We start from the raw sequence: 223,901 nt of genomic DNA, 5'->3' as shown, positions 1-223,901 counted from the left end.
GCGCGGGCGCGATGGCGTGCACTTGCTCGAATGGCTGCAGCGCAACTACCCGCAGCTCAAGGTGCTGGTCTACTCGGTATCGGGGGCGCCGCTGATGGCGCGGGCCTCGCTCAAGTGCGGCGCCAGCGCCTATGTCTGCAAGCGCAGCCCGTTGTCGGTACTGGACGAGGCGGTGACGCGGATTCGCCAGGGGCTGGCCTACACCGACCCCACCCTGCGCCCGCAGCGCCATACCGGCCAGCCGCTGAGCCCCACCGAGATCGACATCCTGCTCCGCCTGTCCCATGGCGCCACGGTCGGCGAGATCGCCGAGCGCACCAGCCGCAGCGTTTCCACCATCAGCACCCACAAGCGCAACGCCATGAGGAAGCTGGGCGTGACCAACGACGCGCAACTGGTGATCGCCGGCATGCTGGACTGGCTCGGGGAGTTCTGAGGCGCTCTGGCGCGCGGCCTGCGCCGATCATCGGCGGCGGGCTGTATCGGCATGTTTCCCTGCTACTGTTCTGGAACAGTTTCGAGTTTTTGGCTACTGTTTCGGTCCAATGCCCGAGGGATCGCCGCCATGAGCAATCTGCTTCTGTACCAACGCATCGCCCAGCAACTCGCCGAGGACATCCGCCGCGGCGTCTACCAGCCGGGCGAGCGCGTGCCCTCGGTACGCAAGCTGAGCACCCAGCTCAACGTCAGCCACGCCACCGTGCTGCAGGCCTACGCCACCCTGGAGGACCAGGGGCTGATCCGCGCGCGCCCGCAGTCCGGCTTCTACGTGCATCACACCCCGGCGCTGACCGCCTCGACCCCGGACATCGCGCGGGTCGAGCGCCCGGGCCTGGTGACCCGCAGCAGCATCATCAACCAGGTGCTGGCCGAGGCGCGCCGCGAGGGCGTGTTCCCCCTGGGCGCGGCGGTGCCCCACGTGGACTACCTGCCGGTGCGCGCGCTGCACCAGCAACTGGCCAAGGTCACCCGCTTCTCCAGCCCGCGGGCCTTCAGCTACATGTTCAGCCCCGGCTACGAGCCGCTGCGCCGCCAGGTGGCGATCCGCATGCGCGACGCCGGCGTGGTGGTCGATCCCAGCCAGGTGACCATTACCCACGGCTGCGTGGACGCCATCCACATGGCGCTGCGGGTGATGACCCGCCCCGGCGACCTGATCGCCACCGAATCGCCCAGCTACTACGGCCTGCTGCAACTGGCCGACATCCTCGGCCTGAAGGTCATCGAGATCCCCAGCGACCCGCTCACCGGCATCAGCCTGGAAGCCCTGCAGCTGGCCGCCAACCAGTGGCCGATCAAGGCCCTGGTGCTGACCGCGCGGCTGTCCAACCCGCTGGGCGGGACCATCCCCGAGGAGCGCCAGAAGCAACTGCTCAAGCTCACTTCCGAGCACAACATCGGGGTGATCGAGGACGACATCTACGGCGAGCTGATGTTCGACGAGGGCCAGACCAAGTCACTCAAGGCCCACGACCGCGAGGGCAGGGTGGTGTACTGCTCGAGCTTCTCCAAGACCATCTCGCCGGGGGTGCGCATCGGCTGGATCATCGCCGAGCGCTACCAGGAGGAAATCCGCCGCCTGCAGACCTTCACCACGCATTCGGCATGCACAGTGACGCAGATGGGCGTGGCCGCCTACCTGGAGAACGGCGGCTACGACCGCCACCTGCGCTACATCCGCCAGGAGTACCGCAAGAACATGACCGCCTACCAGCTGGCGGTGCAGCAGTACTTCCCGGAGGGCACGCAGATGACCCGGCCCAAGGGCGGCTTCATCCTCTGGGTCAGCCTGCCGGCCAAGGTGAACACCAAGGAACTGCACGTGCGCGCGCTGGAGCAGGGCATCAGCATCGCCCCGGGGCTGATCTTCAGCAACACCGAGCAGTTCAACAACTGCCTGCGCCTGACCTGCGGCATCCCGTGGAACCGCGAGGCGGAGCGGGCGATCATGACCCTCGGCATGCTGGCCTGCCAGCTGTGCCAGGAGGAGCAGATCGCTGCCTGAAACACCTGGGGTTGAATAGGGTTGATGCTTAACCCGTTTTGGCTGACGGCCTCGTCTGAAGGTTTGACTCCTTCACCGAGGCCGCCGCCATGTTCCTTCCCGCTTCCGCCTTCCGTCCCCTCGCCATCGGCCTGCTGCTGGCCGTGGGCGGTTGTGGCCAGTCCACCCAGCAACAGGCCGCCCAGCCTTCGATGGCGAAACAGGCGCCGCGCGCCGACCTGGCCGCCAAGAGCGAGGCCCGCCGTGCTGCCACGCCGATGCTGGAAAGCTACGCCCTGCCCGTGGCGCCCGAGCCGTTGCCGGCCGGCTATCGCGACCAGGACCGCGAGCAATACCAGAAGCTGGCGCAGAACCCGGTACACAGCGTCGCCGAGGCGCCGGTGTCGACCTTCAGCATCGACGTGGACACCGGCAGCTACGCCAACGTCCGCCGCCTGCTCAACGAGGGCCGCCTGCCGCCCCAGGGCGCGGTGCGCCTGGAAGAGATGCTCAACTACTTCCCCTATGCCTACGCGCCGCCCAGCGACGACAGCCCCTTCGGCATCACCACCGAGCTGGCGCCCACGCCGTGGAACCCGCACACCCGGCTGCTGCGCATCGGCATCAAGGCTTCGGAGCGCAGCGTCGAGCAACTGCCGCCGGCCAACCTGGTGTTCCTGGTGGACGTCTCCGGCTCCATGGACCGCCGCGAGGGCCTGCCGCTGGTGAAGGGCACCCTCAAGCTGCTGGTGGACCAGTTGCGGCCGCAGGACAAGGTGTCGCTGGTGGTCTATGCCGGCGACTCGCGGGTGGTGCTGGAACCCACCTCGGGCAAGGACAAGGCGAAGATCCGCGCGGCCATCGAGCAATTGCAGGCCGGCGGCTCCACCGCTGGCGCGGCAGGCATCGAACTGGCCTACCGCATGGCGCAGCAGGGCTTCATCGACAAGGGCATCAACCGCATCCTGCTGGCCACCGATGGCGACTTCAACGTCGGCGTCAGCGACTTCGATAGCCTCAAGGCCATGGCCGCCGAGAAGCGCCGCAGCGGGGTGTCGCTGACCACCCTGGGCTTCGGTGTGGACAACTACAACGAGCGCCTGATGGAACAACTGGCCGACGCCGGCGACGGCAACTACGCCTACATCGACAACCTGCGCGAGGCGCGCAAGGTGCTGGTGGAACAACTCGGCTCGACCCTCGCGGTGCTGGCGAAGAACGTGAAGCTGCAGCTGGAATTCAACCCCGCGCAGGTCAGCGAGTACCGCCTGCTGGGCTACGAGAACCGCGCGCTGAAACGCGAGGACTTCAACAACGACCAGGTCGACGCCGGTGAGATCGGCGCCGGGCATACGGTCACCGCGCTCTACGAAATCGTCCCGAAAGGGCAGAAGGGCTGGCTCGAGCCGCTGCGCTACCAGGTCGAGGCCAGGCCCGCCGACAAGGGCGACGAACTGGCCTGGCTGCGGGTGCGCTGGCAGAAGCCGGAGGGCGGGCCCAGCCAGCTTGTCGAACGCCCGATAGCCACAACCGGCGCTACCGATCTGGCCCGGGCCAGCGACGACCTGCGCTTCGCCGCGGCGGTGGCGGCCTTCGCCCAGCAGCTCGACGGCGCGCGCTACACCGGCGGCTTCGACCTGGGCGATACTCTGGCCCTGGCCCGAAGCGCGCGCGGCGACGACCCGTTCGGCCTGCGCGGCGAGTTCCTCCAACTCGTCGAGCTGGCGCGCAGCCTGCAAACCCCCTTGGCACGGAACCCCTGACTTGACCACGGACGAAGACGACGCCGCGCTGCTGCGGCGCTACCGCAAAGGCGATGCCGAGGCCTTCGCCACGCTCTACGCGCGCCATCGCCTGGGCCTGTACCGCTTCCTCTGCGGCCTGGGCGGCGACGTTGCCCAGGCCGAGGAAGTGTTCCAGGAAACCTGGCTGAGCCTGATCCGCAGCGACAGCGAGCCCGAGGGCCGGGCCAGCTTTCGCACCTGGCTGTACCGGATCGCCCGCAACCGGCTGATCGACCACTGGCGGCGCAACGGCCGGCGCAGCGCGCAGCACGAGGCCTTCGACGAGCAGTTGCACGGCGAGGCGCTGCCCGGCGAGGCCGAGGACCCGCTGCGGCAGCTGAGCCTGAGCCGCGACCGCGAGCGCCTGCAGCAGGCCCTGGAGGCATTGCCCGGCGAGCAGCGCGAAGTGTTCCTGCTGCGCGCCCACGGCGACCTGGAGCTGCAGGAGATCGCCGAACTGACCCGCACGCCCGCCGAGACGGTGAAGAGCCGCTTGCGCTACGCGTTGCAGAAACTGCGCCGGTTGCTCGCCGACCCGGCGGCGACCCAGGAGGTAGCCCCATGACCCGCCATCCGCAGCGGCCGGACGCCGAGGAAGCCGAGCTGCTCGAGCATTTCCGCCGGCACGGCGGCGAGCAGCCCCCGGCGCAGCTGGACGCCCGCATCCTGGCCGCGGCCCGCGCCGCCGTGCAGCCGCGCGCGAGTGCCTGGCAACGCCTGGGCCGCTGGCTGTTCGGCCGGCCACAGCGCTGGTCGGTGGCCCTGGCCGGGGTGGCGACCCTGGGCATCGGCCTGAGCCTGGCCTTGCGCACCTTCGAGGAAGCCCCGCGCTACGACGCCGTCGCGCCGGCCATGGTCCCGGCGCCCAAGGCCGAATCCATGGCCCGCTCCGCCCGCCAGGCCGCCCCGGCGCTGTATTCGGCGCCAGCCGTCCCCGCCGCGGCGCCGGCGCCGCAGCTGGAACAGCGCAAGCAGATGGCGGAAAGCGCGGTAGCCGCCGACGCGGCAGCGCCCATGGCCAAGCGCAGCGCCGAGCCGGCCCCGGCGGAACCGCAGGCCAGCCTGCGGCGCCTGGCCGAGCTGCGGCGGCAGGGCGACCAGGCGGCCGCCGCGAGCCTGCGCGAGGACCTGCAGCGGCGTTATCCGCGCTTGGATATCGACGCCGAGCTGCGGCGCCTGGAGGCCCGCCCTTGAGAGCCTGAGCGCGTCCATCGGAATTGCCTTCGGATTGATCCGAGCCTCTTGTCTTACAGATCAACTAAGGCGAGGATGGCGCGCCTCTGGCCATTTGCCTGCCCCGTGATGTTGCGACGCTTCGTTCTGCTGACCCTCCTGCCGCTGTTGCTGAGCGCCTGCGGCGATGCCGACAAGACGCCACCGGCCAAGGCCGGGGCGCCCGCGGTGGCGCCCGCCGCCCCGGCGGAAAAGGCCCCGCCGCCCGAACCCGCGCCCAGGCCGGCGCCCGCCGCCAGCGCGAAGCCGGCCGCGCCCAAGGCGGAACTGGGCAAGCCCCTGGCCCCCGAGCGCCTGCCGGTGGCCGACGCCAAGCCGAAGAAAGCCGCCGAGCCCAGCGTGAACAAGCCGCTGCCGCCCTCCAAGCTCGACCTGCGCTTGCCCAGGGACGTGCTGCACGGCCTGGAACCGGGCCGCGCCCTGCGCGAGGACCTGGACAAGCCGCTGCTGCCGCCGATGTTCGAGGAGAAGGAGAGCCCGTTCCAGGTGGGTGGCCGGTTGATCCAGCGGGAGCGCGGGGAGCGTAGCGATCCCAGTGACGACAGCTGGCATTCGGAGATTCGTGGGGCGGAGGTGCAGTTTCAGTTTCGCAATTGAGTCGGGGGGCTCTTCGTAGGAGCGAGCTTGCTCGCGAATGGAGTTTCCCTGTAGCTGCGGTGCTTTCGCTGGACTCCGTACCCTCTCCCCAGCCCTCTCCCTGAAGGGAGAGGGGGCTTGTTCGTGCCGGCTGAAGGTATGGTTTCAGCCGGATGCCGTAACGTCCGGCTGACTCAGGAATATCCAAGCACTCCGAACGGTCCCCTCTCCCTTCAGGGAGAGGGTTAGGGAGAGGGCGCTCTTCAGGCCCAGCACCGAAGCCACCCGCAGCCCCCCTTCGCGAGCAAGCTCGCCCCTACGGAAAGCCCGTCAGAACCGATGTTCCCCGCGCTGGATGGCCCCGAACACCCCCTCATCCAGCGGCCGATAATCCACCTCGCCCGGCAACCGCACGAACAGCGCCTCGCCAACCTGCCGCGGATCGAACCCGGCGCTCTTCAGGTCGGCCTTCTTGTACTTGAAGGTCCCCGTGGTCTCCACCTGCTGCAGAAGCCGCAGGAACAGCGGCACGGCATAGGCCGGCAGCTCGCGGTCCAGGTGTTCGGCCAGTGCCTTGCCGTCCAGCGCCTGGCCGGGCGCCAGGCGTAGCGCGGCCATGCCGCAGCGGCCGTCGGTGCCGGGGATTTCCACGCCGTAGACCACCGCGTCTTCCACGCCGGGGAAGGCGCCGAGGACGTTTTCCACCTCGGTGGTGGAGACGTTCTCGCCCTTCCAGCGGAAGGTGTCGCCCAGGCGGTCGACGAACTGGGTGTGCTTGAAGCCCAGGTCGCGCATCAGGTCGCCGGTGTTGAACCAGGCGTCGCCCTTCTTGAACACGTCGCGGTAGATCACCGCCTGGGTCTTGGCCGGGTCGGTGTAGCCGTCGAACGGCCACTTGTCGCTGATCTCGCTGATCAGCAGGCCCGACTCGCCCTTGCCGACCTTCTCCATGAAGCCCTTGGCGTCGCGCAGCGGCCGGTCGTTTTCCAGGTCGTAGCGGACGATGGCGTAGGTGGCCGGGGAGAAGCCCACGGTGTTGTCGAAGTTGAAGACGTTGGTGAAGCCGATGTTGCCTTCGCTGGCGGCATAGAACTCGGTGATCCGCTCGATGCCGAAGCGGTTCTTGAACTCGCCCCAGATGGACGGGCGCAGGCCGTTGCCGATCATGCAGGTCAGGCTGTTGTCGCGCTCTTCCTCGCAGGGCGGCTGGTTGAGCAGGTAGCGGCACAGTTCGCCGATATAGCCGAAACAGGTCGCGTTGTAATGGCGCACGTCCTTCCAGAAGGCCTTGGCGGAGAACTTGCGGCGCAGGGCGATGGCCGCGCCGCCAGCCAGCACCGCGCTCCAGCACACGGTGACGGCGTTGTTGTGGTAGCAGGGCAGGGTCAGGTAGAGCACGTCTTCGCGGCTCAGGCCCAGGCCGGAGTGGCCGAAGCCGCCGTAGGCCTTGATCCAGCGCCCGTGGCTCATGATCGAGGCCTTCGGCAGGCCGGTGGTGCCGGAGGTGTAGATGTAGAAGCAGGCGTCCTTCAGGCGCACCTGGGCGGTTTCCGCCAGGTTGTCGGAGCTTTGGGCCTGGGCCAGGCGCATCAGGTTGGCCCAGCCCGCCGGGGCCTGGCCGGGGTCGCGCAGGGTATCGTCGTCGGCCACCCAGTACAGGCGTTCGGCGCCGCCTTGCAGGTTGGCGCGGACTTCGTCGAAGGCCTCGCGCAGTTCCTCGCCGACCACGAAGTGGCCGGGGCCGACCAGGTTCAGGCTGTGGGCCAGCACCTGGCCGCGCTGGGTGGTGTTGATCAGCGCGCCCACGGCGCCGAGCTTGGCCAGGGCGGCGAGGGTCACCAGCAGTTCGGCGCGGTTCTCCAGCATCACCGCGACCACGCTGCCGTGCTTCACGCCCTCGGCCTGGAAGGCGTGGGCCAGGCGGTTGGCCCAGCCGTTGAACAGGGCGTAGGACAGGCGCCGCTGGCCTTCCAGCAGGGCCGGGGCGTCCGGGTACAGGCGCGCCGCGCGCTCCAGGGCCCAGCCCAGGGACAGGTTCTTCTCGCGGTTGCGGATGCCGGTGTAGTAGAGCCCGCGCAGCATGCGCGGCACGCGCCCGAGGGTGGCGGGCAGGTGGGCGATGAAGCGGGTGGGGGTGATCAGGTCGGCATGGCTCATTGACGCGGGCCCTTGTTGTCGTTGTTGTCTGGCGTGTGCACGCCCGTTCGACTCTAGGGCGCTGGCGAGGCTGGGGCTATGACTCTGGCGCGTTTTGCGGGGGGCAGTTGGGTCAAGGGGAGCTGGAAGCTTGAAGCCGGAAGCTGGCAGTCAAAAGCTGCGACGCCTCCAGCCTTTAGTCCAGAAACAGATCCGGCACCAGCGGGCCGCCCTGCGGATCGAAGCGATATTGCTCGAAGTCGGTCTGGCCCTGTTCACGGAGGATTTCCTCGTCGATCAGCAGGCGCCCGCTGATGCTGCGGCCCGTGCTGTCGAGGATGGCGTGGGCGGCGTCGGCCATGATCGCCGGGGTGCGGGCGCGCTTGAAGGCGTCGCGGCTGCCCAGCTCGAACTCGATGGCAGCGGTGGCGATCATGGTCTTCGGCCACAGGGCGTTGACGCTGATGCCGTACTTCCCGAACTCCTGGTGCATGCCGAGGGTGAGCATGCTCATGCCGTACTTGGTGACCGTGTAGGGGCCGTGCTGGGCGAACCATTTTTCGGCCAGGTTCAGCGGCGGCGACAGGCTGAGGATGTGGCCCTGGCTCTGCTTCAGGTAGGGCAGGGCGGCCTGGCTGCAGACCATCACCGCGCGGGTGTTGATCTGGTACATCAGGTCGAAGCGCTTGGGCTCCAGGCGCTCCACGCCCACCAGCTTGATGGCGCCGGCGTTGTTGACCAGCCCGTCGATGCCGCCGAAGTGCTCGGCGGCGCGGGCCATGGCCTCGCGCACGGCGTTCTCGTCGCGCACGTCCAGCTGCAGGGCCAGGGCCTTGCCGCCGGCGGCCTCGACTTCCTCGGCGACGCTGAAGATGGTGCCGGCGAGCTTCGGATGGGGTTCGGCGCTTTTCGCCGCGATCACGATATTGGCGCCGTCACGCGCGGCGCGCAGGGCGATCTCGCGGCCGATGCCGCGGCTGGCGCCGGTGATGAAGAGGGTCTTGGCGTTCAGGGACATGGTTCGGCTCCGTGTTCTTGTTGTGTTCGGACTGCACTTCTTGTAGGAGCGAGCTTGCTCGCGAATGGGGTTTCCCGGTAGCTGCGGTGTTTTCGGTGGACTCCGTACCCTCTCCCCAGCCCTCTCCCTGAAGGGAGAGGGGGCTTGTTCGTGCCGAGAGAAGGTATGGTTTCAGTCGGTAATCACTGTGCTAGCCGGCTAACGTCGAACTATCAGCATCTGCCCAACGGTCCCCTCTCCCTTCAGGGAGAGGGTTAGGGAGAGGGCGCTCTTCAGGCTTTGCACCGAAGCCACCAGCAGAACCCCCTTCGCGAGCAAGCTCGCTCCTACGAAAAGCGTTTCAGGCGTCTTCGGCCTCCACCTCCACCAGCAACTGGCGGCTCTTGACCTGTTCGCCCTTGCTCACCTGGATGCGGCGGATAATGCCGTCGACCCCGGCCTTGAGCGGATGTTCCATCTTCATCGCCTCCAGCACGAGCAGCAGTTGGCCCTTGCTGACCCGCGCGCCTTCGCTGACCAGCACGTCGACGATGGCGCCGTCCATCGGCGCCTTGACCGTACCCGACGCCGCGCCGCCCTGGACGCCGGCGGGCTCGTGGGTGACGTCGCGCAGTTCCAGGTTGCCGTCGGCGCCATACAGCCAGACGCGCTCGCCCTGGGTATGGTGGGCGATGCGTCGGCGGATGCCGTTGACCTCGGCGACCACCCAGCGCTCGTCGATGGCGATCAGGCTCAGCGCCACCACCGATTCGCCGATGTAGGCCAGCAGCTTGGGCTGCGCGCCGGGTTCCAGCACGTCCAGTTCCACCGCGTGTTTCTGTTCGCCGTCGTGCAGCTGGTAGCGCCAGGGCAGGCTGCCGGCGTTGCGCCAGCCGGCCAGGCCGCCCTGGTGCGCGCGGGCGCTGGCCGAGGCCTGGTAGAGCAGGGCGGCGGCCAGGGCCAGTTCGGCGGGCTGTGGCGCCTGCGGGCGCAGGCTGGAGTCGTCGGCGAAGTGTTCGGCGATGAACGCCGTGGTGGCGTTGCCGGCGGCGAATTCGGGGTGCCGGAGCAGGTTGGCGAGGAAGCGCTGGTTGGCCTTCACGCCGAGCAGCACGCAATCCTCCACGGCGCGCACCAGCTTGCGCCGGGCCTCGTCGCGGGTGGCGCCGTAGGCGATCACCTTGGCCAGCATGGGGTCGTAGAAGGGCGTCACCGTCTGGCCTTCCACCAGGCCGTGGTCGATGCGGATGCCGTCCAGCAGTGGCGGCTCCCAGCGCAGCACTTCGCCGGTCTGCGGCAGGAAGCCGTTGCCGGCGTCCTCGGCGTACAGGCGCACCTCGATGGCGTGGCCGCGCAGCTGGATTTCCTCCTGCTTCAGCGGCAGCGGCTGGCCCTCGGCCACGCGGATCTGCCAGGCCACCAGGTCCTGGCCGGTGACCAGTTCGGTGACCGGGTGCTCGACCTGCAGGCGGGTGTTCATCTCCAGGAAGTAGAAGGCGCCGCTGGCATCCAGCAGGAACTCCACGGTGCCGGCGCCGACGTAGTTCACCCGCGCCGCCGCCTTCACCGCCGCCTCGCCCATGGCCTGGCGCAGTTCGGCGCTCAGCACGGGGCAGGGCGCTTCTTCGATGACCTTCTGGTGGCGGCGCTGCACCGAGCAGTCGCGCTCGCCGAGGTAGACGAGGTTGCCGTGCTGGTCGCCGAATACCTGGATTTCCACGTGGCGCGGGCGGATCACCGCCTTCTCCAGAATCAGCTCGTCGCTGCCGAAGGCGTTCAGCGCCTCGGAGCGCGCGGTGCGCAGCTGCGCGGCCAGCTCGTTGGCCGCCTGCACCAGGCGCATGCCGCGGCCGCCGCCGCCGGCGCTGGCCTTGATCATCAGCGGGTAGCCGATGCGCTCGGCCTCGCGGGCCAGGGTGGCGTCGTCCTGCTCGGCGCCTTCGTAGCCGGGGATGCAGGGCACGCCGGCTTCGAGCATGGCCAGCTTGGACAGGCGCTTGCTGCCCATCAGGTGGATGGCTTCCACGCCGGGGCCGATGAAGACGATGCCGGCGGCCTCGCAGGCGCGGGCGAACCCGGCGTTCTCCGAGAGGAAGCCGTAGCCCGGATGCACGGCGCCGGCGCCGGTGCGCTGAGCTGCGTCGAGGATGGCCGCAGCCTTCAGGTAGGACTGGCCGACCGACGCCGGGCCGATGCACACGGCCTCGTCGGCCAACTGCACGTGGCGCGCCTCGGCGTCGGCCTCGCTGTACACCGCCACCGTGCGGTAGCCCAGGGCCTGGGCGGTGCGGATCACCCGGCAGGCGATCTCGCCGCGGTTGGCGATGAGGATCTTGTCGAAGCTGGGCATGCTGGTTTCCCTCTCCCCAACCCTCTCCCTGAAGGGAGAGGGGGCTGTCTGTTGCGGACGGCGGCTACTGCGCCCACTGCGGTTTGCGTTTCTGCACGAAGGCCAGGGTGCCTTCGGCGCCTTCCGCGCCGGTCACGGCAGCGGCGAACTGTTTTGCGGCCTCGTCCAGCAGCGGGCCCAGGGCCTCGGTCTCGCTGGCCAGCAGCAGCGCCTTGGTCTGCGCGTTGGCGCCGGGGGCGCAGCGGCGCACCTGCTCCAGGCATTCCGCCAGGCGCTGGCCGAGCGCATCGGCGCTGGTTTCGCTGAAGTGCACCAGGCCCAGGCGCAGCGCCTCGCGGCCGTCGAAGCGGGCGGCAGTGAGCGTCAGGCGGCGGGCCTGGGTCAGGCCGATGCGCTTGACCACGAAGGGGGCGATCTGCGCCGGCAGCACGCCAAGGCTGGTTTCCGGCAGGCCGAACTGGGCGCCGTCGGCGGCGATGGCGATGTCGGACACGCAGGCCAGGCCGAAGCCGCCGCCGAGCACCGCGCCTTCCAGCACCGCGACCAGCACCTGCGGCTGCGCCTGGGCCTCTTCCAGCAGGGCGCCGAAGGCGCGGTTCAGCGCGGCGTAGGCGTCCGGGCCGGCGGCGCGGGCGCCGGCCATGTCCTTGATGTCGCCGCCGGCGCAGAAGTGCCCGCCGGCGCCGCGCAGGACGATGGCGCGCACTTCGCGTTGGTCGCGCACCGCGGCCAGCACCGCGCGCAGTTCGCCGACCATGGCCAGGCTCATGGCGTTGCGGCTGTCCGGGCGGTCGAGGGTGACGTGCAGCACGCCGCCTTCGCGTTCCAGCAGCAGGGTTTCGCAGTTCGGCAATTCGTTCATGCCGGAAATCCTCATACGATCGCTTCAGGCTTCAGGCTTCAGGCTTCAGGCCAGGGCGACGCATCGCCTGTAGCCTGCCGCCTGCCGCCGCTCTCAGCCCTTCTTCTTGCCCGGCAGGGTGCCCATCAGCTTGCAGATGATGCCGAGCATGATCTCGTCGGCGCCGCCGCCGATGGACACCAGGCGGGTGTCGCGGTAGGCGCGGGAGATCGGGTTCTCCCACATGAAGCCCTGGCCGCCCCAGTACTGCAGGCAGGCGTCGGTGACCTCGCGGGCCAGGCGGCCGACCTTGAGCTTGGCCATGGAGGCCAGGCGCGTCACGTCCCTGCCGCGGATGTACTGTTCGGTGGCCTGGTAGGTGAGGGCGCGCAGGCACTCGATCTCGGTCATCAGCTCGGCCATGCGGAAGTGGATGACCTGGTTGTCGATCAACGCCTGGCCGAAGGTCTTGCGCTCCTTGCAGTAGTCGATGGTGGCGTTGACGCAGTACTCCATGCCCTTGATCCCGCTGGCCGCGCCGAACAGGCGCTCCTCCTGGAACTGCAGCATCTGCATCATGAAGCCCGCGCCCTCGGCGCCGATGCGGTTGCGCTGCGGCACGCGCACGTCGTCGAAGAACACCTGGGCGGTCTCCGAGCTGCGCATGCCGAGCTTGTCCAGGTGCGGGCTGACGCTGATGCCCTTGCTTTTCATCGGCACCATGATCAGCGACTTGTTGACGTGGGGCTTGTCGTCGGAGGTGTTGGCCAGCAGGCAGATGAAGTCGGCCGACGGCGAGTTGGTGATCCACATCTTGCTGCCGTTGATCACGTAGTCGTCGCCATCCTTGCGCGCGGTGGTCTTCAGCCCGGCCACGTCGGAGCCGGCGCCGACCTCGGAGACGCCGATGCAGCCGACCATCTCGCCGGCGATGGCCGGGCGCAGGAACTCCTCGCGCAGCTCGTCGGAGCCGAAGCGGGCCAGGGCCGGGGTGCACATGTCGGTCTGCACGCCGATGGACATGGGCACGCCGCCGCAGTGGATGGTGCCGAACTCTTCGGCGGCGACCACCGAGTAGCTGTAGTCCAGGCCCATGCCGCCGAATTTCTCCGGCTTGGAGATGCCCAGCAGGCCGAGGGCGCCGGCCTTCTTGAACACTTCGTGGATGGGGAAGCGGCCGTCCTTTTCCCATTGGTCGACGTAGGGGTTGATCTCCTTGTCGACGAAGTTGCGGACGGTGCGGCGGAGTTCTTCGTGTTCCTGGGTGAAGAGCATTTTTGTTGTACTCCTTGAGCCTTGTCTGGTTCCCCACCTCTGGCCCTCTCCCCAACCCTCTCCCTGAAGGGAGAGGGGGCTGTCCGGAGTGGCCGGGTGGTCCGTTGCATGCCGGGTTGCTTTGGCTCCCTCTCCCTTCAGGGAGAGGGAGCCTGTATCAGGTCAGAACCTCGCTACCCCGAAACTGTTGCCCTTCAGCGGTCGTACCGCCGCCTCCGCGCAGATGTCCAGCAGATAGCCCAGCAGCCGGCGGCTGTCGCGCGGGTCGATCAGCCCGTCGTCCCACAGGCTGGCGGTGCCGTAGAGCGCGGTGGACTGGGCGTCGAGCTTCTGCGCGGTCATCTGTTCGAGCATGTCGAGCATCTTCGCGTCGGCTTCCTTGCCCTCCTTGGCGTGCTTTTCCTCGGTGACGATGCGCAGCACCTTGCCGGCCTGGGCGCCGCCCATCACCGCGGTGCGGCTGTTGGGCCAGGCGAAGATGAAGCGCGGGTCCAGGCCGCGGCCGCACATGGCGTAGTTGCCGGCGCCGTAGGAGCCGCCGACGACGAGGGTGAGCTTGGGCACCGTGGCGTTGGCCACCGCCTGGATCATCTTCGAGCCGTGCTTGATCACGCCCAGGCGCTCGGACTCGGTGCCGACCATGAAGCCGGTGGTGTTGTGCAGGAACAGGATCGGCGTATTGCTCTGCTCGCACAGCTGGATGAACTGCGCCGCCTTGGCCGCGCCCTGCGGGGTGATCGGGCCGTTGTTGCCGATCAGGCCGCAGGCGTGGCCCTCGATGTGCAGATGGCCGCAGACGGTCTGGGCGTCGAACTCGTTCTTGAAGGCGAGAAAGCGCGAACCGTCGGCGATGCGCGCGATGATCTCGCGCACGTCGTAGGGCTTGCGGGCGTCCGCCGGGACCACCCCGAGCAGTTCCTCGGCCGGGTACAGCGGCTCGTCCCACTGCCTTGCCGGGCGCGCCGGCAGCTGGGCGTTCCACGGCAGGGCGGCGAGAATCTCGCGGGCCAGGCGCACGCCGTCGGCGTCGTTCTCGGCCAGGTACTCGGCGGTGCCGGCGACCTGGGCGTGCAGCTCGGCGCCGCCCAGTTCCTCGTCCGTGGCCACCTCGCCGGTGGCGGCCTTGAGCAGCGGCGGGCCGGCGAGGAACATCTTGGCCTTGCCGCGCACCACCACCACGTAGTCCGACAGCCCCGGCTGGTAGGCGCCGCCGGCGGTGCTGGAGCCGTGCACCACGGTGACCTGCGGGATGCCGGCGGCCGACAGCCGCGCCTGGTTGGCGAAGCCGCGGGCGCCCTCGACGAAGATTTCCGCCGCGTAGTTGAGGTTGGCGCCGCCGCTCTCGGTCAGGGCCACCAGCGGCAGTTTGTTCTCCAGCGCCACCTGTTGCAGGCGCAGGGTCTTCTTCAGCCCGGTGGGCGAGATGGTGCCGCCCTTGATCGCGCTGTTGCTGGCGCTGACCAGGCAGCGCACCCCGGCCACGTAGCCGATGCCGGAGATGATGCCGCCGCCGGCCTGGGTGCCGTCCTTGTCGTCGTGCAACTTGTAGCCGGCCAGGGAGCAGAGTTCGAGGAAGGGCGCGCCGGGGTCGAGCAACAGGTTCAGGCGTTCGCGCGGCAGCAGTTGGCCGCGCTTGTCGAACTTGGGTTTGGCCTCGGCGGCCTTGTCCAGCACCTTCTGCTCGACTTCGCGGAAGCTCGCCACGGCGGCCAGCATGGCCTCGCGGTTGCGGGCGAAGTCCTCGCCCTGGGTGTCGATTTCCGACTGGATCAGCGGCATGGCTTACTCCTGGCCCTTCAGCACGTCGGGCAGGTAGGCGCGGTGGAAGCCGTTGTAGGAGCGGCTCTGCCCGGGCTTGGCCTTGCTCAGCGGGAAGGCGCGGCTGCCCTGGCTGGCGGCGCCGTCGATGCGGATGGTGTTGCCGCTGATGAAGGCGGCGCCGGGGGAGAGCAGGAAGACGATGGCGGAGGCCACTTCCGACTCGGTGCCGATGCGCTTGAGTGGCACGTGCTCGCGCAGGGTCGGGATCACCGCCTTGAACGCGCCCTCGTAAGTGTCCATGCCGCTGGAGGCGATCCAGCCCGGCGCCACGGCGTTGACCCGCACCCCGGCGTGGCCCCACTCGACGGCGGCGGTCTTGGTGAAGTTCTCCATGCCGGCGCGGGCGGCGCCGGAGTGGCCCATGCCGGGCATGCCGCCCCACATGTCGGCGAGCATGTTGACGATGCTGCCGCCGGTCTTGCTCATGCTCTGGTTGAACACTTCGCGGGCCATCAGGAAGCCGCCCACCAGGTTGGTGCGCACCACCGCCTCGAAGCCCTTGAGGTTGATCGAGGCCAGCGGCGCGGGGTACTGGCCGCCGGCGTTGTTGACCAGGTGGTGGATCGGCCCGCGCTCGACGAGCACCTGCGCCACCAGCGCCTTCACCGCCTCCTCGTCGCGGATGTCGCAGCTGTGCCAGCTGGCGCTGCCGCCGTCCTCGACGATTTCGCCGGCGGTCTTCTCCAGCTTCTCGGCCTTGCGCCCGACCAGCACCACATGGGCGCCCAGGGCTGCCAGCTCATGGGCGGTGCAGCGGCCGATGCCGCTGCCGCCGCCGGTGACGATTACAGTCTGGCCGGCGAACAGGCCGGGCTTGAAGATCGAGTCGTATGCCATTGTTCTTGTCGTCCTGCTCAGGCGTTCGTTCTTGTCGTAGAAGAGCTGAGTTCATCGGCGATGTGCTGCGGCACCGCCACCGGGAATTCCAGCAACTGCTGGGCGAAGGCCTTGCCCTGCGGGTCGATGCGCAGGCTGGCCACGCCGCCGCCGCCCAGGGCGTGCTCCAGCAGGAAGTTCAGGCTGTGGCTGGCCGGCAGGTACCAGCGGCTGACGCGGCCCAGCTGCGGATCCAGCACGTGCTGCATCCACTCGGCCACCGCGCCTTCGCTCAGCGCCTCGGCGATCCACGGCAGGTATTCGGGCTTGCGCGCCATCACGCCGATGTTGCTGTGGTCGCCCTTGTCGCCGGAGCGCGCCACCGCCAGCTTCACCAGCGGCACGCTGGCCGTGGCCTGGCCGGTGGCGGTAGGGGCTTGCGCGGCTTCGGCCAGGTTCGCCGGGTCGAAGTGCTCCAGCTGTGGCAGGACGACGGCATGGCTGTCCTCGCCGATGCGCACCGCCAGTTGGCAGCGCGCCTTGTCCACCAGGAAGGAGAACAGGCGGATCACCGGGTAAACCGTGGGCCGCCCGCCGACGATGCCGGTCAGGCCCGGGGCCATGCCGGTGGCGGCCTGGGCGATCTCGCGGGAGAACAGCACCAGCGCCTCCTTGCGGGCGTGGCGCACGGCGAGCTTGACCACGATCTCGCGGCTGTCCTGGCGGCGGCCGTGGGGGCCGTAGGTGGCTTCGCTGCCGAGCAGTTCGATGCTGGTTTCGCGGTAGGGGCCCCAGCCGCGTTCGGCGAACATCTCCTCGGTCCTGGCGATGATCGCCCGGCTCACGCGCTCGGCCTTCTTCACCGCGTCGATGCCGGCGATCAGGCAACTGGCGGTGCAGCGGAAGCCGTCGGGGTAGGTGGCGCTGACCTTGTACTGGCCGGTGGGCGGCAGGCCGCGGGCGCCGCTGAGGGCGACGCGGTCGGCGCCGGCCTGGCGCAGTTGCACGCCGGTGAAGTCGCAGACCACGTCGGGCAGCAGGTAGGCGCGCGGGTCGCCGATCTCGTAGAGCATCTGCTCGCCGACGCTCAGCGGGGTGACCAGGCCGCCGGTGCCCTGCGGCTTGGTGACCACGAAGTCGCCGCTGGCCTGCACTTCGACGATGGGGAAGCCGATGTGCTCGTAGTCCGGCACGCTTTCCCAGTCGGTGAAGTTGCCGCCGGTGCACTGCGCGCCGCATTCGATGATGTGCCCGGCCAGCGCGGCCTGGGCCAGTTTGTCGTAGTCGTTCCAGGCCCAGCCGAACTCGTGTACCAGGGCGGCGCTGACCACCGCGCTGTCCACCACGCGGCCGGTGATGACGATGTCCGCGCCCAGCGCCAGCGCTTCGACTATGCCGGGCGCGCCCAGGTAGGCGTTCATCGACACGCACATCGGCGGCAGCGGGGCGCCGCTGAACATTTCCACGGTCCCGGCCTTGGCCAGCTCGCCGGCCTGGGGCAGCAGGTTGTCGCCCTCCAGCACGGCGATCTTCAGCTGCACCCCGGCCTTCTCGCAGGCGGCTGCCAGGGCCTTGGCGCAGGCCTGCGGGTTGACCCCGCCGGCATTGCTGACGACGCGGACGCGCTTGCCGGCGATCTCGCCCAGCAGCGGCGCCAGCACTTCGACGAAGTCGGTGGCGTAGCCTGCCTCGGGGTTCTTCAGGCGCGCGCCGGCCATGATCGACAGGGTGATTTCGGCCAGGTAGTCGAACACCAGGTAGTCCAGCTCGGCGCCCTTCACCAGCTGGGCGGCGGCGCTGCAGGTGTCGCCCCAGAAGGCCGAGGCGCAGCCGATGCGTACGGTCTTGGTCATTGTTCTGCCCGTGACGGTCGAGAGATGTTTCGACATTACCAAGCAAGCGCTTGGTTGAAAAGAGGGCATAAGCGCCAGACAACCCAACCAAGTGATGGCCAAGCGCTTGCTTGGTTGCCGCTGCAGGCATACATTTCACCTGTATGCACAAGTACTTGCGTGGCGATCATGGAATCGCCCTGAACAGTGGTGGCCGGATGGCGGACGAGGGGAGAGCAGAGCGTGGATGACCAGAAAGCGCGCGAAGTGATGCTGGAGCTGGTGGCGAACGGGCAGGTCACCGACCCGGAGAGCGCCCGCGGCAAGCTGCTGCAGACCGCCGCCCACCTGTTCCGCGCCAAGGGCTACGAACGCACCACGGTGCGCGACCTGGCCGGCGCCGTGGGCATCCAGTCCGGCAGCATCTTCCACCACTTCAAGAGCAAGGACGAAATCCTGCGCTCGGTGATGGAGGAGACCATCCTCTACAACACCGCGCTGATGCGCGCCGCCCTGGCCGACGCCGAGGACCTGCGCGAGCGCCTGCTGGCGCTGATCCGCTGCGAGCTGCAATCGATCATGGGCGGCACCGGCGAGGCCATGGCGGTGCTGGTCTACGAGTGGCGCTCGCTGTCGCCGGAGGGCCAGGCCTACATCCTCGGCCTGCGCGACATCTACGAGCAGATGTGGCTGGACGTGCTCGGCGAGGCGCGCGCCGCCGGCTACTGCGAGGGCGACCCGTTCATCCTGCGGCGTTTCCTCACCGGCGCGCTGTCCTGGACCATGACCTGGTTCCGCCAGGACGGCAGCATGACCCTCGACGACCTGGCCGAGCAGGCCCTGCTGCTGGTCTACAAGGTCGCCTGATCAGCCCAGGCCCAGGTGCAGCGGGTAGCTCAGCAGCAGCAGGTGCACGCTGTTGACCACCCCGTGCAGGAGGATGGGCACCAGCATGCGCCCGCTGAAGTGCAGCGCCAGGCCGTAGCCGAGCCCGGCGATGCCGGCCACCACGGCGAACTGGCCGCTGAAGGGCAGATGCGCCAGGCCGAACAGCAGGCTGCTGACAATGATCCCGGCGGGGGCGCCCAGGCGCTCCACCAGCGAGGTCTGCAACAGGCCGCGGAAGATCAGTTCCTCGGTCAGGGCGATCACCGCGAAATTCACCAATAGCCAGATCCACAGGCCGTCGGGCCATTTCGGCCGCCACACCACCAGGCCCAGGGCGGTGGCCAGCAGCGGCACGGCGAACAGGGTGGCGACCACGGTGATGCCGGCATAGTCCGGCGAGGCCCCTGCCAGCGGCGGCCGGCGCAGCCACCAGGCGAGCAGGGTGACGCCGGCCAGCGCCTTGTCCCAGGACAGGCGCAGCGCGTAGGCCGGGGCGTCGGCGGAGAGCTGCCGCGGCGGCCAGAGCGTCCACGACTGGGTGCCGGGCAGCAGGTGCGCGGCCAGGGCGAAGCTCGCCAGCAGGCACACCGGCCACCAGAGCAGCCAGGGCAGGCGTTGTTCGCCGTAGAGTGTCCAGGCGACGAAGAGTGCGCCTATCAAGAGCCCCAGGGGTTGGACGAATCCGAGGGCGAAACCGCCGAGCAGGAGCAACCCTGGCAGCAGCGGGAGTAGCTTCCTGAGCATCGTGTCCTCCATCCACCGGCCGCAGTCTAGGCAATTCGCCCTGCCTGATCCATGCCTGCGGCGGTGAATGAGGGAAATGACCTCGGGCGCCGGGGCGGCCGGCTGCGCTCAGCGCTTGTCGTCGCGGGCGTCCTGGGCGTCCATTTCGGCGTTGCGCTGATGGATGCGCTTGAGCTGCTCCTCGGTCAGCGGCAGCTTGCGGGCGCTGTCGCGCAGCAGCAACAGGCCGCCGAGGATGGAGCCCAGGGCGAGGGCGATGATCAACCAGGCGTACCAGGGCATGGCGTTCTCCTTGGGATGCGAGCTTTCACCATAAACCCGCGCGCCCGGCTTGTCAGTGCGTGGCGGTGGTCGGACGCAGGCTTGTTGCCGGCGTATGACCTTCCCGTGAAGGATGCGTGGCGCGCGACCGCTGTCACATGATGGCAATCTGGACCTGATTGACTGGCGGACATTTCAGCCAGCGGAGTCCGCCGATGACCACCAGCGCCCTGCACGCACTCCTGCGCGCCGTGGAACCGCTGCAGGCGCAGATGAGCCTCAGCGACGTCGCCGACCGCCTGCTCACCGCCGAGCACCGCGCCTTCCTCTCGCTGCCGGTGGTGGACGGGCAGGGCCGCCCGCTGGGGCTGATCAGCCGCTACACCCTGCAGGACATCTTCATGCAGCGCTTCGGCCGCGACCTCTGGGGCCGCCGCCCGGTCAGCGAGATGATGAACGCAAGCCCCTTGCGGGTGGACATCGAGTGGAGCCTGGAGCAGGCGGCGCAGCAGGTCACCGCGCAGCTGAAGTACCCGATCACCGAGGACTTCATCCTGGTCGACGGCGAAGGCGCCTACCTGGGCCTGGGCACCGTGCTCGACCTGCTCAAGGCCATGGAGGCGCGCATCGCCCAGCGCAACCGCGTGCTGCGCAAGGCCCTGGTCGACCTGCGGGAATCCCAGGCGCAGCTGGTGCAGTCGGAGAAGATGGCTTCCCTGGGGCAGATGGTCGCCGGCGTCGCCCACGAGCTGAACACTCCGCTGGGCTACGTGCGCAACAACCTGGAGCTGATCCGCGAGCAGCTCCTGCCGCTGCTGCAGCTGGCCGAGAGCCAGGCCGAGCTGGCGGACTGCCTGAACGACGCGGCCTGCGACGAGGCGCGCCTGGCCCGCGCGCTGCAAACCGCCGGGCAGGTGCGCGCGGAAGCCGCCCTGGAGCAACTGCTGGGCGACCTCGACCAGCTGTTCGGCGACACCACCTACGGCCTGGCGCAGATCGGCGAGCTGGTCGGCGGGCTCAAGGACTTCGCCCGCCTGGACCGCGCCATGAGCGAGGAGGTGGACCTCAACGAGTGCGTGAAGAGCGCGCTGCTGATCGCCCGCAACAGCATCAAGGACAAGGCCGAGATCATCCGCCAGCTCGGTGAGCTGCCGCCCATCGCCTGCGCGCCCTCGCAGATCAACCAGGTGCTGCTCAACCTGTTCACCAACGCCGCCCAGGCCATGGACGGCTACGGCCACATCCACGTGAAGACCTGGGCCGACGAGGCGGCGGTGTACGTCTCGGTGCAGGACAACGGCAAGGGCATGCCCGCCGAGGTGCTGGCGCGCATCTTCGACCCCTTCTTCACCACCAAGCCGCCGGGCCAGGGCACCGGCCTGGGCCTGTCGATCAGCTACAAGATCGTCCAGGACCACGGCGGCAGCATCCGCGTCGCCTCCGAGCCGGGGCGCGGCACGCGATTCCTCATCCGCCTGCCGCGCGCGCAGGCCAGCGACCTGAAACGGAGTGCCTGACATGACCCAGCCGCTCAAGGCCCTGCCGCAGTCCGGCCAGGCCCGGCCCACCGGCCTGACCCGCATCCTCTTCGTCGACGACGAGGAACGCATCCTGCGCAGCCTGGCCATGCAGTTCCGCCGGCACTACGAGGTGCTCACCGAGTCCGACCCGCGGCGCGCCCTGGAGCGCCTGCGCAGCGAGCCGGTGCAGATTCTCGTCAGCGACCAGCGCATGCCGCAGATGAGCGGCGCCGAGCTGCTGGCCCGGGCCCGCGAGATCGCCCCGGACTGCCTGCGCATCCTGCTCACCGGCTATTCCGACCTGGACGCGGCGGTGGAAGCGCTGAACAACGGCGGCATCTTCCGCTACCTGACCAAGCCCTGGGACCCGCAGGAAATGGCCTTCACCCTGCGCCAGGCGGCGGAGATCGCCGGGCGCCAGGCCGCCGTGCCCGACCTGCAGGCCATCAGCCGGCTGGCCGCGCCGCTCAACGTGCTGCTGCTGGACGACGACGCCGACACCCTGGCCTGCGTCGGCGACTTCTGCGCCGCCGGCAACCACCAGCTGCACCGCGCGCGCAACCTGGCCGAGGCATTGCTGCGGCTCAACGCCGAGCCCATCGACATCCTGGTCAGCGACCTCAAGCTCGCCGGCGAGGACACCGCGCCGTTGCTCAAGTCCCTGGCCCAGGCCCATCCGCGCCTGCTCAGCCTGGTGGTGACGCCGTTCCGCGACACCCAGGACCTGCTGGCGCTGATCAACCAGGCGCAGATCTTCCGCTACCTGCCCAAGCCGATCCGCCGCGGCCTCTTCGAGAAGGGCCTGAAGGCCGCCGCCGAACAGGCCCAGCTGTGGCGCGCGCAACCGCAGCCGCAGGTGGCACGCCTGGCCGAGGCGCCGCGCGAAGAGCGCGAGCGGGAGAAGGTCGGCAGCCTGCTGGGCATGCTCGGCCGCCTGCGCGAGCGCCTGAGCGTATAGGACGGGCAACGCGTCGCCGGAAGCTGCCGGCGGCGGCGCTTTCTGCGACAATGCGCGGCGTTTTTCAGAATCCCCCCGCGAGAGAGCCCATGTCCGTCTGCCAGACCCCGATCATCGTCGCCCTGGATTTCCCCACCCGCGAGGCCGCCCTGGCGCTGGCCGACCAGCTCGACCCGAAACTGTGCCGGGTGAAGGTGGGCAAGGAACTCTTCACCAGTTGCGCCGCGGGTATCGTCGAGACGCTGAACGGCCGCGGCTTCGAGGTGTTCCTCGACCTGAAATTCCACGACATCCCCAACACCACCGCGATGGCCGTGCGCGCCGCCGCCGAGATGGGCGTGTGGATGGTCAACGTGCACTGCTCCGGTGGCCTGCGCATGATGGCGGCCTGCCGCGAGACCCTCGACGCCTTCGATGGCCCGAAACCGCTGCTGATCGGCGTGACCGTGCTGACCAGCATGGAGCGCGAGGACCTGGCCGGCATCGGCCTGGACGTCGAGCCCCAGGAGCAGGTGCTGCGGCTTGCCAGTCTCGCGCAAAAGGCTGGCATGGACGGCCTGGTCTGCTCGGCCCAGGAAGCCCCGGCCTTGAAAGCCGCGCACCCGGCCCTGCAACTGGTCACCCCGGGCATCCGCCCGGCCGGCAGCGCCCAGGACGACCAGCGCCGCATCCTCACCCCGCGCCAGGCGCTGGATGCCGGCTCCGACTACCTGGTGATCGGCCGCCCGATCAGCCAGGCCGCCGATCCGGGCGCGGCGCTGGCGGCGATAGTCGCGTCCCTGGCTTGAACGAGGGGGCTGTTCGTGCCACAGGGGCGTCCGGCGTGGTTGATGAACCAATCGCGGACGGAGTCCGCTCCTACGTCCGTGCTTCCCTGAACCCTAGGATGGGTTGAGCGAAACCCATGCTGCCGTGGTGATGGGTATCGCTTCGCTCAACGCCATCCTACGAAAAGCCGTGCTTCCTGGAACCGTAGGAGCGGACTCCGTCCGCGATTCGGACTTCCAGAGAAACCTCCGAGCGCACCGGAACACCCCTTCAGCAGGCCGATTTGGTTCCTTTTTGCGGGGGTGGCCTTCCACCGTTTGACAAAAGGGACTCGCCCGAGGGGGCGAAACAAGACGGTCGGGCAAACCCGGCGCGGCGCAGAAACACCCAAGCCAAGGCAGCGCAAGCGCTGTTCGCGGGAATGACGAGGGTGGGAGGATGGCGCCTGACCGACGCATCGCTCAGGACAGCCCCCTCTCCCGCTTGCGGGAGAGGGTTGGGGAGAGGGTGCTCTCGAATTCAGCACCGAAAGTCCCCGGCAAACACCGTTCGCGGGCAAGCCGCCCCTCAACGCACCAAAACCTCCCGCGGCCGCTCCACCCACCGCGCCCGCAGCGCGTCATACACCCAGTTGAAGGCAATGGTGTACGGCAGGAAGAACAGAATCAGCCCGATATCCAGCACGAACGCCTCCACCAGACCGATACCCAGCCACCAGGCCGCCAGCGGCACCAGCATGAAGATCAACCCCAGCTCGAACAGCGAGGCGTGCAGCACGCGCACCGGCAGGGTGCGGGCGAACTGCAGGCGCCGCTGGGCGCGGTCGAACAGGGTGTTGTAGACCATGTTCCACAGCGTGGCGATCAGCGAGAACATCAGCGTCAGGGCGCCCATGTGGCCCAGCGGCTGGTCCATCAGCCAGGCCAGGGTCGGGGCGCAGATGGCCAGGGCGATGAATTCGAAGAGCAGGGCGTGGAACAGCCTTTCCTTCAGCGTCTTTTGCATGCTCATGGGTTTTCTCCAGATAAAGAGGGGCCCCACCGGGCCGGCTGGCGGCTATTCTCATCGGTTGAAGGGTTGTTTCGAAGTTGGCTAGCATCGGCAAAACCGATGGACGAGGCCCCCCATGCAATATTCCCCCGAATCCCTCCAGGCCTTTGCCGAGGCCGCCTGCCTGGGTTCCTTCAGCGCCGCCGCGCGCAAGCTGGGCAAGAGCCAGTCCACCGTCAGCGAGGCCATCGCCCGCCTGGAGATCGACCTGGGCCTGGAGCTGTTCGACCGCAGCGCGCGCCAGCCGAAACTGACCGAGGCCGGCAAGGCCCTGCTCGGCCGCGTCGAGGAAGTGCTGATGGCCAACGACCGCCTCGGCCAGTTGGCCGGGCAGCTCTCGGCGGGAATGGAGCCGCGGCTGACCCTGGCGATGTCCGATACCTACCAGTCCGAACCCTTCGAGAAGCGCCTGACGGAAATCGACCAGCACTTCCCGGACATCGAGTTCGAATGGCTGATCGCCGAGCACGGCGACGTCATCGACCTGGTCGGCCAGGGCCGCGCTTCCCTCGGCCTGCTCGCCGCGCAGCCGAACTACCCGCCGGACATCGGCTCGGCCACCCTCGGCGAATGCGCCGAGTTCGGCCTGTTCGTCAGCCGCGCGCACCCGCTGGCACAGCTGGAGAAGGTCGAGCGCAGCGACCTGCTGGGCCACCGCAACCTGCGCCTGAACACCTTCATCGACGACGCCGAGCCGCCCCTGGGCGGGCGCTGCTGGTCGGCGCCGACCTACCTGTTGCTGCTGGACATGGCAGTGCTCGGCTTCGGCTGGGTGGAGCTGCCGACCTGGATGAACCAGCGCTTCGCCAACGGCCGCCTGCACCCGCTGCAGGTGCCCGGCTGGCCGCGCAGCGTGGCGGTCGACGTGGTCTGGTCGCGGCAGCGCAGCCTGGGTCCGGCGGCGCGCTGGCTGGTGGAGCGGCTGCTGGCCAGTTGAGCCGGCCCCGTCACAGTTTGTGGCGAAGCGGCCTGTTCGCTGCCGCGGCGGGCCAGTAGGATCGGACTTTTCGTCTGCACGGCACGAGGTGAGGATGCGCGGCAAGCTGGAGCAATGCCTGGAAGCGGTGGACCGGATCCTGCTGGGCAAGCAAGTCCAGGTGCGCCTGGCCATGACCTGCCTGCTGGCCCGCGGGCACCTGCTGATCGAAGACCTGCCGGGGATGGGCAAGACCACCCTCAGCCACGCCTTGGCGCGGGTGCTGGGGCTGAGTTTTCAGCGCATCCAGTTCACCTCCGACCTGCTGCCCGGCGACGTGCTCGGCACCTCGGTGTTCGACAAGGACACCGGGCAGTTCGTCTTCCACCCCGGGCCGATCTTCGCCGAGCTGGTGCTGGCAGACGAGATCAACCGCGCCACGCCCAAGGCGCAGAGCGCGCTGCTGGAGGCCATGGAAGAGGGCCAGGTGACCATCGAGGGCGCCACCCGGCCGCTGCCCGAGCCCTTCTTCGTGATCGCCACGCAGAACCCGGTGACCCAGGGCGGCACCTTCGCCCTGCCCGAATCCCAGCTCGACCGCTTCCTCATGCGCCTGTCCCTGGGCTACCCGGGGCGCGCGGCGGAGAAGGCCCTGCTGCTGGGCGAGGCGCGCCGCGACCTGCTGCCGCGGCTGGAGCCGATCCTCACCCCCGCCGAGCTGGCGGCGCTGCAGGCCGAGGTGCCGAAGGTCCACGTCAGCGACGCCCTGGTCGACTACGTGCTGCGCCTGGCCGAGGCCACCCGCAGCCAGCCGGCCTTCGCCCTCGGCCTGTCGCCGCGCGGCAGCCTGGCGCTGCTGGCCGCGGCGCGCGCCTGGGCCCTGCTGGCCGGGCGCGACTACGCCATCCCCGAGGACGTCCAGGCGGTGCTGCCGTCGGTGGCCGGGCACCGCCTGCGCGACCAGGCCGACCCTTCCGGGCACGGCGGCGGCGCCCTGGTGCAATGGCTGCAGCGCGAAGTCCCGGCGCTGTGAGCGGGGCCCGGCCATGCTGGTGAAGGTCCGCCCGCTGTGGCAGAGCTGGATCGCCCGGCGCATCCCGCCGTCGCCCTCGCTGCAGCTGAACCAGCGGCGCATCTTCATCATCCCCTCGGGGCAGGGCGTGGCCTTCGGCGTCGCCGTGGTCCTGCTGCTGCTCACCGCCATCAACTACCAGAACAGCCTGGCCTATGGCCTGACCTTCCTGCTGCTGTCGCTGTTCATCGTCGCCATCCTGCACACCTACCGTAACCTCGGCGGCCTGCGCCTCACCGCGCTGGGCGCGCTGCCGGTGTTCGTCGGCGAGCAGGTCTGCTTCCGCGTGCGCCTGGAAGGCGAAGGCCGCGAACGCCGGGCCATCGGCCTCGGCTGGTCGGAACAGGCGCTGCAGTACGCCGACGTGCGCGCCAATGGCGCCGAGGAACTGCTGCTGACGCTGCCGGCCGAGCGCCGCGGCTGGCTGCGCCCGGGCCGCCTGCGGGTGGAGAGCCGCTTCCCCCTGGGCCTGCTGGTGGCCTGGAGCTGGCTCGACCTGGACCAGGCCGGCCTGGTCTACCCGCGCCCGCTGCCCGCCGACCTGCCCCTGGAAGGCGGCCGCGCCGACGAGCACGATGAAGGCCTGCGCGCCAGCGGCAGCGGCGCCGACGACTTCCAGGGCCTGCGCCCCTACCAGAGCGGCGACTCGCGCCGGCGCTTGCACTGGAAGGCCTACTCCCGCGGCCAGGGCCTGTTGGTGAAGGACTTCGCCGCGCTCAGCGGGCGCGACCTCTGGCTGGACTTCGAGCTGCTCGGCGGCGACGTCGAGACGCGCCTGTCCTGCCTCTGCCACTGGGTGCTGCAGTTGTCCCTGCGCGGCCAGAGCTTCGGCCTGCGCCTACCCGGCGTGCAGCTGCCGCTGGCCAGCGGCGACGCCCACCGCGGCGCCTGCCTGCGCGAGCTGGCGCTGTTCGGAGTACGGCCGTGAGCCAGCAGCCGATCCCGCGCATCGCCCTGACCTGGCTGCTGGTGGCCCAGGCCCTGGTGATACTGCCGCACCTGGAGCACCTGCCGTTCTGGGTGGTGGGCTTCTGGCTCGGCTGCGCGGCCTGGCGCGTGCAGGTCTACCGCATGCGCGCGCGCTACCCCAACGGCCTGGCCAAGCTGGCCCTGGTGATCGCCGCCGGCATCGGCGTGTGGCTGTCGCGCGGCTCGCTGATTGGCCTGGACGCCGGCGTGGTGCTGCTGATCGCCGCTTTCGTCATCAAGCTGGTGGAACTGAAGACGCGCCGCGACGCTCTGGTGCTGATCCTGCTCGGCTTCTTCGCCGTGGCCACCAGCTACCTGTTCGACGCCAGCCTGCTGGCCGCGGCCTTCAGCCTGCTGCCGGTCACCGCGCTGCTGGCGGCGCTGATTGGCCTGCAGCAAAGCAGCTTCGCCGAGGGGCCCTGGCGCACCCTGCGCCTGGCCGGCGGCCTGCTATTGCAGGCGCTGCCGCTGATGCTCCTGCTGTTCCTGCTGTTCCCGCGCCTGGGCCCGCTGTGGTCGCTGCCGCTGCCCGGCGGCCAGGCCACCACCGGGCTCAGCGACTCGATGATGCCCGGCGACTTCGTCGAGCTGAGCCAGTCCACCGAGCTGGCCTTCCGCGTCAAGTTCGACGACGCCGCGCCGCCCCAGGAGCAGCTCTACTGGCGCGCCTTGACCCTGGAGAATTTCGACGGCCAGCGCTGGACGCAGTCCTGGCAGGGGCGCAGCGAACGGGCGCCGGACTGGCGCAGGCAGGGGCCATCGCTGAGCTACCAGGTGATCATGCAGCCCAGCTCGCGGCCCTGGCTGTTCACCCTCGACGTCGCCGAGGGCGGCCCGGACGACGCGCGCATGATGAGCGACTTCCGTCTGGAGCGGCGGCGCCCGGTGCAGGACGTGCTGATGTACCGCGCCAGCTCCTGGCCCCGGGCCCTGCGCGAACCGGACAGCAGCGCCACGGCGCTGCGCCGCGACCTGCAGTTGCCGGCCCGCGGCAACCCGCGCGCGCGAGCCTGGGCCGCAGAGCTGCGCGAGCGCTACCCGCAGCCCGAGGCGCTGGTGCAGGCGGTGCTGCGCCACTTCCACGACCAGCCCTACGCCTACACCCTGCGTCCGCCGGCCACCGGCGAGGAGCGCATCGACGGCTTCCTGTTCGACACCCGCCGTGGCTTCTGCGAGCACTACGCCGGGGCCATGACCTTCGTCCTGCGCGCGGCGGGCATCCCGGCGCGGGTGGTCACCGGCTACCAGGGCGGCGAGCTGAACCCGGCCGGCGACTACCTGCTGGTGCACCAGTTCGACGCCCACGCCTGGGTCGAGTACTGGTCGCCGGGCGCGGGTTGGCGCAGCGTCGACCCGACTTTCCAGGTCGCCCCCTCGCGCATCGAGCGCGGCTTGCAGGCGGCGCTGGCGGAGGAGGGCAGCTTCCTCGCCGACTCGCCCTTCGCCCGCCTGCGCTATGGCGGTTTCGGCCTGCTCAGCCAACTGCGCCTGAGCTGGGACAACCTCAACTACGACTGGCAGCGCTGGGTGCTGGGCTACCAGGGCGAGCAGCAGGCGGGCCTGCTGCGGGCCTGGTTCGGCGAGCGCGACAGCCTCTGGACCGGCGTGCTGCTGGTGGGCGGCGGGGCGCTGTCGCTGGGCCTGCTGGCGCTGCTGCTGTTCAAGCCCTGGCGGCGGACGCGGGATGCGCAGCTGCGCAGCTTCGAGCGCTTCGAACAACTGTTGGCCGGCCAGGGCCTGCAGCGCCACGCCGGCGAAGGGCCGCGCGCGTTCGCCGAGCGGGCGATGGCTGCGCTGCCGGCCCAGGCCGCGAGCATCCAGGCCTACCTGGCGGCGTTCGAACGCCAGCGCTACGCCGGCGCCGGTTCCGCGCCGCAGGAACTGCGCGGGCACCTGGCGCGGCTGCGCCGGCAACTGCCCTGGCGGCTGACCCGGCGTGGCCGCTGAAACGCCTTGCGACCATCGGCCACGGGCGGCGGCTTGCCGCCGATGCGCCGCCAGCTAACCTCATAGATTCCAGGCCCCGACGGACGGAGTTCGCCGTGTCATCCTTCAGCGACTATCTGGTTTCCCATGTGATCGAGCAGGAGGTGGCCCTGTTCGCGGCCTCCGAGCGCCTGCGCGCGCGCTCCGACAGCGAGGCGCTGCACGACCTGCGCATCGCCGTGCGGCGCCTGCGCAGCCTGCTGCATCCGGCCCAGGGCATGCCCGGCATCGACGAGATCGAGGCGGCGCTGAGCGAACTGGGCCGCCTGAGCGGGCCGCTGCGCGACCTCGAAGTGCTGCTGCCGGTGCTGGAAGCCGAAGGCCTGGAAAAGGCCGCCGCATTGCGCCGGCCGGCGCTGACCTCCGGCTACCTGGCGCTGCTCGCCAGCCCGCAGTGGGACCGGCTGATGCGCCTGCTCGACGGCTGGCCGATGCTCTGGCGCACCGCCGAACGCCACGGCGTGCTCGAAGGCCTGCACGCCCAGGTGCGCAAGCGCCTGGCCAAGCAGTGGCACAAGCTGCGCGAAGCCCTCAAGGACCCGGCCCACGACCGCCATCGCCTGCGCCTGCTGATCAAGCGCGTGCGCTACGCCCTGGAGGCCTACCCGAAGGATTCGCCCTTGCCGCAGAAGGTGCTGGCGCCGCTGAAGGAGGCCCAGTCCACCCTGGGCACCTGGCACGACTACGAGCAGTGGCTGATCCGCAGCGAGCGCGAACTCGACCTGATGCCCCTGCAGCCGCACTGGAACGCTCTGCACGACCTGGCCGAGCGGGATGCCGACGAGAGCCTGGAGCGGCTGCTCAAGGCGCTGGGCTGAGCGCCATCCGCCGTTTTCAACGACGGATGATCGCGGACGGAGTCCTACCTTGCGCGGAGGTGCTCTTCGTAGGATGGGTTGAGCTTGCGATACCCATGCTGCCGTGGTGATGGGTATCGCTTCGCTCAACGCCATCCTACGAAAAGCCGTGCTTCCTGGAACCGTAGGCGCGGACTCCGTCCGCGATTGGTTCATCAACCACGCCGTTTGACCATGGCATCCGGCCGCTCCGGGTTCGGCCTTGGCGCGGCTCATGGCTTGGGTATCTCGGCGGATAACCGCCACAGGGTCATGCCTCACTCCCATCTATGAACGAACATTCGCCCCTTGAGTGGACCCGCGTTCAGCCCTAAGGATGGTTGCCAGCCCCGCCGCCTTTCCCCCTAAGATGCCCCCTGACCCAGTCAGCAGGAGGCGACGATGACCTTTCCCGAACTCATCCAGGCGGTGCGCAATGCGCCGGAAAAAGTGGTGATCCCGGCGCAGTGGGGCCAGGGCCGCGCCAGTTTCGGCGGCCTGGTGGCGGCCATGGCCTACGAGGCGATGGCCGCCGTCGCCGAGGCCGGGCGGCCATTGCGTTCGCTGGCCGTTACCTTCGTCGGCCCCGTCGAGCCGGAGGTGCCGGTGAGCTTCCAGGCCGAAGTGCTGCGCGAGGGCAAGGCGGTCAGCCAGGTGTTCTGCCGCGCCGTGCAGAACGGCCAGGTGCTGACCCTGGCCCAGGCCAGCTTCGGCCTGCCGCGCGAATCGGTGGTGCAGGTCGAGGGCCTGCCGGCGCCGGCCTTCAAGGCGGTGGACGACTGCCAGGAGCTGCCCTTCATCCGCAAACTGATGCCCGAGTTCACCCGCCACATCGCCATGCGCTGGGCTGTGGGCGGCATGCCCTTTTCGTCGAGCACTTCACGGGAGATGGGTGGCTGGATGCGCTTTCGCGGCGACGGCGTGGGCGACGAGCCGATGGAGGTCGGCCACCTGCTGGCGCTGATCGACGCCTGGCCGCCGGCGACCCTGCCGATGCTCAAGACGCCGGCGCCGTCCAGCTCGCTGACCTGGACCATCGAATTCGTCCAGCCGCAACCGGCCCTGCCGGCCAACGGCTGGTGCCAGTACCTGGCGACCATCGAACACGCCCGCGACGGCTACGGGCACATCGCCGCCCAGTGCTGGACGGCGGACGGCCAGTTGCTGGCGATCTCGCGGCAGACCGCGACCATCTTCGGCTAGGGCTCAGCGCCGGCGGTTGCGCCAGGCGCGCCACCAGGCGCCGCTGAGGACGAAGCGCGGGAAGGTGACGAACTGCTCGGCGAGCAGGCGGCTCACGGCGTCCTTGCGGTCGCTGAACGGCTCGGGGGCCTGTTCCTCCAGCTTGTGTCCGCGGCCCTGGATGGCCAGCGCCGCGACCATGCCGATGATGCCCAGCAGGATGCTGCCCAGGCTCAGCTTGAACAGCCCGCCCAGCAGCACCAGGGCGGCGACCACGAACAGCGGCACCGCCACCAGGTGCAACGCCAGGTTGGTCGGGTTGCGGTGGTTGGCGGCGTAGCCTTGCCATTGCCAGGCGAACAGGTTGGGATGACGTTTGCCCATAGGCGGACTCCTTTTCCGGTCTTGCCCGTTTTCACGGACGCTTGCACAAAGTCTAGGTCTCTGGCGGGCGCTCGGCGAGTGACTATCGCCTATGGCTTCGATAGCCGGAAACGACGCGGCCCGGACAATGCCGGGCCGCGTGGCAGGGCGGGGCGATTACAGGCGCAGCTGGCGGATCGCCCGGCTCAGCTCGCCGGCCAGCTCGGCCAACTGGTGGCTGGTGCCGGCCGAATCCACCGTCTGCTGCACGGTCAGCTCGGTGACGTCGCGGATGCCCACCACCGAGCGCGTCATCTCCTCGGCCACCTGGCTCTGCTGCTCGGCGGCCACGGCGATCTGCGTGTTGCTCTCGCGCATCAGCGCCACCGCCCCGGCGATGGCCGCCAGCGCCTCGCCGGCCTCCTGGGCCTGCTCGACGCAGCCGTCGGCCTTGATCGAGCTTTCCTGCATGAATTCCACGGCGTCGCGGGTGCCGGACTGCAGGGCGTTGATCATCTGGGTGATCTCGTCGGTGGAGTCCTGCACGCGCTTGGCCAGGTTGCGCACCTCGTCGGCCACCACGGCGAAGCCGCGGCCCATCTCGCCGGCGCGGGCGGCCTCGATGGCGGCGTTGAGGGCGAGCAGGTTGGTCTGCTCGGCGATGCCATGGATGACGCTGACCACGCTGCTGATCTTCTGGCTGTCCTCGGCCAGTTGCTGGATCATCTGCGCGGTCTGTTGCACACCCTGGGACAGCCCGGCGATGGACTCGCCGACGCGGCCCACCACCTGCTGGCCGGCGCCGGCCAGGCGGTCGGCTTCCTGTGACTGGTCGCGGGTGTCGGCGGCGTGCTGGGCGATGTGGTGCACGGTGGTGGACATCTCGTTGATCGCGGTGGCGGCCTGGTCGGTCTCGCTCTGCTGGCCGAGCATGCCCTGGCGCACCTGGCCCATGCTCTGGGCGAGGGTGCGCGCGCCTTCGTCGAGGCGGCCGGCGGCCTGGGCCACGGTGCCGACCACGCGCTGGTAGCCGGCCTGCATGGCGTTGAAGGCAGTGGCCATCTGGCCCACCTCGTCGCGGCTGTCCAGCGGCACGCGGGCGGAAAGGTCGCCGCTGCGCTCCACGTGCTGCATCACATCGCGCAGCTTCAGCAGGTGGGTGAGGATGAAGCGGATCAGCAGTTGCGAGGCGGCCAGCAGGGCCATCATCAGCACCAGCACCGCGCCGGCGTAAGCCAGGGCGCGCTCGCCGAACACCTGCCAGAGGTCGGCCCCGGGGGCCAGCACCGCGATGCGCTGGCCGTCGCCGGCATCCCGCACCCAGGCGCCGGCCAGCGGGCCGAGGCGGCTGGAGGCGCCGCCCAGGTCGACCCAGCCGTTGCCGCGAGCCAGCGCGCCGGTGTCCACGCCCGGCAGTTGCGGGGCACTGCCGCTGGCGAAGCTCAGCAGGTTGTCGGCGCTGGGCAGCGCCGTGCCGGCCGGCCAGTTCTGCAGCAGCCGGGCCTGGGCCTCGGCGCCCTGGCGGGCGGCCTGGTTGCGTGCGTCCACCTCCTGGTGCATGGCGAACAGCACGAGCAGCAAGGTGGTGAAGAAGGCGACCGCGTTCACGGCCCAGAACTTGTACTTCAGAGAGATATCGCGGATCCAGGCGCCCATGGGGATGCTTCTTGTAGTGGGAATGATGGCTTTTGGCCTTCATTCTCGTTGAAGAGAAGAAGTCTGTCTTGATGAGGGTCAAGACAGCTTCGCCTCCCAGGTTAGCGTCGCTTTCCGGACATTCTTGAGGGGTATTCGTCAGCCTTGTTCGGCAATTTCCGACAGGCCAAAGAAGCGCCGGGCGCAGGCCGTGGTATGGGCCGCCAGGTCCTCTTCCGTCTCGCCGCGATGCAGGGCGGTGACGCGCAACACCTCGGGGAGGAAGGCCGGCTCGTTCTGCCCGTGCTTCGGCTTGGGCCGCAGGCTGCGCGGCAGCAGGTAGGGGGCGTCGCTCTCCAGCATCAGGCGGCCGCGGGGGATTTCCCGCACCAGTTCCTGCAGGTGGGTGCCGCGGCGTTCGTCGCAGATCCAGCCGGTGATGCCGATGTGCAGGTCGAGATCGAGATAGTTGTAGAGCGTGCGCCGCTCGCCGGTGAAACAATGCACCACGGCGGCGGGCAACTGGTCGCGGAAGCCCTTGAGGATGGCCAGCAGGCGCTCGCCGGCGTCGCGCTCGTGGATGAACACCGGGCGCTGCAGCTCCACGGCCAGGGCCAACTGCTCCTCGAAGGCCTTTTCCTGTTGCGGCCGCGGCGAGAAATCCCGATTGAAGTCAAGGCCGCATTCGCCCACCGCGCGTACCCTGTCTTCCGCCAGCAGGCCCCGCAGGGTGGCGGCGCTGGCGCTGTTCCACTGCGAAGCATCGTGCGGGTGGACACCGGCGGTGCAGAACAGCCGTTGGCCGCTTTCGTCGCGTTCTCGGCACAGGCGCAGGGCGGCTTCGCTCTCGTCGAGGCTGGTGCCGGTCAGCACCATCTGCACCACGCCGGCGCCGATGGCCTGCTCGATGACCGCCTGTAGCCGGTTGGCGAAAGTCGGATGAGTGAGGTTGACGCCAATGTCGATCAGTTGCATGGTTCTTCCCTTCGGGCGGGCAGCATAGCAGAATCTTCTGTTTTCTTAAGAAAGCCTTAAAAAACAGCCTGTTGAATGCACTTGTGAAAGTGCTTCGGGAATTTTGGATTGGCATCGATCTCCGCTTGTGAGACGCTCGCGCCCCTTTTTTCGGGGCCGGGAACTTGTAAGGGACGCCGGTTTCTCAGGACCGCCGGCGAATCACCAATCCTTGGAGACCTGGATGACGCGACTGCTGCTGCTCACTCTCTGCTTGCTGGCATGGCTGCCGCAGCCGGCGGCCGCGCGCCTGACCAGCCAGCCGGACAACTGGCAGCGCGAGAGCGCCGACACCCGCGACCTGGCCAGCATCCGCAGCAGCGGCGTGTTGCGCGTGCTGGTCAACCAGAGCCGCAACAGCTCCGGCGAGATCAAGGGCGAGCCCATCGGCGTCGAGTACAACCGCCTGCGCGCCTTCGAGCAATACCTCAACGACAACGCCCCCGGGCGCAAGCCGCTCACCCTGAAGTTCATTCCCAAGGCCAAGGACCAGTTGCTGGCCGCGCTGCTGCGTGGCGAAGGCGACCTGGTCGCCCCCGGCGAGGTGCTGGTGGCCCGCGACGGCCAGGACGTCGCCGCCAGCCTGCCGTGGCGCCAGGATGTGCCGCTGGTGCTGGTTTCGCGCCAGGGCAACAAGCGCTATGCGCGCCTGGAGCAACTGGCCGGCAAGCGCATCGCCCTGGCCCCCGGCAGCGCCGCCGGCGAGGCCATCGGGCAGGTCAACGAGCGCCTGGCGCAACGCCATCTGGCGCCCATCGGCATCGACTGGGTGGACCCGTCCCTGGCGGTGGAAGACGTGCTGGAGATGGTCCAGGCCGGCATCTACCCCTGCACCGTGGTGGAACAGCCGATCGCCGAGCGCTGGGCCAAGGTGTTCAAGAAGATCCGCATCGACCGCCACCTGGTGCTCGACAACCGGCGGAACATGACCTGGTACGTGCGCCGCGACGCCTCCATGCTGCACGCCAGCGTCGACCGCTTCCTCAAGGACTACCACGCCCCGGCGGAGCAGGACGGCAACTTCCAGCGCCTGTACCGCCACGCCTACCAGGTGCGCAACCCGTTGGAGAAGGGCGACCGCAAGAAGCTCGAAGCGGTGCGCCCGACCCTGCAGCGCTTCGCCGAGCAGTACCGCCTCGACTGGCTGGCCCTGGCCGCGGTGGCCTACAAGGAATCCAACCTCACCCCCGGCGCCCGCGGCGCGTCCGGCGCCACCGGGCTGATGCAGGTCACCCCGGCGGCGGCGCGCAGCGTCGGGCTGCGTTCGGTGGAGGGCAAGGAGAACAACGTGCAGGCCGCCAGCAAGTACCTGGCCATGCTGCGCCGCAGCTACTTCAACAGCCCGCGCATGGACGAACACGAGCGCCTGGGCTTCATCCTCGCCGCCTACAACATCGGCGCCGAGCGCGTCCAGGGCCTGCGCGCCCAGGCCCGCCGCCAGGGCCTGAACCCGGACCGCTGGTTCTTCCAGGTGGAGCGCGTGGCGGCCCAGGAAGTGGGCATGGGCGTGGTGAACTACGTCAGCAGCGTCAACAAGTACTATCTTGCCTATCAGCGGGAGCGCGATGGGTTGGAGTCCCGGCAGCGGGTAGCTTCCGTCCAGAAGTAATCGGTCTTTCCGATATGTTTTAGCGTGTTTTTGCGCTTTTTATATCGATTGAATGATCTATATTGCTTCTCACGCAACGACGGTTGCCTCACCCACTTTCCTCTGCACAAGGACGCACCATGAACGCTCTGGTCAAATCCATTCTGTCCACCAACGCCGGCGTCGGCCTGGCCGTGCTGCGCATCACCACCGGCCTGACCTTCATGGCCCACGGTTCGCAGAAGCTCTTCGGCCTGTTCGGCGGCCCGGGCCTGTCGGGCATGGCCCAGTGGCTGGAATCCCTCGGCGTGACCCCCGGCTACCTGATGGCCACCCTGGCGGGCAGCGCGGAGTTCTTCGGCGGGCTGTTCCTGGTGCTTGGCCTGCTGGTGCGCCTGGCCAGCATCCCGCTGATCGTCGCCATGCTGGTGGCCGTGTTCAGCGTGCACATCGCCAACGGCTTCTTCATCACCAACAACGGCTTCGAATACGCCTTCACCCTGATCATGATCAGCGTGGCCCTGCTCATCAGCGGCGCCGGTCCCTTCTCCCTGGACCGCAAGCTCTCCAGCTGAGCGACCCCGCGGCCATGAAAAAGGCGGATGCCCAGCGGCATCCGCCTTTTTTATTTTCATTGTGCTTCAGCCCAGCAGGTGCTGCACGCCGCTGTTGATCAGGCCGCCGCCCACCAGCAGGAAGACGAACAGCCCGGCGCCCAGCAGCAGCGGTTTGGGGCCTTCGCGGCGCAGGTCGCCGAGGCGGGTGGCCAGGCCCAGGGCGGCCATGGCCATGCCCAGCAGCACGTCGTCCAGCTGTTGCAGCGGCGCCAGCCAGGCGTGCGGCACCAGGCCCAGCGAACGCAGGCCGGTGACCAGCAGGAAGGCCACGGCGAAGCCGGGGATGTGCAGGCGGCGCTTGCCTTCGGCCGCCTCCTCGCTGGCGGCGAAGCGCCCCAGGCAGAGCAGCGCCGGGGCCAGCAGCAGGACGCGGAGCATCTTGCTGATCAGCGCGGCGTCGGCGGCGGCCGGGTCCATGGCGCGGCCGGCGGCGACCACCTGGGCCACCTCGTGGATGGTCGAGCCGCTGAAGATGCCGAAGGCCTTGGCGCTGCCGAACAGGTGCGGCAGGTGGGCGAACAGCAGCGGGTGCAGGAGCATGGCCAGGGTGCCGAACAGCACCACGGTGGCCACCGCCACGGCGGTGTGCTCGGCGCGGGCGCGCAGCACCGGGCTGCTCGCCATGACCGCGGCGGCGCCGCAGATGGCGCTGCCGGCACCGATCAGCAGGGCGCTCTCGCGCGGCAGCTTGAGCCAGCGCACGCCGACCCAGCCGGCGACCAGCAGGGTGCTGGCGACCATCAGCACGTCGATCACCAGCGCCGCCGGGCCGAGGGCGGCGATGTCCTGGAAGGTCAGGCGCAGGCCGTAGAGCACCACGCCCAGGCGCAGCAGTTGCTGGCGCGACAGCTCGACGCCGGGGCGCAGGCCGCCGAAGCGGGCCAGGCCGAGGTTGCCCAGCAGCAGGCCGAGGAGGATGGCCAGGGTCAGGCTGCCCAGGCCGAGGTGACTGATGGCGGGGATGCGCACCAGCAGGTTGGCGGCGCCGGCGATCAGCAGGCAGAGCAGGGCGCCGGGGACCAGGTAGGGCGTGCGGCGCAGGCGGGTAAGCATGACGGGCTCCTTGTGTAAGGTGCTGCCATGGTGCGCGGCGGGTGCTTAGTGTAAAAACGGATTGTTCTTATTGGATCAAACGGTTTTATCGATATGGCCCCGCGAATCACCCTGCGCCAGCTCGCCACCTTCACCGCCATCGCCGAGCACGGCAACGTGACCCAGGCGGCGGCGGCCATCGCGCTTTCGCAATCGGCGGCCAGCCAGGCGTTGCAGGAGCTGGAGCGCACCCTGCAGACGCGCCTGTTCGACCGCAGCGGCAAGCGCCTGGCGCTCAACGACAACGGCCGCGCCCTGTATCCCCGGGCCTGCGCCCTGCTGGCCCAGGGCGCCGAGCTGGAGACGTTGTTCCAGCACGCGCCGGTGCAACTGGCCCTGGGCGCCAGCCGCAGCATCGGCGGCTACCTGCTGCCGCGGGTGATGGCCGGGTTCCTCGCCGAACTGCCGGACAGCCGCCTGCAGCTGCAGGTGGCCAACAGCCGCGAGATCCTGGCCGCGCTCTGCGAGTTCCGCCTGGACGTGGCCTACATCGAGTCGCCCATCCAGCATCCGCAGGTGCAATTGTTGCCGTGGATCGAGGATGAGCTGTTGCTGGTCGCGGCGCCCGAGCATCCGCTGGCGCGGGCGGCGCAGGTGACCTTCGAGCAGTTGGCGGCGACACGCTGGATCCTCCGCGAGGCCGGCTCCGGCACCCGGGTGACCTTCGAGCAGCAGGTGCTGCCGCGCCTGGGCAGCCTGGCGGCGCCGCTGGAGGTGAGCAACGCCGAGGCGATCAAGCACCTGGTGGCCAGCGGGGCCGGCATCAGCTGCCTGTCGCGGCGGGTGGTGGCCGACGAGCTGGCCAGCGGCGAGCTGGTCGCCCTGGACAATCCCCTGGGGCCGCTGCGGCGCACCTTCTTCCGCGCACTGCACGTGGACAAGTACCCGACCCAGGGGCTACGCCGCTTCCTCGATTACGCCGAGGCGTGGGCGGCGCTCAATCGCTGAGCGTCCGTTCGCCGTCCAGGGGCCAGCGGCCGATGGCCCGGTAGTGCACGCCGTGGGGACCGTTCTCCGAGCTGTACAGCACCAGCTCGCGGGCCGGCCAGGCGAATTGCGCCTCGGCATCGGGTGCATGGCGGCAGTGACGGGCCAGGGTCAGGTGCGGGCGGAAGGGCCGCCGCTCGATCTCGAAGCCGCTGACCTGCAGGGCATCTTGCAGGGCCTGGACCAGGCTGGGCAGCGCCGGTGGGATGGTCGTCGGCGCCAGGTGCAGGATGCCGTTGCGCCAGCGTTCCACGCGGTCCAGCAGTAGTTCGAAGGGCGTGCGCGGCAGGCTTGCGCCCAGGGCCAGCAGCTCGGCCTTGCGGGCGCGCGGCACCGAACCGAGGAAGGCCAGGGTGAGGTGCAGGTTGGCCGCCGCCACCGGCTGGCCGTCGATGACCAGGCCGTCGCGCCAGGCGGCCAGGGGCGCGCGGATTTCCTCCGGGCAGGGCAGGGCGAAGAACAGGCGCAGGGGTGGGGTGCTCATCGGGGCTCTCTCGTCGGCCGGAAGTCGCCTTGACAGTATCGCCGGGGCTTCTCTAGGATGCCGCACAGCGCCGATTTAAGTAGCAACTTGCGGGGCGCTGATGCCTCAGGGGCATCGAAATACCGCTAAAGCGCTGGTTCGGTGTGCCTCTCGCCGCGTCCAGCAGGACCCCAGAGGCGGAGACATGACACCATGACCTGTCCCAATCCCCAGGTGCGCCTGGCCCCCATCACCACCGGCCTGCTGCGGCGCAACCCGCGCATCCTGCTGTGCGGCCACCATCAGCCTACCCTGGTTCGCTACCTCGAAGGCTGGCCGAAGCGCTGGCAGGGCTCGCGCACCTTCCTTATCCAGTTCGCCGCCGACCTCGCGGAAATCGCCCGCTTCCCCCGCGACCATTTCGACTTCGCCGTGATCCAGTCGCCGCGCGCCGAGGAACTGCAGCCGCTGGTCCACGAGCTGACCCGCGTCGCCCGCCAGGGGCTGATCACCCGCCGGCCGCCGGTGTTCTGAGGCCGCGATAGCCGGAACCACTGGCGCGATTCGCGGATGAGATCCGCTCCTACGCTGCCCCGCCCGCGCCATTCTCATGTAGGAGCGCGCCCTGCGCGCGAAATCGCGGGCAGGCCTGTGGCCCCCTCACCCTAACCCTCTCCCGGAGGGAGAGGGGGCCGTTCGGAGTGCGTTGGTGTTTCGGCGTTAGCCGGCTAGCACAGGGATCGCCGGCTGAAACCAGGCCTCCTCTCGGCACGGCCTGGCTCCCTCTCCCTCCGGGAGAGGGCTGGGGTGAGGGGAAAGCCCGCGCGCCGATGCCATTCCCCTGTAGGAGCGCGCCCTGCGCGCGATTCGCGGGCTGGGCCCGCTACAGGTTGCACGGCATTCTTCCCCCCGTAGGAGCAACTGTCTTGAGCCGAGCTGCTCTTCGTAGGATGGGTTGAGCTTGCGAAACCCATGCGGTTGCGCTGATGGGTATCGCTTCGCTCAACGCCATCCTACGAAAAGCCGTGCTTCCTGAGACCGTAGGAGGGGGCCTTGTCAGCGATTGCACCGCGGGACTTCGCTCAGGGATAGTCGATCTCGACCACGAACCAGAGCTTCTCGCCCGCCGGTGTGCGCACCACTACTTCGGCGTCCAGTTCCTTGCCCACCAGGGCGCGGGCCAGGGGCGAGTCGATGCTGATCTGGTTGCTGCGCAGGTCCAGTTCGTCCGGGCCGACGATGCGGTAGCGGGCCTGTTCGCCGTCCTCGTCCTCCAGCGTCACCCAGGCGCCGAAGTAGACCTTGTTCGGGTCGCCCGGACGGTCGCGCACCACCTTGAGGTTCTCCAGGCGCTTGCGCAGGAAGCGCACGCGGCTGTCGATCTCGCGCAGCATCTTCTTGCCGTAGATGTACTCGGCGTTCTCCGAGCGGTCGCCGAGCGCGGCCGCCTCGCTCACCGCCTGGGTCACCTGGGGGCGGCGCACGTTCCACAGTTCGTGCAGTTCGGCGCGCAGGCGCGCCTCGCCTTCGGGGGTGATCAACGGGGTTCCGGCGGTGCGCGGCGGGCGATAGCGGCTCATGGGGTTCCGGCTGTGGCTGGGCAGGCCAGGGAGTCTATCAGCCTTCGCGGAGCAGGCGCAGCGGGCTCAGGGTCAGCGCCCGGCGCGTGCCGAACAGCCCGGCGCCGCCCACCAGCAACGCGCCCAGCAGCGGCAGGCCGAGCAGCCAGGGGTGCGGATGCCAGGGCAACTGGAACACCAGGCTGTAGAGCAGGTAGCTGATCAGCTCGCAGCCCAGGGCCGCCAGCACGCCGCTGACCGCGCCGAGCAGGGCGAACTCGCTGCGCCGGGTGCGTTGCAGCAGCTCGCGCTCGGCGCCCAGGGCGCGCAGCAGGGCGCCCTGGCGCAGGCGCTCGTCGAGGGTGGCCTGCAGGCCGGCGAAGAGCACTACGAAGCCGGCGGCGAGGACGAACACCAGCACGTATTCCACCGCCAGGGTGACTTGGTCGAGGATGCTGCGCAGCTGCGCCAGCAGCACGTCCACCGGCAGCAGGGTGACGGTGGGGAAGGCGCGGGCCAGCTCGATGGCGCTGCGCTGGTCGCTGGCGGGCAGGTAGAAGCTGGTCAGGTAGGTCACCGGCAGGTCGGCGAGGGTGCCGGGCTGGAAGACCATGAAGAAGTTCGGCTGGAAGTTGTCCCACTTCACCGAGCGCAGGCTCTGCACCTGCACCTCGCGGGTCTGCCCGGCGACGTTGAAGCTCAGGCGGTCGCCGAGCTTGATGCCGAGGTTGCCGGCGAGCTTTTCCTCCACCGAGACGCCGGGTAGTTCGCCGGCCGGCGCGTCGCCCCACCAGCGCCCGGCCACCAGTTGGTTGCCGGCGGGCAGCTTCTGCGACCAGGTCAGGCCGAGGTCGCGCTGCAGGGCGCGCTCGCTGCGCACGTCTTCGCTGAGCGCCTGCACCGGCTGGCCGTTCACCGCCACCAGGCGCCCGGGGACCATGGGGAACAGCCCTTCGGCGTTGGGCGAGACCTGGCGCACGCGGGCTTCGAAGGCGTCCTTTTCCGCCGGCAGGATGTTCAGGGCGAAATAGTTGGGCGCGTTGGCCGGCAACTGGGCGTGCCAGGTGTCCAGCAGTTCGCCGCGCAGCAGGGCGATCAGCGCCATGGCCAGCAGGATCAGGCCGAAGGCCAGGCTTTGCCCGGCGGCGGCCAGCGGGTGGCGCAGCAACTGGCCCAGGCCCAGGCGCCAGGGCAGGCTGGCGCGCGACAGCAGGCGGCGCAGGCCGTTCAGGGCGAGCAGCAGCAGGGCGCCGAGGATGGCCGCGGCGACCACGCCGCCGCCCAGCAGGGCCAGGGTCAGGCGCAGGTCCAGGCTCAGCCGCCACATGATCAGGCCCAGCGCCAGCAGCGCGCAGCCGTAGGCCAGCCAGCTGCGCATGGGCACCGGCAGCAGGTCGCTGCGCAGCACCCGCAACGGCGGCACCCGGCCCAGGGCGGCCAGCGGCGGCAGGGCGAAGCCGGCGAGGGCGACCAGGCCGGTGGCCACGCCGGCCAGCGCCGGCACCGGCCCGGCCGGCGGAATCTGCGGCGGCAGCAGGTCGCCCAGCAGCGTTACCAGGCCGAGCTGCGCCAGGTAGCCGAGCGCCGCGCCCAGCAGGCTGGCGGCCAGGCCCAGGCTGAACAGTTGCAGGCCATAGAGCAGCAGTGCTTCGCGGCGCGTCAGGCCCAGGCAGCGGAGCAGGGCGCTGGCGTCGAAGCGGCGGGCGGCGAAGCGGTTGGCCGAGAGCGCCACCGCCACGCCAGCGAGGAGGATGGCCGCCAGGCTGGCCAGGTTCAGGTAGCGCTCGGCGCGTTCCAGGGCGTCGCCGATCTGGCGGTTGCCGTGGTGCGCGTCGAGCAGCCGCTGGTTCGCCGCAAGCCCCGGCTCCACCGCGCGGCGGTAGGCCTGCAGGGCCTGGCCGTCGCCTTCCCAGAGGTCGCGGTAGCGCACCCGGCTGCCGGGCTGGACCACGCCGGTGGCCTCCAGGTCGTGCAGGTTCATCATGACCCGCGGGGTGAGGCTGTAGAAGTCGCCGGCGCGGTCCGGCTCGTAGGTCAGCACGCGGGCGATGCGCAGGGCCTGGCGGCCGATCTCGATGCTGTCGCCGACCTTCAGGTCGAGGCTGGTGAGCAGCCGCGACTCCACCCAGACTTCGCCGGGTTGCGGCCGGCCGCCGGCGCGTTCCGGCTCCAGGGGCGCAGCCGCGCTCTTCAGCTCGCCGCGCAGCGGGTAGCTGTCGTCCACCGCCTTGACGCTGCTCAGCTGGATGCCCTGGTCGGTGGCGATGACGCTGGAGAACTCGACGCTGTAGGCATGTTTCAGGCCCAGGCGATTGCCGCTGTCGATCTGCTCCGGGGCGGCCGGCTGGGTGCCGCTTAGGACCAGGTCGGCGCCGAGGAATTCCGAGGCGCGCACCAGCATGGCGCCGTTCAGCCGTGCGCTGAAGTAGCCGATGGCGGAGCTGGCGGCCACCGCCACCAGCAGGGCGAAGAACAGCACGCGCAGCTCGCCGCTGCTCCACTCGCGCAGCAATTGGCGCAGGGCCAGGCCGAACAGGCGCGTCAGCGGCAGCGACTTCATCGGCTCAGGGCTCCGCGTGGTCGATCAGGTGGCCGCTTTCCAGGCGGATCTGCCGCTGGCAGCGGTGCGCCAGGCGCTCGTCGTGGGTGACCAGGACCAGGGTGGTGCGGCGCTCGCGGTTGAGTTCGAAGAGCAGGTCGCTGATGCGCTCGCCGGTGGTGCTGTCGAGGTTGCCGGTGGGCTCGTCGGCGAACAGCACGTCGGGTTCGGCGGCGAAGGCGCGGGCGATGGCAACGCGCTGCTGCTCGCCGCCGGAGAGCTGGCGCGGGTAGTGGGTGAGGCGCTGGCCCAGGCCGACGCGCTCGAGCAGGACGCGGGCGCGCTCGCGGGCGTCGCTGCGGCCCTCCAGCTCCAGGGGCAGCATGACGTTTTCCAGGGCGTCGAGGCTGTCGAGCAGCTGGAACGACTGGAAGACGAAGCCGACGTGGGCGGCGCGCACCCGCGCGCGCTGGTCCTCGTCGAGCTCGCCCAGGCGGTGCCCGGCCAGTTCCACGCTGCCGCCGCTGGGCTCGTCGAGCCCGGCCAGCAGGCCGAGCAGGGTGGACTTGCCGGAGCCGGAACTGCCGACGATGGCCAGGCTGTCGCCGCGCTGCAGGGCCAGGGAGAGGTCGTGGAGGATGGTCAGCTCGCCTTCCGCGCTGGGAACGACCTTGCTAAGGTTGCGCGCGGTGAGAATGCTTTCGCTCATGGAGGGTCCGATGCGTGCATGGCTATCGAGCGTCTGCCTGGCGTTGCTGCTGGTCGCCCAGCAAGCCGCGGCGCAGACGCTGCTGGTCGTCGGCGATAGTATCAGCGCCGGTTTGGGAGTGGATACCGGCCGCGGCTGGGTCAGCCTGCTGGAGCAGCGGCTGAAGGACGAGGGTTTCGACTACCGGGTGGTCAATGCCTCGGTCAGCGGCGACACCAGCGCCGGTGGCCTGGCGCGCCTGCCGGCGCTGCTTTCCGGGGAGAAACCCAGCGTCGTGGTGATCGAGCTGGGCGGCAACGACGGCCTGCGCGGGCAGGCGCCGCAGCAATTGCAACAGAATCTTGCTTCGATGGTCGCGGCCTCGCGCCAGGCCGGGGCCAAGGTGCTGCTGCTGGGCATGCGCCTGCCGCCCAACTACGGTGAACGCTATACCCAGGCTTTCGCCCGGGTGTTCCAGCAGGTCGCCGAGCAGGGCGGGGTGCCGCTGGTGCCGTTCTTCCTCGACGGCGTTGGCGGCGTGCCGCAGATGATGCAGGCTGACGGCATCCATCCGGCCGTGGCCGCGCAGCCGCGCCTGCTGGACAACGTCTGGCCGCAGCTCAAGCCGCTGCTCTGATCGCCGGGCTGTCGGAAGGCTTCCCCGCGCGGGGGCTTTCCGCTATGTTTGCGCACCCTTCAGGAGCCGCCATGTCCCGCCCCGCCTGGACCCTCTTCGCCTACCAGCTGATCGAACCCGATTCCCAGCTCGATCTGTTCGCCTGCCGCGAGGTGCGCGTGCATCTCGTCGCCCGGCAGCTGGAGCTCGGCTCCCCCGCGGACCGCACCCTGTGCGGCGGCCTGCTGCCGGCGCAACCGCTCTGGCGCGAGGCCCGGCGGCCGCAGCTGCGCGACCGGCGGCTGTGCCCGGAATGCCTGAAACGCCTGGAACAGGAAAAACGCGGGCAACGATTTTCCTGGGTATTGTGAACTCTCCCGGAAAATAGGGTCTGAGTGGTACACTACCGCCCCCTCTGTCAACTGTGCTCTCGCCAAGGATCTCCGGATGTTGTCGCGTGTTATCGCCGCCTGCTCGCTGTCTTTTGCCGCGCTGCTCTCGGCCGGCCCCGTTTCCGCCCTCGAGCTGCCGCTGCCGGCGCCCGGCGAGGATATCGTCGGCCAGGTGCAGGTCATCAAGGCCAAGTACGAAGACACCTTCGCCGACCTCGGCCAGACCTATGACCTGGGCTACCAGGAGATGCTCGCCGCCAACCCGGGCGTCGACGCCTGGCTGCCCGGCGTGGGCACCGAGGTCATCATCCCGACGCGCTTCATCCTGCCGCCGGGCCCGCGCGAAGGCATCGTGATCAACATCGCCGAGTACCGCCTGTACTACTTCCCCAAAGGCAAGAACGTGGTCTACACCTACCCGCTGGGTATCGGCCGCGAGGGCTGGGGCTCGCCCATCGCCCACACCAGCATCGTCGCCAAGACCAAGGACCCGGCCTGGTACCCGCCGGCGTCGATCCGCGCCGAGCACGCCGCCGACGGCGACCCGCTGCCGACCGTGGTGCCGCCGGGGCCGGACAACCCGCTGGGCCCGTTCAAGATGTCGCTGGGCGTTCCCGGCTACCTGATCCACGGCTCGAACAAGAAGTTCGGCATCGGCACCCGCACCAGCCACGGCTGCTTCCGCATGTACAACGGCGACGTGACCGAGCTGTTCCCGATGGTGCCGGTGGGCACTTCGGTGCGCATCATCAACGAGCCGTACAAGTTCGGCCGCAGCGAAGGCAAGATCTACCTCGAGGCCCATACGCCGATCGACGACCACGGCAACCCCTCGGTCGTGGACAAGCACACCGCGGTGATCAATGCGCTGCTCAAGCGCGAAGACATCGCCAACCAGATGCAGATGGACTGGAACGTGGTGCGCGAAGTGGTGGCCGCCGAAGACGGCCTGCCGGTGGCCATCGCCATGCCGCAGCAGCCCGGTTCCTCGGTGGCTGCCAGCGAGAACACCACCGTGCAGATGCCCTGACGCCTGCGCCGTTGTGCCGAGCCCGCCGACCGCAAGGTCCGCGGGCTTTTCATTGCCTAGGAGAAAGTCCGGGCAATAAAAAAGCCGACCTCGAGAGGTCGGCTTTTCGAATAGATCCGAGGATCTATTACTTGCGGCTGGCTTTGTCCAGCATACGCAGAGCGCGCTCGTTAGCCTCGTCAGCAGTCTGCTGGGCTTTCTGAGCAGCGGCCAGAGCTTCGTCAGCGTGACGATAGGCTTCGTCAGCGCGGGCTTGGGCACGGGCAGCGGCGTCTTCAGTAGCGGTCAGACGGGCTTCGGTTTCTTTCGAGTGGCTGCTGCAACCGGTGGCCAGAACAGCAGCCAGAGCCAGAGCAGAGAATTTCAGAACGTTGTTCATCGTGTTCCCCTTAAGGTGGACATTTCCATTAAAGCAATTCCCCATGGGACTGGGAAATTAGCCGGACTACATAGTACTCATTACTTGTAGTAAGTAAACTGACCAAGCGCAAGTACGGCACTTTTTTTTCATGCCGGGCCTGCTTGAACTCTTAATTGCCCGGTAGTTGTGCAAAAAATGTGCAAGTGTCCGCGACTGCCCTACAGCGGGGCTGTTGGGAGGAGCCGAGGCGAGGGCGGAATATCCGAGTATAGACGTCCGAAGTAATGCTAAAACGCGATAGGACGAAAGTCTGCTGGGAACTAATGGCGACTAACTGTGTCGCCAATTGCAAGGGTGCATTGCGAGTGCAACGCGCTGGAACGAAAAAGCCCGGCTAACTTCATCAGTCAGCCGGGCTTTTTGATCTGGCGGTGAGGGAGGGATTCGAACCCTCGATACGGTTTCCCGTATACACACTTTCCAGGCGTGCTCCTTCAACCGCTCGGACACCTCACCAGGGTTTCGACAGCGCTGTGTCTGTCGAGGCGCGCACTTTACTCAAAGGTTTTCCGAAAGGCAAATGTTTTTTCAACGGATTCATCGGCTTAAGGACGTCGAGGGGAAACCGGGGCGGCCCGCCTTGCTAAACTGGCGGCTTCCTTCCAAAGGCGAGTGCGATGGCGAGCTGGGACATCTTCTGCTGCGTGGTGGACAACTATGGCGACATCGGCGTGACCTGGCGCCTGGCGCGCCAGCTCGCCGGCGAGCATGGCCAGGCGGTGCGCCTGTGGGTGGACGACCTGAATGCCTTCGCGCGGCTGTGCCCCGGGGCCGATCCGGCGCTGCCCGGCCAGCGCCAGGCAGGCGTCGAAGTCCGCCACTGGCCCGCGCTGTGGGAAGACACGCCGGCCGCCGACGTGGTCATCGAGGCATTCGCCTGCCCATTGCCGCCGGCTTACGTGGAGGCCATGCGCGAGCGCGCCGTGCCACCGCTGTGGCTGAACCTGGAATACCTCAGCGCCGAGGACTGGGTGGCTGCCTGCCACGGCCTGCCTTCGCTGCAGGCCAACGGCCTGCAGAAGTACTTCTATTTCCCCGGGGTGCAGCCGGGCGTCGGCGGCCTGCTGCGGGAGGCGGGGCTGCTCGAGCGGCGCCGGGCCTTCCAGGCGGACGACGCCAGCCGCCGGACATTCCTGGCCTCTCTTGGCATGGAAGTGGAGGGTAGGGAGCGTCTGATTTCCCTGTTCGCCTACGAGAACCCGGCGCTGGCGCCCTGGCTGGACGCGCTGGCGCAAGACGTGCAGCCGACGCTGCTGCTGATCCCCGAAGGGCGGGTGCTGGGCGATGTCGCCGACTGGCTGGGCCTGCCGGGGCTGGCGCCGGGCGACCGCCATCGGCGCGGCAACCTGCGCCTGCAGGTCTTGCCGTTCGTCCGCCAGGAGGACTACGACCTGCTGCTGTGGAGCTGCGACCTCAACGCGGTGCGCGGCGAGGATTCCTTCGTCCGCGCGCTCTGGGCGGGGCGGCCATTCGTCTGGCACATCTACGAGCAGGAGGAGGGCGTGCACCTTGAGAAGCTGGACGCCTTCCTCTCTATCTATACCCAGGGCATGGAGCCCGGGCTCGAGGCTGCCCTGCTGGCCTACTGGCACGCCTGGAACGGCCTTGGCGATGCGGCGACGGCCTGGGCGGCGCTGCAGCAACGGGCCGGAGCCTGGCGGGAATGGGCGCTGCGCTGGAGCGAAAAGCATGCCGCACAGCCGGATCTCGCCGCGGGGCTGGTGCGTTTTTATACAAATTGGCTATGATACGTCCCCTGTTTTTTGTCTCCAATCCAAATCGGATATTCGTATGAAAACCGCTCAAGAGTTCCGCGCAGGCCAGGTTGCCAACATCAACGGCGCCCCCTGGGTCATCCAGAAGGCCGAGTTCAACAAGTCCGGCCGTAACAGCGCCGTCGTCAAGATGAAGCTGAAGAACCTGCTGACCGGCGCCGGCACCGAGACCGTGTTCAAGGCCGATGACAAGCTGGAACCGATCATCCTCGACCGCAAGGAAGTGACCTACTCCTACTTCGCGGACCCGCTGTACGTCTTCATGGACAACGAGTTCAACCAGTACGAGATCGAGAAGGGCGACCTGGAAGGCGTGCTGACCTTCATCGAAGACGGCATGACCGACGTCTGCGAAGCGGTTTTCTACAACGACAAGGTGATCTCCGTCGAACTGCCGACCACCATCGTCCGTGAAATCGTCTACACCGAGCCGGCCGTCCGTGGCGACACTTCCGGCAAGGTCATGAAGACCGCCCGCCTGAAGAACGGTGCCGAGCTGCAGGTTTCCGCGTTCTGCGAAATCGGCGACTCCATCGAGATCGATACCCGCACCGGCGAGTACAAGTCCCGCGTCAAGGCTTGAGCCTTCGCGTGATGTGAAAAGCCCGGCAGATGCCGTAGAGCTTTTCACTCAAGAAAGAATGCCGTTTCTCTGCCTGGGAGAAACGGCATTTTTTCATTCGCGAACTCCCCGCCACGCAGGCCCGAACCAGGCGCCCCCGGGCGTAGGAGCAACTGTCTTGCCGGCTGCGCCGAGGTGCGCCTCAACGCATGGGTTGACCATGCGGTCGTGGTGATGGGTATCGCTTCGCTCAACGCCATCCTACGGGTCTTGTGTTCGCCGGAGGGGGTAGGAGCGGACCCTGCCCGCGATTCGCTCCCCTTGTAGGAGCGCGCCCTGCGCGCGAATCGCGGGCAGGGCCCGCTCCTACAAGTTGCCGGGAAGGACTCCGTCCGCGATTGGAACCACCGGCCACGCCGGACGCCCCGGTGGCACGAACTGCCCCCTCTCCCTTCGGGAGAAGGCTGGGGTGAGGGGGCAGATGCCGGGCCTTTTCGGTTCTGGCGCGGGTTATTTCAGGTGCGCCTTCAACTCCTCGCCAGCCTGGCGCATGGCGGCCTGTACGGCGGGCACCTTGGCCAGCGGGTTGAGCAGGCCGTAGTCGTGGATCATGCCGTTGTAGCGCGTGGCGGTGACGGCCACGCCGGCGGCGTCCAGCTTGCGGGCGTAGGCTTCGCCTTCGTCGCGCAGCACGTCGAACTCGGCGGTCTGCACCAGTGCCGGCGGCAGGCCTTTCAGTTGCTCGGTGCTGGCGCGCAGCGGCGAGGCGTAGATCTCGGCGCGCTGCTTGGCGTCGGTGGTGTAGCTGTCCCAGAACCACTGCATCATCGGCTTGGTGAGGAAGTGCCCCTGGGCGAACTGGCTGTATGAGCCGGTCTCGAAGCTGGCGTCGGTCACCGGCCACAGCAGGGCCTGGAAGCGCAGCTTCGGTGTGCCCTTGTCCTTGGCCATCAGTGCGACCACCGCGGCCATGTTGCCGCCGACGCTGTTGCCGGCCACCGCCAGGCGCGCGCCATCGACGTCGATTTCCTTGCCGTGCTCGGCTACCCACCTGGTGGCGGCGTAGGCCTGGTTGATCGCCACCGGGTAATGGGCCTCGGGGGAGGGCGTGTAGTCGACGTACACTGCCACCGCGCCGGAGCTCACCACCAGGTCGCGGATCAGCCGGGCGTGGGTCGGGTAGTCGCCCAGCACCCAGCCGCCGCCGTGGAAGAACATGAAAGCGGGCAGGGTGCCCTTGGCGCCTGCCGGGCGCACGATGGTCAGCCTGATGCGCTGGCCGTCGGCCTGGATGGTCTTCTCGCTGACGTTGGTGCCGGAAAGGTCGACCTTCACCGAGGCCTGGGCGCCGCTCAGTACCGCGCGGGCGTCCTTCGGCGACAGGGTTTCCAGGGGCTTGCCGCCGCCGGCCTCCAGGGCTTCGAGGAAGGCCTGGGTGTCGTGCTGCACGCCGGGGCTGCCGGCGGCGAAGGCGTTGCCGATGGCCAGGGCGAGCAGGCTGCCTGCGAGGGTTTTGCTGAGCGCTTTCATGTTCGGGTCTCCTTGGGGTGCGTGGGTCAGACTGCGATGTTCAGGCGCACGTCGATGTTGCCGCGGGTGGCGTTGGAGTACGGGCAGACCTGGTGGGCCGCGGCCACCAGTTCCTCGGCGATGGCGCGCTCCAGGCCCGGCAGGGCAATGTTCAGTTCCACTTCCAGGCCGAAGCCGCCGGGGATCTGGCCGATGCCGACCTTGCCGGTGATGGAGGCGTCGGTGGGCAGTTGACGCTTGCTCTGACTGGCGACGAACTTCAGCGCGCCGATGAAGCAGGCCGAGTAGCCGGCGGCGAAGAGCTGTTCGGGGTTGGTCGCGGCGCCGCCCTGGCCGCCCAGTTCGCGCGGGGTGGTCAGTTTCACGTCGAGGTTGCCGTCGGAGGAGACGGCGCGGCCGTCGCGGCCTCCGGTCGCGGTGGCAGTGGCGGTGTAGAGGGCTTTGATGGTTTGCATGGCGGTGTCTCCGGATGTCTGTTTGTCCGTTAAAATTTTGCGAACTAACTAAGTGCGTGAGGCAGAAGTTAGTCCTGAGTTATTTTGCGCGCAAGATATTTATTGGAAGAATTCGCGATAAGGTATTCGCGATCCTGGAATAAGCGCCTAGTCCGAGCCTTGCAGGCTGCCGCGCAGGTCCACCAGTTCGTTCTTCAGCCTGCCCAGTTCTTCGAGGGACAGGCCGCTGGCGGCGAGGATGCAGGCCGGGATGCTCTCGGCCTGCTGGCGCAGCTCCCGGCCCTTGTCGGTCAGGCGCAGTTCGACCACCCGCTCGTCGCTGGCGCTGCGCTTGCGGGTGATCAGGCCTTCGCCTTCCAGGCGCTTGAGCAGCGGGGTGAGGGAGCCGGGGTCGGTGAGCATGCGCGCGCTGATCTCGCCGACGGTGATGTCGTCCTGTTCCCAGAGCACCAGCATGGCGATGTACTGCGGGTAGGTCAGGCCCAGTTGCTGGAGCAGGGGCTTGTACACCTTGGTCATCTGCAGCGAGGTGGAGTAGAGGGCGAAGCACAGCTGGTTGTCGAGCTTGAGCGATTCGCAGGCGTCCTTGGGTTGGCTCATGACGGGCCTCCGAATAGATGATTGCGCCTTAATTTAGCGCGCTGGCTATTTCTTCGCCAGTTCCTTGCCTGCCAGGTGCGCGGCGAGGGCGCTGTCCCAGGGTGGCGGGAAGCCGAAGCGCTCGACGAGGAAGGCCAGCAGGCGCTGGCTGCGCGGGTGGGTGCCGCGCTCCAGGCGCAGGGCGTGGATGCCGCCCGGTTCGGCTTCCGGCAGGCCCGGCTCGCAGAACAGCGGCTGCAGTTCGCCGCGCATCAGGTATTCGCTGCACAGCCAGGTCGGCAGGTGAGCCACGCCGAGCCCCTGCAAGGCGCCTTCGACCAGGGTTTCCGCGTTGTTGGCGGTCAGCCGCAGGCGCCGTGGGCGCAGGTGCTGCAGGCGCCCGTCGACGGCGAAGCGCCAGGCCAGCGGCGGCGCCAGGCCTTCCCAGTCCAGGCCGATGTGCTCGGGCAACTGCAGCGGCGAGCTCGGCCGGCCGTGGCGGGCCAGGTAGTCGGCGCTGGCGCAGACGATGCGGCGCATGGGCGCCAGCGGCGTGGCCACCAGGCGGCTGTCCGGCAGCGGGCCGATGCGCAGCACCAGGTCGACCTGGCCGAGGTTGTCGCCCTGCAGGTCGGTGAAGCTGTCGATCAGGCGCAGCTGCACGTCCAGGCCGGGGTTGGCCTTGAGGAAGTCGGCGATGGCCGGTGCCAGGTGGCGGCGGCCGAAGGGCACGGGCGCGTCGATGCGGATCAGGCCTTCGGGCGCGGTGCTCAGCGATACCGCTTCGGCGCGGGCCTGGCGCAGTTCTTCGACTATGCGCCGGGCGCGTTCGGCGAAGGCCAGGCCCGCCGGTGTGGCGCGGACTACGTGGGTGCTGCGGGCCAGCAGCGGGCTGCCGAGGCCGCGTTCGAGGGCATCCATGCGCCGCGCCACCGCCGAGGGCGTGAGCTGGCGCAGGCGCGCGGCGGCGGAAAAGCTGCCGCTGTCGAGCACGTCGAGGAACAGGTCCAGCTGGTCTTCCAGGGCGGTGGGAGTCATGGTGCTTGCCTATGCGTAAAGCGCAAAGCCATTGTGCTGGGCTTTGCGTTTCCCATCCAGCGGCGGTTTTCTAGCATGGCCTCGACGTATTTGGAGGTTCGCATGCTGGAGATGGGGCTGGATTTCGTCCTGGGGTTGGTTCTGGGTTGCCTGGGCGGGTTGTTCGGCATCGGTGGCGGCCTGCTGGCGATCCCGGCGCTGGGCGTGCTGTTCGGCCTCGACCAGCAACTGGCCCAGGGCACGGCATTGGTGATGGTGGTACCCAACGTGCTGCTGGCGCTGCGCCGTTATCACCAGCGCAATCGTATCGATCCCGGCCAGGCGGCGGTGCTCGCGGTGACCGGTCTGTTCTGCGCCTTTCTCGCCTCCAGCCTGGCGCTGCGCATCGATGCGGCGCACATGCGCACGGCCTTCGTGGTGTTCCTGCTGGCCCTGGCCGGCTACCTGCTGCTGCGCCAGCGCAGCGAGGCGCAGCCGCGCGAGGAAACGCCGGGCCTGCCCTGGTTCGCCGCCCTTGGCCTGGGCGCGGGCTCCCTGGGCGGGCTGTTCGGGGTGGGCGGCGGTGTGCTGGCCACGCCGGTGCTGACTTCGCTGTTCGGCTTCACCCAGGTGGTGGCCCAGGGGCTGGCCCTGGCGTTGGCCGCGCCGAGCACCGCGGTGGCGCTGGGCACCTATGCGCTGCATGGCCACGTCGACTGGCGCATGGGCGCTTGCCTCGCGGCTGGCGGCCTGCTGAGCATCTCCTGGGGCGTGAAGCTGGCCCATGCGCTGCCCGAGCGCGCCCTGCGCTTCGCCTTCAGCCTGTTCCTGGTGGTTTGCGCGCTGCTCCTGCTGCGCCAGTGAGCCGGCTCAGGCGGCGAAGCCTTCGACGATGTAGTCGGCCAGCTTGTCGGTGACCGGCGACTGCCGCGCCGGGTTGCGCAGCAGCACGATGCTCGCCGAGGGCAGGGCCGGCAGGCCTTCCTCCTCGCCGATGATGCGCAGGTTGCCGGTGAGCAGGCTGCGCAGCTGGGCGGTGACCGCCAGGCCCGCGCTGGCCACGGCGAACAGCGCCGAGAGGCTGGGGCTGCTGTAGGCGATGCGGTAGTCGATCTCCAGCGCTTCCAGGGCGTTGCAGGCCCAGGCGCGGCAGAAGCAGGTGGTGTTGAACATCGCCAGCGGCAGTGGGCGCTGCTCCTGCGGGCAGAAGCTTTCCGCGGCCATCCAGACGAAGGGCTCCTGGCGCAGCAGCTGGCCGATCTCGGTGCCCGGCTCGCGGGTGACTATGGTCAGGTCCAGGTCCTTGCGGGTGAGCAGTTGCGAGGAGCTCTCGCAATGCACTTCCACCTGCACCAGCGGGTAGGCCTGGGCGAAGCGCGAGAGGATTTCCGGGAGGAAGCGCATCACGTAGTCGTCCGGCGTGCCGATGCGCACCGCGCCGACCATGTGCGGCTGGCGCAGGGTGTTGAACACCTCGCCCTGCAGCCGCAGGATGCGCCGCGCGTAGCCCAGCAGCACCTGGCCTTCGGGCGTCAGGCGCACCTGGCGGCCGTCGCGCTCGAACAGGGTGCGTTCCAGCACGTCTTCCTCCAGGCGCTTCATCTGCATGCTCACCGCCGACTGGGTGCGGTTGACCACCTCGGCGGCGCGGGTGAAGCCGCCGTGGTCGGCGATGGCGACGAAGGTGCGCAGCAGTTCGCTGTCGATGCTGGGGAAGGCGCTCATACATCAATCTCCAAGATGGGATGCATAAGAATGATTCGTTGGATTGATCTTATGCCCGGCGCGAGACTGGTGCCAACCCCACAGGGAGGACGACACGATGAAAGCGCAATTCGGTTTCGTGATGACACCCTCGGTATTCACCCGCCGGCATGCCGGCGCGGCCTTCTGGCAGCGCCTGCTGGGCCGCATCCGCCGCTGGCGGGAACTGGCCCGGCAGCGCGAGCAGTTGGCCAGGCTCAGCGATGCGGCGCTCAAGGACATCGGCCTGAGCCGCGCCGACATCCTGCAGGAGGCGGAGAAGCCCTTCTGGATCGACCACCTGCGTCGCTGAACCCCTTCTATATTGCACGAGCACAAGGAAAGGCCCATGCCGCACCGCTACCACCTGGCCCAGGTCAACATCGCCCGGGCCAGGGCTCCCCTCGACCACCCGCTGATGCAGGATTTCGTCGACCAGCTGGCGCCCATCAACGCCCTGGCCGAGGCCAGCCCCGGCTTCGTCTGGCGCCTGCAGGACGAGGCGGGCGACGCCACCGGCGTCCAGGCCTTCGCCGACCCGCGGATCATCGTCAACCTGTCGCTCTGGGAATCCCTGGATGCGTTGCGCGACTATGTCTATGGCGGCGAGCACCTGAGCGTGCTGCGCCGGCGCAAGGAGTGGATGGAGAAGCTGCCGGGGCCGAGCCTGGCGCTCTGGTGGCTGCCGGCCGGGCAACTGCCGACCCTGGAGCAGGCCCGCGCGGCCTTGCAGCGCCTGGCCGAGCACGGGCCGAGCGCCGCAGCCTTCAGCATCGCCCGGCCGTTCCCCGCGCCCAGCGCGCAAGCCCTGCCGGCCTGATGTCGGCGCTGGTGGCTTTGGCGTAGGATCGGGGGCTTCGATCCAGCCGGCAGGAAGTGCCCATGACCGACAGCCTGTCCCTCAAGCAAGCCCGCCGCCTGGCCCTGGCGGCCCAGGGCTTCGCCAGCCGGCGCCCGCGCAGCCAGGTGCAGCGCCGGCACCTGCAGCAGGTGCTGGAACGCCTGGGCGTGCTGCAGATCGATTCGGTCAACGCCCTGACCCGCTCGCACTACCTGCCGCTGTTCTCGCGCCTGGGCAGCTACCCGCAGGCGCTGCTGGACGAGGCGGCCTGGAGCGCCGGGCGGCATCGGCGGATGTTCGAGTACTGGGGGCACGAGGCATCCCTGCTGCCGCTGGAGCTGTATCCGCTGATGCGCTGGCGCATGCGTCGCGCGGCCGTGGGGCAGGGCATCTACAAGCAACTGGCACGCTTCGGCGAGGAACGCCGCGAAGTGATCGAGCGCGTGCTGCAGGCGGTGCGCGAGCAGGGCGCCCTGGGCGCCGGCAGCCTGACCACCCGCAGCGAGCGGGCCGGCCCCTGGTGGGACTGGAGCGACGAGAAGCACGCCCTGGAATGGCTGTTCGCCGCCGGCGAGGTGACGGTGGCCGGGCGCCGAGGTTTCGAGCGGCTGTATGACCTGCCGGAGCGGGTGCTGCCCGCCGCTGTGCTGGATGCGCCCGAGCTGGATGCCGGGCAGGCCCAGCGCGGCCTGCTGTTGCACGCCGCCAACGCCCTGGGCGTGGCCAGCGAGACCGACCTGCGCGACTACTTCCGCCTGGAGCCGGCGGACAGCAAGGCGCGCCTGGCCGAACTGGTCGAGGCCGGCGCGCTGCGCCAGGTGCGCGTGCAGGGCTGGTCGCAGGCGGCCTACGTCGCCGGCGAACCAGTCATTCCGCGCAAGGTGGCGGCCAGCGCGCTGCTGTCGCCCTTCGACTCCCTGGTGTGGGAGCGCGCCCGCACCGAGCGGCTGTTCGACTTCCGCTACCGCCTGGAGATCTACACCCCGCAGCACAAGCGGGTCTACGGCTACTACGTGCTGCCCTTCCTGTTCGGCGAACGCCTGGCGGCGCGCATCGACCTGCGCGCCGAGCGGGCGGCGGGGCGCCTGGCGGTCCATGCCGTGCACGAGGAACAGCGGCCGCTGGGCGAGGAGGGCATGCTGGCGCTGGCCGGCCAGTTGCGCGAAATGGCCACCTGGCTGGGCCTGGAGGATGTGCACGTGAACTGCCGCAAGGCGGAGGGCGTCCGCCTGCGGGCGATGCTAGGCGCCGGGGCTGGCGCCTAGCTGTCAGGCCTTGGCCGCCAGCTCGTCGAGGTGGGCGATGACTTCGTCCGGCTTGAGCACCAGCACGTCGCTTTCCAGGGCATCGAGCACCACCTCGGCGGTGTTGCCGATCAGCGCGCCGGAGAAGCCGGTGCGCGCCACGGTGCCGATCACCGTCACCGCCGCGTCCAGCTGGTGCGCGGTACGCGGGATGAGCACGTCGGCCGGGCCTTCCTCGATGTGCAGGTGCTGGTCGTCCACCCCGTATTCGGCCTGGAACGCCTTGCAGGCCTCGCGGTAGCGGGCCTCGATGGTCTCGCTGAGCTGGAAGGTCGGGTCGGCGGCGGACAGCATCGGCGAGGGGTGGGCGCTGATCACGTGCAACTGGCCGTGGGTCAGCCCGGCGATGTCGTAGGCGTGGCTGACGATATTGGCGTGCAGCGCGTGGTGCTCGGCGTCGTTGTTGCCGACGTCGACCGCGGCGAGGATGTTGCGCCCGGCCCAGGGCGTGGCGCTCTTCACCAGCAGCACGGGAGCGGGGCAGTAGCGCAGCAGCTTCCAGTCGTCGGGGGTGAGCAGCGCCTTCTTCAGCGGGCTGTCGGGGTGGTGCTGCTTGACCACCAGGCCGCAGCCTTCGGCCTGCTGCTCGGCGATGATGGTGGCGTGCAGGCTGTCGTGCCAGGCCTGCCGGCAACTGCTGCTGTAGCCTTCCTCGCGCAGGCTGGCGGTCAGCTCCTCCAGCCGGGCGCCGGCGTCGCCTTGCTTGCTGCAGGCCAGCAGGTGCAGGTGGGATTGAGTGACGCTGGCGATCAGCTTGGCGCGCTTGAGCGCCAGGCCGTCGGGCTGGTCGGGGGCCACTACTACGAGAATGCTGCGGATGGCTTGCATGGTCGTCTCCCTTGGCACTTGCCGTTGCTTTGCAGCAACTGTAGACGCGATCCGGCCGCGCGGTTCTTGAGGTGCATCAAGTGTGGCGCTGGCCGTGCGCCGCTGCATTCGTATAATGCTCCGCCTTTGGCCGCCGGCGAACCCTTTTGCGCGGCGGCGCTGAGTGACTGGAGCCCGTCATGTTGTCCGAAATCCGCGAATTCCTCGGTTGCGCCACGCCCGATGCCTGGGTCGAGGCCGCCTTGCGGGACCAGGAAGTGCTGCTGATCGACCACAAGAACAACGAGTTCAAGGCCGCCAGCACCGCCCTGGCGCTGATCGCCAAGTACAGCGCCCATGAGGAGCTGGTGAACTTCATGTCGCGCCTGGCGCGCGAGGAACTGCGCCACCACGAGCAGGTGCTGGCGATCCTCAAGAAGCGCGGCATTCCCCTGCGGCCGATCTCCGCCGGCCGCTACGCCTCGGGCCTGCGCGCGGCGGTGCGCAACCACGAGCCGCACAAGCTGGTCGACACCCTGATCGTCGGCGCCTTCATCGAATGCCGCAGCTGCGAGCGCTTCGCGGCCCTGGTCGACCACCTGGATGCGGACCTGGCGAAGTTCTATGGTTCGCTGCTCAAATCCGAGGCGCGGCACTTCCAGGGCTACCTGGCGCTGGCGCGGCGGTATGGCGACGAGGCCGATATCCAGCGGCGGGTGGAGGATATTCGTGAGGTCGAGGCGGCTCTCATCAGTTCGCCGGATGGGGAGTTCCGCTTTCATAGTGGTGTGCCGCAGGAGGCTTGAGGCTTTTGGCTTTTTTGTAGGAGCGAGCTTGCTTGCGAACGGGGTTTGCCGGTGGCTGTGGTGTTGGGGGGAGGAGCGCCCTCTCCCCAGCCCTCTCCCTGAAGGGAGAGGGGGCTGTCCTGAGCTGCCGGGAAGCCCAGAGTCATCCTGATACTCCTCACTCCCCCTCGCCATTCCCGCGAACGCGGGAACCCAGTGACGGGCGGTTCGCGAGCAAGCTCGCTCCTACGAAAAGCAAAAGCGCGTTTGCTCTTGGACTTCCAGAGAAATAGCCGAGCGCACCGGAGTGCCCCTTCAGAAGGCCGAACGAAACCCGCGCTCAGGAGGTCATGCGACATGGATGTCGCGAGAGCCCCGATGGGCTACAGGGACGTACCCTCGGGGCGGGCCTCCGTGGCGGGGGAATTCGTGAGGGTAGCCCGACTGTGTCGGGCCCGTATGGCGGGGCAAGCCTTTTTGGTTCCTTTTGTGGCGTTTGACAAAAGGGACTCGCCCGAGGGGGCGAAATGAGAGATATCCGAACACTCGGAGCGGCGCGATACACCGAGCAAGAAGGCAGCTGGATTCCCGCGTTCGCGGGAATGACGGGGTGGCGATTGGTGCGTAGGGCCAGGAGGGTTGGCGAGCAAGCCCGCTTACCCCTCCAATCCCCCCTCAGCGCTCGATGATCTGCCGAATCTGCGACTGCGGAATCATCTGCTCCTTGCCCTCGGAATCCTCGAAGCGAATCATCCCGCTGGCCTTGTCCAGCTTCGGCTTGTTGTCGGTAGTGATCATCTGGCCATCGGCAGTGCTGATGATGTACTCGCTGGAACAACCGGCGAGGGCGAGTAGGCAAGCGGCGAGCAGCAGGTGTTTTTTCATGGCGATCCCGGACGATGCGGCTATGGATGGATTGAGCATAGCTGCTGGCCCGGGGCCATGAAGTTGATCCGCGTCAGTGGCCGGACGGCTCCGCTTCGAGACTGAAGGGCGCCTGGTGCAGGCCGTTGGCGTCGGCCTGCAGGGCCCAGCCTTGACGGTCCCAGTCGCCGAGGACGATGCGCCGGGCCGGCTGGCCGTCGAGCTGCAACTCGTGCACCGCCGGGCGATGGGTGTGGCCGTGGATCAGGGTGCGCACGCCATGCTGGCGCATGACCTTGAGCACCTCGTCCGGCGTCACGTCGACGATCTCGCTGGCCTTCATGCGCGTCTGCGCGCGGCTTTCCTTGCGCAGCTTGCGCGCCAACTGGTGGCGCCTGGAAAGCGGCAGGTTGCGCAGGATGAACAGCGAGACCGGATTGCGCAGCCAGCGGCGCAGCTTCATGTAGCCGACGTCCAGGGTGCACAGGCTGTCGCCGTGCATCAGCAGCACCTTCTCGCCGTTCAGGCGGATCACGCTGGGGTCGCGCAGCAGGGTGCAGCCGGCTTCGCGGCAGAACGCCTTGCTGATCAGGAAGTCGCGGTTGCCGTGCATCAGGTAGATGCGCGTGCCGCTGTCGGCCAGTTCGCGCAGGGCGCGGGCGATGGAATGCTGGAACTCGTCCATGCCGTCGTCGCCGATCCAGGCCTCGAAGAAGTCGCCGAGGATGTAGAGCGCTTCGGCCTGGCGGGCGCGGCTGCGGAGGAAATGCAAGAACGCCCGGGTGATGTCCGGGCGTTCCGCTTCCAGATGCAGGTCCGAGATGAACAGGACGCTCATCGACTCACTCGACGATCTCGGCCTTCTCGATGATCACGTCTTCGCTGGGCACGTCCTGGTGGCCGGCGCGCATGGTGGTGGCCACACCCTTGATCTTGTTGACCACGTCCATGCCGTCCACTACCTGGCCGAACACGCAGTAGCCCCAGCCCTGCACGGTCGGCGCGCTGTGGTTGAGGAAGTCGTTGTCGGCGACGTTGATGAAGAACTGCGCGCTGGCCGAATGCGGCTCCATGGTGCGGGCCATGGCGACGGTACCGACCTTGTTGCCGACGCCGTTGTTGGCCTCGTTCTTGATCGGGGCGCGGGTGCTCTTCTGCTTCATGCCCGGTTCGAAACCGCCGCCCTGGATCATGAAGTTGTTGATCACGCGGTGGAAGATGGTGTTGTCGTAATGACCGCTCTTCACGTACTCCTTGAAGTTGGCCACGGTCTCTGGGGCCTTGTCTTCGAAGAGTTCCAGGGTGATGACGCCATGGTTGGTGTGCAGCTTGATCATGAGGGGATTCCACTCTGTCGGGAAAATCGAAGGCCTGTCAGGGGGTTGACAGCTTCGGCTATGATAAGCGCTTTGGTTTGGCCGGCCTACCCTGGCCGAACGTCAGTAACGATCAAGGACACCATGAGCAAGCCCACCGCCGATTCGAAAGAAGCCACTGTCGCCGCCAACTTCCTGCGCCCCATCGTCCAGGCAGACCTGGACAGCGGCAAGCACCAGAAGATCGTCACCCGCTTCCCGCCGGAGCCCAACGGCTACCTGCACATCGGCCACGCCAAGTCGATCTGCCTGAACTTCGGCCTGGCCCGTGACTTCGGCGGCGACTGCCACCTGCGCTTCGACGACACCAACCCGGCGAAGGAAGACCAGGAATACATCGACGCCATCGAGGCCGACGTGAAGTGGCTGGGCTTCCAGTGGGCCGGCCCGGTGCGCTTCGCCTCCGACTATTTCGACCAGCTGCACGCCTGGGCGGTGGACCTGATCAAGGCCGGCAAGGCTTTCGTCTGCGACCTCAATGCCGAGGAAATGCGCGAATACCGCGGCAGCCTGACCGAGCCGGGCAGGAACAGCCCGTTCCGCGAGCGCTCGGTGGAAGAAAACCTCGACCTGTTCGCGCGGATGAAGGCCGGCGAGTTCCCCGACGGCGCCAAGTCGCTTCGGGCGAAGATCGACATGGCCTCGCCGAACATCAACCTGCGCGACCCGATCCTCTACCGCATCCGCCACGCCCATCACCACCAGACCGGCGACAAGTGGTGCATCTACCCCAGCTACGACTTCACCCACGGCCAGTCGGACGCCATCGAGGGCATCACCCACTCCATCTGCACCCTGGAGTTCGAGGACCATCGCCCGCTGTACGAGTGGTTCCTGGCCAACCTGCCGGTGCCGGCGCAGCCGCGCCAGTACGAGTTCGCCCGGCTGAACCTGAACTACACCATCACCAGCAAGCGCAAGCTCAAGCAGCTGGTCGACGAAGGCCACGTGGACGGCTGGGACGACCCGCGCATGTCGACCCTCTCCGGCTACCGCCGCCGCGGCTACACCCCGGCCTCGATCCGCAACTTCTGCGACATGATCGGCGTGAACCGCGCCGGTGGCGTGGTCGACATCGGCATGCTGGAATTCGCCATCCGCGACGACCTGGACGCCAACGCCGCGCGCGCCATGTGCGTGCTCAAGCCGCTGAAGGTGGTCATCACCAACTACCCCGAAGGCCAGGTCGAGAACCTCGAGCTGCCGCGCCATCCGAAGCAGGACATGGGCGTGCGCGTGCTGCCGTTCAGCCGCGAGATCTACATCGACGCCGGCGACTTCGAGGAGGTCCCGCCGGCCGGCTACAAGCGCCTGGTCCCCGGTGGCGAAGTGCGCCTGCGCGGCAGCTACGTGATCCGCGCCGACGAAGCCATCAAGGACGCCGCCGGTAACATCGTCGAACTGCGCTGCAGCTACGACGAGAACACCCTGGGCAAGAACCCGGAAGGCCGCAAGGTCAAGGGCGTGATCCACTGGGTGCCGGCCGCCGAGAGCGTCGAGTGCGAAGTGCGCCTGTACGACCGCCTGTTCCGCTCGGCCAACCCGGAAAAGTCCGAAGAGGGCGGCAGCTTCCTCGACAACATCAACCCCGACTCCCTGGTGGTGCTCAAGGGTTGCCGCGCCGAGCCGTCGCTGGCCGGCGCCGGCGCCGAGGACCGTTTCCAGTTCGAGCGCGAAGGCTACTTCTGCGCCGACAGCAAGGATTCCAAGGCCGGCGCCCTGGTCTTCAACCGCACCGTGACCCTGCGCGATTCCTGGGGGCAGTAAATGGCGCTTTCCCTCTACAACACCCTGAGCAAGGCCAAGGAGCCGTTCCAGCCGCTGGTCGGCAACCAGGTGCGCATGTACGTGTGCGGCATGACCGTGTACGACTTCTGCCACATCGGCCACGCCCGCGTCATGGTCGCCTTCGACGTCATCGCCCGCTGGCTGCGCCAGCGCGGCTATGAGCTGACCTACGTGCGCAACATCACCGACATCGACGACAAGATCATCCGTCGCGCCCAGGAGAACGGCGAGCCCTTCGACGCCCTGACCGAGCGCATGATCGCCGCGATGCACGAGGACGAGGCGCGCCTGTCGGTGTTGCGCCCGGACATCGAGCCGCGCGCCACCGGCCACATCGCCGGCATGCACGCGATGATCCAGACGCTGATCGATAAGGGCTTCGCCTACGCCCCGGGCAACGGCGACGTCTACTACCGCGTCGGCAAGTTCGTCGGCTACGGCAAGCTGTCGCGCAAGAAGATCGAAGACCTGCGCATCGGCGCGCGCATCGAGGTCGACGAATCCAAGGAAGACCCGCTGGACTTCGTCCTGTGGAAGGCGGCCAAGCCGGGCGAGCCGAGCTGGGAGTCGCCCTGGGGCGCCGGGCGCCCGGGCTGGCACATCGAGTGCTCGGTGATGTCCACCTGCTGCCTGGGCGAGACCTTCGACATCCACGGCGGCGGCCCGGACCTGGTGTTCCCGCACCACGAGAACGAGATCGCCCAGAGCGAGGCGGCCACCGGCAAGCCCTACGCGGCCACCTGGATGCACGCCGGCGCGGTGCGCGTGGACGGCGAGAAGATGTCCAAGTCCCTGGGCAACTTCTTCACCATCCGCGAGGTGCTGGAGAAGTACCACCCCGAGGTGGTGCGCTTCCTGCTGGTGTCCAGCCACTACCGCAGCCCGATCAACTACTCCGAGGACAACCTCAAGGAAGCCAAGGGCGCGCTGGAACGCTTCTACACCGCGCTGCGCGGCCTACCCGAGGTCGAGGCGGCCGGTGGCGAAGCCTTCGCCGAGCGTTTCGCAGCGGCCATGGACGACGACTTCAACACCCCGGAAGCCGTCGCCGTGCTGTTCGAGATGGCCCGCGAAGTGAACCGCCTGCGCGAGGCCGACCTGCAGGCCGCAGCGGCCTTGGCGGCGAAGCTTCGCGAGCTGGCCGGCCTGCTCGGCGTACTGCAACTGGAGCCGGATGCCTTCCTCCAGGCCGGCGCCGCCGGCAAGGTCGACGCCGCCCAGGTGGAAGCGCTGATCCAGGCCCGCCTGGAAGCCCGCGCGGCGAAGAACTGGGCCGAGTCGGACCGCATTCGCGACGAGCTGACGGCCATGGGCGTGGTTCTGGAAGACGGCAAGGGCGGCACCACCTGGCGTTTGGCCGAGTGATCCACCGCTGATAAGGAAAGAAGGCCGCTGATGCGGCCTTTTTTCTGCCGATTGCGCCGAGGTGCTCTTCGTAGGATGGGTTGAGCTTGCGATACCCATGCTGCCGTGGTGATGGGTATCGCTTCGCTCAACGCCATCCTACGAAAAGCCATGCTTCCTGGAACCGTAGGAGCAATTGTCTTGCCGATTGCACCGAAGCGCTTTTCGTAGGATGGGTTGAGCCTTGGCGAAACCCATGCTGCCGTGGTGATGGGTATCGCTTCGCTCAACGCCATCCTACGAAAAGCCATGCTTCCTGGAACCGTAGGAGCAATTGTCTTGCCGATTGCACCGAAGCGCTTTTCGTAGGATGGGTTGAGCCTTGGCGAAACCCATGCGGTCACGGCGATGGGTATCGCTTCGCTCAACCCATCCTACGGGGCTGTAACGTAGGACCTTGTCCGCGATAGCCGGGCGTTCCGGCGCGATTCGCGGATGAGATCCGCTGCCCCACCGCTCCATTTCCATGTAGGAGCGCGCCCTGCGCGCGAATCGCAGGCAGGGCCTGGGCGCGCCATGAAAAAAGGCCGCAGATGCGGCCTTTTTGCTGGAGCAAGGCTGTTACGCGTGCAGCTCTTCCGCAGCGTACAGGGTGTTCTCCAGCAGGCAGGCGCGGGTCATCGGGCCTACGCCGCCCGGCACCGGGGTGATCCAGCTGGCGCGCTCGGCCGCCACTTCGTATTCCACGTCGCCCACCAGCCGGCCGTCGGCCTGGCGGTTGATGCCCACGTCGATGACGATGGCGCCTTCCTTGATCCACTCGCCCTTGACCAGGCCCGGCTTGCCGGCGGCCACCACCACCAGGTCGGCGCGGCGCACGTGGTCAGCCAGGTCGCGGGTGAAGCGGTGGGTGACGGTCACGGTGCAGCCGGCCAGCAGCAACTCCAGGGCCATGGGGCGGCCGACGATGTTGGAGGCGCCCACCACCACCGCGTCCATGCCGTACAGGTCGGCGCCGGTGCTTTGCAGCAGGGTCATGATGCCTTTCGGGGTGCACGGGCGCAGCAGCGGGATGCGCTGGGCCAGGCGGCCGACGTTGAACGGGTGGAAGCCGTCCACGTCCTTGTCCGGGTTGATGCGTTCCAGCAACTGCGAGGCGTCGAGCTGGGCGGGCAGGGGCAGCTGGACCAGGATGCCGTCGATCGCCGGGTCGGCGTTGAGGCGGTCGATCAGGCCCAGCAGTTCTTCCTGGGTGGTGCTTTCCGGCAGGTCGTAGGCCTGGGACAGGAAGCCCACTTCCTCGCAATCCTTGCGCTTGTGCGCGACGTAGACTTGGGAAGCCGGATCGCTGCCGACCAGGATCACCGCCAGGCCGGGAATGCGCAGCCCTTGCTGGCGGCGCTCGGCGACGCGTTGGGCTATCTGCTGGCGGAGGCTGGCGGCGATCGCTTTGCCGTCGATCAGTTGTGCGGTCATGTCGGAGGAGCAACCATAGAGACGGGGAAAAAAGGACGCGCATTTTCGCACGCCGTCCACATAAGGCAAAGGCGGGCCGTCCCCGATTTGCCGTAACTCCTTTATCTCTTTGAAATTTTTTTGAAAAAACCGTTGACGAGGGTAGGGCTCGTCGCTAACATGCGCCCCGCTTGCCGAGCACAGCCTGAAGCAAGAAAGCCAAGGCAGTGCAGACCGGTTCAGTGGTTTCCACTGATCTGCTTAGCAAGGGTTGCAGCCACTAAAGCGCCCGTAGCTCAGCTGGATAGAGCATCCGCCTTCTAAGCGGATGGTCGCAGGTTCGAGTCCTGCCGGGTGCGCCATACTGGCGTTCGGTGAAGCATGTAATATGGTGGGCGTAGCTCAGTTGGTAGAGCACAGGATTGTGGCTCCTGGTGTCGTGGGTTCGATTCCCATCGTCCACCCCATATTCCGAAGCGCCAGGCCCCGAGCCTGGCGTTTTCGTTTCTGCGGTTCCCTGCGGACGTGGTGAAATTGGTAGACACGCCGGATTTAGGTTCCGGTGGCGCAAGCTGTGAGAGTTCGAGTCTCTCCGTCCGCACCATTCTTTTCCAGAAGCTCTCGCAGCCCGAGTATTTCCGCCGCTTTCAGCCTGGGTGACTTCTGCATTTCTTGTGACTAGAATGCTTGCCCTTGATTCTGGGAGCCGGAAGGACCGGCTTACGTCTGTGCCACGAGGAATATCCATGCAAGTTTCCGTTGAAAGCACCTCCGCTCTTGAGCGCCGCATGACCGTTGGCGTGCCGGCCGAGCGCATCGAGACCGAAGTCAACAAGCGTCTGCAGCAGACCGCTCGTCGCGCCAAGGTTCCCGGCTTCCGTCCCGGCAAGGTGCCGATGAGCGTGATCCGCCAGCGCTACGAAGCCGCCGCTCGTCAGGAAGCCCTCGGTGACCTGATCCAGGAAACCTTCTACGAAGCCGTGGTCGAGCAGAAGCTGAACCCGGCGGGCGCTCCGTCCGTCGAGCCGAAAGTGTTCGAGAAGGAGAAGGGCCTGGAATACGTGGCCACCTTCGAAGTCTTCCCGGAATTCCAGGTTGCCGGCTTCGATGGCATCGAGGTCGAGCGCCTGCAGGCCGACGTGGCCGACGCCGACGTCGACAACATGCTGGAAATCCTGCGCAAGCAGAACACCCGCTTCGAGGCCGTCGAGCGCGCCGCGCAGAACGACGACCAGGTGAACATCGACTTCGTCGGCAAGATCGACGGCGAAGCCTTCGCCGGCGGTTCGGCCAAGGGCACCCTGCTGGTGCTGGGCTCCGGCCGCATGATCCCGGGCTTCGAAGAAGGCCTGGTTGGCGCCAAGGCCGGTGAAGAGCGCGTGCTCAACCTGAGCTTCCCCGAGGACTACCAGAACCTCGACCTGGCCGGCAAGGCCGCCGAGTTCACCGTCACCGTGAACACTGTCAGCGAGCCCAAGCTGCCGGAACTGACCGAAGAGTTCTTCGCCCTGTTCGGCATCAAGGAAAGCACCCTGGAAGGCTTCCGCGCCGAAGTTCGCAAGAACATGGAGCGCGAACTGCGCCAGGCCATCAAGTCCAAGGTGAAGAACCAGGTGATGGAAGGTCTGGTGGCCGCCAACCCGATCGAAGTGCCCAAGGCCCTGATCGGCAACGAAGTGAACCGTCTGCGCGTGCAGGCCGTCCAGCAGTTCGGCGGCAACATCAAGCCCGAGCAACTGCCGGCCGAGCTGTTCGAAGAGCAGGCCAAGCGCCGCGTGGTCCTGGGCCTGATCGTCGCCGAGCTGGTCAAGCAGCACGAGCTGAAGGCCGACGAAGCCCGCGTTCGCGAGATGATCGAAGAGATGGCCTCGGCCTACCAGGAGCCCGAGCAAGTGGTCGCCTGGTACTACAAGAACGACCAGCAACTGAACGAAGTGCGCTCGGTTGTACTGGAAGAACAAGTTGTAGATACTGTCCTGCAGAAGGCCAAAGTGACCGATAAGCAGGTATCCTACGAAGACGCGGTCAAGCCTGCTGAAGCTCCTGTAGCGGCCTGATCCAACCCTTCGTTCGATCGTCATAAGCCAGCCCTCGGGCTGGCTTATGTCTTTGAGACATATCTATTTCATTAGGGAGTGATCGTCGGACATGCCGAATACCTTCATGCCGCAAGTTCCGAACATCCAGGCCGCCGGTGGCCTTGTGCCGATGGTGGTGGAGCAGTCCGCCCGCGGTGAGCGTTCCTACGACATCTATTCGCGCCTGCTGAAGGAGCGGATCATCTTCCTGGTCGGCCAGGTCGAGGACTACATGGCCAACCTGGTGGTGGCCCAGCTGCTGTTCCTCGAAGCCGAGAACCCGGACAAGGACATCCATCTGTACATCAACTCGCCGGGCGGTTCGGTGACTGCCGGCATGTCCATCTACGACACCATGCAGTTCATCAAGCCGGACGTGTCGACCATCTGCGTCGGCCAGGCCTGCAGCATGGGCGCGCTGCTCCTGGCGGGCGGCGCCGCCGGCAAGCGCTACTGCCTGCCGCACTCGCGGATGATGATCCACCAGCCGCTGGGCGGCTTCCAGGGCCAGGCCTCGGACATCGAGATCCACGCCAAGGAAATCCTCTTCATCAAGGAGCGCCTGAACCAGGTGCTGGCGCACCACACCGGCCAGCCGCTGGACGTCATCGCCCGCGACACCGACCGCGACCGCTTCATGAGCGGCGAGGAAGCGGTGCAATATGGTCTGATCGATCAGGTTTACACTCAGCGCCCCTCGGCCGCCTGAGTCTTTCCGCTCGAACGCGGCCGGGCGACCGGCCGTTTCGCGGGCTTGAAAATGCCCGCATTTGCCTTCATCTTGTGTTTCAAGCCCTATCCGACTGGAACGATCTAATGACTGACACCCGCAACGGCGAGGACAACGGCAAGCTGCTGTATTGCTCCTTCTGCGGCAAGAGCCAGCACGAAGTGCGCAAGTTGATTGCCGGCCCCTCGGTCTTTATCTGCGACGAGTGCGTCGACCTGTGCAACGACATCATCCGCGAGGAGGTGCAGGAAGCACAGGCGGAGAGTAGTGCGCACAAGCTTCCGGCGCCGAAAGAGATCCGTTCCATCCTCGATCAATACGTGATCGGCCAGGAACGTGCCAAGAAAACCCTGGCGGTAGCGGTCTACAACCACTACAAGCGCCTGAATCAGCGCGACCGCAAGGACGACGTCGAGCTGGGCAAGAGCAACATCCTGCTGATCGGGCCGACCGGCTCGGGCAAGACGCTGCTCGCCGAGACCCTCGCGCGCCTGCTGAACGTGCCTTTCACCATCGCCGACGCCACCACCCTGACCGAAGCCGGTTACGTGGGCGAGGACGTCGAGAACATCATCCAGAAGCTGCTGCAGAAGTGCGACTACGACGTAGAGAAGGCCCAGATGGGCATCGTCTACATCGACGAGATCGACAAGATCTCGCGCAAGTCGGACAACCCGTCCATCACCCGTGACGTGTCCGGCGAAGGCGTGCAGCAGGCCCTGCTGAAGCTGATCGAGGGCACCGTCGCCTCGGTTCCGCCCCAGGGCGGCCGCAAGCACCCGCAGCAGGAGTTCCTGCAGGTCGATACCCGCAACATCCTGTTCATCTGCGGTGGCGCGTTCGCCGGCCTGGAAAAGGTCATCCAGAACCGTTCCACCAAGGGCGGCATCGGCTTCAGCGCCGAAGTGCGCAGCCAGGAGATGGGCAAGAAGGTCGGCGAGGCCCTGCGCGAAGTTGAGCCCGAAGACCTGGTCAAGTTCGGCCTGATCCCGGAATTCGTTGGCCGCCTGCCGATCATCGCCACCCTCGACGAGCTCGACGAGGCGGCGCTGATGCAGATCCTCACCGAGCCGAAGAACGCCCTCACCAAGCAGTACGCCCGGCTGTTCGAGATGGAAGGCGTGGACCTGGAGTTCCGCCCGGACGCCCTCAAGGCCGTCGCCCGCAGGGCCCTAGAGCGCAAGACCGGCGCCCGTGGCCTGCGTTCGATCCTCGAAGGCATCCTGCTCGACACCATGTACGAAATCCCCTCGCAGACCGAGGTCAGCAAGGTGGTCATCGACGAGAGCGTCATCGACGGCTCGTCCCAGCCACTGCTGATCTACGAGAACAGCGAGCAGCCTGCCAAGGCTGCGCCTGAGGCATAAAGAAAAGGGGGCCTTCGGGCCCCCTTTTTCCTTCCCGTCTACCGCGCTTGTTTTTTCCCTGGCCTAACCCCATCTTAGGTCCAAGGGTCTAACCCCATCTTTTTTGGCCAAGTGCCGCTGTAGAGCCGAATATCATGAAAACACTCGTCGAGTTGCCCCTGCTTCCCCTGCGTGACGTAGTGGTCTATCCGCACATGGTCATCCCCCTGTTCGTGGGGCGCGAGAAATCCATCGAGGCCCTGGAGGCCGCGATGACCAGCGACAAGCAGATCCTCCTGCTGGCGCAGAAGAACCCCGCCGACGACGACCCGGGCGAAGACGGCCTGTACCGCATGGGCACCGTGGCCACCGTGCTGCAGCTGCTGAAGCTGCCCGACGGCACCGTGAAGGTCCTGGTGGAAGGTGAGCAGCGCGGCCATGTCGAGCGTTTCATCGACGAAGACGCCCATTGCCGCGCCGAAGTGTCGATCATCGACGAGGCGCCGGTCGGCGAGCGCGAGTCCGAGGTCTTCATCCGCAGCCTGCTGAGCCAGTTCGAACAGTACGTGCAACTGGGCAAGAAGGTCCCGGCCGAAGTGCTGTCGTCGCTGAACAGCATCGACGAGCCGGGCCGCCTGGTCGACACCATGGCCGCGCACATGGCCCTGAAGATCGAGCAGAAGCAGGAAATCCTCGAAATCACCGAGCTGGCCGCCCGCGTCGAGCACGTGCTGGCCATGCTGGATGCCGAAATCGACCTGCTGCAGGTCGAGAAGCGCATCCGCGGCCGCGTGAAGAAGCAGATGGAGCGCAGCCAGCGCGAGTACTACCTGAACGAACAGATGAAGGCCATCCAGAAGGAGCTGGGCGACATCGACGAGGGCCACAACGAGGTCGAGGAGCTGAAGAAGCGCATCGACGCCGCCGGCCTGACCAAGGAGGCGCTGGCCAAGGCCAACGCCGAGCTGAACAAGCTCAAGCAGATGTCGCCGATGTCCGCCGAGGCCACCGTGGTGCGCTCGTACATCGACTGGCTGGTGAACGTGCCGTGGAAGGCCGAGAGCAAGGTGCGCCACGACCTGGACAAGGCCGAGGACATCCTCGACACCGACCACTACGGCCTGGAAGAGGTCAAGGAACGCATCCTCGAATACCTCGCCGTGCAGAAGCGTGTGAAGAAGGTCAAGGGCCCGGTGCTCTGCCTGGTCGGCCCGCCTGGCGTGGGCAAGACCTCGCTGGCCGAGTCCATCGCCCGCGCCACCAACCGCAAGTTCGTGCGCATGGCCCTGGGCGGCGTGCGTGACGAGGCCGAGATCCGCGGCCACCGCCGCACCTACATCGGTTCCATGCCCGGCCGTCTGATCCAGAAGATGACCAAGGTGGGCGTGCGCAACCCGCTGTTCCTGCTCGACGAGATCGACAAGATGGGCAGCGACATGCGCGGCGACCCGGCCTCGGCGCTGCTGGAGGTGCTGGACCCGGAGCAGAACCACAACTTCAACGACCACTACCTGGAAGTCGACTACGACCTCTCGGATGTGATGTTCCTCTGCACGGCCAACTCCATGAACATCCCGGCGCCGCTGCTGGACCGCATGGAAGTCATCCGCCTGCCGGGCTACACCGAGGACGAGAAGGTCAACATCGCCTCGAAATATCTTGTACCGAAGCAGACTGCGGCCAATGGTCTCAAGAAGGGCGAGCTGACCTTCGACGAAGCGGCCATCCGCGACATCATCCGCTACTACACCCGCGAGGCGGGCGTGCGCAGCCTGGAGCGGCAGATCGCCAAGGTCTGCCGCAAGGCGGTGAAGGAGGGGGCCAGGGCCAAGCGCATCGAGGCCAAGGTCACCACCGAGACCCTGGAGAACTACCTGGGCGTGCGCAAGTTCCGCTATGGCCTTGCCGAGCAGCAGGACCAGATCGGCCAGGTCACCGGGCTGGCCTGGACCCAGGTGGGCGGCGAACTGCTGACCATCGAGTCGGCCATCGTCCCCGGCAAGGGCGCGCTGACCAAGACCGGTTCGCTGGGCGACGTGATGGCGGAGTCCATCACCGCTGCGCTGACCGTCGTGCGTAGTCGTGCGAAAAGTCTGGGAATTCCGGCGGACTTCCACGAAAAACACGATATCCATATCCACGTCCCGGAAGGCGCCACGCCCAAGGACGGCCCCAGCGCCGGCATCGGCATGTGCACCGCGCTGGTCTCGGCGATCACCCAGATCCCGGTGCGCGCGGACGTCGCCATGACTGGCGAGATCACCCTGCGCGGCCAGGTGCTGGCCATCGGCGGGCTCAAGGAAAAACTTCTGGCGGCCCACCGCGGGGGAATCAAAACCGTGATCATCCCGGAAGAAAATGTCCGTGATCTCAAGGAAATTCCGGATAACATTAAGGCAGATCTCGTTATTAAACCGGTTAAATGGATTGACGAGGTCCTGCAAATTGCGCTGCAATACACGCCGGAGCCCTTGCCCGATGCGGCTCCCGAGATGGTTGCAAAGGATGAAAAACGCGAGTCTGATTCCAAGGAGCGAATCAGCACGCATTAGCCGGGGGGCTTTCTTGACACTGTTTTTGGGCCCTTGTTATAAAGCGGCACTTGCTTTGTCAGTTGGCAAACCAGCACCTGCTTTTGCTTACACCTAACACATAGAAACATACTCAACAGAAATAAGGGGACTTAGAGTGAACAAGTCGGAACTGATCGATGCAATTGCCGCATCTGCTGATATCCCGAAAGCTGTTGCCGGTCGCGCTCTGGACGCGGTAATCGAGTCCGTCACTGGCGCCCTGAAGGCGGGTGACTCCGTCGTACTGGTTGGCTTCGGCACCTTCGCTGTCAAAGAGCGTGCTGCCCGCACCGGTCGCAACCCGCAAACCGGCAAGCCGATCAAGATCGCTGCCGCTAAGATCCCGGGCTTCAAAGCCGGTAAAGCCCTGAAGGATGCTGTCAACTAAGCGTCTTTCTGGACTTGACCTGTCCGGTCCGGCCTAGCGTCGGATCGGCCGCGGAGCGGCGCTCGGGATGGGTTACCATCCCGCATCGCCGGGGGTCGCGGGCCTGGCCCGCTAGCTCCGCCAGTTGCGAGAAGGCGCATCCTCGGATGCGCCTTTCTCATATCCGCATATTAAATACCCACGCCTCGCCGCCACTGACGGCAGGTGCGTGGCCGCTTTTGGGGGCCGCATGCTGCAAAACATCAGGGACAATTCCCAGGGCTGGATCGCCAAGACCATCATCGGTGTCATCGTCGTGCTGATGGCGCTGACCGGTTTCGATGCCATCATCCGGGCTACCCATCATGAGAATGTCGCTGCCAAGGTCAATGGCGATGACATCAGCATCCCCGAGCTGCAGCAGGCTCAGGAAATGCAGCGCCGCCAGCTGCAGCAGCGCCTGGGCAAGGACTTCGACGCCTCGACCCTGGACGACAAGCTGCTCAAGGACGCCGCACTCAAGGGCCTGATCGAGCGCAAGCTGCTGCTCCAGGCCGCACAGAACGACAAGTTCGCCTTCACCCAGCAGCAGGTCGACCAACTGATCCTGCAGACTCCCGAATTCCTGGTCGACGGCAAGTTCAACGCCGACAAGTTCGACCAGGCGCTGCGCCAGAACGGCTACACCCGCATGCAGTTCCGCCAGATGCTCGAGCAGGAAATGCTCATCGGCCAACTGCGCGCCGGCATCGCCGGCTCCGGCTTCGTCACCGACAACGAGCTGCAGGCCTTCGCCCGCCTGGAGAAGCAGACCCGCGACTTCGCCACCCTGACCTTCAAGGCCGATCCGTCCAAGGCCAAGGTCGAGGACGCCGACATCAAGGCCTACTACGATGCCCACAAGGCCGAGTTCATGAGCCCGGACCAGGTGGTGATCGACTACATCGAGCTGAAGAAGTCGTACTTCTTCAACCAGGTCGTCGCCAAGGACGAAGACCTGCAGGCCCAGTACCAGAAGGAAATCGCCGGTCTCTCCGAGCAGCGCGACGCCGCGCACATTCTCGTCGAGGTCAACGCCAAGCAGACCGATGCCCAGGCCAAGGCCAAGATCGAAGAGATCAAGGCGCGCCTGGCCAAGGGCGAGGACTTCGCCAAGCTGGCCAAGGAGGAATCCAACGACGTCGGCTCCGCCAACAATGGCGGTGACCTGGGCTATGCCGGCCGTGGCGTCTACGATCCGGCCTTCGAGGACGCGCTCTACGGCCTGAAGGCCAAGGGCGACGTGTCCGAGCCGGTGCGTACCCAGTACGGCTGGCACCTGATCAAGCTGCTGGGCGTGCAGGCGCCGGAAGTCCCGAGCTTCGCCAGCCTGAAGCCGAAGCTGGAACAGGACCTGAAGAGCCAACTGGTGGAGCAGCGCTTCGTCGACGCCACCAAGCAACTGGAAAGCTCCGCCTACGAAGCCTCCGACCTGGCCCAACCGGCCCAGGAACTGGGCCTGAAGGTCGAGACCAGCAAGCCCTTCGGCCGTGAGGGCGGCGAGGGCGTCGCCGCCAACCGCCAGGTCGTCCAGGCCGCCTTCAGCACCGAGGTGCTGGAGGATGGTGCCAACAGCGGCGCCATCGAGCTGGACCCGGAAACCGTGGTGGTGTTGCGCGTCAAGGAGCACCACAAGCCGCAGCAGCAGACCCTGGAGGAAGTCACCGCTTCCATCCGCGAAGTGCTGCAGCGCCAGCATGCAGCCGATGCCGCCAAGGCACAGGGCGAAGCCCTGCTGGCAGGCCTGCGCGACGGCAAGACGCCGCTGGCCCAGGCCCAGAACGGCCAGACCTGGAAAGTGGTGGAGGCCGCTTCCCGTGGCCAGGACGGCGTCGATCCGCAACTGCTCCAGGAAGTGTTCCGCATGGCGCGTCCGGCCAAGGCCGGGCAACCGACCTTCGCCGGCGTGACCCTGGGCAATGGCGACTACGTGCTGATCCGCCTGAACGGCGTCAGCGAGCCGAGCGCCACCCTGAGCGACCAGGAGAAGGCCATGTATCGCCAGTTCCTCGCCTCGCGCAGCGGCCAGGAAGACTTCGCCGCCTTCCGTCGCCAACTGAGCGACAAGGCCGAGGTCGAGAAGTACTGATCCATCGGCTGTGAGAAAAGGCGGAGCAGGGTGACCTGCTCCGCCTTTTTCGTATCCGCCGCATACCGACGCCATCCCATGTAGGCGCGAGCCGTGCTCGTCTGCAACGTAGGAGCGGACCTTGTCCGCGATAGCCGGACGATCCGGCGCGATTCGCGGATGAGATCCGCTCCTACGCTGCCCCACCCACGCGATTTCAATTGTAGGAGCGCGCCCTGCGCGCGAAATCGCGGGCAGGGCCCGCTCCTACAGGGTGCCTTGAGGCCCGGCATTCTCACCCGTAAGTCGATCTCGATTGGTGGATAACGCCGCAGCGTTATGGCCCTACGGGGCCGCTACGTAGGATGGGTTGAGCGAAGCGATACCCATCGCCATGGCCGCATGGACTGCCCCATCCTTCCCGCCGTGGCGATAGTCAACCGAAGCGGTAGATGTCCATGCCCAGGGCGCCCAGGGTGAAGCCAGCGTGCTCGACGTGCATGGCGGGGCCGCCGGCGCCGCGGGCGAAGTACAGCGGCAGCAGGTGTTCGTCGCTGGGGTGGTTTCGCGTTGCCGACGGTGCCTGCTGGCGATAATCGAAAAGCGCGGCTTCGTCGTTGCGCGCCAGCTTCTCGACGATCCAGTCGCGGAAGGCCCGGGCCCAGGGTTCGACCACGTCGGGGCCGGCGTGCCAGTCCAGTTCGCCGAGGTTGTGGGTGATGCTGCCCGAGCCGATGAGCAGGATGCCTTCCTCGCGCAACTGGCGCAGGGCCTTGCCGACATGGTCCTGCAGGCGCGGACCGAGGCGGCTGGGCAGCGACAGCTGCAGCACCGGGATGTCCGCGGCCGGGTACATCAGGCTCAGCGGCACCCAGGCGCCGTGGTCCAGTGGCCGCTCGGCGTCCAGGCTGGCCGGGATGTTCTGGCTGGCCAGCAGTTCGACGACGCGTTGGGCCAGCTCCGGGGCGCCGGGCGCGGGGTACTGGACCTCGTAAAGGGCGCGGGGGAAGCCGTAGAAGTCGTGCCAGGTCTCCGGCCGGGGATTGGCGGTGACGCGCAGGTCCGGCGTTTCCCAGTGCGCCGATACCACCAGGATCGCCTTCGGCCGGGGCAGCTCGGCGGCCAGGCGCTGGAGAGGCGCCGCGCTGGCACCGGGCTCCAGCGCCAGCATGGGGGAGCCGTGGGATATGAACAGGGTGGGGAGCATGGAACACCTCCAGGGGAATGGCGTTATGTTCCCGCTGGGATAGATCGAAATCCAGTATGGGTTTTCGACCATAACAATCCGTTAATTCGATGCCATCAAGCTGTGCCGCGAAGCGACGGTCGGGCGGAACCTGGATGGCCAGTGGCCGCTCCAATACCAGTGGTCGCTCTCGACTGTGACGGGGTCGAGGCGTTTTTGCCGGCTGCGTCGCAAAGCCATCTATTCTCGGAAAAGAGCCACAGCAAGTTGCGGCTTGCGTCTCTTTGGCTGAGGGGCGGGGGTGAGGATAATTCGCGCCCCGCGGTGCAGTCGTCGTTTCCAGCGTTCGAGGTTCCATCCATGCAAGCCTTCAGGCAAGAGCTGATCCTTCGGGAAGGCGATCGTTTCGTGCTCGACGACGGTACCGAACTCATCGTCCGCCGCATCCGCGCGGGGCGGGTGAGCCTGGGGGTGGTCGAGCAGCGCGAGCAGGCCGAGCGCCACGGCTGGCTGCACTGGCCGCTGCGGCCGGCGTTGCTGCGCGGTCGCTAGCGGCAGACGCCCGGCTGGGCGATCATGGGCATTCGGCGGAGCCGCTCCGCCGATTCCGTGCAGGCAATCCAGCCTGCACCGCAGCAGGAATGGAGCCCATGCACGAAGACTTCTGGCAGGCGCGCTGGTCGCGCAACGAAATCGGTTTCCACCTCGCCGAGGTCAACCCCTACCTCGTTCGTCACTGGCCGGCGCTGGCCCTGCCAAGGGGCGCGCGCGTGCTGGTGCCGCTGTGCGGCAAGTCGCGCGACCTGGTCTGGCTGGCGGAGCAGGGCTACCGGGTGCTGGGGGTGGAGCTGGCCGAGCGTGCGGTGAAGGATTTCTTCGCCGAGCAGGGCTGGCAGCCCGAAGTGGAGCAGCGGGGCGTGCTGTGCTGTTACCGGCATGGCGCCGTGGAAATCCTCCAAGGCGACTTCTTCGACCTGACGGCCGAACATCTGGCCGATTGCCAGGCGCTCTACGACCGCGCCGCGCTCATCGCCTTGCCGCCGGACATGCGCGAGGACTACGCGCGGCACCTGTCCGCCATCCTGCCGCGGCCGCTGGATGGGCTGCTGGTCACCCTGGAATACCCCCAGGAGCAGATGTCCGGGCCGCCGTTCGCGGTGCTGGCGGATGAAGTGAGGGAGCGCTTCGCGCAGTGGCAGGTCGTGGAGCTGGAGCGCCTGGACGTGTTGGGCGAGAACTGGAAGTTTCTCGACCGCGGGGTGAAGCGCCTGGAAGAGGTGGTGTTCCGGCTGCACCGGGACTGAAAGAAGAAGGGCGGCCCTGGGGCCGCCCTTGTTTCATCAGCGCGCGTTGCGCAGCGCCTCGATGCGTTCTTCCAGCGGCGGGTGGCTCATGAACAGGCCGGCGAGGCCGTGCTTGAGGCCGCCGTTGATGCCGAAGGCGGTCAGGCTGTCGGGCATGTGCACCGGCACGCCCTGCTCGGCGCGCAGGCGCTGCAGCGCGGCGATCATCGCGTTGCTGCCGGCCAGGTGGGCGCCGGCGGCGTCGGCGCGGAACTCGCGGCGGCGCGAGAACCACATGACGATGATGCTGGCGAGGATGCCCAGCACCAGTTCCGCGACTATGGTCGCGATGTAGTAGGCCGGGCCGCGGCCTTCCTCGGTCTTGAACACCGCCTTGTCGACGAAGTTGCCGAAGATGCGCGCGAAGAACATGACGAAGGTGTTCACCACGCCCTGGATCAGCGCCAGGGTGACCATGTCGCCATTGGCCACGTGACCGATCTCGTGGGCGAGCACCGCGCGCACCTCGTCCGGCGAGAAGCGCTCGAGCAGGCCCTGGCTGACGGCCACCAGGGCGTCGTTGCGGTTCCAGCCGGTGGCGAAGGCGTTGGCCTCGTAGGCCGGGAAGATCCCCACCTCGGGCATCTTGATGCCGGCTTCGCGCGAGAGCTGCTCGACGGTCTGCAGCAGCCACTGCTCGTGGCGGGTGCGTGGCTGGCTGATGATTTCCGTGCCGGTGGTGGTCTTGGCCATCCATTTGGACAGGAACAGCGAGATGATCGAGCCGGCGAAGCCGAAGACGGCACAGTAGACCAGCAGCGCTTGCAGGTTGAGGTCGACGCCGTTGGCGGCCATGACCCCGTTGAAGCCGAGCAGGCTCAGGGTGATGCTGGCGACGAGCACGACCGCCAGGTTGGTGGCCAGGAACAGCAGGATGCGCATCATGGGTAAGACTTCTCCTCGCGACTTGGGCGCACGGCGCGCAGGGGCGCGCCGGTGCCCCGGGCGTGCGCGCTCCGGGGCCGGGCTGGATTATGCGGGGTATATACGGTCGGCCCCTAGGCGATTCAACGTGGGGACTATTTCAAACTATGTCTCTTTTTCCACGCCAGCACATTCGAAGAGTAGCCGGGCCAGGCGCGAGATGCGTTCGCTGTGCGCATCGGCCAGCGCGTCGCGCAGTTGCTGCGCGAGGGTGGCCTGCTGGCGCCGCACGCTGGCGGGCAGCTGCGCGTCGTCATCGCTGCCGCGGGGCAGGGCGCGGCTCAGGCGCAGGAAGCCTTTTTCGCTGAGCACGGCCTGGTCCAGGGCTTCGTGGCGGATGCAGCTGTCGTAGCGCAGGTAGCCTTCCTCGGCCAGCCACAGCAGCGCGCCCAGGCAGGCCTGGTGACGCTTGCTGGGCAGGCCGAACTCGTCATGTTCTTCGCGGCCGATGAGGTCTTCCACGTACAGGGCGATCTTGCGCGGGAAGGCCTGGTAGAGCAGGAGCATCCCGGCGGCGGCGTCCTTGTAGAAGTCGTCGATCTGCAGGTCCATGGTTACTGACGATAGCTGCCGAGGAAGTTGCCGATGCGCCCGATGGCCTGCTCCAGGTCGTCGACGCGGGGCAGGGTGACCACGCGGAAATGGTCCGGCCAGGGCCAGTTGAAGGCGGTGCCCTGGACGATCAGCAGCTTTTCGGAAAGCAGCAGGTCGAGGACGAACTTCTCGTCGTTGTGGATCGGGCAGACCTTGGGGTCGATGCGCGGGAAGGCGTAGAGCGCGCCCATGGGCTTGACGCAGCTGACCCCGGGGATGTCGTTGAGCAGCTCCCAGGCGCGGTTGCGCTGTTCCAGCAGGCGGCCGCCGGGCAGCACCAGGTCGTTGATGCTCTGGTAGCCGCCCAGGGCGGTCTGGATGGCGTGCTGGCTCGGCACGTTGGCGCACAGGCGCATGTTGGCCAGGATGTCCAGGCCCTCGATGTAGCTCTGCGCCTTGTGCTTGGGCCCGGAGATGGCGATCCAGCCGGAGCGGAAGCCGGCCACCCGGTAGGCCTTGGACAGGCCGTTGAAGGTCAGGCAGAGCACGTCCGGCGCCAGGGAGGCGGTGGAGATGTGCACGGCCTCGTCGTAGAGGATCTTGTCGTAGATCTCGTCGGAGAAGATCACCAGGTTGTGCTGGCGCGCCAGTTCGACGATGTCCAGCAGCACTTCCTTCGAGTAGACCGCGCCGGTGGGGTTGTTCGGGTTGATCAGCACCAGCGCCTTGGTGTTGCTGGTGATCTTCGCCTTCATGTCGGCGATGTCGGGGAACCAGTTGGACTGCTCGTCGCACAGGTAATGCACCGGCTTGCCGCCGGCCAGCGATACCGAGGCGGTCCACAGCGGGTAGTCGGGCGCGGGGATCAGCACCTCGTCGCCGTTGTTGAGCAGCGCCTGCAGGGCCATGACGATCAGCTCGGAGACGCCGTTGCCCAGGTAGATGTCCTCGATGCCGACGCCTTCCACCTGCTTCTGCTGGTAATACTGCATCACCGCCTTGCGCGCGCTGAACAGGCCCTTGGAGTCGCTGTAGCCCTGGGCCGTGGGCAGGTTGCGGATGACGTCCTGGAGAATTTCGTCAGGGGCTTCGAAACCGAACGGCGCCGGGTTGCCGATGTTCAGCTTGAGGATGCGATGGCCTTCCTCTTCCAGGCGTTTGGCGTGCTTGAGCACCGGCCCGCGGATGTCGTAGCAGACGTTGGCGAGCTTGTTCGATTTGCTGACCTGCATGATGTGGCGTTCCCGAAATGAAGGTTCCCGCGCTCCGGCCCTGGCTTGGCAGGCTGTAACGCGGGTGACAGACTGGCGTCTATACGAGGTGCGGAATGTCGCGCGTCCTGGCGGTAAAACTGAAAAAACGCCTGGTTGACGGAGAAACGAACGAAAAAAAGCCCATAAAAAGGCTTTTTTATCGTCGATGATCCCTTGTGCGGCAGATTCTGCATCCAACGATGACGTCACGCATCATACGTGCGGCCCGTTTTCCGCGAAAGGGCGCGGACGGGCTTTTTTCAAGCTTGCGAGGTACAGCGATGGAAAAGATCGAGAAGCCCCTGGAAAGCTGGCGCGAAGAGCTCGACGAACAGCAGTTCCACATCTGCCGCCTGGGCGGCACCGAGCGTGCCTTCACCGGCGAGTACTACGCGACCAAGACCCCCGGCATCTACCACTGCGTGTGCTGCGGCGCGGCGCTGTTCGACTCGGACGCCAAGTACGATTCCGGCAGCGGCTGGCCGAGCTACTTCCAGCCGGTGTCGAAGCAGGCCATCGCCGAGCTGGAAGACTTCAGCCATGGCATGCACCGCATCGAGGTGCGCTGCGCAGCCTGCGAAGCCCACCTGGGCCACGTGTTCCCCGACGGGCCGCGGCCGACCGGGCTGCGCTACTGCATCAACTCGGCGTCGCTGAAGCTGGTGCCGCGCGACGGGGCTTGAGTGACGCAAGGCCCGCCGGTCGCCGGCGGGCCTTTTTTCGATGTAAATAAATTGTGTGCAATTTAATTGCGGGCTATCTTGATCGCTCCCACTTTCCTGGAGCCGGTTCCATGAGCGACGCATTGCTGGATATCCCCTGCACGACCATCAAGGGCGAGCAGAAGACCCTGGCCGATTTCGGCGGCAAGGCCCTGCTGGTGGTGAACACCGCCAGCCAGTGTGGCTTCACCCCGCAGTACAAGGGCCTGGAGGCGCTGTGGGAGAAGTACCGCGACAAGGGCCTGGTGGTGCTGGGCTTCCCCTGCAACCAGTTCGGCAAGCAGGAGCCGGGCGACGAAGGCGAGATCTCGCAGTTCTGCGAGCTGAACTTCGGCGTCAGCTTCCCGCTGTTCAAGAAGATCGACGTCAACGGCGCCGACGCCCACCCGCTCTACGTGCAGTTGAAGAAGCGCGCGCCGGGCGTGCTGGGCAGCCAGGGCATCAAGTGGAACTTCACCAAGTTCCTGGTCAGCCGCGACGGCAGCCAGGTCAAGCGCTTCGCCCCGCTGACCAAGCCGGAGGAGCTCACCGCCGAGATCGAAGCGCTGCTGCGATGAGCCGCCGCGAACCTGAACAGGCGCTGCTGCTGGACAACCAGCTGTGCTTCCGCCTGTACGCTGCCTCGCGGGCGATCATCCGCGGCTACCGGCCGATGCTCGACGCGCTCGGCCTGACCTACCCGCAGTACCTGGTGATGCTGGTGCTGTGGGAATGGCAGGACAAACCGCCGGCGCAGCCGACGGTGAAGGCCCTGGGCGAGCGCCTGATGCTCGACTCCGGCACCCTGACGCCGCTGCTCAAGCGCCTGGAGCAGCTCGGCCTGGTGCAGCGGCGGCGGGCGCGGCAGGACGAGCGCGAGGTGCACCTGGGCCTGAGCGGGGAGGGCATCGCCTTGCGCGAGAAGGTGGCGCCGCTGCGCGAGGCGCTGCTGTGTGCCAGCGGCCTGGACCTCAATGCGATGGATGAGCTGCGCGGACGCCTGGACGACCTGCTCGGGCAACTGCTGGCGCTGGAGCCGTAAGGCGCCGCCGGCCTCAGGCATCCAGCCGGGGCTGCGCCCAGCGCTCCAGCATCGCCGCCATCTCATCGCGGTGGAAGGGCTTGGCCAGGTAGTCGTCCATGCCGGCCAGGCGGCAGCGCTCGCGCTCGTCGGGCAAGGCGTTGGCGGTCAGGGCGATCACCGGCAGATCCTTCCAGCGCGGCGCCTGGCGAATCCGGCGGGTCGCCTCGTAGCCGTCCATCACCGGCATGTTGCAGTCCATCAGCACCAGCTCGAAGTCTTCCTCGGCCAGGGCATCCAGGGCCTCCTGGCCATCGGCGGCGACCCGCACCCGGCAGCCGAGCTTCTGCAACAGGCCCCGGGCCACCAGTTGGTTGACCGGGTTGTCTTCCACCAGCAGCACGCGCGCGGCGAACTGCTCCGGGGCCTCGCCCGGCAACTGCCGCTGGGGCTGTATGGCCGGGCGGCGGAGGGCCTGCTGCAGGGCCTGGTGCAGGGTGGCGCGGCTGAGCGGGCGGGCCAACTGGCGCAGGGGCGCCAACTGCTGCGCCAGTTCGGCCTCGAGGAAGCTGCCGTAGGCGGTGACCAGCAGCACCGGGCGGTCCTTGAGGTGCTGGCGCAGGCCGACCAGGCAGTCCGGGCAGTCGGACACCAGCACGTCCAGCTCCACGCCCAGCAGGCTGGCGTCGATGTCCAGGCGCCGGTAGTCCAGGCCCCAGCGCGGCAGCCAGGTCTGCAGCAGTTCGGCCAGGCCGCTGCCGGCCGGGCACTGCGCCACCACCTTGCCGCTCAGGGGCTCCAGCGCCTGCGCGGGGTCCAGGGCGGGCAGCGGCAGGGTCGCGGCGAACTCGCTGCCCAGGCCCGGTTGCGAGCTGACGCTCAGCTCGCCTTGCATGGCCTCGCAGAGCTTGCGCGTCAGCGCCAGGCCCAGGCCGGTGCCGCCGAACTGGCGGGTGATGCCGGCATCCGCCTGGGTGAAGGGCTGGAAGATGCGCTGCAGGGCGTCGGCGGCGATGCCGATGCCGGTGTCGCGGACGCTGATGCGCACGCCGTCCTCCCAGGGCTCGACGCGCAGGTCGACGCGGCCCAGGCGGGTGAACTTGAGGGCGTTGGAGAGCAGGTTGCTGACGATCTGCCGCACCCGCGTCGGGTCGCCTTCCAGCTGCGCCGGCAGGTCGGGGCTGACCAGGCAGGTCAGCTCCACCGCCGGGGCGGCGTTCTGCGACAGCAGGCTGGCGGTGTCCTCCACCAGGGTGGCGAGGTCGAAGGGAATCTTCTCCAGCTCCAGCTGGCCGGACTCGAACTTGGACAGGTCGAGCACGTCGTTGAGCAGGTCCACCAGCACCTTGCCCGAGTCGTGGGCGATGGACAGCTGCTGACGCTGTTCCGGGCTCAGCGGGCCGTCCAGGGCCAGGCCGAGCATGCCCAGCAGGCCGTTGAGCGGGGTGCGGATCTCGTGGCTCATGTTGGCCAGGAAGGTGGCGCGGGCCTGGGCCATGTCCAGGGCGTTGAGGCGGGCGCGCTCCAGTTGCTGGTTGGATTGCGTCAGGCGGGCGTTGGCCGCCTTCAGCTCGGCGGTGCGCGCCGCCACTATGTTCTCCAGCTCGGCCAGGTAGCGGGTCAGGCGGTCCTCGGCCTCGCGGCGCTGCTCCATCTCCACGGCGATGTGGCTGAGCTGGCGGTTGGTCACCTCCACCAGCACGCCGATCTCGTCGCGCTCGTGGCCCTGGGGGCAGGGCAGGCGCAGGCGCGTGGGCGAGCGCGGGTCGTGGCGGGCGAGCACCTCGATCAGGCTCACCAGCGGCTTGGTCAGCAGGCCGTAGAACAGCACCAGGAGGATCAGCGACAGCAGCAGGCTGCGGACGAAGCCGGAGATCAGCGTCATGCCGGCGCGGCGCAGGAAGTCGTTGCCGAAGACGAAGGTGTCGATCTCCAGGCGCAGCACGCCGAGGGATTCCTTGGGCTGGTGCTCTATATATAGCGGCTCCTCGTAGACGCGCATGTGCCCGAAGAGGAAGTCGCTGAGCGGGCGCAGGCGGCTCTCCGCCGGTGGCCGGCCGGCGCTGGCCAGGGCGACGTCGGCGCTGTCGATGATTTCCGCGCGGATCACCGCCGGCGAGCGCAGCAGGCCCACCACCAGTTCCTGGGCCAGTTCGGCGTCGATGTTGTAGGCGATGCGCGCCGCCGGGTTGTGGCTGACGTCCAGCAGGGCGCGTACTTCGCGGTTGATGGAGGCGTCCTGGCTGGCATAATCGACGCCCACCTGGATGAGGCTGAGCAGGGTGCCGAGGATGAAGGCGACCAGCACCGTCAGGCTGGCCTGCTTGAACGAGAGGCGATGGGTGAGCGCAATATCCATGAGGTGCGGTACTTCGCCTCGAGAATGCTTTCCAGGCGCGTAGCATAGCCCAAGCCGGCAGGCTGTCGGCAGAGGCGATGCCATCCATGTGACATGACCGAACGACAGCGTCGCTACGCTGAAGATCCCAGGGAGAAAGCCGTGGATTCCCGTCTGAATGATTTCCTGGCCCGCGCCGAAAGCGTGCTGGCCCGGCTGGAGCCGTTGCTCCCGGCGCTGCGCGAGCCCATCGACTGGCAGCGCTGCCTGGCCGCCCGCTGGCACCGCGATGGCCGCAGCGGCTACCTGCAGGCGCTGCAGGTGAGCCTCGACCTGCGCCTGGACGACCTGCTCGGCGTCGACAAGCAGCGCGAACAGCTGGCCCGCAACACCCGCCAGTTCGTCGCCGGCAGGCCGGCCAACCATGCTTTGCTGTGGGGTGCCCGGGGGACCGGCAAGTCCTCGCTGGTGCGTGCGCTGCTGGCCGAGCTGGCCGGCGACGGCCTGCGCCTGATCGAGATCGAGCGCGACCACCTGGCCGACCTGCCGCGGGTGGTGGAGCAGTTGCACGGCCTGCCGCAGCGCTTCGTGCTGTTCTGCGACGACCTGTCGTTCGACGCCGGCGAGGGCGACTACCGGGTGCTCAAGAGCGTGCTCGACGGCTCGCTGGAGCAGGCCCCGGACAACGTCCTGCTGTACGCCACCTCGAACCGCCGCCACCTGGTCTCGGAGAAGCAGAGCGACAACGAGAACTGGAAGATGGTCGACGGCGAGCTGCACCCCAGCGAGGCGGTGGAGGACAAGATTGCCCTGTCCGACCGTTTCGGCCTGTGGCTGTCGTTCTACCCCTTCACCCAGGAGCACTTCCTGGACGTGGTGCGGCACTGGGTGGAAGTGCTGGCCGGTCGTTCGGGGCTGGCCTTCACCTGGGACGAGCCGCTGGAGAAGGAAGCCATCCGCTGGGCCCTCGGGCGCGGCAACCGCAACGGCCGCTGCGCCTATCAATTCGCCCGCCAGTGGGTGGGCCGTCAATTGCTCGAAGGAGAAGAACCATGATCGACCTGCAACAGACCGGCGCCGGGCTGGGTGGCTACGCGCTGCTGGCGGCGCAGGCCGAAGCGCTGTTCGCCGACGAGCGCGACTTCATCGCCAACGCCTCGCAGTTCGCCGCCCTGCTGTTCCATGAGCTGGGCGACCTGAACTGGGCCGGCTTCTACCTGAACAAGGACGAGGAACTGGTGCTGGGCCCGTTCCAGGGCAAGGTGGCCTGCGTGCGTATTCCCTTCGCCAAGGGCGTGTGCGGCGCCGCGGCGCGCACCCGCCAGACGCAGCGGGTGGAAGACGTGCACGCCTTCCCTGGGCACATCGCCTGCGACAGCGCCTCCAACAGTGAGTTGGTGGTGCCCCTGGTCAAGGACGGCCGGCTGATCGGCGTGCTCGACCTGGACAGCCCGAGCGTCGGCCGCTTCAGCGCCGAGGACCAGGCCAGCATCGAGCGCCTGGCCGAGATCTTCCTGCGCCTGACCGATTGCTGAGGCACGAATTGTAGGAGCGGGCCCTGCCCGCGAAATCGCGCGCAGGGGAATGGCATCGGCGCTCGGGCTTTCCCCTCACCCCAGCCCTCTCCCGGAGGGAGAGGGGGCAGTACGTGCCGGTTGGGAGTGAGGTTTCAGCCGGAGAATCCTTACTCTCCGGCTAACTCCAATCTCCCCGAGCACGCCGAACGGTCCCCTCTCCCTTCGGGAGAGGGTTAGGGTGAGGGGGCCGCAGGCCTGCTCGCTCGATTCCGTGCCCCTATGCGCTTCGTGAGGCACGGCATTTCCCCCGCACCTGTAGAGCGGGCCCTGCCCGCGAAATCGCGCGCAGGGGAATGGCATCGGCGCTCGGGCTTTCCCCTCACCCCAGCCCTCTCCCGGAGGGAGAGGGAGCCAGTCCGTGCCGAGAGAAGGCCTGGTTTCAGCCGGCGATCCCTGTGCTAGCCGGCTGACGCCGAAACACCAACGCACTCCGAACGGTCCTCTCCCGGAGGGAGAGGGAGCCAGTCCGTGCCGAAAGAAGGCCTGGTTTCAGCCGGCGATCCCTGTGCTTGCCGGCTGACGCCGAAACACCAATGCACGCCGAACGGTCCTCTCCCGAGGGAAGGAGCTAGTCCGTGCCGAGAGAAGGCCTGGTTTCAGCCGGCGATCCCTGTGCTAGCCGGCTAACGCCGAAACATCCATGTACTCCGAACGGTCCTCTCCTGGAGGGAGAGGGAGCTAGTCCGTGCCGAAAGGAGACCTGGTTTCAGCCGGCGATCCCTGTGCTAGCCGGCTAACGCCGAAACACCAACGCACGCCGAACGGTCCCCTCTCCCTCCGGGAGAGGGTTAGGGTGAGGGGGCCGCAGGCCTGCTCGCTCGATTCCGTGCCCCTATGCGCTCCGTGAGGCACGGCGTTTCCCCGCACCTGTAGGAGCGGGCCCTGCCCGCGAAATCGCGCGCAGGGCGCGCTCCTACAAGGGAATGGCGCGGGTGTGGCGGCGTAGGATCTCATCCGCGAACCGCGCCGATACCTCCGGCTATCGCGGACAAGGTCCGCTCCTACGGGGGATGTACGCCGTGCCTCGACCGACGGCGTCTTTCTATTCAGGCCGGCGCCTGGGCGATGCGTGCGCGGATCTTCTCGACGACCCGCTGTTCACCCTCGAGAAGCGCCTGCAGGGCAGGGCGCTGCAGCATGCGCTGGAAGTGCGCGGCCAGACGCGGCCAGCGCCCGGCATCCAATACTTCCCCGCCGTGGCGCATGTTCACCAGTTGGCTGGCCACGGCGATGTCCGCCAGGCTGAAGCGGTCGTCGACGAAATACTCGGCTTCGCCCAGGCAGCCTTCCAGGTAGTCGAAGTGCGGCGGCAGTTTCTCCTGCAGCGCGGCTTCCACCGCCGCCTCGTCGCACGGCTTGCCCAGCAGCGGCTTGAGCAGGCGGTTGCGGAACACGGTGAAGGTGGCCAGGGGCGCCACTTCGTAGTCGGCGTATTTTTCCAGCCAGTTGATCCGCGCGCGGGCCAGGGCGTTGCCGCCGCACAGGGGCGTGGCCTGGGGATCGCGGTCGTCCAGGTAGTGGCAGATGACGCTGGAGTCGGCCAGGGTGACGTCGCCGTCGCGCAGGGCAGGGATGCGTCGCAGCGGGTTGAGGTCGGCGTACCAGTCCGGCTGGTTGAACGGGTCGACGTTCTCCAGCTGGTAGTCCAGGCCCTTCTCCGCCAGGCACAGGCGGACCTTGCGGACGAAGGGGGATAGGGCGGCGCCGTAGAGGGTCAGGCTCATGCGGGTCTCCTCAGTCGTAGAGATTCTTCTTCTTCCAGATGTCGTCTTCGTCCAGCGCCTTCAGGCCTTCGGTCAGCTCGGTGTTTTCCTCGGCGGAGGGCTTGCTGCTTTCCAGGACCAGGGCGTTGGCGCGTTCGAGCTGTTGTTCCAGTTGCTTCAGCTGGGCCTGGTAGCGGCCGAGGTCGGCCTGCTTCTGCAGGTACTGCACGCCGCGCTCGAAGGCCAGGCGGGCCTGGCGGGGCTGGCCCTGCTGCAGCGCCTGCTGGCCGATGTTGGTGAAGAACTCTATATGCAGCTGGGTGAGCAGGTGGCGGATTTCCTTCAGCCAGCGCTGGGCGTCGTTGCGCGACAGCAGGCCGTCCTGGGCGAAGCGGTTGATCTGGGCGTGCAGGCCCTCGAAAAGGAAGCGGACTTCCTTGGCCTTGGCTTCGGTGAGGATCAGCTGCGGGGCGTTGCGCACTTCCATGGCGCTGCCCTGGCTTACCAGACGGTTGAGTTCGGCGACGCGCTCGGCGACCTGGGGCGTCTTTTCCAGCTTGAGCAGGCGTTCGCCCAGGGCGAGTTCGAAACGGCTGAGCAGCAGCTTGAGGTCCGCGGAGATGAACTGGCCGGGCAGGCTCTCGGCGATGGCGCCGCAGCGGCGGAAGCGATCCTGCAGGTCGGCTTTCTCCCGGGCCTTCTCCAGCTTGCGGTTTTCCAGCTGCTGGTTGATGAAGACGATGGCGATCAGAATGACGATGCCGGCGACGACCAGGGCGGTGATGACGAGTGGCGACACCTTGGAAACTCCCTGAAGGATTTTTCCCGAGTGTAATGGCTCGCTGACACCGGTCATAGCGGCGGCGCAAAATTTGACCAGAAGTCTTTGATTTAAAAAAATTTTTCCGGAAGGGTTGACGCCCCTCCAAAGGCTCCATAGAATGCGCGCCACTTCGACGCGAAAGCCGAAAGGCAGAGCGAAGAAGCCGGAAAGAATGTTGTAAGTTCCGGGCCGCGTCCCCTTCGTCTAGTGGCCTAGGACACCGCCCTTTCACGGCGGTAACAGGGGTTCGAGTCCCCTAGGGGACGCCAGTGCGGGAATAGCTCAGTTGGTAGAGCACGACCTTGCCAAGGTCGGGGTCGCGAGTTCGAGTCTCGTTTCCCGCTCCAGATTCCCGATCATCGCCCCGGCGGTGAACGGAAAGCGAAATGGCGTTACCCTCCGGCCGAAAGCTGGAGGTTGCAACAAGTTGATGCGGGAATAGCTCAGTTGGTAGAGCACGACCTTGCCAAGGTCGGGGTCGCGAGTTCGAGTCTCGTTTCCCGCTCCAATTCGGATCGCCTTCGCGGTGATCCACACAAAAAGGCTGCCTCAGGGCAGCCTTTTTGCGTTTCCGTCCCCTCGCTTATCCGCAGGCGCCGGCTCGCTGCCCCGCGTTTCCCGCTCCAGCGCCTGGCGCAGGCTGGGCATGGCCGGTTGCGCGAGGTCGTCCAGGCGCCAGGCTCCCCCGCGCCTGACCAGGCGCAGCAGCACGCCGCGGCGCCACTGCTCGTGCACCAGGATCACCCTGGCCGTGGCCCGGCCCTCGCCGGCCAGGCTGACGTGCAGTTGCTCCAGTTCCAGGCCAGGCGAACGCCGGCAGACGCAGAGCGGGTCGTTCTCCAGCAGCCCCGCGCCTTCGTGGCGGGCGGCGCGGTAGGCCTTCAGCGCCCGCGCCAGCGCCGGGCTCAGCCAGCGCCGGGCGCGCGCCTCGCCGATATCGCCGGACAGCGCCCCGGGGCCTTCGTCGCCGTACAGCCGGCGCACGAAGCTTTCCACCTCGACCTTCGCCGTCCGCTGCCCGCCCTGGCTCTGGCCCTGGCTGCTGGGCGCCAGGCTCGCCAGCAGCACCAGCAGCAGGGCGAGGATGCTGCCCGAGCGCAGCCGCAGCCCTCCATGGCTGGTGGTCATCGGTGGGAGGTGCGGCATGGGGAGGTCCTGCGATAGCGCCTTGGCGAAGTGTTCCGGCCAGCTTGGCAAGGCTTGCCCGGCCGGTGGAATAAGGCGCAGGCGCGGGCGCCGGTGAGACGTTTCCTCGCCCCCGGGCAATGCCGGCGCCGGGCAGCGAATTCGGATTGCCCTTATTGGGTCCGCCGGGGGGGATTTGCTCTGATAGCGCCGGCTTCCCCGGCGCCCCCATCATCTATCCACCGGAGCCCCGCTCGCCGGCGCACCGGCAGCGGCGCGGCCACGGGCGAGCCAGTAGTACAGCAGGCCGCTGGTTGACATGCCGACGAAGAACGAGAAGTTCGCCAGCAGGTTCAGGGCAGGGAGGGTAACGCAGAGAATGCCGAGCGACGCTGCCGGCACCAGCGCCTTGAGCGCGACGGGGTTGACGCCCCCGCAGTACCAGTAGCGCCCCCCGGGAGCGTTGCTGAACAGGTCGGCGACATCGATCTTTCGATGCTGGACCAGCCTGTAGTCGACGATCAGAATCCCGTACAGCGGGCCAATGAAAGCCGCCAGCATGTCGATGGTGTAGTGGATGATCGCCGGCGAGTCGTACAGGTTCCAGGGCGTCAGGAGCGCCGAGGCCACGGCGGCTATCAGGCCTGCGCCACGCCAACTGATTCGATCCGGCGCGACGTTGGAGACATCGAAGGCGGCGGAGACGAAGTTGGCCACGATGTTCACCCCCACTGTCGCCGTGACGAAGGTGAACGCCAGCAGTACCACCATGGTGGTGTTGTCGATCAGGCCGATGGTTTCCATCGGGTCTTCGATCATCCGGCCGAAGACCGCCGGGGTGCCCGAGATGATCACGACCGAGATCAGCGAAAACACCGTGAAGTTGACCGGCAGCCCCCAGAAGTTGCCGCGCCGCACATCCTTCATCGACCGGCAATAGCGTGAGAAGTCTCCGAAGTTCAGCGTCGGCCCGGCGAAGTAGGCCACGATGAGCGAGGTGCCCACCAGGGCCTGCCCCAGTGTCTCGAGGGGCGTCAGGGTCTTTTCGGACAGGGACAGGCTGATCTCGCTCCAGCCCGCCTGGTAGACGATCCAGCCCATCAGCATGAACATCACCAGGTAGACGGCGGGCCCCGCCCAGTCCATGAACACCTTGATGGCATCCATCTTCATCAGGAACAGGGCGGTCTGCAGCGCCCACATGCTCAGGAAGCCGATCCAGCCCAGGTAGGACAGGTTCAGGAAGCTGTGCTCGGTCAGCACCGCCAGCCCGGGGAAGACGCGCAGCAGGATGATGCTCAACGCCACCGATGCCAGGTAGGTCTGGATGCCGTACCAGACGATGGCGATGATGCCGCGGATCAGCGCGGGGATATTGGCCCCGTAGACGCCGAAGGAAAGCCGCGCGATCACCGGGAAGGGCACGCCGCTCTTCTGGCTGGGTTCGGCTATCAGGTTGGCGAGCAGCATGACGATGCATATTCCGCCCACCAGCACCAGGAAGATTTGCCAGGACTGCAGGCCCAGCGTGAACAGGGTGCCGGCGAAAACGTAGCCGCCCACGCTGTGCACGTCGGACATCCAGAAGGCGAAGATGTTGTACCAGTTCCAGGTCTGCTTCGTCGGCAACAGGTCCTCGTTGGCCAGGGAGGTGTCCGTGTCGCTCGGCGGCCGGGATGGATCGGAATCGGGCGAGTGTGCGCGGTGCTGCGAGTCGTGCTGGGTCATTGCGGCACTACCTCCATGCTGGGGCGAGCGAGCACCCCGTATGCTTGTGTGGCCCAGTCTATGGCTCTTGCCGGTCCATCCACCTGTCGCTCGCTGACAAGCGCCTGGCTTTGGACGCCAATCGTGGTGACGCCCGCTAGACGGTCACGCACAGCATTCGCTGGCGGAATTGCTGCGGGCTGCAGCCGAACCAGCGGTGGCAGGCGCGGTTGAAGTTGCTGGGATCGGAAAAGCCCAGCAGGAAGCTGATCTCGGTGACGCTGGTCTCGCTGTGCGCCAGCAGGTCGTAGGCCATTTCCTTGCGGCCGTTGTCCACCAGTTGCTTGTAGCAGCAGCCGGCATCGTCGAGCCGACGCTGCAACGTCCTGGGCGACAGGTTCATGACCCGTGCCACCTGGCACAGGGGCGGCTCGCCCGCGGAAAGCATGCGTTGAATGTGGGCGCGCACCCGGTTGAACACGTCATTCTCGCGAAAGTGCGACAGGTAGCCGTTGATCAGCTCTTCATTGACCTGGACCAGTTGGGGATTGCCGCCGGCATAGGGCTCGATCACGTTCTCGTAGTGGAAGGTGATGGAGTCGCACTCCGCGCCCAGGCATACCTCCGTTCCGAAGTACGCATCCAGGGCCCGGGCCTGCGGTCCGGCCGCCATGACCGAGGTGACACCCAGCGGCACCACCGGATGTTGGGCGAGGGAACAGGCCTGGCGGCTGATGAAGGCCAGCATCGCCAGGCTGAGCGGGCGCTGGCGTATGTCGTCCTCGTCGGTGTGCAGTATCACCCGCGTGCGCCGGCGCTCGTGCTGCAGTTCGATGCTCAATGAGGTGCAGACGAGCCTGCTGTAGTTCGCGAACAGTTCCAGCAACTGGGCCAGCGAGCCGCTGGCCATCAGGGCCAGCCCCAGGGAATGGAGCGCGGGAGCCTGCACCTCCTTGCCTACCCGCAGGCCAAGCAATGGGTCTGCGCTGGCGCGGATGGCGAGGCGCCAGAACCACTTGACCGCCTCTCCGTCATAGCGCGCCGCGGGGACGTTCAGCAGCCGGACCTCCAGCCCGGCCGCCTCCATCAGCGCGATCGGGTCCACGTCGTATCCCCTGAGCGTCTGGCAGACCGATCGAACCAGGCTGGAAAGCACCGAGGTTCTGACGCCAAGGCGACCCCCGTCGCCTGGTTTCCTCTCGTTGGTGACTGCTGCTTCTGACATTTGTCACATGCCCCTGTACATGGGAAAGGGCATCCCGGGCGCCTCAGGCCGCTGCGTAGGTCGCACCCGAGGCTTGCGTCGAAATACGCGTGCCGGCCTGCCCGGCGATGATCCGTTCGATGTCCTGCAGCGCGCCGATGACCGCCGGGCATCCCGTGGCGCGGGCGAAGTCCACCGCTGCCTGCACCTTGGGGCCCATGGAGCCCGCGGCGAATTCGAACTGCAGGATCGAGTCGGGGTCGGCAGCGGTGATCCGTCGCCGCGTGGGTTTGTCCCAATCGACGTAGACACCATCGACATCGGTGGCTATGACCAGCAGATCGGCCTGGACCGACTGCGCCAGGAGCGCCGTGGCCAGGTCCTTGTCGATCACCGCTTCGGCTCCGCACAGCATGCCTTGGGCGTCATAGTAGGCCGGAATGCCCCCTCCGCCCGCGCAGATCACGATGCAACCATGCTCAATGAGCAGTTTCAGCGGGGTCAGACCGAATATTCTTACAGGGCGCGGGCTGGGGACCACGCGCCGGTAGTGGCCGTTGTCGCGGGCCATCGTCCAGCCCTTCTCGGTGGCGATCCATTCGGCCTCTTCCCGCTCGTATACCGGGCCGACCGGCTTGCTGGGGCACTGGAAGGCCGGGTCGTCGGGCGCCACCTCGGTTTGCGTCAGTATGGTCGCCAGCGAGGCGCTCCTGGGCACGAAGTTGGCCAGCTCCTGCTGGATCATGTAGCCGATCATGCCCACCGATTCGGCTCCCAGCACGTCCAGCGGGTACATGGGCACGTCCTTGTAGGCGTTGCTTTGCAGCGCCATCAGGCCGACCTGCGGGCCGTTGCCGTGGGTGACGATCAACTGGTTGCCCTCATAGGCCCTGGCGATCTGCTCGCAGGCCGCGCGGACGTTCTGCCGCTGGTTCTCCGAGGTCATCGGTTCGCCGCGCTTGAGCAGGGCGTTGCCGCCCAGTGCGATCACGATTCTCATGTCTTGCCCCCTGTGTTCAGTATTTGCAGACACGCATCGGTTCGCCGATGGGCTCGCCCTGGATGCCCGTGTCGGCCTGGTACACCAGATGGCCGCGCACCAGCGTGTGGGTGATGCGGCAACCGATCCGCATGCCCTCGTAGGCGCTCATGCGGTTCTTGTAGTGCAACTGCGCAGCCGTGACGGTATAGCTCTGGCAAGGGTCGAGAATGGCGATGTCGGCATCCTTGCCCAGGGCGATTTCCCCTTTCGCCGGCAGGCGGAAGCGCCGTGCCGGTTCGGTCGCCAGCGCGTTCATCAGGATCGTCGGGCTGATGCTGCGTTTCAGAACGGCCGCGTCGAACATCGCATCCACGCTGTTCTGGCAACCGCTGATGCCTCCCCAGGCATCGAAGGCGTTGGGCGATGCCTTGAGCTGCGGCGTACAAGGCGAATGGTCCGAACCCAGGATGGCGATCCGCCCTTGCTCCAGCAGTTGCCACAGGCGCGCTTGGTTCGCGCGGTCGCGAATGGGCGGGGAGCATTTCGCGCGGGGGCCTATGGCGTCCAGGTCCTCGGTGGCCAGCAGGAAATAGTGCGGGCAGGACTCGCAGGACGCATCGACGCCCTCCGCCTGTGCCCGCAGCACGGCCTCGATGGCTTCCGGGCAGCTGCAATGGGCGATGTGCACACGGCAGCCGGTTTCCCTGGCCAGCAACAGTACCCGCTGCACGGCCTCCACCTCGGTGAACACCGGCCGCGTCGCGACATAGTCGGACACCAGTGTCTTGCCCTGCGCCCTGGCCTGCTGGCCGAGCCCGTCGGTAATGGCCGCGTTCTCGCAGTGGACCACCAGCAGGTCACCGGTACGCGCCAGTGTCCGCATGCCGAGGTAGAGCTGGTAATCGTCGACGTTCCTGAAGTCGCCCGGCTCGTCCGAGCCGCAGGTGGCGACGAAGCACTTGTAGGCCGCGACGCCGGCCGCGGACAGCGGCTCGAGGTCGGCCAGGTTCCAGGGCACCAGCCCGGCCATCGCTGCGTAGTCGACGTAGCATTGGCCGCGAGCCGCGGCCAGCTTGATCTCCAGGGCGGCGAGGTCGGTGGTGGCGGGGAGGGTGTTGAGCGGCATTTCCACGAAGGAGGTCGTGCCTCCCGCCGCCATGGCCCGGGTACCGGTGCGGTAGCCTTCCCATTCGGTGCGCCCGGGTTCGGAAATGTGCATGTGCACATCGACCATGCCCGGCAGCACGTAGCTGCCCTGGGCGTCGATCGTCCGCGCCGCCTCGCCCAGTTCGGTGCCTATGGCGGCGATCCGCCCGTCGTGCAGGCCCAGGTCGAGCCGTTTCACCTCGTCCCGGAGTACCACCAGTCCATTCTTGATCAGGGTGTCGAACATGCTCGGATCTCCCTACAGGCCTAGCGAGAGGCTTTGCATCAGATACAGCGCTGCGCTGGCGATCGCGCCCAGCATCAGCATCAGGGGCGTATAGAACCGCAGCCATTTGCCGTACTCGATACGGGCGATGCTCAGCGTCGCCACGAAGAACCCGGAAGTGGGGAAGAATACGTCGGTGAGCTGGCCGCCCCAGGCATTGGCCGAAACCACCGCCTGCTGCGAGATATCGAGCAGCGAGGCCAGCGGGGAAATGATCGGCATGGTCAGCACGGTGAGCGCCGTCGCGCTGGGGATCAGGAAGTTGAAGAGCGACTGCTCCCAGAAGATGGCGATCGCACTCAGTTCCGGGGGGACCGAGCGCATCATGTTCTCCAGCCAGTACACCAGCGTATCGGTGATGACGCCCTGGTCCATGACGACCGCGATGGCGCTGGCCACGCCGCACAGCAGGGCCGCCACCATCATGTCGCGCATGCCGGCATTGAGGTCGTCGCAGATCTGCTGCGGCCGCTTGCCCGCCACCGCCGCAGTGATCACGCCTATGCACAGGAACAGGCCGCCGATGGCTTCGAAGCCGAGGTTCTGCGTCAGGATCAGGGCGATGGCGATCGGGAACATCGCCAGGCAGGCGATCCCGGCCAGCTTCTGGCGGGCGCTGAAGGTCAGCTTTCGATCCTCGCCTTCTTCCTCGGCGATCTTCGCGCGGATTTCCCGGTCGGACTCGAGGCTCAGGCTGGATGCGGGGTCGCGTTTGACCCGCGCGGCATAGCGCATCACATAGGCGATGCCGACCAGCAGGACGACCAGCAGCACCAGGGCTCGGAAGGCGGAACCGGAAAACATCGGCAGCTGTGCGATCTGCTGGCCGACGCCGATGGAGCTGGGAATGGTCAGCCCGAAGGTGAAGCCCAGGCAGGGGCCGAGCAGGGCCACGGCCGTCGCCGTCATGCCGTCGTAGCCGAGCCGATAGAACAGCGGCAGCAGCACCGGCAGGTAGGCCAGCGACAGCTCCGGGGTGCCGATGAAGGCCGCCAGGCTGGTGAAAATGCCGATCAGGATCGGGATCACCATGAAGCCTTTGTCGCCGACGGCCCTGTTCAACTGCAGCACGCCCATGTCGATCAGGCCCGCGCGTTTGATCAGGCCCATGCACCCGCCCATCATGAAGGTCAGGAACACGACCCCGGCACCGCGCTTGAGGCCGTTGGGGATCGCCGATACCAGGTCCATGACGCCCACCGGCTGCTGCTCGATCCGATGGTAGGTGCCGGCGATCACCAGCGTCTGCTGGCCCCGTGAGGTTTCCACGGTCTGCCTTTCGTACTGCCCGGCCGGGATCACGTAGGTGAGCGCGGCCACGGCCAGGATGAACAGCACCAGCACGATGTAGATGTCCGGCATGCGGAACTTCGGGCGTCCCCCGTCTATGGGGGGCGGGGCATGGGGCGTCATCATCAGTTCACTCCCACGACTGCGCACAGCAGCGCCATGCGGATGGCGACGGAGAAGCCGATGGCGCGGAAGTACAACTGGTGTTCGGTGTTATCGATGGCGAAGTCGAACTCGCCGGGATTGCGCGGCAGTGAGTGGTGTACGCCAACCACCTTGCCGGTCTTCTGGCGGATCTCCTGCAGCATTTCCATGCTCAGGTAGTACTTGGCCATGGTCTTGACGAAGTCTTCGCGGTTCGGATCGTCCTTCTTGACCGAGCAGCCGGGCAGATAGATCAGGTCCACGTCCCTCTCGATGTACAGCTCCTTGTTCTGGCTTTCGCTCAGGTCGAAGTGCTCCTCGAATTGCGCGCCCATGCGCACCAGCTTGTCGCGTACCACTGCGGGAGTGCGCAGTTCGCTGGTGCCGGTGTAGATGATCTTGGCGCCCATCGCCGCCAGCGCCAGGGCGAACGACTGCCCGGAGCGGGCCCGCGACAGGTCGGGCGTGGCGATGGCCACCGTCACGCGGCTGAGGTCGCCGAAGGCGCGCCAGCAGGTGTAGCAGTCGAGCAGGCCCTGCGTGGGGTGGGTCACGTGCCCATAGCCGCCGGAGATCACCGGCGACGCATGGCCCTCCAGCTCGGCCAGCGTCTCCAGCGCTTCGCGGTCATCGGGATGGCGCATGACGATCACGTCGGCATATTCCGAGGTCACCCGCAGGCTGTCGTACAGGCTTTCGTTCTTGGCGGCCGATGAGTTGTGCAGCGGGTCCGACTCGGTGATGACGCTGCCGCCCAGGCGCAACATCGCATCCTCGTGGCTGCAGCGCGTGCGGGTCGATGGCTGGAAGAACAGGGTATAGAGCACCTTGCCCCGCAGCAGGTCCAGCCCGGTGCGCATGAAGGGCTCCAACTGCCGCGCAGCCTGGAAGAGCGCGCCGAGCTGGTTGCTGCTGAAGTCATCCAGGAAAGTGATGTTCCGGCCTCGCATTTGCGTGGCGGCGAGGTGGTCGCGGATATCCAGTGTCTTGAAGTTCTGATCGAGTGCCATGAGATGCTCCTACTGTGTCGTTGCTGATTCGTAGGGAAGCCGGGCGGCCTCGTTGGCGGGACTGGTGGCGTCCGGCGCGGGATTGCTCAAACCTCGACGTCGCGGTGGCAATCCTTGGAGTAGATGTAGGTGAACGGCTCGCGTCCGACGCCGTAGGCGGCCTGCTTGCAGTACGGGCCGAACCAGATGAAGTCGTCCTTCTGGATCAGGTACCAGTCCTCGTCCAGCAGGTAGCAGCCCTGGCCCTCGTAGACGTAGGCGCCGTGTTCCTGGACGTGGGTCTCGATGATGTTGTGGCTGGCGCCCGGGTCGAAGCTGAGGATGTGCATGTTCATGTCGAAGCACGGCTCGACGGGCAGCAGGTCCTTGATATGGACGTTCGCCATGCCTTCGTAGTCGGTCCAGGCGATGTCGTTGGCATTGGCGAACACCGCGTATGGGCACGAGCCGGCCGGGTGGGGGATGAAACGCTGCTTGTAGAGCAGGATGCGGCCGGGCTGGCCGTTGGCATTCTCGAAAGCGATGCCCGTTCCCGGTGGCGCGTAGGCGTATCCGCCCTGGCGCAGGGTGGTGCTGTCGTCGCCCACGCGAACCTTCAGCTGCGCCTCGCCGTCGAGCAGATAGAGGAAGGCTTCCTCGTGGGGTAGCCCGCCGTAGGCCTGGGTGGTGCGAGCCTGCGGGCCCAGCGTGCCGATCAGTTGCACGAAGCTCGCACCTACCTTGGGCGTGGCCAGCAGCGTCATGCAGCAGTCGACGATGCCGGGGATGCTGTTTATGACGCGCCCGTCCGGCGAGATGACGGCGTAGTTGCCGTGCTTGACGACGGAGCGGTTCTTCAATAGTCCCTCGGGATACCCTCGCATGACGCATTCTCCTTTTCCGGTGGTGCGCGGTTCGCTTGGTGCGTTGCGGAAAAGGTACGGCGCGGGGTTTTCGGCGGGGATAGCCGGGCATGACAACGACCTGTCTTTTGATGCCAAAAGCGCGGCGGCCCCATTTTTCGCCCTTTTCAGGGCCTCCGCTGCGTGCATTCGGATTGTCCCTATAGGCCCCGTCCGGGGCCTTTGTTGAGATGGCGCCTCCCGCAGGAAGGGCGCGCGCCATGGTCCGCCTTTCTCCGCCAGGCGGAGCGACAGCGCGCTCCGTCCCATGGCGTGCGCGGGTTGGCCGTTCATCTGTGGACTATTTCGATCATGCAAAACGATTTCGTAGGGCCGCTTCTAGAGGAAGTCTGCCGCCGCTTCGACATGGCGCCGGAAAACGCCGGGAAGCTCCTGGGCCTGCTGGCTCACCTGGTGCTCGACGAGCAGCGCGGCGGCTGGGCCGGTTTCGTCCAGCACCTGCGCCGGCAGGGACTGGGCGCCTGGCTGCAGGGTGGCCCCCCTGCGCAGGCGCCCGACCGCGCCCAACTGGAGCAGGTGTTCGACGCCGAGACGCTGGGCCGCTTCGCCCGGCAACTGGGGCTGTCCGACGAGGGACTGGAGGAGGCGGTCGCCGCCTGCCTGCCGGAGCTGCTGGCCGGGCTGGACGCTGCCGGTGGCGCGGCGCAGGCCGGGGCCGAGGGTCTGACTGTGCTGATGGCCGACACCGCCGAATTGCTGCCGGCGCTGCGGCCGGAGGCGATCGGCGAGCCGGCCGGGCCGCGACCGGAGGCGAAGCGTGGGCTGGCGCCCTGGTTGGGCGCGCTGCTGGTGCTGTCGTTGCTCACCATGGTGCTGTCGTTTCGCCATTGCTCGTCCACGCCCGTGGCCCAGGCGCGGGTGGCGGCAGCCGTGGAGGTGGCTCCGCAGCCCGAGGCCAGCCCGGTGCTGGAGGCGCCGCGCTTCATGCTCGAACTGCGCGAGGGCAAGGTGCGCATCAATGGCCAGCTCACCAGCATCGACGAGCGCGCGGCGCTGCTGGGGCGGCTGAAGGAGGTCTTCGGCGCGGAGCGCCTGCGGGGCGACATCCTGGTCAAGCGGCAAACCAGCCCCGCGGCCTGGCTCGACGGCCTGCTGGAGCTGCTGCCGGAACTGAAGGTCGAGGGGCTCAAGCTGGGCTTCAACGGCGAGCGCATCCGCATGGATTCCACCGCGCTGAGCCAGGGGCAGCGCATCGAGCTGTCGCAGAAATTGCGCGAGACCTTCGGCGGCTTCGAATTCCTGGGGCTGTGGAACCGCACCCTGGCCGCCCTCAACGGCCTGCCGCCGGGCTCCGGCGCCCGGCAACTGGCCGATGCCCTGACCCAGTTGGGGATTCGCTTCGACAACCGCTCGAGCACCATCAGCCGCGACAGCGACGAAGTGCTGGCCGAAGCCGCCGAAGCCATCCGCCAGGCGCCGCCGGGCACCCTCGTGGAAGTGGGCGGGCACACCGACGACAGCGACGATTCGCAAAGCAGCCAGCAGGCCTCCCGCGTTCGGGCCGAGGCCGTGGTGGCGCGCCTGGTGGAACTGGGCGTGGCCCCCGACCGCCTGCAGGCCAAGGGCTACGGGCGCAGCCAGCCGCTCTTCAGCAACGCCACCGAGGCGGGCAGGGCGCGCAACCAGCGCATCGAGTTCAGCGTGCTGGAGTGAGCCGGCCCTTGCCCTGGCGCGCCCGGCTCAGCGCACGGCGCGCAGGGCCTGGCCCTGGGGCTGCCGGAGCAGGCCGAACAGGTCCTTCGGGTCCTGCGGCCGCGGCACCAGCTCGATGTCGCGGCCGATGCCGCGTTCGCGCGCCGCGTCGTGCTGCCAGCGCAGGGCGGAGAAGTCTTCCAGGGCGAAGCCCACCGAGTCGAACACGGTGATCTGCTCGGCGTTCTGCCGGCCCTCGGCGGCGCCGGCGAGGATGCGTTGGAACTCGATCACCGGGAAGTCCGCCGGCATCTGCTGGATGTCGCCTTCGATGCGGGTCTGAGGTTCGAACTCGACTATCACCCGCGCGCGCTCCAGCACTTCGGCCTGCAGTTCGGTCTTGCCCGGGCAGTCGCCGCCCACGGCGTTGATGTGCATGCCCGGTTCGAGCATGTCGGCCGTGAGGATGGTGGCGTTGGTCTTGTCGGCGGTGACCGTGGTGACGATGTCGGCGCCGCGCACCGCTTCACGCACCGAGTCGGCGACTATCAGCTTCAGGCCGGGAAGGCCGGCGAGGTTGCGCTGCAGCTTGGCGGTGGCCGCCGGGTCGATGTCGAACAGGCGGATTTCCTCGATGCCCAGCAGCTCGTGGAAGGCGATGGCCTGGAACTCGCTCTGCGCGCCGTTGCCGATCAGCGCCATGCGGCGGGCGTCGGGGCGGGCCAGGCAGCCGGCGAACAGCGCCGAGGTGGCGGCGGTGCGCACGGCGGTGGTCAGCGTCAGTTCGCCGAGCAGCAGCGGGTAGCCGGTGTCCACCGTGGCCAGCACGCCGAAGGCCATCACCGTGGGCAGGTCGACGCGGTGGTTCTTCGGGTGGCCGTTGACGTACTTGAAGGCATACAGCTTGCCGTCGTCGGCGGGCATCAGTTCGATCACGCCGAGGGCGGAGTGGTTGGCGACGCGGGCGCACTTGGTGAATTCATCCCAGCGTCGGTAGTCGGCCTCGATGTAGCCGGCCATGGCGCGGATGGCCGCGCCCGGGCCGATCTCGCCGAGCAGTCGGCCAACGTCCTGCACATCCAGATAACGGGTCATGCTGCCATCCTCCTGAGTGGGAGCGCCGCGCGTTCATCGGGCGCCTGGGGTCAGTCTATGCCGCTGGCCGGGAATAACTGTGCTTTCTGACTGCATGGGCTAGGCTTCTGCGCAAAGACAGACTCAGGATGAGAGGAATGAAGAAAAGAAATTCCAGCGTGGCCGACCTGGATGCCACCGACCTGGCGATGCTGCGCCTGTTGCAGGAGGACGCCAGCCTGTCCAACGCCGAACTGAGCGAGCGCCTGGCGCTGAGCGTGACGCCCTGCTGGCGGCGGCGCAAGCGCCTGGAGGAGGAGGGCTACATCCGCGACTACCAGGCCAACCTCGACCGCCGGCGCCTGGGCCTGGATATCCTGGCCTTCGTCCACGTGCGCTTCGCCGCCCACTCCGACGATGCCTCGGACCGCTTCGAGGCGACCGTGCGCGACCTGCCGGAAGTGCTGGCTTGCCATAAGATCACCGGCGATGCGGACTTTCTCCTGCAGGTGCTGGAGAAGGACCTGGACGCCTATGCGGAGTTCGTCGAGAAGGTGCTGCGCAAACAGCCGGGCATCGCGTCGATCCAGTCGACCCTGGCGCTGCGGGAGATCAAGGATTGCCACCGGATACGGGTGCCGGAGGAGGGGTAGGGCGGCCTGGCGGCCGGATCGCGGACGGAGTCCTCCTACGGTTCCAGGAAGCACGGCTTTTCGTAGGATGGCGTTGAGCGAAGCGATACCCATCGCCGCAACAGCATGGGTTTCGCAAGCTCAACCCATCCTACGAAGAGCACCTCGGCGCAAGACAGTTGCTCCTACGATCGTGCTTCCCTGCCAATGCCCAGGCCAACCCCGGAACCGCCGGGGGCCGAGGCCAAACGGCGGATAACGCCGTAGGCGTTATGCGCCCTACGCGGTGTCCCCGTATCCGCGATTGCGCCGGCTCAATGCTTGGCCGAGTCTTCCGGCAGCGCCAGCAAAGCCTTTTCCTTGTTCCAGTCGAAGGGCTCGCCGTTTTCCTCGGCGGCGAAGCGGCGTTCGTCCAGTTGCTGGTACAGGTCGATCTCTTCGTCGGGCATGAAGTGCAGGCAGTCGCCGCCGAAGAACCACAGCAGGTCGCGCGGCACCAGGTGGGCGATCTGCGGGTAGCGGTGGAAGGTCTGGGAAATCAGGTCCTGGCCCAGGTACTGGGCGCCCACCGGGTCGCGCGGCAGTTCCTGCAGCAGTTCGTCGAAGCGTTCGAGGAACAGGCCGTGGTTCTCCTCCGGGACCTGCTCGGCTTCGCCCAGGGCGCCGAGGATCATGCGCAGGTGCTGCAGCAGGGCGAGGTGGTGGTCAAGGTAGGCGCTGGCCATGGTGGGGTCCTCTGCGGAAACGGCTGAAACGGGGGCGGAGTATATAGGGGTTTCACCGGCCCCGCCGCGCGGCGCCGTTCAGCGCAGCGGCCGCGACTGCGTCTGCCGGCGCTGGTTGTCGATCATCCGCCGCTGCATGTCGAGCTGCTGCTGTTGTTGCTGCAGGCGGAACTGCTGCAGGTCGGTGCGCTGGCGCTCGATGGTCTGGTCCTGCAGGCGCTGTTGCTGGCGCTGGCGCTCCAGGGCCTGCTGCTGGTCCTTGAGCTGTTGCTGCTTGAGCTGCAGGCGCTGGTCTTCGTACTGCAGGCGCTGGTCCTGCTGCTGCGCGCGGCGCTGTTCGGCCTGGCGCTGCAGGTTGTCGATCTGCTGCTGTTGCGCGTCCAGGTCGACCAGCGGCGCCGGTGGCGGGCTGTTGCGGCTGGGGTAGAGCCAGGAATCGGCCTGCGCCGTGGTTGCCAGGGCCAGGCCGACGAGAAGGATGGGCAGGATGCGCATGGGCGTTCTCCCGGTTGCCTTTGCCTGCCAGTGTGCACCCATCCGCCGGCACTGGCAGCCCCCGGGGCGAAAACGCCAAGGGCGCCGTGTCGGCGCCCTTGGCGTACTGCTCCCTTCATGGGGTAGGGAAGGGTTCTGGCTGGTCAGACCTTGCCGGGCTGGCCGAGTTCCTCCTTGGCGAAGTCGTCGACGTCGATCACCTGGCGCCGGGCCTTCTCCGCGGCGTGCAGCTGCTGGCCCTGGTCTTCGTCCAGCACACGCGCGGCCACCGCGGCGTCGATCGGCGACTGGCCGGGCACCGGGCGCACCTTGCCTTCCTTGAGCGCCTTGTGCAGCTGTTTCTGCAGGGGCGCTACCTCGCGCAGGGCGGTGAAGGCGCGCTCCAGGTCGGCCAGCGGGTCGTCTTGCGCCGTGGGCAGGAAGGCGCCGTAGAGGATCGCCTGCAGCGCCGGGTCGTCCAGCGGGCGGCCGAGGATGCCGGCGATCTCCGCGTCCAGCGCATCGCTCGGGCCCTTGTGGCGGCGGCCCAGGGGGAACACCAGGAGCTTGAGCAGGCAGCCGACGCAGCGGTTGGGGAAGTTCTCCAGCAGGGCGGCCAGGGCTTCCTCGGCCTTCGCCAGGTTCTCCTCCAGGGCCCAGCGCAGCAGCGGTTGCAGGTGCTCGGCGTGGTTCAGGTCGTGGTAGCGCTTGAGCGCCGCCGAGGCCAGGTAGAGGTGGCTGAGGGCATCGCCCAGGCGCGCCGAGAGGCGTTCCTTGCGCTTCAGTTCGCCGCCCAGCAGCATCATGCTGAAGTCGGCGAGCATGGCGAAGCTGGCCGCCAGGCGGTTCACCGCGCGGAAGTAGGGGCGCGTCAGGCGGTCGCCGGGCACGTGGTCGAAGCGGCCGAAGCCCAGGCCCAGCAGCAGGCTGCTGGCGGCGTTGCTCACCGCGAAGCCGATGTGCCGCAGCAGCAGGCGGTCGAACTCGTGGGCGGCGTGGGCCTGGTCTTCCTGCTGGGCCAGGGCCATCTCCCTGAGCACGAAGGGATGGCAGCGGATGGCACCCTGGCCGAAGATCATCAGGTTGCGCGAGAGGATGTTGGCGCCTTCCACGGTGATGAAGATCGGCGCCGTCTGCCAGGCGCGGCCCAGGTAGTTGCGCGGGCCGAGGATGATGCCCTTGCCGCCGTGGATGTCCATGGCGTGGCTGATGCATTCGCGGCCGCGCTCGGTGAGGTGGTACTTGAGGATGGCCGACAGGACCGAGGGCTTCTCGCCCAGGTCCACCGCGTGGGCGGTGAGGATGCGCGCGCAGTCCATCATCCAGGCGTTGCCGCCGATGCGCCCGAGGGCTTCCTGGATGCCCTCGAAGGCGCCGATGGGCACGTTGAACTGCTCGCGGATCTGCGCGTAGCGCGCGCTGCTGTAGCTGCAGCCCTTGGCCGCGCTGGTGCCCACCGCCGGCAGGGAGATGGAGCGGCCCACCGACAGGCAGTTCATCAGCATCATCCAGCCTTTGCCGATCATCGCCTGGCCGCCGATGATGCAGTCCAGCGGCAGGAACACGTCCTTGCCCGAGTTCGGCCCGTTCATGAAGGCCGCGCCCAGGGGCACGTGGCGCCGGCCGATCTCCACCCCGGGGGTGTCGGTGGGCACCAGGGCCAGAGTGATGCCCAGGTCTTCCTCGCCGCCCAGCAGGTGGTCCGGGTCGTGGCACTTGAAGGCCAGGCCGAGCAGGGTGGCCACCGGGCCCAGGGTGATGTAGCGCTTCTCCCAGGTCAGGCGCAGGCCGAGCACTTCCTCGCCCTGCCACTGGCCCTTGCAGACGATGCCGATGTCGGTCATGCCGCCGGCGTCGGAGCCGGCCTGCGGGCTGGTCAGGCCGAAGCAGGGGATTTCCTCGCCGCGCGCCAGGCCCGGCAGGTAGCGCTGGCGCTGCTCGTCGGTGCCGTAGTGCAGCAGCAGCTCGGCCGGGCCCAGGGAGTTGGGCACCATCACGGTGGAGGCCAGGTCGCCGCTGCGGCTGGCCAGCTTCATCACCACCTGGGAGTGGGCGAAGGCGGAGAAGCCCTTGCCGCCGTATTCCCTGGGGATGATCAGGCCGAAGAAGCCCTGTTCCTTGATGAAGGCCCAGGCCTCGGGCGGCAGGTCCATGCGCCGGGAAATGTCCCAGTCGTCGACCATGGCGCAGAGCTGTTCGGTGGGGCCGTCGATGAAGGCCTGTTCCTCCTCGCTCAGCTGCGGCGCCGGGGCGCCCAGCAGCTTGCTCCAGTCCGGGCGGCCGCTGAACAGGTCGCCGTCCCACCACACGGTGCCGGCCTCGATGGCCTCGCGCTCGGTGTCGGACATCGGCGGCAGCACCTGTTTGAACCAGGCGTACAGCGGGCCGCTGAACAGCTTGCGGCGCAGGTCGGGCAGGGCCAGGGCGGCGGCCACCGCCAGCCAGGGCAGCCAGAGCAGGATCATCCAGCCGTGGGCGTGGCTGAACAGGCCCATGAAGATGAGATAGACGGCGACTATGCCCAGCGCCGGGGCCGGCGCCACGCGCCGGTGGGCCAGCCAGGCGACGCCGAGCACGAGAACGATCAACCAGAGCAACGACATGCACTTTCCTCCATGACGAACGACGGGGCGATCCCTCACAGCTTAGCCGGGTGTTGGCGCCTTCCTCGGCGAGCTTGGCCGGATCGTCCTCCACGGTGCGCGGACGGGCTGTTTAGACTGGCTGGAACCGTGAAGGAGATTCCCCATGCAGGCTTACCTCGAACCCGGCCGCTACCTGGATAGTGACCACCCCGCGGTGATCGAGTTCGCCCAAAGGCACCGTGGCGACTCGCCGCAGCCGCGCGAGCAGGCGGTGGCGCTGTACTACGCGGTGCGCGACGGCATCCGCTACAACCCCTATGTGTTCAGCCTCGATGCGCAGACGCTCAAGGCCAGCCACGCGCTGCAGGCCGGGCAGTCCTACTGCGTGCCCAAGGCCGCGCTGCTGGCGGCATGCGCCCGGCATTGCGGCATCCCCGCGCGCATCGGCCTGGCCGACGTGAAGAACCACCTGGCCAGCGGGCGCATGGTGGAGATGCTGCGCAGCGAGGTGTTCGCCATGCACGGCTACACCGAGCTGTTCCTCGACGGCCGCTGGGTCAAGGCCACGCCGGCCTTCAACCGCGAGCTGTGCGAGGCCTTCGGCGTGCTGCCGCTGGAATTCGACGGGCGCCAGGACAGCGTCTTCCACGAATTCGACCAGGGCGGCCGGCGGCACATGGAGTACCTGTGCGACCACGGCCAGTTCGCCGACGTCCCCGAGGACCTGTTCTTCGGCCATCTGCGGGCCTGCTACCCGCACCTGTTCGACGCCGGCCCCACGCCGCTATCCGGCGACATGCAGGCCGAAGCGCCGAAGCATGAAGGCAATCGATAGTCATCATCAGTCCGCACGCCTTTCTTCTTGCCGCGCCGACCGGTAGGGTGCTTGGATTCACCGGCCGACCTGCCGCGGCCGCGTTCACCCGCCAAACAAGAAGAGGCTGCACGCCATGCTGAAAATCTGGGGCCGCAAGAATTCCTCCAACGTGCGCAAGGCGCTGTGGTGCGCCGAGGAGGCCGCGGTGGCCTACCAGCGCATCGACGCCGGCGGCGCCTTCGGCGTGGTGAACGAGCCGGCCTACCGCGCGCTCAACCCCAACGGCGTGGTGCCGACCCTGGAGGATGGCGACTTCGTGCTCTGGGAATCCAACGCCATCGTCCGCTACCTGGCGGCGAAGTACGCGCCCGACAGCCTCTACCCGCAGGACCTGCAGCAGCGCGCCAGCGCCGAGAAGTGGATGGACTGGACCACCTCGACCTTCGCCGGGCCCTTCCGCACGGTGTTCTGGGGTACCCTGCGCACCCCGCCGGAGCAGCGTGACGAAGCGGCCATCGCCGCCGGCATCGAGGCCTGCGTGACGGCCCTGGCGGTGCCCGAGCAGGCCCTGGGGCGCCAGCCATACTTGTCCGGCGAGCGCTTCGGCATGGGCGACATCCCCCTGGGCAGCTTCATCTACGCCTGGTTCGAGATGCCCATCCAGCGCCCGCCGATGCCGCACCTGGAGGCCTGGTATGCCCGCCTGCGCGAGCGCCCGGCCTACCGCAGCGCGGTGATGACCGAGCTGACCTGAGCCGACCGCGGCGCCGGTGAAGGTTGCAATTGCCGGCGCCGGCCCTTATCTAGCTGTTCCATTTTCATGCGCCGCCCAGCCACGGGAAATTCCATGAGTTCCGCGCTTACCCTCCGTCAACTGACGAAAACCTACGGCAACGGTTTCCAGGCCCTCAAGGGCATCGACCTGGACGTCGCCGAGGGCGATTTCTTCGCCTTGCTCGGCCCCAACGGCGCCGGCAAGTCCACCACCATCGGCATTCTTTCCACCCTGGTGAACAAGACCAGCGGCACGGTCACGGTGTTCGGCCACGACCTCGACCGCGAGCCGCTGAAGGTCAAGCGCTGCCTGGGCGTGGTGCCCCAGGAGTTCAACTTCAACCAGTTCGAGAAGGTCTTCGACATCGTCGTGACCCAGGCCGGCTACTACGGCATTCCGGCGAAGATCGCCAAGGAGCGCGCCGAGAAGTACCTCAACCAGCTGGGCCTGTGGGACAAGCGCAACTCGGCCTCGCGCGAGCTTTCCGGCGGCATGAAGCGCCGGCTGATGATCGCCCGCGCGCTGATCCACGAGCCGCGCCTGCTGATCCTCGACGAGCCCACCGCCGGGGTGGACATCGAGCTGCGCCGCTCGATGTGGAACTTCCTCACCGAACTGAACCAGCAGGGCATCAGCATCATCCTCACCACCCACTACCTGGAGGAGGCCGAGCAGCTCTGCCGCAACATCGCGATCATCGACCACGGCACCATCGTCGAGAACACCAGCATGCGCAAGCTGCTGACCCAGCTGCACGTGGAGACCTTCGTGCTCGACCTCAAGGGCGCCGTGGCCCAGCTCCCGCAACTGCCCGGCTACCCGGCGCGGCTGCTGGACGACCACACCCTGGAGGTGCAGGTGGACAAGGCGGCCGGCATCAACGGCCTGTTCGCCCAGCTGAACGGGCAGGGCATCGAGGTGCTGAGCCTGCGCAACAAGACCAACCGTCTGGAGGAGCTGTTCGTGTCGCTGGTCGAGAAGAACCTGTCGAAGGTGGCGGTATGAGCGAGCTGCGCGCCAACTGGGTGGCCCTGAACACCATCGTCTACCGCGAAGTCCGCCGCTTCACCCGAATCTGGCCGCAGACCCTGCTGCCCCCGGCGATCACCATGGTTCTGTACTTCGTCATCTTCGGCAACCTGATCGGCCGGCAGATCGGCGGCATGGGCGGCTTCAGCTACATGCAGTACATAGTGCCGGGGCTGATCATGATGTCGGTGATCACCAACGCCTACGGCAACGTGGTGTCGAGCTTCTTCGGCAGCAAGTTCCAGCGCTCCATCGAGGAGCTGCTGGTGTCGCCGGTGTCGCCGCACACCATCCTTCTCGGCTACACCGTGGGCGGCGTGTTGCGCGGGCTGGCGGTGGGCGTCATCGTCACGGCGCTGTCGCTGTTCTTCACCAAGCTGCAGGTGCACCACCTGGGCATCACCGTGCTGGTGGTGGTGCTGACGGCCACCATCTTCTCCATGGGCGGCTTCGTCAACGCGGTGTACGCGCGCAACTTCGACGATATCTCGATCATCCCGACCTTCGTGCTGACGCCGCTGACCTACCTGGGCGGGGTGTTCTACTCCATCCACATGCTGCCGGAGTTCTGGCAGACGGTATCGCTGGCCAACCCCATCCTGCACATGGTCAACGCCTTCCGCTACGGCATCCTCGGGGTGTCGGACATCCAGATCGGCACGGCGCTGATCTTCATGCTGGTGGCGACGGTGATCCTGTACTTCTTCTGCATCCGCCTGCTGGTGAGCGGGCGGGGGATGCGGCAGTAACGGCGCGGTTTTGCGCTTGAACGAAGGCCCCGGTTTCGTGAGGAACCGGGGCCTTCTGTTTTTGCTCGCGAACCAATGGTTCAGGACAACGCCGAACGGCCCCCTCTCCCTTGAGGGCCGGGCGTGCAGCCGAGGGCTGGGGAGAGGGAGCGGCGTCAATCCAAGACGCCGATGCCGCCGGGTAGCCCCCATCGCGGGCAGGGCCCGCTCCTACAGTTCGCGGTGAGGCACGGCATTCCCCTGTAGGAGCGGATTCATCCGCGATTGCGCCGGCAGGGCCGGCGATGGGTATCGCTTCGCTCAACCCATCCTACGAAGAGCGCCTTGCCGCGCTCCATCAGAACGCCACCTTCACCCCCGCCTCGATGCCCCGACCCGCCGCCGGCACGCTGTCGCGCAGGATCGAGCTGGCGTAGCGCACCGTCTGGTTGGTCAGGTTCTCGCCCTTGACGAAGGCCAGCCACTGGCTGCCGCCCATGTCGAACCTGTAGCCGACGCTGGCGCCCAGGGTGGTGTAGCCGTCGGTGGAGAGTTCTTCGTCCGGCACGCGGTGCTGGGAGGCTGCGTGTTCCACTTCCAGGCGCGCCTGCCATTGCTGCAGTTCCCAGATCAGCGCGCTGTTCAGGCGCAGCGGGGCGATGCGCGGCAGCGGCTGGCCGGTGTCGCGGTTCTTCGCCCGGGTGTAGTCGCCGGACAGTTCCAGGTCGAAGTTGCCGTAGGGGCTTTCCAGCAGGTGGATGCGGTCCTGCGCCTCGACGCCGTAGAACTCCGCGCGCACACCGCTGTAGAGGTATTCCGGCAGAGCCTCGTCGCTGTCGGCGGCGACCACCTCGCCTTCCTCGTCGCGGTAGCGGCCGCTGGCGAGCAGGCCGATGTAGTTGGAGAAGCGGCTGTAGAACACGCCGACGCTGCCCTTGTGGATGCCGTTGTCGAAGCGCAGGGCCAGGTCGGTGGACACCGCCTTTTCCTTGTCCGCATCGGCGTCGCCCACCTCGTAGGTGCCGGTGGCCGCGTGCGGGCCGTTGGCGTACAGCTCGTAGAAGGTCGGCGCGCGTTCGGTGTAGCTGAGGGTAGCGGCCAGCGCCCAGATCGGCGTCAACTGGTACACCGCGCCGGAGGACAGGCTGCCGGCGGTGAAGCTGCGGCTGCCGTCGTTCTCGGCGAAGCGCTCGTTGTCCTTGGCGTCGGGGTCGATGCGGCTGTGTTCGACGCGGCCGCCGAAGCTCAGCGCCAGGCGCTCGGTGGCCTGCCAGTTCTCCAGGAAGAACAGCGCCGCGCTGTCGGTTTCGGTATGCGGCACGAAGGCCTCTTCGCCCAGGGCCGAGAAGCGGCTGTTGGCCACCTGCGCGCCGACCACGCCTTCGAGCGGGCCCAGCGGCTTGTGGCGGGCCTCGATGCGCGCCTCGTAGCCGTCGTTCTTGAAGGTGGTGCCGGTCTCGCCGCCCTCGATCTCCTTGTGCTGGTACTCGGTGTAGGCGGCGTCCAGCTTCACCGAGCTGAACGGGCCTTCCAAGTCGCGGATCTCCGAGGCGAAGGCGTAGCGGTCCTGCTGCATCTTCAGGCGCACGTCGTCCTCGGCGGGGGAGCCGTAGTTGCCGTCGTAGCCGCTGTAGGAAAGCCCGGCGTAGCCGTGGTCCCAGTGGTAGCTGCCGCCGATGGCGCCGCTGTCCTGGCGGCCGTCGCTGTTCTCGACGCGGTGCCTGGAGTCGTCGCCGTCGATCGCGCGCTGGGCGCGGGAATGGGCGTAGCCGGGGATGCGCAGGTCGTTGAACTCGCGGGAGCCGGCGTCCAGGTGCAGGGCGAAGTTGCCGTCGCCGGCTTCCACCGCGCCGGCGGCGCTGCGGGTGGTGTCGGCGCCGCCGTAGCGCAGCTCGCCGCGGCCGTGGACGCCGTCCACCGCTTCGCTGGGGATGCGGTTGTCGAAGCTGTTGACCACCCCGCCGATGGCGTTGCCGCCGTAGAGCAGGGCGGCCGGGCCACGGACCACTTCGATGCGCTCGACCACGTTGGGGTCTTCCGGCACCGCGTGGTCGTAGGACAGCGACGAGGCATCCAGCGCGCCCACGCCGTTGCGCAGCAGGCGGATGCGGTCGCCGTCCATGCCGCGGATGATCGGCCGGCTGGCGCCGGGGCCGAACCAGGTGGAGGACACCCCCGGCAGGCCGTCGAGGGTCTCGCCCAGGCTGCCTTTCTGGCGCAGCGTCAGGTCGTCGCCCTGCAGCACGCTGCTGGGCGCGGCGGGTTGCACCTCACCCAGCGGGTTGGCGGTGATCACCTGGGGCTGCAGCTCGGCAGGGCGGGTGTCGGCGAGCGCGGGAACGGCAAACAGCGCGAGGGTCAGCGGCGCGAGTGGCCAGCGGGGCAGGGGGCGGGACGTGGACATCGGGGGCTCCTTGGTTTTTTCGGGCAGAACGCGCCCCTCCCGTGGCGATCCGGGCTGCGCGAAGGCTCTAGGCAGGGGCTTGGCGGGTCGCTCGGTGGGGTGGCCTTGATTTATATTGTTATAACATAACATTCCCTGTGGTTTGAAAATCAAGTGCTTTCAGATCCGAAAGTGCTAGCCGTTGGCTGTGAAGGACGGGCGTCCTGGAGTTTTTCGCAACAAGTCCAGAGCTTTTCGCAAGAATGCCGGGGCAGGGTGCCACTAGATTCCGCCATTCGTCCATCCGGGTTGCACCTTGAGTGCAACCGTTCGGCGATTCGGTGCAACAAGGGCTTTTCCTTGCGCTAGAATCCGCCGCCCGCGCGTGTCCCCGGACGTGCGCCGGGCAATGTGGCGACGGCTGCCCCGGGACGGTGAGGGGGCGCCGAAGAATCAGCCGCCCGCGTGGTGCAACCGCGACGGGTGGCGACAGGGGTGGTAGCGGAGCTTGCGCAGGGCCGCTGCCGCCCCGCCGTGCCGAAGGGCACGGCAGGGGGACCGACGCCAACCGCGCCGGCCCCGACGAGCAAGGGCCCGGATTACCCACCGGGCCTGGATAAAAACAAGCTTCAGGGGAGCCCCCATGAGCGTCAACACGCCAACACTGGTCACGTTCGTGATCTACATCGCGGCTATGGTCCTGATCGGATTCGCCGCCTACCGTTCCACCAACAACTTCTCCGACTACATCCTCGGCGGCCGCAGCCTCGGCAGCTTCGTCACGGCCCTGTCGGCCGGTGCCTCGGACATGAGCGGCTGGTTGCTGATGGGCCTGCCGGGGGCGATCTACCTCTCCGGCATCTCCGAAAGCTGGATCGCCATCGGCCTGATCGTCGGCGCCTACCTGAACTGGCTGTTCGTCGCCGGGCGCCTGCGCGTGCACACCGAGCACAACGGCAACGCGCTGACGCTCCCCGACTACTTCACCAACCGCTTCGAGGACAACAGCCGCATCCTGCGCGTGCTCTCGGCGGTGGTGATCCTGGTGTTCTTCACCATCTACTGCGCCTCGGGCATCGTCGCCGGCGCCCGCCTGTTCGAAAGCACCTTCGGCATGTCCTACGAGACCGCCCTGTGGGCCGGCGCCGCCGCGACCATCGCCTACACCTTCGTCGGCGGCTTCCTGGCGGTGAGCTGGACCGACACCGTGCAGGCCTCGCTGATGATCTTCGCGCTGATCCTCACCCCGATCATCGTGCTGTTCGCCACCGGTGGCGTGGAGCCGACCTTCGCCGCCATCGAGCTGAAGGACGCGGCCAACTTCGACATGCTCAAGGGCGCCTCCTTCATCGGCGTGATCTCGCTGATGGCCTGGGGCCTGGGCTACTTCGGCCAGCCGCACATCCTGGCGCGCTTCATGGCCGCCGACTCGGTCAAGTCGATCCCGGCCGCGCGCCGCATCTCCATGACCTGGATGATCCTCTGCCTGGGCGGCGCCGTGGCCGTGGGCTTCTTCGGCATCGCCTACTTCCAGGCCAACCCGGAGCAGGCCGGCGCGGTCACCGAGAACCATGAGCGCATCTTCATCGAGCTGGCGAAGATCCTGTTCAACCCGTGGATCGCCGGCGTGCTGCTGTCGGCCATCCTCGCCGCGGTGATGAGCACCCTGAGCTGCCAGCTGCTGGTGTGCTCCTCGGCGCTGACCGAAGACTTCTACAAGGCCTTCCTGCGCAAGAACGCCAGCCAGCTCGAGCTGGTCTGGGTCGGCCGCGCCATGGTGCTGCTGGTGGCGCTGATCGCCATCGCCCTGGCGGCCAACCCGGAAAACCGCGTGCTGGGCCTGGTGTCCTACGCCTGGGCCGGCTTCGGCGCCGCCTTCGGCCCGCTGGTGCTGTTCTCGGTGCTGTGGAAGCGCATGAACCGCAACGGCGCCCTGGCCGGCATGCTGGTCGGCGCGGTGACCGTGATCGTCTGGAAGCAGTTCGGCTGGCTCGGCCTGTACGAGATCATCCCCGGCTTCCTGTTCGCCAGCGTCGCCATCGTGGTCTTCAGCCTGCTCGGCCCGGCCCCGTCCAGGGCCATGCAGCAGCGCTTCGACGAAGCCGAGGCGGAGTACGGCGAGGCCCACCTGCCGGCCTCGGCTCCCGCCGCCGGCCGCTGATCCGCTGAGCGGTAGCCAAGGCCGCGGTCCCGCAAGGGGCCGCGGCCTTTTTCATGGGTGCCCGTTGCGCAGCGCCTCGGCATAGCGCCAGCAGGCGAACAGGCACAGCGCCAGGCCGGCCATGGCCAGGGCGCCGCCGACGTTGCCGATCTGCGCCAGGCCGATGCCGCCGACCACCCGGCTGCCGAGCAGCGCGCCGCCGCCGATGCCGACGTTGTACAGCCCGGAGAACATGGCCATGGCCACGTCGGTGGCGTCGTGGGCCAGTTGCAGCACCTTGGCCTGCAGGGCCAGGCCGAAGCACAGAATGGCGGCGCCCCAGAACAGGCTCAGGCCGAGCAGCGCCAGGGGCTCGCGGGCCAGCGGCAGGAGCAGCAGCAGGCAGCTGCCGAGCACGGCGATGGTCAGGCACGGGAAGCCGCGCGGGAAGCGTTCGCTGTAGCGGCTGAAGAGGATCGAGCCGAACAGCCCGGCGCCGCCGAACAGCAGGAGCAGCAGGGTGGTGCGCTGGCTGTCCAGGGCGGCCACTTCGCGGGCGAAGGGCTCGATGTAGCTGTAGGCGGTGAACTGCGCGGTGATCACCAGCACGGTGAGCACGTACAGCGCCACCAGCGCCGGGCGCCGCAGCAACAGCGGCAGGCTGCGCAGCGAGCCGGAGTTCTGGCTGGGCAGCAGCGGCAGCGCGCGGGCCAGCCAGAGCACCACCACCAGCGAGACGCCGGCGATGGCCAGGAAGGTCGCGCGCCAGCCCATGGCCTCGCCGAGCACGCGGCCCAGGGGAATGCCCAGGACCATCGCCAGGATGGTGCCGGTGGCCAGCAGGCCCAGGGCCTTGGCCTGCTGGCCCGGCGGCGCCACGCGCACCGCCAGGGATGCGGTGATCGACCAGAACACCGCGTGGGCGAAGGCGATGCCGAAGCGGCTGAGCATCAGCGTGGTGAAGCTCCAGGCGACGCCGGAGAGCAGGTGGCTGCCGATGAACAGGCAGAAGATCGCCACCAGCAGGCGCCGCCGCTCCATGTTGCGCGTGGCCAGCATCAGCGGCAGCGAGGTGAGCGACACCACCCAGGCGTACAGGGTGAGCATCAGCCCGGCCTGTTCCGGGCGCATGTCGAAGCTGCGGCCGATGTCGCTGAGCAGGCCCACCGGGACGAACTCGGTGGTGTTGAAGATGAAGGCGGCGATGGCCAGGGCGATGACGTTCAGCCAACTGCCGGTGCGGGTGTCTTGCGCGGTGTGCATGGGAATCCTGAGTGAGGGTGGGGCTCAGGCCGAGTCCCCCGGCCACGCGTGATGCCCCGGCGGCAAAGGGCCGGGTGCGGGCGGGCGAAGAGGAGTCGTTGTTGGTATGGGGGCTGCGGCGGTCGCGGCGGCCATTCTACGCCGCGCGCCGGGCGCCTGTCTGCGCCCGGGCTGCGCGCCTGGTGGCTTGCTGCTAAGGTGCGCGCACTTACGCACCGACGACGAAGCCCGACCATGAGTGAGAAACCCAAGGACCCGCTGCACGGCATGACCCTGCAGACCATCCTCGAACGCCTGCTGGAGCAGTACGGCTGGGAGGGGTTGGCCAAGCGCATCGACATCCGTTGCTTCAAGAGCGAGCCCAGCATCAAGTCCAGCCTGACCTTCCTGCGCCGCACGCCCTGGGCGCGGGAGCAGGTGGAGAAGCTCTACGTGCAGATGGTGCGTAGGAAGGGTTGAGCGGATGGCCCGGCCCCCGGCGACCTGTAGGAGCGGGCCCTGCCCGCGAAATCGCGCGCAGGGCGCGCTCCTACAGGGGAATGACGCGGGTGGGGCAGCGTAGGGGATCTCATCCGCGAATCGCGCCGGGGCGTCCGGCTATCGCGGACAAGGTCCGCTCCTACGGGGGGAGGAATACCGTGCCTCCCGGCAACCTGTAGGAGCGGGCCCTGCCCGCGATTTCGCGCGCAGGGCGCGCTCCTACAGGGGAATGGCGCGGGTGGGGCGGCGTAGCGGATCTCATCCGCGAATCGCGCCGGTATGTCCGGCTATCGCGGACAAGGTCCGCTCCTACGGGGGGATACCGTGCCTCCCGCGGGCCTTGCCCGCGATTCGCGCGCAGGGCGCGCTCCTACAGGGGAATGGCGCGGGTGGGGCGGCGTAGGATCTCATCCGCGAATCGCGCCGGGGCGTCCGGCTATCGCGGACAAGGTCCGCTCCTACGGGGGGCGGATACCGTGCCTCCCGGCAACCTGTAGGAGCGGGCCCTGCCCGCGATTTCGCGCGCAGGGCGCGCTCCTATGTATGGACTCACCCCCACCGTCAACCCGCTTTTGAACATGAAAACCCGACTGCATCTATGTATTAGGCCTGTTCGAGGAAGCCACGTCGGGCTTCTGGCCAACATTGGGTAAGCCCGCGGAATGCCGATTACAAAGAGGCCTCGAAGGCCGGTAGGAGCGTAGGCATCGATCCGCGACGGTCTGACCAGGGGTCAATGTTCTTCAGCAAGGGTTGGAGCGACTTGGCGCCCCGTTGGCGGGAACTCGTTGATCAGTGGCTCATTTCCATCTCCCGGCAAGCATTCGGCTTGCGCTGGTAGGTTTGTTCGCTGCACAGCAGCACCCAGGCGATACGCAGGTTGCGGTTGGCCAGTCGCACTGCCGCGCCCTTGCGCCCCAGACGTTGTAGCCAGCGCTGCAGGCGCCGATCATCCGGGTGTTCGGAATCGGGCCGCAGTTGCTTCAACACCGCATGCGAGCCTACGACCATCAGGCTGCGCACATAGGCGTCGCCACGTTTGGTCATCTTGCCCAGCCGCACCTTCTGCCCGCTGCTGTGCTGGTCGGGCACGATGCCGAAGTAGGCAGCGAACTGACGCGCATTGGCGAAACGTTCCGGCTCGACCTGTTTGGCCAGCAAGGCCGTAGCCGTGATCGGACCGATACCACGTACCGTCATCAGCCGTTTGGCTGTCGGGTCGGCGGCGGCACAGGCTTCCAGACGCCCGGTCAGCGCGGCGATACGCTCGCCCAGCCGTTTCCATTCGTTCAGCATCTCGTCGATCAGCTCGCGCAGCAGCGCCGGCAACGGCTGTCTAGCGTCTTCCAGCACCCGGGTGACACCTTGCTTCAAGCCCACATCCCCCTGCGCCAGGGCGATACCCTGCTCCAGCAGCAGCCCGCGGATCTGATTACCCATGGCGGTGCGCCGCCGCACATAGCCCCGCCGGACACGGTGCCAGGCCTGCATCGCCAGTGCCGCGACGCTCTTCACCGGCACCGACGCAATACTGCTATCCCGGCCCGCCCGCAGAATGGCGTGGGCATCATTGCGATCATTCTTCGCTCCGCTCCGGTGCTCGGCCACCCGCTGGGCCGGCAGGATACGCACCAGGTTGCCCTGCGCCTGCAGCAGCCGGGCCCAGGCTTGTGCTCCAGGACCGGTCTCCATCAGCACCGTCACGCCCTCCGGCAGCTTCTGCAGAAACACCTGAAACGCTTCACGCGACTTGATTCGCTGTTCGTATGCCAGTTGACCCTGGGCGTCTTCCCCCGCCACCTGGAAGACCTTTTTCGCCAGATCCACGGCGACTGTCGTGCACACCGATACATCGGTTGCAGACACCGGCTTATTCATCGTCGTATGCTTTTTCATGGATTCACCCTCACTGTCGGTGGCTTCTTAGACCGCCACCGTGGCGCCTCGACGCCTCGGTGAGGGTGAGTCCATCCAATTACAGGGGAATGGCGTGGCGTAGGATCTCATCCGCGAATCGCGCCGATACCTCCCGGCTATCGCGGACCATACCGGTGCACATGGCTTCTCGTAGGAGCGAGCTTGCTCGCGAACCGCATGGCACCGTGTTTGTTCGCGAGCAAGAACTAGGCGTCCCCCTCGATCCTACGAAGAGCACCCCGGCGCCACCTCAATTGGGCTTCGCCTGCGCCGGCAGCCAGAACTCGATGACCCCGGGCGAGGCCTGCAGGCTTGCCGCCAGCGGCAGGGCCACGGCCTTGTCGCTGAACTTCTGCGCCAGCCAGCGGGCGCATTCGCCGTCGCGGCGGGCGTGGTAGATGAAGGTCGGCCGCGGCCAGGGCAATGGCGGCGGCGAACCGCGGCGGGCGGCGGCGCTGACCACGTTCTCGATGCCCGGGGTGCTGATGCCGCTGCCTTCCAGCAGCTTGAGGAAGTCCCGCGCCGTGCGTTGCTCGTCGGCCGAGTAGATCTGCGTGTAGAGCACCACCGGCCGCCTGCCTTCGCGCATGCAGGGGTTGGTCATCGGCTCTGCTGCGGGTGCGGGTGCGGGCGGGGCGCCGGCCGTGACGGCGGGTGGTGGCGTCATCTCGGCGCTGACAGGCGGTGATGCCGGCGCCGCGGCTGGCGGCGGAGGGGGCGGCGGCGGGGCGCTGGCCAGCGCCGGGTTGTCTTCCGGCAGCGGGGTGAAGCCGAACCAGTATTGCTGCACCGGGCTGTTGGGGTGCGGGTCGCTGGTGAGCTGGCGCAGGTAGTTGCAGTCGGCCGACTCGGCGCCGCTGGCGCAGGCCGTGCTGGCGCGCTCGAACAGGGTGCGCATGTCGCTGGCGAACTCCACCGACAGGCCGTTGCGGCTGGCGAAGTTCTCCAGGTGGCCGATGCGCGTGCGCAGGGCGTCGCTGACCTTGTTGCCCTTGGCGTAGAGGTCGGCGATGGCCTCCAGTTGGCTGGCGTACTTCGACTCGCTGTCGGCGATGTTGCCGCGGTATTGCTCCAGGCCCTGCCAGAGCGCCACCACCAGGCTGGCGGAGAGGCCCACGCCGAGGGTGGTGCGCACGTTCTGGGCGATGCGCTGGCGGCGGTTCGGGCCGTTGGCCGGGGCCGGCTGGCCGACCGCGGTGAGGGTCACGATGCTGGCCAGGTCGGCCCAGCCCGGCAGGCGCTGGAGGAAGTCGCGGCTGAGCACCGAGCCCAGCGCCAGGCCCAGTTGGTGGTAGGCCTCCCACTGGCTTTCGTCGAAGAACTGGTCGTCGGTGCCCTGCTGCGGGAAGGCCGGGTTGCGGTCGGCGTAGCCCACCAGATCGAAGGGCAGTTCCAGCAGCGGCGAATCGCAGCGGTGCGGCTTGACCACCAGCAGGGTGCCGCGCCTGTGGCTGGCGTAGGTGATGCGCGCCAGCAGCAGGTATTCGCGGCCGCAATCCGGCGAGATGGACTCCGGGGTGCCGAACAGCAGGGTGCGCGCGTCGCCGGCGGAGACCCGTGCCAGGCTGGCCGGGTCGATGAACTCGATGTCGGCGTCGTAGTCGATCTTGGCCTTGCGCACCAGGTTCTCCAGGTCCTCGAACAGGTAGCGCGGGTCGGCGCCGCAGTCGCTGGCGACGATCAGGTCGACCTCGCGCTTGAGCAGGGCGTAGACGCCGCTGTTGTCGAAGTGGCCGCCGTCGGACAGGTACCAGAAGGGCGCGCGCAGGCCGGGGAACTGGGCGAGCATCTCGGCGCGGGTGGCCAGGTACTTGGCCAGGCGCGCGCGCCAGCCGGTCTCGGCGGCGCGGGTCGGGTTGGGCAGCCAGAAGCCCAGGCGCAGGCCGGTCATGAACACCAGCGCGGCCAGCCCGGCGCTGGTGCGCGAGCCCATGCCGGTGCTCAGCGCGGCGCCGGAGATGGTCGCCCATTGCGCCAGGCTGCTGCGCTCCAGGCCCTGGGGCGGCCGCGGGCCGTGGGTGCCGGTCTCCACGCCCAGGGCGCTGACGGTCAGGGCCACGCCCTTGCGGTCGGCGTTGTAGCTGTGGGTGCGATCGTCGAGGGTCTGGTTGATGCAGCAGTTGATCAGGTGCAGCGGCCCGCCGTAGGCGTGCGGCTGGTAGTCGGCCAGGGCCACGTCGTCGCCGGGCAGTATCTCCCGCAGCGACTCGATGCCCTCGATCAGCCGGCGCTCGGCCGGTACCAGCAGCGAGGCCGGGAAGCGCGCCTCGGGGCCGCCGTGGTTGGCCACCGCGACGTAGGTGCGGGCCAGGCGCGAGCGGTAGAAGTAGTGCAGCGAGGCGAGGTTCAGCTGGGTGAGGTTGGCGCCGCTGATGCCGATGTAGAAGCCCAGCGCGGCCAGCACCAGGGCCCAGTACAGCAGCGGCAGCCAGGGCTGCATGGCTGCGCCGGGGCTGAGCAGGTTGCCGCCCAGGTAGAGGAAGGCCTGCAGCAGCGTCAGCCAGGCCAGCAGCAGGAACGCCAGCAGGGCCAGGCCCAGCAGGTTGGCCAGCTGGCTGCCGTAGGCGCTCGGCAGGCCCTGCTGGCGCAGGCGCTCCAGCAGCGTCGGCAGCAGGGCGCGCAGCAGCACCACGGCAAGGCCCGTGGAGCCCAGCACGCTGGAGGAAATGAGGGTGAAGTTGCCGCTCTCGCGCAGGCGCACGACCAAGTGCCAGGTCGCCGCCTCGCAAACGCCCAGCAGCAACACCCCGGCGCCGCCCAGCAGCACCCAGCCCAGCCAGTGGGTCAGGCGCAGGCGCTGCTGCTCCGGCGGGCAGGCGCGCAGCGGCAGGCGCAGCAGCCAGCCCAGCGGGGCGATCAGCAGCGCGCCGACCAGAACGGCGTAGGCCAGCAGCCGCGGACCCAGCTCGATGTCGCTCTGCAACTGCGGCCACAGGCCCTGCACCGCCAGGGCCAGCGCGGCGAGCAGGGCCAGCAGCACCGAGAGCAGGTCGCGCAGGGCGTGGTCCTGGCGGTCGCGGCTGAACCAGTAGGCCCAGCACAGCGCCCCGGCGGCCAGCAGCAACAGCGGCACGGCGAGGAACCACAGCGACCAGAGGTTGCCGAGGAACACCGGCGGCGTGCCCAGCAGCGCCAGCAGCACGTGGGGCAGCACCGTGAACATGCCGATGCACAGCAGCAGGATGCCGATCTCCAGTTGGGTGGCCATGAAGCCACGGAGCATCGAGGCGCCGGCCATCAGCAGGTCGCGGCCGCCGGCCGGGGCCAGGTAGCGGCCGTTGTTGCGCAGCCACCAGAGCAGCAGCGAGTCGTCCGCCGCCAGGCCGTTCTCCACCTCGCGGGCGCCCTGGGCGGGGCCGTACAGGCGGCCGAGCATGGCGCCGACGTAGCCGCCGCCGGACACCGTGGACAGGTAGTCGAAGCGTTTGAGCACGTGGTTCTTCGCCAGCGCCCGCAGCAGGCCGAAGTTGAAGGTGGCGCTGCGCACGCCGCCGCCGGAGAGGGCCAGGCCCCAGCTGAAGTCGCTCGGCACGTCGATGCCGGCCTGGGCGCGGCGCTGGCGCAGCAGCGCCTGTTCCTGGTCCCTGAGGTTCCCATGGCGGCGCGGCATGGCGGTGCCCTCCGGCTCCGGACCCGCGCGGCAAGGGGCGCCGCGCCAGGTCATGCTGACGGCCGGCCGGACCTCCCGGCGCCGAACCCTTGGCGCCGTGCTTCCCTGGCCTTTCCCGGGTTCAGGCCGCGGCGGCGCGCGGCCTCATAGCCAGCTCACCCGCAGGGTGTCCTGGGGCGCGTGGCACTCGGTGCCCGGCTCCAGGTAGTGCTGCAGCATCGGCGCCATGCCCTTGAGCACCTGCACCGGCAGCGCCGAGGTGAACTTGAAGTTGCTCGACGCGCTGCCGGCCACGTAGGCGGTGAGGGTGCCGAAGTGCCGCGGGCCGAGGTAGAACACGAAGGTCGCGGTGCGGTTCAGCGAGCGCGAACTCTTCACCGCCCCGCCGCGGGTGAAGCTTTCGATGCGGTTGTCGCCGGTGCCGGTCTTGCCGCCCATCACCAGCGGGCTGCCGTCGTCGCGGCGGAAGCTGCCGGACAGCCGCCGCGCGGTGCCCTGGTCGACCACCTGGGACAGCGAGTCGCGCAGGGTGCTGGCCACCTCCGAGGTCATCACCCGGGTGCCGACGTTGGCCTGCGGCGCCAGGCTCACCTCGTAGGGCGTGCCGGCGGCGAAGTGCAGGCTGTCGATGCGCAGGGTGGGCAGGCGGATACCGTCGTTGAGGATGATGCCCATCAGCTCGGCCAGCGCCGCCGGGCGGTCGCCGGAGCTGCCCAGGGCGGTGGCCAGCGAGGGCACCAGGTGGTCGAAGGGGTAGCCCAACTGCTTCCACTGCTGGTGGATGTCGAGGAAGGCCTCCACCTCCAGCATGATGCGGATGCGCTTGTCGCGGGCGGCCTTGTAGCGCGACTTGTACAGCCAGCCGTAGACCTGCTTGCGCTCGGCATTGCTGGCGGCCACCGCGTCGGCGAAGCTGGCCTGGGGCTGGCGCTGCAGGTAGCCCAGCAGCCACAACTCCAGCGGGTGCACGCGGGCCACGTAGCCCTGGTCGTTGAGGTCGAAGGCGCCGGGGCCGTAGCGCTTGTAGAGGTCGGCGATGCGTTTGTCGGTGAGCTTCTCGCCGGTGTAGTGGCTCTGCTTCAGGCGGTCCTGGAGGAAGGCGGCGAAGGTCGCCTGGTCGGCCTGGGGCTGCAGGTAGCGGTGGATCGCCGCCAGGCGCACCGGCCACGGGCGCAGGCCGTCGAGGAAGGTGTCCAGGCGCTCGGCGGCGTTCTGCCCGCGGTACTTCTGCCAGAAGCGCAGCAGGTAGACGCGGCTCTCCTGGTCGACGAAGCGGTCCAGGTACAGCTGGCGGCGCGGGTCCTTGTCGTCCTGCAGCACGGTCAGCTTGTTGCCGTCCTTCTGGTACATGTCGTGGCGCACCAGGTCGCGCAGCAGGCGCACGAAGGGCAGGTTGATGGATTCGCGCAGCGCTTCGAGCAGGGTGGGGATGCGCCCGTTGTCCTCCCGGCGGAAGTTGGAGAAGGTGTGCACGCCGCCGCCGGTGAAGAAGCTCTCGTAGGGGCTGGCCGAGTACTTGCGCTGCATGGCCGCGGCGAGCATGGCCGAGAGGTCGGCGTTGGGGTTGGCGATCAGGTAGTCGATGGACCAGCGGCTGATGAAGTCCAGCGGCTCCACCGGCACCTTGCGCAGCTCGGCGGCGGGCTTGCCGTTGTAGGCGCGGTACTGGTCGGCGATGCGCTCCAGGTAGTTGGACAGCACCCGCAGCTTGGCGGTGGAACCCAGCTCCAGCTTGCTGCCCTCGTTGATGTCGAAGGGCTGGTCGGTGCTGTCGGTCTGCACGCGCACGCGGTTGCCGTCGGCGGTGCGCTCGAACAGCACGAAGCTGTAGCGCACGTCGGCGGTCTTGTCCTTGGACAGCAGGTGCTCGCCGAACAGGCCGATCTGCGAGGCGAAGTCCGCGTCGGCCAGTTGCTTGAGGTAGGCGCTGACCTTGTTCTGCAACTCGTCCTGCAGGGTGGTGCTGAAGCTCAGGTCGAGGCGGTCCAGGTCATACAGCGGCACGTTGAGCATGCCCGCCAGGCGGGTGCGGGCCAGGCTCACGCCCTTGTTCGGCTCCAGCGGCTGCACCGTCGGCTGGTTCTGCGGGTCGCGGAACTCCAGGCGCTGGGCCAGGGCGGCATCGCGCAGCGGCGCCTCGATCACCCCGGCCTGGGCCAGCAGGCGCAGGTAGCTGTCGGTCAGCTCGCCCAGCGGCTTGCGCCCGCGCGCCAGGTAATAGGACGGGCGGCGGTGGGCGATCATCAGCGACACCACCTGGCGCAGCGCCCGGCCCTGGGCCTCGAGCTCGGCGCCCTGGCCGACGGGCGAGGAGAGCAGGCGGTTGACCTGCTGGTAGTCGGCGCCATACCAGATCCACAGGCCGTCGGGCAGGCCGCTGACCTCGCCGTAGCCCGGCTGCGCCGAGAGCGGCACCGAGTTGAGGTAGGTGAGCACCACGTTGCGCCGCGCCGGCAGGTTCTCGGCGCCGCCCTGGTAGGCGCGCACGCTGGCCGAGGCCATCTGCCGCAGCTTGTCGCGGATGGAATTGGTGCGCCCGTCCACCGAGTGGCGGTACTTCTCGATCTGCGTGGCCAGGGTGCTGCCGCCGGGGGCGTGGTTGCCCATGCCGACCAGGCGCCCGGCCTGGGCCACGGCGGCCTGGGTGAAGCGGCTCCAGTCGATGGCCGGGTTGAGGTAGGGGCGGCTGGCGTCGAGCAGGTCGCGGTTCTCGATGTACAGCAGGCTCTGCACGATCAGCGGGGCGATGGCGTCGTAGCTGGCGTAGAGCCGCTGCGGGTAGCGGAAGTTGTAGATCGGCAGGCCGCGGCAGTCGCTGATGTCGACGCCGGCCTGGGCCTTCTCGGCGTAGGGCGGGAACATGCCGTAGCCGGCGTATTGCAGCAGGGCAGGGGAGAAGCGCGCCTGGTCGAGGGTGACGAAGTCGCGGTCGTGCAGGCGCTGCAGGAAGTCCGGCAGTTGCAGGTAGCCCAGGCGGCGGTCGAAGGGGCCGTCCTTCGGGTAGACCACCTGGTCGCTGGAACCGGCGCCGACCTGCCAGGTCAGCTCGCCGGCCAGGCGCGCCAGCTCGCGGGCCTGCAGCTTGGAGGTATGCGCCTCGTATAGCAGCGCCGCGCCCATCGCCGCCAGCAGTGGCAGGACGAACAGGAACAGCAGCAGGAAGCGGTGGTGGCTGGGTTTTTTCGGGGAAAAGCCAGGCTCCGGCACGCCCGGTTGAGAATGCAGTTGACCGGTATGCTCCGTATGCGCCATATCACGACCTGCCCATGCTTGCGAAAGCCTGAGTAAGCGGTCTCCGCCGACGTGACGACCGGCACCCATCCCGGTGCCGCGAAAGCCCCCGTGCCAGCGGCCTCCCCTTTCTTTGAGCGTAGTAGGCGGGGAAAATTCTGCTGAATGTCGTGCCTTCGTCCGGCCCAAGCCGCGACAATGCCCGACGAGTGACCTGGAAAACGACCCGATGCGCCTGTTCCTGCTGTTCCTGCCGTTGATCGCCAGCCTGAGCGCCCAGGCCGCGCCCATGCCGTTCTACCTGTGGCAGAGCCGCGTGGACGGCCACCTGACCTGCAGCCAGACCTCGCCGGGGGAGGGCTGGACGCGGCTGTCCGGGCCGTTCGGCGATGCGGGGTGCCGGCAGCCGTTGAAGAGCGGGCCCTCGACCAAGGGGCTGGCGGTGCCGAAGGGGTTGTGAGGGGCGGGCTTTTCTTTTGTAGGAGCGAGGGGGACGCCCAGTTCTTGCTCGCGAACGAGGTAACCGGCGGCTTCGGTGCTTTCGGTGGACTCCGTACCCTCTCCCCAGCCCTCTCCCTGAAGGGAGAGGGGGCTAGTCCGCGCCGAGAGAAGGCTTGGTTCCAGCCGGAAACCTTCGGTGTTGCCGGCTAACTCCAGAGCCTCCGTTTCTGCCCAACGGTCCCCTCTCCCTTCAGGGAGAGGGTTAGGGAGAGGGCGCTCTTCGGGGCCTGCGCCGCAGCCACCGGGAAACACAGTTCGCGAGCAAGCTCGCTCCTACAACCTAAAATGGAATCTTCCCTTTCCCCTCGGACCCCCACCATGCCCGACAACCCCACCCGCATCCGCCACAGCTGGGACAGCAACGCCAGCGCCTGGACCCGCGCAGTACGCGAGCAGCGCATCGACAGCCGCCGTCTGGCCACCGACGAGGCCATCGTCCGCGCCGTGCTGGAAGGTTCGCCGCATCGTGTGCTGGACATCGGCTGCGGCGAAGGCTGGCTGTGCCGGGTGCTGGAGGCCCGGGGTTGCGAAGTGGTGGGCATCGACGCCTCGCCAGCCCTGATCGAGGCCGCGCGCCAGGCCGGCGAAGGGCAGTACGAGCTGCTGAGCCAGGCCGAGCTGGTGGGCGAGGCCGGGGCGCACCTGGGGCGGTTCGACGCGCTGGTGTGCAACTTTGCCCTGTTCGACGAGGACCTCGCGCCCCTGCTGCGCGGCCTGCAGCAGCGCCTGGCGCCGGGCGGGCGGCTGCTGATCCAGACCCTGCACCCCTGGAGCGCCTGCGGCGACGAGCCCTACGAGGACGGCTGGCGCCTGGAGACCTTCAGCGCCTTTGGCGACGAGTTCCGCGAGCCCATGCCCTGGTACTTCCGCACCTTCGAGTCCTGGCTGGCCCTGCTGCACGCCAGCGGCTGGCGCCTGCTGGCCCTGCGCGAGCCGCGGCGGCCGGATACCGGGGCGGCCTGCTCGCTGTTGCTGGTGGCCGCGCCGGCCGGGTAAGCCTTTGGTCTCGTTCGCACCATAAGGGGGCAGACGCCCCGGCAATCTTGTGCAACACTCCGCGGCGACCTCAGTGGTTCACTCCCGCAATGCCCACGTCCGCTCCACAAGGGCGGGCAGCCTCTTCCGGTGTGCAGTCCCGGAAGGCCCCAGACGAATCCTCCCCGTGCCCACCGGCGCGGTGGCGGCGCTTTTTCCGTCGCGGGCCTTCCTCATCCCGATTGCGCTTCGAGTCGCCGCTGATATACCCAACAACAAAATCGAGGTTGCACCATCATGTCGTCCCACGATCTCCAACGGGATCTCAACGAGCGGCACATCCGTCTCATGGCCCTCGGCGCCTGCATCGGCGTCGGCCTGTTCCTCGGCTCCGCCAAGGCCATCCAGATGGCCGGCCCGGCCATCATGCTCTCCTACATCATCGGCGGCCTGGCCATCCTGGTCATCATGCGCGCCCTCGGCGAAATGGCCGTGCACAACCCCGTGGCCGGCTCCTTCGCCCGCTACGCCCAGGACTATCTCGGCCCGCTGGCCGGCTACCTGACCGGCTGGAACTACTGGTTCCTGTGGCTGGTGACCTGCGTCGCGGAGATCACCGCGGTGGCCATCTACATGGGCATCTGGTTCCCCGAGGTGCCGCGCTGGATCTGGGCCCTGGCGGCCCTGGCGAGCATGGGCACCATCAACCTGATCGCGGTGCGCGCCTTCGGCGAGTTCGAGTTCTGGTTCGCCCTGATCAAGGTCGTCACCATCCTCGCGCTGATCCTGGTGGGCGGCGGCATGATCGTCTTCGGCCTGGGCAACGGCGGCGTGGCCACCGGCATTTCCAACCTGTGGAGCAACGGCGGCTTCATGCCCCATGGCATCACCGGCGTGCTGATGTCGCTGCAGATGGTGATGTTCGCCTACCTGGGCGTGGAGATGATCGGCCTCACCGCCGGCGAGGCGAAGAACCCGCAGAAGACCATTCCCGGGGCGATCAACTCGGTGTTCTGGCGCATCCTGCTGTTCTACGTCGGCGCGCTGTTCGTGATCATGTCGATCTACCCGTGGAGCGAGATCGGCACCCAGGGCAGCCCCTTCGTGATGACCTTCGAGCGCCTGGGCATCAAGACCGCCGCCGGCATCATCAACTTCGTGGTGATCACCGCCGCGCTGTCTTCCTGCAACGGCGGCATCTTCAGCACCGGGCGCATGCTCTACAGCCTCGCCCAGCACGGCCAGGCGCCGGCGGTCTTCGCCAAGACCTCCAAGGGCGGCGTGCCGCGCAATGCGCTGATCCTGTCCATAGTCGCGCTGCTGTTCGGCGTGCTGCTGAACTACCTGGTGCCGGAGAAGGTGTTCACCTGGGTGACCTCCATCGCCACCTTCGGCGCCATCTGGACCTGGGCCATGATCCTGCTGGCGCAGCTGAAGTTCCGCCGCGGCCTGAGCCCGGCCGAGGCCGGCAAGCTGCAGTTCAAGATGTGGCTGTACCCGCTGAGCTCCTACCTGGCCATGGCCTTCCTGGTGCTGGTGGTGGCGCTGATGGCGTTCTTCGAGGACACCCGCATCGCCCTCTACATCGGCCCGGCCTTCCTGGTCCTGCTGGTGGTGCTGTACCGCGTGTTCGACCTGGCGCCGAAAGGCGAGCGGGGCGCGGTCGCCAGCGGCGCGTGAGCCTGATGGCGAAATGACAAAGGGCCTCTTCGGAGGCCCTTTTCTTTTGTGTGGCGAATCGCGGACGGAGAGGAAACTCCATGCCTCACGACAACTGTAGGAGCGGGCCCTGCCCGCGAAATCGCGCGCAGGGCGCGCTCCTACATGGGAATGGCGCGGGTGGGGCAGCGTAGGAGCGGATCTTATCCGCGAATCGCGCCGGAACCTCCGGCTATCGCGGACAGAGTCCGCTCCTACGAAAAGCCGTATCCGCCAGCAACGGCGGCATCGGGCAGTCGAGGATGTCGGCCACCGCGCGCAGCAGTTCCGCCTCGGCCACGCTGATGCAGCCGTCGTATTCGCCGCAGCGGACCATGGCCTTGAGCAGCTGCGGCTTCTGCAACGGGCGCAGTTGCGCCAGGCGCCGCAGCGCCGCTTCCAGCTCGCGCAGGGTGCCGGCCTGCGGCGGCTGCCGCACGGCGAAGGGCAGGGTGGCCCAGGCCTGGGCGAAGGCCTGTTCGGCGTGGGCCGCTTCGGCCTCCTCGACGCCGGCGAGGAAGGCCAGCAGGACCGCCGCCTCGTCGCCCAGCTCGGTCAGCGGCAGGTTGCCGATGCGCGCCGGGGCCGGGCGCAGGTTGCGTTCGACGATGCGCAGCAGCGTCCACTCCAGCAGTTTCACCCGGCGGTCGGCCTTGATCAGCAGCGCCATGTTGCCCAGCAGGCTCGCCACCTGGGTGGCGTCCAACTGCTTCAGCGCCGGCATGGCCAGGTCCAGCAGAGGCAGGCGCTGGCCCGGATCGAGGGTGTGCAGGTGCTCCTCCAGGCGGTCGAACTGGAAGGCCACGCCCAGCTCCAGGCGCGGCTTGAGCAGCTGCAGTTGCTGGGCGCGGGCCAGCGCTTCGGCGTCCAGCAACAGGCCGTAGACCAAGGCCTGCGCGCCATCGACCTTGTGCGCCGCCGCCCGCAGGCTTTCATCCAGCCGTTGCAGGGTGTGCCGCGCTTCCGCCAGGTGCGCCCCGGCCGGCTCGCCGATGGCCTCGACCGACGCCAGCGCCGCGCCCGAGGGGTAGCCGCGCAGGGCGGCGTTCCAGGTCTCGCGGTCCACCAGCGGGATGTCCAGGCGCGGTTCCAGCTTCGGGTAGCGGCCGTCCCAGCCCGGCTCGATGCGGCGGATGCGCGCCTCCAGCGGCGGGTGGGTGGCCAGGCCGAACCAGTGGCTGGCCAGGCCGTCGCTGAAGTACAGGTGGCTGAACTCGGCGCGGTGCAGGGCGCCGAGCAGCGAGCCGTAGCCGCCGACCTTCTTCAGCGCCCCGGCGATGCTGGCTGGGTTGCGGGTGAACTGCACGGCGGAGGCGTCGGCGAGATATTCGCGCTGGCGGTTCACCGCGGCCTTGATCAGGCTGCCGAAGAAGGTCCCGACCGAGCCCAGCCCCCACAGGCACAGGCCGGCGACGAAGGCCAGCGCGATGAAGCCCAGGGCCGAGCCGGAGCCGCTGTCGTTGCCGGCGTTGCTGCGCTGCATGCGGATGCGCGCCACGTCGTCGGCGCGGTGGCTGTCCCACAGGCCGCGGACCATGGTCTCGCCGATCAGGCCCAGCAGCAGGATGCCGTGCAGCAGCGCCACCAGGCGGGTGTTCAGGCGCATGTCGCCGTGGTGGATGTGGCTGAACTCGTGGGCGATCACCCCCTGCAGCTCGTCGCGGCTGAGCAGGGCGATGGTCCCGCGGGTGACGCCGATGACCGCGTCGCGCGGCGTCAGGCCGGCGGCGAAGGCGTTGATGCCGCTGTCCTCCAGCAGGTACACCGGCGGCACCGGGGTGCCCGAGGCGATGGCCATTTCCTCGACCACGTTGAGCACCCGGCGTTCATCGGCGTCGCGGGCGTCCAGGTTGATCAGCCGGCCGCCCAGGCGCTCGGCCACGGCGCGGCCGCCCAGGCGCAGCTGGTGGTGCTTGTACCAGGCGCCGACGATCACCACGCCGACCACCACCAGCGCCACCCACAGGTAGAGTTCGAAGTCGGGCAGGCGCTGCGGCGAGGTCCAGTGGCTGGCGGGCTCGCCGATGTGGCGCCAGAGCCAGCCCAGGACCAGGCTGGTGAGCGTCACCAGGCAGGCCACCGCCGCGGCCAGGAGCAGGATCAGCCGGCCGGTCTGGCGGCGGGCACGGTCCTGGTGCTGGAAGAAGTTCATCGCGCGCACCGCTCGTCAGAAGGCGATCTTGGGTGCGTCCTGGATCTGCTTGCTGTCGGCGAACTCCAGCTGCGCGACCTCGGTCTTGTGGCCGAAGTTCGCCGCCAGCACCACGGCGGGGAACGACTGGCGGTAGGCGTTGTACTCCATCACCGCGTCGTTGTAGGCCTGGCGGGCGAAGGCCACTTTGTTCTCGGTGCTCGACAGCTCCTCGGTGAGCTGCTGCAGGTTCTGCGAGGCCTTCAGGTCCGGGTAGGCCTCCATGGTCACGTTGAGCCGCCCCAGCGCGCCGCCCAGGGCGCCCTCGGCGCTGGCCAGCTGGGCCAGGCCGGCGGCGGCGCCGGGTTGGCTGGCGGCGGCCTTGAGCCCGGCCACCGCGGCATTGCGCGCGGCGATCACCGCCTCCAGGGTTTCCCGCTCGTGCTTGAGGTAGGCCTTGGCGGTTTCCACCAGGTTGGGGATCAGGTCGTAGCGCCGCTTGAGCTGCACCTCGATCTGCGCGAAGGCGTTGCGGTAGCGGGCGCGCAGGTTCACCAGGCGGTTGTAGATGGCGATGACGCCGAAGAACAGCACGGCGAGGACGAGCAGGGTGACCAGGGAGGAAACCGACATGGGAGGTCCTTTTCGAGCGTCGGGAAAGGTCCGCCGATGATAGCGGAAAGCTTCCACGGCGGAAGGAAAGGCATCACGGGCTGTGCCCGGAAGCGGAAGCATGCTGTAAAGGGCTGCCCTTGACGCCCCGCCGCACCGATGGTCAGATGCGGGCCGTTCCAGGTGCTTCATGCCGCCGTGCATGAGGTGAAACGGGAAGCCGGTGCGTCGCCCTTGGCGATCAGTCCGGCGCTGCCCCCGCAACGGTAAGCGAGCGGGGCATCCACGAGGCCACTGTGCTCAGGCATGGGAAGGCGGATGCTCCAGAACCCTCGCAAGCCCGGAGACCGGCCTGGAGCGTTGTTGGCAAACCCGCGGTGGGCGGGCGTGAGCCGGATTCCGGACGCGCTCGCGCCGGAACTCGCTGCGCCGCCTGCGAAATTCCCGTTTCGAGGCGATCACCTTGCACTTCCCTTCTTCCGAATCCGCACTTCGGCTTGCCCCCTGGCTCGCCGGCCTGTGCCTGAGCCCCTGCCTGAACGCCGAGCCCCTGGGCCTGCGCGACGAAATCGTCAGCGCGCCTTCGGTGGAATCCACCACCGTCGCCGAGATGGCCCGCTACGGCAGCAAGCTCGAAGTCATCGAGCGCGAGCAGATCGAGCGCGCCGGCCCCAGCGCCGACATCACCCGCGTGCTGCAGATGTACGTGCCGGGCCTGTTCGTGGCGCCGAAGAACGGCCCCTTCGACTACGGCACCTACTCGCTGCTGGGCGGGCGCAACGACGACACCCTGATCCTGCTCGACGGCGTGCGCCTGAACAACCGCCTGTATGGCGGCCTCTACCTGGACACCCTGCCGACCACCGCGGTGGAGCGCATCGAGGTGCTCAAGGGCGGCCAGGGCCTGCTGTTCGGCACCCAGGCGGTGTCCGGGGTGATCAACATCGTCACCCGCAGCGCGCGCAGCCGCGAGGCTTCCGGCGAGGTCAACCTGGGCCTGGACAGCTTCCGCGGGCGCAATGGCGATGCGCGGGTGGAGAAAGTGCTGGAGAACGGCCTGGGCGACCTCGGCCTGCTGGCCTACGTCAGCCACAACCGCTCCGACGGCTACAAGCCGTTCCGCGAACAGGACATGACCGCCACCGTCAGCGACAAGCGCCGCTCCTACGACGTCAACGTGTTCGGCGCCAAGGCCATCCAGGCTTTCGGCGACAGCTCGCGGCTGGAGCTGTTCTACCAGTACGCCGACGCCGACCTGGACTTCGCCCGCCCGGCCGACAACCACCACACCAGCAACGACCGCATCCAGCAGATCGCCACGGCGACCTTCGAGCAGCGCCTGAACGACGACTTCAGCTGGTTCGCCAAGGCCCACCTGAACGACTGGGACACCCGCTACACGCGCATCTACAACCTCGCCGGCGGCGGCACCCGCACGCTCAACCACAACGACTACTGGGGCTTCACCGACTGGGGCGCGCAACTGGAGGGCAAGGCGCGCCTGGCCGGCGGCCACGAGCTGGTCTTCGGCAGCGACAACCAGTGGTACAAGGGCCAGGACGACGTGCTGATCATCGACAACGACAAGGCCGAGTCCCACGCCCTCTATGCCCAGTTGCGCCCGCAGCTGGACCTGCTGCCGAACTGGCACCCCAGCCTGGGCGTGCGCCGCGAGGAAATGAGCGGCGGCGAGGGCGCCACCGTGTGGATGCTCACCTCGCTCTACGACCTCAGCGACCAGCTCAAGCTGCGCGGCCAGCTGGGCACCGCCTTCAAGCTGCCCAACGCCGAGCAGCTGTTCGTCAACGAGCCGGGCAGCGAGATCGGCAACCGCGACCTCAAGCCCGAGCGCAGCCGCAACGCCGAGCTGGGCCTGGACTACAGCGGCGCGCTGTTCGGCCAGCCCTGGAGCGGCAGCGTCACCCTCTTCCGCCGCGAGATAAAGGACCTGATCACCCTGGCCGGCGACCAGTGGGTGAACGGCGACGGCGAGATCGAGGTGCGCGGCATCGAGGCCAACGGCCAGTGGCGGCTGGGCGAGCACTGGCAACTGGACGCCGACGCCACCCGCAACCTGGTGGACACCCGCGAGGGCGTGACCGTGAACAACATCCCGCACTTCTTCGCCCGCACCCGCCTGGGCTACGACCAGGCCCCGTGGGGCTTCGGCATGGCGCTGCGCTACGTCGGCTCCATCGTCAGCCCCCAGGGCGACGACTACGGCCACTACACGGTGCTCGACGGCGACGCCTACCGCTACCTGGACGGCGCCCGCCGCCACCGCCTGAGCCTGCTGCTGGAGAACCTGCTGGACCGCGACTACGCCACCAGCCGCACCACCAACGGCATCCGCCAGGTGGACAACCTGGGCCGCCCGCGCACCGCCGAGCTGCGCTACACCTTCAGCTTCTGAGGTGGCCATGGACCAGGCGCTGCTGATCGTCGGCCCCCTCGCGGGCGCCCAGGGCGAGGCCTTGCACGCCGAGCTGGCGGCGTCCCACCGCGCCGTGACGCTGGTGGATACCAGCGACGGCTTCGACGCCCTGTGGCCGGCCATCCGCGCGCAGCTGCGAGCGGGCAGGGCGCTGCTGCTGGTGGACCTGGAGCCGGCCAGCGATGGCGCCTACCTCGACTGGCTGCGCGGCGAGGTGGCGCAGTTGGCCGGCGACTTTCCCCAGGCGCCGTGCCCGCGGGTGACCGCCTCGGCCCTCGGCCGCCGTGGCCTGGACGCCCGGCTGGTCGGCGCGGCCATCGACGACGGCCGCCAGCAGCTGGAATGCCGCACCGTCGGCCCGGTGCCGGAACAACCGGACTGGTCGGCGCCGCCGCCGCACAAGCGCCAGGTGTTCCTCTGCACCGGCCCGCGCTGCGTGCGCCGCGGCGCTTTGCCCTTGTGGAAGGCGCTGCGCCGCGAACTGGCCAGGCGCGAGCTGATCGAAACCGCCGAAGGCGTGCTGCTGACCCGCACCGGTTGCCAGTTCCCCTGCAACCGCGGGCCGCTGCTGACCGTCTACCCGGACCGCTGCTGGTACGGCGTGCATGACGAGGCCCAGGTGCTGCGCGTGGTGGAGCAGCACCTGGCGGGCGGCGAGCCGGTGGCCGAACTGCTGATCGAGGGCGCGCCATGAAAGGCTTCGCCCTGCTGCTGGGGCTGTTGGTGGCGGCGCCGGCCCTGGCCGCCGAGGACTACCGCAACTGCGGCGAGACCTGGCACCTGGCCAAGGCGCCCGAGCGCATCCTCGCGCTCAACCAGCACGCCGCCGACCTGCTGCTGGAACTGGGCGCCGGGGCGCGGCTGGCGGGCGTGGCCTATCTGGACGACCCGGGGCCGCAGTTGCAGGGCGACCGCTACCGCGGCGTGCCCGTGGTGTCGGCGCGCTATCCGTCCACCGAACTGCTCTATGCGTTGCGCCCGGACCTGGTGGTGGGTGGCTTCGCCACGGCCTTCGACCCCGGGCGCGGGCGCGCCGAACTGGCCGCCGCCGGGATCGCCAGCTACCTGCTGGAGGCGGCCTGTGCTCAGCGCACGGGAGATGGCTTCGGCAACGTGCGCGACGACCTGCGCACCCTGGGCCGGCTGCTCGGCGCCGAGCCACGGGCCCAGGCGCTGATCGACGCCCAGCAGGCCGACCTGCGCGCGGCGGCCGCCAGGGCTGACGGCCGCGCGCCGCTGCGGGTGTTCTACCTCGACAGCAGCGACGCCGGCCTGGCCAGCCAGGGCGGGCGCGGCTTCGTTAGCGAGCTGCTGCGCGCCGCCGGGGCGCGCAACCTGTTCGAGGCGGTAGCGCTGCGCGGCTACCTGGCCAGCCCCGAAACGCTGCTCGCCGGCGACCCGGACGTGATCCTGCTGGCCGATGCGCGCTGGTCGCCGGCGGCGGAGAAGGTCCGCTACCTGCGCGCGCACCCGCTGCTCTCGCGGCTGCGCGCGGTGCGCGAAGGGCGCTTCGTGACGCTGCCGTTCAGCCAGTTGGTGCCGGGCGTGGAAAGCGGCCGTGCGGCGCGGTCGCTGGCCGAGGCCCTGTATCCCTGAGCCCGCTCAGAAGCGCACATCCACCACCACGCTGTCGCTGTAGGTGCCGGCTGGCGGCGTGGGCTGGTCGGGGAGGACTTCCGCGCGGTAGTCGAAGCCCTGGTAGGTGAGGCCGTCGAGGCTGCCGGGGTTCAGTTCGGCGCTGCTGCTGGGGCGTCTCTCAGTACCTGTCGAGCCCCAGCGCTCGCTGCCGCTGCTCGACTTGTACAGCTCGTAGGCCAGGCGGTTGCCGCCGCTGGCCATGTGCCGCTGGCCGCCGCTGGCGTTGACGCCGTCGCTCAGGCCGACGTCGTAGCTCGTGCCCTTGGAGCAGCGCACCTGGATGCGCTGCTGCACCGGGCGGAAGCCGGCGATCAGCGGCGCGCTGCCGAAGTTCACGGCGGGCGCGTTGAGCTGGCAGTCGCGGCGGACCTGCACCGTCAGTTGCAGGCTGGTGAGCACGCCCGTGCCCCAGTCGGTCGGCGCCGAGGTGCAGACCTCCAGCAGGCAGCCGCCGCTCACGCCGGGCGTGATGTCCCAGCCGGGGAAATAGCAGGCGCCCAGCACCCGGCCGGCCACGCAGATGCGCCAGTGCCAGCGCAGCTGGATGGTGGCGGTGTAGGTGCCGGGCGCCACGTTGGCCGGGCGCAGGCGGGCGTGCAGGGGGAATTGCGAGACGTCCGGCGTGCCGCCGGGAAACGGGAAGCGGGAATAGTCGTAGAACAGGCCCTGCTGCAGGCGCTGGGTCAGGCCGGCGTCGCCGTACAGCTCGAAGGGGATGGCGTCGCCCGTGGCGGCGTTGCGCAGCACGCCGCCGTTGAGGTTCTCCGGGAGCAGGCGTATCCAATTTTCGCGGATCGGGTAGCCCTTGAGGCTGCACCGGGCGCCGCCGGAGAGCTGCATGGCCGGAACGCCGTTGGCGATGGTCATCGAGCCGTGGCTGCCGAAGCTCGCCCTGCCGGGGTTGATCGTGCATTGCTCGGTCTCGGTATGGGCCAGGCCGGTGAGTGGCGCCAGGGCCAGGAGGGGGAGCAGGTAGCGCGGTATGGTCATGGTCGACTCCGGGGTTCAGCGGCAGGGCAACGGGCCCAGCTGCGCCAGTTCTTCGGCCTGCGGGTCGAGGTCGAAGACCAGGCTGCAGGCCTGGCCGTCGGGCAGGCTTACGCGCAGGCGGTTGTGCGCCTGCAGGTGTTCCAGGTAGACCAGCCCGTCCCAGCCCACGGGCACCGGCGGGCCACCGTTGACGCGAGCCTGGGCGCCGATCGGCAGCGGCCGGCCGTGGCTGTCGTGCAGCAGCAGGCTGGCGGCCAGCACCCGTTGCAGCGGGAAGCGCAGCAGGTAGCCGCTGCCGGAGCGCACCGCCACGCGCTGCTCCACCAGCGGCGCCACGACGTTGGAGGCCAGGCCCAGCGGGTCGATCTCGTACTTGCCGGCGTAGTAGGCGCTGCTCCAGGGCACCAGCAGGTGGCCGTCGGCGTTGGTGTGGCCGACCAACTGGTTCTCGTAGCGCACCGGAACGCCGGCCTGGCCGTCGGTGCTGACCAGCACGAAGGCGTCGTGCACGCGGTTGGCGGGGAACAGCGCGCCGTCCATCCAGGCCAGCGAACCGCTGGCGTCGGCCCAGTGGGTCTGCTCCCGCGCGCTGCCATAGACGCCGCCCTGGAGTTGCAGGCGGTCGCCGCGCCAGTTCAGCGCGGCATGGCGCCAGTCGTCGGCCCGGCCGTTGTCGACGTAGCCGAGGTTCCAGCCGAAACCGCCCTCGCTGGGCGCCGACTCGCTGTAGTCGACGCGGCGGCTGCCGTCCCCGCTGGCGCTGCGTTCGACGCCGACGCTGAGGGTGCCGCGCAGGTCGAACGGCACCACCAGTTGCACGGCGCTGCTCCATTTGCCGTTGCCCAGCTCGCGGTTGGCGGACAGGTAGAGGCTGGCATCGCCCCACAGCGGCCGGCTCCAGGACAGGTTGAGCAGGCGGGTGCGGCTGCCGTCGCCGGCCTCGACGTCGAAATAGCCGGCGCCCAGGCTGCCCCAGTCGTCCAGCGTCACGCTGGCGGTGGCCTGGGTGCTGCTGCGGCTGGGGCGTAGGCGCCAGTAGCGGTCATCGTCGTCGTCCTGGCGGCGCCGGGGGCGCTGCCGGGTGTCGTCGTAGCGGGCCAGGTCGCTGTAGTCGGCATCGCGCTGCAGGCGTTGCACGGTGAAGCTGAAGCGCCGCGCGTTGTACTGGTAGCCGAAGCTCAGCTGTCGTCCGCCGTCGCCGCCGTGCTGGCCGTGGCTGATGGCGCCGTTGAGCACGCCCAGGGTGCCCAGGCGCAGCATGCCGCCCAGGCCGGCCTGGGCGAGGCCGGCGGCGGCTTCGGCCTGGGCCTCCAGGGTGAAGGTGTCGCTCAGGCCGTGGCGCAGGGCGCCGGTGAAGGCGCCTGGCCCGTAGGCGAAGTTGTCCTGGCCATAGCCGCGCCGGAGGTTGCCCAGGCCCAGGGAGAAGTCGCTCAGGCCCGGGCGCAGCAGGTCGCTGCTGACGTAGAAGGGCACGCTGGTGGAGATCTGGCGGCCCAGGGCGTCGGTGGTCTGCAGCACCGCCTGGCCGGCGCCGTTGATGTAGGGCAGGTTGCCGATGCTGAAGGGGCCGGGCTGCAGTTGGTAGCTGCTGTTGCGGTAGCCGTCGATTAACAGGTCCAGGGTGCTGGGCAACGCCGCTTCGCCGGCGAAGCGCGGCAGCGGGTAGGTCAGCACATCGGGGCGGATGGCGAAGTTGCGCGACAACTGCAGCCCGCCCAGGCGCACCGGCGTGCTCCAGGCCAGGGAGCGGCTGACCAGATCGCCGGCCTCGTAGGTCAGCAGGCGTTCCTCGTCGTCGTAGCGCCAGTTGCTGTCGTAGCGCAGGTAGCGGCTGGGCTGTGCCGAACCGCCATGGACCTGCTGGTAGACGCCGCTGTGGCTGAAGACGCCGAAGCCGCCGAACAGGCGCAGGTCGGCCCAGGCCGTGCTCGTATCCTGGCCGCGTCGCGGGCTGCTGGCGTAGAACTGGTAGTTGAGCAGAGCGCCGAAGCTGCTGCGTGCCGGCACGTAGCCGGTGGCGCGCGCCTGGCCGAGCTGCTGCTCGGGCAACCACTGCGGCGGCACCTGCAGCAGCAGGCGCTGGCTGGCGGCCTCGTAGCGCACCTCGACGCCGGGCAGGCCGCCGACGTCGACCTGGCCGCCGCGCGGCACCGGCAGGCCGGCCGCGCGCAGCTCGGCGGCCTCGACCCAGAAGCGGCCCTGGCGCAACGTCACCGCCACCACCTGGCCGCTCGTGCGCAGGTTCACCAGCAGCTCCAGGTAGAGTTGCTGGTCGTCGGACAGGGCGCCCGCATCCCGGGGCGGCGGTGGCAGCGGCGCACTCGACAGGCGTTCCGCCTCGAACAGCAGGGTGGCGCCGGTGAGCAGCGGCAGCCAGGGGCGCGTCTGCCTGCCCATGCTTCAGGGCGCCGCGGCGGGAATCTCGCCGCGCACGCCATTGATCTCGGCCCACAGGCGCCCGCCGCTGGCGGGCTTGCGCGGCATTGGCCAGCGCATGGCGCTGCCGGCCAGCACGTAGCCGAGCAGGTCGTCGCCCACCGGCAGGGTACCGTCGCCCTGTTCGATGGCCGCCCGCGTCAGGCGGACATGCACCGCGCCGCGGTTGCGCACCTCCAGGTAGGTGCGGCCGCCTTCGTCGACCAGGCGCCAGTCCAGCCGCGCGGCCGTCGCGTCCTTCGCGCCGAGCCCGTCGCCGTAGAGGAACAGCGGCACCGAATAGCGCAGCTGGAAGCGGATGTCGCTGCCCTCGGCCGCTGGCTGCTGGGCCTGCGGCGCGGGAATCTCGTCGATGACGATGCGGTAGGCGCGCTCGCTGCCGGGGGCGGTCGGCGCCAGGCGGGTGAGGCGCACCAGTTGCCTGGCCCCCGCCGGGATGCGCAGCATCGGCGGGCTGCCGACCACCTCGCGCTGCGCCTGGAAGTGCTCCTCGCCGCCGGCCTGGCTCCAGGCGAAGATGCGCAGTTGCAACTGGGCCGGCTCGGCGCCGCGGTTTTCCAGCCAGAGCGCGCTGGCCCGCTGGTCGTGTTCCAGCACCGGGTCGATCGGCTAGATCAGGATCGAGCTGGCGGCGCGGGCTGTGGCGGCCGGCAGGGCGAGGGCGGCGAGCAGGGCCGCGACGAAGCGCAGGCGGGTATCGGGCAAGGGCATCACGGGGCTCCTGGCGCGCTCACCATGACAGGGTCACGGTGAGCCGGTCCTGGTAACGCCCGGCGGACTGGTTGCCGGGCAACTGGAGGGCGGCATGGATCGGCAGGCGGATGTCGTCGGGGTTGCCGTAGTCGATGCTCAGGTTGCCGCCGATGGGGATTTCCCGGCTGAGGCCGGCATCGGCGTACAGGCGATAGGCCAGCCGCGCGTTGCCCGCGCCAAGGTGGCGCAGGCCGCCGGTGGCGTGCTGGCCGCCATCGACCGTCATGCGCAGGGCGATGCCGGGGGTGCAGGCGAGAGTGATGGCGCCATTGGGCGTCAGCTGGGCGCCGATCCTGGCCGTGGAAGTGGCCGGATGGCGGCCGAAGTCCAAGCGGCCGAGGCTGCCCAGGTTGCCGCCGTTGCCGGGCGGCGCATGGTTGACCAGGCAGCCCTGGGTAACGCTGGCGGAGACGCGGAAGCCGGCCCGGGTGGCGGCATCGCTGCCCGGCGCCTGCAGCAGGCTGGCGAGCAGCAGGGCCAGCCCGGTCGCCGCGGCGCGGGGCAGCAGGTGAGGAAGCGTCATGGCGGGGAAGGACCGGCCGGTTTCGCCCTGGGCGATTGCGGCAGCGGCCTCAGAATTCCAGGGTGAGGGTCAGCGTGTCCCTGTAGACGCCGCTGCCCTTGGCGTTGGCGTTCGGTGCGATGGTGCCGTAGATCGGCACATCCACGGCCTTGCCGTCGGCGGGAACCCTGAAGGTTGCCCCTCTGTTGATGACATAGGGGCTCTTGCCGGCGGAGTCCCGGTACAGCAAGTAGCTGACCGTGTCGGTGCCGCTGCCGTTGAGCAGTGAGCGGTCACCGCGCAGGCCGCCGTCGATGATGACATTGAAGAAAGTGGTGACCGGGTCGCAGGTGACCTGAAGGCTGTTGCCGTCCGGGCCGGCCAGGCGTGCCTTGAGCGCGCGGGTCCAGGTCGGGCTGGTCCGGGGGAAGTTGAGCGTACCGAAGTTGAGGATGCCTTCGCTGGAGGCGCTGCCCTGGGTCACCTGGCAGCCTTTGGAAACCTCCAGGACGACACCCACCTGGCCCTTGATGTCCGCCGCGGCCTGGCTCAGGGGCAGGGCGAAGGCGGTGGCTAGGACGTACTTGAGCTTGTGATGCGGCATGGTCTTGGCCTCGCTAAGGGAATTGCGGAAATTTTCCCCAGGAATGACCAAGTCGAACTATCTGAAACTGCTGCTGGGTTCGTAGGCTTATTCGTCAGATCGAGCAGGTGTTTTTTGTAGGCCGATGTAGGTCTTGCAGGCCTCAAGAATCGACGGCTTTGTCTACAGTGCCGATGGGGGAGGGTGTCTGGAAAAAGCGGGGAGATGGCGGGGTAGGAAAGCGGGTCCCGATGACGGGACCCGCGGCGGAAAATGGCTGGCCGGAAGCGGTCAGGCCTTTCCTATGAGCGATTGACTCGGCGGCCGGGATTCGATCCACCAGCCGAACACCAGCCCGACGGTGCTCCAGAGGATCGCCTGGATGCCCAGGGACACCAGGCGGAACTGCCACAGCAGGTCGGCCGGGAAGTCCGCCGGCACTTCGCGCACCGCCGGGAACAGCAGGCCGGCGACGGCGCAGATGCCCAGGTACACGGCGATGCCGGCGACGGCGCCGGTCCAGGCGCCGTGCTCGGCGAGCAGGCGGCGGCCCAGGTTCAGCGAGATGACGGCGGCGGCGATGGACAGCGCGATCATCAGGAAGAACAGCGCGGTGCGCTGGCGGATGCTCTCCGGGTCGCCCACCGACGGCGGGTTGGCCGGGTACTTCAGGCTCGGCACCAGGTACAGGGTGACGAAGGCCGCCAGGGCCAGCAGTGCGCTCAGCGCGCGCGGGCTCAGGCGCCCGGTGCGGCCCAGGCCGTAGGCGAACACCAGGGCGAACAGCCCGCCCATGGCGGCGCCGTAGACCACCACGCCGGTGAGCAGGCCGAAGCTGGCCTGGACCTCGCGGCTGACCAGCTCTTCCTCGTGGTCGTGGGCGGCCCCGCCGCTGGTGGCTTCCTCGGCCTCGTGCAGGGCCGACATCTGTTCTTCGAAGGCGATGGCGCGGTCCACCTGGGGCTCGCCGAAGACGAAGGCGAACGCGAAGACGATCAGGCCCGCCAGGACGCCGACGAGCATCCCGCGCAGCAGGAGTTTTCCAGTCATGTCAGGGAGTCCCCGGGTCAGTGGCAGGGGAAGCCCAGCAGGTGGCGGCCGTCGTGGACGAATTCGTGCACGTACATGCCCTTGAACATCGAGGTGGCGCCCTGTTCGGCGCCGACGAAGTACAGTGCCAGGAGTAGCAGCAGGCCGCCGAAGATGGCCCAGGGCAGCAGCTCGGAAAGCGGGATGACGGGGAGCGATGTGCCGGTATCGGCGTGGGTGGCTGAATGAGCCATGGAAACCTCCTAGGATTGCGCGTCCTGAAACGGTTGGCGGTTCGTTTTGTGGGGAAGGGTCTGACTCTCGGTGCCGGGACCGAATACAGTGGCGCGACCGTGCCGGGTTTTCACCGGCTTCCTTCCAAGTAACAAAGTGCTACGAGAGCGTCGGGCAGTGTAAACCCCGGCGCCTGCGAATGGGAGAGAATTCGATGCCGAGCCGCCTGAGCTTCGTCTGCCATGGGCGCACCGCCGCCCAGCGCCAGGGCTGCTTCGCCCAGGCCGACGAGCCATTGGAACCGGGCCAGGACGAACGCCTGGCCGAGCGCCGCGCCGGGCTCAAGGCGCCGCGCCGGGTGCTCTGCGCCCCCGAGCTGCGCGCCCGGCAGACCGCCGCCGCCTGGGGCGCCGAGCCGCAGCTGCTGGAAGCCCTGCGCGACTGCGACTACGGCGCCTGGCGCGGGCAAAGCCTGGAGGCCCTTCAGGCCACGGCAGCGCAGGACCTGGCCGCCTGGCTGACGGACCCCGCCGCCGCGCCCCACGGCGGCGAATCCCAGGTGCAGTTGTGCGAGCGCGTGGGCGCCTGGCTCGACGCCTTCGACGAGGACGGCCACTTCATCGTCGTCAGCCACCCCGCGGTGCTGCGCGCCGCCGCGCTGCACGTGCTGCGGGCCGGCGCGGCGGCGTTCAACGCCATCGATGTCGAACCGCTGGGCGTGCTGCGCCTGGTCCGCAACGGGCGCTGGCGCCTGCGCCTGTGACGGGCCGCGGTCTATGCTGTGTGGGCCCCAGCGCCACGAGGAGACCGCCATGGCCAGCCATCCCCGCCTGATCCCCTGCCTGCGCTACCGCGACGCGCCGGCGGCCATCCAATGGCTGTGCGACACCTTCGGCTTCGTCCGCCAACTGGTGGTGGACGACGGCGAAGGCGGCGTAGCCCATGCCCAGCTGTGCCTGCCCGACGGCAGCGGCATGCTGATGCTGGGCTCGGCGGTGGACAACGAATACGGCCGGCTGATGCGCCGGCCCGAGGACGTCGGCGGCTGCACCCAGAGCCTGTACCTGCTGGTGCCCGACGCCGAGGCCCTGTATCGCCGCGCGCTGGACGCCGGCGCGCGGATGGTCATCGACATCCGCGACGAGGACTACGGCGGCCAGGGCTTCACCTGCCGCGACCCCGAGGGCCACGTGTGGAGCTTCGGCACCTACGACCCCTGGCATTGAACGAAGAAGGAGCAAGGCATGAAAGAGGTGGTATTCGCCGATGGCGCGCGGGTTGCGGCCATCGGCCAGGGCTCCTGGCGGCTGGGCGAGGACAGGGCGGCGCGCAAGCGCGAGGTGGCGGCCCTGCGCGAAGGCGTCGAGCTGGGCCTGAGGCTGATCGACACCGCCGAGATGTACGGCGAGGGCGGCTCGGAAGAGGTGGTCGGCGAAGCCATCCGCGGCCTGCGCGAGCAGGTCTTCCTGGTCAGCAAGGTCTACCCGCACAACGCCAGCGCCCGCGGCGTGCCGGCGGCCTGCGAGCGCAGCCTGAAGCGCCTGGGCACCGACTGCCTGGACCTCTACCTGCTGCACTGGCGCGGCCAGTACCCACTGGAGGAAACCGTCGAGGCCTTCGAACGCCTGCGCCAGGACGGCAAGATTCGCCGCTGGGGCGTCTCCAACTTCGACCTCGACGACATGCGGGAACTGGGCGCCCTGCACTGCGCCACCAACCAGGTGCAATACAGCCTGGAAGAACGCGGCATCGAATGGGACCTGCTGCCCTGGTGCCAGGAACAGCGCATGCCGCTGATGGCCTACTGCCCGGTGGGCCAGGGCGGCCGCCTGCTGCGCAACGCCACCCTGCGCGAAGTGGCCGAACGCCACGGCGCCACTCCGGCGCGGGTGGCCCTGGCGTGGCTGATCCGCCAGGAAGGGGTGATCGCCATTCCCAAGGCGGTGGAGGCTGTGCATGTCCGCGACAATGCGGCGGCGCTGCAGCTGCGGCTGGATGGGGAGGACCTGGCGAAGCTGGATGCGGCTTTCCCGCCGCCAAGGCGCAAGATGCACCTGGCGGTGGTTTGAGGCTGGGCTGGCTTTTCCGGCTGTCCGTGCTTTCAGCTTTCAGCTTTCCGGCTTTTGGCTTTTCGTAAGCGAGTTTGCTCGCGAATGGTGTTTGCCGGCGGCGTAGGTGCTGTGTTCAAGAGCGCCCTCTCCCCAGCCCTCGGCTGCGCGCCCCGCCCTGAAGGGAGAGGGGGCTTGTCCGTGCCGAGAGGAGGAATGGTTCCAGCCGGAAACCTTCGGTGCTGCCGGCTGACTCAGGAATACCCACGCACTCCAAACGGTCCCCTCTCCCTTCAGGGAGAGGGTTAGGGAGAGGGGGCGGAGCCAAGCCCGAGCACCCAGGTACCCGGTAGGCACCCTCCGCAAGCTCTCTCACCCGACCACCGCTCCTGTAAAAATCCCCCCCACCATGATAAGAAGCGCCCATCAGCAAGCTGGAGGCAGTCATGGGCAAGTTGCGTGTCGGGGTGATTTTCGGTGGGCGTTCGGCGGAGCACGAGGTGTCGCTGCAGTCGGCGAAGAACATAGTCGATGCCCTGGACCGCTCGCGGTTCGAGCCGGTGCTGATCGGCATCGACAAGGACGGCCGCTGGCACCTGAACGACGCCTCCGACTACCTGCTCAACCAGGAGAACCCGGCGCTGATCGCGCTCAACCGCTCCAACCGCGAGCTGGCCGTGGTGCCCGGCAAGGCCGAGCGGCAGCTGGTGGAAACCGGTAGCCGGCAGTTGCTCGACCACGTCGACGTGATCTTCCCCATCGTCCACGGCACCCAGGGCGAGGACGGCTGCCTGCAGGGCCTGCTGCGCATGGCCGACATCCCCTTCGTCGGCGCTGACGTGCTCGGCTCGGCCATCTGCATGGACAAGGACGTCAGCAAGCGCCTGCTGCGCGACGCCGGCATCGCCATCACCCCCTTCATCACCCTGACCCGCGCCAACGCCGCGCGCACGCCCTTCGCCGAGGCGCAGCGTCAACTGGGCCTGCCGCTGTTCGTCAAGCCGGCCAACCTGGGTTCCTCGGTGGGTGTCAGCAAGGTCGAGGACGAGGCCGGCTACGTCGCCGCCGTGCAACAGGCCCTGGCCTTCGACGACAAGGTGCTGGTGGAGGCCGCGGTGAACGGCCGCGAGATCGAGTGCGCGGTGCTCGGCAACGACGAGCCCATCGCCAGCGGCTGTGGCGAGATCGTGGTGCGCGGCGGCTTCTATTCCTACGACAGCAAGTACATCGACGAAGACGCCGCCCGGGTGGTGGTGCCGGCGGACATCGATGCCGCGGCCTGCGAACGCATCCGCCAGCTCGCCGTGGAAGCCTTCCAGGTGCTGGGCTGCTCGGGCCTGGCGCGGGTCGACGTGTTCCTCACCGGCGATGGCCAGGTGCTGGTCAACGAACTCAACTCGCTGCCCGGCTTCACCCGCATCAGCATGTACCCCAAGCTCTGGCAGGCCGCCGGCATGAGCTACAGCGAACTGGTCAGCCGGCTGATCGACCTGGCCCTGGAACGCCACGCCGCGCGCCGCCGCCTGCAGACCAGCCGCTGAGGCGGGCGCGGCGGGGGCCGGTTACTCCGGGCGCTCCTCGTGGGTGCGCTGGTGCGCAGCCTCGAGCAGTGCCTGGGTGTCGGCGTGGAGCATGCGCAACGTCGCGCTCCAGCGCGCCAGGTCCCACTGCGAGGCACTGGCGGCGGGGTGCTCCTCCAGCAGGTCGAGCACGCCGCCGAGCGCCCGCAGGCGCTGCAGGGCGGTGTCGAGCAACTGCGTCGAGGGAGCCAGCGTGTCGATGTAAAGCACTTCGGAGAAGGCCTGAGAGCTTTCCGGAAGGGGTTTGAACTCACGAATCCTGAAAGGCTCTTGAATGCCCGGGCGGGCGTTCTTCGCGCGGAGGGGCGCGGGCTTGGAAGGGAACTGGTGCATTTCCTTACGCTCCTTGGACCGGATGGAACCCGCCGCTTCCGTTGCGACACGGAGGGCGGCGAGCCGTGCAGGGGTCGCAAACCGGAGGTCCAAGGAGAATCCGGCCAGGCGGAAGCCTGCCCTGCACGGCCAGCCATGACCAAGGCAAACGCTAGGCGCAGGTAGCGCCTTTGCTTTGAATGCTGCTGCTGTGCTGAAGGACCTTTGGGTTGCGACACCCTGTCATGGCAAACGCCATGACGGCGGGAAGACTATCGATCCGGCTCGTGGGAGCTGAGCGTTATGTGCTGTAGGGAAATTCCTTGATGAGGGTTTTCTCGATGGCGTTCCCGGTTTACCGAGGCCATGCCCGGTGGCTGCAAATTTGACCGTCCAGCCTCTACACTCCTCGAAGTCACATTGGCCAGCCTAAGGAGCCAGACGATGAGTTCTTCCTCGCGGACGGTATTGGCGGCAGCGCTGGCGGCGCTGCTGGTTGCTGTTGTTCCGGTCGCACACAACCCGGCCTGGGCCGAGGACGCCGCACCGCCCAGCGGCATGGAGGCCGACGACCAGCAGGGCCCGCTGGGCGACCTCAGCGAATACGGCCGCCTGGCCGAGGAGTCGCTCGACGCGGTGGGCGCCGACGACTTCGCCACCGCCCGGGCCAAGGTCGACGCCCTGCAGACCAAGTGGCGCGCCGCCGCCGCCGAGCTCAAGCGCAAGAGCCCGGAGGACTGGAAGGCCGCCAACGCGGCGGTCGAAGGCGCGGTGCGGGAACTGCACGCCAAGTCCCCGGACAAGGACCGCAGCCTGGACTCGCTGAACACCCTGCTGTCCACCTTCAACGACATCCAGGGCATCAGCGACTGACCCCCGCCCGGCCAGGGCCCGCCGACGGTCCTGGCCCTGCGGGTCGTCGGCCTCCCGAGCGGCGGCCGGCGCTCAACGAAATCCTCACATTCGCCTCGCGGAGTTTTCACCTTCGCCCGTGCAGGATGGCGGCCAGCATCCGGCAGCGTGCCGGGTGCGTCCCGAACCATCGAGCGCGAGGCCTGTGGCGAAGTGAGGCAGATTCCGGAAACCTGGCGGCGTCCATCCGGACGGGTAATGGCCCTGGCCTGCGGGCTGCTCGGCCTGCTGGCCGTGGCCCTGTGCGTCGCGGCGCAGCGCCCGCCGCTGCCGGGCGAGGACGACCTGGCCCGGCACTGGCGCCTGGGCGAGGTGGTGGTGCTGGTGCGCCACGCCGAACGCTGCGACCGCTCCGACGCCCCCTGCCTGGGCGCCGAGGACGGCATCACCGTGCGCGGCGGGGAACTGGCCACGGCCCTGGGCGACGACTACCGCAGCCGCTTCGGCCTGGGCAATGCCGACGTCTACGCCAGCCCGCTGACGCGCACCCTGCAGACCGCCAGCCTGATGTTCGGCGACGGCACCCTGGGCCAGGCCTGGGTCGCCGACTGCACCGGCAACCTGCTCAACCACGTGCTGGAACACAAGGCCAGCCACCGCAACCTGATCCTGGTCACCCACAGCGAATGCATGGAGCAACTGGCCCAGGCGCTCAGCCACCGGGACCTGGAAACCCCCGGCTACGGCACCTCGCTGGTGCTGTTCAGCGACGCCCGCGGCGGCCTGCAACTGGCCGGCGAGATCGCCCCGCGGGACTGGGCCCGCCTGCAATTGCGCTGAGCCGACGGCGCCGCTGCGCTTGCGGCATCGGCGGAAGCGGTCCTAGGCTTGCGGGGGAGGGCGGTGCCGTCGTCCGCCCCGGGAGCCGCCAATGCCACGCGTCCAGCTCGGCGGGGTCAAGGAAACCCTGCTGATCACCTTCTACGCCAAGGCCATGGAAAGCCGCCTGCCCGATTCGTTGCTGCAGGACCGCTTCGCGGCCGCCGCGCTGGCGCGCCTGGACTACGACTTCGCGCGCTTCCGCCTGGGCCGCAGCAGCTACGTCGGCATCGCCCTGCGCGCCTGGAAGCTCGATCGTTGGGCCGCCGAATTCCTCGCCGCCCACCCCGACGCCTGCGTGGCGCACCTGGGCTGCGGCCTGGACAGCCGGGTGTTCCGCCTGGACCCGCCGCCCAGCGTGGCCTGGTTCGAAGTGGACTACCCGGACGTGCTGGCGCTGCGCAGCGAGGTATACCCGGCACGCGAAGGCTGCACCCTGCTGCCCGGCGCCATGGGCGACCCGTCCTGGCTCGACGCGCTGCCCACCGGCCGCCCGCTGCTGATCGTCGCCGAAGGCCTGATGCCCTACCTGCGCGAAGCGGAAGTGAGCGCATTGCTGCGCGGCCTGCTGGCGCGCTTCCCCCAGGGCGAGCTGATCTTCGACGGCTACAACCGCTTCGGCATCCGCATGCTGGGGCTGTTCCTGCCCTTCTGGGCACGCGGCGCCCGGGTGCACTGGGCACTGGACGAGCCCAAGGAGCTGGAAGCGCTGGTGCCGGGCCTGCAACTGGTCGAGGAGCGCCTCACCTACACCCCCGAGGAATGCCGGCGGATGGCCTGGTCGTCCCGCGCATTCGTGCAACTGATGCAGCGCTGGCCCACCCTGGGCCGTATCGGACGGCTGCTGCGCTATCGCTGGTAGGTGACTGCATGGGTGTGACATCGGCGCTCGGGCTTTTCCCTCACCCCAGCCCTCTCCCGGAGGGAGAGGGGGCTAGTCCGTGCCGAGAAGGGAGATGGAGTCAGTTGGGAATCCCGTAGTTGCCGGCTAACGCCGAAACACCCGCGCACGCCGAACGGTCCCCTCTCCCTCCGGGAGAGGGTTAGGGTGAGGGGGCCGTAGGCCTGCTCGCTCGATTCGCTCCTACAAGAAGCCATGCGCACCGGTATGGAGCAACTGTCTTGTGCCGAGGTGCTTTTCGTAGGATGGTGTTGAGCGAAGCGATACCCATCACCACGGCAGCATGGGTATCGCAAGCTCAACCCATCCTACGAAGAGCAGTGCTTCCCGGAACCGGAGCGGGCCTTGCCCGCGATTCGCGCGCAGGGCGCGCTCCTACAGTGGGAATGACATCGGCGCTCGGGCTTTCCCCACACCTAGCCATCTAACGCCGAAACACCAACGCACTCCGAACGGTCCCCTCTCCCTTCAGGGAGAGGGTTAGGGAGAGGGCGCTCTTCAGGCCACACACCACAGGCCTCCCGGCTCCACCCCTCCTACAAAACCCCCGCCCACGCCGACAGCACCAGAAGCACCGCCAACCCCCGATTCAACCGCTGCAACGCCCGCGGCGAGCGCAACAACCGCGCACTGCCGGCGCCGAGCCCGGCCCAGGCGCTCAGGCACGGCACGCCGACCATGAAGAACAACAGCGACATCAGCTGGATTCGCAACAGTCGGTCGTCGCCCTGGCCGGCATAGACGCCGATCACCGCCAGGGCCACCGTCCAGTTCTTCGGGTTCACCAGTTGCAGCAGCACCGCATCCAATAAGCCGACGCGCCGTGCCGGCACGGCTTCTTCCAGCCCGGGCGGCGGGCTGCTCCAGATCTGCCAGGCCAGCCAGGTCAGCCACAGCACCCCGGCGGCGGCCATGATGCCCTGCACCTGCGGCCGCCCGGCGAGCAGCTCGCCCAGGCCGCTGCCCACCGCCAGCACCACCAGCGCCGCGCCGCCGCAGCCGCCGAAGACGATGGGCAGCGCCGCGCTCCAGCCGTGGCGGGCGCTGTTGCTGAAGATCAGCAGGTTGGTCGGCCCGGGGGTGATGGCGGCGACGAAAGCGAACAGCAGGAAGGGCAGCCATTGCTGCAGGGCCTGGATCATGGCGGGGGCTCCGTGGGACGTGGAGCCGCTATCCTCGCCGCGGCCCGGCCGTCAGTCTGGAAGCTTTGAGCAGCGCTGCCGGTAGTACGCCGGGGTAACGCCATAGGCGCGGCGGAACCAGCGCCCCAGATGGCTCTGGTCGGCGAAACCGAGGTCGGCGGCGACCTGCGCCGGAGCCAGGCCGCGGCCCAGCAACTGGCGTGCGCGGGCCAGGCGCAGCTGGATCAGGTAGGCGTGCGGCGGCAGGCCGAAGGCCTCCTTGAACGCGCGGCTGAGGCGGAAGCGGTCGCAGCCGGCGGCGCGGGCCAGGTCGTCGAGGTCGATGTCCCGCATCAGGTTGGCGTGCAGGTAGTCCCGGGCGCGCAGGGCCACCAGCGGCAGGCGCGGGGGGTCGTCGATGCGCTTGCGCCAGTGCAGGCGCTGGGTGAGGCCGCCGAGCAATTCGTCGAGGGCCGCCTGGCGCACGATGCGCAGATCCTGGTCATGCACAGCCTGGAAGGCGGCGTCGATGGCGGCGGCCATGCGCGTGTCGTCGAACAGCACCTGGGGCACGCTCAACTGGCAATCGGCCGGGGCCTCCTCGAACAGCGCGCCCACCTCGCGCTCCAGCCACTGCGGATCGAGATAGAGCATGCGATAGGTGAAACCGCCGGCGGTGGGCGCATCGCCATCGTGGATCTCCCCGGGTTCGAGGAAGAACACCTTGCCCGGCGTGCTGACGTTGCGCGCCTGGCGGCAACGGAACTGCTGCACGCCGGTTTCGGTGAAGCCGATCAGGTAGGCGTCGTGCCAGTGCGGATCGTAGGCATGGCCCTTGAAATGGGCGCGCAGCGTCTCGATGCCGGTGTCGGCATCCTGCGCCAGGTCGATCCAGTTGTCGCTGTGCATGCCGCGCCTCCGCCGCGCCCGCGAGTCGTTCAGCATACCGCGCGGGTGGGCGGCGTCTGGAAGATTTGTGCAGCCGGCCGTCAGGGCCAGGTGCCCTCCGGATTCCAGGTCGAGACCATCAACCGCACCTGCCCCTTGATGGCGGCGGCGTCGGGGTTGCCCTGGACGTCGCTGTCGATCGGCAGCAACACCTGGATGCCGCTGCCGTCCAGCTCGTTGGCCTGCAGCGGGAGGGTCGCGGTGTTCATCCCGGTGTTCTGCCAGGCGTAGCGGATGGTCCACTGGTCGCTGCCGTCGGTGGGGCGTTCCAGCTGGATGATCACGGTGTCGCGGTACAGGTAGCTGCCTTCGTAGTGGCTGTTGGGCCAGAAGCGCTTGTCGATCTCGTAGTCCGGCACCCGCACGCCGAGGGTGAGGCTGTAGGCCAGGCCGGGCAGTTCGGGGTCGACCTTGCCGAACTCGGCGAGGAACACGCTGGACAGGTACAGCTGCGTGCCCGGCTTCCAGTCCGCTTGGGTGAGGCAGGCCGCGGAATCCTCCTCCGCCGTGCGCCGCGACAGGTACCAGGGCTTGCTGCGCGGCGAGGCCAGCAGCTCGATCTGGTAGAGCGCGTTGACCGGGGCGCCATCGGCGGCGTCGAGCACCTCCTTGGGCAGGCGCAGCTCGTCGATGTCCAGCCAGATGTCGACGCGCACGTTGCCGAACAGGAAGCGCACCAGGTTCTGGAAACTCTCCTCGCTGTTGACGATCCCGAAGAAGCCGGAATGCGCGCGGTAGGCGAACGCCTTGGCGCATTCCTCGCCGAGCGTGCCGTCGGCGTTCAGGCCGTGCAGCGTGGCGTTCTCGATGCGCACCAGGCCGTCGCTGCCGTGGCCGACGAAGGTGCGCGACAGGCCCGCGGCCACCTCGTAGTCGCTGCGGTTGGTGCCCACCATGCAGAACACGCGGCTGGAGGGCAGGGCGCTTTCGGGCAGCAGGTCGACCTTGTCGTAGCCCTTCGGCAGCTTGGGCAGGCGCAGGTAGTCGCGCATGCGCTTGTCACGGTTGAAGTTGTCGATGTCGAACGGTAGCGAAAAGGCCGGGACATTGAGGCCTGCGACGTCGATGCCGTTGTGCGGCGTGGCGTAGGTGAAGAACTTGTCCACCGCCGCGCGTGCCTCCGGCGAGCCGCAGGCCGGGTTCTGCAGGAAGGTGCGGCACACCAGGCCGCCCATGGAGTGCGCCACCAGGTGGCAGCGGAAGTCTTCCTTCTTCGCCAGCTCGTTGGCCGGGTTGGCGAAGGCCAGGTCGCGCAGGTGCAGGATCAGGTCGTTCAGGCCCTGGGCGAACTGCTCCATGCTCGGCGTCTTGCCGACGCCCAGCAGCGTGGAGGCCGGGTCGTAGTAGCGGTAGATGACGATGGAGCGGGCGGCCAGCTTGTTGTTCTTCTGCGTCAGCCAGTTGGGGTCGAGGACGTCATAGCCGTCCTCGTACACGTCGCCGTAGCCGAACTGGCTGGCCAGGCGGATCACCGGCGATTCGAAGACGAACTTGCGCGGCGGCGCGCCCGCGGTGGCCACCGCGCGCATCACCGTGGAGCCCAGGTTGAAGCCGCAGAAGGGGTCGGCGGTGGTCTCGTCGATTTCGCCGCGGCTCATGGCGTAGCCGCGCACGTAGATGATCGGGTAGAAGGGTGCCTTCATCGGTTGCTGTTCCATGCTCGGTCTCCTGCTCAGGGCCACTGGATCTTCAGTGCGCGCGCGGTGGCCGGGCCGACGACGCCATCGGCGACCAGGCGGTGGGTGGTCTGGAAGGCGGCCACGGCCGCGGTGGTGTGCGGGCCGTAGGCGCCATCGATCTTGCCGGGGTCGAAGCCGGCCGCCTTCAGCGCCTGCTGGATTTCCGTCACCTTCGGCCCTTTCACGTTCGGCTGCTCCAGGCGGATGACCGAGGGCGGCGGCTTGAGCCTGGGCGTGCCCGGGTTGCTGCTGTAGCTCACACCGGGCAGGCGGCAGTAATAGTCCCAGACGCGCCCGGTGACATTGCCGGCGCGCACGCCCAGGCCGGTGCCGGCGGCCTCCATGGTCTTGCCGGCGCCGTCGGTGATGGCGACGTGGCCCATGTGCCCAGGCAGCGGCGGCTTGCGCACCAGCACCACGCCGGCGGTGAGCATGGCGTCGGCCTCGTTGGTGGGGATGAGGGTGCCGTTGCTGGCGTCATGCACCCAGGCGCCGGAATAGGCCTCGGTGGTCGCCGGGTTGCCCTGGTTGTTCACGCAGCCGTAGAGCTTCTTCAGCTTCTGGTAGGCCACCCAGGACACGAATTCCGCGCAATCCCAGGGGCCGTTCCAGTTGGGGTTGTCCTTGGGGACCAGCACGTTGGCGTACTTCTGGTTCTTTTTCGTGGCGGCGAGCGTGTACAGATCCAGTCCGGTGACCATGGTGCGTTCCTCGGTAATGGGGCAGGGCTCAGGCGAGTTCCACCGTCTGCGGGGTGGCGCCTTCGCCGTTGGGGGCGTCGAGCGGGAGGATGCGCAACTCCAGGTCGATGAAGTCGTTGCCCTGCCGGTAGCTGCGGTTGATGTGGTAGGGGTTGGGCTGGTCGCGCAGGAAGGCGCCCTCGGTGCGGAACAGCTCGTCGTCGCCATCGCTGGCCAGGCGCCCGGCGGTGAAGGCGGTCAGTTCCTTGAGCAAGGCGACCACGGCGGCGGAGCCAGGGTTGGCCAGCATCACCGCCTTGAGTCCCAGGTCGGCGGCTTTGCTGCCGACCACGTCGCGGATGCGCTCGCCCGCCTCGCGCAGGTCGCGGTCGGATTCCATCATCAGCAACGACAGCGCGACGTACTCGCCGGGGTTGGCCGGGCCATACAGCAGATGGCCGTCGCCGAGCATGCTCACCGTCGAGCCCTGGCGAACTTTCGGGAAGGGCATGTAATTGAAAGTAAGGGCACCCTGCTGGATATTCGAAGTATCGATGGCGAGGGAAACTATATAGGGCTCGCTATAACGGTCGAATAACAGGTCGGCGCGTTTCAATAAAGTGAATTGGCCGAGGGTGATTGCAATACGGGAATTGAAGCGATCGAAGGCCATCTTCGTACTTCCCTGTGGATGGTGGAGGGTGCCAGGACTGCGGCGTTCAAGCTGAAGCTAGCTGTCGTTCGCCTACCTGTCCAAGGCGCCCGCAGAGTATTTTTCGATAATCTTGGAATGAAATCATGTAGGAAATTCTTATTTGATTTTGTTATTGGAATTGTAAATTCCAGGTGACAGTTTCCGTGGTCTTTTGAACCTCTGCCGAATATAAGGCGCCAGGAATTTACATACATTGTCGATAATAAAAAGCGACCACTGGACAACGCGTCGCCGGTCGGTTGGAGTGCAGCCCCCGGCAGGCTGTGCTACCACTTGCCGCTGGCACACCCACAGCAAACAGGCGGTCCGCCATGGCGCTCGTGCTCTACGGTCACCCGTTTTCCTCGTACACCCAGAAGGTGCTGATGGCGCTGTACGAGAACCAGACGCCCTTCGAATTCCGCTGCATCGGCCCCGATACGCCGCAGCACGCGGCGCAGTGGTTGCGGCTATGGCCGCTGGGCAAGTTCCCGCTCTTGCTGGACGGCGAGCGCAGCCTCGCCGAGAGCAGCATCATCATCGAATACCTGCAGCTCACCCACGGCGGCCCCGTGCGCTGGCTGCCGGACGACCCGCTGGCGGCCCTGGACGTGCGCTTTCTCGACCGCTTCTTCGACCTGCACGTGATGACGCCGGTGCAACACGCCGTGGGCGGCGCGCTGACGGGCGATGCGACCAAGCGCCAGGAAGCCCTGGCCGACGCGGTGGAAAAGCTCGAACGCGCCTACGCCTGGCTGGAAGGCCAACTGCCGGGCCGCACCTGGGCCGCGGGCGAAGCCTTCACCCTGGCCGACTGCGCGGCCGCGCCCTCGCTGTTCTACGCCGACTGGACGCACCCCATCGGCGAAGCCTACCCGACCCTGCGCGCCTACCGCGCCCGCCTGCTGGCACGCCCCTCGTTCGCCAGGGCGGTGGACGAGGCCCGGCCCTACCGCCCGCTGTTCCCGCTGGGCGCGCCCGACCGCGACTGAGCCCGCACGAAAAAGGCCGGCCCCGTTCGCACGGGCGCCGGCCTGGTCAGGCAGTGGAGCGGAGTTACGCGTTGGCGGGGGCCAGTGCGCGCTTGCGCGCCAGTTCGTACAACTGCCGGGCCTCGCCCACCAGCGGCACCAGGGCGGAGGCGACCCGCGCCGTTTCATGCACCAGCACATCATGGCCTTCGTGCACCTCCAGCACCCGCAGCAGGTCCTCCAGCGCGTTCAGCCGGCGCTCGGCCACGTCGTAGAGATGCTCCGCAGGGGCGGAAAGGTCGACATACAGCACGCCATCGAAGGCCTGGGATTGCAGCGGTACCAGCTTGCGATCAGGCATGACGCACCTCCGGGATGGAGGCGAAGGGGAGGGAGGACAGCAAGGCACGTACAACGAACAGTGGGTGTTTAGGCATTTCCGTTGCTCCTGTTTCGGAGGAAGGAGCCGCCCGCCCGGAAAGGGCGGCGGACCGTGCGGGGTCGCAGTACCGGTTGTCGGTGTGAGCAATAACCCGGCCAGGCAGAAGCCTGCCCCGCACGGTTCGCCATAGCTGCGCCAAGCAGCAGGCGATAAAAAGCGCCTTCGCTGGGAGCGCTGGCGCTTTTCAGCTCACTGGACAATTCCGGACTGCGATCCGGACCACGGGATCGACCGTGGCAGGAACGGAATCTATCTACGGGGTTTGTAGGCTCACAAGGGCGAATGTGGGTGGGAAATTTCGGGTGGTTTGGAAGGCCGCCGTCCATATTCAACGAGGCGTTACGAAGGGGCGTATGTGATTGGAGTAACTAAAAGCCTATTCAAAATTTTCTGAATCTTGAGATGGATGTGCGTAGTGGAGTTATTCTCCAACTTTCCCTGGATTCTCTTGGGGTACCGGGTTGGGGTTGAGAGAATAGGTCTCTATCAATTTCCTCTGGAGCTAAAAGAAAGATCGTTTCAATGAGCGGTCTTGTTTATGGGATGTGTCTCAGAGGCAAAAAGGAAGCTTCCTTCGTGCTTGCTACTTGCACAAGTATGCAGCGCCGCTAATCGTATTTCTTTGTTCATGGCAGTAATCAAGGAAATACCATGGGTAACCGAAGTTCAGGGCCAGGGCCAATGCCGCAGGTATGCAAACCTGCGATGCCCAATCCACCGCTCAAGAAAATGAAGTACAAGGAACAGGAGCCAGATTGGCCACGTGAGTCGTCATACCCCAGGAAAATTCCTATACCTGTAGAAACCCGTCCTACGATACCTGGGTTTGTGTTTGCGAAGTCCTGCAAGCTACCTGACGCTGTAATCGATCATGCCAATCCGATTCCTGTAGGAAACTTAGAGGATTACGGTAGCTTTGCGTTGCTGGGAGGGCGCGAAGTCGACGGTGAGGGAAGTCTCCTTCTAAAGAAAATCAGCGGGGATGTACCCTCAACCTTCGGTCGGCTGGTGTTGCAAGGGCTTTCGGTAAGAGGAGCATCTTGCGCAGGTCGTTGCACACCGCTCAGTGGGCCTGTTGTCACCACTGGCGTAGCAGCGGGCACATTCGTAGGGCTTGTTGCATTGCTGTGGCCTTCTAGCCTGGGAGATAGCGCCCTTTACAGTGAGGAACAATTGAGGTCGCTCGGCAAGGCCAGATCAAGGGTCAGGTTACGTATTGAAGAACAGCCAGATGGAAGCCTGAAGGGATATGGCTTCAATACACAGAAGAATCGCGATTGGGAAATGCTGGATGTTGTCCAGTTCAACGAGCGAAGGGTTGCTGATTTGGGCGACGGAATTACGCTGCTCTGGACTCCCGCTGTTGATTCTTCCAGCAGAATTCCTGCATTGGAAGCTCCTCCACGAGCGCCGCTTATCTGGATATTCCCGCCTACCGAAAAGGCGGAACAGATAATCGTCAATCCCATCTATCCTCCTGAATACAAGGACTTTATTCTTGTTTTTCCGGCGGATTCCGGAGTTGAGCCGTTATATATAGTTCTGAATGTCCGGCGCGAACCGGGAGTTGTTACAGGAACGGGCGAGGATGTGCAGGGCATCTGGTTGGCTGGGGCAGGAGAGGGAAGTGGGAGCCCTATTCCTACGCAAATTGCTGATACGTTACGAGGGATGAGTTTCAACAGCTTTGATAGTTTCAGAGAAATGTTCTGGAAGTCTGTAGCAAGTGATGCTGAACTGGCAAGCCAGTTCGGGCATGATAACCTTGAACGGATGCTAGGCGGCAATGCTCCAATTGCACGGAACAGGGATGCGATGGGGAAGCGCAAGTCTTTTGAGTTGCACCATGTAGAGTTGGTGTCCGAAGGCGGTGAGCTGTATGGGATAGATAATCTCCGCGTCGTTACGCCAAAAAATCATATTGATATTCATAGGTGAGTCATGAAGAGAATTACTGACTACACGGAAGATGAGTTTATTCGGCTCGTTGACGAGATACGTGCGGCGAATAAGTCGGCTTCAGATGGTGTGCTAGGAGAGCTTTTAGAGCACTTTTGTGAAATTACTGAGCATCCGGATGGTACAGACCTTATCTACTACCCAGAAGAGGGCGCGGATAATTCGTCTGCTGGTATCGCTCTCGCTGTAAAAACATGGCGTGAGGCCAATGGCCTGCCTGGATTCAAGACTTAGAACGGTATTGTTTATCAAAAGGTATCTTCTAAGCCTTACACCATTTTAATAATGTAGCTGGAACGATTGACCGGCTTCGGGAGAAAAATAAATCCGGTCTCATTGCGCAGCATAGTTACAACCTCTTAGACGTGACGGCCCAACGCGCCATAGCAGCTATACGCCTTTTCGAGGCGAAGCGAGCGAGGTCGTACGACCTCGCTCAGCCCTGGCTCTGCTGCTTGTTGAGCATCGACTGGATGTGCAGCACCGAGTCCTGGGTGCGCTTGGCCAGGTTGCGCACCTCGTCGGCCACCACGGCGAAACCGCGCCCCTGCTCACCCGCCCGCGCCGCCTCGATGGCCGCGTTCAGGGCCAGCAGGTTGGTTTGCTCGGCAATGCCCTTGATCACGCCCGCCATCTGCGAAATCTCGGCGTAGGTATTCTGGATGCTCACCTGCTCCCGCTCGCGCAGCGCCTCCGCAGCCTTCTCATCGGTGATTTCCCGGGTCGCGCCGGTCACCCGCAACAGCACGCCATTGGCATCGCGCAGGCAACGCCCGCGCTCTCGGAACCACAGGTCGCCGCGGGTCTTGTGACGCATGCGGTACTCGACGACATAAATGCGCTGCCCGGTGGGGTCGGCCATCATCTCGCCAAAGGCGCGCATGACGCGCTGCTGGTCCTCGGGCTGGGTGATGACGAAATAGCTGTCCCAGCCATCGGGAAACTCCTGGCGGTTGTAGCCGACCAACGAACGGAACTGATCCGACCAGCGAATAACGTTGTCGGGATGATCGGGGTTGCCATCGACCACACTGAGGTCCCAGCAGCCCTCGGTCAGTGTCTGCTTGGTCAATTCCCACACCTGCTGCTCCTCCAGCAACCGCGCCCGCTCCGCCTCGACCGCGGCGGCCCACTCCTCGGCACGCTTCAGCGCCTGCTCGGCTTCGGCCTGCTGTTGCTCGCGCAAGCTGAGCGCGGTCTGCAGTTCCTGCAGTTGGGTTTCATCGACGCGGTCGTGACGTTCCGCCAGGCGTGCGAGGGTGGCGCGGTCTTCCTGCCAATGGCTCTGGACATCCTGCAGGGTCAGCGCAAGCTCGCGATGACGGCTCAGCGCGGCATACTCGGCCGGGCTACGCCAGTTCCCCGCCAGCCACTGCCGACACAGTTCACCCACCTCACCCGCCAGTTCCTTCGCCCCCTTTGCGAACCACATGCCTCGCCACTCCTCGCCGCTTGCGGTGATGTCAAATTAGTATGAAATCATATTTTATATGTAAAAGGGGGTGGTGAGGGAAGGGGAGGGATGTTTTTGGGCGTGGGTGGGGGACTTCGTCTGATATCACCTGGCCTTGCTGAGCGAGGTGCTGGTTCCGAAGTTGGCAAGCTTCCCGGCCGGCTTGCACGCTGACCCGGCCATCGACAGGGTCCAAGATGTGGGGGGGAACATGGGTTAGTGGCTATCAGCCGTTCGCCATTGGCTGCAACCGGCCAAAAGCGGCCACTAGCGACCATCAAAAGTGGCTACAGAGCTAGGAGCAAATCAACCTGTGGATTCGCTCTTTCCAATCAGTTAGGTTTGATCGTATCGAACCCCCTCAAAGTCGTCCGCACCCAAGCAGGAGCTATGCAATGGCAAGGAATGTTTTCTTCAGTTTCCACTTCAAGAATGATTTTTGGCGCACCCAGCAAGTTCGAAACATCGGTGCCTTGGATGGTCAGAAACTCTATACGCCGAACGATTGGGAAGGGGTCAAAAAAAAGGGTAATGCAGCAATTGAAAAGTGGATTGATGACAGCCTGGTAGGGAAGACCTGTGTAGTCGTACTGGTGGGCTCCGAGACCGCAAGCCGACCGTGGGTGGTTAACGAAATCATCAAGGGTTGGAACGCGGGCAAAGGCGTCGTGGGCATTCGCATCAACAAGCTTCTAGATGCAAATGGAAACTCTTCAGTAGCAGGCTCCAACCCTTTCGATCTGGTCACACTAAAGAACGGTACGGTGAGCCTTTCGAACTATGCCAGACTGATCACCCCCGTAGGGGCCGACAGCAAAGCGGTCTACGCATCGATCCAGGAGAACATTGAGCAATGGATTGAGGATGCCATTGCAGTCCGGAAAAACTACAAGCCGTGAGGTCTGGATCAATCTCCGCACATTTGATGAGTGCTGACCATGACTAAAGCGGCTTTGAACCGATTCCTCAATGAGTACCCTGATGCGCTGAACGATGGCGTGGGGGCGATTTTCGTTGGTGCCGGCGTCTCGATGGCGGCGGGTTACCCTTCCTGGGCAGAGCTGCTCAGTGACATCGCTGTAGAGCTTGAGGTTGACTCGAAGAACGTCCACGACCTGGCGGCGCTGGCTCAATGGAGCATCCTGGAAAACGGTGGTGCCACACGTGTCCGCAATGTCATCAAGAACGAGATAGGCCCTGACAAACCTATCCCCGAGACAGTTGAGATCATCTCGCGGCTACCGGTCAGACATATCTGGACGACCAACTATGACCGCTTGATAGAGCGTGCGTTTGAATCCATTAGTCGCCCGCTCAATCCGATATCCAGCCCTAAAGATCTTGCCCTTAGGGTGACGCCTGGCGCAGTGCTGCTCTACAAGATGCATGGCTCTGTAGATCGCCTCGACGACGTCGTCATCTCCACGGACGACTACGAACTGTTTCGCTCAAAACGAGGCCAGTATCTGCCGCTGTTTCAAGCGCACCTGACCAGTATGTCCATGCTGTTCATCGGCATCAGCTTCACCGACCCTAATGTTCGGCATGTCCTATCGCTGATCCGAGAAAGCTTCACCGATGCGCCGCCTGAGCACTTTGCCATCGTGCGTGCACCGCAGAAGTCCGACTTCAAGACTGAAGGGGAATTCGCAGCGCGCAATGCCCAGCACAAGCTGTGGGCGAAAGATTTGAAGCGCTATGGCTTGTTGGCGGTAGAGGTCAACGACTATGCCGAGATCCCGGCGCTTCTGCGTCAGATTGGAAAGCGAGTCGCTTCGCGCAGAATCTGGGTGAGTGGCAGCTGGCCTCTTGAGCGGGGAGGTTCCGAGTCAGCCGACATCCATGCGCTGGCTGAAGACATTGGCCGGCGTATTGGTGAGACAGGTCGCCACCTGGTGACTGGTGCAGGCCGGCTGGTTGGATCGGCGTCACTGTCGGGGTTCTTGGGAGCCCTTCGGCAAGGTGGCGGATGGGATCTGGAGCGACGGCTAATCGCCAGACCATTTCCTCAACCCCTGGCGGGAGCCCAGCCCAACAACGAAGAATGGGCTGCGCTGCGGCAGGAGCTTGCTCGACAAGCTGGTATCGCCATTTTCATTGGCGGTGCGAAGCTGGCCGGCGACAAGTTGGAGGTCGCTCAAGGAGTGGAGCAAGAGTTTGAAGTTGCCAAGGCGGCAGGAGTATTTCTGCTCCCGGTAGGGGCGTCTGGTGGCGCTGCGAAGAAAATCAGTGACCTGCTGCTGGGATCAGAGCTCTCCTCATCTGGTCAGGACGCTGTAAGGCCCACGGATAAAGAACTGAAAGTACTTTCTGCTCCAGGGCTCCTGGATAGCAAAGAAGGGCGGCGCAAGCTCGTTTCCCAGGTGTTTGAGATCATTGATCGAATAGCTCGTGCTACCTGAGTGCCCCCAAGTAGGAAGGATTCGATGGCAAGGAACGTTACCAAAGCTGAACTTCGAGCTTTTACAGCAAACAGATCGCAGAGTGACCGCGAGAAGCTTCTGAAATCCAATGCATCAAGCAGTGGCACAAGCACATTCCTATCGCACTCCAGCAAAGATCACGAGCTGTTGGAGGGAGCGATGGAAGTGCTTCACAACCACGGCGCACGGGTCTATATCGATGAAATTGACCCTGAAATGCCGCCCTACACCTCAGCAGAAACTGCTGCCTTACTTAAGCAGCGCATTAGTCAAACAAGGCGCTTTGTTCTGCTGACGACCGAGAACAGCAAAGACAGTCGGTGGGTCCCCTGGGAGTTGGGCATTGCGGATGGCGAAAAGAGCTTGTTGAACATTGCGCTCTTTCCAGCATCCGACAGCACCTACGATGACAATTGGACGAGCTGGGAGTATCTCGGCTTGTACCATCGAATCGTCTGGGGAAAGCTTTCAGGGTACGAAAATGAGCTGTGGATGGTGCTTGATGCCAAAGCAAATACAGCCGTAACGTTGAGAAAATGGCTTACGGGATGCTGAATCTTGGTGGCCTATAGATGGCTATCGACACCCACGTCGCCGCAAAGCGCTTCAGAGCTTTAACGCCAACCAACTATGGATGCATATGCCTTGTGAACAGCAGAGGCCTCAATGAGTGGCGTTCAATGTCCACTTTTGGCCAAAAACTGAATTTTGATAAGGGTCGATAACAGCCAGAGTCAGATGCTTATCCCCGCAGCGATTAGATCACTATGGCTGATAAAAAGATTAAAAACTATCTCTTCGCTCTGGGTGTCTATTTATTTTCTTTCGCTCGAACAACTTATACACTAGGTTGGTATCCGAATAGATACTTACCTTTTCAATCGGCGGGTAAATTTCATGACAATTGTATGTGCATGGGTTAGAGCGTCTAAGAGAGGGGCTGAGGAGCTCATTGTATGCTCTGATAGCCGGCTATCCGGCGGAGGTACGCTGGATTGTTCGCCGAAGGTTTTCCAGCTTCCTAGAAGAGACGCCGTAATTGCTTTTTCAGGGGCGACTTATCTCGCGTATCCATTGCTCCTTCAAATGTCACAGGCAATAAATTCTCATGGCCCGATGAGAGATGGCGTGCTTGACTATGTCCGCCTAAAATCATTTCTACTGAGATTACTGAACGAACTGTTTGGCAGATTTGATACCTACTTGGATGCATTTAAAAAGCCAGAGCACAATTTTCTATTGTGTGGATACTCATGGTTCCATAAGGAGTTCATGATTGATCGATTTGAGTATAATCATCATGCAAAGAAATTTCAGGCGCATCCGGTTGTTAAAGGCATAGGTAATTTCGGGAAAATTGCATTTATTGGCGATGTGCGCAAGCAAGCAAATCACCAGCTTATAACCTTGCTGCGAGGTCGTTATGGGGATGCATCAGTCCTGCCTAGCAGCAGCTTGGTCAAGCGATATGACATGGAGCCTTTTGAAATTATTCGCGATATGCTACGACGTGCTAGGGCGGGGGACTCGATTGGAGGCGCCCCTCAGTTGACCTCGCTATGTCAACATATGATTTCAAAACCCTTAGGGGTGTTCTGGCCGAACAAAGAAAGTAATGAAATATATGTAAATGGAAGGCCTGTATTTTCATTTGAAAATATTGATAGCTGGATTATTGACCCGGATTCCTTGAAAAAAACACACAAGTACTTATCAAGAAACGAGCCGGCCTTTGAAGAATAGAAATAGCCTGTAAAGTTAGTCAGTTCAGCCACCGAATCAATTATTAACGCATCAGTGGCCGCTCCTGGCCGATAGCCCCCATTGGCTGAAGGCTCCCCTGCGGCAGCCTGAACAATCAACCCCCTTGCACCGATCTCGAATTCGTCAGGCGCAGTCCGGCGCCGGCGTGGACAAGCCCCATTGAGCGGCTTTGCACCGTCCTAGAACCTCCTGGCCGCGCAGGTGGAAAGCGCTCAGCCAGGCACGATCTTTCATCCAGTTGCCGTGCCGGCACGGCTCGCTCGACTAGCGACATGGCGATGATCGTGGTGACTACGAGCACAAGCCGCCCCCCTCAAAAAGAGCGTACCGCCGGGCTGGCCAGTTCCTGCAGGTAGGTGAGGTCGCACAGCCGCCATTGCCGGAGCCGGCCCTGGATGCGCCCCGCCTGCTGCCAGTCGGAGAGCAGACGGCTGAGGGATTCCGGGCGAATGCCCAGGTGGGTGGCGAGTTGGCGCTGGCTGATCGGCAGCATCAGGTTTTCGCCCTGGCGACGGTGCAGGCCCAGCAGGTAGGCGGCCAGGCGCTGGGAGGCGGAGCTGGCGGTCAGCCAGTCGACCTCGTTGACCTGGCGATAGAGACGCAGGCTGAGGCTTTCCAGCATGCGCATGGCCAATGGCGGATGGCCCTCGCAGGCCTTGTGCAGTGCGTTGCGGCTCAGTCGGAAGAATTCGCCGCTACCCTGGCAGCGGGCGTTCATCGGGTAGCGGCCGTGGGGCATGAACATGGCCGCCTCGGCGATCAGCTGACCTTCGCGGAACAGTTGGAAGACATGCTCTTCGCCGTCGCAGGTGAAGCGCAGCATTTCCACGCAGCCACGCCGCACCAGCAGGAAGTGCTCGGCCGGGTCGCCTTCGCGGAACAGCAGTTTGCCGCCCTCGGCGCGCAACAGACTGGCCGAGTCGCACAGGCTGGCCATGAGGCCCTGCGGCAGGTCGGCGAAGAGGGGGATGGCGCCCAGCAATCGCAGGCATTCGCCGCGGTCTGGCGCGAACTTAACATTTGTCATTCGTGGCGGGCGTGCGGGCTGCAATGATCTGCGAATGAAGATAAGTCTTATTCGCAAGTCAATCAATCGAAGGCTCCCCCGCCTGCTCCTTTCTTTCGTTCTGGCGGCCGGCGCGTGCCTGCAGGCGCCGGCCGGTATGGCCAGGGAAGCGCTGCTGCGGCTGGGCGGCCCCGGCGCCGTGGTGAGCTTCCCGTTGCTGCACATGGTGGAGAGCGGCGCTCTGCAGCAGTACGCCGAGCGCGTCGAATTCCGCCTCTGGCAGAACCCCGATCAGTTGCGCGTGCTGCTGGCCAAGAACGAACTCGACTACAGCGCCGCCCCGGTGAGCCTGCCGGCGCTGATGGCCGGGCGCGGGCAGCCCGTGCGGCTGCTCAACGTCTCGGTGTGGGGAATCATCTGGCTGGTGAGCCGCGACCCCCAGGTGAAGAGTTTCGCCGACCTGGCCGGCAAGGAGGTGGTGCTGCCGTTCCAGCGCGACCTGCCGGCGATCCTGGTCGATGAACTGCTGCTCAGCCACGGCCTGAAGCCGGGCAGGGACCTGACGCTGCGCCCGGTCCGCGATGGCCAGGACGCCCAGGCGCTGCTGCTGGCAGGCCGCGCCGATCATGCCCTGCTGGTGGAACCGGCGGTGTCCCTGCTGCTTTGGCGCAACCGCAGCCAGGGCGGGGCGCCGCTGTACCGCGTGCAAAGCCTGGAGAGCGCCTGGCGGCAGGCCTTCCCGCAGCAGGCCGAACTGCCTCAGGCAGGGCTGATGAGCAGCCCGCAGCGCGCCGAGGACGGCGAACTGGCGCGGGCGGTGGATGCCGCCTACGCCGAGTCCGCCCGTTGGTGCAGCGCGCACCCGCGGGCCTGCGCGGAGCTGGTCCATCGGCACCTGCCGCACCTGCCGGTGGAGGCGCTGGAAGAGTCCATCCGCGTCACGCGCCTGGAGCGTGTTTCCGCCAGCGCGGCGCGCGGACCGCTGGAGGCGCTGTTCGGGCTGATCGCCAAGCGCCATCCACAGGCAATCGGGGGCGCCCTGCCGCCCGCCAGCTTCTATGGGCCCTGAGATGAGACCCATGACTTCCCGACGCTGGGCCTTGCTGGGCGGCGCGCTTCTGCTGGTGGGCTGGCAGTTGCTGGCGCTGCGCCTGGGCCCGCTGCTCATGGCGACGCCATGGCAGACGCTGCAAGCCATGGTCCGCCTGCCTTTGGAGGCCGACTTCCGCCTCAACGCCGGCGCCAGTTTGCTGCGTATCGTCCTGGGCGTCGGCCTGGGCTGCCTGCTGGGCTTCTGCCTGGGGCTGCTGGCCGGGCTCGATGCCCGTGTGCGCGGTCTGCTGGAGCCGCTGCGCTGGCTGCTGATGTCGGTGCCGCCGGTGGTGGTCGTGGTGCTGGCGATGCTCTGGGTCGGGCTCGGTTCGGCCATGGTGGTGCTGATCAGTGTGCTGATGCTGGCGCCGGGCATGTACGTGAACACCGTCAAGGGCATGCAGATGGTCGACCGCGGCCTGCTGGAGATGGCGCGGGTCTACCGCTTCAGCCCCTGGCAGAAGCTGCGGCGGCTCTATATCCCCTCACTCACCGCGCCGCTGGGCGCGGCGCTGTTGATCGCCACCTGCGGCGGCGTGCGCCTGGTGGTGATGGTCGAAGTGCTGGGCGCGGAGAGTGGCGCCGGTTTCGCGCTGGCCAATGCGCGCAGCACCTTCGATAGCGCCGGGCTGTATGCCTGGACGCTGCTGATCCTGCTGCTGGTCGCCGCGCTGGAGTTTCTTCTGCTGCAGCCGCTGCAGCGGCGCATGGGCCGTTGGCAGGAGGCCGCCCATGCTTGAGTGGCACGGCGTCGATCTGGCGCTGGGCGAGCGTCGAGTGTTTGCCGATGCCTCCCTGCGCCTGCTGCCTGGCGAGCGGGTCGGCATTCTCGGGCCCAGCGGCGCCGGCAAGAGCAGCCTGCTGCGCCTGGCTGCCGGCCTTCTGAAGCCCCGCCGGGGGTGGGTGGAGAATGGATTCCGCCATCCCGTGCTGGCCTTCCAGGAGCCGCGCCTGCTGCCTTGGTGCCGGGTCGCGGAGAACCTGGAAATCCCCCTGCGGGCGAGCGGCCTCGAGCGTGCGGCTGCGCGGCGGATGGCCAGCCACTGGCTGGAACGTGTCGGCCTCGCCGGGCACGAGCGCACCTGGCCGCATCAACTGTCCGGCGGCATGGCCCAGCGCGTTGCCCTGGCGCGCGCGTTCTCGATCGAGCCGGACCTGCTGCTGCTCGACGAGCCATTCAGCGCGCTGGACCCGGCCCTGCGTGAATCCCTGCTCGACCTCTGCCGCGACTGGCTCGCCAGCTCGGGCGCGGCGCTGCTCTGCGTCAGCCACCATCCGGCCGAACTGATCGGCCTGGTGGAGCGCTTCGTGCTGGTCAACGACGGCGCGTTGCAGCCCTTCGACCTCACCGGATACGCCGCCGACCAGGTGGCGACGGTGCTGCATCAGACCCTGCTGGCCCTGGAGGCACCCGCGCCATGATCTATCCCATCCTGCTGACCCTGCACCTGTTCGCCGCGCTGATGTTCGTCGGCACGGTGTTCTTCGAGGTGCTGATCCTCGAAAGCGTGCGCAAGCACGTGCCGGCCGCGGTGATGCGCCAGGTGGAGCAGGGCATCGGCAAGCGCGCGCGGCGGCTGATGCCCTGGGTGCTGCTGGTGCTGTTCGGCGCCGGCCTGGGCATGGTCTGGACGCGCTACCTGCCGCTGCTGGCGGACCCGCTGGCATCGTCCTTCGGCACCTTGCTGAGCCTGAAGATCCTGCTCGCCCTGAGCGTGCTCGGGCACTTCTTCAGCGCCATGTTCCTGCTCCATAGCGGGCGCATGAATTCGACGTATTTCCGCCGAATCCACCTGAGCGTCTTCAGCCACATGGTCGGCATCGTGCTGCTGGCCAAGGGCATGTTCTACCTGAGCTGGTAAGCCAGATTTCGTGCAGACGGAGCTTGTCATGAGTCGTTGTCCTTCCCCCAAACGCCACTTTTCCCCAAAACTTTCACTTCCCCTGCTGGCCCTCGGCCTGCTGCCACTGGCGGTGGCGGCGGAGGACCGCCTCGAGCTGGAGCCGATGCAGATCAGCGAAAAAAGCCTCGCGCCGGTCAGCCAGTCCGCGCAGGCCGAGCGCCAGCGCCTGGCCCGCGTACCGGGCGGCACCAACCTCGCCGAGCCGCAGCAGGAGACACGCCTGGCGACCCTGCGCGATGCGCTGGACTACCAGCCCGGCCTGGTGATCCAGGACTTCTTCGGCGGCACCGACCAGCCGCGCCTGAACATCCGGGGTTCGGGCATCCAGAGCAATCCGGTCAACCGCGGCGTGCTGCTGTTGCAGGATGGGCTGCCGCTCAACGAGGCCGACGGTTCCTTCATCATCGGCCTGCTGGAGCCGCGCAACGCGTCGTGGATCAGTGCCCGCCGCGGCGCCAACGCCGGCAGCCCCGGCGCCACCGCCCTGGGTGGCGAACTGGAGTTCAACTCGCTGACCGGCGCCGACGAAGCCGGACGCGTCCGCCTGGAGGCCGGCAGCTTCGGCCGCCAGGGCCTGCAGGCTGCCGCCGGGCTGGATGAGGGTGGGTACGATGGACGGGTGAGCGTCAGCCACGACGAGTACGACGGCTATCGCCACCACTCCGCTTCCCATCGCACCATAATGCAGAGCAACTTCGGCCTGGACCTGGGCAACGGCGTACAGAATCGCAGCTACCTGTCCTACAGCGACCTGACTTTCGAGATTCCCAACGTCATCACCAAGGCGCGCCTGAAGGACGACCCGCGCAGCGTGCTGGGCGACGGCAACACGCCGCAGGACCGCCTGCTCAACGTCTACCAGCGTGACCCGCACCGCGATACCCAGCAACTGCGGCTGGCCAACCGTACGCAGTGGAGCGGGGCGGGCTGGCAGCAGAGCTTCGGCGTCTACGGGCAGAACACCCAGGACGATTTCACCGATCCGCTCAGCCACACCCTGACCGACAGCGACACGCTCGGCGCGCAATGGCTGCTCGAAGGCGAACAGCGCCTGTTCGGCTACCGCCTGGGTGCCAGTTGGTCCTACAGCGACATGACCCGCGAGCTGTACGCCAACAACCCCCAGAACGGAAGCCGCATGCAGCGTTTCGGCAACTTCGACCTCACGGCCTCCAACCTCGATCTGCTGCTCGGCCTGGACTGGAACCTGGCGGCGGACTGGACCCTGGTGACCGAGGTGAAGTGGAGCGACGTCAGCCGCGATGCGGATTCGCGCGATGGCGCCGGCCATCTCGACCAGGGCTGGAACTTCGCCACGCCGAAGATCGGCCTGAACTGGACGCCCAGCCCGGACCTGCGCTGGTACGCCAACATCAGCCGCAGCCACGAAGCGCCGACCTTCTGGGAAATCGTTTCCGCCGAAGTCTCGCCCGCAGCCCCGGCGACGGCGCAGGCGCAGCTGGTCGACCTCGACGTGCAGCGCGCTACCACCTACGAGATCGGCGGCGCCGGTCGCATCGCCCGCACCGACTGGAGCCTGACGCTGTACCAGAGCGACGTGGAAGACGAGCTGATCTCCACCAGCGACGCCTACGGGGTGAAGGTGGGAACCTACAACTACGGCTCGCGCACCCGCCACCGCGGCGTCGAAGCGGGGCTCAACGGCTTGCTGCCGACGGCATCCAACATCGGCGGCGACCTGGCCTACCGGGTGGCGTGGACCTTCAGCGACTTCCGCTTCCGCGGCGGCGAGTTCCAGGGCAACCGGATCGCCGGCGTGCCGCGCCAGCTCTGGTCGGCCGAGCTGCTCTACCGGCGCGGGCCGTGGAGCGTCGGGCCCAACCTGCGCTGGCTGCCCCAGGACACCCCGACCGACCACGCCAACACCCGCAACAACTATCAGGACGCTTACGCGCTCTGGGGCCTCAAGGCCGCCTACAAGGCGCGCGAGGGCCTGAGTGTGTACGTGCAGGGCGACAACCTGGCGGACAAGACCTATGCCAGCAGCTATGTGATCCGCAACCGCGCCGATGCCAGCCAGCCGACCTTTCTCAGCGGCAACGGGCGCAGCCTGACCGTGGGGGCGGAATACGCTTTCTAGAGACGGTTGCTCCCAGCCTGCTCGCCACGCCGCACCGCCAGCGCCTGCGGGTTCGCAACGTTCTTCGGCTTGCCTTCGAAGAAGGCCAGCACATTGTCGAAGGCATCGCCGAAGTACAGCTCATAGCCGTTCTTCTCCACGTACCCCAGGTGCGGGGTGCAGAGCGCGCGCGGGTGGTTCAGCAGGGGATTGTCGGGGGCGAGCAGGGGTTCCTGTTCGTAGACGTCCACGGCCGCGTAGCCGGGGCGTCCGGCGTCCAGGGCCTGGAGCAATGCGCCGGGGGCGATCAGCTCGGCGCGGCTGATGTTCACCAGCAGGGCGGTGCTTTTCATCCGCGTGAGGTCGGCGAGGGTGACGCCATGGCGCGTGCGTTCGGACAGGCGCAGGTTGAGGCTGAGGATGTCCGCTTCGGCGAAGAAGGCTTCGCGAGAGGTCGCTGCCTGATGGCCGTCGGCCGTGGCGGCCGCCCGGCTGCCTTCGCTGCCCCAGACCAGCACCGGCATGTCGAACGCCTGGGCGTAGCGCGCCAGGCGCCGGCCGATCTTGCCGTAGCCCCAGATACCCAGCGTTTGCCCGGCCAGTGCCTGGCCCACATTGACCTGCCAGTGGCCCGCCTTGAACGCTTCGATGGCCGGTACCAGTTGTCGACGCGCATCGAGGATGAGCGCCCAGGCCAGTTCGGCGGGCGCCACGGGCGAGCCGCGGCCTTCGGTCACGACGATGCCGCGTTCGGTGCAGGCGTCGAGGTCGAGATGGCCCGAGACCTTGCCCGTCTGGCTGATCAGCTTGAGTTTCGGCAGCCTGTCGAGCAGCGCGGCATCGATGCGTGTGCGTTCGCGGGTGAGCACCAGGGCGTCGGCGTCGGCGAACCGCGTCGCCAGTTCGTCCGGCGACGCCGGGCCCAGGTCGTGGATCAGGCTGACCTCGTGCCCGGCCAGGCGGGCGAAGCAGTCGAGCGTCTGGATGGCGTGTTGGTAGTCGTCGGGGATGACGATGTGCATGTGGGTTCGGTCCCTGCGGTCATGTGAGCGACCTCGGGACGATAGCCGATTTCCGGGGGGATTTCGTGGGTGACGGTTTGCAGCCCGGAGCGTGCAGCTTGCCATCAGCGCGCCTGTGCTAATGTGCGCGCACCCCACCTCCAGGTCCCGAATGCCCATGTCCATCGCCGACAGCCTGCTTGCCTTTACCTTCGCTGCCACATTGCTGGCGCTGACTCCCGGCCTGGATACCGCCCTGGTGCTCAGAACGGCCGCGGTGGAAGGCAAGCGGGAAGGGCTGCGCGCCGCACTGGGCATCAACGCCGGCTGCCTGCTTTGGGGCGCCGCTGTCGCTTTCGGGCTGGGCGCATTGATCGCCGTGTCCGAGTTGGCCTTCAACGCGCTGAAGTACTGCGGCGCCGCCTATCTGGCATGGCTCGGGTTGAACCTGCTGCTGCGGCCGCGGCATAGCCTGGCGCCGGTCGAAACCCAGGGCAGGGCGGAAACCAACTGGTTCCTCAAGGGCATGCTGGGCAACCTGCTGAACCCCAAGGTCGGTGTCTTCTACGTCTCGTTCCTGCCCCAGTTCATCCCGCAGGGCCAGCCCCTGGTGGCCTGGACCTTCGGCCTGGTCGGCATCCACGTGGCGATCGGCCTGCTCTGGTCGCTGGTCCTCATCGGCGCGACCCGGCCGCTGGCGGGGGTGTTGCGTCGCGAAAAGGTCATCAAGTGGATGGACAGGACGACGGGCACGGTCTTTGTCCTGTTCGCCGCGCGGCTGGCGTTGAGCCGGCGTTGAGGCCCGCCGCGCCAAAGATGGCGTTATCCGCCGAATCGCGGACAGAGTCCGCTCCTACAAGGTAGCCGGGAAGCACGGCATTCCTCCCCCCGAGCGGACCTTGTCCGCGATAGCCGGAGGTATCGGCGCGGTTCGCGGATGAGATCCCCTACGTAGCCCCACCCGCGCCATTCCCCTGTAGGAGCGCGCCCTGCGCGCGAATCGCGGGCAGGGCCCGCTCCTACGAAGAGCAGCGCATGCTCCTGCAGGCTGCCGGCAAGAGCCTGCCCCTACCACGCCCGTAGGATGGGTGGAGCGAAGCGATACCCATCGCCGCCGCAGAATGGGTTTCGCAGGCTCAACCCATCCTACGAAGAGCGCATCGGCGAGTGGCTCTTACGTTCCCCGTCCGCGATGGGATTCACCGGCCACGCCGAACGCCCCGGTGGCACGGCCTGCTGCCGAACCACGGTTGCGACGGGGCCTTGCGGTCAGATGCCCTCTGAAACCGGTGATAGACTGGGCCGTTTCAGCGCCCCTGCCTGGCCAAGGAGATTCATCCATGTTCGGAGTGACCGATTACGGCGCGTTCCTCGTTGCGTTCATCGTTCTGCTGGCCATTCCCGGGCCGGGTAACTTCGCGCTGATCACGGCCACCGGCAAGGGCGGCATCAAGGCCGGGCTGGCGGCGACCTGCGGGGTGATCCTGGGCGACCAGGTGCTGTTGTGGATGGCGGTGGCGGGCGTGGCGACCTTGCTGGCCACTTACCCCGCGGCCTTCCACGCGGTGCAATGGCTGGGCGCCGCCTACCTGGCGTGGCTGGGGCTGCGGATGCTGTTGAGCAAGCCGGGCGGCGCACCTCGCAAGAGCAGCATGCAAAGCGGCCATTACCTGCGCCAGACCATGCTGATCACGCTGCTGAACCCCAAGGCGATCGTGTTCTACATGGCCTTCCTGCCGCTGTTCATCGACCCGGTGAGGCACCAGGGCCTGGTGACCTTCGCCTTCATGGCGGTGACCGTGGCAGTGGTGACCTTCCTCTACGGCCTGGCGGCCGTCCTGCTGACCCACAAACTGGCCGAGCGCATGCGGGCCAATCCGCGCGTCGCCAATCTGCTGGAGCGCCTGGCCGGGGCCTGCCTGCTGGGGTTCGGCATCAAGCTGGCGGCAATGCGCTAGGCACCGGCCAGCGCAGGTGTCCGGCATTCGCCAGGTGCTCGGGAGAATTGCGCCGGGCAGGGCAAATCCAGTATTGTTGAGAACGATTATCATGTTTAACAAGACTGGAAGTTCATGGACCGCGAGCAGGCATTCGAACGGGATGTTGAACGGCTCTACATTGCCCACCACGGCTGGCTGAAGGGCTGGCTGCAGCGTCGCCTGGGCGGGCATGCCGATGCCGAGGACCTGGCTCAGGACACCTTCGTGCGCGTGATGCGTTCGCGCAGCCCCCTTGCCGACCTGCGCCAGCCGCTGGCCTACCTCGCCACCATCGCCAATAGCCTGCTGGTCAACCGTTGGCGACGCCAGGCAGTGGAGCGTGCCTACCTGGAGGCGCTGGCCGCGCGCCCGGAGCGGGTGGCGCCTTCCGAAGAAGAGCGCCTGCTGCTGATCGAAGCGCTGGTGGAGGTGGATGAACTGCTGCACGGCCTCGCGGCGCAGGTGCGAGAGATCTTCCTGATGTCGCAGCTCGACGGCCTGACCTACCCGCAGATCGCCGCGCACCTGGGCCTGAGCGTCAACCAGGTGCAAAAGGCCATGGGCAAGGCCTTCGCTGCCTGCTACGCCAGCCGCTTCGAGTGAGTGCCATGTCCCGCGATACCGACTCCCGTCCCATCCCCGCGCTCATCCGCGACCAGGCCATCGCCTGGTTCACCCTGGCCCAGTCGGGCTGCATGAGTGATGCCGAGCAGCGCCAGTTGCTGAACTGGCGCGAGGCGAGCAGCGAGCATGAGCGCGCCTGGCAGCGCCTGAGCAGCATTCCGCTCAGCCTGCAGCGCCACGCCGGCCCGCTGGCCGACCCACTGGCGCGGCAACTGGCCGGGCGCCGCCACTACAGCGAGCTGGACCGGCGCAAGGCGCTCAAGGTGCTGGTCGGCTTCGGCCTGCTCGGCGGGCTTGCCTGGCAGGGGCGCGACAGCCACTGGGTGCAAGGCGCCATGGCCGACTACCACACCGGCACCGGTGAACGCCGCCAGCGGACGCTGCCCGATGGCACGCGCCTCTGGCTCAATACCGCCACGGCAGTCGATGTGCGTTACACCGACAGCGCGCGCGAGTTGCACCTGCGCTATGGCGAAATCGAGATTCTCACCGCCAGCGATGCCGCGGGGCGGCCGTTCCGAGTGATCAGCCAGGAGGCGGTGCTGCAGCCCCTGGGGACGCGCTTCCGCGTCCGGCGGGAGAACGACGGGCAGGGCACCTTCCTGGCGGTCACCCAGGGACGCGTCGCCGCCAGTTCCCTGGCGGGCGGTGCGCCGACGGTGATCGAGGCGGGCTGGCAGGCGCGCATCGGCGCGGCTGGCGTGGGCACGCCGCAGGCGCTGGAGGTGAACGAGGGCGCCTGGGTCGATGGCTACCTGATCGCCGAGCGCATGCGCCTGGCGGACTTCCTCGCCGAGCTGGATCGCTATCGCCCCGGCCTGCTGCGTTGCGACCCGGCGGTGGCGGACATCCGCCTGAGCGGTTCCTACCCGCTGGGCGACACCGACCAGGTGCTGGCCATGCTGGCGGACAGCCTGCCGGTCAGGGTCCAGCGGCGTACCCGCTACTGGGTGACGGTGGGCCCTCGCTGAGGCGGATAGCCCCTCCAGCGTGGCGATGAAAATAATTCTCAGAAAAGTGGCAGGTTTTCGTTTCTCGCTTGGCCTAGGGAGAAATCCCTGCTCGCACACGCGGGCCCACAACGAGAAACGGACCCTCTGCCCATGACGCTTCACCCCATCGCTCGCGCTCTGCGCCAATCGCTCGGTTTGGCCATGCTCTCCTGTTCCGCGCTCGCCCTGCTGCCGGCCTTGCCGGCGCAGGCCGAATCCACGGCCACGCGGACCCAGCAATACGCCATCCCCGCCGGCCCGCTGGACCAGGTGCTGGGCGAGTTCGGCCGGCGCGCGGGCATTCCGATCTCGGTGAACGCCGGGCTGACCGAAGGCAAGCGCAGCGCCGGGCTCAACGGCGAGTACGGCATCGACGACGGCTTCGCCCGCATCCTTTCCGGCACGCGGCTGAGCGTGCGTCGCCTGGGCAACGGCGGTTACGGCCTGGTGCCCGCGCCGCAGTCCGGCGCGGTGCTGGAGATGGGCGCCACGACCGTCTCCAGCCAGCAGCTCGACCCGACCACCGAGGGCACCCAGTCCTATTCGGCCCGCGCGGTGACCATCGGCAAGGGCGCGCATACGCTGCGTGAAACGCCGCAGGCGGTGACCGTCCTGACCCGCCAGTACATGGATGACCGCAACATCACCACCATCGACCAGGCCATGGAGAAGACCCCGGGCATCACCGTGTACGAGTCGCCCATGGGCGGCAAGTACTTCTACTCCCGCGGCTTCATGATGCAGGGGCAGTACCAGTACGACGGCGTGCCGCTGGATGTCGGCGGCGAATACGTCCAGGCCAACAGCTTCTCCGGCGACATGGCCTTCTACGACCGCGTCGAGGTGCTCAAGGGGGCGGCGGGCATGATGAAGGGCTCGGGCAGCTCCACCGGCGGGGTCAACTTCGTGCGCAAGCGTGGCCAGAGCACGCCGGCCACCCACCTGACGCTCTCGGCGGGCTCATGGGACAACTACCGCGGCCAGGTGGACAGCGGCGGCCCGCTCAACGAGTCCGGCACGCTGCGCGGGCGCACCGTGGTGGCGCTGCAGGACCGGCAGTATTTCTACGACCTGGGCAAGCGCAAGGACCAGGTCCTCTACGGCGCCCTGGACTACGACGTGACGCCGGACACCACCGTCGGGCTGGGCGTCGCCTACGAGCGGCTAGACGCCAGGCCCTGCTGGCACGGCCTGCCGCGCTACAGCGACGGCTCGGACCTGAAGCTCAGCCGCTCGACCTGCCTGGGGGCGTCCTGGAACAGCTGGGACAGCGAGCGCACCACCGTCTTCGCCGACCTGTCCCACCAACTGAACGAGGACTGGGCCTTCAAGTTCGCCGGTGTCTGGACGCACAACGACCAGGACATCAAGTACGCCCTGTCCGAGACGCCGGGCGGCGTTACCCCGGGCGCGACCACGGCGCCTTCCTCGGTCTACTCCGGGCTGTTCGACTACGACCAGACCGACTACGGCTTCGATGCCTACCTGGACGGAAAATTCGATGCCTTCGGCCTGCAGCACGAGCTGATCGTCGGCGCCAACGCCAGCCGCGCGAAGACCCATGACCATTGGGCGCTGATCAACATGACCGGGCTGCTCGGCATCTCCCAGGACCCCTTCAACCCCAACCCGCACATGCCCGAGCCGGCGGACAGCTTCTACGCCTCCAACTCTTACCGGGGCGGCCCGGTTCCCACCGAGTCCGACACCCGGCAGTTCGGCACCTACGCCACGCTTCGGCTGAAGCTGGCCGAGCCTCTGACCTTCGTCCTCGGCTCCCGCGTCAGTTGGTACCGCAACGACCGCGACTCCTACACCCAGGCCTGGGACTACTGGCAGCACGACAAGAGCCAGGAGAACGGCCAGGTCACGCCCTTCGCGGCGCTCATCTACGATCTGAACGAGGAATGGTCCGTGTACACCAGCTACGCGGATATCTTCCAGCCCCAGAGCACCTACACCGACGAATCCGGCAGCCCGCTGCAGCCCAAGACCGGCGGCAGCTACGAAGTCGGGATCAAGGGTGAGCTGATGGACGGCCGCGTCAACACCGCCTTCAACCTCTTCCGCACGATCGAAGAGCACCGGGCCGAGGCGAACTACGACAGCGCCTGCCCCGGCTCTTCGGACGGCTACTGCTACAGCGACGCGGGCAAGGTACGGGCGCAGGGCTTCGAAGCGGAAATCAGCGGCGAGGTGATCGACAGGCTGCAGGTGCTGGCCGGTTATACCTACACCCAGACCAAATACCTCGAGAGCGCGGACGACAACCCGCAGGAAACGGCCTTCGCGGTCACCTATTTCCCGCGCCACCTGTTCCGCGCCTGGGCCGACTACCAACTGGCCGGCGAGCTGGATCGGTGGAGCGTGGGCGCCGGCGTCACGACGCAGAGCGACACCTCTGCCACGTCGTCCAGCGTGAAGTCGGTGCAGTCCGGCTACGCCATCTGGAGCGGCCGCCTGGGCTACCGCATCGACGACCACTGGTCGGTCGCCCTCAACGGCAACAACCTGTTCGACAAGAAGTACTACCAGAGCGTGGGGGCCATTTCCTGGGGCAACTTCTACGGCGAGCCGCGTAACTTCATGGTCACGCTGCAGGGCTCGTTCTGACCTCTGCCTCTTCAGGCGCCTCGCATTGTGAGGCGCCTTTCACAGGCACGGGAACGGAAGTTCGCTTCTGCTCGATGGAGGACGGTTGTTCATGGAGATGGGCAATGGTCACTGGCAGCTTCCGACCCAGGCTGGGTGAAAACGTCGTCCTCTCCTGCCGTAACTGGGCGACCGTCCTATCACCCCGCTGTACTGTTGAAGGTTTACATCTACGGTTACCTCAACCACATCCGGTCCAGTCGTCGCCTGGAGCGCGAATGCCAGCGCAACCTTGAACTGATGTGGCTGACTGGACGGCTGGCGCCGGACTTCAAAACCATCAGCCATCAAGCCAGGCCAGCCGCCCGGTGTCATCGCCGTCGGTTATTCGGACGGCAATGCACATTGGCGATTTTGCGCTAGCACCAGTTCAGAATTGGATTGGCATCGCCCCAACGAGTTGCTGGAAACTTTATAGTTTTCAGAACTTGCCTCTCAGGGTCACCATGAAGTTGCGCGGTGAGCCATACCAGTTGCCGTAGTCGCTGCTGGCCACGGTCTGGTAGTACTTCTTGTCGAACAGGTTGTTGCCGTTGAGAGCGGCGGTCCAGTGCTCGTCGATGCGGTATTCCACCAGCGCATTCCACAGTGCGTAGCCGGCCTGGGTGTACTCGAAGCTGTTGATGCTGGGGCTCAGTGATCCGTCTTCCAGGCGGCGCTGCACTTCACCGCTGACGTAGTTGCTGCTCTGAATAGTAGCGCCGGTGCCGACCTTCCAGCGCTCCAATTCGCCGGGCAGCTGGTAGGTGGTGAAGAACTTGAACAGATGCTTGGGCGTCTGTGTGCTGATAGGTTTGCCTACGGCGGTATCGTCGCCAGTCTTGCGCTGCTCGTTGAGGTTGAAGGTGTATCCGGCGGTGAGCTGCCAGCCCGGCGCCAGTTCGCCGGAGATTTCCGTGTCGAAACCTTTGCTGATCATCTTGCCGCCGGCTACATAGCAGCAGGCGTTGGTCGGAGTGTCCTCGTAGTACAACTGGATCGCGTTGTTCTCCTGCCTGGTGTAGTAGATCGCCGAGGACAGGTTCAACTGCCCGCCGAACAGCTCTCCCTTCACGCCCATCTCATAGGTGTCGCCGGTAATGGCCTTGAGCGGCTTGAGGTCCGCTCCAAGGATTTCCGGCTGCGGTTTGTAGATCTGCGCATAGCTGGTGTAGAGCGACCACTCGGGCGTGACGGAATACACTAGCCCGCCGAAGGGCGTGACGATGCCGCTGTCGCGGCCGCCATCCTTGCTGTCGGTGCCGAAGGAAGGCACCACGGCGTGGATGGTGTTGGAGTAGTCGGAGTAGCGTGCGCCGACGATCAGCTTGAGCGGATCGGCCAACTCCAGGCGAAGGGTGCCGTACGCGCCGCTCTTGCGCAGGTTCCAGTCCGGGTACTCGTAGTACAGATCCGGACTGGCTGGCTTGGGCAATGAGCCGATGTCGGTGGAGAACACGTCCACCGGTTGCCGTGACGCCCACTCGCTGTGGTCGGCATAGCTGCGCTGGATGTCCGAGTAATCGACGCCCATCAGGACTTCGTGACGGCGGCCGAAGGCGCTGAAGGCGCCTTGCAGGTTGGCGTCGAACAGGTCCTGGTCGATGGAGTAGTTGCGCACAATGCGCTGGAAGGTTGCGCCTTCGAGGGTGTCGGGATTGACCGGGCCGCTCACTGCACCCATGTCCTGCTCGGTGTCGTAGCGGCTGCGGGTGAAGCTGGAGTTGACCTTCCAGTTCTCGTCGAAGCTGTGCTCGACCTTGAGGAAGCCTTCCTTGCGCTCGTAGTTATTGCTCGACCAGTCCGCTGCCAGGGTAGTGCTGCGCGACAGACCCAGCGGGTCGCCGGTGGTGAAGCGTGGCAAGCCGTTTTCCCAGTAGCCGTCCATGTCGCGCCATTCGTAGGTGCCGCCGACGCTGACTAGGGTGTCGGGGGTGACGTCGGCTTCGAGCACGCCGAACAGGACATGCTTGTCACTGTTGGCGCCGCTGTAGAAGTAGCGTTTGTTCTCCTGGGAGGCGGCGAAGCGTCCGCGCAGGGCGCCGTCAAAGGCCAGCGGCCCGGTGACGTCGACTTCGCTGCGGTAGTTGTCCCAGCTGCCGGCGGACAGGTTGACCTGGGTCTGGGCATGGGGCAACGCGCGCTTGCGCACCAGGTTGATCACCCCGGAAGGCTCCCCGGTGCCGCCAAACAGGCCGTCGGAGCCGCGCAGTACCTCGATGTGGTCGTAGGCGGTGGTGTCGGCCAGGGAATCATAGGTCTGCTCGCGGAAGCCGGGTGTGCCGCCATCGACCTGCACGTTGGTCAGGGCGAAGCCGCGCGAAAGGATCTTGGTGTTGGCGTCGTTGCCGCCGACCAGGGTAATGCCGGTGGTCTGGTCGAGCGCTTCGCCGATGGTGGTGATGCCCTGGTCCTCCATGCGCTGGCGGGTGATGATTGAAATGGACTGCGGAATGTCCTTCAGCGCCCGGGCGCTCTTGCCGCCGATGTTGGCGGCACCGGTGGTATACGAGCCGGTGCCCTCGGTCATGCCGTCCAGAGACTGGCCGACCACCAGGGTGTCGTCCAGCGCCAGCGCCGCATTGGGGTTGCGCACCAGGCCGTAGACGCCATCGCCGCGGAACACCGCTTGCAGACCAGTGCCGCGCAGCAGGGCGGCGAGACCTTCTTCGACGCTGTAGTGGCCGCGCAGCCCGCTGGAGTTCAGGCCCTGGGTCAGGTCCGGGGAGAATTGCACGGTGATCTGCGCCTGGGCGGCGAAGCGGCTCAGCGCCTGGCCGAGGCTGCCGGCCTGGATGCTGTAGGTGTGCCCGGCGGCTTCCGGCGCGGCCTGGGCCGGCGGCATCGCCGACTGCAGGGCCATGGCCAGCGCGCTGAGCGCGAGCAAGCGGCGGGGTTGCGCCAGGCGCTGGCCGGGGGCGGCGCGCCGCGTTGTGGAGGCGGGGGTGATGCGGTAGGTCATGAATGGGTTGTCCTTTGTGTGTGGCAGTTCCACATCAAAGGACTGATGGCGGGAAAAAAGAGGCCAACATTTTTCAGCGCTTGCTGATGCTGATCCAGTAACGCGTGCGGTAGCTGACATCCACCGGCAGGGTGGCGGGCAGGGCGGCGAGGATCGCGTCGGTGTTGTCCAGCTGGAAGCCGCCGCTGATGCGCAGGCGCGCCGCCTCGTTGTCGCAACGCAGCCAGCCGTTGCGATAGCGCCCCAGTTCGCGGAGGAAGTCGCCCAGCGGCATGTCGTCGGCCACCAATTGGCCTTGGGTCCAGAGCAGGCTGTCTGCCTGGGCGGGGCGCGGCTTTTCCACGGCCCGTTCGCTGAACAGCACTTGGCTGCCCGCTTCGACGACCTGCCCGTCGCCTTGCCGCGGCATGACCAGCACCTTGCCCTGCAGTACCTGCAGTTGCGTCAGGCCGTCGAGCTGGCGGACGCTGAAGCGCGTGCCCAGCGCCTGCAGCAGGCCTTGTTCGGTGGCGACGCGCAAGGGGCGATGCGTCGGGCTTTGGCTGTCCGCGCCGCTCTCGACGAGGATTTCCCCGCGCAGCAGATGGATGAGGCGTTGCTCGTCGCTGAAGTCGAGGTCCACGGCGGTATCGGTGTTCAGGTCCAGCAGGCTGCCGTCGGCCAGGCGCAGGTGCTGGCGTTCGCCCACGGCCGTCTGGTAGTCCGCGGTCCAGCGCGTCCACGGGGCCTGGCGGTAGCCGAGGTAGCCGACCGGCAATAGCGCGGCCAGCACCAGCAGTTTTTTCATCGCCTGGCGCCGTTCGCGGTTGAGCGTGCCCATGGCCAGGTCGCGCGGCAGCAGGCCGAGGCGTTCCTGCACCCGTTGCACACGCTGCCAGGCTCGCTCGTGTTCCGGGTCGGCCGCGCGCCAGCGCCTGCAGGCCTGCTGCTGGCCGTTGTCCGCCGCGCCTTCGTGCAGGCGCATCAGCCAGTGCGCCGCCTGGCGGGCCACTTCGGGGCGGATCGGCGCGCCATTGTCGCCGCTCATCCCAGGTCGTCCTCGAACAGGATGCAGGCCTCGAAGGCGCTGACCATGTGGCGCTTCACGGTGCGTTCGCTGATGCCGAGCTGCTGGGCGATCTGGGCGTAGGTGAGGCCGTCGAGCTGGGACAGCAGGAAGACGCTGCGCACCATGGGTTTGAAGCGGTCGAGGAGGGCGTCGAGCTGCTGCAGGGTTTCGCGCATCAGCCAGAGGTCCTCGGCGGACAGCGCGAAGGCCTCGGGCACGCGGGCGAGCACATCGAGGTAGGCCTGTTCCAGGGAGTGGCGGCGGAAGTGGTCGTACACCAGGCGCCGACCGACCGTGGCCAGGTAGGCCCGCGGGCGTTGCAGGTCGAGGGCATCGCCGGTCTTGCGCTGGGCCTGGAGCAGGCGCAGGAAGGTGTCCTGGGCCAGGTCGGCCGCCTGGCTGGTGCAGCCCAGGCGACGGTACAGCCAACCCTTCAGCCAGCTGTTGTGCTCCATGTACAACAGCCCCATCTGATCCTTGCTCAAACCGACTCCCCCCACCCGGAAGTCGCGAACAATAATTGATAATTATTCTCACTTCAATGGGCGGCTGTCGGCTCGGCGTGCGGGCCTGTCTGGGGGGATCGCCGATGTCCTTTAAGCGCTTGCGCTCTTCTTCTGCAGGATCACCGACGCTTCGTTATAGGCACGCTGGAAGGCGTCGCTTTCGAGCCAGGTCAATGCCGTGTCTTCGTCTTCGCCGTGGAAGATCGCGCGATAGACGATCAGCAGGCCCATGATGAAATCGGTCGCAGCCTCTTCCGGCTCCTCGGCGACCACCAGCTGCAGCACCGGGTATTGCAGGAACACCAGGCACATGGCGAGCAGGCTGATGTCTTCTGCGTCTCTCATGGCCTGGAACAGATCGTCGAAATATGCCGGGTCGAAGCCGTTCTCCTTGATGTCCTCCAAGTCGAAGGCGTCCGGGTCGAAATCGAAGTCCTCGAACGGATCGTTGACCAGCAGATCGGTCAGAAGCGAATGGATGTCATGGGCTTTCGATTTGGCCATGCGGTTCTGCTTGGCCTTGGCTTTGGCCCGTCGGGCACGCTTCTTCTGTTTGTCAGGGGAGGCCATGGAGGCGGATTCCTTCTTGGCTGGGTTCTATCGTCGAATTTGGCGACTCAGAGCCCCCGAACCAGATCGGGGCTCGGACACAACGCACATTTTCACTTCTGGCCGTTCTCTGCCGGTCGTGACTGGCAGAACACGAAGGGACAAGGAGCGCCGGCAATGGCGTAGCCTACCTGGGATCGCGGCCTGGGTGGCGAACCAGACAAGAGCGAATGCATGAAGCTACTCAAGTACGCATGACTCCGGCCTGGCTCCGAACCCGTTCTTCGGCGTCTGTTCGCTGGCGCTCATCGCCCCGCAGGCAACCCGCTTGCCTGCCTGGCGAGGGTCCGTTCCACGAATGCCACGATCGCTTCGTTCATCTGCCCCAGGCCAGGCTCTTCCAGCGGATAGTGCCCGGCGTTGTCCAGCATCCGGGTCGTCACCTCGACGCGGCCGAGGCGCTGCAGGAAGGGTTGGCTGAGGGCGAGCGGGGTCCAGCGGTCGGCCGCTGGCTGTGTCAGCAGGACCGGGCACACGTCGAAGGCCTCCGGCTCGATGGCCGGTACATAGCCCATGTAGGCGCTGAGGAAGCGCAGGCTGGCCCAGTTGCCGGCCGAGGTGGGGTCCTTCAGGCAGGCCTTCAGCGCGGCGCGGTCGTTGACCAGCGTGTGCATCTTGCTGGCCAGCCACATCGGCATCTTCAGTCCGGCCAGTGGCGTGCGCGCCAAGGCGTGGATCATCGGAACGCCCAGTCGGCCCATCAGCGGGGTGAGCGCGGTCTGTTCGCGCACCCGCGGGACGCGCTGGTCGAGGAAGGTCATGCCGATGATGCCGGACACGTGCCCGTTCAGCGCGGCGGCGTGGTAGGTGAGCATGCCGCCCGCGCTCAGGCCGTAGAGGAAGATCGGCCGGGGATCACGGAAGCGCTCATGGTCGATGAAGGCGCTGGCGAGCTCCACCCAGGTGTCGTAGCGGACTTTCGCGCCGGCGGCGACCTTCGTTTCGCCGTAGCCGGGCATGTCGATGGCCACGGTTTCCAGCCCCTGCCGGAACAACGGCAAGCCGGCGATGGTGGACATCTGCCGGCCGTTGGTGCCGACGCCGTGGAAGAGGATGACCCTGGCCGCAGCCGCAGGATTGGCATAGCGGTCCAGATGCACCTGGTGGCCGCGCCAGGGCCAGTATTCTTCCTGCGGCGCGTTCGTGCTGTCGATGCGGTACTCGGGCGGCAGGAAGGCCTGGATCGCCTGCCATTGGGTCTGTTCTGCGTAGCTCATCGACGTCCTCGCACTGGACAAGAGAGGGTGGGTAAACCTATAAAGATGACATTTGTCACTTTCAAGAACATAACATATGTCTGATTTTCCGGATGTGCAAGCGCCGTTGCCGTCACCCAAGGGTAAGAGGGCGGGCCGGCTGCCCCAGCAGGAGCGTTCGCAGACGCGCATCGCCAAGGTGCTGGAGGCGGCGGAGCGGTTGCTGGGGGAGGTCGGGCCCGATGCGGCGTCGATCCCTGAAATCTCCAAGCTGTCGGGGGTACCGCGGGCGAGCATCTACCAGTTCTTTCCCGACAAGTACGTGCTCTTCGCCCACCTGGCGCGGCTGCAGATGGAGCGCATCGGTGCGCTGATAGTCGACCTGCAGCCGCTGGCGGACGAGGGCTGGAAAGGCGCGATCCACCGCATCGTCCGCGGCGTGGCCGAGTACTACAACACCCACCCGGCAGCCGCGGCGTTGCTGATGCGCGGCAACTTCACCCCCACCGACCGCAAGGCCCACGAGGAAAAGGACGCGATGATCGGCAACCTCCTGCGTGGCTACCTGCAGGCCCAGGGCGTGCTCGCCGGCCTGCCGCAGCAGCCGGACGCGGCGACGCTGTCGGTGGAGATCGCCTTCGCCTGCATGAAATACGGCTATCTGGCCCAAGGGCACATCAGCGAGGCGATCTGCGACGAGGCCGCCGCCGCCGCGATCGTCTATCTGTCGCGCTGGGAGTAGCGACAGCGGCGGGAGAGTGATGTCGCAGTGTCCCGTCCTCTCGATGACGGAAAACGACCATCGAGCCCGGCGGCGTGCTCGGGCGGGGGCACGGCCACAAGGACAGGCCGGGCACTGTCTACATCCTGCAGGGAATCATCACCGACCATCGCAACGGCGTCGCCACGGACTACGGGCCGGGCGTGGGCTGGCCCGAGGACAGGAACACCACGTACTGGCTGGAGAACACCAACTGCCGCGCGCCGGCGAGAGCGGCCAGCCCCGCCATTGCAGCGGGCGCTGGCCGGCAGGGGTTCAACGCCGGACCTTCGGCTTCGGCCGGCCCTGTACGCACTTGAAGCGCGGGTTGGACTTGCAGATCACGTACAGCCGGCCGCGCCGTTTCACCACCTGGCAATCGCGGTGGCGCAGCTTGGCCTTCTTCAGCGAGGCAAGGACTTTCATCACGCCCCCTTGTTGCCGACGAACCCGGCAAAGCGCTTGTTGAAGCCGGCCACGCGGCCCTCGGCCTTGGTCTTGCGCTGCTCGCCGGTGTAGACCGGGTGCGAGGCGCTCGATACGTCCAGGGTCATGTAGGGGTAGGTGTTGCCGTCGACGTAGGTGTGGGTCTTGTCCGTCTGCGCGGTGGAGCGGATCAGGTAGAACACGTCGGCGGCCGTGTCGTGGAACAGCACGGGGCGGTATTCGGGGTGGATGCCTGGTTTCATGGTGCCTCCTTTATGCAATGTAATAATATTACATTTAGGCGAGAAGGATTAGCAATACCGCATGTCCGGTGGCTCAAGGTCGGGCCTTTCAGAGAGGAGGAGGGCGGCAGCACGGACGTGCCTGCCCTTGTTGCACGTGTCTCCAACGATCAACGCGCGGGTGCGTTTGAATGCACCCGTGCTTGCCGCCGTCCAGCGTTCACAGGATGGAACGCTGAAGGCCATTTGGTGCGACTACCGGCAACATCGTTGCGGAATTACCGTGACTGCCGTCGGCTACGTCGAGAGCGCTGGAGGCCCCGGCCCCGGGCCGTTTCAGCTTCGACACCGGGACCGGCACGCGTCGCTCCCGGTCCGCATTCCCTTCGTATTTGCCGGCAGCCAGGGCAGGCGGCACGGGTTCGGCTTGTCCGCGCCCCGTGAATTGGGCCCAGGCCCGTGCGCCCGTCCTGGCGGGCACCTTTCCGATTTCAAGAACAAGAGTACGGAGTCACGCTCATGAACCCGCAAAACACCTCCCACGTCATCGAAGTCCCCGTCCTGATCGTCGGTGGCGGCCCCTCCGGCCTGACGGCTTCGCTGCTACTGTCGCGCTATGGCATCCGCAACCTGCTGGTCAACAAGTACCGCTGGACCGCCAACAGCCCGCGTGCGCACATCACCAACCAGCGCACCATGGAGGTGTTCCGCGACGCGGGCGTCGAGGCGCAGGTGGTGGCCGCCGCCAGCCCCCACGAGCTGATGGCCAACAACGTCTGGGCCACCAGCTTCAGCGGCCAGGAACTGGGCCGCCTGCTCACCTGGGGCAACGCCATCGAGCGCAAGTCCGACTACGAGCTGGCCAGCCCCTCGGCCATGTGCAACATCCCCCAGCACCTGATGGAGCCGATCCTCGCCAACGAGGCCCTGCGCGCGGGCAGCGAGATGCGCTTCAACAACGAGCTGCTGGACTTCACCCAGGACGGGGAGGGCGTCACCGCGCGCATTCTCGACCGCGGCACCGGGCGCGAATTCACCGTGCGCGCCCAGTACATGATCGGCGCCGACGGCGCCCGCAGCCGGGTGATGGAACTGCTCGGCATCCCCCTGGAAGGCGAGATGGGCCTGGGCTGCGCGGTGAACGTCTGGCTGCGCGCCGACCTGCGCCGCTACTGCGAGAGCCGCCCGGGCGTGCTCTACTGGATGGTCCAGCCGGGCAACGACTACTGGGTCGGCAGCGGCACCTTCATCTGCGTCCGCCCGTGGAACGAATGGGTGATGCTGTTCATGTACGACCCCGCCCAGGGCGAGCCGGACCTCAGCGAGGCCGCGGTGATCGAGCGGGCGCGGCGGGTGATCGGCGATGCCGACATCCCGGTGGAGATCCTGGCCACCAGCAAGTGGCAGATCAACCACGTGGTCGCCCAGCGCTATGCCGAGGGCCGGGTGTTCTGCTGCGGCGACGCCGTGCACCGCCACCCGCCGGCCAACGGCCTGGGCACCAACACCTCGGTGCAGGACGCCTACAACCTGGCCTGGAAACTGGCCCTGGTGCTCAAGGGCCAGGCCGGCCCCGGGCTGCTGGACAGCTACTGCGCCGAGCGCCAGCCCGTCGGCCGCCAGGTGGTGGACCGGGCCATGGAAAGTGTGCGCAACATGCTGCCGATCTCCAACGCCCTGGGCTTCAAGCCGGGCCAGAGCGAGGCCGAGGGCTGGAACAGCCTGCACGAACTGAGCGCCGACAGCCCGCTGGGCCGCGAACGCCGCGCCGCCCTGGAAAAGGCCATCCAGCTGCAGCACTACCAGTTCAGCTGCCACGGCGTGGAACTGGGGCAGCGCTATCGCAGTGGCGCGGTACTCGCCGACGGCAGCGAAGAACCGGCCTACACCCGCGACCGCGAACTCTACTACCACCCCACCACCTGGCCCGGCGCCCACCTGCCGCACGCCTGGCTGCACGACACCGCTGGGCGCAAGCTGTCCACCCTCGACCTCTGCGGCCAGGGCCGCCTGACCCTGCTCACCGGCCACGGCGGCGATGCCTGGTGCCGAGCTGCCGAGACGCTGGGGCGCGAGCTGGGTATCGACCTGGCGGTGCGCCGTATCGGCCTCGGTCTCGATTACGAAGACAGCTATGGCGACTGGGCGCGGCTGCGGGAGATCGACGAGGATGGATGCCTGCTGGTGCGGCCGGATCAGCATGTGGCTTGGCGTTTGCAGGGTGCGGCGGCTGATGCTGAGGCAGTGTTGCTAGGGGCGGTCAGGGCGGTGTTGGCGCGGGACTGAGGCTTCGTCCCACGTTCTGCGGGATAGCGGCCCAGGGAAGGGCCGCTGTGGTTAGTTGGCGAGTTGCTTGGTTTTTATTCGAGGGCAGAAAAGTAGATCTCTCTATTTCCCAGACTGTTTTTGACCGATAACTGCTTTTGGCGATGGGGTTGCTTCCGACCCAGGCTGTGTGAAAACCTCCGGATCGGTCCAGTTGGTTAAAAAACAACCTCGATTTCGCGTTTCTATGCGGGTTCTGGGTTGCTGAATAGCCAAGCCTTTTCAGATTTCACGTAGGAACGCGCTCTTCGAAGAGCCGCTCAGGTTTTCGCACAGCCTGGACCTATTGCTGCCCTTGGGAGAGAGCAGCTAGCGAAGAAGCTTGACTACCCTCGGCCATCACGACCATCTGCCTATTGCAGATGGTCGTGATGGCCTTTTAGGCTGCCTTTTCCCGCACCCCAGTAATTTCTAGAGATCCGCGATGGGCCAGTACCAAGGAATGCGATGGTTCAAAGCTGACTTTCAGGTTCAGACACCTGAAGACAGCAAGCACTGGAGCGACACAGACCTCCGACTAGGCAACCCTCGCAGACCAAAGGCCGAGGGTGTCTACGATGAGCGCGAAATCAGCAGCAAGGCGCAGGCTTTCCTCAGAAGGTGCCATGAGCTCGAGCTACAGATTATTGGCATCACTGACCACAACTTTTCTGGTCAGACTGACCCCAGAGATTGGTTTCTGACTCATCTGATTGAGCAGAACAAGTCAATCGCCGCAGAGCTGGGGCGCGAGGCGATTCACATCCTGCCCGGCTTTGAAGTTGATATCGGCTATCACGTGCTTTGCCTGTTCGAACCCGCCAAGAAATCCAGCGACCTTGAGCGTGTGAACAAAGTGCTCATTCAGCTGGGCCTGCCAGAGTCGCAACGGTTTGAAAGAGGTTTGCCGACGCCACTGAGACGTGAAGACTCTCCAATCAGCTTGGCGAAGTTGTTGAAAATCGTACAGGACGACAATGGCGGCATCGTGATTGCAGCCCACGCTGATCAAGAGGACGGCCTGCTTCAGCGCCCCAACTACCGCCAGGATTACCAACTGCCAGGTCTGTTGGCACTGGAGGTTACTCAGTACCCACCGGGGCAGAAGATCTCGGACATCTTGACTGGCAAAAATAGAGACTGGGCTCGCCCTGGAAAGCAGCCGGCCTACGTGCAGTCCTCAGACGCAAAGTCGCTGAAAGTGGATGAGCACGGTAACCCTAAGCCCAACTCTTTGGGCTACCGCCACACCTGGGTCAAATGCTCGCGTCCGTCCATCGCTGCGCTCAAGCAGGCCTTCCTCGATTCCGACTCGAGGATCAGCTTGGAGAAGAAGAGCCCCGGCGAGAGCGAGACTTTTCCGCGGATCGTCTCGATAACGGTGAAAGGGCTAAAGTACCTAGAAGACCAGACAGTCAACTTTTCGCGCAACCTCAATACACTAATTGGCGCTCGTGGTACCGGGAAATCGACGATTCTAGAGCTCTTGCGCATCATGTTTGCACGAGACGAGACGGACGCCATTTCTGAAAAAGCGAAGTTCAAGGCAGAGCGAGCAAAACAGACCTTCACTACTGACACTGAGATTCTGGTCGAGTGGGAAGGTATTCCGGGCCAGGTTGACGTGCTGCGCTATTCGCCCAGCGATGACCTGTCGCTGATAGTAGGGACTGCATACGATCTCTCAGCGTACCTGCGCCATCTGCCGATTCAGTTTTACAGCCAGCAACAGTTGAGTGAGCTCACCGCACCAGGCGGGCAATCTCAGTTGCTGGAACTGATCGACGAGATATGCGCAGCTGAGCTCGAAAAGCTTCAAGGCGAGGAACGTACAGTTGCTGCTGACATCAAGCGACTGTTCGCCGCACAGGATCAGATGCGCGCTATCGAGCATGAACTTGACGGCCTGAAGCAAGAGCTCGTCGAGATTGATCGACAATGGCAAGCCCGCAAGGAGGTTCAGGGTGAGGCGGCAGCCTACCAGCGCGCGACCCACGCTAAGCGCTACTTCCAAAATCTATGTGATAGTTTCGAAAAAGATGTCATTGCAGTCGAGAAAGCCCTGGAAAGTTTCACTTCTGCGGAAGGCTCCCCAGCTGCAGTTACTGAGGCCTGGCCACATTCTGGCTGGTTCACCGAGCAGACAGCCAAGGTAGCTACACACCGAGCGACCTATCAACAGAAACTGGATACGCTGCTCACCGAGATGCGGAACGATTTCGCCACTCTGTTCTCCGAGAACCCGCAATGGTGCGAGATATCTGCGGACCTGGACGCTGCTCATTCCAAATTCATCACGGCATGCGCGGCAAAAGGAGTTCAGCCTAGTGATGTCAGTCGCCTTCAGGATCTGGATCGAACCAGGCAAGCCAAGCAACGAAGCGTGGAAGATAAGGAGCTGCAGTGGAAGGCGCTGGAGAAGACTCCCGAGGAATTGGAACAATCGCTGAGTCGGCTTTTTGGGATCTGGGCGGAGCAGTGCAGGCTGCGCCAGCAGGCCGCATTGGATATCACGGAGAAAACTAAAAAGACCATTCGCGTCACCATCACCCCCATGGCCAATAGATTGGCGTTCATGTTGTTCTGGGGGACTTTGGAGCCCGACCGCCGATCGCGGGTTGGAAGAGAGTGGGACGGGATCGGCGAGTACTTGTTCAGTGGTTTCCTTGCCTCTTCTCCTCCTCAGAAGCCCAGTCCCTGGGAGTACATCGATTGGGTGATGGAGGATACCTCTAGGTTGCCGAGCATCCTGCAGCAATTCAAAACAGATCTACCCGCTTACCTGGCAACTGTTCAGGAAAAATGGCGCACGCTGCGTGTATCACGAGTGCCAGATCTGATCGACATCGAGCTCTACCGGCAAGATCACACCCTCATTGGCAGCGTTGAGGGCAACCAGTTGTCCGAAGGGCAGCGCAACACCGCAATTCTCAATCTGTTGCTGGTCCGAGGGGACGGCCCAATAGTCATCGATCAACCGGAAGACGAGGTCGACACCAGCTTCATCTACAAGGATCTGGTTCCGCTGCTGAGGCAGTCCAAAACCCAGCGCCAGCTCATTCTGGCAACCCATAACGCCAACCTACCAGTCAACGCGGACAGCGAATTTGTCTACGCGCTGATATCCGAAGGTGGGAAGGGTCGAGTCTTGGCGCAAGGAGGCACGGATCTCAAGCAGACCGCTGCGGCAATCCTCGACATAATGGAAGGGTCGGAGGAAGCATTTAAGAGGCGATTCGAGAAGTACCACTTCTAAGAGTCCACGAAACGGGACGGCGGTTGAGGTGGTGGCCAGGGCCGCTTAGCAGCTCTGCCTACCGGACGGGCGATACCGTGTTTTTCGATTCGCTAACTCCGCTTCGAGAAGTACAACCCCATGCTGAATGCATGAGCGAAAGTCTGTCTCTGGCCGTAGATCTCTTTTGGGGAGTGGCAGTTACTGGCCGAAAGCTGCCGCTCAACATGTCGAAATCAACGAGCCAGAAAGCCACGAACCCAGTTTTGGAGCCTGCGAAAACTCGAGCAACAGGACGCACTGGGCTGTTCTGTCATAGTGGTTTCAAGGGTTCGATTTTCTACACATGAAAGGTTTGCTTCCGGCTGTGGATTCAACCGGTGGTTCGGCTACTACGTGGTGACCTGGTATCCGAAGAAGACGAGGCAGGGGACCTTGGCAGGATCAATTCAACGGCGTTGTGCCGCAGGTAGGGCAGGGGCTGAAATGATGAAACCCCAGCTAGTAGCAGGGGTTTCATTATCGGTGAATTGTTGCGGTAGTCGGGGCCCGTGGTCGTTGGCTTGATTCAACGGCTTTGCATCGAAGGCCGGGATCTATGCCTCGGGGCTAGTCAACCGCCGCAGCCATGTCCGCATTGGCAGCCATCTTTCTTGCGCAGAATTTCGTAGAGATCGTCCTTGAGCTGCAGCTTCTGCTTCTTCAGCGACTCGATGGTGTCGTGGGTTGCGGGAGTGATGCCCGCTTCCATGTTCTTGATCTCCTGGTCGAGCTCGTTGTGGCTATGGAAGAGCTTTGCAAAGTGCGGATCCTCGGTCTTGAGGCGAGAAATCTTTTCGCGGAACTCGGGAAACATGAGGGTTCTCCAGGGGAGTGAAAAAGGCACTTTGCGGGATTCGAACCTGGCCAGTGTTGAGGTAGATCACTGAAGACGCCACACGAAAGGGCTTGTCCGCTCCTGGCGGATAACCATCCCCTTACGGCAATCTTCGGCCCACCGCTACCGCCGAAAAGCTCACCCTCATACTGACCGGCGACTGGAACCGCCTGACCCTGGGCGGCGGTGCCAGCTGGAACTCCAGCAACTCGCTGTACTTCAGCCGCTACAACAGCCGAGTGGGGCAGGACGACTACACCGTGGTCAACCTGATGGCGCGCTACCAGCTCACCGTCCAGCTTCTGGTCTTCCTGGTTTGGGAGGTCGACACACAAGCTGGTGCAGTAATGCGGCTTTTTGTACGCGCCCGGGATTCGCGCGCAGGGCGCGCTCCTACAAGAGGCTCGGTGTGTGGCCGCCCGTAGGAGTGGATCTCATCCGCGAATCGCGCCGGTGAGTCCGGCTATCGCGGACAAGGTCCGCTCGGTCTCAGGACGCACGGCTTCTCGTAGGAGCGAGCTTCAGCAAACACTGGACCTCGTAGGATGGGTTGAGCGAAGCGATACCCATCGCCATGACCGCATGGGTTTCGCAAACTCAACCCATCCTACGAAGAGCGCCTCGGCGCAGTCAGCACGACAGTTGCGCCTACGGGATTGAAGCGCCACCCACTCCTGGCGGATAGCGCTTCACGTCACGCCCCTTACGCCCGGCCGCGTTCCTCAGCGGCGGCATACAACCGCTCGGCATCGGCCGCCAGGTACTCCAGCGCGCAGAAGGCGCCGTCCAGCACATCCTCGGCGGGCGAACCCAGGTCCGGCGCGCCGGCCAGCAGGCGCAGCAGATTGACCAAGGCCGATTGGCGGGATTGGGCAGCGTCGTAAAGCTCCGACGGGGCGGTGTTCTTGAGAGGGTGGGGTAGAACAGCGGATGCGATATGCATGGGAAAATCTCCGAGTAGGCTGGTTTTCCGCGCCCTGACGCCAATCAGGGTGGGCGGACCGTGCAGGTTGGCGTACCGGACTCGGACCGGCGCATCCGAAGATGCCCCACACGGCCCTCCCATAACGCGGGTGCAGCCGTGCCAGGCGCAGGACAAAGTCTCCTGCGCCTACCGAGTACGGGACGCCAATCCCGTACCGCCCAGGTTGGGCGGCGAGGCAACGTTAGGGAGTTGCCGCGGGGCTGTCAATCGGACGGAACAGGGCGGCGGCTGGGGCGAGAATTTTGGATAGGCAATCTGCTCCTGGCCAATAGCTACCGGCCACCGACCTGTTCGCTCTGCCGATCTCCTCAGGATCAGGCCCCATTGGCCTCGAAGCTGTCACTGCGCGCCATGCGCCACATGCGCTCGTAGAACTCCCCTTCGATATTGCCGCTTAGCAGTTCGCCCGGCTTGAGGAAGTAGTGCAGGTGGGCGAACAGGCGGATTTCGCTGGACGACACTCGGCGCACCAGGTGTTTGGCTTCCACTTCCGAGGGGTGGCGCAGGCCGGCGGCGGCGAGCATTTCGGCCAGGGCTTTCAGGGTGTTGCGGTGGAAGTTGTAGACGCGTTCGGCCTTGTCCGGCACCACCAGGGCGCGTTGCCGCAGTGGGTCCTGGGTGGCTACGCCGGTGGGGCATTTGTTGGTGTGGCAGCTCTGGCTCTGGATGCAGCCGATGGCGAACATGAAGCCGCGGGCGGAGTTGGCCCAGTCGGCGCCCATGGCCAGTACGCTGGCGATGTCGAAGGCGCTGACCACCTTGCCGCTGGCGCCGACGCGGATCTTGTCGCGCAGGTTCAGGCCGACCAGGGTGTTGTGCACGAACAGCAGGCCTTCGCGCATCGGCAGGCCCATGTGGTCGACGAATTCCACCGGGGCGGCGCCGGTGCCGCCTTCCTTGCCGTCGACCACGATGAAGTCGGGGAGGATGCCGGTTTCGTGCATGGCCTTGGCGATGCCCATGAATTCCCAGGGGTGGCCGATGCACAGCTTGAAGCCCACCGGCTTGCCGCCGGAGAGTTCGCGCAGGCGGACGATGAAGTCGAGCAGTTCCCTGGGCGTGCTGAATTCGCTGTGGCTGGACGGCGACACGCAGTCCTGGCCCATGGGCACGCCGCGGGTGGCGGCGATTTCGGCGGTGAGCTTCTCTTTCGGCAGGATGCCGCCGTGGCCGGGCTTGGCGCCCTGGCTGAGCTTGATTTCGATCATCTTCACCTGCGGGCTGGCGGCCTGGGCGGCGAAGCGCTCGGCGTCGAAGCGGCCGTCGTCGCCGCGGCAGCCGAAGTAGCCGCTGCCCAGTTCCCAAGTCAGGTCGCCGCCGTACTCGCGGTGGTAGGGGCTGATGCTGCCTTCGCCGGTGTCGTGGATGAAGTTGCCCATGCGCGCGCCCTTGTTCAGCGCGCGGATGGCGTTGGCGCTGAGGGCGCCGAAGCTCATGGCGGAGATGTTGAACACCGAGATGGAGTAGGGCTGCTTGCACTCGGGCCCGCCGACCATCACGCGGAAGGTGCTGGGGTCGGCCAGCGGCGCCGGGCGGATGGAGTGGGCGATGAATTCGAAGCCGGACTCGTAGACGTCGATGAGGGTGCCGAACGGCTTGTCGGCGGTTTCCTGCTTGGCGCGGGCGTACACCAGGCCGCGCTGGGCGCGGGAGAAGGGCAGGGCCTCGCGGTCGCCTTCGAGCAGGTACTGGCGGATTTCCGGGCGGATGCCTTCGACCAGGTAGCGGATGTTGCCGAGGATGGGGTAGTTGCGTCTTACCGCGTGGGGCGCCTGCAGCAAGTCGAACACACCCAGCAGGCTGAGGGCGAGGGTCACCAGGGTGAAGGGCCAGACCCAGTCGTGCCCGAGGAAGGGCAGGCTGAACAGGGTGAAGAGCACACAAGCGGCGAAGAAGGCGTAACGGCTTAGCAGCGACAGGTTCATGGAATCTCCAGTCGTCGGGCTTGATCACGGGGGTGGGCTGCCGGCATGGCGCAGCGGACCGCCATTGAGCATGGCAGGCGTTGCGCCGCTGTGCTCGGGCGAAGGTCAATGGGCTGGGCGTTGCGGGCGGATTCTTATGCTGTGGAAGGCTTGCGAGGCCGAACTTAGCCCGAAGCGGGGAAAAAAGAAAGCAAGCTAACGATATTTTCTGTCGCTGAGAAAGCTTGTGGCGCGAACTGCAATATTGGCGCGCCGGCCGCCGTTCGCTAGCGGCCGGCGCTGCGGCTCAGAGCGTGGCCTTGACCTGCAGGCCGAAGACCAGGGCGTTGTCGATGCTTTGCCCGGAGAAGGCGCCTGGCTCGATCACGTATTGCACGTCCGGGCGCAGCAGCAGCCAGGGCGTGGCCTGGAAGCCGTAGCTCAGTTCGACCAGGCGTTCGGCGTTGTCCAGCTCGGGGTAGGCTTGGCCGTTGGCCAGGGCGTTGTCTTCCTGCACTTCGCGGCTGCGCGGGTTGGGCACGGCGCGGCCGAAGCCCAGGGCGAGGGTGTCGCGCGGGCGGCTGGCGAAGGGCTGGTAGAGCACCACGCCTGCGCTGTACCACTTGCTGAAGGGCGAGGCCGCCGAGCTGGCCACCGAGGCCTGGCCGAAGAGGTGCAGGCTCTGCCCCGGGCGACCCGGCGTGTGCCACACGGCCTGGTCGGCGAGCAGATAGTGGCCGCCGCGCCCGGCGACCTTCTCGTCGCTGCCGATGCGCTGGGCGTCGGAGCTGTCGTAGTACCAGCCCAGCTTGTACTCGCCGGGCAGTTCGTCGAGGCGCTTGTAGACCAGTTCGACGGGCACCACGGTGCCGGTGCTGTGCTTGGGCGTGAGGTGCCAGGCGCGGCTGGAGTTGCCGTTGCTCTCGGGGTCGACGTCGAAGGCCGCCACGCGCAGCTGCCAGGCCGGCGAGAAGCTGTATTTCAGGCGCACGCCCAGGTGGGCGTTGGGGTAGTTGCTCCAGCCGCTGCCGCCGGACATGTTCAGCGGGTGGCCGCAGAAGCCGGCGTTCATGAAGTTGCAGAGGATGCCGCTGTCCAGGCCGCCGAGGTCGTTGCCCATGGCCATGTAGCCGAGCTTCACGTCCAGCGCCGGGGTGAACAGGCTGCGCTCGTAGCTCAGTTCGGTGAGGCGGGTGTAGAGGCCGCCGTAGTTTTCCTGCACCGGCAGGCGGTTGCCGACCAGGTCGCCGGAGCCGTCGTTGCCGCGGCGGTCGTTCACGGTCAGTTGCACCAGGCCGCCGTTGTCCAGGCCGTAGAGCTTGCTCAGGTCGAAGCGCACGCCGAGCTTGAGGTTCTGCGAGTAGCGCGCCGAGCGCTTGAGGCCGCCGTCGGCGTTGTACACAGTCTCGCCGCTGTATTCGCCGGTGAAGCGGATGCCCTGGTCGTCCAGTTCGTGGCGCAGGCCGCCCCAGTCGCCGCTCAGCGTCGAGCGTTCGAGTGGGTCGTCGGCCAGCGCCAGGGACGGGGTGAGGCAGGCGGCGCCCAGCAGCAGGCGCAGGGAGGTGGAGGGGAATCGCATGACGGGACACTTACCGGATGAGGGGAGACGCGGCCCTGGGCCGCGCCGGAAGAAGGCGCCCGCCGGAGTGGCGGGCGCGTGGTTCAGGGCAGGGCGTAGGCCAGCACGTAGTCGCCGCGGTCCGGCGACTGGCGGGCGCCGCCGGCGGTGACCACGATGTACTGCTTGCCGGTCTTGGGCGAGACGTAGGTCATCGGGCCGCCCTGGCTGCCCACGGGCAGGCGGGCCTTCCAGATTTCCTTGCCGTTGCCGCTGTCGTAGGCGCGCAGGTAGAAGTCCTGGGTGCCGGCGATGAACACCAGGCCGCCCTGGGTGGACAGGGTGCCGCCGAGGGTCGGCAGGCCGATGGGGATCGGCAGGTGCATGCGGATGCCCAGCGGGCCGGTGTCCTCGACCGTGCCCACCGGCACCTGCCAGGCGACCTTGCGGGTCTTCAGGTCGATGGCGCTGAGGGTGCCGAAGGGCGGCGCCTGGCAGGGGATGCCGGCCACCGAGAGGAAGCGGTTCTTGTTCACCGCGTAGGGCGTGCCCTTGAGCGGCACCGCGCCCATGCCTGTGTTCAGCGCCTCGCCGCCGGAAGCGGCCTGGCCCTTGTTGGCCGAGGGGACCATCTGCACCCACAGGCCCAGGCGCATGTCGTTGACGAAGATGAAGCCGTGCACCGGGTCGGTGGAGATGCTGCCCCAGTTCATGCCGCCTAGGGAGCCGGGGAAGCTCAGCGAGAGGTCGGTGCCCGGCGCGGTGTAGAGGCCGTCGTAGCGCATCTTCTTGAAGTCGATGCGGCACAGCAGCTGGTCATAGGGCGTGGCGCCCCACATGTCCGACTCGGTGAGGGTCTGCGCGCCTATCTGCGGCATGCCCACCGACTTGGGCTGCGTCGGCGAGTAGGGCTCGTTGGGGATGTTGGCGGCTTTCACCGGCACTTCGTCGACCTGGGTCAACGGTTTGCCGGTGGCGCGGTCGAGCACGTAGATCTGCCCGGCCTTGGTGCCGATCACCACGGCCGGCACGCGCTTGCCGTCGGCCACGGGGAAGTCCACCAGGCTCGGCTGCATGGGCAGGTCGAAGTCCCAGAGGTCGTTGTGCACGGTCTGGAACACCCACTTCTCGGCGCCGGTGGTGGCGTCCACGGCGAGGATCGAGGCGCCGTAGGTGTGGTCGAGCTTGGTGCGCTCCACGCCGTAGATGTCGGTGGAGGAGCTGCCCATGGGCAGGAACACGGTGTTCATCGCCGCGTCGTAGGACATCGGCGCCCAGCTGTTGGGGGTGCTGCGCACGTAGGTGCTGCCCGGCGCCGGGGCCTGCTTGTCCTGCGGGTTGCCCGGGTCGAAGGCCCAGCGCATCTGCCCGCTGATGACGTCGAAGCCGCGGATCACGCCGCCGGGCATGTCGGTCTGGACGTTGTCCGCCACGCGCCCGCCGACCACTACGGTGGTGCCGGCCATCAGCGGCGCGGAGCTGAGCTGGTAGTAGGAGTCGGGCACGTCGCCCAGGCCGGCCTTGAGGTCCACCTGGCCGTTGTTGCCGAAGCCCTGGCAGAAGGCGCCGGTGTCGGCGTCCACGGCGATCAGGCGGGCGTCGATGGTGTTGGTCAGCAGGCGGCGCTGGCAGTTGGCGCCGGCCGGCACGCTGACGGCGGTGACCGGCGTGCTGTTGGGCTGGGTGGGTTGGACGACGGCCTTGGTCGCGTCGAAGTAGGCCAGGCCGCGGCAGCGCTGCCAGACCTTGGATTGTGCGTTGATCTGGTTCTTCCACAGCTGCTTGCCGGTGTCGGCGTCCAGCGCGATCAGGTCGTTGTGCGGGGTGCAGATGAACACCTTGTCGCCGACCTGCAGCGGGGTGAGCTGGTCCTCGGCGCCGTTGCCGTCGCTCTCGGCCACGTCACCGGTGTGGTAGGTCCAGGCCACCTTGAGCTTGTCGACATTGCCACGGTTGATCTGGTCCAGCGCGGCGAAGCGGCTGCCGCCCTCGGTGTTGCCGTAGTGGGCCCAGTCCTTCTGCGCGTGGGCCGGGTCCACCGGCGTCAGCCCCGGGCCGTCGCCTGTGGGGGCGACGCTGGGGTGGGCGACGAACATGTTGCCGGCGGCCACCGCCAGCAGCACGGCGAGCACCGCGGCCACGCCATAGGCGCCACGCCCGCCGACGCCGCCGGAGGCGCGCAGCAGCATGGGGTAGACCAGCGCCACCGCCAGGCCGATGGCGCCGAACATGAACAGCCGCGAGAACAGCGGCCAGAAAGCCAGCCCGGCGTCGGCCAGGGCCCAGAGGGCGGTGCCCGCCAGGAAGGCGGCGAACAGCCAGGCGCCGGCCGGCTTGCGCAGCGCCAGCAGGACGCCGGACAGGGCCATGGCCAGGCCGCCGATGAGGAAGTACCAGGAACCGCCCAGGCTGGCCAGGCGGGCGCCGCCGGCGGCCAGGGCGAGGCCGAGGAGGGCGATGACCACCCCCAGGCCGACCAGAATGAAGGTGCTGGCGCCAGAGGCGCGCTGTGCTTGTCTCATGCCGGGAATCTCGCAGTGTGGGAGTGCGAATTATACCCTTAGCAAGCTAATTAACTAGGTGGTTAATGGTGTTTTGTCCGATTTCCGACCAGGCGGTCGTGCTCAGCAGGCGATCACGTTCACCGCCAGGCCGCCCTTCGAGGTCTCCTTGTACTTGTCCATCATGTCGCGGCCGGTGTCGCGCAGGGTGTCGATGGCCTTGTCCAGCGACACCAGGTGCTGGCCGTCGCCGCGCAGGGCCAGTTGGGCGGCGTTGATGGCCTTGAGCGAGGCCATGGCGTTGCGCTCGATGCAGGGTACCTGGACCAGCCCTGCGACCGGGTCGCAGGTCAGCCCGAGGTTGTGTTCCAGGCCGATTTCGGCGGCGTTCTCCACCTGTTCCAGGCTGCCGCCCAGCACTTCGGCCAGGCCCGCCGCGGCCATGGCGCAGGCCGAGCCGACCTCGCCCTGGCAGCCCACCTCGGCGCCGGAGATGGAGGCGTTGAGCTTGCACAGGATGCCGACGGCGGCGGCCGTCAGCAGGTAGCGCTCGATGGCGTCCATGGGCGCGTCGGCCTGGTAGTGGGCGTAGTAGTGCAGCACCGCCGGGACTATGCCGGCTGCGCCGTTGGTGGGGGCTGTCACCACGCGGCCGCCGGCGGCGTTCTCCTCGTTCACCGCCAGGGCCCAGAGGTCCACCCAGTCCATGGCGCCCAGGGTGCTGGCGATCAGGTTGCCGCTGCCGGCCTCGTTCAGGCGGCGGTAGAGCATGGGCGCGCGGCGGCGCACCTTGAGGCCGCCGGGCAGGGTGCCCTCGGTCTCCAGGCCGCGGCGCACGCAGGCCTGCATTTCCGCCCAGATGTGCGCAAGGCCGGCGTGGATCTGTTCTTCGCTGCGCAGGCTCAGCTCGTTGGCCCACATCAGGTCGCTGATGCGCCGGAAGCCGTGGGCATGGCACAGCCGCAGCAGTTCCTCGGCGCTGTGGAAGGGGTAGGGCATGGGGTTGTCGGGCAGGGCGCGGTCGGTGTTGAAGTCGGCCTCGTCGACCACGAAGCCGCCACCCACCGAGTAGCAGGTGCGCTCGGCCAGCAGGTGGCCGGCGGCGTCCAGGGCGCGCAGGCGCATGCCGTTGGGGTGGGCTGGCAGGCTGCCGTCGTGGAACACCAGGTCGCGGCCGGGGCTGAAGTCGATGACGTGCTCGCCGTCCAGGGCCAGACTGTGTTCGGCGAAGATGGCGTCCACCAGCGGCGCCAGGGCGGCGGGGTCGGCGTCCGCCGGGTCGATGCCGAGCAGGCCGATCAGGCAGGCGCGGTCGGTGGCGTGGCCCTTGCCGGTGGCGCTGAGCGAGCCGTAGAGGTTCACCTCCACGCGCGTTACGCGGGTCAGCAGGTCGGCCGCGCGCAGGCGCTCGACGAACTCGCGGGTGGCGCGCATGGGGCCGACGGTGTGCGAGCTGGACGGGCCGACGCCGGGCTTGAACATGTCGAAGACGCTGAGGGTCATGGTTGTGGTCCTCCTTTGTTCAAGCATGGACCTGTTTGGGGGGATGGTCGATTGGGGCTGGTTGGTGGTTTTGGTGTGTTGGGTTCAAGAGCGGCCCCCCCCCCACCCCCCCCCCCGGGGGGGGGGGGGGGGGGGGGGGGGGGGGGGCGGAGTACGGGGCTGGCAGTGGAGTGTCGGCGAAGTCCATTGCCCCCCCCCCCCCCCCCCCCCCCGGGGGGGGGGGGGGGGGGGGGGGGGGGGGGGCGGAGTACGGGGCTGGCAGTGGAGTGTCGGCGAAGTCCATTGCCCTCACCCCAGCCCTCTCCCGGAGGGAGAGGGAGCCGTTCGGCGTGGACGGATAACGCCGCGTCAGCCGGCAGGTAGTAGGGCGCATAACCGTTCGCGGTTATCCGCCGCCGGCCTATGCACCGAAGCCCGGCGACGCCCCTTACCCCTGCGCCTGCAGGAACAACGAAAACAACTCCGACTGCGACTTGATCCCCAGCTTGCTGTACATGTGCTTGCGGTGCACCTTCACCGTCTCCGCCGAGATCGCCAGCTTGCGGGCTATCTCCTTGCTGGAGCAGCCGCTGAGCATCAGCCGGCCCACTTCCAGCTCGCGCGCCGTCAGCGGGGTTTCCAGGCGTTCCACGGTTTCTTCCAGGCGGCTCTGCCAGCGGGGCGCCGGTGGGGTGGCCTGTTCCAGCAGTTCGCGTTCGAAGGCCATGCGCTGGCGCATCAGGCCGGCCACCCAGGGGCGCAGCAGGTCGAGCAGGGCGGCCTGTTCGGCGCTGAAGCGGCCCTTGCTGCCCAGGGACAGGCACAGGGTGCGCTCGGCGTCGAGCTGCACGTTGAACTGCACCTCGTCGGCCACCACGTTGAGGCGGAAGTAGCGCTGGTAGTAGTCGGTCTGCTCGAAGCATTCCGGGGCCACGTCGGCCAGGCGCAGCAGGCCGCTGCCCGGGGCCTCGCGGCTGGCGATGTAGAAGGGGTCGAGCAGGTACAGGCCCTTGAGGTAGTCCTGGAACAGCGGGTCGGGGCCGCCGTCCTCGCCCGGGCATTCGGCGAACACCTGCGGGCGGCCGTTGCTGAAGAGCAGCGCCACCCAGCTGTCGAATGGCACATACTCGTTCAGCAGGCGCACCAGGGCGAGCCAGAAGTTGGGCTTGTCCAGCGTCTCGATCAGTTGCCCGACCGAGCGGTGCCAGGCGATGTCCTGCAGCGTAAGGTTCATGCCTCTACCCCTGTTGGGTTACCACGTGGGCGTAATTACCCGGGCGCGATGGCGAACTGCATACTCGGTGAATGCCTTGCACCGGCCCGGCGCGCATTCTGACCCTTTTGCGCCGGGCGGTCATGCTTCCCGCCAGGATGGCCGATCCACCCCGCGCGGCGAACGAGCCCGCAACAAGAACGACAGGAGCTGCAATGAAGGTCGAACTCGTCCAACTGGCCGGCCGCGACGGCGACACCGCCTACAACCTCGGGCGTACCCTGGCGGCGATCCGCGCCTGCGCCGCGGATACCGACCTGGTGGTGTTCCCCGAGACCCAGCTGATGGGCTTCCCCACCGAGGACAACGTCGCCCGCCTGGCCGAGCCGCTGGACGGCCCCAGCGTGCGCGCCGTGCAGCAGGCCGCGCGGGAGCGCGACGTGGCCGTGGTGGTGGGCATCGCCGAGGCCGGCGACGACGGCCGCTTCTACAACACCACGCTGCTGGTCACCCCCGAGGGCATCGCCCTGAAGTACCGCAAGACCCACCTGTGGGCCTCCGACCGCGGCATCTTCACCCCCGGCGACCGCTACGCCACCGCGCTGTTCAAGGGCGTGCGGGTGGGCATCCTGATCTGCTTCGACATCGAGTTCCCGGAAAGCGCCCGCGCCCTCGGCCAACTGGGCGCCGAGCTGATCCTGGTGACCAACGGCAACATGGACCCCTACGGCCCCACCCACCGCACCGCGATCACCGGCCGGGCCATGGAGAACCAGGCCTACGCGGTGATGGTGAACCGCGTCGGCGAAGGCGACGGCGGTCTGGTGTTCGCCGGCGGCAGCGCGGTGGTCGACCCCTTCGGCCAACTGCTCTGCGAGGCCGGCCGCGAGGAATGCCGGATGCGCGTGGAACTGGACCTGGCGCGCCTGCAGCAGGCGCGCCGCGACTACAGCTACATCGCCGAGCGCCGCTTCGTGCTGCCCGGCGAGACGCGCGAGCACGCCGACGGCCTGCGCGAGCTGCTGATTCCGGGCTGAGCCCCGGAAGGCGCAGGGCCGCGCCAACGATCCAGCCAAGAAGTACCGGCGGGAGCGTCCCTCCCGCCAGGCGGCTCCCGGGTGAGGGGCGCCGCCTTTGCACGCGTCGATTTCGACTCTGCCATAACAAACACAACTCGGAGTAAGCACTCAATGGCTCGACTCAAGCGCACCCTCTCGCTGGGTTCGGTGGTGCTGTTCGGCATCGCCTACATGACCCCCATCATCGTCCTCGGCACCTTCGGCATCCTCGCCGACACCACCGGCGGCGTGGTGCCCGCGGCCTACCTCGTGGCCTCGGTGGCGATGCTCTTCACCGCCCTCAGCTACGGGCGCATGGCCGCCGCCTTCCCGGTGGCCGGCTCGGCCTACACCTACGTGCGCAAGTCCATCAGCCCCAAGCTGGGCTTCCTCGCCGGCTGGGGCGTGCTGCTGGACTACCTGTTCCTGCCCATGGCCATCTGGCTGATCGGCGCGGCCTACCTGCACTCGGCCTTCCCGGCGGTGCCCCAGGCGCTGTGGGTGCTGGCCTTCATCGGCGTGACCACCGGCATCAACGTCATCGGCCTGCGCCTGGCGAAGAACGTCAACAGCGTGCTGATGCTGGTGCAGTTCCTGGTGCTGGCGGCCTTCGTGCTGCTGGCGGTGCACTACGTGCTGGGTGACGCCAGCAAGCCGCTGTGGTCGCTGGAACCCTTCTTCAAGGAAGGCGTGCAACTGCCGCTGATCATGAGCGGCGCGGCCATCGCCTGCTATTCGTTCCTGGGCTTCGACGCGGTCAGCACCCTGACCGAGGAAACCCACGAGCCGCGCAAGAACATCCCGCGCGCCATCCTGCTGATCACCCTGATCGGCGGCTTTATCTTCATCGCCGCCAGCTACTTCGTGCAGCTCGCGCACCCGTCCACCGAGTTCCAGAACGCCGACTCGGCCGCCTACGAGATCGCCCGCAACATCGGTGGCGACCTCTTCGTCAGCCTCTTCCTCATCGGCCTGATCGTCGGCCAGTTCACCTCCGGCCTGTCGGCCCAGGCCAGCGCCTCGCGCCTGCTGTTCGCCATGGGCCGCGACGGCGTGCTGCCCAAGGCCTTCTTCGGCACCCTGAGCGAACGCTTCGGCACCCCGGTGGGCAGCATCGTGCTGTGCGGCGTGGTGGCCCTGCTGGCGCTGGAGATGGACGTGACCACCTCCACCTCGTTCATCAACTTCGGCGCCTTCCTGGCCTTCAGCCTGGTCAACCTGTCGGTGATCTTCCACTACTGGATCGCCCGCGGCGAACGCGGCCTGCGCGGCGCGGTGCTGTTCCTGGCCTTCCCGCTGATCGGCCTGGTCGCCGACTTGTGGCTGATGGCCAGCCTCGACCACCTGGCCATCTACCTGGGCCTGGCCTGGCTCACCGCCGGGGTGCTGTACCTGGCCGTGCTCACCGGCGGCTTCCGTCAGCAGCCGCCGGAGATGCACTTCGAGGAGGCCTGATTCAGGCCGGGTGCGGGCCGGCGGGCAACGGCCGGCCGCGCTCGGGAGCGTCGGGCTCCACCGCTGCGCCCGCGGCCAGTTCGCGGGCGTCGGCGCGTTCGGCGCTGGACAGCTCGCCGGCCCGGAAGCCGGTGATGCGCAGCAGCGCCAGGGTGCAGGTCAGCGAGACCAGGGCGTAGAGCCCCGAGGCGATGGCCACGCCGACGATGCTGCCGGTGCTGTTGAGTATCCACTGCGCCAGCACCGGCGTGCCGCCGCCCACCAGCAGCGAGCACAGCTGGTAGGCCAGCGACAGCCCGGTGTAGCGCACCCGCGCGGGGAAGGCGCGGGCGAGGATGCCGCCCACCGCGCCGTAGAACATCGCATGGGGCACCGTGGCCAGGCACATGCCCACGGCGGCGATCCAGTAGACCTTGGTTTCCACGGCGAAGAACATCGCCGGCATCAGGATGAACTCCGGCAGCACCATCAGGCACGCCGCCTTGCGCATGTCGATGCGCGAGGCCAGCAGCGCGCCGAACGGCTGGCTGAAGAACTGCACCACCAGGGCGATGACGATGATGCTGAGGAAGGTGCCCTGGCTGTAGCCGAGGGTCTTGGTGGCCCAGGACAGGGCGAAGGTGCTCTTGAAGTAGGTGACGTGGATGATCGGCAGCACCCCGGCGCCGAGCAGCACGATCAGCCAGTGCTCGCGCAGCACTTCCACCAGCGGCAGCTTCACGGTCTTCTTCTGTTGCAGCAGGCGCTTCATGTCCTCGGACTCTTCCAGCTTCAGGCGGATGACCATGCCGACGATCACCAGCGCCGCGGAGATCAGGAACGGGATGCGCCAGCCCCAGAGCATGAAGTCCGGCATGGGCAGGGCGCTGAGGGCGAAGAACACCAGGGTCGCCAGCAGGTTGCCGGTGGGCGAGCCCTGCTGGGCGAAGGCCGCGTAGAGGATGCCCTTGCCCTTGGGCGCGCTTTCGCTGGCGATGAGGATGGCGCCGCCCCATTCGCCGCCCACGGCGACGCCCTGGATCACCCGCAATGCCACCAGGGCGACGGGCGCCCACAGGCCGATCTGCGCGTAGACCGGCAGCAGGCCGATGCAGGTGGTGGCGATGCCCATCATGATCAGGGTGATCACCAGGGTGTTCTTGCGCCCGATCCGGTCGCCCAGGTGGCCGAAGATGATGCCGCCCAGCGGGCGGGCGACGAAGCCGGACCAGAGGGTGACGAAGGACAGCAGCGTGGCCAGGCCCGGGTCCATGTCCGGCGGGAAGAACACCTTGCCGAACACCAGGGCGGCGGCCAGGCCGTAGATGTAGAAGTCGTACCACTCGATGGTGGTGCCGATGAAGGAGGCGATGCCGGCCTTGCGGGCCTTGCGGTGCAGCGCTGCGTCTGCGGAGGAGGGCGTGCTGGGCATGGGCGGGTCCTGCTTATTGTTGTTGTTCTGGTCGCCGACGCGCAGGCCCCGCGCGCGCCCTCCGGGAGAGGGCGCGGGGTGGCGACTGGCGTGCGTCGGTGTTGCCCCGGGTTGGCTCGGAGTCTATGCGGCGCCCCTGCGGATCAATAGTTTTTTTATCTTATGGTGCGATAAGCGATTGCGTATCGACGCCCTCGTCCAGGCAGGCCTTGAGCGTGGCCAGGAAGGCCTGGGCCGCATGGGGCGCGTCCTGCGCGGCGAGGATGGCATGGATTTCCGAGCGCGCGCCGCTCTGCTCGATCTCCAGGTAGCGCACCTGGTTCTTCCAGGCCAGGCACAGCGTCTGCGGCAGCAGGGCCACGCCCATGCCCAGGCCGACCATGGCCGCGATGGTCTGCCACAGCCGCGCCTCGTGGCGGATGTGCGGGCTGAAGCCGGCGTCCACGCAGCGGGCGATGATCAGGTCGTGGTAGTGCGGCGACAGGCTGCGCGGGAAGAGGATGAAGCCCTCGTCGCGCAGCTCGGCGAGGTCGATGCGCGCCCGTCCGGCCAGGCGGTGGCCGGCCGGTACGCAGCAGAGGAAGGGGTCGGCGACCAGGCATTCGGAGGCGATCCCGGCCGGCAGCCTGGCCCAGTGCACGAAGCCGATGTCGATCTGCCCGCGTTGCAGCGCCAGGGCCTGTTCCGAGGTGTTTATCTCCATCAGCAGCACCTCCATGTTCGGCTGCTCCGCCTCGAAGCGCGCCATGGCCCGCGGCAGGCCGCGGTAGAGCATGGAGTTGACGAAGCCCACGCGCAGCTGGCCCACCGCGCCCTCGGCGGAGAGCAGCGTCAGGCGCTTCACCTTCTCGGCCTGCAGCAGCAGGCTGCGCGCCTCGTCGAGCAGCACCTGGCCGGCGTTGGTCAGCTTCACCGACTTGTTGTTGCGCACCAGCAGCTGGATGCCCAGTTGCTCCTCCAGCTTCTTGATGTCGAAGCTCAGCGCCGGCTGGGAGATGAACAGGCGCGCGGCGGCGCGGCCGAAATGCAGCTCCTCGGCGACGGCGATGAAGTAGCGCAGTTGCTTGAGGTCCATGGCAGGGCACCCGGGTTTCTACGATTTGTTTTTCTTATCGTGGATGATTTTTATTGTATTGGATACTTATCGTCACGCACTCCTAGTCTCGGCGCCAGAACAAGACCCGGAGACGCGCCATGACCGCCATGCCTGAAGTCCGCCCCGAAGACGCCCTGAACATCCCCGACAGCCGCGGCATCAACCTGTATGCCTGCGACCCCTCGCTGCAGCGCCTGCTGGAGGTGTACCTGCCGCCGGAGGTGCTGGCGCAGTGGCGCGACACCCTCGAACGCCTCGGCGCCCGCGCCGGCGACGAACTGGACGTGCTGGCCCTGTCGGCGGACAGGAACCCGCCGCAGCTGGCGCCGCGCACCCGCCGCGGCGAGGACCTGCAGAGCATCCGCAAGCACCCGGACTACGTCGCCCTGGAGCGCGTGGCCTATTCGGAACTGGGCCTGGCCTCCATGAGCCACCGCCCGGACGGCGCGCCGCCGCTGGTGAAGTACGCGCTGACCTACCTGTTCGTGCAGGCCGAGTTCGGCCTGTGCTGCCCGGTCAGCATGACCGATTCGCTGACCCGCACCCTGCGCAGGTTCGGCGCGCCGGAGCTGGTGGAGCGCTACCTGCCGTCGCTGGCCTCGCGGGACTTCGACAGGCTGTTCCAGGGCGCCATGTTCATGACCGAGCAGGCCGCCGGCTCCGACGTTGCCCGCACCCGTACCCTGGCGCGGCAAGAGGACGGGGAGTGGAAGCTGTACGGCGACAAGTGGTTCTGCTCCAACCCCGACGCCGACCTGGCCATGGTCCTGGCCCGCCCCGAAGGCGCGCCCGAGGGCATGAAGGGCGTGACCCTGTTCCTGCTGCCCAAGCACCGCCCGGACGGCTCGCGCAACGCCTACCGCATCCTGCGCCTGAAGGACAAGCTGGGCAGCCGCTCCATGGCCAGCGGCGAAATCTGCCTGGAAGGCGCCAGCGCCTACCTGATCGGCGAGGTCGGCCGCGGCTTCCAGCAGATGGCCGACATGGTCAACATGTCGCGCCTGTCCAACGGCGTGCGCGCCGCCGGCCTGATGCGCCGGGCGCTCAGCGAGGCGCTGTTCATCGCCCGCCACCGCCGCGCCTTCGGCAAGCACCTGATCGACATGCCGCTGATGCAGAAACAGCTGCTGAAGCTGATGCTGCCGGCCGAGCAGGCGCGCTCCATGTTCATGCAGATCGCCACCCTGCTGCCGCGCGCCGATGGCGGCGACGCCGCGGCGCAGAAGTGCGTGCGCATCCTCACCCCGCTGATCAAGTTCCGCGCCTGCCGCGATGCCCGGCGCGTCACCGGCGACGCCATGGAGGTGCGCGGCGGGGTGGGCTACATCGAGGAATGGAGCGACGCGCGCCTGGTCCGCGACGCCCACCTGGGCTCCATCTGGGAAGGCACCAGCAACATAGTCGCGCTGGACATCGCCCGCGCCGTCACCCGCGAACAGGCCCTGGAGCCGTTGCACCAGTACTTGCGCGGCCTGTTGGTCGAGAGCGGCCTGCCGGACGCCAGCCGCACCCGCTTCGAGGCGTTGCTGGAGCGCAGCGTGGCACTCATGGCCGACGTGGCCGAGGCGCGCCAGGACGAGCAGGTGCGCCAGGCCGGCAGCGCGCTCTACCACATCGCCAGCGCCATCTTCATGGCCTGGGAAGCCGGCCGCCAGGCCAGCGACCGCCGGCGCCTGGCCCTGGCCCACCTGGTGCTGCAGCACAAGCTGCTGCCGCGCGACCCGCTGGGCCTGCAAGCCGGGGCGCCGCTGCTGGCCCGGCTGCTCGACGAAAGCGAGATGAGCCTGGACGAAGCCATGCAACTGCTGCCGGCCTGATTTCCCGCAACCGACAAGAATCGACAAGAGAGAGTTGCCATGAACCACGAGACCGGTGCCCTGCGTGGCCTGAAAGTCATCGACCTGAGCCGCGTGCTGGGCGGCCCCTACTGCTCCCAGGCCCTGGCCGACCACGGTGCGGAGGTGATCAAGCTGGAACCCCTGGGCGGCGACGAGACGCGCGGCTGGGGCCCACCCTTCGAGGGCGACACGGCTTCCTATTTCCGCGGCGTCAACCGCAACAAGAAGGGCATCGCCGTCGACCTGTCCAAGCCCGAGGGCATCGAGTTGCTGCTGCAACTGCTGGAAGGCGCCGACGTGCTGATCGAGAACTTCAAGCCCGGCACCCTGGCGCGCTGGGGCATCGGCTACGCCGAGGTGCTCAGCCCGCGCTTCCCGCGGCTGGTCCACTGCGCGGTGTCCGGCTTCGGCGCCGACGGCCCGCTGGGCGGGCTGCCCGGCTACGACGCGGCGATCCAGGCCATGGCCGGGCTGATGAGCGTGAACGGCGAGGCCGAGGGCGGGCCGCTGCGCATCGGCCTGCCGATCGTCGACATGGTCACCGGTCTGAACGCCGTGGCCGGCATCCTACTGGCGCTGCACGAGCGCGAACGCAGCGGGCGCGGGCAGTCGGTGGACATCGCCCTGTACGACTGCGGCATCTCGCTGCTGCACCCGCACCTGCCGAACCACTTCGCCTCCGGCCGCACGCCGCAGCGCACCGGCAACGCCCACCCGAACATCGCCCCCTACGACAGCTACCGCACCGGCGGCGAGCCGATCTTCCTCGCCGTGGGCAACGACCGCCAGTTCGCCAAGCTGTGCGAATACCTGGGCGCCGACGAACTGTTGGAAGACCCGCGCTTCGCCGACAACGGCCAGCGCTCGGTCAACCGCGAAGCGCTCAAGCAGGCGCTGGAGGGCCACCTGGCGGCCCACGACGGCCGCGAGCTGGCCGAACGGCTGATCCGCCTGGGCGTGCCCTGCGGCGCCATCGCCACGGTGGACCGCGTGGTCGAGCACCCGCACACCGTGCATCGCGGCCTGGTGGTGCAGTTGGGCGACTACCGCGGCATCGCCTCGCCGGTGAAGCTCTCGCGCACCCCGGCCAGCTACCGCAGCGCGCCGCCGGCCCTGGGCGGGAACACCCGCGAGGTGCTCGCGGAGCTGGGCCTGGCGCCGGAGACCATCGAGGCCCTGTACCGGCGCGGCATCGTCCGCGGCTGAGTCTTTCCGGCGGTTTTGCCCACGTGGGGGACCTGCGCCAGGCGATGGCGCCGTTCCGCTGCGAGCGGTCTATGCTTTGGGGCCGACCCGTCATCGGCAGAGGCAAGCACCATGAGCGACCGTCGCATCACCTTCTACCACTCCCCGCAAACCCGTTCCTCCGGCACCCTGGCGCTGCTGGAGGAACTGGGCGCCGACTACGACCTGCACCTGCTCAACATGCAGGCCGGCGAGCAGCGCCAGCCGGCCTACCTGGCGATCAACCCGATGGGCAAGGTCCCGGCCATCCGCCATGGCGAGGCGCTGGTGACCGAGCAGGGCGCCGTTTACATCTACCTCGCGGACCTGTACCCGGAAGCCGGACTGGCGCCGGCCATCGGCGACCCGCTGCGCGGGCCCTACCTGCGCTGGCTGGTGTTCTACGGCTCCAGCTTCGAGCCGGCGGTGACCGACCGTTCCCTGGGCCGCGAGCCGGCGCCCCAGGCGCGCAGCCCCTATGGCGATTTCGAGACGGTGATGAAGGTCATCGACGAGCAGTTGCAGAAGGGGCCCTACCTGCTCGGCGAACGCTTCACCGCGGCGGACGTGCTCTGGGGCTCGGCGCTGGCCTGGACCACGCACTTCGGCATAGTGCCGAAGACCCCGGCCATTGAGCGCTACATCGCGAAAGTCACCGCGCGGCCCTCCTTCGCCAAGATCGCCGAACGGGACGCGCAATGGCACGCGGAACACGCCGAGGTGGCGGGAAAGGTGTAGGAGCGGGCCCTGCCCGCGATTCGGCGGATAACGCCGTAGGCGTTATCCGCCCTACGGATTTCCGACGGGGTTGCGGCAGGGGTTGGGGCTCTGCAAAGAGCGCCCTCTCCCCAGCCCTCTCCCGCAAGCGGGAGAGGGGGCTGTTCGGAGTGGCCGGAGAATCCTGAGTCATCCTGAAACGCCTAACCCCCACCCCGTCATTCCCGCGAACGCGGGAGCCCAGGGTTCGCGAGCAAGCTCGCTCCTACGAAAAGCAAAAGCGCGTTTGCTCTTGGGACTTCCAGAGAAACATCCGCGCACTCCGAAATGCCCCTTCAGAAGGCCGAGAGAAACCGGCGCTCAGGAGGTCATGCGACATGGATGTCGCGAGAGCCCCGATGGGCTACAGGGACGTACCCTCGGGGCGGGCCTCCGTGGCGGGGGAATTCGCGAGGGTAGCCCGGCTCCATCGGGCCCGTATGTCGGGGCAAGCCTTTTTGGTTCCTTTTGTGGCGATTGACAAAAGGGACTCGCCCGAGGGGGCGAAACAAAAAATCTCCGCAGACTCGGAGCGGCGCGCTACACCGAGCCCCCAAGCCACTGGGTTATTCCCCTTCGGGCCAGCGCAAGCGCTGTTCGCGACTTCACCCCTTCGCCGCGCTGACCCCCTCCAGCGTGGCGAAGGAGGTGTCCTTGGCCGTCAGCAGGAAGTCGCGCATGAAGGGCGCATCCAGCATGTCCGCGCGGATGGCCGCGTAGAGCGTGCAGTACAGGCCCTTCTCGCCCAGGCGCTTGGCCGTCACGTAGCCGCGCGAGCTGTATTCGTGCAGCGCCCAGTTGGGCAGGCTGCACACGCCGCGGCCGGAGGCCACCAGCTGCATCATCATCACCGTCAGCTCCGAGGTGCGCACCTGGGCCGGCTCGACGTCGGCCGGTTCCAGGAAGCGGGTGAAGATGTCCAGGCGGTCGCGCTCGATGGGGTAGGTGATCAGCGTCTGGCTGGCCAGGTCTTCCGGCACTATGTAGGGCTTGCCGGCCAGCGCGTGGTGGTTGTCCACCGCCAGCAGGGCCTCGTAGGTGAACAGCGGCACGTAGGTGATGCCGGCGATGTCCACCGGGTCGGAGGTCACCACCAGGTCGAGGTCGCCGCGGGCCAGGGCCGGCAGCGGCGCGAAGGAGAAGCCCGAGGCCAGGTCCAGCTCCACTTCCGGCCAGGCGTCGCGGAATTGGTCGATGGTCGGCATCAGCCACTGGAAGCAGCTGTGGCACTCGATGGCCATGTGCAGGCGCCCGGCGGTGCCGCCGGCCAGGCGCGCCAGGTCGCGTTCGGCGGTGCGCAGCTGCGGCAGGATGGCATCGGCCAGCTGCAGCAGGCGCAGGCCGGCGCTGGTGAAACGCACCGGCTTGGTCTTGCGGATGAACAGCGACAGGCCCAGGCGGTCCTCCAGTTCCTTGAACTGGTGGGACAGGGCGGATTGGGTCAGGTGCAGGCGTTCGGCGGCTTCCACCAGACTGTCGGCTTCACGCAGGGCGTGGAGGGTTTTCAGGTGACGAATCTCGAGCATGGCGCCGCTTCCAACATGAGTAAAACTTGATTACATCCGAAACTGGATTGAGTTTGTCTCATGCGCGGCCGGCTGTCGACCCGCCCGTGCCGCCGCCGATCTACCAGCTCAGATAGAACATGCCCTTGGCCAGCAGCACTATGCCCAGGACGTGGGCGAAGACGCTGTAGTGGATGATCCGCGAGCGCCGTCCGGTCATCCCGCCGCTGTGCATCAGGTACATGGCGCAGAAGAAGTGGCAGAGCACGCTGGCGGCCAGCAGCAGCTTCAGGCTCAGCAGGGTGGCGAAGGGCGAGTCCAGCGGATGGGCCAGCAGCGGCAGGTAGCGCAGTTTGAGCATGCCCAGGCCGCTGCCGAAGAGGGTCAGGATCACCCAGGGCATCACCCGCCGCAGGCGCTGGCCGAGGGCGCGTTCCACGGCGCGCAGGGCTTCTGCCGGCACATGGCGGCGCACCCGTTCGAGGATCAGCACCTCGAAGAACACGGTGCCGACGAAGGCGATGGCGGCCAGCAGATGCAGGACCAGCAGGATCGGATAGCTCATGGGCGCCCCTTGGCGAACGACTGCTTCCCTGGAACCATGCCGGGCCGGCCGCGCCCGTGCCATGACGCCGGTCAGGCTGGCGGCGACCGCTCGGCGCCTTTCATCAAAGTGTCACGGTTGTGTGGCAGAGCGATGCACGGAAATTCATCAGAATCGGCTTTCACTGGGGTTCTGCATTCCGGATTTTCACATGCGTGCGTTTCTACTGGCGCTGGCACTGTCGTGCCTGGCGCCCTTCACTGCCTTTGCCGGCGATCGTTGCGACCCACGGGTGCCCACCGACACCCTGGACCTGGGCGACGTGCGCCTGGCCTACCAGAGCATAGGCTCGCCGAAGGACCCGACGCTGCTGCTGATCATGGGCCTGGGCGGCCAACTCATCCACTGGCCCGACGAAGTGGTGCAGACCCTCTGCCAGCAGGGCTTCCGCGTCATCCGCTACGACAACCGCGACGTCGGCCTGAGCGCCTGGCGCGTGCCCACGCCCGGCGCCAACCTCACCTACGAGGTGATCCGCTACCGCCTGGGCCTGCCGGTCAGCGCGCCCTACAGCCTCACCGACATGGCCTGGGATGCCCTGCGCCTGCTGGACGGGCTGCACGTCGAGCAGGCCCACGTGCTGGGCGCGAGCATGGGCGGAATGATCGCCCAGCACGTCGCCGACCTGGCGCCGCAGCGGGTGCTCAGCCTGACCCTGGTGATGACCAGTTCCGGCGCCGAGGGCCTGCCGGCGCCCAGCGACAGCCTGCTGAAACTGCTGGCCCGGCGCGAGGCCGGCAGCCGCGAACAAGCCATCGAGCAGCAGGCCGACCTGCTCGCCGCCCTGGGCAGCCCGGAGGTGAAGGACGACCGCGAGCAATTGCTGCAGCAGGCGGCGCAATCCTACGACCGCGCCTTCAATCCCGAGGGGGTGCAGAGGCAGATGCTGGCGATCCTCGCCGAGCCCAGCCGGGTCGACCTGCTCAACCGTTTGAATGTGCCTACCCTGGTCATCCATGGCACCGCCGATCCGCTGTTGCCGGTGATGCATGGGGTGCATGTGGCGGCGCATATCCACGGGGCGGAGCTGAAGCTGATTCCGGGGATGGCCCATCGTTTCCAGGAAGCCTTCAAGGCGCCGTTGCTGGCGGCGGTGTTGCCCTACCTGCGGGCGCATCAGACGGCGGGGCATGTGGCGCAGTTGTAGGGGGCTTTCGTAGGGCGCATAACGCCTACGGCGTTATCCGCCGTTTGACCTGCGCCACACACCGCTCGCTGCCGGCACGGAGCCGCTGTCGAAGCCACGCCAGGTTCAGCCATGGAGTGGCTGGCAAGAAAGGTGAGGCGGCGGATAACCGCGAACGGTTATACGCCCTACGTCCATGGTGGGCTTGGCGTAGGGCGCATAACGCCTACGGCGTTATCCGCCGTTTGGCCTTGGCCATAATCCCGCTCGTTGCCGAGCACGGAGCCGCCATCAAAGCCGCGCCAGGTTCAGCCATGCAGCGGCCGGCGAGGAAGGTGAAGCGGCGGATAACCGCGAACGGTTATTCGCCCTACGCTCCCGGATGACCCACCCCTCAAACCGCCTTCGGCAAAGGCGCGAACAGCGCGTCGATATCGGCATCGTCCAGCTGCCAATCCGTTCCCGCGCCTTCGAGGATGCCGGCCGCCAGCGCGGCCTTCTCCCGCTGCAGCAACTGGATCTTCTCTTCCACCGTGCCGCGGGCGATCAGTTTGTAGACGAACACCGGCTTGTCCTGGCCGATGCGGTAGGCGCGGTCGCTGGCCTGGTTCTCGGCGGCCGGGTTCCACCAGGGGTCGTAGTGGATCACCGTGTCCGCCGCGGTCAGGTTCAGGCCCACGCCGCCGGCCTTCAGGCTGATCAGGAACAGCGGCACGCGGCCCTGCTGGAAGTCTTCCACCGGCTGGCGGCGGTCGCGGCTGTCGCCGGTCAGCAGGGCGTAGTCGATGCCGCGTTGCTGCAGGGCTTCGCCGACCAGCGCGAGCATCGAGGTGAACTGCGAGAACAGCAGCACGCGGCGGCCTTCGGCGAGCAGTTCCTCGAGCATGTCCAGCAGGTATTCCAGCTTGCCCGAGGTCACTGCCTTGGCGCGGCCGCTGGCCGGCGGGGCGTCCTTCTGCACCAGGCGGATGTCGCAGCACACCTGGCGCAGCTTGAGCAGCGCCTCGAGGATGATGATGCGGCTGCGCGCCAGGCCGCGGCGGGCGATTTCGTCGCGGACCTTGCGGTCCAGGGCCAGGCGCACCGTCTCGTAGAGGTCGCGCTGGGCCTCGCTGAGCTCGATGTGCTGGATGAACTCGCTCTTGGGTGGCAGCTCCGAGGCCACCTGTTCCTTGGTGCGGCGCAGCAGGAAGGGGCGTATGCGCGCGGCCAGGTGGGCCAGGCGCGCCTGGTCGCCGTGGCGCTCGATGGGCGTGCGGTAGTGCTGGGCGAACTGCTTGGCATCGCCCAGCCAGCCGGGCAGCAGGAAGTGGAACAGCGACCAGAGCTCGCCCAGGTGGTTCTCCAGCGGCGTGCCGGTCAGGCACAGGCGGTGCCGCGCGTTCAGCTGGCGCGCGGCCTGGGCCGCCTTGGTGCCGGCGTTCTTGATGTTCTGCGCCTCGTCGAGGATCAGCAGGTGGTAGGCGTGCTTGCCGAGCTTCTCCGCATCGCGCGGGAGCAGGGCGTAGGTGGTGAGGATGAGGTCGTGTTCCTCGATCTTCGCGAAGTCGCGGCGCCGGCCGGCGCCGTGCAGGGCCAGCACGCGCAGGCCGGGGGTGAAGCGCTCGGCCTCGTCCAGCCAGTTGGGGATCAGGCTGGTGGGCATCACCACCAGAGCCGGCGCGCTGAGGCGCCCGGCCTGTTTTTCCAGCAGCACGTGGGCCAGGGACTGCAGCGTCTTGCCCAGACCCATGTCGTCGGCGAGGATGCCGCTGGCGCCCACCGCGCGCAGCGTCTGCATCCAGCTCAGGCCCTCGTGCTGGTAGGCGCGCAGCTCGGCGCGCAGGCCCTCGGGCAGCGGCGCCGGCTGGGCGCGGTAGTCGCGCAGGCGCAGGGCGATCTCGCGCAATTCGTCGCCGCCCTGCCAGCGCAGCGGCAGCTCTTCCAGCTCGGAGAGCCGCGCGGCGTCCGGCGCGCCCATGCGCAGGCGGCGCACCGGCGCCTGGTCGCCCAGGTAGAACTCCGACAGCGTGCCCAGCAGCGGCTTGAGCTTGCCGAAGGGCAGGGCCACCCGCAGCGGCCGCTCCGAGGCGGTCTGCCAGCTGTGCACCGGGTTGCGCCCGGCGTCCAGGCGCAGCACCAGTTGCTCGTCGTCGGGGTGGCGGGCCAGGGCCTGCGGGTCGAGCAGCGCCGGCATGCGTCGGATCAGCTCGATCAGCGCCGGCAGCAGGCTGATGCGGCGGCCGTCGACCTCGATGCCCAGTTCCAGGTCGAACCACTGGCGGTCGTCGGTCTCCTCGATCTCGGCGTACCAGTTCTCGATGGGCGTCAGGTCGAAGACGAACTCCGGGCGCACGTCCACGTCCCAGCCGAGCTCACGCAGCTGCGGCAGGCCCTCGCGCATGAACTGCTGCCAGGTGGCGTCGTCGGGCAGCTCGAACATCTCCCCCGCGCTTTCCTCCAGGGCATCGCTGCGCCGCATCGCCGGCTTGAAGCCGAACTGGCGCAGTTGCTGGCGCAGCTGCTGCTCGCGCTCGGGCTGGCGGCTTAGGCGGACGATGCGGTCGTCGCGGAACACCCGCAGCTCGCTGCCGGTGCGCGGGTTGATCGGCCCCGAGACGGGCATGCCGGCGTACAGGAAGGCCAGCGCGGCGCGGTGCCGGGCGATGTTCTGCATGCGCCCGCTGCGCAGGTCGAAGCCGCTGTGCACGTGGCTGCCCAGGGTCAGGCGCGGGCGCGGCGCCAGGTCGGCGGGCGCCGCCGGCGGCTCGGCGGGTGGGGTCATCGGAGGTTCCTTCCGGCAAGCCCGGGGAAATACACAAACGCCCGATGATACCCCTATTTCCCGCGACGCGCTGCCACAGGCGGCTCAGCGGGCGAAGCGCCGCGCCCCCGCCACGCAGGCCACCACCGCCAGGGTCGAGACGGCCATCAGCGGGCTGACCTGCTCGTGCAGCAGCAGGCCGGCCAGGGCCAGGCCGAAGAAGGGTTGCAGCAGCTGCAGCTGGCCCACCGCGGCGATGCCGCCGCGGGCCAGGCCGTGGTACCAGAAGAAGAAGCCGATGAGCATGCTGAACAGCGACACGTAGCCCAGGCTCAGCCAGGCCGGCAGGCTGGCCGCGGCGAGGTCGGCCGGCCAGGTCCACAAGGTCAGTGGCAGCATCAGCGGCAACGACAGCACCAGCACCCAGCAGATCACCTGCCAGCTGCCCAGGTGCCGCGACAGCCGCGCGCCCTCGGCGTAGCCCAGGCCGCAGGCGAGGATGGCCGCCAGCATCAGCACATCGCCCAGCAGGCTGCCGGCGCCGCCCTGGCTCAGCGCGTAGCCGGCCACCGCAGCGCTGCCGAGCAGCGAGAAGGCCCAGAACGCCGGGCGTGGCCGCTCGCCGGCGCGCAGCACGGCGAAGCTGGCGGTGGCCAGCGGCAGCAGGCCGACGAAGACGATGGCGTGGGCCGAGCTGACGTGGCGCAGGGCCAGGGCGGTGAGCAGCGGGAAGCCGACCACCACGCCCAGGGCCACCACCAGCAGCGCCGGGATGTCCTGGCGCGCCGGGCGGCGCTGGCGCAGCACGAAGAGGATGGCCGCGGCCAGCAGCCCGGCGATGCTGGCCCGGGCCAGGGTGAGGAAGGTCGGTTCGAAGCTGCCCACCGCCACCCGCGTGGCCGGCAGCGAGCCGCTGAAGATGAGCACGCCGAGGAAACCGCTGAACCAACCGCCTAAAGAAGCATTCATCGAGCATTCGCCGAGAGGAGAGGGGAGCCTCGATGGTGGCGCCGGGGAGGGCGGGCGGCCAGTGACAGATCAGTACAATTCGAACAAACTGTCCTGGATTTTCATCGGTACAGTCGAGGTGGCCATGGCCGTGACACGGGTGGACGGGGTGATGCGCCAGGTGCGCGAACGCCTGGCGGCGCGCAGCCTGGTGCCGGGCGAGCGGCTGCCGTCGGTCCGCGCGCTGGCGCAGAGCCTGGAGGTGTCCAAGGGCACCGTGGTGGAGGCCTACGAGCGCCTCGCCGCCGAGGGCCTGATCGCCGCCCGGCGCGGTTCCGGCTTCTACGTCTGCGGCCGGCTGCCGCCGCTGTCGCTGGCCGAGATCGGCCCGGCGCTGGACCGCAGCATCGACCCGCTGTGGATCTCGCGCCAGGCGCTGGAAGCCGCCGAGGATTCGCTCAAACCCGGCTGCGGCTGGCTGCCGCCGTCCTGGCTGCCGGAGGACGAGCTGCGCCGCGCTCTGCGCCAACTGGCCCGCGAGCCGCAGTCGAGCCTGCTGGAGTACGGCCGCCCCTACGGCCACGCCGGCCTGCGCGAGCAGCTGGCGCGGCGCCTGGGCGACTACGGCCTGCAGGTCGGCGCGCAGCAGATCGTGCTCACCGACGGCGGCACCCATGCCATCGACCTGGTCTGCCGCTTCCTGCTGGAGCCTGGCGACGAGGTGCTGGTGGACGACCCCGGCTATTTCAACTTCCAGGCCCTGCTGCGCGCCCATCGTGCGGTGGCCATCGGCGTGCCTTACACGCCGCAGGGGCCGGACATCGAGGCCCTGGCCGGCATCCTGCAGCGCCACCGGCCGCGCCTGTACATCACCAACTCGGCCTTCCACAACCCTACCGGCGCGCAGCTCTCGCCGCTGGTGGCGCACCGCCTGCTGAAGCTGGCCGAGGCCCATGACCTGCTGATAGTCGAGGACGACATCTTCGCCGACTTCGAGCACGAGCAGGCGCCGCGGCTGTCCGCCTTCGACGGCCTGCAGCGGGTGATCCAGGTCGGCAGCTTCTCCAAGACGCTGTCCGCCTCGGTGCGCTGCGGCTACATCGCGGCGCGACCGCAGTGGTGCGAGCAACTGGTGGACCTGAAGCTGGCCACGTCCTTCGGCAACAGCCCGTTCAACGCCGAGCTGCTCCACGAACTGCTGCGCAAGGGCGGCTACCGCCGGCATATAGAAAGCCTGCGCGTGCGCCTGGCCGACGCCATGGGCGAAACCCTGGCGCGCCTGCGCGGCCTGGGCCTGCAGCCCTGGCTGGAGCCGCGCGGCGGGGTGTTCGTCTGGGCGCGGCTGCCCGGCGCTCTGGATGCCGCCGCGGTGTCCCGCGCGGCGCTGGAGCAGGGCATGGTGCTGGCGCCGGGCAACGTCTTCAGCCTGGGCCAGAACGCGCCGGACTTCCTGCGCTTCAACGTCGCCCAGTGCCAGTCGCTGCGGGTCTTCCAACTGCTCGAACGGGCCATGGAGCAGGCCCGGCGGGGGCGCTGAAAACTTTTCTGATTTTTTCTGCAGGTTTTCCACGGTCGTTCGGCCTCTGTGCAATCCCGCTTGTGCTGCGCCCAGGACAACTTCCTGCCGGCCTCGGGCGCGCTCAGCCACAGCGCCTACGCCAAGCCCGACCGTGGCGTAGGGCGTATAACCGTTCGCGGTTATACGCCGTTTCACCTTGGCCGCAGCCCGCGCCAAGGCCGAGCTCGAAGCCGCCGCTTCACCTTGGCCATAGCCCACGCCAAGGCCAAACCCGGAGCCGCCTTGGACCAAGGCCAAACGGCGGATAACGCGGAGCGTTATTCGCCCTACGCCCGGTCTGGAATGCCCCGATGGTGGGAAAGACGCACGGGATTATTCACATCCGTTCTTGCGTATCTCTTTCAAATGCGAACGCATTTCATATAAATTCCCGCTTTTGCCACCCCTGTTCGGGGTGAACTTCTGTCAGCAGGTGAGCACAGCCATGCACCCGTCCGGATTCCCGCCGTTCCAGCCCGAGGTACGCCCATGAGCAGCAAGGGCCGCTTCGGCGCGCAACTCAGCGCGCGCATCCTGGCCGCATTGTTCGGCGGCTATGCCCTGGCCTACACCAGCACCGCCTTCCTCAGCGTCTACCTGCCGCTGGCCCGCGCCGACCGCGTGGCCTTCGCCAGCCTGGGCTGCTTCATGGTCTGGGTGGTGGCCATCCTCTACGTGTTCGCCGCCCGCAGCACCTGGCGCGCCTGCCTGGTGCCGCTGGCGCTGAGCGCGCTGCTGGCGCTGGCCGCGTTCCTGCCCCACGACTTCGGAGTGCGCCCATGAGCCTGCGCCAGTCGATGTCCGGACTGCATACCTGGAGCGGCCTGCTGGTCAGTTGGCTGCTGTTCGTGGTGATCTTCTCCGGCAGCCTGTCCTGCTTCGAGCCGGAGCTGACGCGCTGGATGCTGCCGCAACTGCACGAGGCGCAGCAGCCGGCGGTGGGCGTGGACCAGGTCCACGCCGCCCTGGTCGAGCGCGCGCCCAAGGCCCATGCCTACTGGATGCTGCCGCCGACCGAGCGCGGGCCCTACTGGACCGCCGGCTGGGTGCCCAGCGACCTCAGCGAGTTCCGCTCCTTCCTGATCGACGCCCAGACCGGCGAGGAACTGCCGAAGACCGTCGGCGGCGGCTTCTTCTTCGAGCTGCACTACACCCTGCACGCCGGCACCCTGGGCATCTACATCGTCGGTATCGCCGGGATGTTCATGCTGGTGGCGCTGGTCAGCGGGGTGATCGTCCACCGGCGCATCTTCAAGGACTTCTTCACCCTGCGGCCGAAGGCGGCGCGCCAGCGCAGCTGGCTCGACGCGCACAACGTGCTGGGGGTGATCGGCCTGCCGTTCCACGTGCTGCTGGCCTACACCGGGCTGGTGATCTTCATCACCCTGTACATGCAGGCCGGCATCAAGGTCGCCTACAAGGGCGATTTCGAGCGCTTCGAACACGAGGTGCAGCACGCCTTCGACCGCGAGGAGCTGGGCCGCCCGGCCAAGCCGCCGAAGCCGATCTCGCGCATGGTCGAGCGCGCCCGCGAGCAGTGGGGCGACGACAGCCGGGTGGGCTGGATCAACCTCGAACACCCCAACGACGCCTCGTCCATGGTGCAGATCCGCCGGGCCGTGGACCGCGGCATGGTCAACGACCAGCGCACCGTTTCCTTCGACGCCGCCACCGGCGCGCTGTTGCACGTGCAGCCGCCCTATGGCAACGGCTACAAGACCTACGCCTGGCTGACCGGGCTGCACATGGCGCAGTTCGGCGGCACCCTGGTGCGCATCCTCTACCTGCTGCTGGGCCTGGTCGGCTGCGGGATGATCTTCGGCGGCCTGCAGGTCTGGGTGGCCAAGCGCGAAGCCCGCGGCAGCGCCGGCCTGGGCCTGGTGCGCACGCTCAACGCCGCGGTCTGCGGCGGCCTGCCGCTGGCCAGCCTGGGATTGCTGGCGGCCTCGCGCCTGCTGCCGGCGGAACTGGCCCAGCGCGATCGCTGGGAAATCACCAGCTTCGTGGTGGTCTGGCTGCTGGCGCTGCTGCACGCGGCGTGGCGCCAGGGCAGCGGCCGCACCGCCCGCGAGCAGGCGCTGGTCGCCGCCGTGCTGGCCCTGGGCCTGCCGTTGCTGGGGCTGTTCGGCCCCGAGCCGGGCCGCCTGACCAGCAGCCTGGCCCGCGGCGACTGGCTGCTCGCCGGCATCGACCTGGCATTGCTGCTCAGCGGCGCGCTGTGCGCCGCCCTGGCCTGGCGCCTGGGCCGCCCGCCGGCGCCCGAAGCCAGGTCGCGCCGCCGTGAACGGGTGGAAGGGGAGTACGCCTGATGCTGCTGGTCTTCGGTCTCAACCTGCTGGCGATGACCGCCGCCTGCCTGGGCCTCGCCCGCCACCACCGCGAACTGTTCGGCCGCGCGCCCAGCGAGGCCCGCGTGCGTTTGCTGCGCGGCGTGGCGCTGGTGGACGGCGGCCTGGCGCTGGCCTACTGCATCCACCTGCTGGGCATCGAGCTGGGCCTGGTCTACTGGGCCTGCCTGCTGATGCTCGCCACCACCACCCTGGTGGCCCTGCTGGCCTGGCTGCCGCGCCTGACGCTGCCGGCGGCGGCGGGGGTGCCGCTGGTGGGTGGGGTGTTGGCAGTTTTGGGGTGATTGCTGGGGGGATGGGCTTTTCGTAGGAGCGAGCTTGCTCGCGAATGGGGCCTCCCGGTTACTTGGATGCCTGGGCTTGGCTCCGCTCCCTCTCCCTAACCCTCTCCCTGAAGGGAGAGGGGACCGTTGGGCAGGGTTTGATGTTATGGCGTTAGCCGGCAGCATCGAAAGCTACCGGCTGAAACCTAGCCTTCTCTCGGCACGGACAGCCCCCTCTCCCTTCAGGGAGAGGGCTGGGGAGAGGGGACGGAGTTCATCCAAACACCAATAACGCCAGGATAAGCCCCATTCGCGAGCAAGAACTAGGCGTCCCCCTCGCTCCTACGAAAAGCCCCGTCGCTCAGCTGTTGAACGCCGCGCGGTATTCCCCGGGAGTAGCCCCCAGCACCGCGCGGAAGCGGTTGGCGAAGTGGCTGGCGCTGGAGAAGCCGCAGGCCAGGGCTATCTCGCTCAGCGCCAGGCTGCCCTGGCGCAGCAGTTCGCAGGCGCGGGCCAGGCGCCGGGCCAGCACGTACTGGTGCGGCGGCATGCCGAAGCTTTCGCGGAACATGCGCGCGAAGTGGTATTCCGAAAGCGCTGCCAGCGCCGCCAGCTCGCCCAGGCTGAGCGGTTCGGCGAGGTTCTGCTCGATGTAGTCGCACAGCCGCCGGCGCAGGGCAGGGGCCAGGCCGCCCTTCAGGCGCAGGCCGTCGCGGCGGCCGACCTGGGTCAGCAGGGCGTGGTCGACGATGGCCTGGGCCAGGCTGCTGGTGTGCAGGCGTTCGCCCGGCTCGTTCCAGTCCAGTTGCACCAGCTGGCGGAAGCGCGCGGCCTGCTGCGGGTCGTCGAGGAAGGTGTGTTCGCGCAGCTGCAGCTCGCGCGGTTCGCGGTCGAGCAGTTGCACGCAGCCCAGGGCGAAGCGTTCCGGGCTGAAGTACAGGTGCGCCAGGCGGATGTCGCCGTTGACGATCCACGAGGCTTCCTCGCCGGCCGGCATGATGCATAGCTTGTCCGGCGCGCCCTTGGCGCCGGGGGCGCCGCGGCGGAAGGTGCCGGTGCCGCCGGCCAGGTAGCAGGACAGCGTGTGGTGGTCGGGGCTGAGGTAGTCGCGGGCGTCGTGGCGGTTGCTCCACATGGCCGCGGACAGGCCGTCGCCCAGCTCGGCGCAACGCTCCAGGCGGGCGTTGGGCGAACTGTTCATGGACTGGAAGACCTGCAACTGTTCGATGGCGGACATGGGGCGACTCCTTCAGGCCTCCACTCTACCCGCGCCCGCGCGCGTTGCCAGCCCGGTTGTCGCAATAAGCGCAAGAATCTGCAAGCGGCGCCCGGGCGCGCGGGCGGACACTGGCCTCCCATGACCGGAGGCCAGCCATGAACCTGTCGCTCTACCTGCTCACGGTGCTCATCTGGGGCACCACCTGGATCGCCATCAAGCTGCAGGTCGGCGAGGTCGCCATCGCGCTGTCCATCGCCTACCGCTTCGCCCTGGCGGCGCTGGTGCTGTTCGCCATCCTCCTGCTCAGCCGCCGCCTGCAGCCGCTGGGCCGGCGTGGCCAGGCGCTGTGCCTGGCCCAGGGCCTGTGCCTGTTCTGCGTGAACTTCCTGTGCTTCTACACCGCCAGCCAGTGGATCCCCAGCGGGCTGATCGCCGTGGTGTTCTCCACCGCCACCCTGTGGAACGCGCTGAATGCGCGCATCTTCTTCGGCCAGCGCATCGTGCCGAACGTCGCCGGCGGCGGCGCCCTGGGGCTGCTCGGCCTGGCCCTGCTGTTCTGGCCGGAGCTGACCGGCCATGCCGCCAGCCGCGAGACCTTCTACGGCCTGGGCCTGGCCCTGCTGGGCACGCTGTGCTTCTCCGCCGGCAACCTGCTCTCCAGCCTGCAGCAGAAGGCCGGGCTGCGCCCGCTGAGCACCAACGCCTGGGGCATGCTCTACGGCGCGCTGATCCTGCTGGCGATCTGCCTGGTGCAGGGCGTGCCCTTCACCTTCGACGGCAGCGCGCGCTACGTCGGTTCGCTGTTGTACCTGGCGATTCCCGGCTCGGTGATCGGCTTCACCGCCTACCTGACCCTGGTCGGGCGCATGGGGCCGGAGCGCGCGGCCTACTGCACCGTGCTGTTCCCGGTGGTGGCGCTGAATGTCTCGGCGTTCATGGAGGGCTACCAGTGGAGCGCGCCGGCCCTGGCCGGGCTGGCGCTGGTGATGGCCGGCAACGTGCTGGTGTTCCGCAAGCCGAAGCCGGTTGCGGCGGGGCAGGTGGCTCTTCGTAGGATGGGTTGAGCTTGCGAAACCCATGCGGTCGCGGCGATGGGTATCGCTTCGCTCAACACCATCCTACGAAGAGCATCCCGGTGTGGCCTGTAGGGACTTCGTCCGCGATCAGCCCTTCCACACCTGCGGGTTGACCAGGTTCTTCGGCCGCTCGCCGCGCAGCGCCGTCTCGAAGTTCTCCAGGGCGCATTCGGCCATGGCCAGGCGCGTTTCGTGGGTGGCCGAGCCGATGTGCGGCAGGGTCACCGCGTTGGGCAGGGCGAACAGCGGCGATTCGGCCAGGGGCTCCTTCTCGTACACGTCCAGGCCGGCGGCGAGGATGCGTTTTTCCTGCAGCGCTTCTACCAGCGCCGCTTCGTCGATCACCTGGCCGCGGGCGATGTTGACCAGGATGGCGCTGGGCTTCATCAGCTCCAGCTCGCGCTTGCCGATCAGCTTGCGGGTGGCGTCGGACAGCGGCACGACCACGCAGACGAAGTCGGCCTCGCCGAGCAGTTCGTCGAAGCCGCAGTAGCGCGCGCCCAGTTCCTGCTCCAGCTCCGGCTTGCGGTTGTTGCCGTGGTAGAGCACGTCCATGTTGAAGCCGAAGCGGCCGCGGCGGGCGATGGCCGCGCCGATGCGGCCCAGGCCGAGGATGCCGAGCTTCTTGCCGTGCACGTCGACGCCGAACAGCGGCGCGTCCACGGTGCGCTTCCACTGCCCGGCCTTGGTCCAGGCGTCCAGCTCGGCGGTGCGCCGGGCGGCGGCCATGATCAGGGCGAAGCCGAGGTCGGCGGTGGTTTCGGTGAGCACGTCCGGGGTGTTGGTCAGGGCGATGCCGCGCTGGTTCAGGTAGGCCAGGTCGTAGTTGTCGTAGCCCACCGAGACGCTGGAAATGACTTCCAGCTGCCCGGCCTGGGCCAGCTGCTTCTCGCCCAGCGGTCGGCCGACGCCGATCATGCCGTGGGCCTGGGGCAGGGCGGCGGCGAACTGGGCGTCGACGTCACCCAGTTTCGGGTCGAGCACGGTGACGTTGAATTGCGCGCGCAGGCGGTCGAGGTGTTCGGGCGCCAGGCGGCTGAAGACGAAGACGTTCTTTTTCATGGTGGGGAAGGCAACGACTGACAGACGGGAGCGCAACCCTAGCATCCCCGCCACCGCCCTTGGCAAGCCCGGCGGCCCCGGCGGCGAGGATGCGGGGCGGTTATCGCGCGGCCAAAGCCGCGCGGGCGCGGGCTAGGCCAGGTGCGGGCGGGCCATGCCGGCCTCGTCGGCCTGCAGCACGCCGGGCAGGTTCTCGCGCAGGTAGCCGACCCAGGTCTTGATCTTGGCGTCCAGGTACTGGCGCGACGGGTACAGAGCGTAGACGTTGAGCAGCTGCAGCTTGTGGTGCGGCAGCACGCGCACCAGCGAGCCGTCCTCCAAGCCTTCCAGCGCCGAGTAGACCGGCAGCGCGCCTATGCCCATGCCGCAGCGGATGGCCTCGGTCATGGCGTCGCCGACGTTGACCTGGAAGGTCGGCGGGCCGACGGTGATCATTTCCTGGCCGTTGGGGCCGTCGAACAGCCACTTGTCCAGGGCCAGCACCGGGCTGACCAGGCGCAGGCAGTCGTGGTTGACCAGGTCGCTGGGGGTGCGTGGCGCGCCGCGGGCCTCTATGTAGGAGGGCGAGGCGCAGAGGATGCTGTAGGTCTCGCCGATGCGCTGCGACACCAGGCCGGAGTCGGGCAGCTCGGTGGCGACCACGATGGCCACGTCGAAGCCTTCGTCGAGCAGGTCGGGCACGCGGTTGGCCATGGTCAGTTCGAAGCTGACTTCCGGGTGCTGCTGGCGGTAGCCGGCGATGGCGCGGATCACGTAGTGCTGGCCGATGCCGGTCATCGAGTGCACGCGCAGGCGCCCGGCGGGGCGGGCGTGGGCGTCGCCGGCCTCGGCTTCGGCCTCCTCGACGTAGGCGAGGATTTGCTCGCAGCGCAGCAGGTAGCGCTGGCCCGCCTCGGTCAGCGCGATACGCCGGGTGGTGCGGTTGAGCAGGCGCGCGCGCAGGTGGGTTTCCAGGTTGGCCACGGCGCGCGAGACGTAGGCGGTGGTGGTGCCCAGCTGCTGGGCCGCGGCGGTGAAGCTGCCGGTCTCGGCCACGCAGACGAACGCGCGCATGGTTTGCAGAGTGTCCATTCGGAGCCCTCGGGAACGACAGGGTGGCTTATTGTCACATGAGACATCCGGCCACATTATTTCATTATCGGTAATAAAGATTCACAAATTGGCCGTCTTATCCGTTTCGCCGCGTCTCCCTAGAATTTACTCGCCCGAATGGTTTCTTCGGCATCCTCTACGCTGAAACAGCAAGCTCACCCTCCAGGACCCTCAACCGTGTCGCGTCACCTCGTGAAAGGACTGGCGTTCGTCGGCTCCTTTGTCGTTTTCTCAACAATTGCCGGTTGCATCAGTACCCATGGCATCGCCCCGCAGGAACAGCGCCTGGGCAATGACCAACTGGCCACCGATGCCGCCATCCAGTCCGCCAACCGCGATGCGAAGTGGCCGGCCGAGCAGTGGTGGCGCGCCTTTGGCGACCCGCAGTTGAACACCTGGGTGCAAACCGCCCTGGACAACAGCCCGAGCCTGGCCGAAGCCGAGGCGCGGGTGCGCATGGCGCTGTCCATGGCCGGGGTGGCCGAGTCCGCCGAGTCGCCGCAGGTCAGCGCGGATGCTTCGCTGACCCGTCACAAGTGGCCCACCGACTACTTCTACGGCCCGGGCGACCTGGCCGACACCACCAGCTGGAACAACAACGCTTCCCTGGGCTTCTCCTACAACCTAGACCTCTGGGGCCGCGAGCGCAGCAACACCGAGCGCTACATGAACGTGGCCTACATGACCGCCGCCGAGGCGCGCATGGCCCAGCTGGAGCTGGAGAGCAACCTCGTCCGCGCCTACATCCAGATGTCGCTGCAATACGCCGAGCTGGACATCGCCGAGGCCATGCTGGAACAGCAGCAGCAGATTCTCTCCCTGGCCCAGCGCCGCCTGGCCGGGGGCCTGGGCACCCAGTTCGAGGTCAGCGAGGCCGAGGTGCCGCTGCCGGAGACCAAGCGCAAGATCGACGCCATCGAGGAAGCCATCGCCCTGTCGCGCAACCAGATCGCCGCCCTGGCCGGCAAGGGCCCGGGCGCCGGCGCCGCGCTGGTACGGCCGAAGCTGGCCCTGGCGAAGCAGCCGGGGCTGCCCAGCGCGCTGCCGCTGGAATTGGTCGGCCGCCGTCCGGACGTGGTCGCCATGCGCTGGAAGGTCGCCGCCCAGGCCAAGGGCGTGGACGTGGCCCGCGCCGAGTTCTATCCCAACGTCGACCTGATCGCCAGCCTGGGCTACAGCGCCGTCGGTGGCGGCATGCTGGAGTTCATCACCGCGCGCAAGTTCACCTACAGCGCGGGCCCGGCGATTTCCCTGCCGATCTTCGACGGCGGCCGCCGTCGCGCCCAGCTGGGCCAGGAATCGGCCGGCTACGACGCCGCCGTGGCGCAGTACAACCAGACCCTGGTGCGGGCGCTCAAGGGCGTTTCCGACCAACTGATCCGCACCCACTCGATGGAGAAGCAGCAGAGCCTCGCCGAGCAGGCGGTGGCCTCCGCGCAGAAGACCTACGACATCGCCACCAAGGCCTATCGCGGCGGCCTGACCGACTACCTCAACGTGCTCAACGCCCAGACCCGCCTGTTCCAGCAGCAGCTGACGCTGCAGCAGGTGCAGGCCGCGCGCCTGGAAACCCACGCCGGCCTGGTGGTGGCCCTGGGCGGCGGCCTGATGGCGGCCAAGGACGCGCCGGGCGAGCACAGGATGGTCCCCGAGACCGTCTCCGTGCGGCCGCTGAGCGAGCGCTGAGATGGCCAGCAGCCAAGCCTTGCCGAATCGCTCGCCGCTGGAGGAGGTGCGCCGCGCCTTCTTCGAGTGGGCGCGCAGCGACGGCGTGACCTGGGTCTACGTCGCCAAGGTGTTGACCGCCGCCATGCTCACCCTGTGGCTGGCCATGCGCCTGGAGCTGCCGCAGCCGAGCACCGCGACCATCACCGTGTTCATCGTGATGCAGCCGCAGAGCGGCCAGGTGTTCGCCAAGAGCTTCTACCGCATCCTCGGCTCCCTGGTGGGGCTGACGGTGATGGTGGCGCTGATCGCCGTGTTCGCCCAGGAGCGGGTGCTGTTCCTGCTGGTGGTGGCGCTGTGGGTCGGCGCCTGCACCGCCGGCGCCGCGCGCTACCGCGACTTCCGCTCCTACGCCTGCGTGCTGGCCGGCTACACCGCGACGCTGATCGGCCTGCCCGCCACCCAGCACCCCGAAGCCGCCTTCATGTCGGCGGTATGGCGGGTGCTGGAGATCAGCCTGGGCATCCTCTGCTCGACCGTGGTCAGCGCCGTGGTGCTGCCGCAGACCTCCGCCGCAGCCATGCGCAACGCCCTGTACCAGCGCTTCGGCGCCTTCGCCTGGTTCGTCCTCGACAACCTCGGCGGCGGCCAGCGCCAGCGCTTCGAGGCGGCCAACGTCAACTTCGTGTCCCAGGCCGTGGGCCTGGAGACGCTGCGCACCGCGACCATGTTCGAAGACCCGCACATGCGCCTGCGCGGCGGCCGCCTGGCGCGGCTGAACAATGAGTTCATGGTGCTGACCACGCGCTACCACGCCCTGCACCAGTTGCTCGAACGCCTGCGCGGCCAGGACAGCCAGCGCGTGCTGGAGGCCCTGGAGCCGTGCCTGGAACTGCTGCGGGAAATGCTCCAGCCGTGGAAGGGCAAGCCGCTCACCGACAGCGACGCGGCGGTGCTCGCCGAGCAGATCGCGGCGCAGCGCCAGGACATGATGCAGCGCATCCGCGAGGCCCGCGCCGGGCTGCGCGAGAAGGTCGAGGACGTTTCCGAGCGGCTGGACTTCAACACCGCCGGCGAGCTGCTCTACCGGCTGGTCGCCGACCTGCACGACTACACCCTGACGCATGCCTCGCTGGCCGAGCACCGCCACGAGCGGGAGAACTGGAAGTTCGGTTTCTCGCCCAAGGCCAACCTGGTCGGCGCGCTGGTGGCCGGCGGCCGCACCGCGGTGATGGTGCTGCTGTTCGGGGTGTTCTGGATCGAGACCGCCTGGCCCAGCGGCAGCACCTTCGTGCTCAACGCCGCCGCCGTCGCGGCGCTGGTCTCGGCCGCGCCGGACCCCTCGAAGATGGCCGCGCAGATGGCCGTGGGCACCTTCTTCGCCGCCATCCTGGGTTTCGCCGAGACCTACTTCGTGTTCCCCCACCTGGACGGCTTCCCGCTGTTGTGCGTGGCCATCGCCCCGGTGTTCGTGATCGGCGCCTACCTCTCGGTGAAACCGGCCTACGCCGGCTACGGCATGGGCCTGCTGATCTTCTTCTGCTTCGGTGCCATCCCGGCCAACATGACCGTCTACGATGCCGGCCGCACCCTCAA

At 67.4% G+C, this 223,901-nt stretch carries 194 protein-coding genes, 7 tRNA genes, 4 pseudogenes and 2 riboswitches (2 of these 207 cut by a window edge); of the genes and pseudogenes, 108 read left to right on the top strand and 97 right to left on the bottom strand.

Going from position 1 to position 223,901, the window contains the following annotated elements:
- The 6 genes from FG99_RS03105 to FG99_RS32430 all read left to right on the top strand — a co-directional run.
- A protein-coding gene (locus FG99_RS03105) for a response regulator (protein WP_043267231.1) crosses the window boundary here: on the top strand, window positions 1–436 show its 3' portion. 200 nt of this gene lie to the left of the window's left edge; 436 of the gene's 636 nt are visible here — the last part of the coding sequence; the start codon falls outside the window, past its left edge; the stop codon is at window positions 434–436.
- Window positions 437–565: 129 nt separating this feature from the next.
- Window positions 566–2,005, top strand: a complete 1,440-nt coding sequence (locus FG99_RS03100; RefSeq protein ID WP_043267229.1) for an aminotransferase-like domain-containing protein — start codon at window positions 566–568, stop codon at window positions 2,003–2,005.
- Between the two features lie 89 nt (window positions 2,006–2,094).
- Window positions 2,095–3,747 (top strand): vWA domain-containing protein, encoded by a 1,653-nt coding sequence (locus tag FG99_RS03095; RefSeq protein ID WP_043267227.1) that lies wholly within the window; start codon window positions 2,095–2,097, stop codon window positions 3,745–3,747.
- A 1-nt stretch (window position 3,748) separates the two neighbouring features.
- Window positions 3,749–4,333 carry an RNA polymerase sigma factor gene (locus FG99_RS03090; protein WP_043267225.1) on the top strand — a complete coding sequence of 195 codons (585 nt, stop codon included), beginning with the start codon at window positions 3,749–3,751 and terminating at the stop codon, window positions 4,331–4,333.
- Window positions 4,330–4,962, top strand: a complete 633-nt coding sequence (locus FG99_RS03085) for a hypothetical protein (protein ID WP_043267222.1) — start codon at window positions 4,330–4,332, stop codon at window positions 4,960–4,962. Before FG99_RS03090 ends, FG99_RS03085 begins: the two co-directional genes overlap by 4 nt.
- 108 nt (window positions 4,963–5,070) lie before the next feature.
- Window positions 5,071–5,598, top strand: a complete 528-nt coding sequence (locus tag FG99_RS32430) for a hypothetical protein (protein ID WP_051878418.1) — start codon at window positions 5,071–5,073, stop codon at window positions 5,596–5,598.
- 309 nt (window positions 5,599–5,907) lie between these two features.
- Here FG99_RS32430 and FG99_RS03075 read toward each other — a convergent pair whose 3' ends face one another.
- The 8 genes from FG99_RS03075 to FG99_RS03040 form a co-directional block, all read right to left on the bottom strand.
- Complete coding sequence (locus FG99_RS03075; protein WP_043267220.1) at window positions 5,908–7,734, bottom strand: long-chain-acyl-CoA synthetase; 1,827 nt, start codon at window positions 7,732–7,734, stop codon at window positions 5,908–5,910.
- 175 nt (window positions 7,735–7,909) lie between these two features.
- Window positions 7,910–8,731 carry an SDR family oxidoreductase gene (locus FG99_RS03070; protein ID WP_043267218.1) on the bottom strand — a complete coding sequence of 274 codons (822 nt, stop codon included), beginning with the start codon at window positions 8,729–8,731 and terminating at the stop codon, window positions 7,910–7,912.
- Between the two features lie 340 nt (window positions 8,732–9,071).
- On the bottom strand, window positions 9,072–11,060 hold the full coding sequence (gene atuF / locus FG99_RS03065) for a geranyl-CoA carboxylase subunit apha (protein ID WP_043267216.1): 1,989 nt from the start codon (window positions 11,058–11,060) through the stop codon (window positions 9,072–9,074).
- A gap of 64 nt (window positions 11,061–11,124) precedes the next feature.
- Window positions 11,125–11,922: an isohexenylglutaconyl-CoA hydratase gene (gene atuE / locus FG99_RS03060; RefSeq protein WP_043267214.1), complete on the bottom strand. Its 798-nt coding sequence runs from the start codon at window positions 11,920–11,922 to the stop codon at window positions 11,125–11,127.
- A 93-nt stretch (window positions 11,923–12,015) separates the two neighbouring features.
- Window positions 12,016–13,176, bottom strand: coding sequence for a citronellyl-CoA dehydrogenase (gene atuD, locus FG99_RS03055; protein WP_043267212.1), 1,161 nt, complete (start codon window positions 13,174–13,176; stop codon window positions 12,016–12,018).
- 162 nt (window positions 13,177–13,338) lie between these two features.
- Window positions 13,339–14,955 (bottom strand): geranyl-CoA carboxylase subunit beta, encoded by a 1,617-nt coding sequence (atuC, locus tag FG99_RS03050; RefSeq protein ID WP_043267210.1) that lies wholly within the window; start codon window positions 14,953–14,955, stop codon window positions 13,339–13,341.
- 3 nt (window positions 14,956–14,958) lie between these two features.
- Entirely contained in the window at window positions 14,959–15,834 is an 876-nt protein-coding gene (locus FG99_RS03045) for an SDR family oxidoreductase (protein WP_009621515.1), read from the bottom strand.
- 17 nt (window positions 15,835–15,851) lie between these two features.
- Window positions 15,852–17,666 (bottom strand): acyclic terpene utilization AtuA family protein, encoded by a 1,815-nt coding sequence (locus FG99_RS03040; protein ID WP_043267208.1) that lies wholly within the window; start codon window positions 17,664–17,666, stop codon window positions 15,852–15,854.
- A 222-nt stretch (window positions 17,667–17,888) separates the two neighbouring features.
- Here FG99_RS03040 and FG99_RS03035 point away from each other — a divergent pair, with 222 nt between their 5' ends.
- Window positions 17,889–18,512, top strand: coding sequence for a TetR/AcrR family transcriptional regulator (locus tag FG99_RS03035; protein WP_043267206.1), 624 nt, complete (start codon window positions 17,889–17,891; stop codon window positions 18,510–18,512).
- Here FG99_RS03035 and FG99_RS03030 read toward each other — a convergent pair whose 3' ends face one another.
- Window positions 18,513–19,277: a CPBP family intramembrane glutamic endopeptidase gene (locus FG99_RS03030; protein WP_009621524.1), complete on the bottom strand. Its 765-nt coding sequence runs from the start codon at window positions 19,275–19,277 to the stop codon at window positions 18,513–18,515. It abuts the gene before it with no gap.
- Between the two features lie 108 nt (window positions 19,278–19,385).
- The gene (locus FG99_RS31015; RefSeq protein ID WP_009621525.1) at window positions 19,386–19,559 is read right to left on the bottom strand and encodes a DUF2897 family protein; all 174 of its coding nucleotides are present in this window, start codon (window positions 19,557–19,559) and stop codon (window positions 19,386–19,388) included.
- A gap of 194 nt (window positions 19,560–19,753) precedes the next feature.
- On the opposite strand from FG99_RS31015, the gene FG99_RS03025 reads away from it, so the two are divergent.
- The 3 genes from FG99_RS03025 to pyrF all read left to right on the top strand — a co-directional run bounded on the left by FG99_RS03025 (window position 19,754) and on the right by pyrF (window position 22,804).
- Window positions 19,754–21,055, top strand: coding sequence for a sensor histidine kinase (locus FG99_RS03025; RefSeq protein ID WP_043267204.1), 1,302 nt, complete (start codon window positions 19,754–19,756; stop codon window positions 21,053–21,055).
- A gap of 1 nt (window position 21,056) precedes the next feature.
- Entirely contained in the window at window positions 21,057–22,016 is a 960-nt protein-coding gene (locus tag FG99_RS03020) for a response regulator (protein ID WP_051878415.1), read from the top strand.
- A gap of 89 nt (window positions 22,017–22,105) precedes the next feature.
- Window positions 22,106–22,804 carry an orotidine-5'-phosphate decarboxylase gene (pyrF, locus tag FG99_RS03015; RefSeq protein ID WP_043267202.1) on the top strand — a complete coding sequence of 233 codons (699 nt, stop codon included), beginning with the start codon at window positions 22,106–22,108 and terminating at the stop codon, window positions 22,802–22,804.
- A 547-nt stretch (window positions 22,805–23,351) separates the two neighbouring features.
- Here the strand turns inward: pyrF and FG99_RS03010 are convergent.
- Window positions 23,352–23,795, bottom strand: a complete 444-nt coding sequence (locus FG99_RS03010; RefSeq protein WP_009621533.1) for a multidrug/biocide efflux PACE transporter — start codon at window positions 23,793–23,795, stop codon at window positions 23,352–23,354.
- 115 nt (window positions 23,796–23,910) lie between these two features.
- On the opposite strand from FG99_RS03010, the gene FG99_RS03005 reads away from it, so the two are divergent.
- The 6 genes from FG99_RS03005 to FG99_RS02980 all read left to right on the top strand — a co-directional run bounded on the left by FG99_RS03005 (window position 23,911) and on the right by FG99_RS02980 (window position 30,816).
- On the top strand, window positions 23,911–24,771 hold the full coding sequence (locus FG99_RS03005; protein ID WP_043267200.1) for a LysR family transcriptional regulator: 861 nt from the start codon (window positions 23,911–23,913) through the stop codon (window positions 24,769–24,771).
- Between the two features lie 94 nt (window positions 24,772–24,865).
- Window positions 24,866–25,783, top strand: a complete 918-nt coding sequence (locus tag FG99_RS03000) for an AAA family ATPase (protein WP_043267198.1) — start codon at window positions 24,866–24,868, stop codon at window positions 25,781–25,783.
- 13 nt (window positions 25,784–25,796) lie between these two features.
- Window positions 25,797–26,750: a DUF58 domain-containing protein gene (locus FG99_RS02995; protein WP_009621539.1), complete on the top strand. Its 954-nt coding sequence runs from the start codon at window positions 25,797–25,799 to the stop codon at window positions 26,748–26,750.
- The gene (locus FG99_RS02990) at window positions 26,747–28,738 is read left to right on the top strand and encodes a transglutaminase TgpA family protein (RefSeq protein ID WP_043267196.1); all 1,992 of its coding nucleotides are present in this window, start codon (window positions 26,747–26,749) and stop codon (window positions 28,736–28,738) included. Before FG99_RS02995 ends, FG99_RS02990 begins: the two co-directional genes overlap by 4 nt.
- 95 nt (window positions 28,739–28,833) lie before the next feature.
- A complete protein-coding gene (locus FG99_RS02985; protein WP_009621543.1) occupies window positions 28,834–29,595 on the top strand; it encodes a CHAD domain-containing protein in 762 nt (253 codons plus the stop codon).
- A gap of 420 nt (window positions 29,596–30,015) precedes the next feature.
- Window positions 30,016–30,816: an acyl-CoA thioesterase gene (locus FG99_RS02980; RefSeq protein ID WP_009621545.1), complete on the top strand. Its 801-nt coding sequence runs from the start codon at window positions 30,016–30,018 to the stop codon at window positions 30,814–30,816.
- Window positions 30,817–30,819: 3 nt separating this feature from the next.
- Here FG99_RS02980 and FG99_RS02975 read toward each other — a convergent pair whose 3' ends face one another.
- The 3 genes from FG99_RS02975 to FG99_RS02965 form a co-directional block, all read right to left on the bottom strand.
- Entirely contained in the window at window positions 30,820–31,179 is a 360-nt protein-coding gene (locus FG99_RS02975) for an Mpo1-like protein (protein ID WP_043267194.1), read from the bottom strand.
- A 156-nt stretch (window positions 31,180–31,335) separates the two neighbouring features.
- Window positions 31,336–32,814 (bottom strand): methyl-accepting chemotaxis protein, encoded by a 1,479-nt coding sequence (locus FG99_RS02970; RefSeq protein WP_009621550.1) that lies wholly within the window; start codon window positions 32,812–32,814, stop codon window positions 31,336–31,338.
- Between the two features lie 138 nt (window positions 32,815–32,952).
- Window positions 32,953–33,768 (bottom strand): TatD family hydrolase, encoded by an 816-nt coding sequence (locus tag FG99_RS02965; RefSeq protein WP_043267193.1) that lies wholly within the window; start codon window positions 33,766–33,768, stop codon window positions 32,953–32,955.
- A gap of 223 nt (window positions 33,769–33,991) precedes the next feature.
- Between FG99_RS02965 and FG99_RS02960 the strand changes: the two genes are divergently transcribed.
- Together FG99_RS02960 and FG99_RS02955 are read left to right on the top strand one after the other, a co-directional pair.
- Window positions 33,992–35,416 carry an MltF family protein gene (locus FG99_RS02960; RefSeq protein WP_043267191.1) on the top strand — a complete coding sequence of 475 codons (1,425 nt, stop codon included), beginning with the start codon at window positions 33,992–33,994 and terminating at the stop codon, window positions 35,414–35,416.
- Between the two features lie 119 nt (window positions 35,417–35,535).
- Window positions 35,536–35,970, top strand: a complete 435-nt coding sequence (locus FG99_RS02955; RefSeq protein WP_009621557.1) for a DoxX family protein — start codon at window positions 35,536–35,538, stop codon at window positions 35,968–35,970.
- A 66-nt stretch (window positions 35,971–36,036) separates the two neighbouring features.
- Here the strand turns inward: FG99_RS02955 and FG99_RS02950 are convergent, their stop codons facing one another.
- Window positions 36,037–37,065, bottom strand: a complete 1,029-nt coding sequence (locus tag FG99_RS02950; RefSeq protein ID WP_043267189.1) for a YeiH family protein — start codon at window positions 37,063–37,065, stop codon at window positions 36,037–36,039.
- Between the two features lie 93 nt (window positions 37,066–37,158).
- On the opposite strand from FG99_RS02950, the gene FG99_RS02945 reads away from it, so the two are divergent.
- Window positions 37,159–38,052, top strand: a complete 894-nt coding sequence (locus FG99_RS02945) for a LysR family transcriptional regulator (RefSeq protein ID WP_009621560.1) — start codon at window positions 37,159–37,161, stop codon at window positions 38,050–38,052.
- Here the strand turns inward: FG99_RS02945 and thpR are convergent.
- Entirely contained in the window at window positions 38,042–38,575 is a 534-nt protein-coding gene (gene thpR / locus FG99_RS02940) for an RNA 2',3'-cyclic phosphodiesterase (protein ID WP_043267187.1), read from the bottom strand. The genes FG99_RS02945 and thpR overlap by 11 nt on opposite strands.
- A gap of 192 nt (window positions 38,576–38,767) precedes the next feature.
- Between thpR and FG99_RS02935 the strand changes: the two genes are divergently transcribed.
- The gene (locus FG99_RS02935; protein WP_009621564.1) at window positions 38,768–39,088 is read left to right on the top strand and encodes a hypothetical protein; all 321 of its coding nucleotides are present in this window, start codon (window positions 38,768–38,770) and stop codon (window positions 39,086–39,088) included.
- Window positions 39,089–39,636: 548 nt separating this feature from the next.
- Here the strand turns inward: FG99_RS02935 and greB are convergent.
- From greB to FG99_RS02920, 3 genes are read right to left on the bottom strand one after another with little or no spacing between them, the layout of a single operon-like run.
- Complete coding sequence (gene greB, locus FG99_RS02930) at window positions 39,637–40,134, bottom strand: transcription elongation factor GreB (protein ID WP_009623511.1); 498 nt, start codon at window positions 40,132–40,134, stop codon at window positions 39,637–39,639.
- 37 nt (window positions 40,135–40,171) lie between these two features.
- On the bottom strand, window positions 40,172–42,664 hold the full coding sequence (locus FG99_RS02925) for an ABC transporter permease (RefSeq protein WP_141766305.1): 2,493 nt from the start codon (window positions 42,662–42,664) through the stop codon (window positions 40,172–40,174).
- Window positions 42,665–42,677: 13 nt separating this feature from the next.
- The gene (locus FG99_RS02920; protein WP_043267183.1) at window positions 42,678–43,361 is read right to left on the bottom strand and encodes an ABC transporter ATP-binding protein; all 684 of its coding nucleotides are present in this window, start codon (window positions 43,359–43,361) and stop codon (window positions 42,678–42,680) included.
- A 10-nt stretch (window positions 43,362–43,371) separates the two neighbouring features.
- Between FG99_RS02920 and FG99_RS02915 the strand changes: the two genes are divergently transcribed.
- The 3 genes from FG99_RS02915 to FG99_RS02905 all read left to right on the top strand — a co-directional run bounded on the left by FG99_RS02915 (window position 43,372) and on the right by FG99_RS02905 (window position 45,378).
- Complete coding sequence (locus tag FG99_RS02915; RefSeq protein WP_009623508.1) at window positions 43,372–43,977, top strand: arylesterase; 606 nt, start codon at window positions 43,372–43,374, stop codon at window positions 43,975–43,977.
- 71 nt (window positions 43,978–44,048) lie between these two features.
- Entirely contained in the window at window positions 44,049–44,327 is a 279-nt protein-coding gene (locus tag FG99_RS02910; protein WP_009623507.1) for a hypothetical protein, read from the top strand.
- Window positions 44,328–44,403: 76 nt separating this feature from the next.
- Entirely contained in the window at window positions 44,404–45,378 is a 975-nt protein-coding gene (locus FG99_RS02905; protein ID WP_009623505.1) for a L,D-transpeptidase family protein, read from the top strand.
- Between the two features lie 127 nt (window positions 45,379–45,505).
- Here FG99_RS02905 and oprI read toward each other — a convergent pair whose 3' ends face one another.
- Window positions 45,506–45,757 carry an outer membrane lipoprotei OprI gene (oprI, locus tag FG99_RS02900; RefSeq protein ID WP_024128796.1) on the bottom strand — a complete coding sequence of 84 codons (252 nt, stop codon included), beginning with the start codon at window positions 45,755–45,757 and terminating at the stop codon, window positions 45,506–45,508.
- A 408-nt stretch (window positions 45,758–46,165) separates the two neighbouring features.
- Window positions 46,166–46,255: transfer RNA gene (locus FG99_RS02895), tRNA-Ser, on the bottom strand.
- A gap of 161 nt (window positions 46,256–46,416) precedes the next feature.
- Between FG99_RS02895 and earP the strand changes: the two genes are divergently transcribed.
- Together earP and efp are read left to right on the top strand one after the other, a co-directional pair.
- Entirely contained in the window at window positions 46,417–47,547 is a 1,131-nt protein-coding gene (gene earP / locus FG99_RS02890) for an elongation factor P maturation arginine rhamnosyltransferase EarP (RefSeq protein WP_043267181.1), read from the top strand.
- A gap of 43 nt (window positions 47,548–47,590) precedes the next feature.
- Window positions 47,591–48,157: an elongation factor P gene (gene efp / locus FG99_RS02885; protein WP_009623501.1), complete on the top strand. Its 567-nt coding sequence runs from the start codon at window positions 47,591–47,593 to the stop codon at window positions 48,155–48,157.
- Between the two features lie 489 nt (window positions 48,158–48,646).
- On the opposite strand, the gene FG99_RS02880 is transcribed toward efp, so the two are convergent.
- The 4 genes from FG99_RS02880 to FG99_RS02865 form a co-directional block, all read right to left on the bottom strand.
- The gene (locus tag FG99_RS02880) at window positions 48,647–49,666 is read right to left on the bottom strand and encodes an alpha/beta hydrolase (protein WP_043267179.1); all 1,020 of its coding nucleotides are present in this window, start codon (window positions 49,664–49,666) and stop codon (window positions 48,647–48,649) included.
- A gap of 26 nt (window positions 49,667–49,692) precedes the next feature.
- On the bottom strand, window positions 49,693–50,121 hold the full coding sequence (locus tag FG99_RS02875) for an organic hydroperoxide resistance protein (protein ID WP_043267177.1): 429 nt from the start codon (window positions 50,119–50,121) through the stop codon (window positions 49,693–49,695).
- 147 nt (window positions 50,122–50,268) lie between these two features.
- Window positions 50,269–50,721 carry a MarR family winged helix-turn-helix transcriptional regulator gene (locus FG99_RS02870; RefSeq protein WP_043267175.1) on the bottom strand — a complete coding sequence of 151 codons (453 nt, stop codon included), beginning with the start codon at window positions 50,719–50,721 and terminating at the stop codon, window positions 50,269–50,271.
- A gap of 45 nt (window positions 50,722–50,766) precedes the next feature.
- Complete coding sequence (locus FG99_RS02865) at window positions 50,767–51,738, bottom strand: LysR family transcriptional regulator (RefSeq protein ID WP_043267173.1); 972 nt, start codon at window positions 51,736–51,738, stop codon at window positions 50,767–50,769.
- A 102-nt stretch (window positions 51,739–51,840) separates the two neighbouring features.
- Between FG99_RS02865 and FG99_RS02860 the strand changes: the two genes are divergently transcribed.
- Window positions 51,841–52,581, top strand: coding sequence for a sulfite exporter TauE/SafE family protein (locus FG99_RS02860; protein ID WP_043267172.1), 741 nt, complete (start codon window positions 51,841–51,843; stop codon window positions 52,579–52,581).
- A 6-nt stretch (window positions 52,582–52,587) separates the two neighbouring features.
- Here FG99_RS02860 and FG99_RS02855 read toward each other — a convergent pair whose 3' ends face one another.
- Window positions 52,588–53,442, bottom strand: a complete 855-nt coding sequence (locus FG99_RS02855; RefSeq protein WP_009623491.1) for a LysR substrate-binding domain-containing protein — start codon at window positions 53,440–53,442, stop codon at window positions 52,588–52,590.
- Between the two features lie 97 nt (window positions 53,443–53,539).
- Between FG99_RS02855 and FG99_RS02850 the strand changes: the two genes are divergently transcribed.
- From FG99_RS02850 to FG99_RS02840, 3 genes are all read left to right on the top strand, one after another.
- Window positions 53,540–53,773, top strand: coding sequence for a DUF1127 domain-containing protein (locus FG99_RS02850; RefSeq protein WP_043267170.1), 234 nt, complete (start codon window positions 53,540–53,542; stop codon window positions 53,771–53,773).
- A gap of 36 nt (window positions 53,774–53,809) precedes the next feature.
- Window positions 53,810–54,280, top strand: coding sequence for a DUF3291 domain-containing protein (locus FG99_RS02845; RefSeq protein ID WP_043267168.1), 471 nt, complete (start codon window positions 53,810–53,812; stop codon window positions 54,278–54,280).
- 62 nt (window positions 54,281–54,342) lie between these two features.
- Window positions 54,343–55,566, top strand: a complete 1,224-nt coding sequence (locus tag FG99_RS02840) for a winged helix-turn-helix domain-containing protein (RefSeq protein ID WP_197886822.1) — start codon at window positions 54,343–54,345, stop codon at window positions 55,564–55,566.
- Between the two features lie 3 nt (window positions 55,567–55,569).
- On the opposite strand, the gene FG99_RS02835 is transcribed toward FG99_RS02840, so the two are convergent.
- A complete protein-coding gene (locus FG99_RS02835; RefSeq protein ID WP_009623480.1) occupies window positions 55,570–56,433 on the bottom strand; it encodes a universal stress protein in 864 nt (287 codons plus the stop codon).
- Between the two features lie 179 nt (window positions 56,434–56,612).
- Here FG99_RS02835 and FG99_RS02830 point away from each other — a divergent pair, with 179 nt between their 5' ends.
- Entirely contained in the window at window positions 56,613–57,218 is a 606-nt protein-coding gene (locus tag FG99_RS02830) for a MiaE family protein (protein WP_043267164.1), read from the top strand.
- Between the two features lie 654 nt (window positions 57,219–57,872).
- Here FG99_RS02830 and FG99_RS02825 read toward each other — a convergent pair.
- The 3 genes from FG99_RS02825 to FG99_RS02815 form a co-directional block, all read right to left on the bottom strand.
- A complete protein-coding gene (locus FG99_RS02825; protein ID WP_043267162.1) occupies window positions 57,873–58,082 on the bottom strand; it encodes a YgdI/YgdR family lipoprotein in 210 nt (69 codons plus the stop codon).
- Between the two features lie 73 nt (window positions 58,083–58,155).
- Window positions 58,156–58,899 (bottom strand): UDP-2,3-diacylglucosamine diphosphatase, encoded by a 744-nt coding sequence (lpxH, locus tag FG99_RS02820; protein ID WP_043267160.1) that lies wholly within the window; start codon window positions 58,897–58,899, stop codon window positions 58,156–58,158.
- A 4-nt stretch (window positions 58,900–58,903) separates the two neighbouring features.
- Window positions 58,904–59,398, bottom strand: a complete 495-nt coding sequence (locus FG99_RS02815) for a peptidylprolyl isomerase (protein ID WP_009623469.1) — start codon at window positions 59,396–59,398, stop codon at window positions 58,904–58,906.
- A gap of 123 nt (window positions 59,399–59,521) precedes the next feature.
- On the opposite strand from FG99_RS02815, the gene FG99_RS02810 reads away from it, so the two are divergent.
- Together FG99_RS02810 and cysS are read left to right on the top strand one after the other, a co-directional pair.
- On the top strand, window positions 59,522–61,204 hold the full coding sequence (locus FG99_RS02810) for a glutamine--tRNA ligase/YqeY domain fusion protein (RefSeq protein ID WP_043267158.1): 1,683 nt from the start codon (window positions 59,522–59,524) through the stop codon (window positions 61,202–61,204).
- Window positions 61,205–62,590, top strand: a complete 1,386-nt coding sequence (gene cysS / locus FG99_RS02805) for a cysteine--tRNA ligase (protein WP_043267156.1) — start codon at window positions 61,205–61,207, stop codon at window positions 62,588–62,590.
- Between the two features lie 600 nt (window positions 62,591–63,190).
- Here the strand turns inward: cysS and folD are convergent.
- On the bottom strand, window positions 63,191–64,045 hold the full coding sequence (folD, locus tag FG99_RS02800; protein ID WP_043267154.1) for a bifunctional methylenetetrahydrofolate dehydrogenase/methenyltetrahydrofolate cyclohydrolase FolD: 855 nt from the start codon (window positions 64,043–64,045) through the stop codon (window positions 63,191–63,193).
- Window positions 64,046–64,309: 264 nt separating this feature from the next.
- On the opposite strand from folD, the gene FG99_RS02795 reads away from it, so the two are divergent.
- From FG99_RS02795 to FG99_RS02755, 9 genes are all read left to right on the top strand, one after another.
- Window positions 64,310–64,386 (top strand) — tRNA-Arg (locus tag FG99_RS02795).
- A 29-nt stretch (window positions 64,387–64,415) separates the two neighbouring features.
- A tRNA-His gene (locus FG99_RS02790) sits at window positions 64,416–64,491 on the top strand.
- Between the two features lie 52 nt (window positions 64,492–64,543).
- Window positions 64,544–64,628 (top strand) — tRNA-Leu (locus FG99_RS02785).
- A gap of 142 nt (window positions 64,629–64,770) precedes the next feature.
- A complete protein-coding gene (gene tig / locus FG99_RS02780) occupies window positions 64,771–66,081 on the top strand; it encodes a trigger factor (RefSeq protein ID WP_009623462.1) in 1,311 nt (436 codons plus the stop codon).
- Between the two features lie 91 nt (window positions 66,082–66,172).
- Window positions 66,173–66,811, top strand: a complete 639-nt coding sequence (gene clpP / locus FG99_RS02775; protein ID WP_009623460.1) for an ATP-dependent Clp endopeptidase proteolytic subunit ClpP — start codon at window positions 66,173–66,175, stop codon at window positions 66,809–66,811.
- Window positions 66,812–66,918: 107 nt separating this feature from the next.
- The gene (gene clpX, locus FG99_RS02770) at window positions 66,919–68,199 is read left to right on the top strand and encodes an ATP-dependent Clp protease ATP-binding subunit ClpX (RefSeq protein WP_009623458.1); all 1,281 of its coding nucleotides are present in this window, start codon (window positions 66,919–66,921) and stop codon (window positions 68,197–68,199) included.
- 134 nt (window positions 68,200–68,333) lie between these two features.
- Window positions 68,334–70,730 (top strand): endopeptidase La, encoded by a 2,397-nt coding sequence (gene lon / locus FG99_RS02765; RefSeq protein ID WP_009623456.1) that lies wholly within the window; start codon window positions 68,334–68,336, stop codon window positions 70,728–70,730.
- Window positions 70,731–70,866: 136 nt separating this feature from the next.
- Complete coding sequence (gene hupB / locus FG99_RS02760; protein WP_003087931.1) at window positions 70,867–71,139, top strand: nucleoid-associated protein HU-beta; 273 nt, start codon at window positions 70,867–70,869, stop codon at window positions 71,137–71,139.
- A gap of 229 nt (window positions 71,140–71,368) precedes the next feature.
- A complete protein-coding gene (locus tag FG99_RS02755; RefSeq protein ID WP_043267152.1) occupies window positions 71,369–73,246 on the top strand; it encodes a SurA N-terminal domain-containing protein in 1,878 nt (625 codons plus the stop codon).
- Window positions 73,247–73,661: 415 nt separating this feature from the next.
- Here the strand turns inward: FG99_RS02755 and FG99_RS02750 are convergent, their stop codons facing one another.
- The gene (locus FG99_RS02750) at window positions 73,662–74,432 is read right to left on the bottom strand and encodes a DODA-type extradiol aromatic ring-opening family dioxygenase (RefSeq protein WP_043267150.1); all 771 of its coding nucleotides are present in this window, start codon (window positions 74,430–74,432) and stop codon (window positions 73,662–73,664) included.
- A 339-nt stretch (window positions 74,433–74,771) separates the two neighbouring features.
- Here FG99_RS02750 and FG99_RS02745 point away from each other — a divergent pair, with 339 nt between their 5' ends.
- A complete protein-coding gene (locus FG99_RS02745; protein ID WP_009623417.1) occupies window positions 74,772–74,963 on the top strand; it encodes a hypothetical protein in 192 nt (63 codons plus the stop codon).
- Window positions 74,964–75,061: 98 nt separating this feature from the next.
- Window positions 75,062–75,715, top strand: coding sequence for a thiopurine S-methyltransferase (locus FG99_RS02740; RefSeq protein WP_043267148.1), 654 nt, complete (start codon window positions 75,062–75,064; stop codon window positions 75,713–75,715).
- A gap of 36 nt (window positions 75,716–75,751) precedes the next feature.
- Here the strand turns inward: FG99_RS02740 and htpX are convergent, their stop codons facing one another.
- From htpX to FG99_RS02725, 3 genes are all read right to left on the bottom strand, one after another.
- Entirely contained in the window at window positions 75,752–76,639 is an 888-nt protein-coding gene (gene htpX / locus FG99_RS02735) for a protease HtpX (protein WP_009623413.1), read from the bottom strand.
- 144 nt (window positions 76,640–76,783) lie between these two features.
- The gene (locus FG99_RS02730) at window positions 76,784–77,230 is read right to left on the bottom strand and encodes a hypothetical protein (protein ID WP_009623411.1); all 447 of its coding nucleotides are present in this window, start codon (window positions 77,228–77,230) and stop codon (window positions 76,784–76,786) included.
- Window positions 77,231–77,232: 2 nt separating this feature from the next.
- A complete protein-coding gene (locus FG99_RS02725) occupies window positions 77,233–78,444 on the bottom strand; it encodes a pyridoxal phosphate-dependent aminotransferase (RefSeq protein ID WP_009623409.1) in 1,212 nt (403 codons plus the stop codon).
- A gap of 302 nt (window positions 78,445–78,746) precedes the next feature.
- Here FG99_RS02725 and msrB point away from each other — a divergent pair, with 302 nt between their 5' ends.
- From msrB to FG99_RS02710, 3 genes are all read left to right on the top strand, one after another.
- A complete protein-coding gene (gene msrB / locus FG99_RS02720) occupies window positions 78,747–79,148 on the top strand; it encodes a peptide-methionine (R)-S-oxide reductase MsrB (RefSeq protein WP_043267144.1) in 402 nt (133 codons plus the stop codon).
- A gap of 110 nt (window positions 79,149–79,258) precedes the next feature.
- Entirely contained in the window at window positions 79,259–79,744 is a 486-nt protein-coding gene (locus FG99_RS02715; protein ID WP_043267143.1) for a glutathione peroxidase, read from the top strand.
- A complete protein-coding gene (locus FG99_RS02710; RefSeq protein WP_043267141.1) occupies window positions 79,741–80,208 on the top strand; it encodes a MarR family winged helix-turn-helix transcriptional regulator in 468 nt (155 codons plus the stop codon). Before FG99_RS02715 ends, FG99_RS02710 begins: the two co-directional genes overlap by 4 nt.
- Before the next feature lie 13 nt (window positions 80,209–80,221).
- Here the strand turns inward: FG99_RS02710 and FG99_RS02705 are convergent, their stop codons facing one another.
- Window positions 80,222–82,546 carry a hybrid sensor histidine kinase/response regulator gene (locus FG99_RS02705; RefSeq protein ID WP_043267139.1) on the bottom strand — a complete coding sequence of 775 codons (2,325 nt, stop codon included), beginning with the start codon at window positions 82,544–82,546 and terminating at the stop codon, window positions 80,222–80,224.
- A gap of 141 nt (window positions 82,547–82,687) precedes the next feature.
- On the opposite strand from FG99_RS02705, the gene FG99_RS02700 reads away from it, so the two are divergent.
- Together FG99_RS02700 and FG99_RS02695 are read left to right on the top strand one after the other, a co-directional pair.
- Entirely contained in the window at window positions 82,688–83,581 is an 894-nt protein-coding gene (locus tag FG99_RS02700) for an ATP-binding protein (RefSeq protein WP_009623402.1), read from the top strand.
- The gene (locus FG99_RS02695; RefSeq protein ID WP_043267136.1) at window positions 83,578–84,060 is read left to right on the top strand and encodes a GAF domain-containing protein; all 483 of its coding nucleotides are present in this window, start codon (window positions 83,578–83,580) and stop codon (window positions 84,058–84,060) included. The genes FG99_RS02700 and FG99_RS02695 overlap by 4 nt, the downstream gene beginning before the upstream one ends.
- Window positions 84,061–85,148: 1,088 nt before the next feature.
- Here the strand turns inward: FG99_RS02695 and FG99_RS02690 are convergent.
- Both FG99_RS02690 and FG99_RS02685 read right to left on the bottom strand, forming a co-directional pair.
- Window positions 85,149–85,826 carry a glutathione S-transferase family protein gene (locus FG99_RS02690; RefSeq protein WP_043267134.1) on the bottom strand — a complete coding sequence of 226 codons (678 nt, stop codon included), beginning with the start codon at window positions 85,824–85,826 and terminating at the stop codon, window positions 85,149–85,151.
- A gap of 10 nt (window positions 85,827–85,836) precedes the next feature.
- The gene (locus FG99_RS02685) at window positions 85,837–86,604 is read right to left on the bottom strand and encodes a hypothetical protein (RefSeq protein WP_009618909.1); all 768 of its coding nucleotides are present in this window, start codon (window positions 86,602–86,604) and stop codon (window positions 85,837–85,839) included.
- A 217-nt stretch (window positions 86,605–86,821) separates the two neighbouring features.
- Here FG99_RS02685 and FG99_RS02680 point away from each other — a divergent pair.
- The 3 genes from FG99_RS02680 (at window position 86,822) to FG99_RS02670 (ending at window position 87,136) form a co-directional block, all read left to right on the top strand.
- A tRNA-Glu gene (locus tag FG99_RS02680) sits at window positions 86,822–86,897 on the top strand.
- Window positions 86,898–86,899: 2 nt separating this feature from the next.
- Window positions 86,900–86,975 (top strand) — tRNA-Gly (locus FG99_RS02675).
- An 85-nt stretch (window positions 86,976–87,060) separates the two neighbouring features.
- A tRNA-Gly gene (locus FG99_RS02670) sits at window positions 87,061–87,136 on the top strand.
- 41 nt (window positions 87,137–87,177) lie between these two features.
- Here the strand turns inward: FG99_RS02670 and FG99_RS02665 are convergent.
- The 8 genes from FG99_RS02665 to allE form a co-directional block, all read right to left on the bottom strand.
- On the bottom strand, window positions 87,178–87,774 hold the full coding sequence (locus FG99_RS02665) for a hypothetical protein (protein WP_009618910.1): 597 nt from the start codon (window positions 87,772–87,774) through the stop codon (window positions 87,178–87,180).
- 210 nt (window positions 87,775–87,984) lie between these two features.
- Window positions 87,985–89,481: an NCS1 family nucleobase:cation symporter-1 gene (locus FG99_RS02660; RefSeq protein WP_256204826.1), complete on the bottom strand. Its 1,497-nt coding sequence runs from the start codon at window positions 89,479–89,481 to the stop codon at window positions 87,985–87,987.
- A gap of 136 nt (window positions 89,482–89,617) precedes the next feature.
- Entirely contained in the window at window positions 89,618–90,565 is a 948-nt protein-coding gene (locus FG99_RS02655) for an AraC family transcriptional regulator (RefSeq protein ID WP_051878413.1), read from the bottom strand.
- 163 nt (window positions 90,566–90,728) lie between these two features.
- Entirely contained in the window at window positions 90,729–91,664 is a 936-nt protein-coding gene (arcC, locus tag FG99_RS02650; protein WP_043267129.1) for a carbamate kinase, read from the bottom strand.
- Window positions 91,665–91,680: 16 nt separating this feature from the next.
- Window positions 91,681–93,039 carry an allantoinase AllB gene (gene allB / locus FG99_RS02645; protein WP_043267127.1) on the bottom strand — a complete coding sequence of 453 codons (1,359 nt, stop codon included), beginning with the start codon at window positions 93,037–93,039 and terminating at the stop codon, window positions 91,681–91,683.
- Window positions 93,040–93,051: 12 nt separating this feature from the next.
- Window positions 93,052–94,440, bottom strand: coding sequence for a YfcC family protein (locus FG99_RS02640; protein ID WP_202964461.1), 1,389 nt, complete (start codon window positions 94,438–94,440; stop codon window positions 93,052–93,054).
- Between the two features lie 53 nt (window positions 94,441–94,493).
- Complete coding sequence (locus tag FG99_RS02635; RefSeq protein ID WP_043267125.1) at window positions 94,494–95,522, bottom strand: aspartate/ornithine carbamoyltransferase family protein; 1,029 nt, start codon at window positions 95,520–95,522, stop codon at window positions 94,494–94,496.
- A gap of 86 nt (window positions 95,523–95,608) precedes the next feature.
- Window positions 95,609–96,385, bottom strand: coding sequence for a (S)-ureidoglycine aminohydrolase (gene allE, locus FG99_RS02630; RefSeq protein WP_009618917.1), 777 nt, complete (start codon window positions 96,383–96,385; stop codon window positions 95,609–95,611).
- A 330-nt stretch (window positions 96,386–96,715) separates the two neighbouring features.
- On the opposite strand from allE, the gene FG99_RS02625 reads away from it, so the two are divergent.
- On the top strand, window positions 96,716–98,077 hold the full coding sequence (locus FG99_RS02625) for an OmpA family protein (RefSeq protein ID WP_141766175.1): 1,362 nt from the start codon (window positions 96,716–96,718) through the stop codon (window positions 98,075–98,077).
- A gap of 27 nt (window positions 98,078–98,104) precedes the next feature.
- Here FG99_RS02625 and FG99_RS02620 read toward each other — a convergent pair whose 3' ends face one another.
- Window positions 98,105–99,151: an ornithine cyclodeaminase gene (locus FG99_RS02620; protein ID WP_043267120.1), complete on the bottom strand. Its 1,047-nt coding sequence runs from the start codon at window positions 99,149–99,151 to the stop codon at window positions 98,105–98,107.
- Window positions 99,152–99,288: 137 nt separating this feature from the next.
- Here FG99_RS02620 and FG99_RS02615 point away from each other — a divergent pair, with 137 nt between their 5' ends.
- Window positions 99,289–99,783 carry an Lrp/AsnC family transcriptional regulator gene (locus FG99_RS02615; RefSeq protein ID WP_009618932.1) on the top strand — a complete coding sequence of 165 codons (495 nt, stop codon included), beginning with the start codon at window positions 99,289–99,291 and terminating at the stop codon, window positions 99,781–99,783.
- Between the two features lie 293 nt (window positions 99,784–100,076).
- Here the strand turns inward: FG99_RS02615 and FG99_RS02610 are convergent, their stop codons facing one another.
- The 3 genes from FG99_RS02610 to FG99_RS02600 all read right to left on the bottom strand — a co-directional run bounded on the left by FG99_RS02610 (window position 100,077) and on the right by FG99_RS02600 (window position 103,564).
- Window positions 100,077–100,487 carry a PA2817 family protein gene (locus FG99_RS02610; RefSeq protein ID WP_043267118.1) on the bottom strand — a complete coding sequence of 137 codons (411 nt, stop codon included), beginning with the start codon at window positions 100,485–100,487 and terminating at the stop codon, window positions 100,077–100,079.
- Window positions 100,488–100,565: 78 nt separating this feature from the next.
- Entirely contained in the window at window positions 100,566–100,982 is a 417-nt protein-coding gene (locus FG99_RS02605) for a PA2816 family glutamine-rich protein (RefSeq protein WP_043267117.1), read from the bottom strand.
- Between the two features lie 143 nt (window positions 100,983–101,125).
- On the bottom strand, window positions 101,126–103,564 hold the full coding sequence (locus FG99_RS02600) for an acyl-CoA dehydrogenase (protein WP_043267115.1): 2,439 nt from the start codon (window positions 103,562–103,564) through the stop codon (window positions 101,126–101,128).
- A gap of 145 nt (window positions 103,565–103,709) precedes the next feature.
- On the opposite strand from FG99_RS02600, the gene FG99_RS02595 reads away from it, so the two are divergent.
- The 4 genes from FG99_RS02595 (at window position 103,710) to FG99_RS02580 (ending at window position 106,916) form a co-directional block, all read left to right on the top strand.
- Window positions 103,710–104,381, top strand: coding sequence for a transglutaminase-like domain-containing protein (locus FG99_RS02595; RefSeq protein ID WP_043267113.1), 672 nt, complete (start codon window positions 103,710–103,712; stop codon window positions 104,379–104,381).
- A 115-nt stretch (window positions 104,382–104,496) separates the two neighbouring features.
- A complete protein-coding gene (locus FG99_RS02590) occupies window positions 104,497–105,117 on the top strand; it encodes a glutathione S-transferase family protein (protein WP_009618939.1) in 621 nt (206 codons plus the stop codon).
- 93 nt (window positions 105,118–105,210) lie between these two features.
- Window positions 105,211–106,143 (top strand): ABC transporter ATP-binding protein, encoded by a 933-nt coding sequence (locus tag FG99_RS02585; RefSeq protein WP_009618940.1) that lies wholly within the window; start codon window positions 105,211–105,213, stop codon window positions 106,141–106,143.
- Window positions 106,140–106,916, top strand: coding sequence for an ABC transporter permease (locus FG99_RS02580; RefSeq protein WP_009618941.1), 777 nt, complete (start codon window positions 106,140–106,142; stop codon window positions 106,914–106,916). Before FG99_RS02585 ends, FG99_RS02580 begins: the two co-directional genes overlap by 4 nt.
- Before the next feature lie 337 nt (window positions 106,917–107,253).
- On the opposite strand, the gene FG99_RS02575 is transcribed toward FG99_RS02580, so the two are convergent.
- Window positions 107,254–109,299 carry a TonB-dependent receptor gene (locus tag FG99_RS02575; RefSeq protein WP_043267111.1) on the bottom strand — a complete coding sequence of 682 codons (2,046 nt, stop codon included), beginning with the start codon at window positions 109,297–109,299 and terminating at the stop codon, window positions 107,254–107,256.
- A 622-nt stretch (window positions 109,300–109,921) separates the two neighbouring features.
- On the opposite strand from FG99_RS02575, the gene putP reads away from it, so the two are divergent.
- On the top strand, window positions 109,922–111,439 hold the full coding sequence (gene putP / locus FG99_RS02570; protein ID WP_009618943.1) for a sodium/proline symporter PutP: 1,518 nt from the start codon (window positions 109,922–109,924) through the stop codon (window positions 111,437–111,439).
- Window positions 111,440–111,490: 51 nt separating this feature from the next.
- Here putP and FG99_RS02565 read toward each other — a convergent pair whose 3' ends face one another.
- Window positions 111,491–112,681, bottom strand: a complete 1,191-nt coding sequence (locus tag FG99_RS02565) for a sugar transporter (protein WP_043267108.1) — start codon at window positions 112,679–112,681, stop codon at window positions 111,491–111,493.
- A 234-nt stretch (window positions 112,682–112,915) separates the two neighbouring features.
- Between FG99_RS02565 and FG99_RS02560 the strand changes: the two genes are divergently transcribed.
- A complete protein-coding gene (locus FG99_RS02560) occupies window positions 112,916–113,140 on the top strand; it encodes a VF530 family protein (RefSeq protein WP_043267106.1) in 225 nt (74 codons plus the stop codon).
- Between the two features lie 813 nt (window positions 113,141–113,953).
- On the opposite strand, the gene FG99_RS02555 is transcribed toward FG99_RS02560, so the two are convergent.
- From FG99_RS02555 to FG99_RS02545, 3 genes are all read right to left on the bottom strand, one after another.
- Window positions 113,954–115,039 carry an IS110 family RNA-guided transposase gene (locus FG99_RS02555; RefSeq protein ID WP_081884568.1) on the bottom strand — a complete coding sequence of 362 codons (1,086 nt, stop codon included), beginning with the start codon at window positions 115,037–115,039 and terminating at the stop codon, window positions 113,954–113,956.
- Window positions 115,040–115,328: 289 nt separating this feature from the next.
- Window positions 115,329–118,688, bottom strand: a complete 3,360-nt coding sequence (locus FG99_RS02550; protein WP_043267100.1) for a patatin-like phospholipase family protein — start codon at window positions 118,686–118,688, stop codon at window positions 115,329–115,331.
- A 144-nt stretch (window positions 118,689–118,832) separates the two neighbouring features.
- Window positions 118,833–121,844, bottom strand: coding sequence for a transglycosylase domain-containing protein (locus tag FG99_RS02545; RefSeq protein WP_043267919.1), 3,012 nt, complete (start codon window positions 121,842–121,844; stop codon window positions 118,833–118,835).
- 304 nt (window positions 121,845–122,148) lie between these two features.
- Between FG99_RS02545 and FG99_RS02540 the strand changes: the two genes are divergently transcribed.
- The 3 genes from FG99_RS02540 (at window position 122,149) to FG99_RS02525 (ending at window position 125,075) form a co-directional block, all read left to right on the top strand.
- Window positions 122,149–122,379, top strand: coding sequence for a hypothetical protein (locus FG99_RS02540; RefSeq protein ID WP_043267099.1), 231 nt, complete (start codon window positions 122,149–122,151; stop codon window positions 122,377–122,379).
- Between the two features lie 359 nt (window positions 122,380–122,738).
- On the top strand, window positions 122,739–123,416 hold the full coding sequence (locus tag FG99_RS02530; protein WP_043267095.1) for a class I SAM-dependent methyltransferase: 678 nt from the start codon (window positions 122,739–122,741) through the stop codon (window positions 123,414–123,416).
- A gap of 276 nt (window positions 123,417–123,692) precedes the next feature.
- Window positions 123,693–125,075 carry an amino acid permease gene (locus tag FG99_RS02525; RefSeq protein WP_141766023.1) on the top strand — a complete coding sequence of 461 codons (1,383 nt, stop codon included), beginning with the start codon at window positions 123,693–123,695 and terminating at the stop codon, window positions 125,073–125,075.
- 211 nt (window positions 125,076–125,286) lie between these two features.
- Here the strand turns inward: FG99_RS02525 and FG99_RS02520 are convergent, their stop codons facing one another.
- Window positions 125,287–127,245: a M48 family metallopeptidase gene (locus tag FG99_RS02520; RefSeq protein ID WP_043267091.1), complete on the bottom strand. Its 1,959-nt coding sequence runs from the start codon at window positions 127,243–127,245 to the stop codon at window positions 125,287–125,289.
- Between the two features lie 15 nt (window positions 127,246–127,260).
- Window positions 127,261–127,857: a LemA family protein gene (locus FG99_RS02515; protein ID WP_043267090.1), complete on the bottom strand. Its 597-nt coding sequence runs from the start codon at window positions 127,855–127,857 to the stop codon at window positions 127,261–127,263.
- A 143-nt stretch (window positions 127,858–128,000) separates the two neighbouring features.
- Window positions 128,001–128,207: riboswitch (cobalamin riboswitch) on the top strand.
- A 92-nt stretch (window positions 128,208–128,299) separates the two neighbouring features.
- Here FG99_RS02515 and FG99_RS02510 point away from each other — a divergent pair.
- From FG99_RS02510 to FG99_RS02500, 3 genes are read left to right on the top strand one after another with little or no spacing between them, the layout of a single operon-like run.
- The gene (locus tag FG99_RS02510) at window positions 128,300–130,249 is read left to right on the top strand and encodes a TonB-dependent receptor plug domain-containing protein (protein WP_043267088.1); all 1,950 of its coding nucleotides are present in this window, start codon (window positions 128,300–128,302) and stop codon (window positions 130,247–130,249) included.
- Window positions 130,250–130,256: 7 nt separating this feature from the next.
- Window positions 130,257–130,964: a (2Fe-2S) ferredoxin domain-containing protein gene (locus FG99_RS02505; RefSeq protein WP_043267086.1), complete on the top strand. Its 708-nt coding sequence runs from the start codon at window positions 130,257–130,259 to the stop codon at window positions 130,962–130,964.
- Window positions 130,961–131,866 carry an ABC transporter substrate-binding protein gene (locus FG99_RS02500; RefSeq protein WP_043267084.1) on the top strand — a complete coding sequence of 302 codons (906 nt, stop codon included), beginning with the start codon at window positions 130,961–130,963 and terminating at the stop codon, window positions 131,864–131,866. The genes FG99_RS02505 and FG99_RS02500 overlap by 4 nt, the downstream gene beginning before the upstream one ends.
- A 6-nt stretch (window positions 131,867–131,872) precedes the next feature.
- Here FG99_RS02500 and FG99_RS02495 read toward each other — a convergent pair whose 3' ends face one another.
- The 7 genes and pseudogenes from FG99_RS02495 to FG99_RS02465 form a co-directional block, all read right to left on the bottom strand.
- Window positions 131,873–132,898: a Csu type fimbrial protein gene (locus FG99_RS02495; protein WP_051878373.1), complete on the bottom strand. Its 1,026-nt coding sequence runs from the start codon at window positions 132,896–132,898 to the stop codon at window positions 131,873–131,875.
- 15 nt (window positions 132,899–132,913) lie between these two features.
- Entirely contained in the window at window positions 132,914–135,295 is a 2,382-nt protein-coding gene (locus FG99_RS02490; protein WP_043267082.1) for a fimbria/pilus outer membrane usher protein, read from the bottom strand.
- 3 nt (window positions 135,296–135,298) lie between these two features.
- Window positions 135,299–136,045: pseudogene (locus FG99_RS02485) on the bottom strand (molecular chaperone).
- Between the two features lie 19 nt (window positions 136,046–136,064).
- Entirely contained in the window at window positions 136,065–136,610 is a 546-nt protein-coding gene (locus FG99_RS02480) for a Csu type fimbrial protein (RefSeq protein WP_043267080.1), read from the bottom strand.
- A 49-nt stretch (window positions 136,611–136,659) separates the two neighbouring features.
- Entirely contained in the window at window positions 136,660–137,193 is a 534-nt protein-coding gene (locus FG99_RS02475) for a Csu type fimbrial protein (RefSeq protein ID WP_009618970.1), read from the bottom strand.
- A 270-nt stretch (window positions 137,194–137,463) separates the two neighbouring features.
- Window positions 137,464–138,222, bottom strand: a complete 759-nt coding sequence (locus tag FG99_RS02470) for a CbtA family protein (protein WP_043267077.1) — start codon at window positions 138,220–138,222, stop codon at window positions 137,464–137,466.
- A gap of 17 nt (window positions 138,223–138,239) precedes the next feature.
- A complete protein-coding gene (locus FG99_RS02465; protein WP_043267075.1) occupies window positions 138,240–138,455 on the bottom strand; it encodes a CbtB domain-containing protein in 216 nt (71 codons plus the stop codon).
- A 58-nt stretch (window positions 138,456–138,513) separates the two neighbouring features.
- A riboswitch (cobalamin riboswitch) is annotated at window positions 138,514–138,577 on the bottom strand.
- Between the two features lie 72 nt (window positions 138,578–138,649).
- Between FG99_RS02465 and FG99_RS02460 the strand changes: the two genes are divergently transcribed.
- The 4 genes from FG99_RS02460 (at window position 138,650) to ddlA (ending at window position 142,024) form a co-directional block, all read left to right on the top strand.
- Window positions 138,650–139,198 (top strand): histidine phosphatase family protein, encoded by a 549-nt coding sequence (locus FG99_RS02460; protein WP_043267073.1) that lies wholly within the window; start codon window positions 138,650–138,652, stop codon window positions 139,196–139,198.
- A gap of 49 nt (window positions 139,199–139,247) precedes the next feature.
- Window positions 139,248–139,661, top strand: a complete 414-nt coding sequence (locus FG99_RS02455; RefSeq protein WP_009618981.1) for a VOC family protein — start codon at window positions 139,248–139,250, stop codon at window positions 139,659–139,661.
- Window positions 139,662–139,679: 18 nt separating this feature from the next.
- Window positions 139,680–140,504: an aldo/keto reductase gene (locus FG99_RS02450; protein WP_043267071.1), complete on the top strand. Its 825-nt coding sequence runs from the start codon at window positions 139,680–139,682 to the stop codon at window positions 140,502–140,504.
- Between the two features lie 425 nt (window positions 140,505–140,929).
- Window positions 140,930–142,024 (top strand): D-alanine--D-alanine ligase, encoded by a 1,095-nt coding sequence (ddlA, locus tag FG99_RS02445; protein ID WP_009618983.1) that lies wholly within the window; start codon window positions 140,930–140,932, stop codon window positions 142,022–142,024.
- 21 nt (window positions 142,025–142,045) lie between these two features.
- Here the strand turns inward: ddlA and FG99_RS31900 are convergent, their stop codons facing one another.
- Window positions 142,046–142,273 carry a hypothetical protein gene (locus tag FG99_RS31900; RefSeq protein WP_141679779.1) on the bottom strand — a complete coding sequence of 76 codons (228 nt, stop codon included), beginning with the start codon at window positions 142,271–142,273 and terminating at the stop codon, window positions 142,046–142,048.
- A gap of 546 nt (window positions 142,274–142,819) precedes the next feature.
- On the opposite strand from FG99_RS31900, the gene FG99_RS02435 reads away from it, so the two are divergent.
- The 3 genes from FG99_RS02435 to FG99_RS02425 all read left to right on the top strand — a co-directional run bounded on the left by FG99_RS02435 (window position 142,820) and on the right by FG99_RS02425 (window position 144,968).
- Entirely contained in the window at window positions 142,820–143,248 is a 429-nt protein-coding gene (locus FG99_RS02435) for a hypothetical protein (RefSeq protein ID WP_141766024.1), read from the top strand.
- Between the two features lie 237 nt (window positions 143,249–143,485).
- Window positions 143,486–144,067, top strand: a complete 582-nt coding sequence (locus FG99_RS02430; RefSeq protein ID WP_043267067.1) for a lipopolysaccharide core heptose(II)-phosphate phosphatase PmrG — start codon at window positions 143,486–143,488, stop codon at window positions 144,065–144,067.
- Between the two features lie 91 nt (window positions 144,068–144,158).
- Window positions 144,159–144,968, top strand: coding sequence for a class I SAM-dependent methyltransferase (locus FG99_RS02425; RefSeq protein ID WP_043267066.1), 810 nt, complete (start codon window positions 144,159–144,161; stop codon window positions 144,966–144,968).
- 575 nt (window positions 144,969–145,543) lie between these two features.
- Here the strand turns inward: FG99_RS02425 and FG99_RS02420 are convergent.
- The 5 genes from FG99_RS02420 to FG99_RS02400 all read right to left on the bottom strand — a co-directional run bounded on the left by FG99_RS02420 (window position 145,544) and on the right by FG99_RS02400 (window position 150,108).
- Entirely contained in the window at window positions 145,544–146,149 is a 606-nt protein-coding gene (locus FG99_RS02420) for a LysE family translocator (protein ID WP_043267064.1), read from the bottom strand.
- A gap of 51 nt (window positions 146,150–146,200) precedes the next feature.
- Complete coding sequence (locus tag FG99_RS02415; RefSeq protein WP_043267063.1) at window positions 146,201–147,037, bottom strand: AraC family transcriptional regulator; 837 nt, start codon at window positions 147,035–147,037, stop codon at window positions 146,201–146,203.
- Between the two features lie 80 nt (window positions 147,038–147,117).
- On the bottom strand, window positions 147,118–148,734 hold the full coding sequence (locus tag FG99_RS02410; RefSeq protein WP_177330884.1) for a lipase family protein: 1,617 nt from the start codon (window positions 148,732–148,734) through the stop codon (window positions 147,118–147,120).
- 14 nt (window positions 148,735–148,748) lie between these two features.
- Window positions 148,749–149,456: a peptidoglycan-binding domain-containing protein gene (locus FG99_RS32715; protein WP_051878371.1), complete on the bottom strand. Its 708-nt coding sequence runs from the start codon at window positions 149,454–149,456 to the stop codon at window positions 148,749–148,751.
- 28 nt (window positions 149,457–149,484) lie between these two features.
- Window positions 149,485–150,108, bottom strand: a complete 624-nt coding sequence (locus tag FG99_RS02400) for a hypothetical protein (RefSeq protein WP_009618994.1) — start codon at window positions 150,106–150,108, stop codon at window positions 149,485–149,487.
- Here FG99_RS02400 and FG99_RS33145 point away from each other — a divergent pair.
- Window positions 150,089–150,163, top strand: coding sequence for a hypothetical protein (locus tag FG99_RS33145; protein WP_371263857.1), 75 nt, complete (start codon window positions 150,089–150,091; stop codon window positions 150,161–150,163). The two genes, FG99_RS02400 and FG99_RS33145, sit on opposite strands and share 20 nt — an antisense overlap.
- A 298-nt stretch (window positions 150,164–150,461) precedes the next feature.
- On the top strand, window positions 150,462–151,121 hold the full coding sequence (locus FG99_RS02395) for a glutathione S-transferase family protein (RefSeq protein WP_043267061.1): 660 nt from the start codon (window positions 150,462–150,464) through the stop codon (window positions 151,119–151,121).
- 64 nt (window positions 151,122–151,185) lie between these two features.
- Here the strand turns inward: FG99_RS02395 and FG99_RS02390 are convergent, their stop codons facing one another.
- Complete coding sequence (locus FG99_RS02390; protein ID WP_043267059.1) at window positions 151,186–151,461, bottom strand: hypothetical protein; 276 nt, start codon at window positions 151,459–151,461, stop codon at window positions 151,186–151,188.
- Window positions 151,462–152,247: 786 nt separating this feature from the next.
- Between FG99_RS02390 and FG99_RS31010 the strand changes: the two genes are divergently transcribed.
- Together FG99_RS31010 and FG99_RS31005 are read left to right on the top strand one after the other, a co-directional pair.
- Window positions 152,248–153,480 carry an S-type pyocin domain-containing protein gene (locus tag FG99_RS31010; RefSeq protein WP_256204825.1) on the top strand — a complete coding sequence of 411 codons (1,233 nt, stop codon included), beginning with the start codon at window positions 152,248–152,250 and terminating at the stop codon, window positions 153,478–153,480.
- Window positions 153,481–153,483: 3 nt separating this feature from the next.
- Window positions 153,484–153,735: a bacteriocin immunity protein gene (locus FG99_RS31005; protein ID WP_081884552.1), complete on the top strand. Its 252-nt coding sequence runs from the start codon at window positions 153,484–153,486 to the stop codon at window positions 153,733–153,735.
- A gap of 214 nt (window positions 153,736–153,949) precedes the next feature.
- On the opposite strand, the pseudogene FG99_RS02385 reads toward FG99_RS31005, so the two are convergent.
- Window positions 153,950–154,933 (bottom strand): annotated as a pseudogene (locus FG99_RS02385) (methyl-accepting chemotaxis protein); the annotation flags it as partial.
- Window positions 154,934–155,349: 416 nt separating this feature from the next.
- On the opposite strand from FG99_RS02385, the gene FG99_RS02380 reads away from it, so the two are divergent.
- From FG99_RS02380 to FG99_RS31895, 4 genes are all read left to right on the top strand, one after another.
- Window positions 155,350–155,853, top strand: coding sequence for a TIR domain-containing protein (locus FG99_RS02380; protein WP_043267055.1), 504 nt, complete (start codon window positions 155,350–155,352; stop codon window positions 155,851–155,853).
- 39 nt (window positions 155,854–155,892) lie between these two features.
- Window positions 155,893–157,356 carry an SIR2 family protein gene (locus tag FG99_RS02375; protein ID WP_043267053.1) on the top strand — a complete coding sequence of 488 codons (1,464 nt, stop codon included), beginning with the start codon at window positions 155,893–155,895 and terminating at the stop codon, window positions 157,354–157,356.
- Between the two features lie 24 nt (window positions 157,357–157,380).
- On the top strand, window positions 157,381–157,932 hold the full coding sequence (locus FG99_RS02370) for a toll/interleukin-1 receptor domain-containing protein (RefSeq protein WP_043267051.1): 552 nt from the start codon (window positions 157,381–157,383) through the stop codon (window positions 157,930–157,932).
- Window positions 157,933–158,649: 717 nt separating this feature from the next.
- Window positions 158,650–159,120 carry a hypothetical protein gene (locus FG99_RS31895; RefSeq protein WP_156060050.1) on the top strand — a complete coding sequence of 157 codons (471 nt, stop codon included), beginning with the start codon at window positions 158,650–158,652 and terminating at the stop codon, window positions 159,118–159,120.
- A 334-nt stretch (window positions 159,121–159,454) separates the two neighbouring features.
- On the opposite strand, the gene FG99_RS02365 is transcribed toward FG99_RS31895, so the two are convergent.
- Complete coding sequence (locus FG99_RS02365) at window positions 159,455–160,168, bottom strand: Crp/Fnr family transcriptional regulator (RefSeq protein WP_043267049.1); 714 nt, start codon at window positions 160,166–160,168, stop codon at window positions 159,455–159,457.
- A 136-nt stretch (window positions 160,169–160,304) separates the two neighbouring features.
- Between FG99_RS02365 and FG99_RS02360 the strand changes: the two genes are divergently transcribed.
- From FG99_RS02360 to FG99_RS02340, 5 genes are read left to right on the top strand one after another with little or no spacing between them, the layout of a single operon-like run.
- Complete coding sequence (locus FG99_RS02360; protein ID WP_168187657.1) at window positions 160,305–161,216, top strand: ABC transporter substrate-binding protein; 912 nt, start codon at window positions 160,305–160,307, stop codon at window positions 161,214–161,216.
- Window positions 161,217–161,226: 10 nt separating this feature from the next.
- The gene (locus tag FG99_RS02355; RefSeq protein WP_043267047.1) at window positions 161,227–161,979 is read left to right on the top strand and encodes an ABC transporter permease; all 753 of its coding nucleotides are present in this window, start codon (window positions 161,227–161,229) and stop codon (window positions 161,977–161,979) included.
- Complete coding sequence (locus tag FG99_RS02350; protein WP_043267045.1) at window positions 161,972–162,661, top strand: ABC transporter ATP-binding protein; 690 nt, start codon at window positions 161,972–161,974, stop codon at window positions 162,659–162,661. The genes FG99_RS02355 and FG99_RS02350 overlap by 8 nt, the downstream gene beginning before the upstream one ends.
- A complete protein-coding gene (locus FG99_RS02345; protein ID WP_009619009.1) occupies window positions 162,658–163,101 on the top strand; it encodes a CopD family copper resistance protein in 444 nt (147 codons plus the stop codon). The genes FG99_RS02350 and FG99_RS02345 overlap by 4 nt, the downstream gene beginning before the upstream one ends.
- A gap of 28 nt (window positions 163,102–163,129) precedes the next feature.
- Complete coding sequence (locus FG99_RS02340; protein WP_043267042.1) at window positions 163,130–165,244, top strand: TonB-dependent receptor family protein; 2,115 nt, start codon at window positions 163,130–163,132, stop codon at window positions 165,242–165,244.
- Here FG99_RS02340 and FG99_RS02335 read toward each other — a convergent pair.
- On the bottom strand, window positions 165,241–166,245 hold the full coding sequence (locus FG99_RS02335; RefSeq protein WP_043267040.1) for a D-2-hydroxyacid dehydrogenase family protein: 1,005 nt from the start codon (window positions 166,243–166,245) through the stop codon (window positions 165,241–165,243). The two genes, FG99_RS02340 and FG99_RS02335, sit on opposite strands and share 4 nt — an antisense overlap.
- A gap of 157 nt (window positions 166,246–166,402) precedes the next feature.
- On the opposite strand from FG99_RS02335, the gene FG99_RS02330 reads away from it, so the two are divergent.
- The 6 genes and pseudogenes from FG99_RS02330 to FG99_RS31000 form a co-directional block, all read left to right on the top strand.
- A complete protein-coding gene (locus FG99_RS02330) occupies window positions 166,403–167,023 on the top strand; it encodes a LysE family translocator (RefSeq protein ID WP_043267038.1) in 621 nt (206 codons plus the stop codon).
- 541 nt (window positions 167,024–167,564) lie between these two features.
- Window positions 167,565–168,182 (top strand): LysE family transporter, encoded by a 618-nt coding sequence (locus FG99_RS02325; RefSeq protein ID WP_043267037.1) that lies wholly within the window; start codon window positions 167,565–167,567, stop codon window positions 168,180–168,182.
- A gap of 114 nt (window positions 168,183–168,296) precedes the next feature.
- Window positions 168,297–168,806 (top strand): sigma-70 family RNA polymerase sigma factor, encoded by a 510-nt coding sequence (locus tag FG99_RS02320; protein WP_043267035.1) that lies wholly within the window; start codon window positions 168,297–168,299, stop codon window positions 168,804–168,806.
- 5 nt (window positions 168,807–168,811) lie between these two features.
- The gene (locus FG99_RS02315; RefSeq protein ID WP_051878369.1) at window positions 168,812–169,798 is read left to right on the top strand and encodes a FecR domain-containing protein; all 987 of its coding nucleotides are present in this window, start codon (window positions 168,812–168,814) and stop codon (window positions 169,796–169,798) included.
- A 132-nt stretch (window positions 169,799–169,930) separates the two neighbouring features.
- On the top strand, window positions 169,931–172,432 hold the full coding sequence (locus tag FG99_RS02310; protein ID WP_043267033.1) for a TonB-dependent siderophore receptor: 2,502 nt from the start codon (window positions 169,931–169,933) through the stop codon (window positions 172,430–172,432).
- 153 nt (window positions 172,433–172,585) lie between these two features.
- Window positions 172,586–172,759, top strand: a pseudogene (locus FG99_RS31000) (transposase); the annotation flags it as partial.
- Window positions 172,760–172,892: 133 nt separating this feature from the next.
- Here the strand turns inward: FG99_RS31000 and FG99_RS02305 are convergent.
- The 5 genes from FG99_RS02305 to FG99_RS02285 form a co-directional block, all read right to left on the bottom strand.
- Window positions 172,893–175,412, bottom strand: a complete 2,520-nt coding sequence (locus FG99_RS02305; protein WP_051878366.1) for a TonB-dependent siderophore receptor — start codon at window positions 175,410–175,412, stop codon at window positions 172,893–172,895.
- 73 nt (window positions 175,413–175,485) lie between these two features.
- The gene (locus FG99_RS02300) at window positions 175,486–176,439 is read right to left on the bottom strand and encodes a FecR domain-containing protein (protein WP_043267032.1); all 954 of its coding nucleotides are present in this window, start codon (window positions 176,437–176,439) and stop codon (window positions 175,486–175,488) included.
- Window positions 176,436–176,930: a sigma-70 family RNA polymerase sigma factor gene (locus FG99_RS02295; protein WP_043267030.1), complete on the bottom strand. Its 495-nt coding sequence runs from the start codon at window positions 176,928–176,930 to the stop codon at window positions 176,436–176,438. The genes FG99_RS02300 and FG99_RS02295 overlap by 4 nt, the downstream gene beginning before the upstream one ends.
- 126 nt (window positions 176,931–177,056) lie before the next feature.
- A complete protein-coding gene (locus tag FG99_RS02290) occupies window positions 177,057–177,536 on the bottom strand; it encodes a hypothetical protein (RefSeq protein WP_043267028.1) in 480 nt (159 codons plus the stop codon).
- Between the two features lie 284 nt (window positions 177,537–177,820).
- A complete protein-coding gene (locus FG99_RS02285; RefSeq protein WP_043267026.1) occupies window positions 177,821–178,792 on the bottom strand; it encodes an alpha/beta hydrolase in 972 nt (323 codons plus the stop codon).
- A gap of 76 nt (window positions 178,793–178,868) precedes the next feature.
- On the opposite strand from FG99_RS02285, the gene FG99_RS02280 reads away from it, so the two are divergent.
- On the top strand, window positions 178,869–179,513 hold the full coding sequence (locus FG99_RS02280) for a TetR/AcrR family transcriptional regulator (RefSeq protein ID WP_070065493.1): 645 nt from the start codon (window positions 178,869–178,871) through the stop codon (window positions 179,511–179,513).
- Between the two features lie 47 nt (window positions 179,514–179,560).
- Window positions 179,561–179,851, top strand: a pseudogene (locus FG99_RS33140) (hypothetical protein); the annotation flags it as partial.
- On the opposite strand, the gene ykgO reads toward FG99_RS33140, so the two are convergent.
- Both ykgO and FG99_RS02270 read right to left on the bottom strand, forming a co-directional pair.
- Window positions 179,808–179,957 (bottom strand): type B 50S ribosomal protein L36, encoded by a 150-nt coding sequence (gene ykgO, locus FG99_RS02275; protein WP_009619020.1) that lies wholly within the window; start codon window positions 179,955–179,957, stop codon window positions 179,808–179,810. The pseudogene FG99_RS33140 and the gene ykgO sit on opposite strands and share 44 nt — an antisense overlap.
- A complete protein-coding gene (locus FG99_RS02270; protein ID WP_009619021.1) occupies window positions 179,957–180,220 on the bottom strand; it encodes a type B 50S ribosomal protein L31 in 264 nt (87 codons plus the stop codon). Before FG99_RS02270 ends, ykgO begins: the two co-directional genes overlap by 1 nt.
- 498 nt (window positions 180,221–180,718) lie before the next feature.
- Here FG99_RS02270 and FG99_RS02265 point away from each other — a divergent pair, with 498 nt between their 5' ends.
- The gene (locus FG99_RS02265; RefSeq protein WP_043267022.1) at window positions 180,719–182,485 is read left to right on the top strand and encodes an FAD-dependent monooxygenase; all 1,767 of its coding nucleotides are present in this window, start codon (window positions 180,719–180,721) and stop codon (window positions 182,483–182,485) included.
- Window positions 182,486–182,948: 463 nt separating this feature from the next.
- Window positions 182,949–185,759 (top strand): TrlF family AAA-like ATPase, encoded by a 2,811-nt coding sequence (locus tag FG99_RS02260; RefSeq protein ID WP_043267020.1) that lies wholly within the window; start codon window positions 182,949–182,951, stop codon window positions 185,757–185,759.
- A 592-nt stretch (window positions 185,760–186,351) separates the two neighbouring features.
- On the opposite strand, the gene FG99_RS02255 is transcribed toward FG99_RS02260, so the two are convergent.
- The 7 genes from FG99_RS02255 to FG99_RS02230 all read right to left on the bottom strand — a co-directional run bounded on the left by FG99_RS02255 (window position 186,352) and on the right by FG99_RS02230 (window position 196,279).
- Complete coding sequence (locus tag FG99_RS02255; protein WP_009619027.1) at window positions 186,352–186,594, bottom strand: HP1242/YdcH family protein; 243 nt, start codon at window positions 186,592–186,594, stop codon at window positions 186,352–186,354.
- 724 nt (window positions 186,595–187,318) lie between these two features.
- Window positions 187,319–187,558, bottom strand: a complete 240-nt coding sequence (locus FG99_RS30990; RefSeq protein WP_058489046.1) for a hypothetical protein — start codon at window positions 187,556–187,558, stop codon at window positions 187,319–187,321.
- Window positions 187,559–187,914: 356 nt separating this feature from the next.
- Window positions 187,915–189,525, bottom strand: a complete 1,611-nt coding sequence (locus tag FG99_RS02250; protein ID WP_043267018.1) for an FMN-binding glutamate synthase family protein — start codon at window positions 189,523–189,525, stop codon at window positions 187,915–187,917.
- Between the two features lie 286 nt (window positions 189,526–189,811).
- Window positions 189,812–191,083, bottom strand: a complete 1,272-nt coding sequence (locus FG99_RS02245; protein WP_043267016.1) for a carbohydrate porin — start codon at window positions 191,081–191,083, stop codon at window positions 189,812–189,814.
- Between the two features lie 83 nt (window positions 191,084–191,166).
- Window positions 191,167–193,584 (bottom strand): glucose/quinate/shikimate family membrane-bound PQQ-dependent dehydrogenase, encoded by a 2,418-nt coding sequence (locus FG99_RS02240; protein WP_043267014.1) that lies wholly within the window; start codon window positions 193,582–193,584, stop codon window positions 191,167–191,169.
- A gap of 102 nt (window positions 193,585–193,686) precedes the next feature.
- Window positions 193,687–195,066 (bottom strand): L-serine ammonia-lyase, encoded by a 1,380-nt coding sequence (locus FG99_RS02235; protein WP_043267012.1) that lies wholly within the window; start codon window positions 195,064–195,066, stop codon window positions 193,687–193,689.
- 427 nt (window positions 195,067–195,493) lie between these two features.
- Entirely contained in the window at window positions 195,494–196,279 is a 786-nt protein-coding gene (locus FG99_RS02230; protein WP_009619040.1) for a helix-turn-helix transcriptional regulator, read from the bottom strand.
- Window positions 196,280–196,473: 194 nt separating this feature from the next.
- On the opposite strand from FG99_RS02230, the gene FG99_RS02225 reads away from it, so the two are divergent.
- Both FG99_RS02225 and FG99_RS02220 read left to right on the top strand, forming a co-directional pair.
- Complete coding sequence (locus tag FG99_RS02225; RefSeq protein ID WP_009619041.1) at window positions 196,474–197,295, top strand: carbon-nitrogen hydrolase family protein; 822 nt, start codon at window positions 196,474–196,476, stop codon at window positions 197,293–197,295.
- A 153-nt stretch (window positions 197,296–197,448) separates the two neighbouring features.
- Window positions 197,449–198,771: an APC family permease gene (locus tag FG99_RS02220; protein ID WP_043267009.1), complete on the top strand. Its 1,323-nt coding sequence runs from the start codon at window positions 197,449–197,451 to the stop codon at window positions 198,769–198,771.
- 1 nt (window position 198,772) lies between these two features.
- Here FG99_RS02220 and FG99_RS02215 read toward each other — a convergent pair whose 3' ends face one another.
- Both FG99_RS02215 and FG99_RS02210 read right to left on the bottom strand, forming a co-directional pair.
- On the bottom strand, window positions 198,773–200,182 hold the full coding sequence (locus tag FG99_RS02215; protein ID WP_043267007.1) for an MFS transporter: 1,410 nt from the start codon (window positions 200,180–200,182) through the stop codon (window positions 198,773–198,775).
- A gap of 160 nt (window positions 200,183–200,342) precedes the next feature.
- Window positions 200,343–201,257 (bottom strand): LysR family transcriptional regulator, encoded by a 915-nt coding sequence (locus FG99_RS02210; RefSeq protein WP_043267006.1) that lies wholly within the window; start codon window positions 201,255–201,257, stop codon window positions 200,343–200,345.
- 119 nt (window positions 201,258–201,376) lie between these two features.
- Here FG99_RS02210 and FG99_RS02205 point away from each other — a divergent pair, with 119 nt between their 5' ends.
- The 3 genes from FG99_RS02205 (at window position 201,377) to FG99_RS02195 (ending at window position 205,078) form a co-directional block, all read left to right on the top strand.
- The gene (locus FG99_RS02205; RefSeq protein ID WP_043267004.1) at window positions 201,377–203,095 is read left to right on the top strand and encodes an acyl-CoA dehydrogenase family protein; all 1,719 of its coding nucleotides are present in this window, start codon (window positions 201,377–201,379) and stop codon (window positions 203,093–203,095) included.
- Between the two features lie 39 nt (window positions 203,096–203,134).
- Window positions 203,135–204,322: a CaiB/BaiF CoA transferase family protein gene (locus FG99_RS02200; RefSeq protein WP_043267002.1), complete on the top strand. Its 1,188-nt coding sequence runs from the start codon at window positions 203,135–203,137 to the stop codon at window positions 204,320–204,322.
- A gap of 111 nt (window positions 204,323–204,433) precedes the next feature.
- The gene (locus FG99_RS02195; RefSeq protein WP_043267000.1) at window positions 204,434–205,078 is read left to right on the top strand and encodes a glutathione S-transferase family protein; all 645 of its coding nucleotides are present in this window, start codon (window positions 204,434–204,436) and stop codon (window positions 205,076–205,078) included.
- A gap of 623 nt (window positions 205,079–205,701) precedes the next feature.
- On the opposite strand, the gene metR is transcribed toward FG99_RS02195, so the two are convergent.
- Both metR and FG99_RS02185 read right to left on the bottom strand, forming a co-directional pair.
- Window positions 205,702–206,622 carry a transcriptional regulator MetR gene (gene metR, locus FG99_RS02190; protein ID WP_043266998.1) on the bottom strand — a complete coding sequence of 307 codons (921 nt, stop codon included), beginning with the start codon at window positions 206,620–206,622 and terminating at the stop codon, window positions 205,702–205,704.
- Window positions 206,623–206,722: 100 nt separating this feature from the next.
- Complete coding sequence (locus FG99_RS02185; protein ID WP_043266996.1) at window positions 206,723–207,166, bottom strand: CopD family copper resistance protein; 444 nt, start codon at window positions 207,164–207,166, stop codon at window positions 206,723–206,725.
- A 190-nt stretch (window positions 207,167–207,356) separates the two neighbouring features.
- Between FG99_RS02185 and FG99_RS02180 the strand changes: the two genes are divergently transcribed.
- A complete protein-coding gene (locus FG99_RS02180; protein ID WP_043266994.1) occupies window positions 207,357–208,352 on the top strand; it encodes an alpha/beta fold hydrolase in 996 nt (331 codons plus the stop codon).
- Between the two features lie 373 nt (window positions 208,353–208,725).
- Here the strand turns inward: FG99_RS02180 and FG99_RS02175 are convergent, their stop codons facing one another.
- Both FG99_RS02175 and FG99_RS02170 read right to left on the bottom strand, forming a co-directional pair.
- Window positions 208,726–210,753 carry a DEAD/DEAH box helicase gene (locus FG99_RS02175; RefSeq protein ID WP_141766283.1) on the bottom strand — a complete coding sequence of 676 codons (2,028 nt, stop codon included), beginning with the start codon at window positions 210,751–210,753 and terminating at the stop codon, window positions 208,726–208,728.
- Between the two features lie 426 nt (window positions 210,754–211,179).
- The gene (locus FG99_RS02170) at window positions 211,180–212,043 is read right to left on the bottom strand and encodes a DMT family transporter (RefSeq protein WP_043266990.1); all 864 of its coding nucleotides are present in this window, start codon (window positions 212,041–212,043) and stop codon (window positions 211,180–211,182) included.
- Between the two features lie 124 nt (window positions 212,044–212,167).
- Between FG99_RS02170 and FG99_RS02165 the strand changes: the two genes are divergently transcribed.
- The 4 genes from FG99_RS02165 (at window position 212,168) to FG99_RS02150 (ending at window position 216,212) form a co-directional block, all read left to right on the top strand.
- Window positions 212,168–213,559, top strand: a complete 1,392-nt coding sequence (locus FG99_RS02165) for an aminotransferase-like domain-containing protein (RefSeq protein ID WP_043266988.1) — start codon at window positions 212,168–212,170, stop codon at window positions 213,557–213,559.
- A gap of 510 nt (window positions 213,560–214,069) precedes the next feature.
- Entirely contained in the window at window positions 214,070–214,363 is a 294-nt protein-coding gene (locus tag FG99_RS02160) for a DUF3649 domain-containing protein (RefSeq protein ID WP_009619068.1), read from the top strand.
- A complete protein-coding gene (locus tag FG99_RS02155; protein ID WP_043266986.1) occupies window positions 214,360–215,889 on the top strand; it encodes a PepSY-associated TM helix domain-containing protein in 1,530 nt (509 codons plus the stop codon). Before FG99_RS02160 ends, FG99_RS02155 begins: the two co-directional genes overlap by 4 nt.
- Complete coding sequence (locus FG99_RS02150) at window positions 215,889–216,212, top strand: DUF3325 domain-containing protein (protein ID WP_043266984.1); 324 nt, start codon at window positions 215,889–215,891, stop codon at window positions 216,210–216,212. Before FG99_RS02155 ends, FG99_RS02150 begins: the two co-directional genes overlap by 1 nt.
- 340 nt (window positions 216,213–216,552) lie before the next feature.
- Here FG99_RS02150 and FG99_RS02145 read toward each other — a convergent pair whose 3' ends face one another.
- Window positions 216,553–217,428, bottom strand: coding sequence for a helix-turn-helix domain-containing protein (locus FG99_RS02145; protein WP_043266982.1), 876 nt, complete (start codon window positions 217,426–217,428; stop codon window positions 216,553–216,555).
- Window positions 217,429–217,565: 137 nt separating this feature from the next.
- Between FG99_RS02145 and FG99_RS02140 the strand changes: the two genes are divergently transcribed.
- Window positions 217,566–218,474 (top strand): DMT family transporter, encoded by a 909-nt coding sequence (locus tag FG99_RS02140; protein WP_043266980.1) that lies wholly within the window; start codon window positions 217,566–217,568, stop codon window positions 218,472–218,474.
- A gap of 99 nt (window positions 218,475–218,573) precedes the next feature.
- Here the strand turns inward: FG99_RS02140 and FG99_RS02135 are convergent, their stop codons facing one another.
- Both FG99_RS02135 and FG99_RS02130 read right to left on the bottom strand, forming a co-directional pair.
- Entirely contained in the window at window positions 218,574–219,548 is a 975-nt protein-coding gene (locus FG99_RS02135; RefSeq protein WP_043266978.1) for a 2-hydroxyacid dehydrogenase, read from the bottom strand.
- 132 nt (window positions 219,549–219,680) lie between these two features.
- A complete protein-coding gene (locus tag FG99_RS02130) occupies window positions 219,681–220,619 on the bottom strand; it encodes a LysR family transcriptional regulator (RefSeq protein ID WP_009619078.1) in 939 nt (312 codons plus the stop codon).
- Window positions 220,620–220,817: 198 nt separating this feature from the next.
- Between FG99_RS02130 and FG99_RS02125 the strand changes: the two genes are divergently transcribed.
- Both FG99_RS02125 and FG99_RS02120 read left to right on the top strand, forming a co-directional pair.
- Complete coding sequence (locus FG99_RS02125) at window positions 220,818–222,326, top strand: efflux transporter outer membrane subunit (RefSeq protein WP_051878360.1); 1,509 nt, start codon at window positions 220,818–220,820, stop codon at window positions 222,324–222,326.
- A 1-nt stretch (window position 222,327) separates the two neighbouring features.
- Window positions 222,328–223,901, top strand: the 5' portion of a protein-coding gene (locus FG99_RS02120) for an FUSC family protein (protein ID WP_043266976.1). 607 nt of this gene lie beyond the right edge of the window; the window shows 1,574 of its 2,181 coding nt (coding positions 1–1,574); the start codon lies at window positions 222,328–222,330; its stop codon lies off the right edge, out of view.

The organism is Pseudomonas sp. AAC, from assembly GCF_000725445.1.
GTDB lineage: Bacteria > Pseudomonadota > Gammaproteobacteria > Pseudomonadales > Pseudomonadaceae > Pseudomonas > Pseudomonas citronellolis.
Note: the sequence above shows the minus strand (reverse complement) of the source record. Positions and strands in the feature narration are given on the sequence as shown.

Bases quoted from the DNA above. Each gene is read 5' to 3' on its own strand.
- greB (WP_009623511.1), bottom strand. From the start codon at position 40,134: ATGAGCCGCTATCGCCCGCCGCGCACCGCCGGAACCCCGTTGATCACC.
- FG99_RS02160 (WP_009619068.1), top strand. From the start codon at position 214,070: ATGAGCAGCAAGGGCCGCTTCGGCGCGCAACTCAGCGCGCGCATCCTG.
- FG99_RS02400 (WP_009618994.1), bottom strand. From the start codon at position 150,108: ATGGCCTTCGATCGCTTCAATTCCCGTATTGCAATCACCCTCGGCCAA.
- FG99_RS02815 (WP_009623469.1), bottom strand. From the start codon at position 59,398: ATGATCAAGCTGCACACCAACCATGGCGTCATCACCCTGGAACTCTTC.
- FG99_RS31015 (WP_009621525.1), bottom strand. From the start codon at position 19,559: ATGCCCTGGTACGCCTGGTTGATCATCGCCCTCGCCCTGGGCTCCATC.
- lon (WP_009623456.1), top strand. From the start codon at position 68,334: ATGAAAACACTCGTCGAGTTGCCCCTGCTTCCCCTGCGTGACGTAGTG.
- FG99_RS02295 (WP_043267030.1), bottom strand. From the start codon at position 176,930: ATGGGGCTGTTGTACATGGAGCACAACAGCTGGCTGAAGGGTTGGCTG.
- FG99_RS02450 (WP_043267071.1), top strand. From the start codon at position 139,680: ATGAAAGAGGTGGTATTCGCCGATGGCGCGCGGGTTGCGGCCATCGGC.
- FG99_RS03020 (WP_051878415.1), top strand. From the start codon at position 21,057: ATGACCCAGCCGCTCAAGGCCCTGCCGCAGTCCGGCCAGGCCCGGCCC.
- FG99_RS02185 (WP_043266996.1), bottom strand. From the start codon at position 207,166: ATGAGCTATCCGATCCTGCTGGTCCTGCATCTGCTGGCCGCCATCGCC.
- FG99_RS03040 (WP_043267208.1), bottom strand. From the start codon at position 17,666: ATGACCAAGACCGTACGCATCGGCTGCGCCTCGGCCTTCTGGGGCGAC.
- FG99_RS02260 (WP_043267020.1), top strand. From the start codon at position 182,949: ATGGGCCAGTACCAAGGAATGCGATGGTTCAAAGCTGACTTTCAGGTT.
- FG99_RS02840 (WP_197886822.1), top strand. From the start codon at position 54,343: ATGACCGACAGCCTGTCCCTCAAGCAAGCCCGCCGCCTGGCCCTGGCG.
- FG99_RS02390 (WP_043267059.1), bottom strand. From the start codon at position 151,461: ATGCCTGATCGCAAGCTGGTACCGCTGCAATCCCAGGCCTTCGATGGC.
- FG99_RS02560 (WP_043267106.1), top strand. From the start codon at position 112,916: ATGAGTGAGAAACCCAAGGACCCGCTGCACGGCATGACCCTGCAGACC.
- FG99_RS02960 (WP_043267191.1), top strand. From the start codon at position 33,992: ATGACGCGACTGCTGCTGCTCACTCTCTGCTTGCTGGCATGGCTGCCG.
- FG99_RS02380 (WP_043267055.1), top strand. From the start codon at position 155,350: ATGGCAAGGAATGTTTTCTTCAGTTTCCACTTCAAGAATGATTTTTGG.
- FG99_RS02490 (WP_043267082.1), bottom strand. From the start codon at position 135,295: ATGGGCAGGCAGACGCGCCCCTGGCTGCCGCTGCTCACCGGCGCCACC.
- FG99_RS02875 (WP_043267177.1), bottom strand. From the start codon at position 50,121: ATGCAAACCATCAAAGCCCTCTACACCGCCACTGCCACCGCGACCGGA.
- msrB (WP_043267144.1), top strand. From the start codon at position 78,747: ATGGAAAAGATCGAGAAGCCCCTGGAAAGCTGGCGCGAAGAGCTCGAC.
- FG99_RS03070 (WP_043267218.1), bottom strand. From the start codon at position 8,731: ATGTCCCTGAACGCCAAGACCCTCTTCATCACCGGCGCCAGCCGCGGC.
- FG99_RS02225 (WP_009619041.1), top strand. From the start codon at position 196,474: ATGAAGGTCGAACTCGTCCAACTGGCCGGCCGCGACGGCGACACCGCC.
- arcC (WP_043267129.1), bottom strand. From the start codon at position 91,664: ATGAGAATCGTGATCGCACTGGGCGGCAACGCCCTGCTCAAGCGCGGC.
- FG99_RS02555 (WP_081884568.1), bottom strand. From the start codon at position 115,039: ATGAATAAGCCGGTGTCTGCAACCGATGTATCGGTGTGCACGACAGTC.
- FG99_RS02500 (WP_043267084.1), top strand. From the start codon at position 130,961: ATGAAAGGCTTCGCCCTGCTGCTGGGGCTGTTGGTGGCGGCGCCGGCC.
- FG99_RS02420 (WP_043267064.1), bottom strand. From the start codon at position 146,149: ATGATCCAGGCCCTGCAGCAATGGCTGCCCTTCCTGCTGTTCGCTTTC.
- FG99_RS02955 (WP_009621557.1), top strand. From the start codon at position 35,536: ATGAACGCTCTGGTCAAATCCATTCTGTCCACCAACGCCGGCGTCGGC.
- FG99_RS02410 (WP_177330884.1), bottom strand. From the start codon at position 148,734: ATGGAACAGCAACCGATGAAGGCACCCTTCTACCCGATCATCTACGTG.
- FG99_RS02220 (WP_043267009.1), top strand. From the start codon at position 197,449: ATGGCTCGACTCAAGCGCACCCTCTCGCTGGGTTCGGTGGTGCTGTTC.
- FG99_RS02150 (WP_043266984.1), top strand. From the start codon at position 215,889: ATGCTGCTGGTCTTCGGTCTCAACCTGCTGGCGATGACCGCCGCCTGC.
- FG99_RS02135 (WP_043266978.1), bottom strand. From the start codon at position 219,548: ATGAAAAAGAACGTCTTCGTCTTCAGCCGCCTGGCGCCCGAACACCTC.
- FG99_RS02635 (WP_043267125.1), bottom strand. From the start codon at position 95,522: ATGGCACTCGATCAGAACTTCAAGACACTGGATATCCGCGACCACCTC.
- FG99_RS02640 (WP_202964461.1), bottom strand. From the start codon at position 94,440: ATGCCGGACATCTACATCGTGCTGGTGCTGTTCATCCTGGCCGTGGCC.
- FG99_RS02755 (WP_043267152.1), top strand. From the start codon at position 71,369: ATGCTGCAAAACATCAGGGACAATTCCCAGGGCTGGATCGCCAAGACC.
- FG99_RS02415 (WP_043267063.1), bottom strand. From the start codon at position 147,037: ATGCACAGCGACAACTGGATCGACCTGGCGCAGGATGCCGACACCGGC.
- cysS (WP_043267156.1), top strand. From the start codon at position 61,205: ATGGCGCTTTCCCTCTACAACACCCTGAGCAAGGCCAAGGAGCCGTTC.
- oprI (WP_024128796.1), bottom strand. From the start codon at position 45,757: ATGAACAACGTTCTGAAATTCTCTGCTCTGGCTCTGGCTGCTGTTCTG.
- earP (WP_043267181.1), top strand. From the start codon at position 46,417: ATGGCGAGCTGGGACATCTTCTGCTGCGTGGTGGACAACTATGGCGAC.
- htpX (WP_009623413.1), bottom strand. From the start codon at position 76,639: ATGATGCGCATCCTGCTGTTCCTGGCCACCAACCTGGCGGTCGTGCTC.
- FG99_RS02595 (WP_043267113.1), top strand. From the start codon at position 103,710: ATGCAGGCTTACCTCGAACCCGGCCGCTACCTGGATAGTGACCACCCC.
- FG99_RS02255 (WP_009619027.1), bottom strand. From the start codon at position 186,594: ATGTTTCCCGAGTTCCGCGAAAAGATTTCTCGCCTCAAGACCGAGGAT.
- FG99_RS02290 (WP_043267028.1), bottom strand. From the start codon at position 177,536: ATGGCCTCCCCTGACAAACAGAAGAAGCGTGCCCGACGGGCCAAAGCC.
- FG99_RS02965 (WP_043267193.1), bottom strand. From the start codon at position 33,768: ATGCAACTGATCGACATTGGCGTCAACCTCACTCATCCGACTTTCGCC.
- FG99_RS02210 (WP_043267006.1), bottom strand. From the start codon at position 201,257: ATGGACCTCAAGCAACTGCGCTACTTCATCGCCGTCGCCGAGGAGCTG.
- FG99_RS02320 (WP_043267035.1), top strand. From the start codon at position 168,297: ATGGACCGCGAGCAGGCATTCGAACGGGATGTTGAACGGCTCTACATT.
- FG99_RS02240 (WP_043267014.1), bottom strand. From the start codon at position 193,584: ATGAGACAAGCACAGCGCGCCTCTGGCGCCAGCACCTTCATTCTGGTC.
- FG99_RS02530 (WP_043267095.1), top strand. From the start codon at position 122,739: ATGCCCGACAACCCCACCCGCATCCGCCACAGCTGGGACAGCAACGCC.
- FG99_RS02310 (WP_043267033.1), top strand. From the start codon at position 169,931: ATGACGCTTCACCCCATCGCTCGCGCTCTGCGCCAATCGCTCGGTTTG.
- FG99_RS02730 (WP_009623411.1), bottom strand. From the start codon at position 77,230: ATGGACCTGCAGATCGACGACTTCTACAAGGACGCCGCCGCCGGGATG.
- FG99_RS02480 (WP_043267080.1), bottom strand. From the start codon at position 136,610: ATGACGCTTCCTCACCTGCTGCCCCGCGCCGCGGCGACCGGGCTGGCC.
- FG99_RS02395 (WP_043267061.1), top strand. From the start codon at position 150,462: ATGGCGCTCGTGCTCTACGGTCACCCGTTTTCCTCGTACACCCAGAAG.
- folD (WP_043267154.1), bottom strand. From the start codon at position 64,045: ATGACCGCACAACTGATCGACGGCAAAGCGATCGCCGCCAGCCTCCGC.
- FG99_RS02455 (WP_009618981.1), top strand. From the start codon at position 139,248: ATGGCCAGCCATCCCCGCCTGATCCCCTGCCTGCGCTACCGCGACGCG.
- FG99_RS02845 (WP_043267168.1), top strand. From the start codon at position 53,810: ATGCCGCACCGCTACCACCTGGCCCAGGTCAACATCGCCCGGGCCAGG.
- FG99_RS02300 (WP_043267032.1), bottom strand. From the start codon at position 176,439: ATGAGCGGCGACAATGGCGCGCCGATCCGCCCCGAAGTGGCCCGCCAG.
- FG99_RS02690 (WP_043267134.1), bottom strand. From the start codon at position 85,826: ATGAGCCTGACCCTCTACGGCGCCGCCCTATCCCCCTTCGTCCGCAAG.
- FG99_RS02365 (WP_043267049.1), bottom strand. From the start codon at position 160,168: ATGACAAATGTTAAGTTCGCGCCAGACCGCGGCGAATGCCTGCGATTG.
- FG99_RS03010 (WP_009621533.1), bottom strand. From the start codon at position 23,795: ATGAGCATGCAAAAGACGCTGAAGGAAAGGCTGTTCCACGCCCTGCTC.
- FG99_RS02200 (WP_043267002.1), top strand. From the start codon at position 203,135: ATGAACCACGAGACCGGTGCCCTGCGTGGCCTGAAAGTCATCGACCTG.
- FG99_RS03075 (WP_043267220.1), bottom strand. From the start codon at position 7,734: ATGAGCCATGCCGACCTGATCACCCCCACCCGCTTCATCGCCCACCTG.
- FG99_RS02230 (WP_009619040.1), bottom strand. From the start codon at position 196,279: ATGAACCTTACGCTGCAGGACATCGCCTGGCACCGCTCGGTCGGGCAA.
- FG99_RS02995 (WP_009621539.1), top strand. From the start codon at position 25,797: ATGCTGGTGAAGGTCCGCCCGCTGTGGCAGAGCTGGATCGCCCGGCGC.
- FG99_RS02550 (WP_043267100.1), bottom strand. From the start codon at position 118,688: ATGCCGCGCCGCCATGGGAACCTCAGGGACCAGGAACAGGCGCTGCTG.
- FG99_RS02810 (WP_043267158.1), top strand. From the start codon at position 59,522: ATGAGCAAGCCCACCGCCGATTCGAAAGAAGCCACTGTCGCCGCCAAC.
- metR (WP_043266998.1), bottom strand. From the start codon at position 206,622: ATGCTCGAGATTCGTCACCTGAAAACCCTCCACGCCCTGCGTGAAGCC.
- FG99_RS02470 (WP_043267077.1), bottom strand. From the start codon at position 138,222: ATGACTGGAAAACTCCTGCTGCGCGGGATGCTCGTCGGCGTCCTGGCG.
- tig (WP_009623462.1), top strand. From the start codon at position 64,771: ATGCAAGTTTCCGTTGAAAGCACCTCCGCTCTTGAGCGCCGCATGACC.
- FG99_RS02360 (WP_168187657.1), top strand. From the start codon at position 160,305: ATGGCCAGGGAAGCGCTGCTGCGGCTGGGCGGCCCCGGCGCCGTGGTG.
- FG99_RS03005 (WP_043267200.1), top strand. From the start codon at position 23,911: ATGCAATATTCCCCCGAATCCCTCCAGGCCTTTGCCGAGGCCGCCTGC.
- FG99_RS02270 (WP_009619021.1), bottom strand. From the start codon at position 180,220: ATGAAACCAGGCATCCACCCCGAATACCGCCCCGTGCTGTTCCACGAC.
- FG99_RS02250 (WP_043267018.1), bottom strand. From the start codon at position 189,525: ATGAACCTGTCGCTGCTAAGCCGTTACGCCTTCTTCGCCGCTTGTGTG.
- efp (WP_009623501.1), top strand. From the start codon at position 47,591: ATGAAAACCGCTCAAGAGTTCCGCGCAGGCCAGGTTGCCAACATCAAC.
- FG99_RS02825 (WP_043267162.1), bottom strand. From the start codon at position 58,082: ATGAAAAAACACCTGCTGCTCGCCGCTTGCCTACTCGCCCTCGCCGGT.
- FG99_RS02915 (WP_009623508.1), top strand. From the start codon at position 43,372: ATGCGTGCATGGCTATCGAGCGTCTGCCTGGCGTTGCTGCTGGTCGCC.
- FG99_RS02460 (WP_043267073.1), top strand. From the start codon at position 138,650: ATGCCGAGCCGCCTGAGCTTCGTCTGCCATGGGCGCACCGCCGCCCAG.
- FG99_RS02725 (WP_009623409.1), bottom strand. From the start codon at position 78,444: ATGCAGGTCAGCAAATCGAACAAGCTCGCCAACGTCTGCTACGACATC.
- FG99_RS31005 (WP_081884552.1), top strand. From the start codon at position 153,484: ATGAAGAGAATTACTGACTACACGGAAGATGAGTTTATTCGGCTCGTT.
- FG99_RS02880 (WP_043267179.1), bottom strand. From the start codon at position 49,666: ATGAAAGCGCTCAGCAAAACCCTCGCAGGCAGCCTGCTCGCCCTGGCC.
- FG99_RS02505 (WP_043267086.1), top strand. From the start codon at position 130,257: ATGGACCAGGCGCTGCTGATCGTCGGCCCCCTCGCGGGCGCCCAGGGC.
- atuE (WP_043267214.1), bottom strand. From the start codon at position 11,922: ATGAACGAATTGCCGAACTGCGAAACCCTGCTGCTGGAACGCGAAGGC.
- FG99_RS02520 (WP_043267091.1), bottom strand. From the start codon at position 127,245: ATGAACTTCTTCCAGCACCAGGACCGTGCCCGCCGCCAGACCGGCCGG.
- FG99_RS02285 (WP_043267026.1), bottom strand. From the start codon at position 178,792: ATGAGCTACGCAGAACAGACCCAATGGCAGGCGATCCAGGCCTTCCTG.
- FG99_RS03030 (WP_009621524.1), bottom strand. From the start codon at position 19,277: ATGCTCAGGAAGCTACTCCCGCTGCTGCCAGGGTTGCTCCTGCTCGGC.
- FG99_RS03000 (WP_043267198.1), top strand. From the start codon at position 24,866: ATGCGCGGCAAGCTGGAGCAATGCCTGGAAGCGGTGGACCGGATCCTG.
- FG99_RS02245 (WP_043267016.1), bottom strand. From the start codon at position 191,083: ATGCGATTCCCCTCCACCTCCCTGCGCCTGCTGCTGGGCGCCGCCTGC.
- FG99_RS02495 (WP_051878373.1), bottom strand. From the start codon at position 132,898: ATGACCATACCGCGCTACCTGCTCCCCCTCCTGGCCCTGGCGCCACTC.
- ddlA (WP_009618983.1), top strand. From the start codon at position 140,930: ATGGGCAAGTTGCGTGTCGGGGTGATTTTCGGTGGGCGTTCGGCGGAG.
- FG99_RS02305 (WP_051878366.1), bottom strand. From the start codon at position 175,412: ATGACCTACCGCATCACCCCCGCCTCCACAACGCGGCGCGCCGCCCCC.
- FG99_RS02870 (WP_043267175.1), bottom strand. From the start codon at position 50,721: ATGAGCCAACCCAAGGACGCCTGCGAATCGCTCAAGCTCGACAACCAG.
- FG99_RS02860 (WP_043267172.1), top strand. From the start codon at position 51,841: ATGCTGGAGATGGGGCTGGATTTCGTCCTGGGGTTGGTTCTGGGTTGC.
- FG99_RS02145 (WP_043266982.1), bottom strand. From the start codon at position 217,428: ATGTCCGCCATCGAACAGTTGCAGGTCTTCCAGTCCATGAACAGTTCG.
- FG99_RS02910 (WP_009623507.1), top strand. From the start codon at position 44,049: ATGTCCCGCCCCGCCTGGACCCTCTTCGCCTACCAGCTGATCGAACCC.
- FG99_RS02695 (WP_043267136.1), top strand. From the start codon at position 83,578: ATGATCGACCTGCAACAGACCGGCGCCGGGCTGGGTGGCTACGCGCTG.
- FG99_RS02370 (WP_043267051.1), top strand. From the start codon at position 157,381: ATGGCAAGGAACGTTACCAAAGCTGAACTTCGAGCTTTTACAGCAAAC.
- FG99_RS02465 (WP_043267075.1), bottom strand. From the start codon at position 138,455: ATGGCTCATTCAGCCACCCACGCCGATACCGGCACATCGCTCCCCGTC.
- clpP (WP_009623460.1), top strand. From the start codon at position 66,173: ATGCCGAATACCTTCATGCCGCAAGTTCCGAACATCCAGGCCGCCGGT.
- FG99_RS02660 (WP_256204826.1), bottom strand. From the start codon at position 89,481: ATGACCCAGCACGACTCGCAGCACCGCGCACACTCGCCCGATTCCGAT.
- FG99_RS02935 (WP_009621564.1), top strand. From the start codon at position 38,768: ATGACCTGTCCCAATCCCCAGGTGCGCCTGGCCCCCATCACCACCGGC.
- FG99_RS02950 (WP_043267189.1), bottom strand. From the start codon at position 37,065: ATGCTTACCCGCCTGCGCCGCACGCCCTACCTGGTCCCCGGCGCCCTG.
- FG99_RS02170 (WP_043266990.1), bottom strand. From the start codon at position 212,043: ATGAATGCTTCTTTAGGCGGTTGGTTCAGCGGTTTCCTCGGCGTGCTC.
- clpX (WP_009623458.1), top strand. From the start codon at position 66,919: ATGACTGACACCCGCAACGGCGAGGACAACGGCAAGCTGCTGTATTGC.
- FG99_RS02335 (WP_043267040.1), bottom strand. From the start codon at position 166,245: ATGCACATCGTCATCCCCGACGACTACCAACACGCCATCCAGACGCTC.
- FG99_RS02605 (WP_043267117.1), bottom strand. From the start codon at position 100,982: ATGCGCATCCTGCCCATCCTTCTCGTCGGCCTGGCCCTGGCAACCACG.
- FG99_RS02625 (WP_141766175.1), top strand. From the start codon at position 96,716: ATGCAAAACGATTTCGTAGGGCCGCTTCTAGAGGAAGTCTGCCGCCGC.
- FG99_RS02590 (WP_009618939.1), top strand. From the start codon at position 104,497: ATGCTGAAAATCTGGGGCCGCAAGAATTCCTCCAACGTGCGCAAGGCG.
- FG99_RS02665 (WP_009618910.1), bottom strand. From the start codon at position 87,774: ATGCCGCACCTCCCACCGATGACCACCAGCCATGGAGGGCTGCGGCTG.
- FG99_RS02945 (WP_009621560.1), top strand. From the start codon at position 37,159: ATGGCCCCGCGAATCACCCTGCGCCAGCTCGCCACCTTCACCGCCATC.
- FG99_RS02705 (WP_043267139.1), bottom strand. From the start codon at position 82,546: ATGGATATTGCGCTCACCCATCGCCTCTCGTTCAAGCAGGCCAGCCTG.
- FG99_RS02850 (WP_043267170.1), top strand. From the start codon at position 53,540: ATGAAAGCGCAATTCGGTTTCGTGATGACACCCTCGGTATTCACCCGC.
- FG99_RS02195 (WP_043267000.1), top strand. From the start codon at position 204,434: ATGAGCGACCGTCGCATCACCTTCTACCACTCCCCGCAAACCCGTTCC.
- allB (WP_043267127.1), bottom strand. From the start codon at position 93,039: ATGTTCGACACCCTGATCAAGAATGGACTGGTGGTACTCCGGGACGAG.
- FG99_RS02580 (WP_009618941.1), top strand. From the start codon at position 106,140: ATGAGCGAGCTGCGCGCCAACTGGGTGGCCCTGAACACCATCGTCTAC.
- atuD (WP_043267212.1), bottom strand. From the start codon at position 13,176: ATGCTCTTCACCCAGGAACACGAAGAACTCCGCCGCACCGTCCGCAAC.
- FG99_RS31010 (WP_256204825.1), top strand. From the start codon at position 152,248: ATGCCCAATCCACCGCTCAAGAAAATGAAGTACAAGGAACAGGAGCCA.
- putP (WP_009618943.1), top strand. From the start codon at position 109,922: ATGAGCGTCAACACGCCAACACTGGTCACGTTCGTGATCTACATCGCG.
- FG99_RS02340 (WP_043267042.1), top strand. From the start codon at position 163,130: ATGAGTCGTTGTCCTTCCCCCAAACGCCACTTTTCCCCAAAACTTTCA.
- FG99_RS02830 (WP_043267164.1), top strand. From the start codon at position 56,613: ATGTTGTCCGAAATCCGCGAATTCCTCGGTTGCGCCACGCCCGATGCC.
- FG99_RS02715 (WP_043267143.1), top strand. From the start codon at position 79,259: ATGAGCGACGCATTGCTGGATATCCCCTGCACGACCATCAAGGGCGAG.
- FG99_RS02425 (WP_043267066.1), top strand. From the start codon at position 144,159: ATGCCACGCGTCCAGCTCGGCGGGGTCAAGGAAACCCTGCTGATCACC.
- FG99_RS02600 (WP_043267115.1), bottom strand. From the start codon at position 103,564: ATGTCGTTGCTCTGGTTGATCGTTCTCGTGCTCGGCGTCGCCTGGCTG.
- FG99_RS32430 (WP_051878418.1), top strand. From the start codon at position 5,071: ATGTTGCGACGCTTCGTTCTGCTGACCCTCCTGCCGCTGTTGCTGAGC.
- FG99_RS02835 (WP_009623480.1), bottom strand. From the start codon at position 56,433: ATGCAAGCCATCCGCAGCATTCTCGTAGTAGTGGCCCCCGACCAGCCC.
- FG99_RS31895 (WP_156060050.1), top strand. From the start codon at position 158,650: ATGATTGATCGATTTGAGTATAATCATCATGCAAAGAAATTTCAGGCG.
- FG99_RS03045 (WP_009621515.1), bottom strand. From the start codon at position 15,834: ATGGCATACGACTCGATCTTCAAGCCCGGCCTGTTCGCCGGCCAGACT.
- allE (WP_009618917.1), bottom strand. From the start codon at position 96,385: ATGCGAGGGTATCCCGAGGGACTATTGAAGAACCGCTCCGTCGTCAAG.
- FG99_RS02855 (WP_009623491.1), bottom strand. From the start codon at position 53,442: ATGAGCGCCTTCCCCAGCATCGACAGCGAACTGCTGCGCACCTTCGTC.
- FG99_RS02155 (WP_043266986.1), top strand. From the start codon at position 214,360: ATGAGCCTGCGCCAGTCGATGTCCGGACTGCATACCTGGAGCGGCCTG.
- FG99_RS02565 (WP_043267108.1), bottom strand. From the start codon at position 112,681: ATGCACACCGCGCAAGACACCCGCACCGGCAGTTGGCTGAACGTCATC.
- FG99_RS02435 (WP_141766024.1), top strand. From the start codon at position 142,820: ATGAGTTCTTCCTCGCGGACGGTATTGGCGGCAGCGCTGGCGGCGCTG.
- FG99_RS02905 (WP_009623505.1), top strand. From the start codon at position 44,404: ATGTTGTCGCGTGTTATCGCCGCCTGCTCGCTGTCTTTTGCCGCGCTG.
- FG99_RS02215 (WP_043267007.1), bottom strand. From the start codon at position 200,182: ATGCCCAGCACGCCCTCCTCCGCAGACGCAGCGCTGCACCGCAAGGCC.
- FG99_RS02315 (WP_051878369.1), top strand. From the start codon at position 168,812: ATGTCCCGCGATACCGACTCCCGTCCCATCCCCGCGCTCATCCGCGAC.
- FG99_RS02325 (WP_043267037.1), top strand. From the start codon at position 167,565: ATGTTCGGAGTGACCGATTACGGCGCGTTCCTCGTTGCGTTCATCGTT.
- FG99_RS02575 (WP_043267111.1), bottom strand. From the start codon at position 109,299: ATGTCCACGTCCCGCCCCCTGCCCCGCTGGCCACTCGCGCCGCTGACC.
- FG99_RS02280 (WP_070065493.1), top strand. From the start codon at position 178,869: ATGTCTGATTTTCCGGATGTGCAAGCGCCGTTGCCGTCACCCAAGGGT.
- FG99_RS02980 (WP_009621545.1), top strand. From the start codon at position 30,016: ATGACCTTTCCCGAACTCATCCAGGCGGTGCGCAATGCGCCGGAAAAA.
- FG99_RS02140 (WP_043266980.1), top strand. From the start codon at position 217,566: ATGAACCTGTCGCTCTACCTGCTCACGGTGCTCATCTGGGGCACCACC.
- FG99_RS02175 (WP_141766283.1), bottom strand. From the start codon at position 210,753: ATGTTCGAGCTGCCCGACGACGCCACCTGGCAGCAGTTCATGCGCGAG.
- atuF (WP_043267216.1), bottom strand. From the start codon at position 11,060: ATGCCCAGCTTCGACAAGATCCTCATCGCCAACCGCGGCGAGATCGCC.
- FG99_RS02130 (WP_009619078.1), bottom strand. From the start codon at position 220,619: ATGGACACTCTGCAAACCATGCGCGCGTTCGTCTGCGTGGCCGAGACC.
- FG99_RS02165 (WP_043266988.1), top strand. From the start codon at position 212,168: ATGGCCGTGACACGGGTGGACGGGGTGATGCGCCAGGTGCGCGAACGC.
- FG99_RS02920 (WP_043267183.1), bottom strand. From the start codon at position 43,361: ATGAGCGAAAGCATTCTCACCGCGCGCAACCTTAGCAAGGTCGTTCCC.
- FG99_RS02180 (WP_043266994.1), top strand. From the start codon at position 207,357: ATGCGTGCGTTTCTACTGGCGCTGGCACTGTCGTGCCTGGCGCCCTTC.
- FG99_RS02745 (WP_009623417.1), top strand. From the start codon at position 74,772: ATGCAAGCCTTCAGGCAAGAGCTGATCCTTCGGGAAGGCGATCGTTTC.
- FG99_RS02750 (WP_043267150.1), bottom strand. From the start codon at position 74,432: ATGCTCCCCACCCTGTTCATATCCCACGGCTCCCCCATGCTGGCGCTG.
- pyrF (WP_043267202.1), top strand. From the start codon at position 22,106: ATGTCCGTCTGCCAGACCCCGATCATCGTCGCCCTGGATTTCCCCACC.
- FG99_RS02430 (WP_043267067.1), top strand. From the start codon at position 143,486: ATGGCCCTGGCCTGCGGGCTGCTCGGCCTGCTGGCCGTGGCCCTGTGC.
- FG99_RS02265 (WP_043267022.1), top strand. From the start codon at position 180,719: ATGAACCCGCAAAACACCTCCCACGTCATCGAAGTCCCCGTCCTGATC.
- FG99_RS32715 (WP_051878371.1), bottom strand. From the start codon at position 149,456: ATGGTCACCGGACTGGATCTGTACACGCTCGCCGCCACGAAAAAGAAC.
- FG99_RS03095 (WP_043267227.1), top strand. From the start codon at position 2,095: ATGTTCCTTCCCGCTTCCGCCTTCCGTCCCCTCGCCATCGGCCTGCTG.
- FG99_RS02620 (WP_043267120.1), bottom strand. From the start codon at position 99,151: ATGACCCGTTATCTGGATGTGCAGGACGTTGGCCGACTGCTCGGCGAG.
- lpxH (WP_043267160.1), bottom strand. From the start codon at position 58,899: ATGAGCGTCCTGTTCATCTCGGACCTGCATCTGGAAGCGGAACGCCCG.
- FG99_RS02740 (WP_043267148.1), top strand. From the start codon at position 75,062: ATGCACGAAGACTTCTGGCAGGCGCGCTGGTCGCGCAACGAAATCGGT.
- FG99_RS02710 (WP_043267141.1), top strand. From the start codon at position 79,741: ATGAGCCGCCGCGAACCTGAACAGGCGCTGCTGCTGGACAACCAGCTG.
- FG99_RS02330 (WP_043267038.1), top strand. From the start codon at position 166,403: ATGTCCATCGCCGACAGCCTGCTTGCCTTTACCTTCGCTGCCACATTG.
- FG99_RS02345 (WP_009619009.1), top strand. From the start codon at position 162,658: ATGATCTATCCCATCCTGCTGACCCTGCACCTGTTCGCCGCGCTGATG.
- FG99_RS02540 (WP_043267099.1), top strand. From the start codon at position 122,149: ATGCGCCTGTTCCTGCTGTTCCTGCCGTTGATCGCCAGCCTGAGCGCC.
- FG99_RS02515 (WP_043267090.1), bottom strand. From the start codon at position 127,857: ATGTCGGTTTCCTCCCTGGTCACCCTGCTCGTCCTCGCCGTGCTGTTC.
- FG99_RS02355 (WP_043267047.1), top strand. From the start codon at position 161,227: ATGACTTCCCGACGCTGGGCCTTGCTGGGCGGCGCGCTTCTGCTGGTG.
- FG99_RS03085 (WP_043267222.1), top strand. From the start codon at position 4,330: ATGACCCGCCATCCGCAGCGGCCGGACGCCGAGGAAGCCGAGCTGCTC.
- FG99_RS02610 (WP_043267118.1), bottom strand. From the start codon at position 100,487: ATGGCCAGCGCCTACCTTGACCACCACCTCGCCCTGCTGCAGCACCTG.
- thpR (WP_043267187.1), bottom strand. From the start codon at position 38,575: ATGAGCACCCCACCCCTGCGCCTGTTCTTCGCCCTGCCCTGCCCGGAG.
- FG99_RS02865 (WP_043267173.1), bottom strand. From the start codon at position 51,738: ATGACTCCCACCGCCCTGGAAGACCAGCTGGACCTGTTCCTCGACGTG.
- FG99_RS02350 (WP_043267045.1), top strand. From the start codon at position 161,972: ATGCTTGAGTGGCACGGCGTCGATCTGGCGCTGGGCGAGCGTCGAGTG.
- FG99_RS03100 (WP_043267229.1), top strand. From the start codon at position 566: ATGAGCAATCTGCTTCTGTACCAACGCATCGCCCAGCAACTCGCCGAG.
- FG99_RS02970 (WP_009621550.1), bottom strand. From the start codon at position 32,814: ATGGGCGCCTGGATCCGCGATATCTCTCTGAAGTACAAGTTCTGGGCC.
- FG99_RS02615 (WP_009618932.1), top strand. From the start codon at position 99,289: ATGAAGAAAAGAAATTCCAGCGTGGCCGACCTGGATGCCACCGACCTG.
- ykgO (WP_009619020.1), bottom strand. From the start codon at position 179,957: ATGAAAGTCCTTGCCTCGCTGAAGAAGGCCAAGCTGCGCCACCGCGAT.
- FG99_RS03025 (WP_043267204.1), top strand. From the start codon at position 19,754: ATGACCACCAGCGCCCTGCACGCACTCCTGCGCGCCGTGGAACCGCTG.
- FG99_RS02585 (WP_009618940.1), top strand. From the start codon at position 105,211: ATGAGTTCCGCGCTTACCCTCCGTCAACTGACGAAAACCTACGGCAAC.
- FG99_RS02235 (WP_043267012.1), bottom strand. From the start codon at position 195,066: ATGACCCTCAGCGTCTTCGACATGTTCAAGCCCGGCGTCGGCCCGTCC.
- FG99_RS02475 (WP_009618970.1), bottom strand. From the start codon at position 137,193: ATGCCGCATCACAAGCTCAAGTACGTCCTAGCCACCGCCTTCGCCCTG.
- FG99_RS02525 (WP_141766023.1), top strand. From the start codon at position 123,693: ATGTCGTCCCACGATCTCCAACGGGATCTCAACGAGCGGCACATCCGT.
- FG99_RS02975 (WP_043267194.1), bottom strand. From the start codon at position 31,179: ATGGGCAAACGTCATCCCAACCTGTTCGCCTGGCAATGGCAAGGCTAC.
- atuC (WP_043267210.1), bottom strand. From the start codon at position 14,955: ATGCCGCTGATCCAGTCGGAAATCGACACCCAGGGCGAGGACTTCGCC.
- FG99_RS30990 (WP_058489046.1), bottom strand. From the start codon at position 187,558: ATGCATATCGCATCCGCTGTTCTACCCCACCCTCTCAAGAACACCGCC.
- FG99_RS02375 (WP_043267053.1), top strand. From the start codon at position 155,893: ATGACTAAAGCGGCTTTGAACCGATTCCTCAATGAGTACCCTGATGCG.
- FG99_RS02205 (WP_043267004.1), top strand. From the start codon at position 201,377: ATGACCGCCATGCCTGAAGTCCGCCCCGAAGACGCCCTGAACATCCCC.